The sequence below is a fragment of the Lysobacter sp. P5_B9 genome, from assembly GCF_054049835.1.
Genome location: NZ_JBFULP010000004.1, coordinates 1 through 228,501, shown reverse-complemented (window position 1 = coordinate 228,501; position 228,501 = coordinate 1). Strand labels below are relative to the sequence as shown.

At 68.4% G+C, this 228,501-nt stretch carries 194 protein-coding genes, 1 tRNA gene and 2 pseudogenes (1 of these 197 only partly in view); 103 read left to right on the top strand and 94 right to left on the bottom strand.

Annotated elements, in window-relative coordinates; all coding sequences use genetic code 11:
• Positions 1–52, top strand: the final stretch of a protein-coding gene (locus tag ACXJJ9_RS10430; RefSeq protein WP_457097113.1) for a Fe2+-dependent dioxygenase. Its footprint begins 620 nt before the window's first position; the window shows 52 of its 672 coding nt (coding positions 621–672); its start codon lies beyond the left edge, outside the window; the stop codon is at positions 50–52.
• A gap of 30 nt (positions 53–82) precedes the next feature.
• Here ACXJJ9_RS10430 and ACXJJ9_RS10425 read toward each other — a convergent pair whose 3' ends face one another.
• Together ACXJJ9_RS10425 and hrpB are read right to left on the bottom strand one after the other, a co-directional pair.
• Positions 83–1,105 carry a hypothetical protein gene (locus ACXJJ9_RS10425; RefSeq protein WP_457097112.1) on the bottom strand — a complete coding sequence of 341 codons (1,023 nt, stop codon included), beginning with the start codon at positions 1,103–1,105 and terminating at the stop codon, positions 83–85.
• Between the two features lie 134 nt (positions 1,106–1,239).
• Positions 1,240–3,777, bottom strand: coding sequence for an ATP-dependent helicase HrpB (gene hrpB / locus ACXJJ9_RS10420; RefSeq protein ID WP_457097111.1), 2,538 nt, complete (start codon positions 3,775–3,777; stop codon positions 1,240–1,242).
• A gap of 137 nt (positions 3,778–3,914) precedes the next feature.
• On the opposite strand from hrpB, the gene ACXJJ9_RS10415 reads away from it, so the two are divergent.
• Positions 3,915–4,718, top strand: coding sequence for a TatD family hydrolase (locus tag ACXJJ9_RS10415; RefSeq protein ID WP_457097110.1), 804 nt, complete (start codon positions 3,915–3,917; stop codon positions 4,716–4,718).
• Between the two features lie 45 nt (positions 4,719–4,763).
• Here ACXJJ9_RS10415 and ACXJJ9_RS10410 read toward each other — a convergent pair whose 3' ends face one another.
• From ACXJJ9_RS10410 to ACXJJ9_RS10390, 5 genes are all read right to left on the bottom strand, one after another.
• The gene (locus ACXJJ9_RS10410; protein ID WP_457097109.1) at positions 4,764–5,108 is read right to left on the bottom strand and encodes a hypothetical protein; all 345 of its coding nucleotides are present in this window, start codon (positions 5,106–5,108) and stop codon (positions 4,764–4,766) included.
• Positions 5,109–5,214: 106 nt separating this feature from the next.
• On the bottom strand, positions 5,215–5,508 hold the full coding sequence (locus ACXJJ9_RS10405) for a hypothetical protein (protein WP_457097108.1): 294 nt from the start codon (positions 5,506–5,508) through the stop codon (positions 5,215–5,217).
• 164 nt (positions 5,509–5,672) lie between these two features.
• Entirely contained in the window at positions 5,673–6,536 is an 864-nt protein-coding gene (locus ACXJJ9_RS10400) for a DUF2167 domain-containing protein (protein WP_457097213.1), read from the bottom strand.
• Positions 6,537–6,699: 163 nt separating this feature from the next.
• Positions 6,700–7,506 carry an ABC transporter permease gene (locus ACXJJ9_RS10395; RefSeq protein WP_457097107.1) on the bottom strand — a complete coding sequence of 269 codons (807 nt, stop codon included), beginning with the start codon at positions 7,504–7,506 and terminating at the stop codon, positions 6,700–6,702.
• Complete coding sequence (locus ACXJJ9_RS10390) at positions 7,503–8,510, bottom strand: ABC transporter ATP-binding protein (RefSeq protein WP_457097106.1); 1,008 nt, start codon at positions 8,508–8,510, stop codon at positions 7,503–7,505. The genes ACXJJ9_RS10395 and ACXJJ9_RS10390 overlap by 4 nt, the downstream gene beginning before the upstream one ends.
• A gap of 151 nt (positions 8,511–8,661) precedes the next feature.
• On the opposite strand from ACXJJ9_RS10390, the gene ACXJJ9_RS10385 reads away from it, so the two are divergent.
• From ACXJJ9_RS10385 to ACXJJ9_RS10370, 4 genes are all read left to right on the top strand, one after another.
• Positions 8,662–9,429, top strand: coding sequence for a ferredoxin--NADP reductase (locus ACXJJ9_RS10385; protein WP_457097105.1), 768 nt, complete (start codon positions 8,662–8,664; stop codon positions 9,427–9,429).
• A gap of 163 nt (positions 9,430–9,592) precedes the next feature.
• Positions 9,593–11,128: an alpha/beta fold hydrolase gene (locus ACXJJ9_RS10380; protein WP_457097104.1), complete on the top strand. Its 1,536-nt coding sequence runs from the start codon at positions 9,593–9,595 to the stop codon at positions 11,126–11,128.
• A gap of 43 nt (positions 11,129–11,171) precedes the next feature.
• Positions 11,172–11,918, top strand: a complete 747-nt coding sequence (locus tag ACXJJ9_RS10375; RefSeq protein WP_457097103.1) for an ABC transporter ATP-binding protein — start codon at positions 11,172–11,174, stop codon at positions 11,916–11,918.
• On the top strand, positions 11,915–13,114 hold the full coding sequence (locus ACXJJ9_RS10370; RefSeq protein WP_457097102.1) for an ABC transporter permease: 1,200 nt from the start codon (positions 11,915–11,917) through the stop codon (positions 13,112–13,114). The genes ACXJJ9_RS10375 and ACXJJ9_RS10370 overlap by 4 nt, the downstream gene beginning before the upstream one ends.
• Before the next feature lie 240 nt (positions 13,115–13,354).
• Here ACXJJ9_RS10370 and ACXJJ9_RS10365 read toward each other — a convergent pair whose 3' ends face one another.
• The 5 genes from ACXJJ9_RS10365 to rpmH form a co-directional block, all read right to left on the bottom strand.
• A complete protein-coding gene (locus ACXJJ9_RS10365) occupies positions 13,355–14,362 on the bottom strand; it encodes an energy transducer TonB (protein ID WP_457097212.1) in 1,008 nt (335 codons plus the stop codon).
• A gap of 166 nt (positions 14,363–14,528) precedes the next feature.
• Positions 14,529–15,872, bottom strand: coding sequence for a tRNA uridine-5-carboxymethylaminomethyl(34) synthesis GTPase MnmE (mnmE, locus tag ACXJJ9_RS10360; protein ID WP_457097101.1), 1,344 nt, complete (start codon positions 15,870–15,872; stop codon positions 14,529–14,531).
• Between the two features lie 122 nt (positions 15,873–15,994).
• Complete coding sequence (gene yidC / locus ACXJJ9_RS10355) at positions 15,995–17,683, bottom strand: membrane protein insertase YidC (protein ID WP_457097100.1); 1,689 nt, start codon at positions 17,681–17,683, stop codon at positions 15,995–15,997.
• Positions 17,684–17,722: 39 nt separating this feature from the next.
• Positions 17,723–18,142 carry a ribonuclease P protein component gene (gene rnpA / locus ACXJJ9_RS10350; protein ID WP_457097099.1) on the bottom strand — a complete coding sequence of 140 codons (420 nt, stop codon included), beginning with the start codon at positions 18,140–18,142 and terminating at the stop codon, positions 17,723–17,725.
• Positions 18,143–18,241: 99 nt separating this feature from the next.
• Positions 18,242–18,382, bottom strand: coding sequence for a 50S ribosomal protein L34 (gene rpmH / locus ACXJJ9_RS10345; protein WP_031374044.1), 141 nt, complete (start codon positions 18,380–18,382; stop codon positions 18,242–18,244).
• Positions 18,383–18,674: 292 nt separating this feature from the next.
• Between rpmH and dnaA the strand changes: the two genes are divergently transcribed.
• The 11 genes from dnaA (at position 18,675) to ACXJJ9_RS10290 (ending at position 30,943) form a co-directional block, all read left to right on the top strand.
• A complete protein-coding gene (gene dnaA, locus ACXJJ9_RS10340) occupies positions 18,675–20,015 on the top strand; it encodes a chromosomal replication initiator protein DnaA (RefSeq protein WP_457097098.1) in 1,341 nt (446 codons plus the stop codon).
• A gap of 474 nt (positions 20,016–20,489) precedes the next feature.
• Complete coding sequence (gene dnaN, locus ACXJJ9_RS10335; protein WP_457097097.1) at positions 20,490–21,590, top strand: DNA polymerase III subunit beta; 1,101 nt, start codon at positions 20,490–20,492, stop codon at positions 21,588–21,590.
• A 102-nt stretch (positions 21,591–21,692) separates the two neighbouring features.
• The gene (gene recF / locus ACXJJ9_RS10330; RefSeq protein WP_457097096.1) at positions 21,693–22,796 is read left to right on the top strand and encodes a DNA replication/repair protein RecF; all 1,104 of its coding nucleotides are present in this window, start codon (positions 21,693–21,695) and stop codon (positions 22,794–22,796) included.
• 165 nt (positions 22,797–22,961) lie between these two features.
• The gene (gene gyrB / locus ACXJJ9_RS10325) at positions 22,962–25,424 is read left to right on the top strand and encodes a DNA topoisomerase (ATP-hydrolyzing) subunit B (protein ID WP_457097095.1); all 2,463 of its coding nucleotides are present in this window, start codon (positions 22,962–22,964) and stop codon (positions 25,422–25,424) included.
• A gap of 120 nt (positions 25,425–25,544) precedes the next feature.
• Positions 25,545–26,351, top strand: coding sequence for a M48 family metalloprotease (locus ACXJJ9_RS10320; protein ID WP_457097094.1), 807 nt, complete (start codon positions 25,545–25,547; stop codon positions 26,349–26,351).
• Positions 26,352–26,475: 124 nt separating this feature from the next.
• Positions 26,476–27,693, top strand: a complete 1,218-nt coding sequence (locus tag ACXJJ9_RS10315) for a tetratricopeptide repeat protein (protein ID WP_457097093.1) — start codon at positions 26,476–26,478, stop codon at positions 27,691–27,693.
• A 165-nt stretch (positions 27,694–27,858) separates the two neighbouring features.
• Positions 27,859–28,515 (top strand): energy transducer TonB, encoded by a 657-nt coding sequence (locus ACXJJ9_RS10310; RefSeq protein ID WP_457097092.1) that lies wholly within the window; start codon positions 27,859–27,861, stop codon positions 28,513–28,515.
• A gap of 81 nt (positions 28,516–28,596) precedes the next feature.
• Positions 28,597–29,370 carry a MotA/TolQ/ExbB proton channel family protein gene (locus ACXJJ9_RS10305; protein ID WP_457097091.1) on the top strand — a complete coding sequence of 258 codons (774 nt, stop codon included), beginning with the start codon at positions 28,597–28,599 and terminating at the stop codon, positions 29,368–29,370.
• 35 nt (positions 29,371–29,405) lie between these two features.
• On the top strand, positions 29,406–29,837 hold the full coding sequence (locus ACXJJ9_RS10300) for an ExbD/TolR family protein (RefSeq protein WP_310054889.1): 432 nt from the start codon (positions 29,406–29,408) through the stop codon (positions 29,835–29,837).
• A gap of 21 nt (positions 29,838–29,858) precedes the next feature.
• Entirely contained in the window at positions 29,859–30,275 is a 417-nt protein-coding gene (locus tag ACXJJ9_RS10295; protein WP_457097090.1) for an ExbD/TolR family protein, read from the top strand.
• Between the two features lie 251 nt (positions 30,276–30,526).
• Positions 30,527–30,943: an ExbD/TolR family protein gene (locus tag ACXJJ9_RS10290; RefSeq protein ID WP_457097089.1), complete on the top strand. Its 417-nt coding sequence runs from the start codon at positions 30,527–30,529 to the stop codon at positions 30,941–30,943.
• Positions 30,944–31,129: 186 nt separating this feature from the next.
• Here the strand turns inward: ACXJJ9_RS10290 and ACXJJ9_RS10285 are convergent, their stop codons facing one another.
• The 3 genes from ACXJJ9_RS10285 to cls form a co-directional block, all read right to left on the bottom strand.
• A complete protein-coding gene (locus ACXJJ9_RS10285) occupies positions 31,130–31,888 on the bottom strand; it encodes a pyridoxine 5'-phosphate synthase (RefSeq protein WP_457097088.1) in 759 nt (252 codons plus the stop codon).
• 67 nt (positions 31,889–31,955) lie between these two features.
• Positions 31,956–32,219, bottom strand: coding sequence for a hypothetical protein (locus tag ACXJJ9_RS10280; RefSeq protein WP_457097087.1), 264 nt, complete (start codon positions 32,217–32,219; stop codon positions 31,956–31,958).
• Positions 32,220–32,345: 126 nt separating this feature from the next.
• Positions 32,346–33,782, bottom strand: coding sequence for a cardiolipin synthase (cls, locus tag ACXJJ9_RS10275; RefSeq protein ID WP_457097211.1), 1,437 nt, complete (start codon positions 33,780–33,782; stop codon positions 32,346–32,348).
• Between the two features lie 187 nt (positions 33,783–33,969).
• Between cls and ACXJJ9_RS10270 the strand changes: the two genes are divergently transcribed.
• The 3 genes from ACXJJ9_RS10270 to ACXJJ9_RS10260 all read left to right on the top strand — a co-directional run bounded on the left by ACXJJ9_RS10270 (position 33,970) and on the right by ACXJJ9_RS10260 (position 36,369).
• On the top strand, positions 33,970–35,058 hold the full coding sequence (locus ACXJJ9_RS10270) for a PA0069 family radical SAM protein (protein WP_457097086.1): 1,089 nt from the start codon (positions 33,970–33,972) through the stop codon (positions 35,056–35,058).
• Between the two features lie 146 nt (positions 35,059–35,204).
• Positions 35,205–35,921 (top strand): sensor histidine kinase, encoded by a 717-nt coding sequence (locus ACXJJ9_RS10265; protein ID WP_457097085.1) that lies wholly within the window; start codon positions 35,205–35,207, stop codon positions 35,919–35,921.
• A 10-nt stretch (positions 35,922–35,931) separates the two neighbouring features.
• Complete coding sequence (locus ACXJJ9_RS10260; protein WP_310054876.1) at positions 35,932–36,369, top strand: response regulator; 438 nt, start codon at positions 35,932–35,934, stop codon at positions 36,367–36,369.
• 9 nt (positions 36,370–36,378) lie between these two features.
• Here the strand turns inward: ACXJJ9_RS10260 and ACXJJ9_RS10255 are convergent, their stop codons facing one another.
• The 3 genes from ACXJJ9_RS10255 to ACXJJ9_RS10245 all read right to left on the bottom strand — a co-directional run bounded on the left by ACXJJ9_RS10255 (position 36,379) and on the right by ACXJJ9_RS10245 (position 38,647).
• Positions 36,379–37,083 (bottom strand): 2OG-Fe(II) oxygenase, encoded by a 705-nt coding sequence (locus ACXJJ9_RS10255; protein WP_457097084.1) that lies wholly within the window; start codon positions 37,081–37,083, stop codon positions 36,379–36,381.
• 52 nt (positions 37,084–37,135) lie between these two features.
• The gene (locus ACXJJ9_RS10250; protein WP_457097083.1) at positions 37,136–38,194 is read right to left on the bottom strand and encodes a class 1 fructose-bisphosphatase; all 1,059 of its coding nucleotides are present in this window, start codon (positions 38,192–38,194) and stop codon (positions 37,136–37,138) included.
• Between the two features lie 126 nt (positions 38,195–38,320).
• On the bottom strand, positions 38,321–38,647 hold the full coding sequence (locus ACXJJ9_RS10245; protein ID WP_457097082.1) for a hypothetical protein: 327 nt from the start codon (positions 38,645–38,647) through the stop codon (positions 38,321–38,323).
• Between the two features lie 290 nt (positions 38,648–38,937).
• Here ACXJJ9_RS10245 and ACXJJ9_RS10240 point away from each other — a divergent pair, with 290 nt between their 5' ends.
• The 3 genes from ACXJJ9_RS10240 (at position 38,938) to ACXJJ9_RS10230 (ending at position 42,926) form a co-directional block, all read left to right on the top strand.
• A complete protein-coding gene (locus ACXJJ9_RS10240) occupies positions 38,938–40,170 on the top strand; it encodes an NIPSNAP family protein (RefSeq protein WP_457097081.1) in 1,233 nt (410 codons plus the stop codon).
• A 64-nt stretch (positions 40,171–40,234) separates the two neighbouring features.
• Entirely contained in the window at positions 40,235–40,918 is a 684-nt protein-coding gene (locus ACXJJ9_RS10235) for a helix-turn-helix transcriptional regulator (protein WP_457097080.1), read from the top strand.
• 100 nt (positions 40,919–41,018) lie between these two features.
• Positions 41,019–42,926, top strand: a complete 1,908-nt coding sequence (locus ACXJJ9_RS10230; RefSeq protein WP_457097079.1) for a hybrid sensor histidine kinase/response regulator — start codon at positions 41,019–41,021, stop codon at positions 42,924–42,926.
• A gap of 21 nt (positions 42,927–42,947) precedes the next feature.
• On the opposite strand, the gene pdxR is transcribed toward ACXJJ9_RS10230, so the two are convergent.
• The 4 genes from pdxR to ligD form a co-directional block, all read right to left on the bottom strand.
• Positions 42,948–44,441, bottom strand: a complete 1,494-nt coding sequence (gene pdxR / locus ACXJJ9_RS10225; RefSeq protein ID WP_457097078.1) for a MocR-like pyridoxine biosynthesis transcription factor PdxR — start codon at positions 44,439–44,441, stop codon at positions 42,948–42,950.
• Between the two features lie 94 nt (positions 44,442–44,535).
• On the bottom strand, positions 44,536–45,375 hold the full coding sequence (locus ACXJJ9_RS10220; protein ID WP_457097077.1) for a tetratricopeptide repeat protein: 840 nt from the start codon (positions 45,373–45,375) through the stop codon (positions 44,536–44,538).
• A gap of 12 nt (positions 45,376–45,387) precedes the next feature.
• The gene (ku, locus tag ACXJJ9_RS10215) at positions 45,388–46,290 is read right to left on the bottom strand and encodes a non-homologous end joining protein Ku (protein ID WP_457097076.1); all 903 of its coding nucleotides are present in this window, start codon (positions 46,288–46,290) and stop codon (positions 45,388–45,390) included.
• A gap of 18 nt (positions 46,291–46,308) precedes the next feature.
• Positions 46,309–49,089, bottom strand: a complete 2,781-nt coding sequence (gene ligD / locus ACXJJ9_RS10210) for a DNA ligase D (protein ID WP_457097075.1) — start codon at positions 49,087–49,089, stop codon at positions 46,309–46,311.
• A 27-nt stretch (positions 49,090–49,116) separates the two neighbouring features.
• Between ligD and ACXJJ9_RS10205 the strand changes: the two genes are divergently transcribed.
• The 3 genes from ACXJJ9_RS10205 (at position 49,117) to ACXJJ9_RS10195 (ending at position 51,225) form a co-directional block, all read left to right on the top strand.
• Positions 49,117–49,842: a DUF72 domain-containing protein gene (locus tag ACXJJ9_RS10205; protein ID WP_457097074.1), complete on the top strand. Its 726-nt coding sequence runs from the start codon at positions 49,117–49,119 to the stop codon at positions 49,840–49,842.
• The gene (locus ACXJJ9_RS10200) at positions 49,839–50,513 is read left to right on the top strand and encodes an alpha/beta hydrolase family protein (protein WP_457097073.1); all 675 of its coding nucleotides are present in this window, start codon (positions 49,839–49,841) and stop codon (positions 50,511–50,513) included. The genes ACXJJ9_RS10205 and ACXJJ9_RS10200 overlap by 4 nt, the downstream gene beginning before the upstream one ends.
• Positions 50,514–50,574: 61 nt before the next feature.
• Complete coding sequence (locus ACXJJ9_RS10195) at positions 50,575–51,225, top strand: 2OG-Fe(II) oxygenase (RefSeq protein ID WP_457097072.1); 651 nt, start codon at positions 50,575–50,577, stop codon at positions 51,223–51,225.
• Positions 51,226–51,243: 18 nt separating this feature from the next.
• On the opposite strand, the gene ACXJJ9_RS10190 is transcribed toward ACXJJ9_RS10195, so the two are convergent.
• The 3 genes from ACXJJ9_RS10190 to phhA all read right to left on the bottom strand — a co-directional run bounded on the left by ACXJJ9_RS10190 (position 51,244) and on the right by phhA (position 54,115).
• The gene (locus ACXJJ9_RS10190) at positions 51,244–51,879 is read right to left on the bottom strand and encodes a response regulator (RefSeq protein ID WP_457097071.1); all 636 of its coding nucleotides are present in this window, start codon (positions 51,877–51,879) and stop codon (positions 51,244–51,246) included.
• A gap of 31 nt (positions 51,880–51,910) precedes the next feature.
• Positions 51,911–53,158, bottom strand: a complete 1,248-nt coding sequence (locus tag ACXJJ9_RS10185; RefSeq protein WP_457097070.1) for a sensor histidine kinase — start codon at positions 53,156–53,158, stop codon at positions 51,911–51,913.
• Positions 53,159–53,224: 66 nt separating this feature from the next.
• Positions 53,225–54,115, bottom strand: a complete 891-nt coding sequence (phhA, locus tag ACXJJ9_RS10180; RefSeq protein WP_457097069.1) for a phenylalanine 4-monooxygenase — start codon at positions 54,113–54,115, stop codon at positions 53,225–53,227.
• Between the two features lie 166 nt (positions 54,116–54,281).
• Here phhA and ACXJJ9_RS10175 point away from each other — a divergent pair, with 166 nt between their 5' ends.
• Positions 54,282–54,767, top strand: coding sequence for an Lrp/AsnC family transcriptional regulator (locus ACXJJ9_RS10175; RefSeq protein ID WP_457097068.1), 486 nt, complete (start codon positions 54,282–54,284; stop codon positions 54,765–54,767).
• Between the two features lie 92 nt (positions 54,768–54,859).
• On the opposite strand, the gene ACXJJ9_RS10170 is transcribed toward ACXJJ9_RS10175, so the two are convergent.
• Complete coding sequence (locus ACXJJ9_RS10170) at positions 54,860–55,408, bottom strand: porin family protein (RefSeq protein ID WP_457097067.1); 549 nt, start codon at positions 55,406–55,408, stop codon at positions 54,860–54,862.
• 158 nt (positions 55,409–55,566) lie between these two features.
• On the opposite strand from ACXJJ9_RS10170, the gene ACXJJ9_RS10165 reads away from it, so the two are divergent.
• Positions 55,567–56,223: a DUF2238 domain-containing protein gene (locus ACXJJ9_RS10165; protein WP_457097066.1), complete on the top strand. Its 657-nt coding sequence runs from the start codon at positions 55,567–55,569 to the stop codon at positions 56,221–56,223.
• A gap of 7 nt (positions 56,224–56,230) precedes the next feature.
• On the opposite strand, the gene ACXJJ9_RS10160 is transcribed toward ACXJJ9_RS10165, so the two are convergent.
• Entirely contained in the window at positions 56,231–57,016 is a 786-nt protein-coding gene (locus tag ACXJJ9_RS10160; protein ID WP_457097065.1) for a rhomboid family intramembrane serine protease, read from the bottom strand.
• 155 nt (positions 57,017–57,171) lie between these two features.
• Between ACXJJ9_RS10160 and ACXJJ9_RS10155 the strand changes: the two genes are divergently transcribed.
• The 4 genes from ACXJJ9_RS10155 to fdhD are packed head-to-tail and all read left to right on the top strand — an operon-like array spanning position 57,172 to position 61,676.
• Positions 57,172–58,347: a class I SAM-dependent rRNA methyltransferase gene (locus ACXJJ9_RS10155; protein ID WP_457097064.1), complete on the top strand. Its 1,176-nt coding sequence runs from the start codon at positions 57,172–57,174 to the stop codon at positions 58,345–58,347.
• 46 nt (positions 58,348–58,393) lie between these two features.
• Complete coding sequence (locus ACXJJ9_RS10150; RefSeq protein ID WP_457097063.1) at positions 58,394–60,655, top strand: FdhF/YdeP family oxidoreductase; 2,262 nt, start codon at positions 58,394–58,396, stop codon at positions 60,653–60,655.
• On the top strand, positions 60,652–60,888 hold the full coding sequence (locus tag ACXJJ9_RS10145; protein WP_457097062.1) for a helix-turn-helix domain-containing protein: 237 nt from the start codon (positions 60,652–60,654) through the stop codon (positions 60,886–60,888). Before ACXJJ9_RS10150 ends, ACXJJ9_RS10145 begins: the two co-directional genes overlap by 4 nt.
• A complete protein-coding gene (gene fdhD, locus ACXJJ9_RS10140) occupies positions 60,873–61,676 on the top strand; it encodes a formate dehydrogenase accessory sulfurtransferase FdhD (RefSeq protein WP_457097061.1) in 804 nt (267 codons plus the stop codon). The genes ACXJJ9_RS10145 and fdhD overlap by 16 nt, the downstream gene beginning before the upstream one ends.
• 33 nt (positions 61,677–61,709) lie before the next feature.
• Here fdhD and ACXJJ9_RS10135 read toward each other — a convergent pair whose 3' ends face one another.
• Complete coding sequence (locus tag ACXJJ9_RS10135) at positions 61,710–62,060, bottom strand: GFA family protein (RefSeq protein ID WP_457097060.1); 351 nt, start codon at positions 62,058–62,060, stop codon at positions 61,710–61,712.
• A 72-nt stretch (positions 62,061–62,132) separates the two neighbouring features.
• On the bottom strand, positions 62,133–63,833 hold the full coding sequence (locus ACXJJ9_RS10130) for a M20/M25/M40 family metallo-hydrolase (protein ID WP_457097059.1): 1,701 nt from the start codon (positions 63,831–63,833) through the stop codon (positions 62,133–62,135).
• A gap of 123 nt (positions 63,834–63,956) precedes the next feature.
• Between ACXJJ9_RS10130 and rmuC the strand changes: the two genes are divergently transcribed.
• Complete coding sequence (gene rmuC, locus ACXJJ9_RS10125) at positions 63,957–65,333, top strand: DNA recombination protein RmuC (RefSeq protein WP_310054826.1); 1,377 nt, start codon at positions 63,957–63,959, stop codon at positions 65,331–65,333.
• A gap of 59 nt (positions 65,334–65,392) precedes the next feature.
• Here rmuC and ACXJJ9_RS10120 read toward each other — a convergent pair whose 3' ends face one another.
• The 6 genes from ACXJJ9_RS10120 to ACXJJ9_RS10095 all read right to left on the bottom strand — a co-directional run bounded on the left by ACXJJ9_RS10120 (position 65,393) and on the right by ACXJJ9_RS10095 (position 69,720).
• Positions 65,393–66,544: an MlaA family lipoprotein gene (locus ACXJJ9_RS10120; protein WP_457097058.1), complete on the bottom strand. Its 1,152-nt coding sequence runs from the start codon at positions 66,542–66,544 to the stop codon at positions 65,393–65,395.
• Positions 66,545–66,607: 63 nt separating this feature from the next.
• The gene (locus tag ACXJJ9_RS10115) at positions 66,608–66,889 is read right to left on the bottom strand and encodes an STAS domain-containing protein (RefSeq protein ID WP_310054822.1); all 282 of its coding nucleotides are present in this window, start codon (positions 66,887–66,889) and stop codon (positions 66,608–66,610) included.
• 70 nt (positions 66,890–66,959) lie between these two features.
• A complete protein-coding gene (locus tag ACXJJ9_RS10110; RefSeq protein WP_457097057.1) occupies positions 66,960–67,616 on the bottom strand; it encodes an MlaC/ttg2D family ABC transporter substrate-binding protein in 657 nt (218 codons plus the stop codon).
• Positions 67,616–68,140, bottom strand: coding sequence for an outer membrane lipid asymmetry maintenance protein MlaD (gene mlaD / locus ACXJJ9_RS10105; protein ID WP_457097056.1), 525 nt, complete (start codon positions 68,138–68,140; stop codon positions 67,616–67,618). The genes ACXJJ9_RS10110 and mlaD overlap by 1 nt, the downstream gene beginning before the upstream one ends.
• A 36-nt stretch (positions 68,141–68,176) precedes the next feature.
• Positions 68,177–68,926 carry an MlaE family lipid ABC transporter permease subunit gene (locus ACXJJ9_RS10100; RefSeq protein WP_457097055.1) on the bottom strand — a complete coding sequence of 250 codons (750 nt, stop codon included), beginning with the start codon at positions 68,924–68,926 and terminating at the stop codon, positions 68,177–68,179.
• Complete coding sequence (locus tag ACXJJ9_RS10095; protein ID WP_457097054.1) at positions 68,926–69,720, bottom strand: ABC transporter ATP-binding protein; 795 nt, start codon at positions 69,718–69,720, stop codon at positions 68,926–68,928. The genes ACXJJ9_RS10100 and ACXJJ9_RS10095 overlap by 1 nt, the downstream gene beginning before the upstream one ends.
• A gap of 153 nt (positions 69,721–69,873) precedes the next feature.
• On the opposite strand from ACXJJ9_RS10095, the gene recC reads away from it, so the two are divergent.
• The 8 genes from recC to ACXJJ9_RS10055 all read left to right on the top strand — a co-directional run bounded on the left by recC (position 69,874) and on the right by ACXJJ9_RS10055 (position 83,241).
• Positions 69,874–73,218: an exodeoxyribonuclease V subunit gamma gene (recC, locus tag ACXJJ9_RS10090; protein ID WP_457097053.1), complete on the top strand. Its 3,345-nt coding sequence runs from the start codon at positions 69,874–69,876 to the stop codon at positions 73,216–73,218.
• Positions 73,215–76,799 carry an exodeoxyribonuclease V subunit beta gene (gene recB, locus ACXJJ9_RS10085; protein WP_457097052.1) on the top strand — a complete coding sequence of 1,195 codons (3,585 nt, stop codon included), beginning with the start codon at positions 73,215–73,217 and terminating at the stop codon, positions 76,797–76,799. The genes recC and recB overlap by 4 nt, the downstream gene beginning before the upstream one ends.
• Positions 76,796–78,709 (top strand): exodeoxyribonuclease V subunit alpha, encoded by a 1,914-nt coding sequence (gene recD / locus ACXJJ9_RS10080; RefSeq protein ID WP_457097051.1) that lies wholly within the window; start codon positions 76,796–76,798, stop codon positions 78,707–78,709. Before recB ends, recD begins: the two co-directional genes overlap by 4 nt.
• Positions 78,710–78,826: 117 nt before the next feature.
• A complete protein-coding gene (locus tag ACXJJ9_RS10075) occupies positions 78,827–79,288 on the top strand; it encodes a glycine zipper domain-containing protein (protein ID WP_457097050.1) in 462 nt (153 codons plus the stop codon).
• A 291-nt stretch (positions 79,289–79,579) separates the two neighbouring features.
• Positions 79,580–80,167 carry a GTP cyclohydrolase I FolE gene (folE, locus tag ACXJJ9_RS10070; protein ID WP_310056207.1) on the top strand — a complete coding sequence of 196 codons (588 nt, stop codon included), beginning with the start codon at positions 79,580–79,582 and terminating at the stop codon, positions 80,165–80,167.
• A 58-nt stretch (positions 80,168–80,225) separates the two neighbouring features.
• The gene (locus tag ACXJJ9_RS10065) at positions 80,226–81,659 is read left to right on the top strand and encodes a M64 family metallopeptidase (RefSeq protein WP_457097049.1); all 1,434 of its coding nucleotides are present in this window, start codon (positions 80,226–80,228) and stop codon (positions 81,657–81,659) included.
• A gap of 31 nt (positions 81,660–81,690) precedes the next feature.
• On the top strand, positions 81,691–82,941 hold the full coding sequence (locus ACXJJ9_RS10060) for a TCR/Tet family MFS transporter (protein ID WP_457097210.1): 1,251 nt from the start codon (positions 81,691–81,693) through the stop codon (positions 82,939–82,941).
• Between the two features lie 66 nt (positions 82,942–83,007).
• Positions 83,008–83,241, top strand: a complete 234-nt coding sequence (locus ACXJJ9_RS10055) for a hypothetical protein (RefSeq protein ID WP_310054808.1) — start codon at positions 83,008–83,010, stop codon at positions 83,239–83,241.
• Between the two features lie 18 nt (positions 83,242–83,259).
• Here the strand turns inward: ACXJJ9_RS10055 and ACXJJ9_RS10050 are convergent, their stop codons facing one another.
• The 5 genes from ACXJJ9_RS10050 to ACXJJ9_RS10030 all read right to left on the bottom strand — a co-directional run bounded on the left by ACXJJ9_RS10050 (position 83,260) and on the right by ACXJJ9_RS10030 (position 87,362).
• Positions 83,260–83,697: a barstar family protein gene (locus tag ACXJJ9_RS10050; RefSeq protein WP_457097048.1), complete on the bottom strand. Its 438-nt coding sequence runs from the start codon at positions 83,695–83,697 to the stop codon at positions 83,260–83,262.
• Positions 83,694–84,161: a ribonuclease domain-containing protein gene (locus ACXJJ9_RS10045; protein ID WP_457097047.1), complete on the bottom strand. Its 468-nt coding sequence runs from the start codon at positions 84,159–84,161 to the stop codon at positions 83,694–83,696. Before ACXJJ9_RS10045 ends, ACXJJ9_RS10050 begins: the two co-directional genes overlap by 4 nt.
• A 155-nt stretch (positions 84,162–84,316) precedes the next feature.
• Complete coding sequence (locus ACXJJ9_RS10040; protein ID WP_457097046.1) at positions 84,317–84,676, bottom strand: I78 family peptidase inhibitor; 360 nt, start codon at positions 84,674–84,676, stop codon at positions 84,317–84,319.
• A gap of 84 nt (positions 84,677–84,760) precedes the next feature.
• Positions 84,761–85,942: a hypothetical protein gene (locus ACXJJ9_RS10035; RefSeq protein ID WP_457097045.1), complete on the bottom strand. Its 1,182-nt coding sequence runs from the start codon at positions 85,940–85,942 to the stop codon at positions 84,761–84,763.
• 1 nt (position 85,943) lies between these two features.
• Positions 85,944–87,362 carry an MBOAT family O-acyltransferase gene (locus tag ACXJJ9_RS10030; RefSeq protein WP_457097044.1) on the bottom strand — a complete coding sequence of 473 codons (1,419 nt, stop codon included), beginning with the start codon at positions 87,360–87,362 and terminating at the stop codon, positions 85,944–85,946.
• A 190-nt stretch (positions 87,363–87,552) separates the two neighbouring features.
• Between ACXJJ9_RS10030 and ACXJJ9_RS10025 the strand changes: the two genes are divergently transcribed.
• Both ACXJJ9_RS10025 and ACXJJ9_RS10020 read left to right on the top strand, forming a co-directional pair.
• Positions 87,553–87,762 carry a hypothetical protein gene (locus ACXJJ9_RS10025; RefSeq protein WP_310054800.1) on the top strand — a complete coding sequence of 70 codons (210 nt, stop codon included), beginning with the start codon at positions 87,553–87,555 and terminating at the stop codon, positions 87,760–87,762.
• Positions 87,763–87,803: 41 nt separating this feature from the next.
• Entirely contained in the window at positions 87,804–88,403 is a 600-nt protein-coding gene (locus ACXJJ9_RS10020; protein ID WP_457097043.1) for a DUF938 domain-containing protein, read from the top strand.
• Between the two features lie 70 nt (positions 88,404–88,473).
• Here ACXJJ9_RS10020 and ACXJJ9_RS10015 read toward each other — a convergent pair whose 3' ends face one another.
• The 4 genes from ACXJJ9_RS10015 to ACXJJ9_RS10000 form a co-directional block, all read right to left on the bottom strand.
• Positions 88,474–92,184: an indolepyruvate ferredoxin oxidoreductase family protein gene (locus ACXJJ9_RS10015; RefSeq protein WP_457097042.1), complete on the bottom strand. Its 3,711-nt coding sequence runs from the start codon at positions 92,182–92,184 to the stop codon at positions 88,474–88,476.
• A gap of 262 nt (positions 92,185–92,446) precedes the next feature.
• A complete protein-coding gene (nagA, locus tag ACXJJ9_RS10010; RefSeq protein ID WP_457097041.1) occupies positions 92,447–93,592 on the bottom strand; it encodes an N-acetylglucosamine-6-phosphate deacetylase in 1,146 nt (381 codons plus the stop codon).
• Between the two features lie 4 nt (positions 93,593–93,596).
• Entirely contained in the window at positions 93,597–94,631 is a 1,035-nt protein-coding gene (locus ACXJJ9_RS10005) for an SIS domain-containing protein (RefSeq protein ID WP_457097209.1), read from the bottom strand.
• A gap of 59 nt (positions 94,632–94,690) precedes the next feature.
• Positions 94,691–95,434: a GntR family transcriptional regulator gene (locus ACXJJ9_RS10000; RefSeq protein WP_457097040.1), complete on the bottom strand. Its 744-nt coding sequence runs from the start codon at positions 95,432–95,434 to the stop codon at positions 94,691–94,693.
• 106 nt (positions 95,435–95,540) lie between these two features.
• On the opposite strand from ACXJJ9_RS10000, the gene zwf reads away from it, so the two are divergent.
• From zwf to eda, 4 genes and pseudogenes are all read left to right on the top strand, one after another.
• A complete protein-coding gene (zwf, locus tag ACXJJ9_RS09995; RefSeq protein WP_457097039.1) occupies positions 95,541–97,052 on the top strand; it encodes a glucose-6-phosphate dehydrogenase in 1,512 nt (503 codons plus the stop codon).
• Positions 97,021–97,731, top strand: a pseudogene (pgl, locus tag ACXJJ9_RS09990) (6-phosphogluconolactonase); the annotation flags it as partial. The gene zwf and the pseudogene pgl, both read left to right, overlap by 32 nt.
• A 126-nt stretch (positions 97,732–97,857) precedes the next feature.
• Entirely contained in the window at positions 97,858–99,678 is a 1,821-nt protein-coding gene (edd, locus tag ACXJJ9_RS09985) for a phosphogluconate dehydratase (RefSeq protein ID WP_457097208.1), read from the top strand.
• Positions 99,679–99,719: 41 nt separating this feature from the next.
• Complete coding sequence (gene eda / locus ACXJJ9_RS09980; RefSeq protein ID WP_457097038.1) at positions 99,720–100,346, top strand: bifunctional 4-hydroxy-2-oxoglutarate aldolase/2-dehydro-3-deoxy-phosphogluconate aldolase; 627 nt, start codon at positions 99,720–99,722, stop codon at positions 100,344–100,346.
• Between the two features lie 28 nt (positions 100,347–100,374).
• On the opposite strand, the gene ACXJJ9_RS09975 is transcribed toward eda, so the two are convergent.
• Both ACXJJ9_RS09975 and ACXJJ9_RS09970 read right to left on the bottom strand, forming a co-directional pair.
• Positions 100,375–101,409, bottom strand: a complete 1,035-nt coding sequence (locus ACXJJ9_RS09975) for a LacI family DNA-binding transcriptional regulator (protein WP_457097037.1) — start codon at positions 101,407–101,409, stop codon at positions 100,375–100,377.
• A gap of 133 nt (positions 101,410–101,542) precedes the next feature.
• Complete coding sequence (locus ACXJJ9_RS09970; RefSeq protein ID WP_457097036.1) at positions 101,543–102,865, bottom strand: sugar MFS transporter; 1,323 nt, start codon at positions 102,863–102,865, stop codon at positions 101,543–101,545.
• Between the two features lie 374 nt (positions 102,866–103,239).
• Here ACXJJ9_RS09970 and ACXJJ9_RS09965 point away from each other — a divergent pair, with 374 nt between their 5' ends.
• From ACXJJ9_RS09965 to ACXJJ9_RS09900, 14 genes are all read left to right on the top strand, one after another.
• A complete protein-coding gene (locus tag ACXJJ9_RS09965) occupies positions 103,240–104,277 on the top strand; it encodes a glucokinase (protein ID WP_457097035.1) in 1,038 nt (345 codons plus the stop codon).
• Between the two features lie 78 nt (positions 104,278–104,355).
• Positions 104,356–107,073 carry a TonB-dependent receptor gene (locus ACXJJ9_RS09960; RefSeq protein ID WP_457097034.1) on the top strand — a complete coding sequence of 906 codons (2,718 nt, stop codon included), beginning with the start codon at positions 104,356–104,358 and terminating at the stop codon, positions 107,071–107,073.
• Positions 107,074–107,163: 90 nt separating this feature from the next.
• Positions 107,164–109,461: a family 20 glycosylhydrolase gene (locus ACXJJ9_RS09955; RefSeq protein WP_457097033.1), complete on the top strand. Its 2,298-nt coding sequence runs from the start codon at positions 107,164–107,166 to the stop codon at positions 109,459–109,461.
• Between the two features lie 81 nt (positions 109,462–109,542).
• On the top strand, positions 109,543–110,175 hold the full coding sequence (locus ACXJJ9_RS09950; protein ID WP_457097032.1) for a tetratricopeptide repeat protein: 633 nt from the start codon (positions 109,543–109,545) through the stop codon (positions 110,173–110,175).
• Between the two features lie 163 nt (positions 110,176–110,338).
• A complete protein-coding gene (locus ACXJJ9_RS09945) occupies positions 110,339–111,535 on the top strand; it encodes an EAL domain-containing response regulator (RefSeq protein WP_457097031.1) in 1,197 nt (398 codons plus the stop codon).
• An 86-nt stretch (positions 111,536–111,621) separates the two neighbouring features.
• On the top strand, positions 111,622–114,564 hold the full coding sequence (locus tag ACXJJ9_RS09940) for an ATP-binding protein (protein WP_457097030.1): 2,943 nt from the start codon (positions 111,622–111,624) through the stop codon (positions 114,562–114,564).
• Positions 114,565–114,663: 99 nt separating this feature from the next.
• The gene (gene ggt, locus ACXJJ9_RS09935) at positions 114,664–116,364 is read left to right on the top strand and encodes a gamma-glutamyltransferase (protein ID WP_457097029.1); all 1,701 of its coding nucleotides are present in this window, start codon (positions 114,664–114,666) and stop codon (positions 116,362–116,364) included.
• Positions 116,365–116,394: 30 nt separating this feature from the next.
• Positions 116,395–118,032 (top strand): putative 2OG-Fe(II) oxygenase, encoded by a 1,638-nt coding sequence (locus ACXJJ9_RS09930; RefSeq protein ID WP_457097028.1) that lies wholly within the window; start codon positions 116,395–116,397, stop codon positions 118,030–118,032.
• 37 nt (positions 118,033–118,069) lie between these two features.
• A complete protein-coding gene (locus ACXJJ9_RS09925) occupies positions 118,070–118,975 on the top strand; it encodes an AEC family transporter (RefSeq protein WP_457097027.1) in 906 nt (301 codons plus the stop codon).
• 129 nt (positions 118,976–119,104) lie between these two features.
• The gene (locus ACXJJ9_RS09920; protein ID WP_457097026.1) at positions 119,105–119,749 is read left to right on the top strand and encodes a histidine kinase dimerization/phospho-acceptor domain-containing protein; all 645 of its coding nucleotides are present in this window, start codon (positions 119,105–119,107) and stop codon (positions 119,747–119,749) included.
• Between the two features lie 76 nt (positions 119,750–119,825).
• Positions 119,826–120,470, top strand: a complete 645-nt coding sequence (locus ACXJJ9_RS09915) for a ParA family protein (protein WP_310054763.1) — start codon at positions 119,826–119,828, stop codon at positions 120,468–120,470.
• Positions 120,471–120,537: 67 nt separating this feature from the next.
• Positions 120,538–121,014: a SixA phosphatase family protein gene (locus tag ACXJJ9_RS09910; protein WP_310054762.1), complete on the top strand. Its 477-nt coding sequence runs from the start codon at positions 120,538–120,540 to the stop codon at positions 121,012–121,014.
• A 33-nt stretch (positions 121,015–121,047) separates the two neighbouring features.
• Entirely contained in the window at positions 121,048–121,656 is a 609-nt protein-coding gene (locus tag ACXJJ9_RS09905) for a YceI family protein (protein WP_457097025.1), read from the top strand.
• Positions 121,657–121,681: 25 nt separating this feature from the next.
• Positions 121,682–123,685 carry a phospholipase D family protein gene (locus ACXJJ9_RS09900; protein WP_457097024.1) on the top strand — a complete coding sequence of 668 codons (2,004 nt, stop codon included), beginning with the start codon at positions 121,682–121,684 and terminating at the stop codon, positions 123,683–123,685.
• Between the two features lie 36 nt (positions 123,686–123,721).
• Here ACXJJ9_RS09900 and ACXJJ9_RS09895 read toward each other — a convergent pair whose 3' ends face one another.
• Complete coding sequence (locus ACXJJ9_RS09895; RefSeq protein ID WP_457097023.1) at positions 123,722–125,029, bottom strand: amidohydrolase; 1,308 nt, start codon at positions 125,027–125,029, stop codon at positions 123,722–123,724.
• 197 nt (positions 125,030–125,226) lie between these two features.
• Here ACXJJ9_RS09895 and ACXJJ9_RS09890 point away from each other — a divergent pair, with 197 nt between their 5' ends.
• From ACXJJ9_RS09890 to ACXJJ9_RS09880, 3 genes are all read left to right on the top strand, one after another.
• A complete protein-coding gene (locus ACXJJ9_RS09890) occupies positions 125,227–125,565 on the top strand; it encodes a hypothetical protein (RefSeq protein ID WP_457097022.1) in 339 nt (112 codons plus the stop codon).
• A complete protein-coding gene (locus ACXJJ9_RS09885) occupies positions 125,502–127,019 on the top strand; it encodes an alpha/beta hydrolase family protein (RefSeq protein ID WP_457097021.1) in 1,518 nt (505 codons plus the stop codon). The genes ACXJJ9_RS09890 and ACXJJ9_RS09885 overlap by 64 nt, the downstream gene beginning before the upstream one ends.
• Positions 127,020–127,119: 100 nt before the next feature.
• Positions 127,120–128,454, top strand: a complete 1,335-nt coding sequence (locus ACXJJ9_RS09880; protein ID WP_457097020.1) for an APC family permease — start codon at positions 127,120–127,122, stop codon at positions 128,452–128,454.
• Between the two features lie 9 nt (positions 128,455–128,463).
• Here ACXJJ9_RS09880 and ACXJJ9_RS09875 read toward each other — a convergent pair whose 3' ends face one another.
• The 8 genes from ACXJJ9_RS09875 to ACXJJ9_RS09840 form a co-directional block, all read right to left on the bottom strand.
• On the bottom strand, positions 128,464–128,607 hold the full coding sequence (locus ACXJJ9_RS09875) for a DUF3574 domain-containing protein (RefSeq protein WP_457097019.1): 144 nt from the start codon (positions 128,605–128,607) through the stop codon (positions 128,464–128,466).
• On the bottom strand, positions 128,585–128,992 hold the full coding sequence (locus ACXJJ9_RS09870; protein ID WP_457097018.1) for a YybH family protein: 408 nt from the start codon (positions 128,990–128,992) through the stop codon (positions 128,585–128,587). Before ACXJJ9_RS09870 ends, ACXJJ9_RS09875 begins: the two co-directional genes overlap by 23 nt.
• An 81-nt stretch (positions 128,993–129,073) precedes the next feature.
• A complete protein-coding gene (locus ACXJJ9_RS09865) occupies positions 129,074–129,268 on the bottom strand; it encodes a hypothetical protein (RefSeq protein ID WP_457097017.1) in 195 nt (64 codons plus the stop codon).
• Between the two features lie 60 nt (positions 129,269–129,328).
• A complete protein-coding gene (zapE, locus tag ACXJJ9_RS09860; protein ID WP_457097016.1) occupies positions 129,329–130,528 on the bottom strand; it encodes a cell division protein ZapE in 1,200 nt (399 codons plus the stop codon).
• Between the two features lie 39 nt (positions 130,529–130,567).
• Complete coding sequence (locus tag ACXJJ9_RS09855; protein WP_457097015.1) at positions 130,568–131,248, bottom strand: alpha/beta hydrolase; 681 nt, start codon at positions 131,246–131,248, stop codon at positions 130,568–130,570.
• Positions 131,249–131,346: 98 nt separating this feature from the next.
• Complete coding sequence (locus ACXJJ9_RS09850; RefSeq protein WP_310054746.1) at positions 131,347–131,862, bottom strand: c-type cytochrome; 516 nt, start codon at positions 131,860–131,862, stop codon at positions 131,347–131,349.
• 133 nt (positions 131,863–131,995) lie between these two features.
• A complete protein-coding gene (locus tag ACXJJ9_RS09845) occupies positions 131,996–132,892 on the bottom strand; it encodes a hypothetical protein (protein WP_457097014.1) in 897 nt (298 codons plus the stop codon).
• A gap of 67 nt (positions 132,893–132,959) precedes the next feature.
• Complete coding sequence (locus tag ACXJJ9_RS09840; RefSeq protein WP_310054743.1) at positions 132,960–133,691, bottom strand: glutamine amidotransferase; 732 nt, start codon at positions 133,689–133,691, stop codon at positions 132,960–132,962.
• Positions 133,692–133,923: 232 nt separating this feature from the next.
• Here ACXJJ9_RS09840 and glyQ point away from each other — a divergent pair, with 232 nt between their 5' ends.
• From glyQ to ACXJJ9_RS09815, 5 genes are all read left to right on the top strand, one after another.
• Positions 133,924–134,865 (top strand): glycine--tRNA ligase subunit alpha, encoded by a 942-nt coding sequence (gene glyQ / locus ACXJJ9_RS09835; protein ID WP_457097013.1) that lies wholly within the window; start codon positions 133,924–133,926, stop codon positions 134,863–134,865.
• Complete coding sequence (glyS, locus tag ACXJJ9_RS09830) at positions 134,865–136,955, top strand: glycine--tRNA ligase subunit beta (protein WP_457097012.1); 2,091 nt, start codon at positions 134,865–134,867, stop codon at positions 136,953–136,955. The genes glyQ and glyS overlap by 1 nt, the downstream gene beginning before the upstream one ends.
• Positions 136,956–137,080: 125 nt before the next feature.
• The gene (locus tag ACXJJ9_RS09825) at positions 137,081–139,006 is read left to right on the top strand and encodes an autotransporter assembly complex protein TamA (protein WP_457097011.1); all 1,926 of its coding nucleotides are present in this window, start codon (positions 137,081–137,083) and stop codon (positions 139,004–139,006) included.
• Positions 139,007–139,035: 29 nt separating this feature from the next.
• Positions 139,036–142,929 carry a translocation/assembly module TamB domain-containing protein gene (locus ACXJJ9_RS09820; protein WP_457097010.1) on the top strand — a complete coding sequence of 1,298 codons (3,894 nt, stop codon included), beginning with the start codon at positions 139,036–139,038 and terminating at the stop codon, positions 142,927–142,929.
• Positions 142,930–143,029: 100 nt separating this feature from the next.
• Positions 143,030–144,346, top strand: a complete 1,317-nt coding sequence (locus ACXJJ9_RS09815; protein WP_457097009.1) for a flavohemoglobin expression-modulating QEGLA motif protein — start codon at positions 143,030–143,032, stop codon at positions 144,344–144,346.
• Between the two features lie 30 nt (positions 144,347–144,376).
• Here ACXJJ9_RS09815 and ACXJJ9_RS09810 read toward each other — a convergent pair whose 3' ends face one another.
• The 3 genes from ACXJJ9_RS09810 to ACXJJ9_RS09800 form a co-directional block, all read right to left on the bottom strand.
• A complete protein-coding gene (locus ACXJJ9_RS09810) occupies positions 144,377–145,636 on the bottom strand; it encodes a sialidase family protein (protein WP_457097008.1) in 1,260 nt (419 codons plus the stop codon).
• Positions 145,637–145,699: 63 nt separating this feature from the next.
• Entirely contained in the window at positions 145,700–147,589 is a 1,890-nt protein-coding gene (gene mnmG, locus ACXJJ9_RS09805) for a tRNA uridine-5-carboxymethylaminomethyl(34) synthesis enzyme MnmG (protein ID WP_457097007.1), read from the bottom strand.
• A gap of 566 nt (positions 147,590–148,155) precedes the next feature.
• Positions 148,156–148,764, bottom strand: a complete 609-nt coding sequence (locus ACXJJ9_RS09800; RefSeq protein WP_457097006.1) for a hypothetical protein — start codon at positions 148,762–148,764, stop codon at positions 148,156–148,158.
• Between the two features lie 120 nt (positions 148,765–148,884).
• Here ACXJJ9_RS09800 and ACXJJ9_RS09795 point away from each other — a divergent pair, with 120 nt between their 5' ends.
• Together ACXJJ9_RS09795 and ACXJJ9_RS09790 are read left to right on the top strand one after the other, a co-directional pair.
• Positions 148,885–149,877, top strand: a complete 993-nt coding sequence (locus ACXJJ9_RS09795; RefSeq protein ID WP_457097005.1) for a pyridoxal-phosphate dependent enzyme — start codon at positions 148,885–148,887, stop codon at positions 149,875–149,877.
• 86 nt (positions 149,878–149,963) lie between these two features.
• On the top strand, positions 149,964–151,451 hold the full coding sequence (locus ACXJJ9_RS09790; RefSeq protein ID WP_457097004.1) for a glycosyltransferase family 39 protein: 1,488 nt from the start codon (positions 149,964–149,966) through the stop codon (positions 151,449–151,451).
• Between the two features lie 9 nt (positions 151,452–151,460).
• On the opposite strand, the gene ACXJJ9_RS09785 is transcribed toward ACXJJ9_RS09790, so the two are convergent.
• Genes ACXJJ9_RS09785 through bioB form a run of 5 tightly spaced genes read right to left on the bottom strand, consistent with a single transcriptional unit; the run spans position 151,461 to position 156,534 of the window.
• The gene (locus tag ACXJJ9_RS09785) at positions 151,461–152,459 is read right to left on the bottom strand and encodes a multidrug resistance efflux transporter family protein (protein WP_457097003.1); all 999 of its coding nucleotides are present in this window, start codon (positions 152,457–152,459) and stop codon (positions 151,461–151,463) included.
• Positions 152,456–153,379, bottom strand: a complete 924-nt coding sequence (gene bioC, locus ACXJJ9_RS09780) for a malonyl-ACP O-methyltransferase BioC (protein WP_457097002.1) — start codon at positions 153,377–153,379, stop codon at positions 152,456–152,458. The genes ACXJJ9_RS09785 and bioC overlap by 4 nt, the downstream gene beginning before the upstream one ends.
• A gap of 56 nt (positions 153,380–153,435) precedes the next feature.
• Positions 153,436–154,200, bottom strand: a complete 765-nt coding sequence (bioH, locus tag ACXJJ9_RS09775; RefSeq protein WP_457097001.1) for a pimeloyl-ACP methyl ester esterase BioH — start codon at positions 154,198–154,200, stop codon at positions 153,436–153,438.
• Between the two features lie 50 nt (positions 154,201–154,250).
• Positions 154,251–155,474: an 8-amino-7-oxononanoate synthase gene (bioF, locus tag ACXJJ9_RS09770; protein WP_457097000.1), complete on the bottom strand. Its 1,224-nt coding sequence runs from the start codon at positions 155,472–155,474 to the stop codon at positions 154,251–154,253.
• Position 155,475: 1 nt separating this feature from the next.
• A complete protein-coding gene (gene bioB / locus ACXJJ9_RS09765) occupies positions 155,476–156,534 on the bottom strand; it encodes a biotin synthase BioB (RefSeq protein ID WP_457096999.1) in 1,059 nt (352 codons plus the stop codon).
• A gap of 49 nt (positions 156,535–156,583) precedes the next feature.
• Between bioB and ACXJJ9_RS09760 the strand changes: the two genes are divergently transcribed.
• The gene (locus ACXJJ9_RS09760; protein WP_457096998.1) at positions 156,584–157,402 is read left to right on the top strand and encodes a ComF family protein; all 819 of its coding nucleotides are present in this window, start codon (positions 156,584–156,586) and stop codon (positions 157,400–157,402) included.
• Positions 157,403–157,564: 162 nt separating this feature from the next.
• On the opposite strand, the gene ACXJJ9_RS09755 is transcribed toward ACXJJ9_RS09760, so the two are convergent.
• The 4 genes from ACXJJ9_RS09755 to ACXJJ9_RS09740 all read right to left on the bottom strand — a co-directional run bounded on the left by ACXJJ9_RS09755 (position 157,565) and on the right by ACXJJ9_RS09740 (position 164,360).
• On the bottom strand, positions 157,565–160,144 hold the full coding sequence (locus ACXJJ9_RS09755; RefSeq protein ID WP_457096997.1) for a TonB-dependent receptor: 2,580 nt from the start codon (positions 160,142–160,144) through the stop codon (positions 157,565–157,567).
• 47 nt (positions 160,145–160,191) lie between these two features.
• On the bottom strand, positions 160,192–162,237 hold the full coding sequence (locus ACXJJ9_RS09750) for a sulfotransferase (protein WP_457096996.1): 2,046 nt from the start codon (positions 162,235–162,237) through the stop codon (positions 160,192–160,194).
• 123 nt (positions 162,238–162,360) lie between these two features.
• A complete protein-coding gene (gene pcaF, locus ACXJJ9_RS09745) occupies positions 162,361–163,548 on the bottom strand; it encodes a 3-oxoadipyl-CoA thiolase (RefSeq protein WP_457096995.1) in 1,188 nt (395 codons plus the stop codon).
• Positions 163,545–164,360 (bottom strand): IclR family transcriptional regulator domain-containing protein, encoded by an 816-nt coding sequence (locus ACXJJ9_RS09740; protein ID WP_457096994.1) that lies wholly within the window; start codon positions 164,358–164,360, stop codon positions 163,545–163,547. The genes pcaF and ACXJJ9_RS09740 overlap by 4 nt, the downstream gene beginning before the upstream one ends.
• 186 nt (positions 164,361–164,546) lie before the next feature.
• Here ACXJJ9_RS09740 and ACXJJ9_RS09735 point away from each other — a divergent pair, with 186 nt between their 5' ends.
• From ACXJJ9_RS09735 to ACXJJ9_RS09670, 14 genes are all read left to right on the top strand, one after another.
• Positions 164,547–165,863: an aminotransferase family protein gene (locus tag ACXJJ9_RS09735; RefSeq protein ID WP_457096993.1), complete on the top strand. Its 1,317-nt coding sequence runs from the start codon at positions 164,547–164,549 to the stop codon at positions 165,861–165,863.
• A gap of 51 nt (positions 165,864–165,914) precedes the next feature.
• Positions 165,915–167,483 carry an aldehyde dehydrogenase family protein gene (locus tag ACXJJ9_RS09730; protein WP_457096992.1) on the top strand — a complete coding sequence of 523 codons (1,569 nt, stop codon included), beginning with the start codon at positions 165,915–165,917 and terminating at the stop codon, positions 167,481–167,483.
• Positions 167,484–167,492: 9 nt separating this feature from the next.
• Complete coding sequence (locus tag ACXJJ9_RS09725; RefSeq protein ID WP_457096991.1) at positions 167,493–168,341, top strand: CoA transferase subunit A; 849 nt, start codon at positions 167,493–167,495, stop codon at positions 168,339–168,341.
• The gene (locus ACXJJ9_RS09720) at positions 168,338–169,132 is read left to right on the top strand and encodes a CoA-transferase subunit beta (protein WP_457096990.1); all 795 of its coding nucleotides are present in this window, start codon (positions 168,338–168,340) and stop codon (positions 169,130–169,132) included. Before ACXJJ9_RS09725 ends, ACXJJ9_RS09720 begins: the two co-directional genes overlap by 4 nt.
• A gap of 14 nt (positions 169,133–169,146) precedes the next feature.
• Positions 169,147–170,475 (top strand): acetyl ornithine aminotransferase family protein, encoded by a 1,329-nt coding sequence (locus tag ACXJJ9_RS09715; protein ID WP_457096989.1) that lies wholly within the window; start codon positions 169,147–169,149, stop codon positions 170,473–170,475.
• The gene (locus ACXJJ9_RS09710; RefSeq protein WP_457096988.1) at positions 170,475–173,054 is read left to right on the top strand and encodes a CehA/McbA family metallohydrolase; all 2,580 of its coding nucleotides are present in this window, start codon (positions 170,475–170,477) and stop codon (positions 173,052–173,054) included. Before ACXJJ9_RS09715 ends, ACXJJ9_RS09710 begins: the two co-directional genes overlap by 1 nt.
• 17 nt (positions 173,055–173,071) lie before the next feature.
• The gene (locus ACXJJ9_RS09705; protein WP_457096987.1) at positions 173,072–175,120 is read left to right on the top strand and encodes a S9 family peptidase; all 2,049 of its coding nucleotides are present in this window, start codon (positions 173,072–173,074) and stop codon (positions 175,118–175,120) included.
• The gene (locus ACXJJ9_RS09700; protein ID WP_457096986.1) at positions 175,120–176,316 is read left to right on the top strand and encodes a DmpA family aminopeptidase; all 1,197 of its coding nucleotides are present in this window, start codon (positions 175,120–175,122) and stop codon (positions 176,314–176,316) included. The genes ACXJJ9_RS09705 and ACXJJ9_RS09700 overlap by 1 nt, the downstream gene beginning before the upstream one ends.
• Positions 176,313–177,698, top strand: a complete 1,386-nt coding sequence (locus ACXJJ9_RS09695) for a Xaa-Pro dipeptidase (protein ID WP_457096985.1) — start codon at positions 176,313–176,315, stop codon at positions 177,696–177,698. The genes ACXJJ9_RS09700 and ACXJJ9_RS09695 overlap by 4 nt, the downstream gene beginning before the upstream one ends.
• 47 nt (positions 177,699–177,745) lie before the next feature.
• Positions 177,746–179,080 carry an amino acid permease gene (locus ACXJJ9_RS09690; RefSeq protein WP_457096984.1) on the top strand — a complete coding sequence of 445 codons (1,335 nt, stop codon included), beginning with the start codon at positions 177,746–177,748 and terminating at the stop codon, positions 179,078–179,080.
• Between the two features lie 48 nt (positions 179,081–179,128).
• A complete protein-coding gene (locus ACXJJ9_RS09685; protein ID WP_457096983.1) occupies positions 179,129–180,325 on the top strand; it encodes an aminomethyltransferase family protein in 1,197 nt (398 codons plus the stop codon).
• A 137-nt stretch (positions 180,326–180,462) separates the two neighbouring features.
• The gene (locus tag ACXJJ9_RS09680; protein WP_457096982.1) at positions 180,463–182,046 is read left to right on the top strand and encodes a phytoene desaturase family protein; all 1,584 of its coding nucleotides are present in this window, start codon (positions 180,463–180,465) and stop codon (positions 182,044–182,046) included.
• Between the two features lie 169 nt (positions 182,047–182,215).
• Entirely contained in the window at positions 182,216–183,736 is a 1,521-nt protein-coding gene (locus ACXJJ9_RS09675; RefSeq protein WP_457096981.1) for a phytoene desaturase family protein, read from the top strand.
• Between the two features lie 246 nt (positions 183,737–183,982).
• Positions 183,983–184,648 (top strand): DUF998 domain-containing protein, encoded by a 666-nt coding sequence (locus tag ACXJJ9_RS09670; protein WP_457096980.1) that lies wholly within the window; start codon positions 183,983–183,985, stop codon positions 184,646–184,648.
• Positions 184,649–184,680: 32 nt separating this feature from the next.
• Here the strand turns inward: ACXJJ9_RS09670 and ACXJJ9_RS09665 are convergent, their stop codons facing one another.
• From ACXJJ9_RS09665 to ACXJJ9_RS09650, 4 genes are all read right to left on the bottom strand, one after another.
• Positions 184,681–185,787 carry an aromatic ring-hydroxylating oxygenase subunit alpha gene (locus ACXJJ9_RS09665; protein ID WP_457096979.1) on the bottom strand — a complete coding sequence of 369 codons (1,107 nt, stop codon included), beginning with the start codon at positions 185,785–185,787 and terminating at the stop codon, positions 184,681–184,683.
• A 266-nt stretch (positions 185,788–186,053) separates the two neighbouring features.
• A tRNA-Arg gene (locus ACXJJ9_RS09660) sits at positions 186,054–186,130 on the bottom strand.
• Positions 186,131–186,212: 82 nt separating this feature from the next.
• Positions 186,213–187,526 carry a putative bifunctional diguanylate cyclase/phosphodiesterase gene (locus ACXJJ9_RS09655; RefSeq protein WP_457096978.1) on the bottom strand — a complete coding sequence of 438 codons (1,314 nt, stop codon included), beginning with the start codon at positions 187,524–187,526 and terminating at the stop codon, positions 186,213–186,215.
• Positions 187,527–187,535: 9 nt separating this feature from the next.
• Positions 187,536–188,783, bottom strand: coding sequence for an HD-GYP domain-containing protein (locus ACXJJ9_RS09650; RefSeq protein WP_457096977.1), 1,248 nt, complete (start codon positions 188,781–188,783; stop codon positions 187,536–187,538).
• Between the two features lie 156 nt (positions 188,784–188,939).
• Between ACXJJ9_RS09650 and ubiA the strand changes: the two genes are divergently transcribed.
• The 3 genes from ubiA to ACXJJ9_RS09635 all read left to right on the top strand — a co-directional run bounded on the left by ubiA (position 188,940) and on the right by ACXJJ9_RS09635 (position 191,630).
• Positions 188,940–189,854, top strand: a complete 915-nt coding sequence (gene ubiA / locus ACXJJ9_RS09645) for a 4-hydroxybenzoate octaprenyltransferase (protein ID WP_457096976.1) — start codon at positions 188,940–188,942, stop codon at positions 189,852–189,854.
• 65 nt (positions 189,855–189,919) lie between these two features.
• Entirely contained in the window at positions 189,920–190,123 is a 204-nt protein-coding gene (locus ACXJJ9_RS09640) for a hypothetical protein (protein WP_457096975.1), read from the top strand.
• A gap of 115 nt (positions 190,124–190,238) precedes the next feature.
• Positions 190,239–191,630 carry a short-chain fatty acid transporter gene (locus tag ACXJJ9_RS09635; RefSeq protein ID WP_457097207.1) on the top strand — a complete coding sequence of 464 codons (1,392 nt, stop codon included), beginning with the start codon at positions 190,239–190,241 and terminating at the stop codon, positions 191,628–191,630.
• Positions 191,631–191,691: 61 nt separating this feature from the next.
• Here the strand turns inward: ACXJJ9_RS09635 and tatC are convergent, their stop codons facing one another.
• The 4 genes and pseudogenes from tatC to ACXJJ9_RS09615 all read right to left on the bottom strand — a co-directional run bounded on the left by tatC (position 191,692) and on the right by ACXJJ9_RS09615 (position 194,110).
• Complete coding sequence (gene tatC / locus ACXJJ9_RS09630; protein ID WP_457096974.1) at positions 191,692–192,438, bottom strand: twin-arginine translocase subunit TatC; 747 nt, start codon at positions 192,436–192,438, stop codon at positions 191,692–191,694.
• A gap of 213 nt (positions 192,439–192,651) precedes the next feature.
• A pseudogene (gene tatB, locus ACXJJ9_RS09625) lies at positions 192,652–192,877 on the bottom strand (Sec-independent protein translocase protein TatB); the annotation flags it as partial.
• 34 nt (positions 192,878–192,911) lie between these two features.
• Positions 192,912–193,142, bottom strand: a complete 231-nt coding sequence (gene tatA / locus ACXJJ9_RS09620) for a Sec-independent protein translocase subunit TatA (protein WP_310054677.1) — start codon at positions 193,140–193,142, stop codon at positions 192,912–192,914.
• 80 nt (positions 193,143–193,222) lie between these two features.
• Complete coding sequence (locus tag ACXJJ9_RS09615; RefSeq protein ID WP_310056197.1) at positions 193,223–194,110, bottom strand: lipid-binding SYLF domain-containing protein; 888 nt, start codon at positions 194,108–194,110, stop codon at positions 193,223–193,225.
• A 155-nt stretch (positions 194,111–194,265) separates the two neighbouring features.
• Between ACXJJ9_RS09615 and hemH the strand changes: the two genes are divergently transcribed.
• Positions 194,266–195,339, top strand: coding sequence for a ferrochelatase (hemH, locus tag ACXJJ9_RS09610; RefSeq protein WP_457096973.1), 1,074 nt, complete (start codon positions 194,266–194,268; stop codon positions 195,337–195,339).
• Between the two features lie 5 nt (positions 195,340–195,344).
• Complete coding sequence (locus tag ACXJJ9_RS09605) at positions 195,345–196,196, top strand: alpha/beta fold hydrolase (protein WP_457097206.1); 852 nt, start codon at positions 195,345–195,347, stop codon at positions 196,194–196,196.
• 24 nt (positions 196,197–196,220) lie between these two features.
• Here the strand turns inward: ACXJJ9_RS09605 and ACXJJ9_RS09600 are convergent, their stop codons facing one another.
• From ACXJJ9_RS09600 to ttcA, 4 genes are all read right to left on the bottom strand, one after another.
• Entirely contained in the window at positions 196,221–196,718 is a 498-nt protein-coding gene (locus ACXJJ9_RS09600; RefSeq protein ID WP_457096972.1) for a hypothetical protein, read from the bottom strand.
• Between the two features lie 59 nt (positions 196,719–196,777).
• Positions 196,778–197,563 carry a YgjP family zinc-dependent metalloprotease gene (locus ACXJJ9_RS09595; protein WP_457096971.1) on the bottom strand — a complete coding sequence of 262 codons (786 nt, stop codon included), beginning with the start codon at positions 197,561–197,563 and terminating at the stop codon, positions 196,778–196,780.
• 180 nt (positions 197,564–197,743) lie between these two features.
• A complete protein-coding gene (locus ACXJJ9_RS09590; protein WP_310054671.1) occupies positions 197,744–198,649 on the bottom strand; it encodes a recombination-associated protein RdgC in 906 nt (301 codons plus the stop codon).
• A gap of 109 nt (positions 198,650–198,758) precedes the next feature.
• Positions 198,759–199,679, bottom strand: coding sequence for a tRNA 2-thiocytidine(32) synthetase TtcA (ttcA, locus tag ACXJJ9_RS09585; RefSeq protein ID WP_457096970.1), 921 nt, complete (start codon positions 199,677–199,679; stop codon positions 198,759–198,761).
• 83 nt (positions 199,680–199,762) lie between these two features.
• Between ttcA and ACXJJ9_RS09580 the strand changes: the two genes are divergently transcribed.
• A complete protein-coding gene (locus ACXJJ9_RS09580) occupies positions 199,763–199,972 on the top strand; it encodes a YdcH family protein (protein ID WP_310054667.1) in 210 nt (69 codons plus the stop codon).
• 136 nt (positions 199,973–200,108) lie between these two features.
• Here ACXJJ9_RS09580 and plsB read toward each other — a convergent pair whose 3' ends face one another.
• The 4 genes from plsB to ACXJJ9_RS09560 all read right to left on the bottom strand — a co-directional run bounded on the left by plsB (position 200,109) and on the right by ACXJJ9_RS09560 (position 207,153).
• On the bottom strand, positions 200,109–202,949 hold the full coding sequence (gene plsB / locus ACXJJ9_RS09575) for a glycerol-3-phosphate 1-O-acyltransferase PlsB (protein WP_457096969.1): 2,841 nt from the start codon (positions 202,947–202,949) through the stop codon (positions 200,109–200,111).
• Between the two features lie 60 nt (positions 202,950–203,009).
• Positions 203,010–203,867, bottom strand: a complete 858-nt coding sequence (locus ACXJJ9_RS09570) for a hypothetical protein (protein ID WP_457096968.1) — start codon at positions 203,865–203,867, stop codon at positions 203,010–203,012.
• A 321-nt stretch (positions 203,868–204,188) separates the two neighbouring features.
• Entirely contained in the window at positions 204,189–205,094 is a 906-nt protein-coding gene (locus tag ACXJJ9_RS09565) for a 5'-nucleotidase, lipoprotein e(P4) family (RefSeq protein ID WP_457096967.1), read from the bottom strand.
• A 79-nt stretch (positions 205,095–205,173) separates the two neighbouring features.
• Positions 205,174–207,153, bottom strand: coding sequence for a UvrD-helicase domain-containing protein (locus ACXJJ9_RS09560; protein WP_457096966.1), 1,980 nt, complete (start codon positions 207,151–207,153; stop codon positions 205,174–205,176).
• A 250-nt stretch (positions 207,154–207,403) separates the two neighbouring features.
• Between ACXJJ9_RS09560 and ACXJJ9_RS09555 the strand changes: the two genes are divergently transcribed.
• Together ACXJJ9_RS09555 and ACXJJ9_RS09550 are read left to right on the top strand one after the other, a co-directional pair.
• A complete protein-coding gene (locus tag ACXJJ9_RS09555) occupies positions 207,404–208,177 on the top strand; it encodes a hypothetical protein (protein WP_457096965.1) in 774 nt (257 codons plus the stop codon).
• Between the two features lie 210 nt (positions 208,178–208,387).
• The gene (locus ACXJJ9_RS09550; protein WP_457096964.1) at positions 208,388–209,017 is read left to right on the top strand and encodes a thymidine kinase; all 630 of its coding nucleotides are present in this window, start codon (positions 208,388–208,390) and stop codon (positions 209,015–209,017) included.
• Between the two features lie 34 nt (positions 209,018–209,051).
• Here the strand turns inward: ACXJJ9_RS09550 and ACXJJ9_RS09545 are convergent, their stop codons facing one another.
• From ACXJJ9_RS09545 to mutM, 3 genes are all read right to left on the bottom strand, one after another.
• On the bottom strand, positions 209,052–211,865 hold the full coding sequence (locus ACXJJ9_RS09545) for a protein kinase domain-containing protein (RefSeq protein WP_457096963.1): 2,814 nt from the start codon (positions 211,863–211,865) through the stop codon (positions 209,052–209,054).
• Between the two features lie 43 nt (positions 211,866–211,908).
• Positions 211,909–212,472: an ECF-type sigma factor gene (locus ACXJJ9_RS09540; protein WP_310054653.1), complete on the bottom strand. Its 564-nt coding sequence runs from the start codon at positions 212,470–212,472 to the stop codon at positions 211,909–211,911.
• Positions 212,473–212,547: 75 nt separating this feature from the next.
• Entirely contained in the window at positions 212,548–213,360 is an 813-nt protein-coding gene (gene mutM / locus ACXJJ9_RS09535) for a bifunctional DNA-formamidopyrimidine glycosylase/DNA-(apurinic or apyrimidinic site) lyase (RefSeq protein WP_457096962.1), read from the bottom strand.
• A 282-nt stretch (positions 213,361–213,642) separates the two neighbouring features.
• Here mutM and ACXJJ9_RS09530 point away from each other — a divergent pair, with 282 nt between their 5' ends.
• From ACXJJ9_RS09530 to ACXJJ9_RS09495, 8 genes are all read left to right on the top strand, one after another.
• The gene (locus tag ACXJJ9_RS09530) at positions 213,643–214,830 is read left to right on the top strand and encodes a DesA family fatty acid desaturase (protein ID WP_457096961.1); all 1,188 of its coding nucleotides are present in this window, start codon (positions 213,643–213,645) and stop codon (positions 214,828–214,830) included.
• 92 nt (positions 214,831–214,922) lie between these two features.
• Positions 214,923–215,258, top strand: coding sequence for an EF-hand domain-containing protein (locus tag ACXJJ9_RS09525; RefSeq protein WP_457096960.1), 336 nt, complete (start codon positions 214,923–214,925; stop codon positions 215,256–215,258).
• Positions 215,259–215,305: 47 nt separating this feature from the next.
• Positions 215,306–216,271, top strand: coding sequence for an NAD-dependent epimerase/dehydratase family protein (locus tag ACXJJ9_RS09520; protein ID WP_457096959.1), 966 nt, complete (start codon positions 215,306–215,308; stop codon positions 216,269–216,271).
• 108 nt (positions 216,272–216,379) lie between these two features.
• The gene (locus tag ACXJJ9_RS09515) at positions 216,380–217,108 is read left to right on the top strand and encodes a glycosyltransferase family 2 protein (protein WP_457096958.1); all 729 of its coding nucleotides are present in this window, start codon (positions 216,380–216,382) and stop codon (positions 217,106–217,108) included.
• A gap of 70 nt (positions 217,109–217,178) precedes the next feature.
• On the top strand, positions 217,179–217,505 hold the full coding sequence (locus ACXJJ9_RS09510; RefSeq protein WP_457097205.1) for a lipid-A-disaccharide synthase N-terminal domain-containing protein: 327 nt from the start codon (positions 217,179–217,181) through the stop codon (positions 217,503–217,505).
• A gap of 315 nt (positions 217,506–217,820) precedes the next feature.
• On the top strand, positions 217,821–218,057 hold the full coding sequence (gene rpmB / locus ACXJJ9_RS09505; protein ID WP_310054639.1) for a 50S ribosomal protein L28: 237 nt from the start codon (positions 217,821–217,823) through the stop codon (positions 218,055–218,057).
• Positions 218,058–218,068: 11 nt separating this feature from the next.
• A complete protein-coding gene (rpmG, locus tag ACXJJ9_RS09500; RefSeq protein ID WP_175489134.1) occupies positions 218,069–218,236 on the top strand; it encodes a 50S ribosomal protein L33 in 168 nt (55 codons plus the stop codon).
• Positions 218,237–218,339: 103 nt separating this feature from the next.
• Positions 218,340–218,822 carry a hypothetical protein gene (locus ACXJJ9_RS09495; protein ID WP_457096957.1) on the top strand — a complete coding sequence of 161 codons (483 nt, stop codon included), beginning with the start codon at positions 218,340–218,342 and terminating at the stop codon, positions 218,820–218,822.
• Between the two features lie 78 nt (positions 218,823–218,900).
• On the opposite strand, the gene ACXJJ9_RS09490 is transcribed toward ACXJJ9_RS09495, so the two are convergent.
• Entirely contained in the window at positions 218,901–221,144 is a 2,244-nt protein-coding gene (locus ACXJJ9_RS09490; protein WP_457096956.1) for a M4 family metallopeptidase, read from the bottom strand.
• Positions 221,145–221,842: 698 nt separating this feature from the next.
• On the bottom strand, positions 221,843–222,394 hold the full coding sequence (locus ACXJJ9_RS09485) for an NADPH-dependent FMN reductase (RefSeq protein ID WP_457096955.1): 552 nt from the start codon (positions 222,392–222,394) through the stop codon (positions 221,843–221,845).
• A 130-nt stretch (positions 222,395–222,524) separates the two neighbouring features.
• Here ACXJJ9_RS09485 and ACXJJ9_RS09480 point away from each other — a divergent pair, with 130 nt between their 5' ends.
• Positions 222,525–222,986, top strand: a complete 462-nt coding sequence (locus ACXJJ9_RS09480; protein WP_457096954.1) for a hypothetical protein — start codon at positions 222,525–222,527, stop codon at positions 222,984–222,986.
• Positions 222,987–223,104: 118 nt separating this feature from the next.
• On the opposite strand, the gene ACXJJ9_RS09475 is transcribed toward ACXJJ9_RS09480, so the two are convergent.
• The 6 genes from ACXJJ9_RS09475 to ACXJJ9_RS09450 form a co-directional block, all read right to left on the bottom strand.
• Complete coding sequence (locus ACXJJ9_RS09475) at positions 223,105–224,874, bottom strand: diguanylate cyclase (protein ID WP_457096953.1); 1,770 nt, start codon at positions 224,872–224,874, stop codon at positions 223,105–223,107.
• 72 nt (positions 224,875–224,946) lie between these two features.
• Positions 224,947–225,225 (bottom strand): hypothetical protein, encoded by a 279-nt coding sequence (locus tag ACXJJ9_RS09470; RefSeq protein WP_457096952.1) that lies wholly within the window; start codon positions 225,223–225,225, stop codon positions 224,947–224,949.
• Between the two features lie 78 nt (positions 225,226–225,303).
• Positions 225,304–225,501, bottom strand: a complete 198-nt coding sequence (locus tag ACXJJ9_RS09465; protein WP_457096951.1) for a hypothetical protein — start codon at positions 225,499–225,501, stop codon at positions 225,304–225,306.
• A gap of 35 nt (positions 225,502–225,536) precedes the next feature.
• A complete protein-coding gene (locus tag ACXJJ9_RS09460) occupies positions 225,537–226,358 on the bottom strand; it encodes an SAM-dependent methyltransferase (protein WP_457096950.1) in 822 nt (273 codons plus the stop codon).
• A gap of 110 nt (positions 226,359–226,468) precedes the next feature.
• Positions 226,469–227,068 carry a GNAT family N-acetyltransferase gene (locus ACXJJ9_RS09455; protein ID WP_457096949.1) on the bottom strand — a complete coding sequence of 200 codons (600 nt, stop codon included), beginning with the start codon at positions 227,066–227,068 and terminating at the stop codon, positions 226,469–226,471.
• A gap of 7 nt (positions 227,069–227,075) precedes the next feature.
• Positions 227,076–228,359 carry a pepsin-like aspartic protease gene (locus ACXJJ9_RS09450; RefSeq protein ID WP_457096948.1) on the bottom strand — a complete coding sequence of 428 codons (1,284 nt, stop codon included), beginning with the start codon at positions 228,357–228,359 and terminating at the stop codon, positions 227,076–227,078.
• Positions 228,360–228,501 lie beyond the last annotated feature (142 nt).

The following is a 228,501-nucleotide window of genomic DNA, read 5'->3' as shown; positions in this document are numbered from 1 at the left end:
GTTGCTGGAATCGCTGAAGACCAACCTGTTCCGGATGTGGGCCGACACCTGAGGGCCGTCGCGCGGCCTTGGACGCGATGACCTAGACGGCGATGTCCTGGAGCAGCGCCTGCAGCTGCGGGTGCCGTCGCGCGAGGTCCGCGACCCAGTCCGCGCCTTCCTGCACTTCGTCCGCATGGCGCTGCAGCGACAGCGCCAGGTCGTGGGCGCGATCATCGCGGCCGTAGCCGTGGTCCTGCGCCTTGGCGTAGCGATGCCAGGCAGGTGAAGCCAGCGCGTCGGCGACGGCGGCCGGATCCAGGGCGAGGTGCGCGGCAATGGCATGCAGCTCCGCTTCCGCCTGCGCGAGCAGGCGTTCGAAGTCGACGCGCAACGCCCGCTGCGGGTACGCGCGGGCGATGGCATCGAAGCGGATGCGTTCGGCCAGCCAGCCCATCGCGCACTGCTGCGGCAGCGACAGCGTATGCAACAGCACGCCGTCGCCGAAGCCGCGCCGGTGCAGTTCGTGCAAGCGTTCGGCCGCCGCACTTGCGGCATCGCGCACCGAATCGGGCGACTTCAGCAGCGTGGCGAGATAGGGGCGCAACGGCATGTCCAGCAGCACCGCGCGCGCTGGCGGCCGCGCCTCCAGCAACGGCGCGATCAGGCCGTTGCAGCCGCTGGTGGCCTTGACCACGCTGCGGCCGTGGCCAGCGAACGGACGCGACCAGGCATCCCACAACGCGTGCAACACGCGCGGCGCTTCGGCCGGCGACAGCCGCGATTCGGGCGTGTGCAACTGTGGCCAGGCTTCGGCCAGGGTCCGCAACGGCAGGGGTTCGCGCAGGCCCTGCACCTGCGGCCAGCTTTCGAGCAGGCGGCTGAGCAGGGTCGAGCCGCAGTGGCCGATGTGGAAGATGGCATCGGCGCAGGCCGCGGGCGCGGGGGCCTGCGTCAGCAGCGCGTCGAGCGGCACCCAGCCGCCATCGGCGCGCGCCGGCAGCGCGCGTTCGTCGAGGAAAGCGGCGTCATGCCGTTGCGCCGGCGTCAGTCGTACCAGCAGCACGCGGCGCGCGACGAGGTCGAGCTTGAACGGCAGGAATTCGGGGTCGGTGAGCGGCGTCATTCGCGCAGTGTAAGGCGCCGCGTCACCCTCACCGCTGCGACCATGTCAGCGCCGCCGCCGCGGCTGTCTGCGCGCGGCAACCGATGCGTCGTTTTCCAAACGCGCGGCTTCACCCGGATCCAGGGTCGATGCAATCACGTCCCACGTGGCTTCGCGCGATGCGTCGCCGTCGCACTCCAGGGATCGTCGGGCCATGGATGCCTTGGATAGCGGCCCTTCATTTCCTTCTTCACCTCCGGATAAGTGCGGTCCCAGAAGCTGCGCAGGTCGCGGGTGATCTGCAGCGGCTTGCCGCCGGGCGAGAGCAGATGCAGCGTCAGCGGCACGCGGCCCTCGGCGATGCGTGGCGTATCCGCCAAGCCGAACAATTCCTGCAGCTTCACCGCGAGCACCGGCGCTTCCGGCGTGCCTTCGCCGTCGGCGCCGCTGGCGTCGAAGCCATAGCTGATGTGCCGCTCCAGGCCGGAGGGCACGACGATCCGCGTCGGCGCGAGCGCATCGATCTTCTGCCGCAGCGCCCACTCGACACCCGACTTCAGCGCCTCGCCCAGCGCCTGTTCGTCGAGGGCGTCGAGGCGGGTCTTGCCGCTCAGTGCCGGTTTGAGCCATGCATCGAGCGTCGCCAGCAACGCGGCATCGGAGAGGTCGGGCAGGGTGTCGGCGAGTTCCGGCATCCATGCCCGCAGGCAGCGCACTCGCGCGCGCCACTGCTGCAATGCTTCGGTCCACGGCAACGCCGCCAGGCCGAGCTGGCGCACCGCATCGACCAGTGCGTCGGCATAGCGCGACGGGTCCGGCTTCGCCAGCGGTTTGCTTTCGAGGACGATGCGGTCGAAACGGGTTTCGCGCACGGCCGCTATCCCGCGCAGGTTCGCATCCCAGACCACGCGATCCTCGCGGGTGAAACGCTGCGGGAAATCGCGGTGCAGCCTGGCCTCGTCCACTGGCGCCGCGCGGAGCACGCGCGCGTCGCGGGCCTCGTCGCGCAGTTCGCTGATGACGATCCACGGCTCGCCGTACAGCATGCTGTCGTCGTACAGCCTGGCGCTGCGGCCGTTGGCGAGCTGGTAGCGGTAGGGATCGGACGGGTGCTGCCTGGCGATGCGATCGGGGTACGCGTGCAGCAGCACATCGCCGATCGCGTGCGCGGGCAGGTCCGCCCGCGGCGGGACGTCGACGCGGAGGCGGCGGCGCCACTGCTTCGCCGCCTGGTCGAGCGCGGCCAGCGCCGAACGCGACGCATCGGCCGTCACGCGCCCGTGGCGAAACGCGGCGAGCGCCTGCCAACGTTCGGCCAGCGCATCGCTGCGGCCGCCTCCGTTGCGTGCCAGCAGGGGATCGCGCGCTTCGATCAACGCGGCCAGATCGCAGGCGAGGGCGCGTTCGTCCGCGTCCGCCGGCGCCAGCAGCACCGCGGCCAGGCGCGGATGCGTGCCGAGCGTGAGCATGCGCCGGCCCAAGGGCGTGATCGCATCGCGATCGAGCGCACCCAGGCGATGCAGGAGTTCGCGCGCGGCCGCCAATGCGCCCGCGGGTGGCGCGTCGACGAAGCGCAGCCCGGCATCGCCCCACGCGGCGAGCTCCAGCGCCAGGCCGGCCAGTTCGACGTGGGCGATTTCCGCGCGACGTTGCGCTTCCAGGCGCTGCGATTCGGGCCACAACCGGTACGCGAAGCCCTCGGCGACGCGACCGGCGCGGCCGGCGCGCTGGTCGGCGGAGGCCTGCGCGATGTTGACGACATCCAGGCGGGCGAAGCCGCTGTTGGGGTCGTAACGCGGCTCGCGCGCGAGGCCGCTGTCGATCACCACGCGCACGCCCGGCAGGGTGACGCTGGATTCGGCGACGTTGGTCGCGAGCACGACGCGGCGATGGCCGTCGGGATCCGGCTGCAGCACACGCGACTGCTGCTCGACCGGCAACTCGCCGTGCAGCTGCAGCACGTCGGCGCGGCGCGCGGTGTCGCCGGCGGCGAGCGCGGCGTCGGTGCGCGCGATCTCGCGCTGCCCCGGCAGGAACGCGAGCACGTCGCCGGGGTGCGCGGCCAGCGCGTGTTCGATCGCGCGCCTGACGTGGTGTTCGAGCTTTTCCTCGCGCCGGGCGGCGAAGTGCGCAACCGTCACCGGATGGCTGCGCCCGGCGCTGCTCAGCCGCGGCGCATCGAGGAAAGTGGCCAGGCGCTCGCCGTCCAGCGTCGCCGACATCACCACGATGCGCAGGTCCTCGCGCAGCGCGGCCTGCACGTCGAGCGCCAGGGCGAGGCCCAGGTCGGCGGACAGGTGGCGTTCGTGGAATTCGTCGAACAGCAGCGCGCCGATGCCCTCCAGGGTCGGATCGTCCTGGATCAGGCGGGTAAGGATGCCTTCGGTGACGACCTCGATCCGCGTCGCCGCCGACACCCGGTTCTCGAAGCGGATGCGGTAGCCGACGGTGCCGCCGACGTCCTCGCCGCGCTGTTTCGCCATGAACTGCGCGGCCGCGCGCGCCGCCACCCGGCGCGGCTCGAGCATCACGATCTTCCTGCCTGCGAGCCACGGCGCGTCCAGCAGCGCAGGCGGCACCTGCGTGGTCTTGCCGGCGCCGGGTGGCGCCTCGAGCACCAGGCGCGGATGCGCCGCCAGCGATTCGCGGATACGCGGCAGCAGTTCGTCGATGGGAAAGGCGGCACGGTTCACCCGCACAGTCTAATCGGCACGCTCCGGTAAACTTCGCTGATGGCGCCGCGATCACCGTGGCGCACAAGCACATTCCAACGCGCCGCAGCGCGCCACACGGGCGAACTGCGTGGAACCGCACCACCACGATGACTCCAATGAAACTGATCGACATCGGCGCCAACCTCACCCACGACGCCTTCGATCCCGACCGCGACGCGGTGCTGCAGCGTGCGCGCGACGCCGGCATCGTGCAGATGGTGGTCACCGGCGCCAGCCGCGAGCATTCCCCGCAGGCACTCAAGCTGGCCCAGCGCCATCCCGGCGAGCTGTTCGCCACCGCCGGCGTGCACCCGCACCACGCCAGCGAATACACCGCCGAATGCGACGCGGAGATGCGCGCGCTGCACGCGCATGCCGAGGTGGTGGCGGTGGGCGAATGCGGGCTCGACTATTTCCGCGACTTCTCGCCGCGCCCGTCGCAGCGGCGCGCATTCGAACTGCAGCTGCAGATTGCCGTGGAAACAAAGAAGCCGCTGTTCCTGCACCAGCGCGACGCGCACGCCGATTTCATGGCGATGATGCGCAACTTCGATGGCCGCCTCGGCCCGGCGGTGGTGCACTGCTTCACCGGCACGCGCGCGGAGCTGTTCGACTACCTCGACCAGGACTGGCACATCGGCATCACCGGCTGGCTGTGCGACGAGCGCCGTGGCCAGCACCTGCGCGAGCTGGTGCCGCATATCCCCGCCGACCGCCTGATGATCGAGACCGATGCTCCGTACCTGCTGCCGCGCACGGTGAAGCCGGCGCCGTCGCATCGCCGCAACGAACCCTTCTATCTCGCCCACATCGTCGAAGAGCTGGCGCGCGACCGCGGCGAAAGCATCGAAGTCACCGCGGCCAACGCTACCGCCGCTGCGCGCGCGTTCTTCCGCCTGCCGGCCCCGCCGGCGGTGTAGCCCGGCCCGGGCTCGCTGTCCGGAAGCGCTGCCGGGACCGTTGTGTCAGCGGCCACCCTGTGCGTGCATGGACGGCACGACCGCCACTCCGGAATCCGGGCGGGTGAACACTACCTGCACCTGGTCGGCACCGCGGCGACAGGCGCGGCTGCCCGCGATGACCATGCGATGGTGCACATGTGCAACCGGGTCGAACACGCTGATGCCGTTGTAATGCGCGACTTCGCGCAGGGTCGGCCACGTCGCATTCGCACACTCGACCGTCACCACCGCGTGTGGCTGGGTGGTTTCGACCGGCCCGAGCGTGCGCGGCTGCGATGGCGCACGATCCTGCGGTGGTGCCGCAGCGGCCGCCAGCGGAAGGGCCAGGACCAGGGAAAGCATTGCCATTGCGCTGTTCATTGTCTTCTCCCGGACGAACGCCGTGGTCGCCGAGCGGCACGGCGGTGAGCACGAATTGGTTGTCGCCTGACGCCGCTCGCTCAGCCCACGTGCCTCAGCGGATCGCCACCCGGCGGTCGAGCGTGGGTGCGGTCGGTTCGATCACCAGCAACAGCGTCCCGCCATTGGCCTGGCAGCTGCGCTGCACCCGAACCATGGTGCGGGACCGCATGCTGTAAGCGAGGGTGAAGTTGTCGATCGCGGCGAGGCGGGCGAAATCCTGCTGGTTTGGCAGGTTGATGTGCGCGCAATCGATCTCGATGACTGCGGGTTTTGCCTCTTCGGCGAACGCGGTCTGGGCGGCGGCCGCGACCACCAGCAGCGGTACGAGTATGGATGTCGTCTTCATGACGCGCTCCCGAATCGGCCTGTGCAATTGGGAATACGGGATTTTCATGCCCCGATTACCGGCGGTGGGCCACGCCGGTGCGAGTCCGTTGTGCGCAACGCATTCATGCAAATGAAAACGGCCCGCATAGGGCGGGCCGTTGGTCGATCACCGGGCGACCGGACTCAGCTGACGACGCCACCACTGCGCTTGTCGCGGCTGAAGAAACCCAGGACCTTCTTGAAGAACGCACCGACCACCAGCACCAGCGGAATCAGCAGCTTCTTCAGCCCCAGCAGCAGTGCACCCAGCTTGGCGAACAGCCCCGCCTTCGCCGCGATGCCGCCGCCGATCAGCGCGGCGATGCCATAGGCGGCGACCTTGTCGGACGACTTGTCGTAATCGGCATAGCGGGAGCCGGCATCGAACTCCACCATCGGCAGCAGCTGCTGCATGCCCGTTTTCACTTCCGCCAGTTCATCCATGCGCGCGACGGCGTTGAGGCTGAGGTAGCCGCGGCGGCCGAGCACGCGGATGTCGTAGTTGACCGTGCGGTGTTCGGACCCCTCGCCCTGCAGCTCCTTCGCCCAGTACAGCTTCTTGCTGGCGGCGTCGTAGTGCGGCGGCTCGGCCCAACCGACCAGCGAGATCGCGGAATAGCCGGCTTCCTTGCGCGCTTCGTTGTCTTCCTTGTCCGCGTCCTTGAGGTCCTGCAGCATTTCGGCGTAGTCGATCTTCGCCGCTTCCTCGTCGGATACGTAACCGTCGTCGGAGTACGTCACCACCACCGCCCAGCCGGTGTCGTCGAGCACGCCACGGCCCTTGGGCACGATCATGCCGAGCACGCTGTCATCGGGCGGGTTTCCCCACAGCTGCTCGAGCACCTTGCGCGCGTCGGCGGCACCGAGGTAGCGGAAATTCTCGTCGAGATCGAAACGCGCCTTGGCCTCGTCGACCGCAACCTGGCCGTCGCGCCATTGGAAGCTGGAAACAATGGCGCGCGCTTCCTGCTCCTGTTTCGTTTGCGATTCCTGCGCCTGCGCGCCCATGGCCACGGCCAGCAGGCCGAGCAGCATCCACTTCAGCTTCATTGGTGTCCCTGGAATGGGCGTCCCCACGCCCCTGCCTCCAGTCTGGCAATCGCGTGCCAAAGCCGCAAGGCGTGTTTGTCGTGCGCGGCATGCGTGGCGGCCATGCCGCCACGCGCACGGGTCAGCTGCGCAGCCCGACGCCGCGCTTGAGCAGCCACAGCGCCAGTGCACTCAATCCCACGATGAAAGCCAGCATCAACACGAACGCCGTCCACATCGATACGTCGCTGATGCCGAGCAGGCCAAAGCGGAAGGCATTGACCATGTAGAACACGGGATTGAGGTGCGTCGCGGCCTCGGCCCAGGCCGGCAGCAGCTTCACCGAATAGAACACGCCGCCCAGGTACGTCAGCGGCGTGAGGATGAAGGTCGGCACGATCGCGATGTCGTCGAACTTCTTCGCGTACACCGCGTTGACGAAACCGGCGAGCGAGAAGATGGTCGCGCCCATCAGCACCGTGGCGAGGGTGATGAAGGGATGCGGCATGCTCACGCGGGTGAACAGCATCGAGATCGCCAGCACGATCGCGCCGACCATCAACCCGCGCAGCACCGCGCCGGTAACGTAGCCGCCGAGGATGACCCAGGTCGGCATCGGGCTGACCAGCAATTCCTCGACGTGGCGGCCGAACTTGGCGCCGAAGAAGCTCGAGGAGATGTTGCCGTAGCTGTTCTGGATCACGCTCATCATCACCAGGCCGGGGACGATGAAGTCCATGTAGCGGATGCCGTCCATTGCCTGGACCTGGCGCCCGATCAGGCCGCCGAAGATCATGAAATACAGGGTCATGGTGATCGCCGGCGGCACCAGGGTCTGGCCCCAGATGCGCAGGATGCGGGTGACCTCGCGGCGAACGATGGTGCCGTAGGCGGTGAAGTTGCGCTGGGTCGTGGTGGCTTCGGCGAGCTGGTCTGCGGTCGAGTTCATGCGGACTGCTCCGGTTGCACCTGCACGCCGTTGACCGGCGGGCTCTTGTCCAGGTTCTCGCTGGTCAGGCGCACGAACAGTTCCTCCAGGCGGTTGCTCTTGGTGCGCATCGAGCGCACGCGGATGCCGGCATCGTTCAACGCGGCGAATACGCGGTTGAGGTCCATCGCGCGCGGCATCTCCACGTCCAGGGTGTGGTCATCGGTGGCATGCATGGTGGTGCCAGGGAACGCCGATAGTGCTGCCGGCAGCGACGATGGCAACGTGCCGTCGATGTCGAACAGGAAGCCCTCGACGTCGAGCTTGGCGAGCAGCGCCTTCATCGGCCCTTGTTCGACGATGCGGCCCTTGTCGATGATCGCCAGGTTGCGGCACAGGCTCTCGGCTTCCTCGAGGTAGTGCGTGGTGAGGATGATGGTGGTGCCGGCGGCGTTGATTTCCTTCAGTGTCTTCCACATGCCGCGGCGGATCTCGATGTCGACGCCCGCGGTGGGTTCGTCGAGGATCAGCAGGCGCGGCCGGGTCATCATCGCGCGCGCGATCATCAGGCGCCGCTTCATGCCGCCCGAGAGCGTGCGGCTCATCATTGCCGCCTTCTCCCACAGGTGGGCGCGGCGCAGTTCCTCTTCGGCGCGTTGCAGCGCGACCTCGCGCGGCACGCCGAAGAAGCCGGCGTAGTTCACTAGGATGTCGAGCGGCTTCTCGAACATGTTGAAGTTGAGTTCCTGCGGCACCAGGCCGATCAGGCGCATCGCCTCGTCGCGCTGCTTCAGCAGGTCGGTGCCGAAGATCGACACCGAGCCGCTGCTGAGGTTGACCAGCGAGCTGACGATGCCGATCAGCGTCGACTTGCCGGCGCCGTTGGGGCCGAGCAGGGCGAAGAAGTCGCCGGGCTGCACGTCGAGGGAGACGCCCTTGAGGGCCTCGACCTTGGTGTCGTAGGTCTTGCGCAGGTCACGGACCGACAGCGCGGGGGCGGCCGTGGCCGCAGGGGATTCAGTCATGGGGGGCATTCGTGGAAGCGGTCCTGTCTCGTGCCCGGCGCCGCGAGCGGCGTGGCGATCCCCGGTAGTATAGGCGGCCCGGTGGCGAGGCCTTTCGCCACGCAGTGTTCCATCGACCGGCAGAACCCTGCCCTTACTCAAGTAGCTGCCCGTGGCCATCCAGCACTTCCCGCTCAAGCTCGTCTCGCGCCGCATGCTGGCGCCCACCGTCGGCCACTACACGTTCGTGCGCGGCGATGACCAGCCGCTGGACTTCATCCCCGGCCAGTTCATCCAGGTGCACTTCACCTACGCCGACGGCACGGCGACCAAGCGCAGCTATTCGCTGGCCACCATCCACGACCACGCGCTGGGTCCGGGCGAAGGCGTGGAGATCGCGGTGAGCTACGTGACCGGCGGCGCGGCGACGGCGCTGTTCGAGGGGCTGGACGAAGGCGCGACCGTCGACGCCAGCGGCCCGTTCGGTCGCTTCTGCCTGATGCCCTCCGACAGCAACAAGCGCTACCTGCTGATCGGCACCGGCACCGGCGTCACGCCATACCGCGCGATGCTGCCGCAACTGGAAACGCAGATCCGCCAGCGCGGCGTGCAGGTGGTGCTGCTGTTCGGTGCGCGTACGCCGATCGAGTTGCTGTACGGCGACGAGTTCCGCGCCTTCGCCGACAAACATCCGAACAACTTCCGCTTCGTGCCCTGCCTGTCGCGCGAGCTGCCCGCGGCCGATTCGGCGCACGCGCACAGCGACGTGCGCCATGGCTACGTGCAGCAGTTCCTCGCCGAATTCGCCCCGGATGCGGCGCACGACATCGCTTACCTGTGCGGCAACCCGAACATGGTCGACGCCTGCTTCGAGTCGCTGAAGGGCTATGGCCTGCCGGTGCCGCAGATCCGCCGCGAGAAGTACGTCAGCAGCAAGTAAGCGAGAAGTACGCCAGCAGCAAGCGGCGGATCCCTGCAAGAAGTACGTCGGTGGCAGGCGGGCGGCGGATCGCGCGCCGCGCCAAATCTGCCATGCGTCACGTTTTCAGTTTCACCGGTCTCTGTCATCCTCGCGCGGTACCAGCCGCACACCACAGGGACCCATGCGACTTCGAACAAGGATTCTGCCCGCCGCGCTCGCGGCGGCCACGCTGCTGGCTGGCTGCCAGCCCACCCCACCGGCCAGCGCCGCCGGCGACGCGTCCACCCGTCCGTACGGCCGCATCGCCTTCAGGCCATGCGTGCTCACCAGCGAGCAGGGCCTGCCGCCAGTGGAAGCTCAGTGCGCGAGCTTCCCGGTCGCGGAAGATCCCGCGCAGCCCGACGGCCGCAGGATCGCGCTCAACATCGCCTGGCTGCCCGCAGACAACAAGGGCGGCGGCACGCCCGATCCGGTGTTCTTCCTCGCCGGCGGCCCCGGCCAGGCGGCGACGGACTATGCCAGCCCGATCGACATGGCGCTGAACGAGGTGCGCAGGCAGCGCGACATCGTGCTGATCGACCAGCGCGGCACCGGCAAGTCCAATCCGCTCGACTGCCGCGATGCCAAGGGTGCGCCGCTACCGCTGGATGACAGCGCGGTGCCCGACGAAGCCGCGCTTTCGGCCTATGTCGGCCAATGCCTGAAGTCGCTGCAGGGCCGCGCGGATCCGCGCTTCTACACCACCGGGGAAGCCATCGCCGATCTCGACGCCGTGCGCGCCGCGCTGGGCGTGGAAAAAATCAACGTGATGGGCGGCTCCTACGGCACGCGCGTCGCCCAGCAGTACGCCATGCATTATCCGCAGCACACGCGCAGCGTCGTGCTCGACGGCGTCGCACCCAACCGGCTTGTGGTCGGTGGCGAGTTCGCGCAGCGCCTCGACGAAGCGCTGCGGAAGCAGGATGCGCAGTGCGCGAAACTGCCGGCGTGCAAGGCACGCTTTGCCGGCGCCAGCGGCGGCGATCTGATCGCCCGCCTGCATGCGCTGAAGGCGCGGCTCGCCGCGACGCCGGTACTGGTGAGCTATCACGATCCCGACAGCAACGCGCTCAAGCAGGACACGCTGACCGCCGATACGCTGATTGGACTGGTGCACGGCGTGTCGTATGTGCCGCAGTTGAGTTCACTGCTGCCGCTGGTGGTGAGCGAGGCCGAACAGGGCCGCTACGAATCACTGATGGCGATCGCCAAGGTGTGGAGCGGACAGGTCGGCGACCAGCTCAATCGCGGCATGCAGTGGTCGGTGGTCTGCGCCGAAGACGCGCCGCGCTACCGGCCCGATCCCGCCGATGCCGACACCGTGCTCGGTCCCGACATGGCGCGCATGTTCTTCGCCGCGTGCCCGCAGTGGCCGCGCGGGAAAGCGGCGGCCGACTTCACCGCGCCCTTCAAGTCCGATCTGCCGGTGCTGGTGATATCGGGCGAACTCGACCCGGTGACCCCACCGGTGTACGGCGACGAGGTGGTGAAGAACCTCCGCCACGGACGCCATCTGGTGTTGCGTGGCCAGGGCCACGGCGGCATGGGCGTGGGCTGCATGCCCAAGCTGCTGGGCCGTTTCTTCGAGACCACCGATGCGAAGGCGCTCGATGCCACCTGCCTCGACAGCCTGAGCTACGTGCCGCCGTTCACTTCCTTCAACGGCTGGGAGCCGTGAGCGGCCTGCGCCTGCCAGGCCTGCTCATCCAGGGATTGCCTACATGATCAACGCAAACGATTTGCACAAGAGTTTCAAGACGCGCACCGGCGTGGTGAACGCTGTGGATGGTGTCAGCTTCGCCGCGCGCGATGGCGAGATCACCGGCCTGCTCGGCCCCAATGGCGCCGGCAAGACCACCACGCTGCGCATGCTCTACACGCTGATGACGCCCGACCGCGGCAGCGTCAGCGTCGACGGCATGGACGCGGCGCGCGAACCCGAAGCCGTGCGCCGCGCCCTGGGCGTATTGCCCGACGCGCGCGGTGTCTACAAGCGCCTGACCGCGCGCGAGAACATCGCCTACTTCGGCGAGCTGCATGGCATGTCGAAGGCGGACATCGCCAGCCGCACGCAGGTGTTGTCGAAGGCGCTCGACATGGGCGACATCCTCGATCGCCAGACCGAGGGTTTCTCGCAGGGCCAGCGCACCAAGACCGCGATCGCGCGCGCCCTGGTGCACGACCCGAAGAACGTGATCCTCGACGAGCCGACCAACGGCCTCGATGTCATGACCACGCGCGCCATGCGTGCGTTCCTGCAACAGCTCAAGGCGGAGGGCCGCTGCGTGATCTTCTCCAGCCACATCATGCAGGAGGTCGCGGCCCTGTGCGACCGCATCGTGATCATCGCCAAGGGCCATGTCGTCGCCGCGGGCAGCGCCGACGAACTGCGTGCGAAGTTCGGTGAGAGCAACCTGGAAGACGCCTTCGTCAAGGCCATCGGTTCGGAAGAGGGCCTGCACGCATGAAGACCCAGAAGAAGACCGGCTTCATGACCACCATGGTTGCGGTCATGCGCAAGGAACTGCGCGACATCTCGCGCGACCGTCGCACCCTGATGCTCGCGCTGCTGCTCGGTCCACTGCTGTATCCGGTGCTGATGCTCGGCGTCGGCAAGATGGCCGAGAGCCGCACCAAGACCGAACTCGACAAGGTGCTGGAAGTGCCGGTGATCGGCGCCGAGCGTGCGCCAAACCTCGTGGCATTTCTTGCTTCGCGCGGTATCAAGGCAGTCACGCCGCCGCGCGATCTCGATGCGGCGATCTCGAACCAGACGGTCGACGTCGCATTGAGCATCGATGGCGACTACGCCACTCACTGGCGCGATGGCGGCACGGCCAAGATCGAGATCGTCGCCGACAGCACGCGCAAGGCCGCCGACATCCCGATGGCGCGCCTGCGTTCCGCGCTCGAGGCCTATAGCGGCCAGGTGGGCAGCCTGCGCCTGCTCGCGCGCGGCATCGACCCGGGCATCACCAAGCCGCTGAGCATCGGCAACCGCGACCTTGCCTCGGCCGAGGCCAAGCGCGGCGCGTTTGCCGCCGCGCTGCTGCCGTACCTGCTGATCCTGACGTCGTTCCTGGGTGGCGCAAACCTGATCATGGACGCGACCGCAGGCGAACGCGAACGGCAGTCGCTGGAACCGCTGCTGGCCACGCCGTCGGCGCGCAGCTCGATCGTCAGCGGCAAGATCGCCGCGGCCTGCGCGATGGGCGTCACCTCGCTACTGCTGACGTTGCTGGCATTCAAGCTCAGCGCGCAGTTCGCCGGCAATGCCGGGCAGACGATCGATGTCGGCTTCATGGCGATGGGGAAGATGCTGCTGGTGCTGCTGCCGATGCTGTTCATCGGTACCTCGCTGCTCACCTACCTGTCGGCAGCGGCGAAGAGCATGAAGGAAGCGCAGAGCCACATGATCTGGCTGATGCTGATGCCGATGGTCCCGACGATCATGCTGATCGTGAATCCGTTGAAGGAGCAGTCGTGGCAGTACACGGTGCCCTTCCTCGCGCAGAACCAGATGCTGCTGAAGGTGATCCGCGCCGAATTCATCCCGATGCAGGTCTGGGGCATCTACCTCGCCGCGGGCTTCGGGCTGGCGGCGGTGCTGTGGTTTGCGGCGGTGCGGCGTTATCACCAGGAGCGTTTGGCGATATCGGGGTGAGCCAGGCCGTTTGCGCGGCACTGCCGCGCGGCCTGGCGAACGCCCGACCACGGATGGCCGGGCAGGACGTTCCGAAGCCGGATCTGCGATGCCATGGATGGCAGCCGGAACCAGATAAAAAAAGCCCGGCGGAAGCCGGGCTTTTTCGTATTGCTCACTGGTGAGGGCGCTTCCCCGGCCCGGCGCAGCGCGCCGGGCGTTCGCGCAGATGCGCGGCAGTGCCGCGCAAGCAATCTGCGCTCACCCCTGCGGGTTAAAACTGATCTCGCGACGCGTAGTAACCGGCGAGGCCACCGGCTGGAAGCGCCAGCGGCGGACGGCGTTGACCGCTTCGCGATCGAACACGCGGGCCGGGTTCGAACGCACCACGCGCGCGGCGGTGACGGTGCCGTCGGTACCGACCGTGTACTCGACCAGCACCGAACCGGACTGGCCGGCGCGCAAGGCTTCCGGCGGGAACTTCGGCGCCGGCATCGAGATCGGACGCAGGTCCGATGCACTCGGGGCTGCGGCCGCGGACGACGCGGCACGCTGCTCGGCGGCGCGGCGGTCGGCTGCAACCTTGTCGGCAGCGGCCTTGTCGGCGGCAGCCTTGTCGGCGGCGGCCTTGTCCGCGGCGGCCTTGTCGGCGGCCTTGTCCGAAGCGGCCTGCTGCGTCGCCAGTTTCTTCGCGGCCTCTTCCTGCTGCTTCTTCTGGTCGGCCAGGCGCTGGTCTTCGAGCGCCTTCTGGCGCTTGGCTTCTTCTTCCGCGGTCAGGGCCTGCGCGCGCTGGGCGGCGGTGGCCTGCTGGGCGGCGATGCTGGCCTTGAGGCGGGCGAGCGCCGGGTGCTGCGGATCGGCCTTCTCGAGCAGGGCCGACAGGCGGTTGGCTTCGCTGAAGTCGTCGCGGTTGACGCTCTGCTCGATCGCGATGACGGTCATCGGCAGCAGGTCGGTCAACGCGCTGGCGACAGCGGCGTCAGCCTGGGTCTTGTCGCGCAGGGCGAGGTAGTACTCGACGGCGTTGTCGCCGGCCGGCGCGTACAGGCGGTTCTCGGCATAGGCCTTGCTGGCGGCTTCGCGCAGCTGGTCGGCGGTCATGGCGGCGACCTGCGACGACACCGCGGTGGCCGGTGTCGGCGCCGGGGCGGTGGCTGGCGTGGCGGCGGTGGTGGCGGCCTGCTCGGCGGGCTGGTCCTTGCCGCACGCGGCGAGCACGAGACCGGCGGCGAGCACGGCAATGAACTGGAGCGTGGCGGGCCGGCGCATCGGCCGGGCCTCGGAATGGTTCGAAATCATGTTTTTAAGTCCCCTGGAGTGCGGCGAATCAAGGTGCGCACAGCGCAAGTGACACCCGCCCCGTGACCTTTGTCAAGCGCGCAATGGGTTCAGGTTTGCGAGGGTCGCGGGACCCGGCGAGATTTGCGACGCCGTTTCACTTTCCGATGCAAAAGCTGGAAAAAATGTGACCAAGAAGGTCATCCGCGCGGACATGGCCGGTGATTTCACCGAGCGCGTCATGGGCCTGGCGCAGCGACTCCGCGGCGAGGTCGAGGGCCTCCTGGTCGAGCTGCGCGCGCGCGAGCGCGAATTCGTCCCGCGCCTGGCGCAGGGCATCGACATGGCGCGCACGGGCGGTGAACGCGCCCTCGCCTGCCGCGCCTTCCCCCTGGGCCAGCGCGCGCAGGCGCGCGTGCAGGGCCTCCAGTCCCTGGCCGGTGCGCGCGGACACCTGCAGGTGCTCGACATCGTCGCCGGGGCTGGCCACCGGCAACAGGTCGGCCTTGTTGTGCAGCCACAGGCGCCGCGGAACGCCGGCGATGGCATCGGCAACCGCGCCGCGTCCGGCGTCCACGTCGCGAGCGTCCAGCACCACGATGGCGAGATCGGCGCGTTCGAGTTCGCCGCGCGCGCGTCGCATGCCTTCGCGTTCGATGGCGTCGCCGCCTTCGCGCAGGCCTGCGGTGTCGACCAGGGTGAGTTCGACACCGTCGATGCGCACGACCTCATGGAGCAGGTCGCGCGTGGTGCCGGCGATGTCGGTGACGATGGCGCGATCGCTGCCGGCGAGCGCATTGAGCAGCGAACTCTTGCCGGCATTGGGTGGACCGACGATCACCGCATGCAGGCCATCGCGCAGACGCCGGCCGCGTTCGGCGGCCCCCAGCAGGTCGTCGAGCGCCTGCATTGCGGCGGCGCAGCGTGCGCGCAATTGCGCGCCGCCAAGGGTGTCGATGGGCTCGTCGGCGAAATCGATCGCGGCTTCGACGTGCACGCGGATGGCGAGCACGTCCGCGGCGAGGGCATCGACCCGGCGCGAGAATTCGCCTTCGAGCGCGCGCCTTGCCGCGCGCGCGGCGTTGGCATCGGCGGCGGCGATGAGGTCGGCGACGGCTTCGGCCTGGGCCAGGTCGAGCTTGCCGTTGAGGAAGGCTCGCTCGCTGAACTCGCCGGGGCGGGCCCGACGCGCGCCGAGTTCGACGCAGCGTTGCAGCAGCAGCTCGAGCACGACCGGGCTGCCGTGCGCCTGCAGTTCCACCACGTCTTCGCCGGTGTAGCTGGCGGGCGCCTTGAAGAACAGGGCGATGCCATCGTCGATGGTGTCGCCGTCTTCGTTGTCGAAGCGGGCGTAATGCGCATGGCGTGGTTTCAGGTGCAGGCGGCACAGTGTTGCGGCGACTGCATGCGCGCGCGCACCGGACAGGCGCACGATGCCGACGCCTCCCGCGCCTGGCGCGGTGGCGATCGCAGCTATGGTGTCGCGGCTGGCCAGGCTCATGGGCTTATCGTCGCAGATGCGGCGATGACTGCGTGACGCGCCGCGTGATCGCACCGCGCCGCGCCCAAACAGCAAGCCCGCCGGGTGGCGGGCTTGGCTGTGTCATCGGATAACCGCACGACTCAGGCGGTCGCCTTCGCCGGTTCCTCGGCGTAGCGCCTGGTCATCCACCACTGCTGCAGCAGGCTGAGGCCGCCGTTGGTGATCCAGTACAGCACCAGGCCAGCCGGCATGAAGGCGAACAGCACGCCGAACACCAGCGGCATGAATTGCATCATCTTCTGCTGCATCGGATCCATGCCCGGCGCCTGCGGCGCGAGCTTCTGCGTGAACCACATCACCGCGAGGTTGATGACCGGCAGGATGAAGTAGGGGTCGCGCGCGGTCAGGTCGGTGATCCAGCCCATCCACGGGGCGTGGCGCAGCTCGACCGACTCCGACAGCATCCAGTACAGGCACAGGAACACCGGCATCTGCACCAGGATCGGCAGGCAGCCGCCGACCGGATTGATCTTCTCCTTCTTGTACAGCTCCATCATCGCCATCTGCAGCTTCTGCTTGTCGTCGCCGTAGCGCTCCTGCAGCTGCTTGATGCGCGGCTGGAACTTGCGCATCTTCGCCATCGACTTGTACTGCGCGGACGACAGCGGATACATCACGGCCTTGATCAGCACGACCAGGCCGACAATCGACCAGCCCCAGTTGCCCAGCAGGCCGTGGAGCTTGTCGAGCACCCAGAACAGCCAGCCGGCAAGCGTTGCGGCCCAGGCATAGGAGGAGAAGTCGACGGCGCGGTCGAGGCCCTTCACCTGCTGGGCGTCGATCTGCTTGACCAGCTTCGGCCCGACCCACAGGCGCGCGGTCGTCACGTCCTTGCCGCCGGCGGCGACGGAGAATGACGGGCCTTTGGCCTCGATCGTGTAGCGGTTGCCCTGCTGGCCCAGCGCGTACAGCGCCGGCTGGTCCTTCTGCGGGATCCACGCGGCGAAGAAGTGGTGCTGCAGCATGCCGACCCAGCCGCCGGTCACCTGCTCGTCCAGCGCCTCGCCGGCGAACTTGTCGAACTTGCGTTTCTCGTACTCGCTGCCGTTGAACCAGGCGGCGCCCTGGAAGCTGTATTTCTCGGCATTCATCGGACCGCTGCTGGCGATCGCGCGCGGCACGCGGCTGAGCTGGCGATAGATGTAGCCCTGCCACGGTGCGGTGCCGGCGTTGACGACTTCATCGCGCACCTGCACGACGTAACTGCCGCGCTGGAACGTGAAGGTACGGCGGATCGTCACGCCGTTGGACCCGGACCACACGAACGGCACGCTGAGTTCCTGCTGCCCGTCGAGCTGGTAATCACGCGCGCCTTCGACGCGGAACACTCCCTCTTGCCCGGGTGCGATCCCACCGGTGCTGGTCCAGCCGCTGCGCGCGACGAAGTAGTGCGCATCGTCATCGGCGAACAGGCGCACCGGCTCGCTGTTGGCGGCGGCGAGGGTCGGATACTTCAACAGGTCGGCCTGGCGCAACTCGCCGCCGTCGAGAACGACGTGCAGCACGTCGGTGGTGATTTCGACCGGTTCACTTCCCGGCGCGACGGCGTTGGCCTCGCCGGGCGTGGCTGCGGGGACGCTGCCCGGTGCGGCGGGCACGGCAGTGGCAGCAGCCGGGACCGGTGCGGTGGAGGCCGGGACGCGGGCGTCATTCGCCACCACGGCCGCTGTGTCGACCGTCGGTGCGGCTTTTTCCTTGCCCCACTCCATCCACAGCAGGGTCGCCACCATCAGCCAGGCGAAGATAAGGAAAAGGCGGGTCTGATTCATGGGGCAGGCAGGCTCGGCCGACACGCAGGGTCGGCACAGTCAGGGGGAGTTGGGGTCGGGCTCGTTCGATGCAAGCGCGTCCGGCGCGGGCGGCATTGTGCAGGGCACGGGTGCCACGGGCAACGCGCCATGGCGGCGCAGCAGATCGAGAAAATGACGCTCGAGCTGTTCCCGCGTGGCTGCACGCGCGGCCGGGCGCGCAACGACCACATAGTCGCCCGCGGCGAGGTCCGCGCGGTGCTGGCGGAATACCTCGCGCAAGGCGCGTTTGATGCGGTTGCGGCCGACGGCGTGGGGGTCGACCTTGCGCGACACGGCCAGCCCGAGCCGGGCGGGCGTGTCGTTGGCATGCCAATGCACGGCCAGCCGCGGCGTGGCCTGGCGGCGACCCTGTTCGAAGATGCGATCGAAATCCGCACGCGCGCGCACCCGCGCAGTGCGCGGGAAGCGGGAGGTCATCGGAGTCATGCGGCCGCCGCTGTGGCGTCCGTCGACAAGTCAGCTAGAGCGAAACCGGCCAGGCCGAAACTGGCCAGAACCGGACGCAGCGGCTTGCGCTCAGGCGCAAAGACGCTTGCGGCCCTTGGCGCGACGACGCGCGAGGATCTTGCGGCCATCGGCCGTCGCCATGCGGGCACGGAAGCCGTGGTCGCGCTTGCGCTTGAGGTTGCTGGGCTGGTAGGTGCGCTTGGTGGCCATGGGCGGCTCGGCGTGAACGGCGGAAAAGACCGCGGATTCTAGCGGGGTCACGGGGGCAAGGTCAACCCGGGCCTGGGCTCCGGTTTGGGGCAGCGCGTTGGGACAGCGCGCGCGCCGGTCAGGTTTCGCCCAACCCATCCCCCCAACCAAAACGGATGCGACGCGCGCCGACGGATGATAGTCTGGCCCGCCCCCGTCCTGTCTGCATCGCGATGTCTTGTCATCGCGTGCGGCAGCGCTTTCCCTGCCTTCTGGGCGAAATTTTATCGACTGCGTGGTCCCCGATCTCAAGATGGAAGCCTGGCCCCGCTGCCTCGAACGCCTGGAAGCCGAATTCCCGGCCGAAGACGTCCACACCTGGCTCAAGCCGTTGCAGGCTACGCGCCGCGACCATGTGACCGTGCTGTACGCGCCCAACGCCTTCGTGGTCGAACACGTGCGTGCGCGCTACCTCGGCCGCATCCGCGAGCTGCTCAGCCACTTCGCCGGCAGCGACGAGGTCCAGCTGGAAATCGGCACCCTGCCGCGCGCGTCCGCACCGGCGCCCCTGACCGAGTCCATCCCGGTCCGCGGCGGCGCCGAACCCACGCGCAGCGAGCCCTTCGAGGGCAACCTCGACGCCCACTACACCTTCGACAATTTCGTCGAGGGGCGGAGCAACCAGCTCGGTCGCGCCGCGGCGCTGCAGGCTGCGGCACGTCCCGGCGACCGCGCCCACAATCCGCTGCTGCTGTATGGCGGCACCGGCCTGGGCAAGACCCACCTGATGTTCGCCGCCGGCAACGCGATGCGCGCGGCCAATCCGAACATGCGCGTGTTGTACCTGCGCAGCGAGCAGTTTCTGGCGTCGTTGATGAAGGCGTTGCAGGACCGCACCAATGGCATGGCTGCGTTCAAGCGGCAGTTCCAGCAGGTCGATGCGCTGCTGATCGACGACATCCAGTTCTTCGCCGGCAAGGACCGCACCCAGGAAGAGTTCTTCCACACCTTCAACGCGCTGATCGATGGCAAGCAGCAGATCATCCTGACCTGCGACCGCTTCCCGCGCGAAGTGGAGGGCCTGGAGCCGCGGCTGAAATCGCGCCTGGGTTGGGGCCTGTCGGTGGCGATCGATCCGCCCGACTTCGAGACGCGCGCGCAGATCGTGCTGTCCAAGGCACGCGAGCGCGGTGCGCACATCCCCGAGGACGTCGCCTTCCTGCTGGCCAAGAAGATGCGCAGCAACGTGCGCGACCTGGAAGGCGCGCTCAATACGCTTGCGGCGCGCGCCAACTTCACCGGCCGCACCATCACCACCGAGTTCGCGCAGGAAACATTGCGCGACCTGCTGCGCGCGCAGCAACAGGCGATCGGCATCCCCAACATCCAGAAGGTGGTGGCGGATTACTACGGCCTGCAGATCAAGGATCTGCTCGGCAAGCGGCGCACGCGTTCACTGGCGCGCCCGCGGCAGATGGCGATGGCGCTGGCGAAGGAATTGACCGAGCACTCTCTGCCCGAGATCGGCGACGCCTTCGCCGGCCGCGACCACACCACCGTGCTGCATGCCTGCCGCCAGATCCGTGGCCTGCTCGAGACCGACGGCAAGCTGCGCGAGGATTGGGACAAGCTGATCCGCAAGCTCAGCGAGTAGCGTAGCTCCCGGCGCCTCCGGGACGCCGCCGAACCCGGCCTGCATCGCCAGCCCTTGTGCCCGGACCAGCTCCGGGCCGCAATATTTTCCGTTCCCCGCTGCGCGTCATGGCCGCGGCGCGGTATCGTTCACACCATGCGGTCGCGCCCTGTGGGCAAACGCCTGCCACGCGCCCGCACACAGCGCTCCAGAGGTTTTCAGTCCGGTGGATAAGCGGTGGATGACTCCGCTTGCGCACAGGGTGCTGCGGACGAGTTGCGTACAAGTTGTGGACAACTGGACCGCGGTACGCCCCGGAGAAAGTTGTCCACAGCTTGTGCCCCGGCTGGCCTGGGGTTTCCACAAGGTTTTAACTTTGTTTTTTCCTAATTAAATCAAAGGCTTGATGCTGTTTTCAGCGTTTTAGCGCTGCTCCATCATCACCATGCTTTTGATTTATTCACTACTTTTGTTTTGGTAAGGGGAGCGTCATCGATGCGTTTCAGCCTGCAACGCGAAGTGTTCCTGAAACCATTGGCGCAAGTCGTCAATGTCGTTGAGCGTCGGCAAACCCTGCCGGTCCTCGCCAATCTGCTGGTCCAGGTCAAAGCCGGACAGCTCTCACTGACGGGTACCGATCTCGAAGTCGAGATGGTGTCGCGCATCGGTGTGGACGACGCGCAGGACGGCGAGACCACGATCCCGGCCCGCAAGCTGTTCGAGATCGTCCGCGCCCTGCCTGATGGCAGCAAGGTCACCGTCTCGCAGACGGCGGAGAAGATCACGGTGCAGGCGGGACGCTCCCGCTTCACGCTGTCCACCCTGCCCGCCAACGACTTCCCCTCGATCGACGAGGTCGAGGCGACCGAGCGTGTGCGGGTACCCGAAGCGAGCCTGAAGGAGCTGATCGAACGCACGGCGTTCGCCATGGCCCAACAGGACGTGCGCTACTACCTCAACGGCCTGCTCTTCGATTTGCGCGAGACCTCGCTGCGCTGTGTGGCCACCGATGGCCACCGCCTGGCCTTGTGTGAGGCCCCCCTCGATGCCGGTGCCAGTACCAAGCGCCAGATCATCGTGCCGCGCAAGGGTGTGACCGAGCTGCAACGCCTGCTTGAAGGCGGCGAGCGCGAACTGGAACTGGAAATGGGCCGCAGCCATCTGCGGGTGAAGCGCGACGATGTCACCTTCACCAGCAAGCTGATCGACGGGCGTTTTCCCGACTACGAGGCCGTGATCCCGATCGGTGCGGACAAGGAAGTGCGGATCGACCGCGAGGTGCTGCGCGCATCGCTGCAGCGCGCCGCGATCCTGTCCAACGAGAAGTACCGCGGCGTGCGCATCGAAGTGTCGCCCGGCCAGCTCAAGATCAGCGCGCACAACCCCGAGCAGGAAGAGGCGCAGGAAGAGGTCGAAGCCGAAACACGGGTCAGCGACCTGGCCGTGGGCTTCAACGTCAACTACCTGCTCGATGCCCTGACTGCCTTGCGCGATGAGAACGTGGTGTTGGCCCTGCGCGACGCCAATTCATCGGCGATGGTGCGGGAGGCGTCGAATGAGCGCTGCCGCCATGTCGTGATGCCCTTGCGCCTCTGATCCAGGCCTCAATGTTTCACGTGGAACGCCCGGCCCCGGCTGGGCGTTTTCTTTTGGGGCTCTCCTCCTTGTCCGGTTCCACCTGCACACTAGAGTCCATCCATGCACGTCACCCGCCTCGACCTCCGCAACCTGCGTCGTTTTTCCGACGCCAGCCTGCGACCTGCCGCAGGGGTCAACCTGATCATCGGGGACAACGGCGCCGGTAAGACCAGCATCCTCGAAGGCCTGCACCTGATGGCCTACGGACGCAGCTTCCGCGGGCGAGTCCGGGACGGCCTTGTGCAGGCTGGCGCGCCGGCGCTGGAGATCTTCGTGGAATGGGAAGAACGGGCGAGCCGCGCCGGCGGGGAGTCTCTCCGTTCCCGCAAGGCCGGGTTGCGCCACAGCGGGCAGGACTGGACCGGCCGGCTGGATGGCAGTCCGGTCGCGCATCTGGGCGAACTCTGCGCAGCGTTGGCCGTTGTCAGCTTCGATCCGGGCAGTCACGTCCTGATAAGCGGCGGGGGCGAACCACGGCGACGCTTCCTGGATTGGGGTTTGTTCCACGTGGAACCCGAGTTCCTGCCGTTATGGCGCCGCTATTCCCGGGCGCTGCGCCAACGGAATGCCCTGCTGAAGTCGCGCGCGACCAGCGCTCAACTGGATGCCTGGGACGCTGAACTGGCGGACGCCGGGGAGCCGCTATCCGTCCACAGACAGAATTATCTGGAGGCGTTGCAGCCCCACTACGCGACTCTGCTGGCCGACTTGGTCCCACAGGTAGGACAGGGCTCACTGCAGTACCTGCCCGGCTGGCGCCGGGACGACTTGTCCCTGCTGGATGCGCTGCTGGTGAATCGCGACCGCGATCAGGCCAGTGGCCATACGTCGGTGGGTCCCCATCGCGCCGACTGGACCCTGACGTTCTCCGCCGTACCGGGTCGCGAGGCCCTGTCGCGCGGACAGGCCAAGCTCACGGCGCTCGCCGCCCTGCTGGCCCAGGCCGGGCACTATGCGGAGCACCGTGGCGAGTGGCCGGTGGTCGCGCTCGATGATCTGGCCTCGGAACTCGACCGGCATCACCAGCGACGCGTGCTCGATCGGCTACTGGCCTGCTCGGCCCAGGTGTTTGTCACTGGAACGGAGCGGCCCCCCGGACTGACGGACGTTTCTGCTCCCATTAGTGTGTTCCACGTGGAACAGGGACTGGTTGGCCCAGTGTAGGCCGGCCAGCAAGCTGGCTCCTCGCCAACCCAGAGAGTGCGCGCGCGGCCCCGGGACCCCGGAAGCCGCTTGCCCCGGCTATACTCCACACACGTATTTTCATGTGTCTCGGTGTGATGCCTGGCCCCCGGCCAGACCACGCGCCGCCGGAGCCTGCTGCACCTCATGACCCAGATCGAACACGATCCCGCGAACGTCCCGACTCCCGTCGCCCCCTCCCAGACCTACGACTCCAGCAAGATCACCGTCCTGCGTGGTCTGGAAGCCGTGCGCAAGCGTCCGGGCATGTATATCGGCGATGTGCACGACGGCACCGGCCTGCACCACATGGTCTTCGAGGTCGTGGACAACTCGATCGACGAGGCCCTGGCCGGGCACGCGAACGAAGTCATCGTGACCCTGCACGAGGACGGCTCCTGCTCGGTGTCCGACAACGGTCGCGGCATCCCGGTCGACATCCACAAGGAAGAAGGCGTATCCGCGGCCGAGGTGATCCTCACCGTGCTGCATGCCGGCGGCAAGTTCGACGACAACAGCTACAAGGTTTCCGGCGGCCTGCATGGCGTGGGTGTGTCGGTGGTCAACGCGCTGTCCGAGCACCTGTGGCTGGATATCTGGCGCGACGGCGGCCATCACCGTCAGGAATACGCGCTGGGTGAGCCGCTGTACCCGCTCAAGCGCCTCGAGGATTCGAGCAAGCGTGGCACCCTGCTCCGCTTCAAGCCGTCGGTCGAGATCTTCACCGACGTCGAATTCCATTACGACATCCTCGCCAAGCGCCTGCGCGAGCTGAGCTTCCTCAACTCGGGCGTCAAGATCACGCTTATCGACGAGCGTGGTGAAGGCAAGCGCGACGTCTTCCAGTACGAGGGCGGCATCCGCTCCTTCGTCGAGCATCTGGCCCAGCTGAAGACCCCTCTGCACCCGAACGTCATCTCAGTATCCGGTGAGATGAATGGCATCACCGTGGACGTCGCCCTGCAGTGGACCGATGCCTACCAGGAAACGATGTTCTGCTTCACCAACAACATTCCGCAGAAGGATGGCGGTACCCACCTGATCGGCTTCCGTGCCGCGCTGACGCGCACGCTGAGCAATTACATCGAACAGAACGGCATCGCCAAGCAGGCCAAGATCACCCTGTCCGGCGACGACATGCGCGAAGGCATGATTGCGGTGCTCTCGGTCAAGGTGCCGGATCCGAGTTTTTCCTCGCAAACCAAGGAGAAACTGGTCAGTTCCGAGGTAAGGCCGGTCGTTGAAAGCACGTTCGGTGCACGTTTGGAGGAATTCCTCCAGGAACACCCCAACGAAGCCCGCGCCATCGCCGGCAAGATCGTCGACGCCGCCCGTGCCCGCGAGGCTGCACGCAAGGCCCGCGACCTCACCCGTCGCAAGGGCGCGCTGGATATCGCCGGCCTGCCCGGCAAGCTCGCCGACTGCCAGGAGAAGGACCCGGCGCTGTCCGAACTGTTCATCGTCGAGGGTGACTCGGCGGGCGGCTCGGCCAAGCAGGGCCGCAACCGCAAGACCCAAGCGATCCTCCCGCTCAAGGGAAAGATTCTCAACGTCGAGCGCGCGCGCTTCGATCGCATGCTGGGTTCGGCCGAAGTGGGGACGCTGATCACCGCGCTCGGCACCGGCATCGGCAAGGACGAATACAACCCGGACAAGCTGCGCTACCACCGCATCATCCTGATGACCGACGCCGACGTCGACGGTTCGCACATCCGCACATTGCTGCTGACGTTCTTCTACCGGCAGATGCCGGAGCTGCTGGAGCGCGGGCACATCTACATCGGCCTGCCGCCGCTGTACAAGATCAAGCAGGGCAAGACCGAGCTGTACCTCAAGGACGATGCCGCGCTCGATGCCTATCTCGCCGGCAATGCAGTCGAAGGCGCCTCGCTGGTGCCCGCCGATGGCGAGCCGCCGATCACCGGCGAAGCGCTGGAAAAACTGCTGCTGGCCTATGCCGGCGCACGCGAAGCGATCGCGCGCAATGCGCACCGCTACGATCCGATCGTGCTTGAGTCGCTGATCGATTTCACGCCGCTCGATGCCGCCACGCTCGCCAGCAATACCGACGAGCGCCACGAACTCGACACGCTGCAGGCGCGCCTCAACCGCACCGGACTGGGCAAGCCGCGCTATCGCCTCGAACTGCATCCGGCCACGGATGCGCGCCAGGCCGCACTGCTCGTGCATCGCACCCACATGGGTGTGGAGCACACCCAGGTGCTGCCGATGGCGGCATTCGAAGGTGGTGAACTGCGCGCGGTGCGCGAAGCCGCCGCGATGCTGCATGGCCTCGTCCGCGCCGGCGCGAAGATAGTGCGCGGCAATCGCGAACAGCCGGTTCTGAGCTTCGCCGAAGCGCAGGCGTGGCTGCTCGAGGAAGCCAAGAAGGGCCGCCAGATCCAGCGCTTCAAGGGCCTGGGTGAAATGAACCCCGAGCAGCTGTGGGATACCACGGTCAATCCGGAAACGCGCCGCCTGCTGCAGGTACGCATCGAGGACGCCGTGGCGGCCGACCAGATCTTCTCCACGCTGATGGGGGACGTGGTCGAACCGCGCCGCGAGTTCATCGAAGAAAACGCGCTGAAGGTCGCCAACCTGGACGTGTGAAGATCGCGTCGCGGTCGCCCGCATCTGGCGGGCGCTGCGTCGCTGCGCGGCCCTACAACATTGACGACGCGTTAATCCCTCGCGGTCTACAACGCGGAATACCCATTCAGGAAGTTGCCGATGAAGCGTCTGTTGCTTGCGGTCGCCGTTTCCACGCTCCTTGCAGGTTGCGCCACCACCACGTCGCCCACTGGCCGAACGCAGGTTGTCGGTGGCGTGTCCGAAGAACAGCTTGCGCAACTCGGCGCGGAAGCCTTCGCCGAAACCAAGGCCAAGACCCCGCAAAGCACCGACAGCCGCCAGAGCGCATACGTGCGCTGCGTGGTGCAACGCGTGGTTGAGCAGCTACCGCCTGACTGGCAGAACATCGGCTGGGAAACCGCAGTATTCGTCGACGACTCCCCCAACGCATTCGCGTTGCCAGGTGGCAAGGTAGGCGTCAACACCGGGATCTTCACGGTCGCCAAGAACCAGGATCAACTGGCTGCCGTGGTCGCTCATGAAGTGGGCCACGTCTATTCCCATCACCACAACGAACGCATCACCAAGCAGATGGGAACGCAGGGCGCGCTGCAGATGCTGGGCGCGCTTGCGGGCGCACGCTACGGCGAAGGTGCGGCGAATGCGGTCGTGCAGGGCGGCAGTATCGCGGCGCAGGCCGGTTTCCTGCTGCCCAATTCGCGCACGCAGGAAACCGAAGCCGACGTCGTCGGCCAGCAACTCATGGCACGCGCCGGTTTCGATCCGCGCCAGGCGGTCAACCTTTGGCAGAACATGATCGCGGCGAGCCGCAGCCATCCGCCGGAATGGTTGTCGACGCACCCCAATCCCGAAACCCGGATCCAGGAACTAGGTAGCCGCGCCGCCAGCCTGGTGCCGGTCTACGAACAGGCCCGCGCCACTGGCCACACCCCCAAGTGCGGCTAAACACGGACACAAAGGGCAAAACTGACCCCATATCGCCGGCACGGGCGTTTCTGTTAGCGTGACGGCCCCCTGACCCGGCGCTTCTCGATCCGGGCCGCACAAGCCGCAACATAGGTGACTGCCAATGAAAGCCATCTCTTCTCATCGCACTGTCCTGGCCGCCACCGTCGCAGCCGTGCTCGCCCTGGGTGCGGTTTCCCAGGTCAGTGCGCAGAGCGCCGCCCAGCAGCGTCGTGCCGACCGCGAAGCAGCCAAGGCCAGCAAGCAGGGCAAGGAAGAAAAGGCAGCCGTCACCTATCCGAACGCCACGCGTCAGGAGCCTGGCGCGAAGGCCTCGGCCAAGGCCTCGCCGAAGCTGCAGAAGATGATGAAGCTGTACGACGAGGAGAAGCCGGCCGAAGCGCGCGCAATCGCCGACGAGATCATCGGCACCGAGGCCTTCAATGCCTATGACCACGCCTTCGCCGCACAGATCGCTGCGCAGATCGCGTACGAAGCCGACGACGCCAATGGCGCGATCGCCTACCTGGACAAGGCGATGGCCTTCAATGGCCTGGACAACAACAGCCACTACAACGCCATGCTGATGAAGGCGCAGCTGCAGTTGCAGGAAGACAAGTACGCCGACGGCCTCACCACCATCGATCAGTTCCTCAGCGAAACCAAGAGCCAGCAGCCGGAACATCTGGTGATCAAGGGCAATGCCCTGTACCGGCTCGAGAAGTATCCCGAGGCCGCGGCCGTCCTCAAGCAGGCCATCGACGCCTCGCCCGAACCCCGCGCCGACTGGCAGCAGCTGCTGATGGCGGCCTACGCCGAAAGCGGCCAGGGCGACCAGGCGATCGCCATGGCCGAAAAGGTCGCGGCCAAGAGCCCGACCGACAAGCGTGCGCAGATGAACCTCGTGGCGGTCTACCTGCAGGCCGACAAGTACGACAAGGCGGCCGTGGTCCTGGAAAAGCTCCGCGCCGCCGGTCAGTTCACCGAGGACCGCGACTACCGCCAGCTCTACTCCACCTACCTCAACAGCGAGGGCAAGGAGAAGCAGGCCGCGGGCGTCATCCAGGAGGGTCTCGACAAGGGCATCCTCAAGCCCGACCACCAGTCCTATCTGGCGCTGGCGCAGTCCTACTACTTCTCCGAGCAGCCCGGTCCGGCCATCGATGCCTACAAGAAGGCCGCGCCGCTGGATGACGATGGCGAGACCTATCTCAACCTTGCCCGCCTCCTCTGGCAGGAGGCCCGCATCCCCGAAGCGAAGGAAGCGGCCAAGCAGGCCATCGCCAAGGGCCTGAAGAAGCCCGATGACGCCAAGAAGATCCTGGCGCTGCCGGCGAAATAAGAGCCAATTAAGAGTCGCAGAGCACAAAATACCGCTTCGCGCTTGGAAGCCCGGGCGCGACTTGGTATATGCTAGGTGGTTCCTGCGTTCTCGCCGATGCGAGCGCCGGAATCGAACATCGCCCGAGGCGCCCTGGCGTCCGGAACACTTCCCGAGCTACGGCGCATGACGCAAGCCTTCGAAATCCATACCCACGACGACGAGCCCGAAGGCCTTAACTGGGCGCGAATCACCGGCATCAGCATGGCGCTGGCCGTCCACGTCGGCGCCCTGCTGCTGCTGCTCGCTCCGCTGGCCGCCCCGCCGAGCGAGAAGGCCAAGGAAGAGACCACGATCGTGAATATCGTGCGTCCGCCGCCGCCGCCCCCGCCGCCGCCGCCGCCGCCGCCGGAAGAGCCCAAGCCACAGCCGGTCCGCCAGCTGTCGCCGCCGCAGCCCACGCCGTTGCCGCCGCCGCCTGAGCAGCCGCCGATCGAGGTCGAAGACCCGAGCCCGGTCGACCTGCCGCCGGTGCCGCCGTCGCCGCCGGCCCCGCCGCGTCCGAGCGAAACCATCGCCGGTTCGATCGATCCGTCCTCGCAGCGCATGAACCCGCCGGCTGCGGCTCGCGCCGGCGCGACCGGTACGGTCGTGCTGCTGGTCGACATCGACGCCCAGGGCAATGTCGTCAACGTGCGTGTGGAGAAGTCCAGCCGCAACCGCGACCTCGACCGCGCCGCCCAGGATGCTCCGCGCAAGAAGAAGTGGCGCTTCAACCCGGCCAAGGAAAATGGCCAGCCGGTGCCCAGCACCGTGCGCGTCCCGGTTGTCTTCAACTTCTAAAGCTTTCAAACCCCGGCCTCGCGGCCGGGGAGCACTGTAGTAATTAGCAATTCCACCTTCCACGACTAAAAGGTAAGCGTCATGTTGCAGGAAACCACCGCCGCCGCCGCGGCCCAGACCGGGGGCTCCAACGCCGCCGCCCTGTCGCAGATGGGCTTTGGCAATCTGCTCCAGGAAATGGTTAGCAACCCGGGCCACTACGCCGTCTCCTGGGCTGTGCTTCTCACCCTCACCCTGATGTCGGTGCTGTCGATCTACTGGATCGTCACCAACTTCATCAAGAACGTGCGCCTGAAGGGCACTTCCGACCGCGTCATCACCACGTTCTGGGAAACCCCGAACGCCCAGGACGCGATCCGCTTCATGGAAGAGCAGCCGCGCTTCGAGCCGTTCTCCAAGATCGCCCTCGATGCCGCCCAGGCCGCCGCGCACCACCAGCGCCACGAAGGCTCGCGCCTGGTCGAATCGCTGAACCGCTCCGAGTTCGTCGACCGTGCCCTGCGCCAGGGCGTGACCCGCGAATCCTCGCGCCTCGAGTCCGGCCTGACCGTGCTTGCCACCGTCGGTTCGACCGCGCCGTTCGTCGGCCTGCTCGGTACCGTGTGGGGCATCTACGGCGCGCTGATCCGCATCGGCGCCTCGGGCAACGCCTCGATCGACGCCGTCGCCGGTCCGGTGGGCGAAGCGCTGATCATGACCGCCCTCGGTCTGTTCGTCGCGATCCCGGCCGTGCTCGCGTACAACTTCTTCACCCGCCTGAACCGCGTTACGAACAACAAGTTCGATACGTTTGCCCACGACCTGCACGACTTCTTCGCCACCGGCTCGCGCGTCGGCGAAGTCGCCAAGCGCTGATCCCAGGTCACCAGTAGTCGTTTCGGAGTTCGGACATGGCTTTCAATTCTGGTAGTGGTGGCGGCCGCCCGATGGCGGAAATCAACGTCACGCCGCTCGTCGACGTGATGTTGGTGCTGTTGATCATCTTCATGATCACCGCGCCGCTGATGACGCATAAGGTCAAGGTCGATCTGCCTGAGGCGAACCTGACCAAGCGAACGGAAGAGACGATCAAGGTCACTCCGATCACGATTGCGGTCGAGGACACCGGTGCGCTGTACTGGAACGACGAACCGGTGACCAAGGGCGTGATCGAGAGCCGCTTCTCGGTCGAGGCGCAGAAGACCCCGCAGCCGCAGGTCAACGTACGTGGCGACAAGACCGCCAAGTACAAGCTGGTTCAGGAGGTCGTCCAGATCGCCCAGAACCAGGGCATGCGCAAGGTCGGCTTCGTGGCGATCAAGGATCGCTCGGGCCAGCCGTAACCGCTAACCGGAGAAATAGACATGGCATTTGCAAGTGGTTCCGGCGGCGGTCCTATGGCCGACATCAACGTCACGCCGCTCGTCGACGTGATGTTGGTGCTGCTGATCATCTTCATGGTCACCGCGCCGATCCTGTCCTACCCGATCGACGTCAACCTGCCGCAGCGTTCGTTGAACCAGCCGCCGCAGACGAAGGTCCCGCCGCCGCCGATCCGTCTGCGCATCGACGCCGCCGGCACGATCTTCTGGAACGATTCGCCGATCGATATGCGCGTGCTGCAGCAGCAGATGAACAATGAGGTCGCCAAGGACCCCACCAATCAGCCGCTGCTCGAAATTGATGTGAACCCGGATGCCGATTACGGCGTCCTCGCCAAGGTGCTGGCACGGGCGAAGAACGCCGACATGCAGAAGATCGGCTTCGTCCAGCCGCAGTAAGCCTGGCAAACGTTTCAAGCGCTACCAACAGTCGTGAAACGCCGCCTCCGGGCGGCGTTTTTTTATGCGCGCTTCGCGTGCCGCCAGGCCCGCCGCAGGTCGCGACGCCCGCGCAACCCCACGCGCCCCTTGTCAACGTTGTGAAGTCGGGCGTAGCGTGAAATCCAGGACCCGTCGCCCGGCGCATGCGAGGCCACCGGACGGACGAGGTCCGCGCGGCGCTCCATTCGACACGACAGAGGGAGGGCACCATGGCAACTTCCATGTTTGCGGGCGATTCCGGCCGGGGCACGCAGGGCCGAACGATGGCGGAGATGAACATCACGCCGCTGGTCGACGTGATGCTGGTGCTGCTGATCATCTTCATGGTGGCGGCGCCGATGGTGACGCGCTCGATCGACCTGCGGTTGCCGCAGACGCCGCCGCCGGGACCGCAGTCGATCAAACCGCCGCATCTCAGCCTCGGTGTGCGAGGCAGCGGCCAGTTCGTGCTGGATGGCGTCGTACTGAGCGAACGCGCGCTCGCATCGGCGCTGGGCGAAGCCGCGCGCGCGGCGCCGAATACGGTCGTGGATCTGTCCGTGAGTGGCGACGCCGATTACCAGGCGTTCACCACCGCGCTGACCGTGGCCCGCAACAACGGCATCAGCAATATCGCGATGCAGTAGGCCTCGCTGACAGAGCATCCAGCCATGGCGCGTTGAAAGGCGCGCCATGCGCCTGGCGACTTTGCGAGGGGATGATCGTTTGCGAGCCAGGCGGGACGCACGTGCCCAGCGAATGCAGCGTAATGCCTGCAAGCTGGTTCGCATCAAGCCGGTGAGCTGGCACGTCGTGCCGAAACGCGGTGCGCGTCACCCCGCGAGGATCGCCAGGTATCGCTTCACCGTCGCCGCAAGGCCGGCGTACAACGCCTCGCCGATCAGCGCATGCCCGATCGACACTTCCTGCACGTTCGGCACCGTGCGCAGGAACGCGCCCAGATTGTCCTGGCTGAGGTCGTGCCCGGCATTCACCGCCAGGCCTTCCGCCTGGGCTCGGCGCGCGGTCGCGGCAAAGCGCAGCAGCATGTCCCGGGCGTCGCCCGCGGCATGCGCTTCGGCATACGGCCCGGTGTACAACTCGACGCGATCCGCGCCGAGCGTCGCGGCCTGCTGCATGTCATCGCCCTGCTCGCCATGCGCGTCGGCGAACAGGCTGACGCGGCACTGCAGTGCCTTCAGCTGGGCCACCAGCGGACGCAACGCCTCGGCGTCGCGCGCGAAATCGAAGCCGTGGTCGGAGGTGAGCTGCGCATCGCCATCGGGCACCAGCGTCGCCTGCGCCGGGCGCACCTGCTCGCACAAGGCGACGAAGCCGGGATAGCCGGCGCGCGACGGCGCGAACGGATTGCCTTCGAGGTTGAACTCGACACCGTATTCGCGCGTGAGCTCGGCGAGCGCGAACACATCGTCGGCGCGGATGTGGCGCGCATCGGGACGAGGGTGCACGGTGATGCCGTGCGCACCGGCATCCAGGCAGGCGCGGGCGGCGCGGACCACGTCCGGTTCGCTGCCGCCGCGCGAATTGCGCAGCACCGCGATCTTGTTGACGTTGACGCTGAGGACGGTCATCGCCCGAAGTGTACCCGGCGATCGCGCACCACCACCGGGCACGACGGCGCCGCGACGTTCCGGCGGATCAACCGCGCGGCGGTTCGTTCTGGGTGGCCGCGGCGAGCCGGCGCGCTTCGGCCTGCTCGCGCAGACGCCGCAGCTCTTCCGGATCCAGTATCAGCTGCTCGTCACGCGCGCGGCTGCCGATGCGGTCGGACGCGAGCTTGAGGACGAAGGCGGCGAACATCGCCAGCGCCACCAGCAACGCGAACGCAAGGCCACCGGTCGTCGTAGCGGTGAACGCCATCCACAGGGCAGCAAGGGCAAGCACGAGGAACAACCAGGCCATGGGCGAACTCCCGAATACGCTGGGGGGCAGTTTACCGCGCCGGTTTGCTCGCGTTTTGTGCCGGAGCGCGCGGCCTCGGCCCGTCCGTCGCCACGCCCCTGCCTTGTGGCCAGACGGCGGCGGGCGCTACAGCACCGGCGATACCAGCCGCGCCAGCGCTTCCGGCAGGCGCGTGGCGAACAGGGACTGCGTGCGGTCGGCCGCCACGCAGCCCGAGGCCGCGCATTCGGTGTCCATCAAGGCCGCCAGGTCGGCGCACAGCGCGGCGTCGCGGAACATCAGCGACACCTCGAAATTGAGGCGGAAGCTGCGGTGGTCGAAATTCGCGCTGCCGATGATGGCGAGGTCGTCATCGCACAGCAGCGCCTTGGTGTGCAGCATGCGCGGCCCGTATTCGAACACCCGCACGCCGGCCGCGAGCAGCTCGTCGAAGTAGGATCGCGCCGCCAGCGTGACCAGCCGGCTGTCGCTCCTGCGCGGTACCAGCAGGCGCACGTCGAGTCCGCCCAGCGCCGCGGACGTCAGCGCCATGCGCGCGGCCTCGCCCGGTACGAAATAGGGCGTCGCCAGCCACACCCGCCGTTCCGCGGAATGGATCGCACCAACGTGCAGGCGGTGGATCGCTTCCCACGACGAGTCCGGTCCCGATACCAGCACCTGCACCGGCACGTGTCCGCGCTGCGGGACCGGCAGGGGCAGGGTGAGCGGCGGATTTCCGGTGGCGTAGGCCCAGTCCTCGACGAAGACCAGCTGCAGCGAACTCACCACGTCGCCTTCCACGCGCACGTGCAGGTCGCGGTAGGCGTCGGCGCGCAGGCGTTCGTCTTCCTCGTCGGTGATGTTGATGCCGCCGGTGTAGGCGATGCGGCCGTCGATCACCACGATCTTGCGATGGCTGCGCAGGTTGACCCACGGCCGTTTCCACACCTGCAGGAAACGCGAGGGGTGGAACCACGCGAGTTCGCCACCCGCGGTGACGAGGTCATGGAAGAAACGCGCCGGCGTCTTGCCCGAACCCACCGCGTCCAGCAACAGCCGCACCTTCACCCCTGCGCGCGCTCGCTCGACCAGGGCATCGCGCAACGCCGCGCCGGTCTGGTCCGGATAGAAGATGTAGTACTCCAGGTGCACATGCTCCTGCGCGGCGGCGACATCAAGCAGCAGGGCGGAATACTTCGCGCCGCCATCGACCAGCAGGCGCGCGTCGGTGGCGGACGTCGGTGGCAGGCCGGTCGTCGCTTGCCCCAGCCGTGCGAGCTCGATCGCGTCCGCGCTGGGCTTGAAGCCCTCGGGCGGGGGCGGCAGTTTGGCCTTCGCGCGGAAGCGGCGCAGGCGCTGTCGATGGATGCGCTGCGGACCCAGCCAGTAATAGATGATGAAGCCGACGTACGGCAGGGCGGCGAGGCAGACCAGCCAGCTCAGCGTGGCCACGGGTTCGCGCTTCTGCAGCACGATCCAGCCGCCCAGCCCCAGCAGGTACACCGCCCACGCAAGGGACAGGTAGAGCTTCAGGTGCGGCACCGCGAGCAGGGCCGTCCAGAAGTCGCGCAGGGCGTCGAGCATGCGGGTTCGATCGAAGGGATCGTCGCGGTGCGCGACGCGGAGAGCGTATCCCAAGCCGCGCGAATTACCCGTTCAGCGCGGCACCCACGCATTCAGGAAGCCGGGTTTGCCAGTTAGTAATATTGCTAATAACCTTGAGCCCCCTGACAGCATTGCCGTGAGCGACCCGCGCGGCGGCCCAATCGCTATGGAAGACGCCAACAAACCCAGAGCGCCCATCAAAGGCCGCGGCGCGGCGTCGTACGTGCACGGCCGCTATGCCGTCACGACGACCGAGGGTGCCGACGACGGCTGGGGTTCGGTCTACGAAGGTTTGGACGAGGCTCCGCGCCCCGCGACCATCGTCACCGAAGAGCGTGCGCGCAGCATCGTCAGCCACAACGATTCGCCCGACATCGGCTTCGCAGCCTCGGTGAACCCGTATCGCGGTTGCGAGCACGGCTGCGTGTACTGCTTCGCGCGGCCGTCGCATGCGTACCTCGACCTCTCGCCGGGACTCGACTTCGAGACCAAACTATTCGCCAAGACCAACGCCGCCGAACGCCTGCGCGCGGAACTGGCGCGGCCGTCGTACCGCTGCACGCCGATCGCGCTGGGCATCAACACCGATGCCTACCAGCCGATCGAACGGCGCTATCGCATCACCCGCCAATGCCTGGAGGTGCTGGCGGAAACAAAGCATCCACTCAGCTTCATCACCAAGAGCGCGTTGATAGAACGCGACCTCGACCTGCTCGCCGCGATGGCGCGCGAACGCCTGGTCAGCGTGTACTTTTCGATCACCACGCTCGACAACCACCTCGCCGCGAAGATGGAGCCGCGTGCCTCCGCGCCACACGCCAAGCTGCGCGCGATGAAGGCACTGGCCGAGGCCGGCGTACCGGTGGGCGTGATGGCCGCGCCGATGATCCCGATGATCAACGACCGCGAGCTCGAACACATCCTCGAAGCGGGCTACGAACACGGCGCGCGAGCCGCCGGCTACGTGTTGCTGCGCCTGCCGCACGAGCTCAAGCAGATCTGGCGCGAATGGTTGGAACTGCACTACCCCGACCGCGCCGCGCACGTGATGAGCCTGGTGCAGCAGATGCGCGGCGGCAAGGATTACGACAGCGCCTTCGGCAAGCGCATGCGCGGCGAGGGCCCATTCGCGCAATTGCTGCAGCAGCGCTTCGCCAAGGCATACGCCCGTCTCGGGTTCGGCCGGCTGCCGCCGCTGGACAGCAGCCGCTTCACGCCGCCGCGTCCGTTGTCGCCGCAGGGCGAGTTGTTCTGAGGGCTACGGCGCGGGCCATTGCCGCAGGGATGGACCCGCGCCTTGGGGCCGCTGCCGGCATCTCGTCCCCGGCCGTCAGCACCTGCGTTATTCACAACCGCGCCAGTCCTGCGATGATGGACCTTCATCGCACCGTTGCCGGAGCCATGAGCGACGAATTGGAGAACGACCGCAACCAGTTGCAGGCAACGCGCCGCCAACTGCAGTTGCTGACCGACGCGATCACCCACGACCTGCGCGCCCCGCTGCGCACGATCGAAGGGTTTGCCGCGCGCGTGGCCGCCAGCGCCCACGACCGCCTCGAGCCGCGTGAACGCGAACAGCTGCAGCGCGTGCATGACGCCGCCACGCGCATGACCTCGCTGCTGGAGCAACTGGGCGAACTCTCGCGCGCCACCCATGCACCGCTGCAACCGGCCGACGTCGACATCAGCCTGGTGGCCGAATGGATCCTGGCCGACCTGCAGGCCGCCGAACCCGACCGCCCCGCCCAGCTCCACGTGCAACCCGGCCTGCGCGTGCGCGGCGACGAACGCCTGCTGCGGCTGCTGCTCACGCAGCTGCTGCACAACGCCTGGAAGTTCTCGGCGACGGCCGCCGCCACCCGGATAGAAATTACCGGCGACGGCGAGGCTGGCCACCGCCGTTTCGTGATCCGCGATGCAGGCATCGGTTTCGACCCGCGTTACGCGGGCAAGCTGTTCGAACCGTTGCAGCGCCTGCACGGCGCGGAGCAGGGCGCGGGGCATGGCCTCGGCCTCGCTATCGCGCGGCGCATCGCCGAGCGCCACGGTGGCTGCATCACGGCGCTTTCACAACCCGGTGACGGCGCGGCCTTCACTGTGGACCTGCCGGACGCGTGAGGGAAAGCGAGTGCTGCATCGAGACATCCTGCTGGTCGAGGACAATCCCGACGACGTCGAGCTGACCCGACTCGCCTTCGAGGAAGCCAGCGTCAGCAACCGGCTGGTAGTGGTCGGGGATGGCGCCGAGGCGCTCGACTATCTGTTTGCCCGCGGCCGCCACGCCGAGCGCAATCCCGCCGAGCTGCCGTCGATCGTGATGCTCGACCTCAACCTGCCCAAGCTCGACGGACGCGAGGTCCTGCAGGCGATCCGCGCCGAGCCCGCCACACGCGAACTGCCGGTGATCGTGCTGACCACCAGCGCCGAGCCCTTCGATGTCGAGACCAGCTACGCCCTGGGCGTCAACAGCTACATCCAGAAGCCGGTGGATTTCGAGCAGTTCGTCGCGGCGGTGCGACAGGTCGGGCTGTACTGGTTGGTGCTCAACCATCCGCGCGTGGCGTAGCGCCGCGCATCAACCCTGCTTGCCGAAAAGCGCTTCCGCGCGCTGGAACAGGATCCAGCTCGTCGCGATGAACTTGTCGCCGCCGAGCGGGCGGTTGCCACGGTGGGTATGGGTGAAGGCCGCCGGCGCGATCAGCAACGAGCCCGTACGCGGTGCGATCCGGCGCTGCTGGTAGAGGAATTCGGTCTCGCCCTCTTCGAAGTCGTCGTTGAGGTAGAGGGTCCACAGCAGGTGGCGGTGCAGCGTCTCGTTCTGCGGATCGCGCGGGTACAGCTCGCAATGCCAGTACGGATAACCGCCGCGGCCACCGGTGTAGCGCTGCAGGTTGATCGCGCCGGGCCGCAGCACGGTCTGCGCCACCGGCGACAGCGTCGCATCGTCCATCGCCTGCAGGCGTTCGGCGGTGAGGCGATGACGCGCACCGCCCTCGCCCGGTACTTCCAGCATCAGCGGCGCGATCAGCGTGTGCGGGTAGCGCCGCAGGTAGGCCAGCAGGCCGCGGAACACGGCCTGGTTGAGCTCCATTTCGGCATCGCGCCATTCCGGCCGGCCGGTGATGGAAATGTCGAGGCTGTCCTTCAGCTCCGGCAGCACGCCGCCACCGACGCGGCCGGGCTGCGCGGCATCGCTGGCCACAAAACGCGCGACCAGCGCCGCGCAGGCTTCGCGCGACAGCGCATCCTCGAATACTTCGATGAAGTCGGCGTGGCTCATGGCGTCACGGTCGGAGCGGGGATCCGCAGTAAAGCAGATTCCCCCGCCGTGCTCAGGCGATTGCCGTTTGCGCCGCCTGCGCCGCGTCGTGCTCGCGGTGGTAACGCGTGGCGGTCTCGACTTCCTGCTTCGAGCCCATGAACACCGGCACGCGCATGTGCAGCCCGGTCGGCTCCACTTCGAGCATGCGCATGCGGCCGGTAGTCGCGGCGCCGCCGGCCTGCTCGACCAGGAAACTCATCGGGTTGGCTTCGTACATCAGGCGCAACTTGCCGCCTTTGTCGCGGCACTTGCTGTCCAGCGGGTAGCTGAAGATGCCGCCGCGGGTGAGGATGCGGTGCACGTCGGCCACCATCGAGGCCACCCAACGCATGTTGAAGTCCTTGCCGCGCGGGCCTTCCTTGCCCGTCAGCATGTCGCCGACGTAGCGCTGCATCGGCGCTTCCCAGAAGCGCTGGTTGGAGACGTTGACCGCGAACTCCCTGGTCTCCTCCGGAATGCGCATGCCACGCGTGGTCAGAACGAACGAACCGACTTCGCGATCCAGGGTGAACGCATGCGTGCCGTGGCCGACGGTCAGCACCAGCATCGTGCTCGGCCCGTAGGTGCAGTAGCCGGCCGCGACCTGCGCGGTGCCGGGTTGCAGGAAGTGCTCGTCGGCCGGCGTGACCACGCCGTCGGGGCAGCGCAGCACCGAGAAGATCGTGCCGACCGAGATGTTGACGTCGATGTTGGAGGAGCCGTCGAGCGGATCGAACATCAGCAGGTAGTTGCCGCGCGGATACACATCCGGGATCGCCTGGCTGTGGTCCATTTCCTCCGAGGCGAGGCCAGCGAGGTGGCCGCCCCAGGCGTTGGCTTCGAGCAGGATCTCGTTGCTCAGCACATCGAGCTTCTTCTGCGCCTCGCCCTGGATGTTCATGCTCGCCACGCCTGGCGTGCCGGCGTCGCCCAGCACGCCGCCGAGCGCGCCCTTGCCGACCGCGATCGAGATGGTCTTGCAGGCGCGGGCGACGACTTCGATCAGCAGGCGCAGGTCGGCATGGATGTGGCCGGCGCGCTCTTCTTCGATCAGGAAGCGGGTCAGGGAGATGGACGCGGAACTGGACATGGCGGGCGGGCAGGGCGGCAGCGGAGAGGGCCGCCATTGTCGCCGAAGCGGGTGGCCGCCGCCCCCGGGGGCCAGTTCAAATCAGTTATACGGGCGCAACAGGGCTGGAACTCACTGGTCTGGAGCTCAGGCGACCTGGCGCGTCGCGCGGGCGGCGTGCCGATGCACCACCGCGGCCAGGGTCTGCCGCGCCATCGTCAGCATCAGCAGCGGTGCGGCCGGCTCGGCCGCGGTCAGCACGCGACGGGCGGCGTCCAGCACGTCATTGACGACATCGGCGGCGGCGGCGCCCAGCAGCATCCGCAGGCCCCGCGAGGCACCCTCCAAAAGGCGTTCGCATTCCGGTCCACAGCCTTGGCCCGCGCGCCGCATCACCTGCACCAGCGCAGCGTCGAGACGTGACAGGGCCAGCAGCAGTTCGTCGGCGGTGGGCGGAGCGTAGGGAGTGTTCATGCGTTCAGTCTCGGCAGGGGGCGTCGCAGCAGCTGAGATACCCGCCAACTGTTACGGATTCGGCAGCGGATAGCGGACTGCGTCAGAGTGCGGAGCGGGCGGTCAGCGGCCAGTGAAAATCCGGCGACAGAGCGGTGAAGCGTTCATCTGCTGACAGCAGGTTGGCAGCAGGCCGCGCGCACGCTGCGATTCCACCCGAGGAGCGGCGCCGTGCATCCATCCCGTTCGCCGTTCACGTGTTTGTTCTTCACCCGCGCGTCACCATCCATGCACACCCAGCGGAGTGAGCCATGACCGATACGACAAAGCCCACGCCGCCAACCGATGGCCGCCACGACTTCGACTTCATCCATGGCCGCTGGCGGGTGCAGAACGAGCGCTTGCGCGAACGCCTGGTGGGCAGCACCGACTGGGACGTATTCGACGCCACCGACGAATGTCGGCCGGTGCTCGATGGCGCCGGCAATCTCGAGGAATTCCACACCGCCTGGAATGGCGGCTTTGAGGGCATCGCGCTGCGCCTGTACGACGTGGCCAGCGCGGAATGGCGCATCCACTGGGCCAGCAATCGCAGCGGCGCACTCGATCCGCCGGTAAGCGGACGCTTCGAGGGCGGCGTGGGCACGTTTTACGGCAGCGACCAGCATGCGGGCCGCCCGGTGCGTGTGCGCTTCCTGTGGAGCCGCAGCAGCGCCAACTGTGCGCACTGGCAGCAGGCCTTCTCCGTCGACGACGGCGCGAGTTGGGAAACCAACTGGCACATGTGGTTCCGCCGCGTCGACGAGCACGGCCGCCTGCGGCACGACGATGCGGTGCTGGAGCTGCGCCAGTACACGTTGCAGCCCGGCCAGCGCGACGCATTGATCGACCTGTTCGAGCGCGAATTCATCGAGACGCAGGAAGCCGTTGGCATGCACGTCATTGGCCACTTCCGCGACCTCGACGCCCCCGACCGTTACGTGTGGCTGCGCGGCTTCCCGTCGATGGAGGCGCGCCGCGAGGCGTTGCAGGCCTTCTACTTCGGACCGGTGTGGCAGCGCCATCGCGATGCCGCCAACGCGACGATGGTCGACAGCGGCAACGTCCTGCTGCTCAGGCCGGCGCATCCGGCATCGGGCCTGGCGCCTGCGTCGATGCCGCGGCCGGCCATCGGGACCGCCCTGCCGGCGGGCGCGGTGTGCATCGGCACGTGCGCATTGCGCGCGCCGGCGGCGCAGGGCTTCACCGCGCGCTTCGAGCAGCAGCTGGCGCCGCTGCTGCGCCTGCACGGCGCGGACGTCATCGCCCGGTACGAAACCGATGCCAGCGCGAACACCTTCCCGCGCCTGCCGGTGCGCGAGGGCGAATGCGTGTTCGTGTGGGTCGCGCGCTTCGCCGACGTGGCGGCGCTGGATGCGCACCTGGCCACGCTGCAGGGCAGCGCGACGTGGCAGGAGGCGTTGGCGGCGGCGATGCGGGAAGAACTCCTGCAGGCGCCGGAACTGCTGCGCCTGGCACCGACTGCGCGCTCGGAACTGCGCTGACGGCCTGGCGCTGTTTTGACCAGTCCTGTTTTGAATCGACGCGGAGCACACGCCATCATGTTGCATGCGCCGCGCCGACCGCCTGTTCCTGCTGATCCACGCCCTGCGCGGGCGCCGTTCGGCGCTTACCGCGCAGCAGCTCGCGCAGACGCTGCAGGTCTCGGCGCGCACCGTCTACCGTGATGTCGCCGACCTGCAGCTGTCGGGCGTGCCCATCGAAGGCGAAGCCGGTGTCGGCTACCTGCTGCGCAAGGGCGCGGACATCCCGCCGCTGATGTTCAACGAAGAGGAACTCGAGGCCCTGGTCGTCGGCACGCGCTTCGTCCGTGCCTTCGGCGGCGAGCGCCTCGGCCGCGGAGCGACCACGGCCTTGCTGAAGATCGAAGCGGTGCTGCCCGAAGCGCTGCGCGAACGCAGCCGCCGCACCCGCATCTTCGCCCCGCAACTCGACAACCGCATCGAAAGCAGCGGCCTGATCGACGCGCTGCACGCCGCGATCGGGCAGGCGCAGGTGCTGCGCCTGGATTACCGCGACGGCAACGGCGAGGTGACCGTGCGCGAGGTGGAGCCGCTGGCGCTGATGTTCTGGGGCGGCACCTGGACGCTGGGCGCGTGGTGCCGCCTGCGCCGTGATTTCCGCAGTTTCCGTCCCGACCGCATCGTCGCGCACGCACTCACCGGTGAGGTGTTCGCGGACGATCCGGCGCGCAACCTGGATGCCTACCTGCGCGGGGTGGCCAGCCGATGATGCCGACCGGCGATACGGGATGCGGTGCCGGTGCGCGCCTGCGCCCGGGCGGGCGTCTTCCTTCACCCGGTAATCACCGGTGTCGCGGTCCTGTGAGCGGATGACATCGGTCGACACCACCTGGGGCGCGGGCATCAGCGATGCCACCTATCGGCTGCTGGTGGAGTCGATGCCCGAGTACGCCATCCTCCTGCTGGATGCCGACGGCCACATCCGCAGCTGGAACAAGGGCGCGCAACGCATCAAGGGATATCGTGCCGAGGAAGTGATCGGCCGCCATTTCTCGATGTTCTATCCGCGCGAGACGGTCGAGCAGGGATGGCCCGATTACGAGCTGGGGGTCGCGCGCGCTACCGGCCGCTTCGAGGACGAGGGCTGGCGCGTACGCAAGGATGGCTCGCGTTTCTGGGCCAACGTCATCCTGACCCGCATCGACAACCCGGACGGCAGCCTGCGCGGGTTCGCCAAGGTCACGCGCGACCTCAGCGAGCGCCGCGAACAGGAAGAGCGCCTGCGCCGCAGCGAGGAGCGCTTCCGCCTGCTCGTGGATGGCGTGCGCGACTATGCGATTTTCATGCTCGACACGACGGGCCACATCTCCAGCTGGAATCCCGGCGCGCAGGAGATCAAGGGCTACACGGCGGACGAGATCATCGGCCGTCATTTCTCGACCTTCTATACCGAGGAAGCGCTCGCCCGCGGCTGGCCGGCGCGCGAGCTCGAGATCGCGCTCGCCGAGGGGCGGGTCGAAGACGAGGGCTGGCGCGTGCGCAAGGACGGCACGCGCTTCTGGGCCAGCGTGGTGATCACCGCGCTGCACGACAGCGAGGGGCGCCACGTCGGCTTTGCCAAGATCACTCGTGACCTCACCGCGCACCGGCGGGTGCGCGCACTCGAGGACGAAGGCCATCGCCTCACCACCTTCCTGGCGATGCTCGGCCATGAGCTGCGCAACCCGCTGGCGCCGATCACGAATGCGGTCGCCCTGATGCGCGCGGAACCCATCGCCTCCGAGTCCCTGCGCTACTGCCGTGATGTCATCGGTCGCCAGGTCGCGCAGATGACCCGGCTGGTGGACGACCTGCTGGACGTGAGCCGTATTACCAGCGGCAAGGTCCGCATCAACCCGCAGGTGCTGGATCTGCGCCCGGTAATGGCCGAGGCGGTGGAAACGGTCGAAACCGAGGCCCGGCAGCGTGCGCATGCGCTGCAGGTCGAGATGACGGAGGCGCCGGCGTGGGTGGTGGGGGATCGTGCGCGTCTCGTGCAGGTGCTGAGCAACCTGCTCAACAACGCCGTCAAGTTCACGCCACCGGGAGGCAACATCCACGCCCGGCTGCGCATCGCGGGTGATCACGTGGAAGTGGTGGTCCGCGACAACGGACCGGGCATCGCGCCCGAGAAGCTGGTCGATATCTTCAACCCCTTCGTCCAGATCGAGCAGGATGCCGGCCATAGCCAGGGCGGCCTGGGCCTGGGCCTGAGCCTGGTCCAGCAACTGGTCGCGCTGCACGGCGGCGCGGTGAGTGCCTCCAGCAGCGGCCAGCCCGGCGAAGGCGCCGAATTCCTGATCCGGCTGCCGGCGACCATCGCACCCGCCACTGCGGCCGCGTCTGAACCGCCCGCCACCCCCAAGGCGCCGCGCCGGGTGCTGATCGTCGACGACAACCGCGATGCCGGCGATACCCTGCAGGCGATGCTGCAGTTCGCCGGCTACGACAGCCACACCGTCTATGACGGTGCGAGCGCGCTGCAGGCCGTCCGCGACAGTAGCTTCGATGCGGTGATCCTGGACATCGGCTTGCCCGACGTGAGCGGACTGGAAGTCGCCCGGCGCCTGCGCGCCGAACCGGGCCCGTCGCCGCCGTTGATCGCGCTGACCGGTTACGGGCAGGACACCGATCAGGCGGCCACGCGCGAAGCCGGCTTCCATGCGCACCTGACCAAGCCGCTGATGGCCGACAAGATCATGCTCGTGCTGTCGCAGTTGTTCGACGACGCGGCGTAAGGACGCCGACGCGCAACGGCGTCAGCCCGAACTGCGCGCCAGGTACAGCGCCGGGCGCCCCCGCTCGCCCGCGGCCCGTCGCGGAAACAGCGCCAGGCACTTGGCGAACAGCGGCACGGCTTCGCGCAGCTCGGCCGGCGACATCGCACTGAAGCCCATGATCAGGCCGGTGCCTTCCGGTGGCTGCAGGTAGCAGGGCGCGATCGAATACAGCGCGAGCTTGCGTTCGTGCGCGGCGCGGATCAGCGCATCGCCTTCCGCGGCCGGCATGTCGTGTATCCACGCCACCAGGTGCATGCCCGAATGCGATTCCATGATCTCCAGGCGGTCGCCGCAGTGTTCCTGCAGCAATGACCGCAGCAGATTGCGGCGCTCGGCGAGTTTGCGCGTCACCTGGCGCAGGTGGCGGTCGTAGGCGCCGGAAGCGATGAAGCCCGCCAATGCCGCCTGGTCCATCGACGCGCAGCCGAAATCGTCGGTCCACTTCGCCGCGAGCAGGTCGTCCTTGAGCCCGGGCGGCATGATGATGTAGCCCAGCCGCAGTGCCGGGAACAGCGTCTTGGAGAAGCTGCCCACGTAGAGCACGCGGCCGTCGCGGTCGAGCTGCTGCAGCGCCTGCACTGGTTGCTGGTCGTGGCGGAATTCGCCGTCGTAGTCGTCCTCGACGATCCAGCCTGAGCCCAGACGCGCGTATTCGAGCAGGGCCAGGCGGCGCTCGTGCGACAACACGGCACCGGTGGGGAACTGGTGCGACGGGGTGACGTAGGTCAACTTCACCGCGGGATCGGGCATGCGCTCCACCTGCATGCCATCGCGGTCGACGGGAATGCCGACCAGGCGCGCGCCGTGCACCTGCAGGATGGTGCGTGCGGTGAAGTAATGCGGTTCTTCCAGCGCGACTTCGTCGCCGTCCTCCAGCAGTACGCGCGCGATCAGCGACAGCGCCTGCTGGGTGCCGCCAACGATCAGCACGTCATCGGGCGTGCAGGCCACGCCGCGGGTGCGGCTGATGTGGCGCGACACCGCCTCGCGCAGCGCGGGCAGGCCCTGGATGCGGGGATAGTTGGGTTGCACGTAGGGCGCGGCGCGCGTCAGCTCGCGCACCCACTGCGCGGTCAGGGCGGTGTTGACCACGGGCGTGCCGAACTGGAACGCGTAGCGCATGCCCGGCGGACGATGGCCGGGAATGTTGCCCAGCGTGCAGAACTCACGCGTGCGCCGGCTGAAGGCGGTCTGGGCGACGACGGCGCGGCGCGGCGGTGGCGGCCGCACCGGCCCCGCCCAGGGCGAGGTCACGTAGCTGCCCGAGCCCACGCGCCCGGTGATGAAGCCCTCGGCGCGCAGGTGCTCGTAGGCGGCGACCACCGTGGTGCGCGAGAGGTTGAGGTCGTACGCCATCTCGCGGCTCGACGGCAGCCGCGTACCGTTGGCGAGCCGCCCCGCGGCCATCGCCTCCTTGAGGGCACGGGCCAATTGCAGGTACAGCGGTCCGTTGTCGTCGAGAACCAGGTCCATTTCCTACCTCCCGCGGCCATTGGATCGTGAGGAAGCGTCCATTGGCAGTCCACTTGTGGCCGGAACGCCGGGACCACTGGGGGCCGTACCAAGGCTACTGCTTGGTCAGGCGCCGGTACTGCGACATGTGGCGCAGCGCCTGCTTTGCCCGGCCCTGTTGTTCGTACAGCAGTGCGAGGTTGTAGTGGCCGTCGGCGAGATCGGGATCGGCGCGCAACGCGGCTTCGTATTCGCCCATCGCCTCGTCCGTGCGCTCCAGGTCGTCGAGCAGCACGCCGAGGTTGTAGTGCAGCAGGGCGGCGTCGCCACGGTCGGAATGGCTGCGCTCGGAGCGCACGATCGCGAAGGCATCGCGATAGACGTTCTCGGCTTCGTCGTAGCGTTCGAGTTCGTGCAGCAGGCGGCCCAGGTTGATGCGTGCGTCGAGGCGCATGGGGTCGGCGGCGATGGCGCGTTCATAGGCCTGCGCCGCGTGTTCGGCGTTGTCGCGCTCGAGGTCGGCGCCTCGCACGTTCCAGTCCTCGCCAGCGGCAGGAGCGGGAGCGGGTGCGGGCTCGATCACGCGCAGCGTGCCCTGGGCCGGGTCGCCTTCGAACGCCAGCAGGTACTGTCCCGACTCGGCCATCCAGCGGCTGAGCCCCTCACGTACCACCACATGGTCGGCGAACGCGCCGATGCTCAGGCCCGACAGCGGCATCTCCTCCGGCAACCGGCTGCGCAGTTCGCGCAGCGCCCGCAGGATGCGCCGATGCGGGATGTTGGCGACGGACAAGGCCCGCGCCGTGCGCAGCACGATCAGGTCGCGGAAGGAAAACAGCAGTGCGTTGCGCGGCCCGCGCGCAGGCGTGACGAAACCGGCGGCCACCAGCGAGCGGATGGCGCTGCGCGGCAGGCGCAGCAGCTTTTCGACGTCGCCCACGCCGTACTGGTGCATGCGGGATCCTGCTTACTTCGCCCGCTTGGCGGTCTTGCGCTTGGGCGCCGCGTGCGTCTCGGCCTCCAGCGCCTGCACGCGCTTGGCCGGCTTGCGTGCGGTCTTGGCCGCCGCCGCGCCCTTGCGCGCCGGCGCGGCGCCGCCTTTCTTTTCCAGGCTCGCACGCAGCGCTTCCATCAGGTCGATGATCTGCGCGCCGCCCTCGGGTTCTTCGGCCAGGGTGATCTGCTCGCCCTCGACCTTCTGCTGCACCGCGGCCTCGATGCGCTCGGCGACGTCGTCCTTGTACTGGCTGGGATCGAACGTGTTCGAACTCTGCGAATCGATCAGCTGCTGTGCGAGCTTGAGCTCGGCGGGCTTGACCTCGGTGCGCGGGATGTCGAGGTCGTCGATCGAACGCACCTCGTTGGCGTACAGCAGCTGCTGCATCACCAGGCCGTCCTCGACCGGACGGATCATCACGATGTAGCTCTTGCCGCGCGTGGCCCAGTGGCCGATCGCGCAACGCTCGGACTCGCGCAGCGCCTTGGCGAACAACGCGTACGGCTTGGCCCCGCCCTTGTCCGGCGCGAGGTAGTAGGCCTTGTCGAAGTACACCGGATCGATCGCGGCGATCGGCACGAACTCGACGATGTCCGCGCTGTGCGTGCCCACTTCCTCCATCGCCTTCAGCTCGTCGGGCGCGAACATCACGTACTGGTCCTTGGCGAACTCGTAGCCCTTCACGATCTCGTCGCGTTCGATCGGGATGTTCTCGCGTGCGCACATGGTCTGGTAACGCACGCGCGAGCCGCACTTCTTGTGCAGAAGGTTGAAGGAGATGCCGCCCTTGGACTCGGTCGCCGTGTACAGCTTCACGGGAATGGCGACGAGGCCGAAGGAAACGGTGAGTGACGCAATCGAACGTGCAGCCATGACTGCTTCTCCGATGGATCAGGCCTTGCCGCTCTTCTTCGGTTTCAGAGCCTGCGCCAGGTCCTGCTTGCGTGTGAGGGCATCGCTCCAGCGATCGCCCGTGCGGGAGAGCCGTTTTATAACATCGGTCAGGCGGAAGTCGAGTGGATGCGCGGACGCCAATTCTTCCCAGGTCAACGGCATTGATACCGGTGCGCCGGCCACCCCGCGCGGCGAGTACGCGACGTTCAGGGTCTTGCCGCGCACGTTCATGTTGTGGTCCATGAAAATCTTTCCACTACGTTTAGTGACGCTCCACTCCATGGTGATGTCCTTGGGGTGCAGGCGCATGAGGTGGCGGCTGACCAGTTCGGACACGTGGCGGGCGGCGTCGAAGTCGATGGTGCGCTTGATCGGCACGAACACGTGCAGGCCGGTCTTGCCCGAGGTCTTCACGATCGGCTCCAGCTGCATGCCCTGCAGCAGCCCGCGCAGGGCGAAGGCGATCTCCTTGCCCTTCTCGAAGGCGATGGTGTTGAGCTCGGGCTCGGCGCCCTTGGCTTCCTTGCCCGAGTAGATGTAAGGATCGATGTCGAAGACGACGTAGTCGGGATAGTTGAGTACCGAGGCTTCCAGCGACTCGAGCGAGCTGGCGTAGTCGGTCGACTTCGACTTCGTATCCGCCGCGACCTTCGCGCGCGAATGCCAGACGTGGAACTCGAGCGTGCCCGACTGCGCCAGCCACAACAGTGTCGGCAGGTTGTTGCACAGCAGGTATTCGTGCTCCTCGTCCTTGCTGCCGGAGAACACGGTGACCGATTCGACGAAGTCGGGGCGCGCCTGTTCCCAGTGCTTCTGGAAGAAGCGCTGGCCGGTGATGCCATCGGGCATGCGGATCATGGTGAGCGGGCGGTCGGCGAGGTGCGGCAGCATCAGCGGCGACACCTGCGCGAGATAGCGCAGGAGATCGCGCTTGGTCAGCGCCGGTTGCTGCAACTCCTCGTCCGCGGGCCAGTAGACACGGTCGAGATTGCTGAGGCGGATGTGGTGCGCGCCGACGCTGAGTTCGAGGTTGTTCTTCTTCGCGGAGAGCTGGTCGAGGATCGCGGTGATCTCGGTGGACGGTGTGGCTCTGGCCTTGCTGGCTTTCGTCGCGCGCACCGTCGTCGCCGCGCCGGCGCGTTGGCGCGGAGAAGGCGAACCGGAGCGGGTGGTTTCGGTGCGATGCACGGTGCTGGGATCGATGTCGTCGCGCAGGCGGACGAAGATCGGCGCCCGCAGGTGCGCGTCGTTCGTCCATTCCTGGAAATTCACTTCCGCGACCAAGTCTGGCCGCACCCAGGTGACGGGGCCGTTGACCTCGGGGGTTTCGCTGAACGGGTTCGTTTCGCTGTGCAGCGGCTGCAGCCGCGCCAGCACCTGTTTGAGCGCGCGTTCGTCGAAGCCGGAACCCACGCCGGAGGCGAAGCGCAGGGCCTTGCCGTCCCAGTAGCCCACCAGCAGGGCGCCCAGCGCGCCACGCGAACCCTTGCCGCGCGTATAGCCGCCGATCACGAATTCCGCACTGTGCGTCGGCTTCACCTTCAGCCACGCCGACGTGCGCTTGCCGGCTTCGTAGCGACTGTCGGTGCGCTTGCCGATCACGCCTTCGAAGCCGCTGGCCAGCGCCGCTTCGTGCATGGCCTCGCCATCGGCCGCGGCGTGCACCAGTTGCACCAGTGGCGAGGGCAGCAGGCACTGGGCGAGATATCGGCGGCGATCGCCGTACGGCCGCTGGCGCAGGTCGATGCCGGCGAAGTGCAACAGATCGAAGGCGAAGAACACGGTCGGCACGTTGCGGTCGGCGGCGGCGATGTCGACCGCGCTCTTCAGCTGGAAGCGGTTCTGCAGCGCGTTGAATGACGGCTTGCCCTGCGGGTCGAAGGAGACGATCTCGCCATCGAGGAGCATGCGTCCGCCGCCCGCCTGCTGGCGCAGTTCCGCCACGAGCCGGGGAAAGGTCGGGGCCAGTTCGAGCCCGCGTCGCGACTTCAGCTGCACCTGGTCGCCGTCGATGAAGGCGAGCACGCGGTAGCCGTCGAGCTTGGGCTCCCACAACCAGCCGTCGCGGGTGAACGGCGCGTCGCCGACGTCGGCGAGCATCGGCGCCAGCTTCGCCGGCATCGCGTCCGGTTCGCCGGCGGGTACCAGTTGCGACGCAGGCACGCGTGGCGGCGGTGGCAGGAACTTCAGGTCCTTCACCCGCAGGCCCGACAGCACCGAGCGATCCTGCGCGGTGATGTCATCGGTGCCGGCGAAGCGATCCTTGTGTTTGATCAGCAGCCAGCTCTTGGCCTCCCTGGTACGCACCAGCGCGTAGGAGCCTTTCAGCTTCTCGCCGCGCAGTTGCAGGCTGAGCTTGCCGGCGGCCAGGCCTTCGCGCACGCGGCGCTCGGCTTCCGCGCGGTCATGGAACCAGGTGGCGCCTTCACCGCGCTCGTTTTCATCCGGACTGTAGACGCCGCAGTCCCACACGATCACCTCGCCGGCGCCGTATTGCTTCGGCGGGATCACGCCCTCGAACGAGGCGTAGTCGTAGGGATGGTTCTCGACGAACACCGCCATGCGCTTGTCGGCGGGATTGGGCGAGGGTCCCTTCGGCACCGCCCACGAGAACAGCACGCCATCACATTCGATGCGGAAGTCGTAATGCAGGCGGGTGGCAGCGTGTTGCTGCACGACGAACAGCAGCGGCCCGCCGGCGTGCGTGGGCTCGGCCGGCGCCGGCTCGGGGGTGGCCTCGAAACGGCGCTTGGCGGAATATTCGCTGAGCTTCGCCATCCGGGTGGTTACCTCAGGAGCGCGACCATGGCAGCACGACGCGTATGGGCAGGTGCGAGCGGCTATTCCTTCAAGGAATGGAAGGGCAGCTTCTATCCCGGGAAGATCAAGCCCGAGGACATGCTCGCCTGGTATTCCGCACGCCTGCCCACGGTCGAGATCAACAATACCTTCTACCAGATGCCCAAGGCGTCGGTGCTGGAGCACTGGGCCGCGGTGGTACCGCCGGATTTCCGCTTCGCGATCAAGGCGCCGCGCAGGATCACCCACGATGCGCGGCTGAAGGCGGATGCGGCGGCCGATTCGGTGGCCTACCTGTACCGCGTGCTGGAAACGCTGGGCGACAAGCGCGGGCCGGTGCTGTTCCAGCTGCCGCCGTTCCTGAAGCAGGACCTGCCGCGGCTCGGCGAATTCCTGCAGCTGCTGCCAGCCGGACACCAGGCCGCGTTCGAGTTCCGCCACGACAGCTGGTTCGACGACGCGGTGTACGCCGCACTGCAGGCCGCGGGCGCGGCGTTGTGCCTGTCCGAGCGTGAAGACGACCGACCGCCGCCGCTGGTCGAAACCGCACCCTGGGGCTACCTGCGCCTGCGGCTGGAGGACTACGGCGAGGCCGACTTCGCGCAGTGGGCGGAACGGATCCAGGCCACGGCCTGGACCGACGTGCACGCCTACTTCATGCACGAGCCCACCGCACCGGCCTATGCGCAGGCATTGCTGGATGCGACCGCGATGCAGGCAGCCACGCCATGAGCCAGGCACAGTCGCTGGGCATCGCAATCGACGGCGACCAGCAAGTGTCGGGCTTGCTCTTGGCGCCCCCGGAAGCACGCGCCTGTTATGTGTTCGCGCACGGCGCCGGCGCCGGCATGACGCACGCGTTCATGGCCGCGATGGCCTCGGGCCTCGCCACCCGAGGCATCGCCACGCTGCGCTACCAGTTCCCGTACATGGAGCGCGGTTCGCGCCGGCCCGACGTGCCGCGCGTCGCGCAGGCGGCGGTGCGGGCCGCGGTCGCCGAGGCCGCGCGGCGCCTCCCCGCCATGCCGCTGTTCGCCGGCGGCAAGTCGTTTGGCGGCCGCATGACCTCGCAGGCGCAGGCCGCGGGATTGCTGCCCGGGGTCAAGGGTCTGGTGTTCGTGGGCTTTCCGCTGCATCCGACCGGCAAGCCCGGGGATGAGCGCGGCGCGCACCTGCTCGAGGTCAGCGTGCCGATGTTGTTCCTGCAGGGCACCCGCGACGACCTCGCCGACCTCGACCTGCTGCAGCCGCTGGTGGAACGCCTGGGGGCGCGTGCCGAGCTGCGGCTGTTCGAGCATGCCGACCATTCCTTCCACGTTCCCGCGCGCCTGGGACGCGACGCCGAGGTCATGGCGGCAATGCTCGATGCGTTTGCGGCGTGGATCGCCGCGCAGGGCGCCTGAGTCACGGCCCGCGTATGCGTCGTGGACTAAACTGCGATCCACGCCCCGTGGTACCCGCGACATGCTCCTCGCCGATCACCTGCCCGCTGCCGCGCTGCCGGCGCCGTTCCCGCTGCTGACGGCCGCAGACATGCTGGATCCGGCTTGTGCCGACCGCCTGCGCGCGGACTTTCCCCGCTATCGCGGCGCCGGCTTCTTCCCCTATGAGGCCCGCGACTGCGGCCCCGCGATCAGTGCGCTGGTGGCCGAGCTGACCGCGCCTGCCTTCGCGGACGCCATCGGCGAGCGCCTGGGCGTGGAGCGCCTGTCGCAGTACCCGCCACTGGTTACGCTCTGCCGGTCGCTCAACCTGCGCCACGGCAACATCCACACCGACAGCCAGTCGAAGATCGTGACGGCGCTGGTGTACCTCAACGCGGAGTGGCCGCACGGCGCGGCGGGATCGCTGCGCTTCCTCGCGAACCAGGCGGATATCGAAGACCAGGTCGCGCCGCAGGTGCTGCCGGTGTACGGCAACGTCGTCGCGTTCCGGCGCGCCGACAACTCCTTCCATGGCCACCTGCCGTTCGAGGGAGACCGCTTCACCATCCAGATCGCATGGCTGGCCGATGTCGCGGCGCACGCGCGCAAGACCCGGCGCGGGCGCACGTCGCGCGTGATCAAGAAGCTGCTGGGTGGACTGGATCGCTGGTGGAAGCCGCGCGCTGCCTGACGCAGCGCACGCGAGCGCTCAGATCACCCGCAGCGTGATCGCCTTCAGCACCGCGCGGGTGCGATCGCGGGTGTCGAGCTTCTCCAGGATCACGGACACGTAGTTCTTCACCGTGCCTTCGGCGAGGAACAGCGAGCGTGCGATCTCCTTGTTGGAGTAACCGCCCGCGAGCAGGCGCAGGATCGCGACCTCGCGTTCGCTGAAGCGTTCCTTGGGCGCGTCCTGCGCGTGGAACTGGTAGCGCGTGCGCACCGCTTCGGTGCTGACCGGCTGCAACAGGGTGTCGCCGCGGGCCACGCGTTCGATGGCGTCGCGCAGGTCCTCCGGTGCGGCGTCCTTGAGCAGGAAACCCTGCGCGCCCGCTTCGGTCGCGCGCAACAGCAGTTCGCTGTCGTCGAAGGTGGTGAGCAGCAGCACCGGCGTGGTGTCGCCGCGCTCGCGCAGGCGCTGCAGCGCCTCGATGCCGTCCACGCCCGGCATGCGGATGTCGCTGAGCACGACATCGACCGGTTGCGTGGCGAGCAGCTCGAGCAGGTGCGCGCCGTCGTCGGCTTCGAACACGATTTCGATGCCCTGGCGCTCGAGCAGGGCATGCAGGCCCGCGCGCACGAGGGCCTGGTCGTCGGCGAGGGCGATGCGCAGCGGTGCGGTCATGCGATGCCTTGTGCGGAAAGGGACAGGCCGGTCACAGCGGCAGGCTCGCTTCGATGCGCAGCGCGCCGCGTGCCGTGGTCGACAGCGCCAGCGTGCCGCCGGCGGCGGCGAGGCGCTCGCGCATGCCGGACAGACCATTGCCCTCGCGGATCGTGCCGCGCACGTAGCCGTCGTCTTCGACCTTCACGCTGAGCCGGTTGCCTGCACGCGCCAGTGCCACCCACACGATCCCGGCTTCGGCGTGGCGCGCGCTGTTGGTCATCGCTTCCTGCACCAGGCGCAGCACCGCTTCGGCGACGGCGGGGTCGTTGATGTGAACGTCGTCGTCGATCCGCAGCTGCAATGCCGGTCTTGGCATCGGTGCGGCCAACGCGCGCAGCGCGGTGCCCAGGTCGAGGCCGCTGGAGTCGCGCAGGGCCTGCACGACGTTGCGGATGTCGCCGAGCAGTTCGGCTGCCATCTGTTGCGCCACGGTCAGTTCGCGCCGGTCGGTGAACGCGGGATCGGTGGCAAGGGCGCGCAGGTTGAGGGTGAGCGCGGTGAGCTTGTGTCCGGCAACGTCGTGCAGTTCGCGCGCTACGCGCAGGCGTTCGGCATCGCGTGCGGAATCGGCGAGCAGGGCGCGCGTCGCCAGCAGGTCGGCATTGACCAGGGCGAGGCGGTCGCGCGCGGATTCGGCGCTGACCGCGTAGTAGGCGCACAACGCCGCAAAAGCCTGGAAGCCGGCATACAGGGCCACGACGGTCAGCGGCGAGGAGGAGTGTCCGGCGGAACGCAACATCCAGTACACGACCACATCGGCGGCCACCACGGCAGCGATCGCGCCGCGCGGCGTCCAGTTCGCGGCAATCTGCGCGGTCCATATCACCAGCAGCACCTGGGCCGTGCCCACGCCCGGATCCAGCCACACCAGCGCCAGCGCGCAGATTGCCTCCAGCCACAACAAGGCATCGGCGGATCGCCGATGGCGGTCGCGGACCAGGCCATGTGCGAGCAGTGCCAGCAGATAGAGCAGCAATGCGCACCAGGCGATGACCTGCTGTTCCGGCTTGAACCAGCGCAGTGACAGCGCAACCGCGCCCCAGGTGAACAGCCCGGCAACCGTGAATGGATGCAGGATCCCGCTCAGGCGCCTGCGCATTCGCGCGCCACGCGGCAAGTAGAAGGGGGCGGACGGAGGCATGCGCGCATGCTGCGGCGCGGGGGCCGGCGAGGCAATGCCGCCGGAGCAAGTGGTGACTTCCGGCAGGTCGCGTTGATGACCGCGACGCCCGACCACGACTTCGTACCAGGCAAAGTGCCTGGCAGCACTCGCCAGGCGAGTGGTGTCGGGTGAGCGCCCGCGTCAGACGTCGCCGTCGTTCAACCAGCCCTCGCCGGTGCCGCGGTTGTACACCATGTCGGTATCGAGCACGGTACCGGCGGGAATCGAGTCCTGCTGCGCCAGCTTCGCGTAGATCGGGGTGAAGTCAGGCGTCGTCGCTTCCATCAGCTGCTCGTAGCTGTCGATGACGAAATAGGTCTTCTGGTAGGTATCGATGCGGTAACGCGTGCGCATGATCCGCTCGAGATCGAAGCCGATGCGGTTGGGCGCGGCCGATTCCAGGCAATGGATCGATTCGCCCTTCGACGACACGATGCCGCTGCCGTAGATGCGCAGGCCATCGGCCTGCTTGATCAGGCCGAATTCCACCGTGTACCAGTACAGGCGCGTCAGGTTGACCAGCGCGTCCGCGCCGATCGCATGCGCCTTCACGCCGCCGCGGCCATAGGCCTGCATGTAGTCGGCGAACACCGGGTTCATCAGCAACGGCACGTGGCCGAACAGGTCATGGAACAGATCCGGCTCGCTCAGGTAATCGAGCTGCTCCGGTTTGCGGATCCACCACGTCACCGGGAAGCGGCGATGGGCGAGATGGTCGAAGAAAGTGAGTTCGGGCAGCAGGCCTTCGACGCCGACCAGCTCCCAGCCGGTGGTGGCGCGCAGTACCCGGTTGAGGTCGTCGAACTTCGGGATGCGGTCGGGGCTCATACCCATCGCCCGCTGCTGGCGCAGGAACTCGTCGCTGGCGCGACCGACCAGGATCTGCTGCTGGCGCTCGAACAGGGTCGCCCACACGTCGTGGTCGCTGCTGCTGTAGCTCGCCCAGGGCTGCTCGACCACGGCGGTGGTGTAGACCGGCACGTAACCCTTGTCGGTGAGCTGGTGTTCGACGCGATTGGGGGTGGTGTTCACGGCGCGAGTCCTGGGGGAAAAGGGGCGGCCGGATGGGTTCCGCCGCATCAGGCACTTTAACGGCCGGCGGACGCAACAGGCTTGCGTTGTTGCGCGGGATAACGCCCACGGCGCATGATTCGTGCGCGTTTAACGAAATACTTGCACCAAACCAGCGGGAAACCCCATGACCGCCGTCAATCTCGATCGCACCGACCTGCAGCTGCTGGCCGAACTACAGGGCAACGGCCGCCAGACCAACGCCGAACTGGCCGAGCGCGTGCACCTGTCGGCCTCGGCCTGCCTGCGCCGGGTGCAGCGGCTGGAACGCGAGGGGGTGATCCGTGGCTACCGCGCCGAAACGGATCCGGAGCGGCTGGGGCTCGGCCTGCAGGCCTTCGTCCGCGTGCAGCTGCGCCAGCACGATGCGGCCTCGATCGCCGCCTTCGCCGACTTCGTCAATCAGTGGGACGAGGTCGTCGCCTGCCACGCGCTTACCGGCGACATGGACTACCTGCTGCAGGTAGCGGTGCGCGACCTCGAGCACTTCTCCCGCTTCCTGCTCGACCGCCTGCTCAACCAGGCCGGCGTCGCCGACGTCAATTCCAGTTTCGTGCTGCGTACGGTCAAGGCATTCCGCGGCCTGCCGCTGCCCGCGCGGCGCGGCGAGTGAGATGTCCCGCCGGCGACGTGCGCCGGCGCGCATCGCGCAAAAAGAAACGGCCACCGAAGTGGCCGTTTCCGCGTCACACAGGCACGCAACAATCAGAAGCGGTATTCGCCACCGACGGCGAGCGTGTCGGCATCGACATCGACGCCATCGAAGCCGGCCTTGTGGTAGGTGTAGTTCAGGCTCAGGCCGAACGACTCGTTGAAGTCGTAACCGCCACCCACGCCGAAGTAGAACTCGGTGGAGTTCTCGCTGCTCGAACCGAAGGCGTCGTCGGCGTCGCCCTGGACGATTTCGAGGCCGGCGCGACCGTCAATGAAGAAGCCGCTGTCGTTGACACCGAAGTTCTTCTTGCCGAGGACGCCGACGCCAAAGCTGTTGAGCTTGAGCTGGGCGCCGTTGTCCTTCTTGTCGTAGAGGTTGTTGTACGAAGCCTCGACGGCGAAGTTGTTGGTGAAGTAATAGCCGCCACGCACCGAGAACGAGGTATCAGAGTCGCTGGCCGAGCCCAGGCCGTTGATATCGAAATCGGCTTCGGTGCGACCGACTTCCGCACCCACGAAGGCTTGGCCTTCAGCCGCCATCGCGACGGTCGACAGCGAGGCCAGCACCAGTGCGCACGAAAGAACCAGAATCTTCTTCATCATCTTTATCCGTAAGAGTTAGCCCCTACTGGGCGGGCCAGAAGGTGCGGGGTTCCCCGGGATTTGTCAATTTCTCGTTAAACGGCGCGTTCAGGCCCGGACTGGATCCTGGCGGCCCGCAACCAGCAAGCTGGCGGCACCGCCAACCGGGGAATCGCATGGACCAGGGCACATCGATCGCGCAGCCGCCGTCGCGGTGGGAACGCCGGCTGCTGATCGCCGCGGTGGTGGCTGCACTGGTGATCTCGGGCGTCGCGCCCAGGGATCGGCTCACCTGGCTGCTCGAAGTGGTGTGGGTGCTGGCTGGCCTGCCGCTGGTGATCTGGTGCTGGCCACGCTTTCCGTTGACGCGCCTACTGAGCTGGCTGCTCGCGGTGCATGCGCTGGTGTTGATCCATGGCGGCGCCTACACCTACGCGGAAACACCGCTGGGATTCTGGTTGCGCGACAGCGCCCAGGCCCTGGGCCTGGACGTGCAGCGCAACCCGTGGGACCGCGTCGGTCATTTCGTGCAGGGTTTCGTCCCGGCGATCCTCGCGCGCGAACTGCTGCTGCGCTACACGCCGTTGCGTCGCGGTGGCTGGCTGGTCTACCTGGTGCTGGCCGCGGCGCTGAGCTTCAGCGCCTTCTTCGAACTGATCGAATGGTGGTCGGCGCTGGCCTTTGGCGCCGATGCCGATGCATTCCTCGCCACGCAGGGCGACGTGTGGGACACGCAATGGGACATGTTCACGTGCCTGTGCGGGGCCGCGCTGTCGTTGTCGCTGTGGTCGCGAGTGCACGACCGCCAGTTGGGATCGGCCGCCGGCTACTAGAGGCGCGCTAGGGCTCGCGCCGCCGCGGGAACCGCAGCACCACGCCGCGTTGCTCGTCATCGGGTGCCGGCCGCTGCCACAGCACCGGTACATCCTGCGGCGAGCCGGGTTCGAGTTCATCGTGCCCGCGTTGCGCCGCCTGCGCCGCGAGTTCCTCCTCGATTTCCCAGCTGTAGCGCCGGCGCGGCGGCACGGGGTCGCTGCGGCGGAACAGCCACGCTGCCAACAGTCCGGCGGCCGCGCCACCCAGGTGCGCCTGCCAGGACACGCCCGCCTCGCGCGGCAGCACCGTCAGCAGCATTCCGCCGTAGAGGAAGAAGGCGATCATCGCCGCCGCCACAGCTGGTCGGTCGCGGCGCAGCAGGCCGAGCCCGAACACCAGGAACATCAGGCCGTGGCTGAGGCCGCTGGCGCCCAGGTGGTGCGAGCCGGCTTCACCCAGCGCCCAGGCCCCCAGTCCGGACCCCAGCCACAGCAACGGCAGGGCCCGCACCGTCGCGCGCGGATAGACCGCGCCCGCGAGGGTGCCCAGCAGCAGCAGCGAAATCGCGTTGGCCGCGAAATGCTCGAGCGAGCCATGCAGCAGCGGCGCGGTCAGCACTCCGAGCAGGCCGGCCAGGTCGTGCGGCTGCACCGTCCACCGCGCGACGTCGAACGTGCCCTGGGCGAAGAACACCGCCGCCAGCACGAGGACGAAGGCGAAGCTCAGGTTGAAGGCGCGCAACAGCCGGCGGCGGTCGTGCGCGCGCTGGGCCGGCGTGTCGGCGGGCAACTCGGGAGTGGGCAGGTGCATGCCTAAGCAGTGGCGACCGCGGGACCGCGATGCAAGGGCGGCGCAGCGGGACATTGAATCCCGCGGCCCAAAGCCCCTCATCCGGCGCTGCGCGCCACCTTCTTCCCGCAAGCGGGGAGAGGGGCGGCCGAGTGCGTAATGCGTAAAATGCGGCGATGAATACCCCCGAACCGTACCCGATCGTCCGCCTCAAGAACGCCTGGAACTCCACCCATCCCTGGATCTTCCAGCGCCTGGTCGACAAGCCCGCGACGCGGCCCAAGTCCGGCCAGATCGTCGACGTGGTCGGCGTGGACGGGGTCTGGATCGGGCGCGGCTTCTACAACGGCCACTCGCGCATCGCCCTGCGAATGCTCGAGCGCGACCCCGATGTCGACGTCGACGCCGCCTGGTTCGCACGGAAGATCGCCGAGGCGGTGCAGCTGCGCCGCGACATCCTCAAGCTAGACCAGATCAGCAATGCCTGGCGCGTCGTGCACAGCGAAGGCGACGGCATCAGCGGCCTGGTCGTGGACCGCTACGACGACCTGGTCGTGGTGGAGTTCTTCAGCGCCGGCGCGTTCCGCTACCGCGAGTGGATCTACGACGCGCTGCGCGCGCAGTTCCCCGGCTGCCGTTTCCACGCCTCCGCCGACGAGCACGTGCAGAAGCAGGAGTCGTTCGACTTCCGCGGCACCGAACCGGCGCAGCCGGCGGTGATCAGCGAATACGGGGTGAAGTTCCGCGCCGATCCGGCCGGCGCGCACAAGACCGGCTTCTTCGCCGACCAGCGCGAGAACCGGCAGTGGCTGTCGCAACAGGTCGAAGGCAAGCGCGTGCTCGACCTGTGCTGCAACACAGGTGGCTTTGCGGTGTACTCGGCGGTGCGCGGCGCCAGCGAAGTGGTCGGCATCGACATCGACGAGGCGGTGATCGACATCGCCAAGGGCAATGCCAAGCTCAACAACGTGCGGCCGCGCTTCGTCCAGGCCGACATCTTCCCGTGGCTGCGCGACGCCGCCAACGCCGGCGAGCAGTTCGACGTGGTGATCCTCGACCCGGCCAAGATGACCCGCGATCGCGAGCAGGTGATCAACGCGCTGAAGAAGTACCTCGACATGAACAAGCTCGCGCTCGGCGTGGTGAAGCCGGGCGGCCTGTTCGCGACGTTCTCCTGCACCGGCCTGGTCAGCGAGGAGCAGTTCCTCGACATGCTGCGCCGCGCCGCGTTCTACGCCGGGCGCAGGGTGCAGGTGCTGAAGGTGTCCGGCGCCGGCCCGGACCACCCGTTCCTCGCGCAGGTGCAGGAGTCGCGCTACCTCAAGGCGGTGTTCTGCCGCGTGCTGGACTGAGGCAAACCGTTCCGCTGGGCAGGTCGCCCAGCGCTAAAATCCGCGCATGCCCCAGCGCAAGCCCATCGATGTCTACCTCAAGCCCGCCGGGGGTTGGGACGCGTTGAAGAGTTCGTGGCACGCGCTGCACGAGCAGCAGGTGGTGATGAAGGGCGCCAGCACGCTGCTGCGCACCAACCAGCCCGCCGGCTTCGATTGCCCGGGTTGCGCCTGGCCCGATCGCAACAAGCACTCGACCTTCGAGTTCTGCGAGAACGGGGTGAAGGCGGTCGCCAACGAGGCCACCAGCAAGCGCGTCACCCGCGAGTTCTTTGCCGCGCACACGGTGGCGGAGCTGGCGCAGCACGACGACCATTTCCTCGAGGCGCAGGGCCGCCTCACCGAGCCGATGCAGTACGACGCGGACAGCGACCGCTACGTGCCGATCGGTTGGGATACGGCCTTCGCCACGATCGCGACGGCACTGAATGCGCTGGCCTCGCCCGACGAGGCGATCTTCTATACCTCCGGGCGCGCCTCCAACGAGGCCGCCTTCCTGTACCAGTTGTTCGTGCGCGAGTACGGCACCAACAACCTGCCCGACTGCTCGAACATGTGCCACGAGCCCTCGGGCGTGGCCCTGACCGAGCAGTTCGGCAGYGGCAAGGGTTCGGTGCTGCTGGAGGATTTCGAACTCGCCGAAGCGATCTTCATCTTCGGCCAGAACCCCGGCACCAACCATCCGCGCATGCTCGGCGAACTGCGCGAGGCGGCCAAGCGCGGTTGTCGCATCGTCGCCTTCAATCCGCTGCGCGAGCGCGGGCTGGAGCGCTTCGCCAATCCGCAGGTGCCCGCGGACATGCTGCCGGGCGGCCAGGGCGTGCGCATCGCCTCCGACTACTTCCAACCGCGCATCGGCGGCGATCTCGCCGTGGCGATGGCGCTGGCGAAGGTGGTGGTCGAGCGCGATGCGGTCGATCGTGAGTTCATCGCCGCGCACACCCGCGGTTTCGATGCCTTCGCCGCCAGCGTCCGCGCGGCGCGCTGGGAGGAGCTCGAGCGCGAGTCCGGCCTGACCCGCGCCCAGCTCGAACACGCAGCGCAGATTTACATCGACAGCAACGCCAGCATCCTGTGCTGGGGCATGGGCATCACCCAGCACCACCGCAGCGTCGCCACCATCCAGATGCTCGGCAACCTACTGCTGCTGCGCGGCAACGTCGGCAAGCCCGGCGCCGGACCGTGCCCGGTGCGCGGGCATTCCAACGTGCAGGGCGACCGCACGATGGGCATCTACGAGAAGCCAACGGGCGCGTTCCTCGACAGCCTCGGCGCCGAATTCGGTTTCGCGCCGCCGCGCGCGCACGGCTTCGACACCCTGGATGCGATCGCGGCGATGCGCGACGGCCGCGGCAAGGTGTTCTTCGCCCTCGGCGGAAACTTCGCCACCGCCACGCCCGACACCGCGCAGACCCAGGCCGCGCTGAGCAACTGCGAGCTCACCGTGCACGTCAGCACCAAGCTCAACCGTTCGCACCTGGTGCACGGCCGCGCCGCGTTGATCCTGCCGTGCCTGGGCCGCACCGAGATCGACCTGCAGGCCGCCGGCCCGCAGGCGGTTACGGTCGAGGACTCGATGAGCATGGTGCACCTGTCGGCGGGCATGAACGCGCCAGCGTCGGAGCTGCTGTTGTCGGAACCGGCGATCGTCGCGCGCCTCGCCGCGGCGACACTGCCGCGCAGCCGCACGCCATGGCTGGCGCTGGTCGAGGACTACGACCGCATCCGCGACCGCATCGCGCGCGTGGTCGACGGCTTCGAGGAATTCAACCAGCGCGTGCGCACCGCGGGCGGTTTCCACCTCCACCATCCCAACCGCGAGCGCGCGTTTCCCACCAGCGACGGCGCGGCGCAATTCTTCGTGCATCCACTGGCGGCCGCAACCGGCATGGACGCGGCGTTGCTGACGCTGATGACGGTGCGTTCGCACGACCAGTACAACACCACCGTGTACGGGTTCGACGACCGCTATCGTGGCGTGCACGGTTTGCGCAAGGTGTGCTTCATCTCGCGGGAGGACCTGCAGCGGCATGGCCTCGCCGATGGCGAGCTGGTCGACATCGTGTCGGTGTGGAACGAAGGCGGCCGCGTGCAGGAACGCGAAGTGCACGGCTTCCGCCTGGTCGAATACGACATCCCGGCCGGGTGCCTGGCCGCGTACTTCCCCGAAACCAATCCGCTGGTGCCGCTGGAGAGCTACGCCGAACGCGCGCGCACGCCGGCGTCGAAGTCGATCCCGGTGCGGTTGCGCAAGGCCGCCGCGCCGTGAGCGAGGAACGCGCGCTCGCCCTGCTGCAACTGTTGGCCGCGGAGGACGGGCAATCGATCCACCGAGTCGCCAAGCGCCTGGAGCTGAGCCTGAGCGAACTGCAGCGCCTGCTCACCGCGCTCGGCCCGGATCCGCGCTTCGATGGCCTCGACCTGGTCGAGCAACGCGTGGAGGGCGAGCGCACCCTGCTGTGGCTGACCAGCAAGGGGCGGCGCCTGTGCGCGACGGCCTGAACGATGCGCTGGCGACGGTGCGCGCGCTGCGCGTGCAGGCCGACGTGCGCGAGGCACGCGAGGACGCGGCCGTGGTCGAGGCGCCGGTCGCGCTGCTCTACAACGGCCTGTCCTTCGCGGTGATGATGGCCACGCCCTGCGACCTCGAGGATTTCGCCCTCGGCTTCGCGTTGAGCGAAGGCATCGTGGCCTCGGACAGAGAGTTCAACCTGGTCGACAGCGTGCGCGGCGACACAGGCGTGGCCCTGCACGCGGCGATCCCGCAGGCGCGGTACGACGCCCTGCAAGAGCGCAGGCGCAACCTCGCGGGCCGCAGCGGCTGCGGCCTATGCGGCGTGGAAGCGCTGCAGGACGCGCAGCGTCCGGTGCCGCGCGTGCCGGAGCCGCAGGCGGTGTCGTTGGCGCAGATCCGCGCCGCGCTGGCCACGCTGGCCACGCAGCAGCCATTGAATGCGCGCAGCGGTGGTGTCCACGCCGCCGGCTTCGCCCACGCGCAGGGCTTGCTGGTTCGTGAGGACGTTGGCCGCCACAACGCATTGGACAAGCTGATCGGCGCGATCGTGCGCGCGGGACTCGATCCCGCGAGCGGCTTCCTCGTCATCACCTCACGTGCGTCCTACGAGATCGTGCACAAGGCGGCGATGGCCGGCATCGGGATAGTGATAGCGATCTCCGCGCCCACCGACCTGGCGATCCGCACCGCCACGGCGGCCGGCATCACCTTGGCCGCGTTTGCGCGCGGCGATGCGCTCAACCTCTACAACGCGCCCGAGCGCGTGCTGCCGTAGCCGCGATCAGGCGGCTTCAGCCGCGACGGGCACTCACTTCGAGCGACCGTCGTAGTGGCGCACCGGCACCGCGCCGAGGTCGATGTCGGTGAGGCAGCGGATGTTGATCGCCGCCATCGCGTTGCCCTGGGGATCGCGACCCTCGCCGAACGGATGTATGCCGCAGGTGGCGCAGAAGTGGTGCTGGATTACGTGACGATTGAAGGTGTAGGTCGACAGCGCGTCCGCGCCCGTCGTCACCCGTAACTGCGCGCGCGGCACGAACCACAGCAGGGAGCCCTTGCGCTGGCACATCGAGCAGTTGCAGGCCATCGCGCCTTCGATCTCGCCATCCACTTCGAATGCCACCTTGCCGCAGTGACAGCTGCCTTCATGCGTCGTCATCGTGTCGGTCCTTGGGGGTCGGGTCGCGCAAGCATACGGCGCCGGCGCGACACCTGTGGGTCAGCGCGCAGGTCAGCGCGTGGGTCCGGCCGCCATCACCGCGTCGCGCCTGGCCTTGTATTCGCTGCCGCGCAGCCAGTCCGGAAATGCCTCGCTTTCGGCCAGGCGATAACCCACGGCGAAGGCGAAGCGGGTCACGTCCACCGCACCCTCGTAGTTCCAGTCGCGCTTGATGGTGTCGTCGACCTGGTGGTAGTCGTCGTACGGCACGCCCGGGCTCATGCGTTCGCGGGGGCTGCCGGTGTCGCGGATGATGCCGGTCAGGTTCTGGCTGCCGCGGGCGAAGTAGAGGCTGGGCACGCCGCCCAATGCGAACGCGTAGGCGTCCTGGCGTTGGTTTGCGCCCTCCCAGGGCGCCGGGTCGGGTGACACGGTCCGGTGCAGGGCCGCGGCGACCGTGCGCAGCAGCGGGTCCATGCTGGTTTCGCCCAGGCCGACGACCCGGATGTCGCGCGTGGTCGCCCAGAAGCCGATCACGTCGAGATTCAGGTCCACCACGGTGCGCGACAGCGGGTACAGCGCATTGGCCACGTAATGGCGCGCGCCGAGCAGGCCCTGCTCCTCCGCGGTGGTCGCCATGAACAGCACCGACCGCGCCGGTGGCTGCGGCAGCCGGCGCCACGCCTTGGCGATCTCGAGCATCGCGGCGACGCCGGAGGCGTTGTCGACGGCCCCGTTGTAGATCTGGTCGCCGGCGAGGCGCGGATCCCTGCCGAGGTGGTCCCAGTGCGCGGTATAGATGATGACTTCGTCGCTGCGTGCGCCTTCGCGACCGTCGATACGGGCCACCAGGTTGTGCGACACCACGTCGCGGAACGTGTTGCTGACGTCGAAGCTGGCCGTCGCATCGAGCGCGACCGGGCGGAAGTCGCGTTGCTGCGCGCGCTTGCGCAATGCTTCGAGGTCGTGCCCTGCCATCCGCACCAGCTGGCGGACGTGGGCGATCGGCATCATCGCCTCGAACTGCAGGCGCGGCGCGGGATCGTCGCGCAGCTGCAGGTGCTCGCGACCGGCATCGGTGCGGGCCAGTGCGAACTCCCAACCCGCGTGCGCGGCCTCGTGCACGATGATCATCGCCGCCGCGCCCTTTTCCGCGGCGAGGGTCCGCTTGTAACGGTTGGAGGCGTAAGTGGTCTTGATGGCGCCGCGAAACAGCGCGGGATCGAGCCTGGGGCCGCCGAGCTGGGGATCGTTCATCAGCACGATCACCGTCTTGCCGTGCACGTCGACGTCCTTGTAGTCGTCCCAGCCGAACTCCGGGGCGACCACGCCATAGCCCACGAACACCAGCGGCGAGTCCTGCACCACCACGCGGGACTGCGGCAGCGCCGAGCTGCCGACGAAGTCCTGCGTGGGCACCAGATCCAGGCGCTGTCCCTTCACTTCCAGGTGCAGTTGCGGCTGCGAGGTGATTCCGATCAGGGGCACGTCCTGCACGTAGCTGCCGTCCGGATTGCCCGGCGCGAGCCCGAGCTGGCGGAAGGTCTCGGTCAGGTAGCGCACGCTGAGCTCCTCGCCGTGCGTGCCGGGCGCGCGGCCCTCGAACGCATCGGACGACAGCACCTCGATGTGATGGCGCAGCTCGGTATCCTTGATGCTGCGCAGCGCCTCGGGATCGGGCAGGACGCCGGCGTTGTCGGCCGCCAGCACGGACACTGCCACCAGCGCCACGGCGAGGCCGGCCAGGCGCAGGCGAATTCGCGTGGGACGCATGGCGCGCTCCTGGAAAACACCGTGGCCAATGTAAACCGCCGGCAGTGGCGGACTTGTGCATTTCGTGCGCGTGCCGAGCGTGCAGTCGCAGGAATTGCGAAGCCCGCGGGCTAGACTGTCGCCATGCCCGTAACCACTTTGCTCCTGCTTCTCCTGCTGCTGGCGGTCGCCGTCGCCGTGGTCCTGCTCGTGATCCTGATCCTGCGCCGGCCGGACGGGGCCCTGGAGTCGTATCGCGAGAAGCTGGAGCAGGCCCTGCGCGAGGAGCAGCGCGACGGTCGCGGCGAGTTGCGCCAGCAGCTCGACAGTTTCTCCAGCCAGCAGGAACTGCGCATCGACGGCTTCGCCAGCCGCCTCAACGAGGCCGCGGGACGCACCGACCAGCGCCTGGAGGACCTGCGCGAAGCCCTGACCGAGGACGCGCGCAAGGCGCGCCAGGAAACCGCGCTGGCGCTGAAGGATTTCGCCAAGGCGCTCGATGGCCGCGTCGGCGAACTCACCCGCAACAACGAGCAGCGCCTCGGCGAGATGCGCACGACCCTGGAGCAGAAACTGCGCGAGCTGCAGGTCGACAACGCCGCCAAGCTCGAGCTGATGCGCGCGACCGTCGACGAGAAGTTGCACGCGACGCTGGAGACGCGCCTGAGCGAGAGCTTCGGCAACGTCACCACGATGCTGGCGCAGGTGCACCAGGGCCTGGGCGACATGAACAAGCTCGCCGCCGACGTCGGCGGATTGCAGCGTGTGCTCGGCAACGTGAAGTCGCGTGGCGTGTTCGGCGAGGTGCAGCTGGCCGGCCTGCTCGAGCAGGTGTTCGCGCCAGACCAGTACGCGGCCAACGTGGCGACGCTGCCGGGCAGCAGCGAGCGCGTCGAATTCGCGGTGAAGTTCCCGGGCTCCACCGGCGAGGCGCCGCTATGGCTGCCGATCGACGCCAAGTTCCCGCGCGAGGACTACGAGCGCCTGCTCGATGCGCAGGAGCGCGGCGACGTCGCCGCCGCGCATGCCGCCGGCGACGCGCTTGAACGGCGCGTGCGCCTGGAAGCCACGCGCATCCGCGACAAGTATGTCGGCCCGCCGCACACCACCGAATTCGCGATCCTGTTCCTGCCGACCGAGGGCCTGTACGCGGAAACGCTGCGCCGCCCGGGGCTGGTGGAGGCGCTGCAGCGCGACCAGCGCATCGCCGTGGCCGGTCCGACCACGTTGCTGGCGCTGATGACCAGCTTCCAGATGGGATTCCGCACGCTCGCGATCCAGGAACGTTCGAGCGAGGTATGGCGCACCCTGGGTGCGGTGAAGACCGAATTCGCCAAGTTCGGCGCGGTGCTCGACGGGGTGAAGAAGAAGCTCGACGAGGCCAGCAGCAAGATCGACGAGACCGGCCGGCGTACCCGCGTGCTCACGCGCAAGTTGCGCGACGTGGAAGCGCTGCCGCTGGAAGACAGCCAGCGCCTGCTGGGAACGGAGCTGGAAACCGCGGACGAGGAAGCCTCGTAGCCGCCAGGCATCCCGGGTACTTCGCGGCGCCCCGGGAATCGTGATTCGCGGCGACGGCCTCAGCCGTTGCCCGGCACCACCACCGGCATCGCATCCACCGGCACGGTGGAATCGTCTTCGTCTTCGCGCAGGTAGTCCGGCAGCTTGCGGCTGTCGTCGTCCTGCTGGCGGTCGCCGAAGATCTGGTAGTCGCGGCGCTGCGACCAGGCGTCGCGCACCAGGGTGTAGTCGTCCTCCGCGCCTTCGCGCAGTGAGTCGGTCGACAGCAGCTGCGCGCGCATGTCGACCAGCTGCAGGCCCTGCAGCGGAATGCGGACCTCGTTGGGTCCCACCCGGCGCAGCGGGCTCAGCGGTGCGTCGCCCGCCATGCCGAACACGTCGCGCACGGTGCGCGGCCCGAACAGGGGCAGCTCGAAGTAGCGCGAACGCTTCCAGCCCCACACCCCGAGGGTCTGCCCGAAGTCCTCGCTCTTCTGCGGCAGTTGCGCGCGCGAGGCCGGATCCAGGATGCCGGCGAGGCCGAAGGTGGAATTGAGCAGGAAGCGGCCCAGCGCCTGGGCTGCCTGCTTCGGCTGGCCCTGCAGCAGGGCGTTGACCATGTTCAGCGGCTGGCTGAGGTTGTTGAAGAAGTTGCTCACGCCCAGGCGCACCGGTCGCGGCGTCACTTTCACGTAGCCGCGCGCGAGCGGCCTGGCGATGTGGCGGTCCACCGCGTTGTTGAAGCGGTGCACCTTGCGGTTGTACTTCTCCCAGGGATCGAAGGTCCCGGGCATCTCCGCCGCGGCAGGCAGGAACGGATCGGCGTAATCCTGGTCGCCCTGGCCGTAGATGTCGTTGAAGGCCTGCTCGGCGTCGGTCGGCACCGACGGCGCGGGTTGCGCCGCGGCCGGTGTCGCCTCGCTGGCCGTTCCGGCTGCCGGCGTGTCGCCTGCGGCGGCCTCGGGGGGCGCCTGGTTGGTGGGCGGCGCCGTGCTGGCGTCGGTCGCCGGCGGGGGCGCTTGGTCCCGCGGCGTGGCCGGGGTCTCAGCGCTGGCCGGCGCGGCCGGTTCGCTCACGGCCTGCTCGCTGACGGTCGCGGGACGCGCGCCCGCGTCGGCGGCCACGGCGTCGACCTGCCCCGCGTTGAGCGCAGCCGGTTCCGCCGTCTGCGCGAACGCAGCCGCGGGGACCAGCAGCGTGGCCAGGGCAAGGTGGAGACCGTTCGAACGCATCAGGGGGTGCAGTAGGGGCAGGGGGAGCGGCAAGCACGCTACCGCAAAGGGGCGGCGAGATGCTCAGGCCGCAAAGGAAAGATCGTCCTGCAGGCGATACGCACGGCGCAGCTCGGCCAGTCCTTCCGGGCTGCCGTCGATCCGTACGCCTTCGCCGGCCATTGCCGCGAGTTCAGCCAGCAGGGCCAGGCCCGCGCTGTCGACCAGCGGCACCGCCGACAGGTCGAACCGGCGTACGCCGGCGAGCTGCCTGGGTATCTGCGGCCACAACACCGCCACGGCGGCGCGATCGAGGATGCCGGTGAAGGCGAGGGTGTCGTCGTGCAGGGTGCAGGTGGCCGTCATGGGGGAGGTGTCGGTGCGGGGGACGTGTGCGCCGGGCGGCTTCGGGGGAAGCCGCCGGACATTGGCTGGGTTACTTGCTGGCTTCCGCCTGCAGCTTGCCCGCCTTGAGGTCGGCGGCGACCTGCGGGATCGACTTGCGGTTGAGCGGGCCATCGAACTGCGCGCGGAAGGTCTGCACGAAGCTCACGCCTTCGACCATCACGTCGAACACCTTCCAGCCGGTACCGGTGTTGCGCATGAAGTAGTCGACCGGCACGGGCTCGCCGCCCTGGCGCAGGAACTCGCTGGAGACGCGCACGCCGCGGCCGTTGGGTAGCGCGGTTTCCGACTTCACCCGCACCTTGAGCTTGGTGTTGAAGTCGAGCAGCGAGGAGCCATAGCGGCTCATCAGGCTGTCGGCGAGCGCGTCGGCGAACAGCTTCACGTCTTCATCGGAGGCGCCGCGGCCGTGCGTGCCCAGGACCAGGCGCGCGGCGTAGTCGCGGTCGAACATGGCGTTGAACTCACTGGACACGAACTGGCGCAGCGCGCCGCGGTCCTTGGTGAATTCGGCGCGGCGCGATTCCAGCGTGGTGAGGATGCGCGTGCTGTTGTCGAGCACCATCTTGCTGGGCGTGCCGGCCTTGGCCGGGGTCGCGGCCGCCTGGGCGTTGCCCTGCGCGAACGCAGCGGGCGTGGCGGCCACGAGGGCAGTGGCCAGGGCGAGTGAAAGCAGGGTCGTCTTCATCATTTGGTGGGCGCGTCCGTGGGGGCGGAGGATTCGTTGCTGTTGTCGCTGGCTTCGGCGTCGCCGGCCGGCTTGCCGCCGGAGAACATGTATTTGCCGACCAGCTGGATCAGGTCGACCGCGGGCTGGGTCAGGAAGATCTCGTCGCCGGGCTTGAGGGGCTCGGGATCGCCGCCGGGCGACAGGCCGATGTAGCTCTCGCCCAGCAGGCCATTGGTGAAGATGCCCGCGGAGGTGTCGCCGGGCAGGTCCTTGTACTTGCTGTCGATGGACAGGGTCACGACGGAGTCGTATTTAACCGGATCTACCTGAATATCGGCCACCTTGCCGACCGCGACCCCGGCGATCTTGACCGGCGCGTTCGGGCGCAGCGCGCCGATCGAGGTGAAGCGCGCCTTCAGCGGATAGCTGGCGTGGCCGAAGCCCCAGTTGCGGTTGGTCGATGCCAGCGCCAGCACCAGCACCGAGGCCAGGGCCAGCAGCAGGAAGGCGCCGACGGCGAATTCGATTCTTGGACCACGCATAAATCACCTGTCCCGGCGCACGCCGGGGTTTCGAAATCATTGGAACAGCAGGGCGGACATCACGAAGTTGAACATCAGCACCAGCAACGAGGCGTTGACCACCGCCTTGGTCGTCGCCACCGAGGTGCCCTCGATGGTCGGTTCGGCGTGGAAGCCGACGTACGCGGCGACCAGCGCCGCGGTGGCGCCGAACACGCCCGACTTCACGAAGGCCATCAGGAAGTCTTCATGGAAGTCGACGCTGTCCTTGAGCACCTGCCAGAAGAAACCCTGGTCGATGCCGATCACGTGCACGGCTTCGAAGTAGCCGGCGCTGATCGCCAGGCTGCAGAAGAAGCCGGTGAGCAGCGGCATCGAGATCAGCGCGGCCCAGAAGCGCGGCGCCACCGCCTTGCCGATCGGATCGATCGCCATCAGGCTGAGCGCGGTGATCTGGTCGGTCGCGCGCATCAGGCCCAGTTCCGCCGCGATCGACGAGCCGGCGCGGCCGATGAACAGCAAGGCGGTGAGCACGGGCCCGAGTTCGCGGTACATGCCCAGGCCGAGCATCGCGCTGACCTGGTTGGCGGCGCCGTAGGTATCGAGCGCGCGGTAGCCCAGCAGGGTCACCGACAGCCCGACGAAGGCGCCGCCGACGGTAACGATCGGCAGCGTGCGCGCGCCGATCTTGTAGATCTCGCGCACCAGTTCGCGGAAGAAGTCGGCGGTCGGCGCGCTCGCGCGCAGCACCGACATAGTGAACAGTCCCGCGCGGCCGATCGCGCTGGTGGCGGCAACGAACGGCATCAGGCCGGCTCCGGCTGCGAATTGAAGGCGCGGCTTTCGAACGGAATGGGACCGTCGGGCTCGCCGTTGAGGAACTGGCGGATCAGCGGATCGGTGCTGGCCTGCAGTGCGTCGGGTGCCCCCGAGAACACGATGCCGCCATTGGCGATCACCACGGCGTGGTCGGCGATCGGCAGCGTCTCGTGCACGTGGTGGGTGACCACGATGCTGGTGAGGCCGAGCGTGTCGTTGAGGCGGCGCACCAGGCTCATCACCACGCCACTGGCGATGGGATCGAGGCCGGTCAGCGGCTCGTCGTAGATCATCAGCGGCGGATCCAGCGCCAGCGCGCGGGCCAGCGCGACGCGCCGCGCCATGCCGCCGGAGAGTTCGCGCGGATAGGCATCGGCGGCGGCGCGCAGGCCGACCGCGTGCAGCTTCATCAGCACCAGGCGGCGGATCAGTGCCGACGGCAACTTCGTATGCGTGCGCAAGGGCAGCGCCACGTTCTCCGCGACGGTGAGATCGGTGAGCAGGCCGTTGCCCTGCAGCAGGACACCCAGGCCCTTGCGCATTTCCAGCAGCGCGCGCTGCGAGCGCGGCACCGGCTGGCCCAGCACTTCCACCGTGCCGGCCGCCGCCGGCAATTCGCCGGTCAGCGCTGCCAGCAGGGTCGACTTGCCGCAGCCCGACGGCCCCAGCACCGCGACGATGCTGCCGCGCGGCACGCTGAGGTTGATGTCGCGCAGCACGGTCCGGCCGCCGCGGTCGAGGCGGAGGTGTTCAATGCGGACGATGGGCGACGGCTCGGGCATGCGAAGGCAACAGGCAAGGTGCGCGCGGGCAAAAACGCGCGCAAGGATGGCGGTGTGCGGCTGAACGGGAGATGGCGGCGGCCATTGTCGCAGAGACCGCCTTGTTTGCCGCGTCTCGCCCGTTGCGACCCCCATCCGGCAAGATGCACGCCGATGCCCGCCACGTCCGACTTCCGCCTCTATCACTCCAATGCCCTGGAGATCCTGGCGGGACTGCTGGCGGACGAGTTGCGCCGACCCGCACCCGGCCAGCCGTTGTTGGCGCCTGACACCGTGCTGGTGCCACAGGTGGCGATGCGGCGCTGGCTGCAGGCGACGCTGGCGAAGCAGCACGGCATAGCCGCCAACCTGGAGTTCCTGACTCCGGGCGAATTCGTCCGTCGCGCCCTCGATGCCAATGAGGACGGCAGCGACCAGGACCTCGACGCCACCGCGCTGCACTGGCGTCTGTACGCGGCACTGACGGACCTCTCCGTGCTGCGCGAACCGGCCCTGCTCCCGCTTCGCGGCTATCTCGCGGGTGACGATCCGCTCACACCGTGGACACTTGCGGGCGAGCTCGCCGGCATCTTCGAGAAATACCAGGCCTGGCGACGCGACTGGCTGCTGGCTTGGGAAGCGGGCGCCGCGCCGGCCGAACCGCAGGCGGTGCTGTGGCGGCGCGTCGCGCGCGGCCGACGCCATCGCGCGCGCCGCATCGACGATTTCCTCGCCCGCTTTGGCGGCGACGCCGGCACCGGTCCGTTGCCGGTCGGGCTGCCACCACGCCTGTTTGCCTTCGCCACCTTGAACGTCTCTCCCGACGTATTGCGGGTGATCGCGACGCAGGCGCGGGTCGGCACACTGCACTTCTACCTGCCCACGCCCTCGCGCAAGTACTGGGGCGACCTGCGCACGTTGGCCGAGCGCCTGCGCACCGGCGAAGACGCATTCGATGCGGACGAGAACCCGTTGCTGCAAGCCTGGGGCGCCGCCGGCCGCGATTTCATGGCGGTGCTCGGTGGCTACGAAGTCGTGCACCCGTCCGGCGAGATCGCCGCATACGACGATCCGGAAGCCCGCGAGCGCGCGACCGGCGACGAAACCCTGCTGCAGCGGCTGCGTCGCGACCTCCTGCACCGGCGCGGCCCCCCGGCGACGCCCTGGCGGGCAACTCCGGATCCCGGCGATAGCAGCCTGCAGGTCCACGCCTGCCACACCCGCCTGCGCGAAGTGCAGGTGCTGCACGACCAGCTGCGCGGCCTGCTGGAGGATCCGCGTTTCGATCCGCCGCTGCAGCCGCGAGACATCGCCGTGCTCGCGCCCGACATCGATCCATATGTGCCGCACATCGCTGCGGTATTCGGTGGCGGCGCGCGCCACGAAGCGATTCCCTACGCGCTCGCCGACACCAGCCCGATGGCCGCCGAGCCACTGGCGGCCGTGTTCCTGCAATTGCTGGCATTGCCGGTGTCGCGCTTCGGTCTGAGCGAAATACTCGACCTGCTCGCCACGCCAGCCCTTTGCGATGCCGCGCAACTGGACGCGGCCGCGCTCGACCGCCTGCACGGCTGGCTGCGCGAAGCCGGCGCGCGCTGGGGCCTGGATGCCGCGCACCGCGGCCGCCACGACGCGCCGCGCGACGACGCCTGCACCTGGGCATTCGCGCTCGATCGCCTGCTGCTCGGCCACGCCAGCGACGACACGATGCCGATCCTGGGTGTCGCGCCGTATACCGACATGGAAGGCAGCGCGCTGGATGCGCTGGATGCCCTGATCCGCGTGCTGCGCGTGCTGGCCCGGCACGAACGCGTGTTCGCGACCGCGATGCCGCCTGCGCAGTGGCGCGAACGCCTGCTCGACCTGCTCGCCGCGCTGCTGCCAGAACACCTGCGAGCGTCCGGCGACCAGCGCGCGCGCGAACGTCTGCACGGCCTGCTCGACGACTTCGCCCGCGCCGCGGAGACGGCCGGTTTCGATGCAGCCGTGCCCCCCGAAGTGGTGCGCGCGCATTTCCACGGTGCGCTCACCCAGGCCGACACGCGCGCGCCGCTGCTCACCGGCGGCGTCAGCTTCGGACGCATGGTGCCACTGCGGTTGCTGCCGTTCCGGGTGATCGCACTGCTGGGCATGAACGATGGCGACTACCCGCGCCGCGATCCCGCCGGTGGCCTCAACAAGCTGGCGGCCGAACTGGGCGGGCCGACGCGCCGTCACGGCGACCGCTCGTTGCGCGAGGACGACCGCTTCCTGTTCCTGCAGCTGTTCGCCGCCGCCAACGACGTGCTCTACCTGAGCTATCTCGGCGCCGATCCGCGCGACGGCAGTGAGCGCGAGCCTTCGGTGCTGGTGTCCGAACTGCTCGACACCGCCGCGCGTTACCACGCGCAGCCGACGCAGGCGCGCAGCGCCCTGGTGGTGCAGCATCCGCTGCAGCCGTTCGCCCCGGCCGCGTTCGGCGCCAGCCTGCAAGGCCAGGAGCCGCGGCGCTTCAGTTACCGCGCGGAGTGGCATCCGGCCGCGCAGAGCCAGGGCGGCATGCGCGAGCCGCTCGGCGCGTGGTTGCCCGCATCCCTGCCCGTGCCGGCACCCCGCGACGACGCGATGCCGGAACTGAGCGTGATCGAACTGCGTCGCTTCCTCGCCGATCCGCCCGCCGCCCTGCTGCGCCAGCGCCTGAACCTGCGCCTGCCCGAGGAAGCCGAAGCCGAGGATGACGTCGAACCGCTAGCCCTGCCCGCGAGCGGCCTGCAGCGTTGGCAGTTGCAGCACGCGGTGTTCGACGCCTGCGTGGCCGGCGCCACCGATGACCTCGCCCAGCGCCTTCGCGCGCGGGCGATGCTGCCGTCCGGGCCAATGGGGGGGCGCCAGCTGGACCGCGTGCGTGCGCAGGTGCAGCCCTACGCCGATGCATTTCGCGCCTGGCGCCAGGGCGAGCCGCGCACGCTGAACATCGATTTCGAACTGGACGGCATGCGTCTGTACGGCCGCATCGACAATCTCCATGCGGCTGGCTTGGCGCGGTTGCGTTTCGATGAACTGCATGGCCCGGCGCAGATCTCGCACGGGCTGGACTGGCTGGTGCTTTGCGCCGCGGGCCACACGCAACCGTTGTGGCAGTTCGCGCCGATCGACAAAGACCTGGGCCCGCACCGGCGCGAGCCGGTGCCGCAGGCGCAGGCGCAGGCCGCGCTGCGTGAGCTGCTGCGGTTGCGCGAGCGCGGCCTGCGCGAAGCGCTGCCCTTCCTGCCGCGCGCCGGCTGGGTCTGGTACCAGGCCGAACAATCGCAACGCGCCGGTGCGGTGATCCGCAGCAACGCGAAGGGAGCGTGGGAGCGCGCGCGCGAGGCGTGGACCGGCGGCGGCAACGGCTGGAGCGAGAGCGCCACGGCGAGCGCGCGGCTGGTGTTGCGCGGCCACGATCCGTTTGCGGTCGCCGCCGTGGGCGCGCAGTTCCGTGCGATTGCGACGCAGGTGTTCGACGCCGTCGTGCATGCGCGTAGCGGAGGCGCGGCATGAACGCAACCGCACCGACGGCCGTGCTCCAGCGCGACCCCTACTTCGATCTCGACCTGCACGGGTTGCAGCTGATCGAGGCCAGCGCCGGCACCGGCAAGACCTTCACCCTGGCCACGCTGGTCACGCGACTGGTGATCGAGCGCGAGCTGCGCGTCGGCCAGATCCTGGCGGTGACCTTCACCGAAGCGGCGACCCAGGAGCTGCGCGAACGCCTGCGCCAACGCCTCACCTTGGCCGCGCAACTTGCCAGTGGCGTGGACGTCGGCAACGACGATGCGCAGGTCGCGCTCACCCGCGAACTGATCGCGCGCCGGCTCGCGCACGAAAGCGCGACCGCGCTGCAGGCGCGCCTGCAACGCGCCGCGCACGAGATCGACCTCGCCGCGGTGTTCACCATCCATGGCTTCTGCAGTCGCGTGCTCGGCGAGCATGCGCTGGAAGCCGGGCAGCCCTTCCTCGCGGCCGAACTAGTGGGCAGCGACCGCGAACTGCGTGACGAGGTCGCAGCCGACCTGTGGCGCGCCTTCGGTGCGGAGGCCGGCGATGCCGAGTTGCTCGCACGCGAATGGCCGAGCCCCACCGAACTGGCCAACGACCTGGGCGCCCTGCTTGCGGCGAATGCGGTGCTCCCGCCGTCGTCGCCGTCGTCGCCGGATCCGCTGCCGGCGCTGCAGCAGGCGTTCGTGTCGTTGCAGGCCGCCTTCGCCGACGACGGTGAAGCGGCACGAGCGCGCCTTGCCGACGCCCTGGCCAAGGGCGTGATGGACGGACGCAAGGCGCGCGCGCCCAGTTACGAGAAGGCGTGGTTGGCGCTGGACCAGGGCCTGGCGACGCGCGCGCTGAAATCCTCGGACGATCATCTCGACAAACTCACGCCCACGCGGCTGCGCGAATGCGCCAAGGCCGGCCGCGAGTCGCAGTTGCCGGAGTCGCTGGTGTTCGACGCACTGGCGGCGTGGTTCGACGCCGATCGTGCGCGCGAGGAATGGCTTGCCGACCAGACCATCGGTCTCGTCCACCGGCTGCGCGAGCAGGCCCTGGCACGCCTCGCGCGGCTCAAGCGCCTGCGCCGCGTGCAGACGTTCGACGACCTCATCGAAGGCGTCGCCGGCGCGCTCGAAGGCGCGCAAGGCGATGCGCTGGTGCAGCGGTTGCGCCAGCAGTACGCGGTGGCGCTGGTTGACGAGTTCCAGGACACCGATCCGCGCCAGTGGGCGATCTTCCGACGCGTGTTCGCCGGCGGCGAGGCGGGCCCCGAGGCCGCAAACCTGTTCCTGATCGGCGACCCCAAGCAAGCGATCTACCGTTTCCGCGGCGGCGACGTGCACACCTACCTCGCCGCCGCGCGCGATGCGCACCGCGCGCCGGAGCTGCGCCAGAACTTCCGCTCGCGCCCGGCGGTGCTGCGCGCGATCCAGGCACTATACGACCGCGCTGGCGACACGGCCTTCGTCGACCGCAGCATCCGCTTCTTCGCCGTCGAGCCCGGCGGCACCGCGCACGATTCCGACTTCCTGCGCAGCGATGCGATCGCGCCAGCGCTGACCCTGCGCGAGCTGCCCGCGCCGGACGGCGGCGGCGCGTGGAAGGCCGACGAGTCGCGTCGCCGCGCCGCCGAAGCCTGCGTCGCGGCGATCCACGGACTGCTCTCCGATTCCCGCCGCGACGCCGCGACGATCAAGGGTCTCGCCGTGGGCCCGGGCGATATCGCCGTGCTCGTGCGCGAGCACCGCGAAGCGACGCTGATGCAGGAGCTCCTCGCGCGCGCCGGCATTCCCGCGGTGGCGGCGGGCCGGTTGAGCCTGTTCCACAGCGAGCAGGCGCTGGAAGTCCTCGCCCTGCTCGAAGCGCTGCTGCATCCAGGCGACGACGCGCGCCTGCGCGGCGCCTTGGCCGGCGTGTGGCTGGGCGTGGACGCGGCGACGCTGGCGCGGATGGATGAGGACGACCGCCTGCGCGCCAGCTGGCAACTGCGCGCGCTGGACTGGCGCGAACGCTGGGAGCGCCACGGCCCTCTCGCGCTGATCGCCGATCGTTGCGCCGAACAGGCGCCGCGCCTGCTTCGGCTGCTCGACGGCGAGCGCCGGCTCACCAATCTGATGCAGTTGGCCGAAGTGCTGCAGGAAGCGACTGCAACCGCGCTGGGCGTGCACGGCCTGGCGGACTGGCTGCGCCGGCGCATCGCCGAGGCTGACGATCGCGATGAAACCCAGCAGTTGCGCTTGGAGTCTGACGCGCAGCGCGTGCAGGTGATGACGCTGCACAAGAGCAAGGGCCTGGAATTCCCGCTGGTGTTCCTGCCGTTCGCCGGCGTAGGTCGCGACCGCAAGTCGCCGCAGCGCTGGTGCGAAGTGCTGTCCGCGCAGGGACGCACCCTGCAGCTCGATACCGGGCGCACCGTCGATGCGGAGGCGTGGACGGCCGCCGTCGCCGCGCGACAGCGCGAGGAAGACGCCGAGGACGCGCGCCTCCTGTATGTCGGCCTGACCCGCGCGCAACACGCGTTGTGGCTCGCCTGCGGCCCGCTGTACGCCTACGACAGGACACCGCTGGCGCGCCTGCTCGGCGACACCGCGACACTGCCCGTTGCCGCGGGCGACGCCATCGTGCTCGACCGCGACGCCACGATGGCCACCGCCTTGCCATTGCTGGCGGCAGAGGCCGCCGGCGACGTACCCGCGGCCCGCGTTGCCCATCGCGCGTTGCCGCGCGACTGGTGGGTGTACAGCTTCACCCAGCTCGCGCGCGAGGACAGCAGCCACGCCGCCGCCGCAACCGGCGCCGAAGTCGGCGCGGCCGACGAACCCGAGCCCCTCGCCTCTGCCGATTACGACCGCCGCTTCAGCGGCAGCCGTTTCGGCAACGTCCTGCACGCGGCACTCGAACGCGTGGACTTTGCCGCCTGGCGCGATGCCGGCGGCGTGATCCCCATCGGCCAGCAAGCGCCCCTGCGCGAAGCGCTTTCCGGCGGCGGCTACACCGAAGCCGACAGCGAGGACGGCCTGCCGGTGCTGGCAAGGCTGGTCGCGGTTACGCTCAACGTCGTGCTGCCCGAAGGCGTTCGCCTGTGCGACGTGCCCGCCGCGCAGCGCCGCGCGGAAATGGAATTCCACTTCTCGCTGCAGTCCGTCGACGTGCACGCCCTGATCGGCACGTTGCACCGGCATGACGTGTTGCGCGACCGCCATGCCTTCGGCCTGCGCCAACGCCTCGATGGCCTGATGACCGGCAAGATCGACCTCGTCTACACCGTGGACGACGGTCCGCACGCGGGCCGCACCTGCCTGCTCGACTACAAGTCCAACCGCCTGCCCGCCTATGACGCGGCGACGTTGGACACGGCGATGGACGACAGCGAGTACACCCTGCAGGCGCTGATCTACACGCTGGCCCTGCATCGCTGGCTGCGTTTCCGCCTTGGCGCGGACTACGACTACGACCGCCACTTCGGCGGCGTGCGCTATCTCTACTGCCGCGGCCTCGATCCACTCGATCCCGCCGCGCCGGGCGTGCACGCGCACGTGCCGCCGCGCGCGCTGGTCGAGTCACTCGACGCGCTGTTCGCGGGAACAACGACATGAGTCTGCTCGACACGCTTTATCGCCACGGCGTGCTGCGCACCGTCGACCATGCGCTGGCGAAGAGCCTGCGCCGGCTCGATCCCGCCACGCCCGATCTCGTGCTCGCCGCCGCCGCGCTCGCGTCGCAGGCGATCGCGCTCGGCCACGCGGGCATCGATCTCGCGCGGCCACCGGAAATGCCGGGTGTTGAACTCGCCTGGCCAGAGCCGGCCGCGTGGCGCGCGGCGCTGAAGGACTCGCGCTGGGTGGCCGCGCCCGCCGCCGACGTCGCCGCCGCCGCGGATGCGCCGCTGGTGCTGGAAGGCGACCTGCTGTACCTGCGCCGCTACCGCGAATACGAACGCCGCCTCGCCCTGCACTTGCAGCGCCTCGCCGCGCACGCCGCGCCGAGCGGCGATGAAGCCGCGCTCGAGCCACTGTTCGCGGCCCTGTTCCCGCAACGCGACGACGCCCAGGCGCGGGCCGCGTGGCTGGCGTTGCGGCGCTCGTTGCTGGTCATCACCGGCGGTCCCGGTACCGGCAAGACCACCACCATCGCGCGCTTGCTGGTGCTGCTGTTGGCGCAGGCACGCGCGGCGGGTCGACGCATGCCACGCATCGCCTTGGCCGCACCCACCGGACGCGCGGCCGAGCGCATGGCGCAGAGCCTGCGCAAGGCGCTTACTCAGATGCAGGCAATACCCGGTGTCGATCCCGCGCTGTGCGCCGCGTTGCCGCAACAGGCGCGCACGCTGCACCGCCTGCTCGGCACGCTGCCGGGCAAGCCACGGTTCCGCCACGATGCCGATCACCCGCTGTCGTTCGACGTGGTGGTGGTCGACGAGGCATCGATGGTCGACCTGCCGCTGATGTGCAAGCTGGTCGAAGCGGTGCCTGACGGAGCCCGCCTGCTGCTGCTGGGAGATCCGGATCAGCTGCCGTCCGTGGAAGCCGGCGACGTGCTGGCGGCGATCGTCGCCGCGGCAGTGGAGGAAACCGGTGCCGTCGCGGTGCGAGCGGCAGGATCCTCCGAGTCGACGCCCCCGTCGCGCCGCACGCATGCCGTCGTTCCTTCGCAGGCCGACCTGTTCGCGCCGGTTTCAATGACAACCCCGAGTGCGCCGATGGCCGTGCCGTCGACGGCGGAACGACGGTCGATGGAGGCCGTGCCGTCAGCCGACTTGGCGCGCGTGCACCTCGACCGCGGCTATCGCCAGTCAGACGCGCTCGACCTCGCTCCACTCGCCGACGCCGCGCGCACCGGCGACGGCGACGCGCTGCTTGAACGCCTGCGCAGCGGGGCGTTGGCCGGCGTGCATTTCCACGACGGCCTTGCCGATCCGTTGGCCGCCGACGTGCGCGCGGCGCAGCTGGCGCCGTGGCGCAAGTTGGCCGAGGTCGATGATCCGCAGGCCGCACTGGCGCTGGCCGACACCGCACGCGTGCTTACCGCGCTGCGCGACGGGCCGCAAGGCGCGGTGCAACTCAACGCGCGGATCGAGGAAGCCCTGGCCGGCGCGCAACGCGAGCGCTATTTCCATGGCCGCCTGCTGCTGGTGAGCGAGAACAGCTACCGCCACGGCCTGTTCAACGGCGACATCGGCGTGTGCCTGCGCGATGCCGCCGGCACCATGGTGGCTTGGTTTGCCGGCGGCAGCGAGGGCGTGCGCGCCTTCCATCCCGCGGCACTGCCGCAACACGGCGGTGCCTTCGCGATGACCGTGCACAAGGCGCAGGGTTCGGAGTACGACACAGTGTGGCTGCAATTGCCCAGGCAAGACGCGCGCACGCTTTCGCGCGAACTGGTCTACACCGCGCTGACCCGCGCGCGGCGTGCGGTGCACCTGTGCGCCAGCGAAGCGGTTCTGCGTGCCGCGCTCACGCGGCATGCACAACGTGTGTCAGGACTTGCTTGGCGACTGAAGCATTAAGGTAAGTTTGAGTGCCGTGCACCGCGTTCAGCGATTCTTGACCCTACCTGCACGAGCGCCTGACTAGCTTCGTGCGTCCCGGCACCGCTTGGCGCCGGCACTCACAGGAGCAACTCAATGAGCGACGTTAAAAAAGACCACAACATCGGATCCGGTACCGGCGCCATGGCGGGCGCGGTGGCAGGTGCAGCGATTGGTTCGGCTGCGGGACCGGCCGGTAGCGCCGTCGGCGCGGTGGTGGGAGGCATCGTAGGCGCCAAGGCGGGCGACTCGATCGCCGAGGCGGTCAATCCAACGGCCTATACCGAACACTTCCGCAAGGACTACGTGAGCGCGCCGTATTACATCAGCGGCAGCGAATGGCGTGACTACGAACCGGCGTACAAGTACGGCTATGACACGTATGGCCAGTACCAGGGGCGCAAGTTCGACGACGTCGAGAGCGAACTCCAGCGCAATTGGGACACCACGCGCGGCAACTCGCGCCTGGCCTGGAACGATGCGCGTCAGGCCGTACGCGACGGCTGGCATTACATCGAACGCGCGATGCCAGGCGACGCAGACCGCGATGGGCGATGAGCGGCGCTTACGCGCCACTGGCGCGTGCCGCGAAGAGCGCCCGCCGCGCTGCGGCGGGCCGGACCGATGAGCGGCGTTCACGGATGAGCGGCGTTCCCGGTCGCGCTGCGAAGGGGCTGGACCGATGAGGCAATAGAGCACCCATGCACACGGTGAGCTTTTGACCTTTTGACGAGCAACAGCACGCAGCCATGCGGAACCGGCAACGGTTCCGCATTTCTGTCCGCGTGCCGCTGGAGTACGATGCCCGCCTCACCGAACGACGAGGCCGGCCGCGTGGCTGGCGATTCCATGGCCAACGACAAGCCCTCCCGCGAACAGGCCGAAGCCGCCGTCCGCACCCTGCTGAGCTGGGCCGGCGACGATCCCGGCCGCGAAGGCCTGCTCGACACGCCAAAGCGCGTGGTCACCGCCTTCGGCGACTGGTTCAGCGGTTACGACGTGGATGCTCGGGCCTATCTCGCCCGCACCTTCGAGGAAGTCGCCGGTTACGACGAGATGATCGTCCTGCGCGACATCCAGTTCGAAAGCCATTGCGAGCACCACATGGCGCCGATCATCGGTCGCGCCCACGTCGGCTACCTGCCCGATGGCAAGGTCGTCGGCATCAGCAAGCTCGCCCGCGTGGTGGAAACCTACGCGCGCCGCTTGCAGGTGCAGGAAAAGATGACCGCGCAGATCGCCGACTGCATCCATGACGTGCTGCAGCCGCGTGGCGTCGGCGTGGTGATCGAGGCCGCGCACGAATGCATGACCACGCGCGGCGTGCACAAGCGCGGCGTCAGCATGATCACCTCGAAGATGCTCGGCAGCTTCCGCGAGGACGCGCGCACCCGCGCCGAGTTCCTGCAGTTCATCGACGTCGGCCCCGGACGTTGAACTTCCGGACGCCGCGCGCCGCGCGGCGGACTTCCGAAAACTCTCGTGGAGCGTGGTGATGGATTGCGTGCCGTCGTGGTTGCGTGCCCTGGCCCCGTTGTTGCTGGCGGCGGTTTCCTGCGCGGCGAACGCCGCCGACGCCCCCGCCACCCTGCGCGTCGACATCCTGCACAGCGGCAATGCGCTGGCCGACTTCTATGCGCTCGATCGCGTGGTGCTGGAGCCGTTGCCGTGGCCGGGCAATCCGGCGCGGCCACTGGACGACACCAACCGCGGCCTCAACCGCTTCGAGGTGGTCGATCCGCAGACCAACAAGGTGCTTTACTCGCGCGGCTACAGCACGATCTTCGGCGAGTGGCGCACGACCGAGGAAGCGCAGAAGCACAGCCGCGGCTTCCAGGAATCGCTGCGTTTCCCGCGCCCGGACAAGACGGTCAAAGTGCGCGTGCTGCAGCGCGACGACCGCAACGAGTTCTCGGTGGTGTGGAGCGTCGATGTCGATCCGGCGGCGTTGGACATCGAGCAGGAAAAGCGCCCGGCGCCGGCGACGCCAATCGCCATCCGCAACAACGGCCCCTCGGCGGACAAGGTTGACCTGCTGATCCTGGGCGACGGCTACACGCGCGAAGAACTCGGCAAGTTCGAGGCCGATGCGCGCCGTCTCGCCGACCATCTCTTCAGCGTCTCGCCGTTCCGCGAACGCGCCAGCAACTTCAACGTCTGGGCACTGGCCGTGCCCACGCGCGAATCCGGCGTGTCGCGCCCGTCCACCGGCACCTTCCACGACTCCGCGCTCAACACGCGCTACGACATCTTCGGCAGCGAGCGCTACGTGCTCACCCTCGACAATCGCGCCCTGCGCGAGCTGGCGCAGTACGCGCCGAACGAGTTCATCGAGATCCTGGTCAACAACGAGACCTACGGTGGCGGCGGCATCTTCGGCCAGTTCAGCACCGCGGCAGCCAGCAACGACTGGGCGAACTACCTGTTCGTGCACGAGTTCGGCCACCACTTCGCCGCGCTGGCGGACGAGTACTACACCTCGCCGGTGGCCTACACCGCGGGTGCGGAGCGGCCGGAGCCGTGGGAGCCCAACGTCACCGCGCTGCTCGATCCCGCGCAGTTGAAGTGGAGGCGCCACGTCGCCCCGACCACGCCCTTGCCGACGCCGTGGCCCAAGGCCGAATACGAGAAGTACCAGCGCGAGTACCAGGCCAAGCGGGTCGCCTTGCGCAAGGCGAACCGTCCGGAATCGGAGATGAGCGCGCTGTTCGCCGCCGAACGCCGGTACACCGACCAGCTGTTCTCGCGCCATCCCAACCACGGCCTGGTCGGCGCCTTCGAGGGCGCGAACTACCAGGCCAGCGGTTATTACCGCTCGGAAATGCAGTGCACGATGTTCAGCCGCACGGAGCGCTTCTGCCAGGTCTGCCAGGACGCGATCGCGGACATCATAGACCTGTACGCAGGGGCGCCGGCGGCGACGCGCTAAACTCCGCGCTCGCATTTTTCCTCGAAGCGCCATCGTGACCGAACCCACTGCCGGCGCGCGCCAAGCCGCGCTGATCTTCATCTTCATCACCGTCCTGATCGACATCCTCGCGTTCGGGCTGATCATTCCGGTGCTGCCGCTGCTGGTGAAGCAGTTTGCCGGCGGCGACTACGGCGACGCCGCGCACTGGATCGGCTGGTTCGGCATGCTGTTCTCGGCGATCCAGTTCGTGTGTGCGCCGATCCAGGGCGCGCTCTCGGACCGCTTCGGCCGGCGACCGGTGATCCTGCTGTCGTGCTTCGGCCTCGGCGTCGATTTCATCTTCATGGCGCTTGCGCCATCGATGTCATGGCTGCTGGTCGGCCGGGTGATCTCCGCGATCTTCTCCGCCAGCTTCACCACCGCCAATGCCTACATCGCCGACATCACCGCGCCGGAAAAGCGCGCGCAGGCCTTCGGCATGCTCGGCGCGGCGTTCGGCCTGGGCTTCATCGTCGGTCCGGTACTGGGCGGACTGCTGAGCGGGATCGACCTGCGCTTCCCGTTCTGGGGCGCGGCCTTCCTCGCCTTGTGCAACTTCGCCTATGGCTGGTTCGTGCTGCCCGAATCGCATCCGCGCGAGCATCGCTCGCCGATCTTCGACTGGCGCCACGCCAACCCGCTGGGTTCGCTCAAGCTGCTGCGCAGCTATCCGCGGATCTGGGGCCTGGCGGCGGTCGTGTTCCTGATCAACCTCGCCCACTTCGTCTATCCGAACATCTTCGTGCTGTTCGCCGACTACCGGTACCAGTGGCATCCGAAGCAGGTCGGCCTGGTGCTGGGCGTGGTCGGCGTGTGCGGCGTGATCGTGCAGGCCGGCCTGGTGAAGCACGCGGTAGCCGCGTGGGGCGAGCGCCGCGCGCTGCTGTTCGGGCTGTGCGCGGGCATCGTGGGCTTCACCATCTACGGCTGGGCGCCGACCGGCATGCTGTTCCTGATGGGCATTCCGATCATGGCGTTCTGGGGCTTCGCGATGCCGGCGACGCAGGCGATGGTGACCAGGCAGGTCGATCGCAGCGTGCAGGGGCGCGTGCAGGGGGCCTTGAGCAGCCTGATGAGCCTGGCCGGGATCCTGGCGCCGCATTTCTACACCGGCATCTTCGCGTGGTTCATCAGCGACAAGGCGCCTTCCCATCAGCCGGGCGCGCCGTTCTGGGCCGCGGGCCTGCTGCTGGTGGTCGCACTCGGGATGGCGTGGCGCTTCGCGCGCGCGCCGCAGGTGGTGGCGCAGCCGGCCACCTAGGCGCCAACGCGCGGCTAACAAGGAGCGCGCGAGACTGCCGGTTCCTTCGCGACCGGGAACCGTGCCATGGCCCGCTGTGACGTCTGCGGCAACGACTACGACAAGGCGTTCACCATCGACGGGCCTCGCGGCCGTGGCACCTTCGATTCGTTCGAGTGCGCGATCCACGCGCTGGCACCGGCCTGCGCGCATTGCGGCTGCCGCATCATCGGCCATGGCGCCGAGCACGGCGGCCGCTATTACTGCTGCGCGCATTGCGCCCGCGAGTCCGGCGTGCACGGCCTTGACGACCGGGTGTGAAGCCGGCGCCGCCGCAGGTCAGATCGCCAGCTTGTCCAGCTGCTCCTGCGGCAGCGGCATCAGCGCCCAGAACGGCACGCCCTGCTCACCCCAGACGACGGCGGCCTCGTTGAGGATGTCGAGCAGGGTGGCGAAATTCTCGTCATCCGCCTGGCGCCACATGTCGGTGTGTTCGAGCAGCAGGACGTAACCGCGCGCGCGCAGCCAACTCAGGTCGCCGAGGCTGTCGGCCAGGGCGTCGAAGTTGCCGCCGAACCAGGCGGGGAAGCGCAGCGCATGCGCGAAGCGTTCCAAGGCCCGGTGCTTGCTGCCGCAGCCGGCGAGCTCGATCCGCACCACCGCGAAATCCAGCGCCTGCGCGGCTTCGGCGAGGGCGTCGCTCTCGCGCGCATCGACGAAATACGCGCCGCCCTGGCTCGGGTCGGCCAGTACCTCGCGCACATCGATGGCCATCATCGGGACACCTCGGCCGCTTCGACGTCGAAGCGGCGGAAACTGCGGTAGTGGTCGTCGGAATACCAATACTCGCGCGGGGGCTCACCGCCAGTGATGATGCGGCGCGCGCCTCGATCGGAGGCGCCGGGCGTGGCGACCGTGTACTCGTGGTAGTAGCCACGCGGCTGCGCTGGCAGGCGATGTTCGCGGTTCTGGAACACGCTGCCGTCCTGGCGGAATGGATGCGGGCCGCCTTCGGCGATGCGTTGCAGGACCGCGTGCGCCTCCACCGGCAGGAAGGCGGGATAGCGCGAAACCGTTGTGGCGTCCGCTGCGCGCGGGTGCGCGCGCGCCGGCACGGCTTGCGGCAGCGCTGCCACTGTCGTGGGGGTGCTGGCCGTGGGCGCAGACACGCGTTGCTGCGACCACAACCACAGGCCGAGCAGTACGAACAGGGCAAGGAAGATCCAGGCGGGACGCCGCATGCAACACAACCATGCAAGTGTGGTGCCAGCCTTGGAAAAGATTGAAACGCCGGGAAAAGCCGCAGCCTGTCAGGCGCGGCGCCGTCCTCGGCAAAGGCGCGGGGAGCGCCGCGGCAGCTTCGGCCCTGGCCCGCCGCCGATTTGGACGCTAAGCGTCACCCGCAGCGGACATTGCTGATCGTGTTGCCGGCATCGACGTCGATGTTCAAGCGGCTGGCGTTGTATTCCATGGTCACCACCTGGCCGGGCTTGAGCGTGCGTGCGATCTCGGCCCCCGCGGCGCTGCGGGCCTGCTCCACCGTCTCGGCGGTGGCCATCTGGCCGACCACGCTGCGTGCGGCTTCGGCGTTGCATCCGGGCTGCATCGGGGGCGTGGCGGCGGTGTTGCCCGTGGTCGTCGCAGTGGCGGCGGCGGCAGTCGTGTCCGCGTCGACGTCGGCGGCGGATCGGGTGGTGGTGCAGGCACCCAACGCGAGCAGCATGGGCGCAGTCAGGACCAGCAGGCGGCGTGGCATGGCGGACATCCCGGGGAAGGAGGCCGCAGTGTGGCAGCCCGCGCGTGTGCTGCCGGTCAACCCGCGTCGCGGCGTGGTGCCGAGCTACGGCCCCGCCGGTGCCGGTGCGGTGCCATGCGCCTGCGCCTGCAGTTCGTGTTCCACCAGCGGCACCAGCGCCGCGGTGAAGCGGGCCGCGTCGGCCGCGGTGAGATGCGACCACTCCGGCAGCTCGTAACCCTGCAGTTGCCGGTAATCCTCGAAGTGGATCCCCGGGGCACCCGTGCGCTGCAGCAGCGGCGCCCAGGTATTCGCGCGCGGCAGTGCCTTCTGTTCGAAGGCGTAATACGCGCCGTTGCTGGGCGGCCGCACGAACACCACCGGCACGCCGCGCCGGCGCAGCGTCGCGACGGCCTTCGCGGCGCGCCCGATCTGTTCCGTCGCCACGGCGCGTGCCTTGGCCGGGGTATCCATGTTCGGTGGCGGCGGGCCGGCGAAGTGTTCGGCCCAGATGCTGCGCGCGAGCGCGCGGTACTGCGGATCGACTTCGACCTTGCGCCAGATGTGTGTGTTGCGGTCGGCGTCCTGCGTCATCAGCTTGCGCACGCGCGTGTCCTTGCGCATCCCCGGACGCAGCGGCCAGTCCTGGCGCATCACCACCGTCGGCAGGGCGAAGTCCGGATCGTAGAAAGCGAAATACGGTTCGAGCAGGTGCTTGGACAGCCAGTGGCCGCTGCGCTGCGACGGCCCCTGGCGGTGGTAGTGCGCGATCGCCTCGCCGCGGTAGGCGAAGCCGCTGAAGAACAGGTCGGGCGCCACGCCGACCACCAGCCGGCCGGTGAAGTGCGGATCGCTGGCGAGGTCTTCCAGCACCGGCACCGGCGAAGTGCCCTCGAGCGCGAGCTGGATCGGGCGTTCGCCGGTCATGCGTTCCCACACCGGCAACTGCACGTCGAACAGCACGCGCGAGGAACCGATCAGCACGGTCTTGCCGCCTTCGCCGGCATCGATGCGGCGGCGCTGCTCCGCCCACGCACCGTTGCTGTTGCGGTAGCCCGGGGTGGCGCCGAAGTCGCGCCAGTACAGTTCCCACGCGGTCATCAGCAGCAGGAACAGCGCCAGCGCACCGAGCAGGATCCGGCCCCACGGCTGCGGCGGAATGTCGCGTACCGGCACCGGCTGCGCGACACCCGGACGGTCGGACGCGGTGAGTCGCACGAAGCCGGGGCGCTCGAACTGCGTCGGACGCGCGACGCCTTCGGCGGACATCGGTGCCGTCAGCGCCATGTCAGAACTGGAAATAGATGAAGGCATTGCCTGCCCCTTGCGCGGCCACGACCGCGAATGCCATCAGGCCCAATGCCGCCGCCAGCGGCAGCGGATGCCGCCGCGCCAGCATCGCCTCGAGCGTCTGGCTGCGCATCAGCCAGTGCGCGAGCACGATGCCGCTGACGATCAGCGCCACCACGGTCAGTTGTGCGGTGGCGAGGATCGGCTGCGCGCCGCCGTTGCCGCCGAACATGCCACGCAGCACCTGCCACGCCTGCGCGAAGGTCTTGGCGCGGAAGAACACCCAGGTGATGTTGACCAGGGCCCAGGTGAGCAGGCCGAGACCGAAGAACGCGAGCGGCGAGGGGGTGTAGCCGGTGAAGCGCGCACGCAACGCGCGCTCGCCTGCGAGGTACAGGCCGTGCAGTCCGCCCCACACGACGAAGGTCCAGCTGGCGCCATGCCACAGCCCGCCCAGCAGCATCGTCGCCATCAGCGCGCAATACGTGCGCGCCTCGCCATGGCGGTTGCCGCCCAGCGGGATGTACAGGTAATCGCGCAGCCACGCCGACAGGGTGATGTGCCAGCGCCGCCAGAAGTCGGAGAAGCCGACCGCCGCATAAGGAAAGCGGAAGTTGTCCGGCATCGCGAAACCCAGGCACATCGCGATGCCTATAGCGGTAGTGGAATAGCCGGCGAAGTCGCAGAAGATCTGTCCGCTGAAGGCAAGCGTGCCCATCCACGCATCGAGCGCGCCGGGTGCGGCGGCCCGGGTCGAATACACCGCTTCCGCGGCCGGCGCGAGGAAACCGTCGGCCAGCACGACCTTCTGGAACAGGCCCAGGGTCATCAGTGCCAGGCCGAAGCCGAGCTGCTGCGCGCTGGCGCGATGCGGTTGTTCGAACTGCGGCACCAGTTCGGTCGGGCGCATGATCGGCCCGGCGACCAGGTGCGGGAAGAAGGTCACGAACAGCGCGTAGTCGAGGCCGCTGCGCGCCGGATGCGCGCGGCGCAGGTAGACGTCCAGCGTGTAGGACAGCGTCGCGAACGTGTAGAAGGAGATGCCGACCGGCAGCACGATGTCGAGGCTGGGCGGCTGGTAGGCGATGCCTGCCGATTGCAGCAGCGCGGCGAAATTCGCCAACAGGAACCCACCGTACTTGAAGTAGCCGAGCATCCCCAGGTTCACCACCAGCGACAGCAGCATCCACGCGCGTCGCGCATGCGGGTTCTCCGCGTTCGCCAGCTTCTTCGCCGCCCACCAGTCGACCACCGTGGAGATCCACAACAGCACCACGAACGGCGGGTTCCACGCGGCGTAGAACAGATAGCTGGCGAGCAGCAGGTTGACCTTCTTCGTCGTCCAGCCCAGCGGCAGGTTGTGCAGCAGCAGGACGCAGGCGAAGAACACCGCGAAGGTGAGGGAGTTGAAAACCATGGCTCGCACCGCCGCCGCCGGCCGTCGCGGCCGCTACGGGACTCATCAACGCAAGTGGAACCCGGGAACGGTCACGGTCCGGCCGGTCCGTGCCTGACTGGCCGCCGATGGCGCCGCCACGCGGCGTGAACGGGAGGTCGCGTTAGATTGCCCGGATCGCGGCGCGTGGCGTCGCAGCCTGGGGTACGCCATGGCGCACACGGTCACCTTCAACGTCCCGCAGCGCGCACTCGGCCGCGAGGACATCGAGTTCGTGGTCGAGCGCGACGGGGTGCGCTTCGGCACCCTGCTGGTGTCCAAAGGCGCGGTGGAATGGCGCCCGGCCAACAAGGTCTATAAACGCCGCCTGCGCTGGGAGCAGTTCGACCAGTTGATGCAGGAAAGCGGCAGGCGGGTGTAATGGACCCCCGCGCCCACCACCCGAACGGGTGATGCCTGACCATGTCCGGCAAACCGCACGCCCCCGCCTGCGAACGCAATCGCGATCCGATCCTGGACGTGTTGCGTACGCATTTCGCCGATTGCCAGCGCGTGCTGGAAGTGGGCAGCGGCACCGGCCAGCACGCGGTGTACTTCGCCGCGGCGATGCCGTGGCTCACCTGGCAATGCTCGGATGTCGCCGAGCAGCTGCCCGGCATAAGCCTGTGGCTGGACGGGGCACAGCTGGCCAACACGCCGCCGCCGCTCGAGCTCGACGTGCGCGGGGCCTGGCCGCAGCAATCCTTCGACGCGGTATTCAGCGCGAACACCCTGCACATCATGGCGTGGCCGGAAGTCGAGACCTTCTTCGCCGGCGTCGGCCAGATCCTGCAGCACGCGCCGCAGGGCGGCGTGCTCGCGGTGTATGGCCCGTTCAACTACCGCGGTGCCTACACCAGCGCCAGCAACCGCGAGTTCGATGAGTGGCTGCGGACCCGCGATCCGCGCTCGGGCATCCGCGACTTCGAATCGGTGGATGCGCTCGCCCGCGGCATCGGCCTGGAGCGGGTGGCCGACATCGCCATGCCCGCGAACAACCGCACCCTGGTCTGGCGCCGCTAGCGACGCCGCAAACGCAGAACCCCGCCGGAGCGGGGTTCTGCACAAGCCGTGGAAAGTGCGTGGGGCCGGATCAGGCGACCTTTACGATCCGCAGCGGATTGCGCCATTCCTTCAGCAGTTCGGCTTCGCGTTCCTTGGCCTTGTGCAGGTGCTCTTCCTTGACGTGGCCGTAGCCGCGGATGTGTTCCGGAATCGAGGCGATCTCGGCGGCGAGGTCGACGTTGCCGCGGTCGAGCGTACCGAGCAGGCCGTCGATCGTGGCGAAGTAGTCGACGATCAGCTGGCGCTCCATCTTGCGTTCCTCGGTGCGGCCGAAGATGTCGAACGCACCGCCGCGCAGGAAGCGCAGCTTCGCCAGCCACTTGAACGCGGTGAACACCCACGGGCCGAATTCCTGCTTGATCAGGTGGCCCTGCGCGTCCTTCTTCGCCAGCAGCGGCGGGGCGAGGTGGAACTTGAGCTTGTAGTCGCCGTCGAACTGCTGCTCCAGCTTCTTCTGGAAGTCGCCGCTGGTGTACAGGCGCGCGACTTCGTACTCGTCCTTGTACGCCATCAGCTTGAAGGCGTAACGCGCGACGGCTTCGGTGAGGTCGGTGGAACCGGCGACCTTCGAGGTCTCGGCTTCGCGTACCTTGGTGACGAAGTCGCTGTAGCGCTTGGCGTAGGCCGCATCCTGGTAATCGGTGAGGAAGCCGACGCGGCGCGTGATCAGTTCGTCGAGCGAACGCGACAGGCGCGCGTCGTCGAGTGGCAGGAAAGCGATGTTGTCGCCGTCGGTGCCGTGCTCCGGCACGTGGCGCAGCTCGTCTTCCGTGCGCGTGGCGCGCGGCGCGGAGGTCGCGCCCCATTCGTTGCCTTCCCACGCACCGGCCTTGAGCATCGGCAGTTCGTGCGGCGTGGCTTCGGCGGCGGTCGGTGCATTGCGGATCAGGCCGGCGGCTTCGGCCACGGCCTTGGGGTCGATCGCGGCGAGACGGCCCCAGCCGAATGCGGTCTTGTTCATCTCGATCGCGGCGCCGTTGAGTTCGACCGCGCGCATCAGCGAATCCAATGCGATCGGCACCAGGCCCTGCTGCCAGGCGTAGCCGAGGATGAACAGGTTGGTTGCGATCGCATCGCCGAGCAGCGCGGTCGCCAGCTGGGTGGCATCGACGATGTGCAGCCGGTCCGCCGCCTGCTCGCCGTTGCCCAGCGCCTTGCTGATCGCGGACACGATGTCGGTCGCCGGGAACTGCATGTCCGGACGCGTGGTGAAGGTGCCCGGCATCGCCTCGTAACTGTTGAGCACGACGTTGCTGCGGCCGGTGCGGATCTTCGACAGCACCCAGTAGTCGTTCACCACCACCATGTCGCAGCCGAGCACGAGGTCGGCTTCGCCCGCGGCGATGCGCACGGCGTGGATGTCGGCCGGCGTCTTGGCGATGCGGATGTGGGTGGTGACCGCGCCACCCTTCTGCGCCAGGCCGGTCTGGTCGAGCACGGTCGAGCCCTTGCCCTCCAGGTGCCCGGCCATGCCCAGCAGCGCGCCGATGGTGACCACGCCGGTACCGCCCACGCCGGTGAGCAGGATGTTCCAGGGCTGGTCGAGCGACGGCAGCGTCGGCAGCGGCAGCGCGTTGAGGCGATCCTTGGCCGAAGACGCCTTCTTCTTCTTCAAACCGCCGCCTTCGACGGTGACGAAGCTCGGGCAGAAGCCGTTGACGCAGCTGTAGTCCTTGTTGCAGTTGGACTGGTCGATCTCGCGCTTGCGGCCGAACTCGGTTTCCTTCGGCAGCACCGACACGCAGAACGACTTCTTGCCACAGTCGCCGCAGCCTTCGCACACCAGGCTGTTGACCATCACGCGCTTCTGCGGATCGACCATCTTGCCGCGCTTGCGGCGGCGGCGCTTTTCGGTCGCGCAGGTCTGGTCGAAGATCAGCACCGAGGTGCCCTTCACTTCGCGCAGGCGCTTCTGCACCGCATCGAGTTCCTTGCGGTCATGGAACTCCACGCCGGAGGGGAAGATCTCGCGCTTGTTCCACTTGGCGATGTCGTCGGACAACAGCACGATCGTGTCGACGCCTTCGCTGCGCACCTGGTGCGCGATCTGCGGCACCGACAGCGTGCCGTCGACAGGCTGGCCACCGGTCATCGCGACCGCGTCGTTGTAGAGGATCTTGTAGGTGATGTTGACGCCGGCGGCGATCGACTGGCGGATCGCCAGCGAACCGGAATGGAAGTAGGTACCGTCGCCGAGGTTCTGGAACACGTGCGGGGTTTCGGTGAACGCCGCCTGGCCCGCCCACGTCACGCCTTCGCCGCCCATGTGCGTGAAGGTGTCGGTGTTGCGGTCCATCCAGGTGACCATGTAATGGCAGCCGATGCCGCCGAGCGCGCGCGAACCTTCCGGCACCACGGTCGAGGTGTTGTGCGGGCAGCCCGAGCAGTAGTGCGGCACGCGCGGGAATTGCGCGCGCGGCAGGGCGAGTTCGGATTCCTTCTCGGCCATCCAGCGCAGCACGTTCTCCATGTGCTCGCTGTTGTGGAAACGCTGGATGCGCTTGGCGATGACGCCGGCGATGCGCGCGGGCGTGAGTTCGCCGGTCGAGGGCAGGATCCATTCGCCGCTCTCGTCGTACTTGCCGACGATCGACGGGCGCTGGCCACCGTCCCAGTTGTACATCGACTCCTTCATCTGGCTCTCGATGAAGGCGTGCTTCTCCTCGACGACGACGATGTCCTGCAGGCCGCGCGCGAAGTTGCGCAGGCCCACCGGCTCCAGCGGCCAGGTCATGCCGACCTTGTAGACGCGGATGCCGAGGTCGGCGCAGGCGCGCGCATCGAGGCCGAGGTATTCCAGCGCCTGCAGCACGTCGAGGTAGGACTTGCCGGTGGTGATGATGCCCAGGCGTGCGTTCGGCGAATCGATGACGAGGCGGTCGATGCGGTTGGCGCGGGCGAAGGCCTGCGCGGCCTTCACCGCGTACTGGTGCAGGCGCATTTCCTGGTTCAGCGGCGGATCCGGCCAGCGGATGTTGAGGCCGCCTTCGGGCAGCTCGAAATCGGTCGGGATGACGATGTCGAGCGCGAGCGGATTGACGTCGACCGAGGCCGAGGATTCGACGGTTTCGGCGATGGTCTTGAAACCGACCCAGCGGCCGGTGAAGCGCGACATCGCCCAGCCGACCAGGCCCATGTCGAGGATGTCCTGCACGCCGGCCGGGTTGAGCACCGGCATCATCGCGCTGACGAATTCGTGTTCGGAGCCGTGCGGCAACGTGGAGCTGCGGCAGTTGTGGTCGTCGGCCGCGAGCGCGAGCACGCCGCCAAACCTGCCGGTGCCGGCGGCGTTGGCGTGCTTGAACACGTCGCCGCAGCGGTCCACGCCGGGACCCTTGCCGTACCACATGCCGTAGACGCCATCGACCTTGGCGCCGGGGAACAGGTTGGTCTGCTGCGTGCCCCAGACCATGGTCGCGCCCAGGTCTTCGTTGAGGCCCGGGGTGAACTTCACGCCCGACGCCTCCAGGTGCTTGCGCGCGCGCCACAGCTCCATGTCGAAGCCGCCCAGCGGCGAGCCACGGTAGCCGGAGATGAAGCCGCCGGTGTTGAGGCCCGCGGCCTGGTCGCGCAGGCGCTGCATCAGCGGCAGGCGCACCAGCGCCTGGACGCCGGAGAGGTAGATGCGGCCTTCGACGCGGCTGTACTTGTGCTCGAGGGTGTAGTCCGGGTCGACCACGCTGTTGGTGAGCGAGGTGTTCGCCGAGGACGGCGAGCTGAGTTCGGCGGTGCTGGTCATGGGCGTGGCTCGTGCACGCGGCCGGGGCCGCGGGTGTGGCTGGGGGGCGCCCGGCACTGCGCCTCACGACCGGATGGCCGCGAGCAAAGTCCCGAGCAAAGACTCGGAATTATAGCCCGCGCCGCGCGCCCTGGCCCTTGAGCTCCCTCCCCGCGTGCGGGGGAGGGCTGGGGAGGGGGAGGGGCGCTGGGAAGCTTCACTGCCATCCCGACCTTCCCCCGCACGCGGGGGAAGGGGTGAAAGCGGGGGAAGGGGTGAGCCCTCAGCCTTGACCGGCGATCCAACTGCCCCGGACACGCAATTCCGGGTCCAGCAGCACCAGGTCGGCGCGGTAACCCGGGGCGATCCGGCCCAGTTCTCCGCCCAGGCCCAGGAAATCGGCCGGGTAGGTCGAGGCCATGCGGCAGGCCTCGGCCAAAGGCAGGCCCACGCGCTCCACGGTGTTGCGCACCGCGCTGGCCATGTCGAGCGCCGAGCCGGCGAGGGTGCCGTCGGCGGTGGTGCATTTGCCGCCGCGGCAGGTCATCGCCACGCCGTACAGGATGAAGTCCTCGCGTTCGCCGCCGACCGGCGGCATCGCGTCGGTCACCAGCATCAGCTTGCCGACCGGCTTGGCCGCGATGGCGACGCGCAGGGCGGCATCGTGCACGTGGTAGCCGTCGACGATCAGGCCGCACCAGCTGTCCGCATCTTCCAGCGCGGCGCCGACGGCACCGGGATCGCGGCTCTGCAACGGCGTCATCGCATTGAACAAATGGGTCACGCCGCGCACGCCAGCAGCGAACGCATCGCGCAGCTGTTCATAGCTCGCCGCGGTGTGGCCGGCGCAGACGACCACGCCGCGCGCCGTGAGCGCACGCAGGGTCTCGGCGCTGAAGCGCTCCGGCGCCAGCGTCACCATCGTGCGGCCGACGCCAAGCGATGCCACCAGGTCCAGCTCGGCCGCGTCGGGGGTGTGGAACTTGTGCGGGTCGTGCACGCCCTTGCGCGCTTCGGCCAGGTACGGCCCTTCGAGATGGATGCCGAGAATGCCGGGCACGCCCTGCGCGATCGCCTCGCGCGCGGCGTCGATCGCGCGGCGCATCACCGCGACGTCGTCGCTGATCAGCGTCGGCATCAGGCCGGTGGTGCCGAAGCGGCGATGCGCGGCGGCAATGCGGCGCAGGCCATCGACGTCCGGCGCATCGTTGAACAGCACATCGCCGCCGCCATTGACCTGCGTGTCGATGAAGCCGGGGACGAGATAGCCGCCGTCCAGGTCGATCGCCTGCGTGCCGCGTGCCGCTTCGCCGTGCAGGACCGCGACGATGTGGCCGTCCTCCACCACCACGCTGACGTCGCGCTCGAAGCCGCGTTCGGTGAGCACGTGGCCGTTGCGAAAAACCAGCGGGGGATGCGGCGCGGTCATGGCGTCAGACGGTCTCGGTGACCTTGTTGAGGTGCGGCGGCACATCGGGATTGTGCCCGCGCGCCACGGCGAGGGCGTTGACCGCGCCATAGAACGCCTGCACGGTCAGCAGCGGGGTGCAGGCCGGATGCCGCGGTGCCGGCAATGGCAGCACGCCGGCACCCTGTGCGCCCGGCAGCGCCAGCCACACCGGCGCACCGCGCGCGCGGAATTCGCTGGCGATGGCCGCCGTGCTGGCGCCGGTATCGTCGTCCTGGGCGAAGGCCAGTACCGGGAAATCCGGCCCGACGAGGGCCATCGGTCCGTGCTTCACCTCGGCCGAAGAAAATGCCTCGGCATGCAGGCCGCAGGTTTCCTTGAACTTCAGCGCGGCTTCCTGCGCGGCGGCCAGGCCAAGTCCGCGCCCGAGCACGAACAGGTTCTGGGCCAGGCGCAGACCCGACACCAGCGATGACCAGTCCTGCCGCCACGCCGCGCGCATCGCTTCGGGCAATTCCTCGATGGCGGCGAGCAGCGCGGCATCGCCGCTCCAGCGCGCCGCCAATTGCAGCAGGGCGGCGAGCGAACACAGGTAGCTCTTGGTCGCGGCCACGCTGTTCTCGGGGCCGGCACGCAACGGAATGACGGTGTCGGCGAGGCGTGCCAGCGGCGAATCGGCGACGTTGACCAGGGCCACTACTATCGCGCCGGCGGCCTTGGCGATCTCGGCGTTGCGCAGCAGGTCCGGGCTCTTGCCCGATTGCGAGATCACCACGAACAGCGCGCCGTCCAGTTGCGGCTGCACGGCGTAGACCGAGCCCACCGAGGGCGAGGCCGACGCCGTCACCAGGCCGAGCGTGGTTTCGAACAGGTATTTGCCGTAGGTCGCGGCGTGGTCGGAACTGCCGCGCGCGCAGGTGACGATGAAGCGCGGCGGCGCCTGCTTCAGGCGCGCCACCAGCGCGTCGATCACGCCGGCGTTGGCAGCGAACTGGCGCTCAACGGCGTCGGCGGCCTCGGCCGCTTCGGCGTACATCTTGGTGGTCGTGGGGTCGATCATGGCGTGCCGTCCGGTGATTGCAGGGGTCGTCATCGCGGCGACGATGACGCACGCAGGGCTTATTCCGTGTGCAGTTCGGCGACGAAGTCGTAGGCGTCGCCGCGATAGAAGGAACGGGTGAACTCGACCACGCGCCCGTCGTCGAGGAAGGTGCGGCGTTCGATGAAAAGACCAGGGCTGCCTTCGGGCAATTGCATTAGCCGTGCCTGTTCGGCATCGAAGGCGATGGCGCGTAGGCGTTGCAGCGCGCGCGCTGGGCGGATGCCGCACGCGGCGAAGGCCTCGTACAGGGAATTGCCGACCATCGCGGGATCGGCGAGTACGGACTGCGGCACCGCCGTGCGCTCCAGGGCCAACGGCTGGTCGCCGGCGGTGCGCAAACGGTAGTAGCGCACGACCTGGGCGCCGGGCGAGAGGTTGAGCGCCATGGCTTCCTCGGGCGTCACTTCGCCGACACCGCGTTCGAGGAACACCGACTTGGGGTCCAGTCCGCGCGCGCGCAGGTCGTCGGTGAAGCTGGTCAGCTTGGAAAACGATTTGACGATGCGCTCGGCGACGAACGTGCCCGCGCCGTGGCGCTGCACCAGCAGGCCGTCCGCGACCAGGCCGGCGAGGGCCTTGCGCACGGTGACGCGGGACAAGGCCAGCAGCTTGCCCAGTTCGCGCTCGCCCGGCAGGGCCTGGCCCGGGGTGAATTCACCGTTCTCGATCGCGTGCTGCAGGGTCCGGCGCAGGTGCTGGTAGGCCGGCGCCCGACGGGTCTCGGCTTGACGCTGGAACTCGCTGACCAGATAGCTCTCCATGCTCAAACAATACCAGTTGCAGACCATAAGGGCAATTATTCCGGCTAGTGGTATGCAACTGGTATCAACAGTGGTAGTGTGCCCCCACTGCCACTGGACCTGCCCCATGACCCCCGTCGTACCCGTCGGCTCCGTTGCCCACCCGGCTCACTCGTCTCCCCTCCCATCGTTTGACCTGGTGATCTTCGGCGGCTCCGGCGACCTTGCCCTGCGCAAGCTGTTGCCGGCCTTGTTCCATCGCTACCGCGATGGGCAGATCGTGGACGGCACGCGCATCGTCGGCGTCGCCCGCGACGTCCGCAGCGACGCGGACTACCGGGAACAGGTCCGCGCGGCGCTCGCCGCTTCGATGCAACACGACGACGCGGACAATCCCGGCGGCGCCGCGCTGGCAGGTTTCCTCGAGCTGTTGTCCTACCAGCGCCTGGACCTGGCCGGCGATGCCGGCTGGGAAGAGTTCGCGCAGGCCATGCGCCGCGAGCGGCGCGTGCGCGTGTTCTATCTCGCGGTGGCGCCGGATCTGTTCGCGCAGGCCGCGAACCGGCTGGCGGCGTGGGACCTGATCGATGCGGACGCCCGCGTGGTGGTGGAAAAGCCGATCGGCACCGACAGCGCCAGCGCCGACGCGACCAACGACGCGCTCGGCCGTGTGTTTGCCGAACGGCAGATCTTCCGCATCGACCACTACCTGGGCAAGGAAACGGTGCAGAACCTCACCGCGCTGCGCTTTGGCAACGCGCTGTTCGAGCCGCTGTGGCGCGCGCAACACATCGACCACGTGCAGATCACCGTCGGCGAGACCATCGGCGTGGAAGGCCGCGCGCCGTACTACGACCGCGCCGGTGCGCTGCGCGACATGGTGCAGAACCACCTGCTGCAGCTGCTGTGCCTGGTGGCGATGGAGCCGCCAACCTCGCTCGATGCCGACGCGATCCGCGACGAGAAGCTGAAGGTGCTGCGGGCGCTGCGCCCGATCGACGCGGGCAACGCGGCGCAGCTGGTCGTGCGCGGCCAGTACCGCGACGGCGCCGCCGAAGGCCGCGCGGTCCGCGGCTACGCCGAAGAGCTCGGCCGCAGTTCGCGCACCGAAACCTTCGTCGCCCTGAAGGCGGAAGTGCGCAGCTGGCGCTGGGCCGGCGTGCCGTTCTACCTGCGCACGGGCAAGCGCCTGCCTGCGCGCGTGTCGGAAATCGTAGTGACCTTCCGACCCGTGCCGCATTCGATCTTCGAAGGCGTGAGCGAACTCGCGCCCAATCGCCTCGTGTTGCGCCTGCAGCCCGACGAGAGCGTGACGATGTGGCTGATGAACAAGGTGCCGGGTCCCGGCGGCCTGCGCCTGCGCCACGTGCCGATGGACCTGAGCTTCGCCGAGACTTTCGGTGGCCGCCAGGCCGACGCCTACGAACGCCTGCTGATGGACGTGGTGCGCGGCAACCCGATGTTGTTCATGCGCCGGGACGAGGTCGAAGCCGCGTGGAAATGGATCGATCCGATCCGTGCCGCATGGGAAACCGGCAATGACGCGCCCAAGCCCTACACCGCCGGCACCTGGGGCCCAAGCGCCGCGGTGGCCCTGATCGAACGCGATGGCAGGACCTGGCATGAAGATGCAGCGTGAGCACCTGGCGGTGATCGCGCCGGTGCGCCCCGCATTCGACGAACGCCGCCATGGCGACGGCGATGCACTGGCGTCCGCGCTCGCACGCTGCGTCGCCGACGACCTGCGTTCCGCGCTCGAACAACGCGGTGAAGCGAAGCTGGCTCTGTCCGGCGGCACCACGCCGCTGCGCTTCCTGCAGGCGCTCTCGCGCGAGGCGCTGGAGTGGTCGCGCGTGCAGGTGCTGCCGGTCGACGAGCGCTGGCTGCCACCACTGCACCGGCGTTCCAACGAACGCCTGCTACGCGAGCACTTGCTGCAGAACGCGGCGGCCGCGGCGAACCTGCTGTCGCTGTTCCGCCCGGTGGCCACGCCCGAGTGCGCGTTGCAGGCCGTGCTGACGCAGGTCGCACTGCGTGGATTGCCGCTCGATGTCGCCGTGCTGGGCATGGGTGTGGATGGCCACTTCGCTTCGCTGTTCCCCGACCTGCCGCGCCGCGACATCGGCCTGCAAGCGGGCGGGCGCGCACCGGTGCTCGCCGTGCGCAGCAGCGCCGCGCCCGAGCCGCGCATGTCGCTGACCCTGAGCGCGATCTTCACCGCGCCGTCGCTGTACCTGCACATCGAAGGCGACAGCAAGCGCCGCGTCCTGGAAACGGCGATCGAGGATCCGCGCAGCCGCCTGCCGATCCGCGCCTTCATGGCGCAGGCGCCGGTGCCGCCACGGGTCTTCTGGTGTCCGGATGTGGCGGCCGCACGCGGCAACGACGGTGCCACGGGCGAGAGATCCGCATCCGACGCGCTGCGCAGCAGGGAGCGGCCTGACATGGTGCATCCGGTGGTTGCCGAGGTCACCGCGCGCATCGTCGAACGCAGCCGCGAACGGCGCAGCGCCTACCTGGCGCGCATCGAGGCCGCCGCCGGAAACGGGCCGCATCGACGCGAGCTGTCCTGCGGCAACCTGGCGCACGGCTTCGCCGCCTGCGCGCCCGATGACAAGGCCGCGCTGCGCACGGGCGCCGCGCCGAACCTTGGCATCGTCAGTGCCTACAACGACATGCTGTCCGCGCACCAGCCGTTCGAGCGCTTTCCCTTCCTGATCCGCAACGCCGCGCGCAGCGTCGGCGCGACCGCGCAGGTGGCCGGCGGCGTGCCGGCGATGTGCGATGGCGTGACGCAGCGGCGCGAAGGCATGGAGCTGTCGCTGTTCTCGCGCGAGGTGATCGCGTTGTCGACCGCGATAGCGCTGTCGCACGACATGTTCGACGCCGCGCTGTACCTAGGCGTGTGCGACAAGATCGTGCCGGGCCTGCTGATCGGCGCCTTGAGTTTCGGCCACCTGCCAGCGGTGTTCGTGCCGGCCGGACCGATGTCCTCGGGCCTGCCCAACGACGAGAAGTCACGTGTGCGCCAGCGATACGCGGAAGGCAGGGCGACGCGCGAAGAGTTGCTGGAAGCCGAAGCGCAGAGTTACCACGGTCCCGGCACCTGCACCTTCTACGGCACCGCCAATTCCAACCAGATGCTGATGGAGCTGATGGGCCTGCACCTGCCAGGCGCCAGTTTCATCGCGCCGGAGTCGCGATTGCGCGATGCGCTCACCGCAGAGGCCACGCGTCGTGCGGCGGCGATCACCGCCCTCGGCGATGACTATCGCCCGGTTGGCCGCGTGATCGACGAATGCGCGATCGTCAATGGCGTCGTCGGCCTGCATGCGACCGGCGGATCGACCAATCACCTGCTGCACCTGATCGCCATTGCCGCGGCGGCCGGGATCGAGCTGCGCCTGGACGACATCGAGGCGCTGTCGCACGTGGTGCCCCTGCTGGCGCGCGTGTATCCCAACGGCAGCGCCGACGTGAACCACTTCCACGCCGCCGGTGGCATCGCGTTCGTGATCGGCGAACTGCTCGATGCCGGCCTGCTGCATGAAGACGTCGAAACCATCGCGGGTCGCGGCCTGTCGCGCTATCGCGTCGAGGCCCGCAACGATGCAAGCCAGGGCGTGCAATACGTGCCGGCGACCGGGCGCAGCGAAGACCTCTCCGTCCTGCGCCCGGTCGCCGCGCCGTTCCGCGTCGACGGCGGCGTGCGCGTGCTGCGCGGACCGCTGGGGACCGCCGCGATCAAGGTCTCTGCGGTCCCCGAAGACCGCTTCGTCATCGAGGCGCCCTGTCGCGTGTTCGCGCGGCAGGACGAAGTGCAGCGTGCGTTCGACAACGGCGAACTCGACCGCGATGTCGTCGTCGTGGTGCGTTTCCAGGGGCCCCGCGCCAACGGCATGCCCGAACTGCACGCGCTCACGCCGCTGCTGTCGGTGCTGCAAAAGAAGGGCCATCGCGTGGCGCTGGTGACCGATGGCCGCATGTCGGGCGCATCGGGCCAGGTGCCGGCGGCGATCCATGTCAGTCCCGAAGCGGCCAGCGGCGGCGCGATCGCGAAGCTGCGCGACGGTGATGTGGTGCGCCTGGATGCGGACGCCGGCACGCTCGACGTGCGCGTCGATGACCGTGAGTGGCTAACGCGCGAGGCCGCACCCGCCGATCTGTCCGCGAGCCAGCAGGGCATGGGGCGCGAACTGTTCGCCCTGTTCCGCGACCGCGCAAACGCGGCCGATGCCGGCGGCGGCATCTTCCATTGCGCATGAACCCGCCGACGAACCCGTGTCGGCAAACCTGGGAACCACACATGGAATTCCTTGAATCCGTGCTCCACGCCGCACCGGTCATTCCCGTGGTCGTGATCGACGATGCCGGGACCGCCGTCGCACTGGCGCGTGCCCTGGTCGCCGGCGGAGTACCCACGATTGAGATCACCCTGCGCACGCGCGACGCGCTCGATGCGGTGCGTGCAATTGCCAGCGAAGTCGAGGGCGCCATCGTCGGTGTCGGCACCGTGCGTACACCGCAGGATCTGGACGCTGCCGAAAAGGCCGGCGCGCGCTTCGCCGTATCGCCGGGATCGACGCCCACCCTGCTTGCAGCGGCACGCGAACGCGCGCTGCCGTGGTTGCCGGGCGCGGGCACGGCCAGCGAAGCCATGCTCCTGGCCGAGCACGGCTTCCGCTACCAGAAGTTCTTCCCCGCCGCGTCCGCGGGCGGTGTTGCCGCGCTGCGCTCCCTGCACGGTCCGTTGTCCGAGGTGCGTTTCTGCGCCACCGGAGGCATTGATGCCGGCAATGCGCGCGAGTATCTGTCGTCTCCGAACGTCGCCTGCGTCGGCGGCTCCTGGCTGACGCCGCCCGGCCTCATCGCCGTCCGGGACTGGGCAGCGATCGAGCGGCTGGCGCACGCGGCCGCGCAATTGCGCGTCTGAAACCGGGGAATGCCGATCGGAACTGGGGTCAGCGTGCCTTCGGCCGCGGCGGCGCGGTCGATCCGCGCACGATCAGCTGCGGGCTGAAGCCTTCGTTGGACAGGGCCTTGCGCGGCCGGTCCTGGATCTCCTGCAGCAGGCGCCGTGCGGCGTGCTGGGCGATTTCCTCGGTGGCCTGCTTCGCGGTGGTCAGGGCCGGCCAGCTCTGCTTGGAGAACGGGCTGTCTTCGAAGCCGGCGATAGACAGGTCATAGGGCACGTTCATGCCACTGGATTTGGCTGCGGCGAGTACGCCCGCGGCGATCTCGTCGTTGCTGCCGAAGATCGCAGTCGGCCGGTCGGGCAGCGCCAACAGCCGGCGCGCCCCGCGGAAACCGTCGTCGAAGGAGTAATCGCCCTCGACCACCAGCGACTCGTCCAGCGCGATGCCGTAGTCATGCAGCGCTTCTTTGTAGCCTTTGTGCCGCTCCCATGAGGAGCCGTGCGACTTGCCGCCCCACAGGAACCCGATGCGGCTGTGGCCAAGCTGGATCAGGTGTTCGGTGATTTCATAGGCGGCGTCGCGGTCATCGACATAGATGCACGCGCTGCCGTCCTGCGGGTCGGCGGCGGCCGAGACGACTCGCACCAGGCGGATGCCGTTCGCGATCAGTTCGTCGACCAGTTCCTGCCGTTCCGACATCGGCGGTGCCAGCACCAGGCCCGCCAGGCGCGCGTGCTGCACCAGGCGGATGATTTCGCTGGCGAGCTTGGGCGACGACGAGTCGCAGGGGTGGATCTGCAGGCCGTAGCCGGTTTCGCGGCAGACCGCCAGCACGCCGTTCTGCATCGCGATCACGTAGTACGGATTCGGGTTGTCGTAGATCAGGCCGATCGCATACGACTGCGCGCTGCGCAGGCTGCGCGCAGAAGGGTCAGGCTGGTAGCCGAGTCCGGCGATGGCCTCCTGCACGCGTTCGCGCGTGCGCGCCTGCACGCTGGGCTCGTCGTTGATGACGCGCGAAACGGTCTTGAGCGATACCTGGGCGCGCTCGGCTACGTCCTTGATGGTGGGTCTGCGCAACGAAGCCTCGCGGTTACATCCGATTACATCCGACGGACCGCGGCATCGCTCGACGCTGCGGGGGGGGGGCGGCTAGCCTATCCAACCCCCGCCGTGGTGGATACACGTGCGGGGGCGTGTGGAGTGCGTCAGTTCAGTTCTGTGACACAGCGTCCCGTGCGCTCGCCACCGGCGTGTGCTGCGCGTGTCCCACGTTGTGGCCGCGCATCGCGAAATACAGGATGTACAGGTAGCACGGCACCATCAGCGACAGGAACACCAGCTGGAAGTCGTGCACCTGCTTGAGGTGCACGAACAACTGCGGGATCACCGCGCCGCCGGCGATGCCCATGATCAGCAGCGCGGAGCCCTTCTCGGTCAGGCGGCCCAGGCCCTGGATAGCCAGCGGAAAGATCGCCGGCCACATCATCGCGTTGGCGAAGCCGAGCGCGGCAACGAAGTACACCGACGCATAGCCCTTGGTCAGGAAGGCGCCGATGGCGAGCAGCACGCCAAGGATGGCGGACAGGCTCAGGTAACGCTCCTGCGAGATGTAGCGCGGAATCACGACCAGGCCGACCACGTAGCCGACCAGCATGGCGCTCAGCGTGAAGCCGGTGAAGAACTTCGTCTCGTCCAGCGGCAACCCGAACGCCTGGCCATAGGTACCGATCGCGTCACCGGCCATCACCTCCACGCCGACGTAGACGAAGATGCACAGCGCGCCCAGCCACACGTGCGGGAACTGGAACAGGCTGGTCTTGCTGCCTGCATCGCCCTCGGTATTGACTTCCTCCGCGCGGATTTCAGGCAACGGCGAGAACATGATGCCGACCGAGAGCAGCGCCAGCAGGCCGGCCATCAGCATGTACGGATCGTGGATGCGCGCGGCGAACTCGTTGAGTACGGCTTCCTTGGTGGCGGCATCGGCCGCACCCGCCACGCGGCTGGCTACGTCGCCCATGCCATGCATCACCAGGGTGCCGATCACGAATGGCGCCGCCCATCCGGCCAGCTTGTTGCAGATGCCCATCACCGCGATGCGCTGCGCCGCGCCCTCGATCGGACCGAGGATGCTGATGTACGGGTTGGAGGCCGTCTGCAGGATCGCCAGGCCCGCGCCGATCACGAAGATGCCGGCGACGGCGCCCGGATACACGCGCGCCGTCGTGTACTGGCCGAACACCAGGGCGCCGACCGCCATCAGGAACAGGCCCAGCGCCATGCCTTTCTTCATCCCTGTCCTGCGCAGGATCAACGACGAAGGCAGGGCCAGGAAGAAATACGAGATGTAGAACGCGCTCGGGATCAGGAACGCGAGGGTGTCGCTGACGTCGAAGGCGAGCTTGGCGAAGGAGATCAGCGGGCCGTTGAGCCAGGTGACGAAGCCGAAGATGAAGAACAGCGCGCCGACGATCGCGATCGAGCCGTAGCGGCTGCGCGATGCACCGGCGGTGCCGGGTGATGAGGTGGACATTGCAGGACTTCCCTCCCGAGGAATGCGGGCTGCCCCGCGGCGACCGGATCGATTTGACCTGTGCGACAACCTGCAGCGTAACGTTGTCACCAGTGGACAAGCCGACCCGGCAATTGCGGCCTAGTCTCGCCGCGTTGGCCGCATAAATCTTGCTGCTGTGCAGCACAAAAACGCCGGAGTTTCCGGGCTCAAAGCAGAGGCGATCACTTTTTTCTAACAATTGTTGACATCGTTGTCATCGCGGGCGCAATCTCGGCCGCGATCGAGGCTCGGGGGTCAGAGAAGGGAATGCCGTGGAAATCAGCAGGACCACAATCCGGGAACGGCTGCCGGCAGCGGATGAGCCGGGCAGCGGGACGGAGGCCGTGAGCCCGATGGCGTCCTCGCCTGCCCCTGTCCAGCAATTCATCGCCGCCGATGTGGGCGGGACCAATGCGCGCATCGGCGTGGTCCGGGCGAACGCGGACAGCGCCATCGAGGTGCTCGCGTATCGCAAGTACAGCTGCGGCGATTACCCCAGCCTCACCGTCATCCTCGCCGAATTCGTGGCCGAGCACGCCGCCGCCGCCGGCATCGATCGCATGGTGATCGCGAGCGCGGGCGTGGTGCTGGACGACGAGGTCATCAACTCGAACCTGCCCTGGCGGATATCGCTGTCGGAGATGCGCGGAGAGCTGCGCCTGCGCGAGCTGCATGTCATCAACGACTTCGCCGCCGCGGCGCACGGCGCGCAGTGCCTGGATCCGGCCGAATCGCGCCTGCTGACGCCGGGCGTGACCGTCGCCGATCCCGGCCCGGTCCTGGTGATCGGCCCGGGTACGGGCCTGGGCGCCGCGATCTGCATCCCGGATCCACGCGGCACGGTGGTGCTCCCGACGGAAGCGGGCATGACCGCCTTCGCGCCCGGCAACGAGCGAGAGATCGCGATCCTGCGCTGGCTGCAGCAGCGGACGCGGCATGTGTCGACCGAACAACTGGTGTCGGGGCCGGGCCTGGTCAATCTCTACGACGCGTTGTGCGCGATCCATGGCCACGATCCCGCCTTGCGGGCGCCCGCGGCGATCACCGAGGCCGCGCGCCGCGGCGATGCCATCGCGCGCGAAGCCGTACTCGCTTTCTGTGCCCTGTTGGGCAGCGTCATCGGCGATCTTGCCGTCATCGGCAGCGCCCGCGCGGTATTCGTTGCGGGCGGGATCGTGCCCCAGCTCCTCGATTTCATCGCCAGCAGCGACTTCCATGCCCGGCTGGTCGACAAGGGCGCGATGCGCGCCGTGCTCGAGCGGGTGCCGGTGCGGCTGATCGAGAACGAACGCCTCGGCGTGATCGGCGCGGCGAACTGGTTTGTGCAGCACCTGAACCATCGGCAGGACGCCGATCCCAGCAGCAAAGACGCAGGCCACAGCTCAGCGTGACAAGAAGCGGTCGAAGGCTCTGCCGGGGGAGGCGGAATCCACAGGCCAATACCAATAAAACCGTGGGAGGGGAAATCCATGCAGCTCCGAAAGAAAGTCCTGTCGATCAGCATCGTTGCCGCACTCGGCGTCGTCGCCGGCTCGGCCAGTGCACAGGAGGCGCCGGCGGCGTCGAACCAGACCGCAACCAACCTCGACACCGTCGTGGTGAAGGGCATCCGCGGCGCCATCGAGGCCTCGCTGGACACCAAGCGCAATGAAGGCACGCGCGTCGAGGTCATCAACTCCGAAGACATCGGCAAGATGCCCGACAAGAACGTGGCCGATTCGCTGTCGCGCGTGCCCGGCATCAACATCAGCGCCGCCAGCGCCAACGAAGGCGCGTTCGACGAGAACGACCGCGTGTCGATGCGCGGCACCAGCCCCAGCTTCACCCAGACCCTGATCGACGGCCACAACATCGGCAGCGGCGACTGGTTCGTGCTCAACCAGACCGGTACCGTGGGCCGCAGCGTCAGCTACTCGCTGCTGCCGTCGGAACTGGTCGACTCGGTGGTGGTGCACAAGTCGTCCGAAGCCAAGCTGGTCGAAGGCGGCGCGGTCGGCAGCATCGACATCATCACCCGCAACCCGCTCAACTTCGACAGCGGCTTCAGCATCTTCGGCTCGGTCGGCGTGGTCTATGCCGACCTGCCCAGCAAGTCCGATCCGCAGATCTCGGTGCTCGGCAACTGGAAGAACGATGACGGCAGCTTCGGCGTGACCTTGCAGGCTTTCAGCGAAGAGCGCCACCTGCGCCGTGACGGCCAGGAGATCCTGGGTTACGAAACGATCGCCCCGGGCTCGGCCATCGCCACCAGCAATCCCGACCTGGCTGGCGTTTTCTACCCGGCCCTGATGGGTTCCGCATTGTTCGAGCAGGAACGCAAGCGCACCGGCGGCATGTTCAGCGCGCAGTGGAAGCCCGCCGATGGCCTCGAGTTCGAAGCGAACTACTTCCGCTCGGACATGAAGGCCGACAACTACAACCGCAACTACATGTTGTGGGGCGCACGCATCCTCGGCCAGGGCGCCGGCCAGGCACCGGATCCCGGCTATGTGATCCGCGACAACACGCTGGTTGACGCCAACTTCACTGCCGATCCGACCCGCCAGTACGGCATCTACGACCAGATCTCACGCCCGGGCGCCAAGTCGAGCACTGAATTCTTCAGCCTCGAAGGCAAGTGGGACATCAATGAGAGCCTGCGCCTGAGTGGCCAGGCCGGCACCTCGGAAGGCCACGGCAAGACGCCGACGCAGGACGTCGCCGAATGGGACATTGGCAAGGGCACCGGCGCGGGCTATTCGCTGCACGGCGTCGGCGCGGCCGACTGGAATCTCGGCACGGCCAACACCGGCCAACCCGGCGTACCCAATGTTGACTACGGCCTCGACTGGATCTTCGGCTTCCAGGACATCGATGTTGAAGACAAGGAGGACTGGGCCCAGGTCGACGCCGAGTGGACGGTCGACGGTGGCGTCCTGCAGTCGCTCGATTTCGGTCTGCGCGGCGCCAAGCACGAACGCAACCTCGACCAGGTCACCGCGCAGGGACCAGGCCCCGGCGCGTTCGATCCGGCCAACTGGCCGCAGGGCTTCCAGAACTACCCGAGCGACTTCGGCGATGGCCTGGGCGGCCACTTCCCGCGCAACATCTGGTTCTTCACCGCCGACCAGCTCGCTACGTTCAACGACGCGTTCACCAACCGCGATCCGGTCACGCGTTTCTTCTTCCCGGGCGCCTATGGCCTGGAAGAGCGCAGCAACGCCGCGTATCTGCAGCTGAACTTCGGTGGTGAGCAGTGGACCGCCAACGTCGGCATGCGCTACGTCGAGACCAAGGAAGAGGTCACCAACTTCGTCAATGCCGACGCGACAGATCCCGACGCCATCACCACCTCGGCATTCGGCGCGTACAAGACTGTGGTCACCAAGAACACCTACAAGGACTGGCTGCCGAGCGCCAACTTCAAGTGGGACATGACCGATGACCTCGTCCTGCGCCTGTCCGCGAACCAGAGCATGACGCGTCCGGACTTCTCGGCGCTGGCGGGTGCGGTGAGCCTGCTGCCTCCGGCCACGGTGAATGGCGTGGGCAGCGGTACCGGCGGCAACCCGAACCTCAGGCCGATCCTGTCGACCAACCTCGACGCGACCGTGGAGTGGTACTACGCCCCGCGTGCGCTGTTGTCGGTCGGTGTGTTCAGCATGAGCATCGACGACTACGTGACGCTGGGCCACGAGCGCCGCCAGTTCGTGACCATCGATGCGCTGCATCCGGCCCCGGGTGCGTTGGTCGACTACGACCTCACCGTACCGGTCGGCACCCATGCCGATGTCAACGGCTTCGAAATCGCGTGGCAGCAGCCGATCGCCGAGTACTTTGGCGTCTTCGCGAACTACACCTACGCCAACGGTGACACCGACGACGGCCAGCCGATGCTGGGCACCTCGGAGAGCACCTACAACTTGGGTGGCTACTTCGAGAACGACATGTTCAACGCCCGCCTGAACTACACGTACCGTTCGAAGTTCTTCAGCGGCCTGGATCGCGCCTCGGCGTTCTGGCAGGACGAGATCGACAACGTGTCGGCTTCGTTCGGCTGGAAGATCAACGACAACTACCAGCTCAGCCTGGACCTGATGAACCTCAACAACCCGAAGACCAAGTACTTCGCCGAGTCGAAGGAGCGCCCGCGCTCGATCTACGAGAACGGCCGCCAGTACTACCTGAACTTCCGCTTCAAGTATTGAGTCGGTGGGCTGTAGCAAGGCAAGTGCGTGACAACGGGCCCGGCTTGCCGGGCCCGTTCTTTTGACAGCCAAAGCAGGCGAGGAAAGGACATGAAGGTACGCATGGGCATGGCACTGGTGCTGGCGGCGATGGCGTTCGCCGGCATCGCCAATGCGGCGGAGCAAACCGAATCCCGGCTCACGCCGGTGATCCCGTTGCCCGCGCGCGTGGTGCCGGGCGAAGGCACGTTCCGGTTCGATGCGCGCACGCGGATCGTGGCGCGTGGCGGTGAGGAAGCCGAGCGCGTCGGCCATGATCTGTCTGACCGCATTGGCCGCAGCCGCGGTTTCGTGCCCGCGCTGGCGCGGCGCGGTGGCGACAACGCGGTGACGCTGGTGCTCGACCCGCGGGCGCCGCTGTCGGGCGACGAGGCATACACGCTGGAGATCACGCCGCGTGGCGCGGAAGTCCGCGCCCGCGCATCGGCCGGCCTGTTCTACGGCGCGGTGACGCTGTGGCAGCTGGCCACCGCCGACGGCGCACAGGGCACCGCGACCATTGCGGCGCAACGCATCGAGGACGCTCCGCGTTTCGTCTGGCGTGGATTGATGCTCGATGTCGCCCGCCATTTCCGCAGCGTCGACGAGGTCAAGGCGCTGATCGACCAGATGGCGCTGCACAAGCTCAACACGCTGCACTGGCACCTGGCCGACGACCAGGGCTGGCGCATCGAGATTCCGCGCTATCCGCGCCTGACCCAGGTCGGCGGCTGCCGCATTCCTGCAGGAGCGGCCGGGCGCAATGACGATGGCACGCCGCGGCCGTACTGCGGCTTCTACACGCAGGCGCAGATCCGCGACGTCGTTGCCTACGCCGCGCAGCGCCACGTCGCCGTGGTGCCCGAGATCGACCTGCCCGCGCATGCGCAGGCGGCGATTGCCGCGTATCCGCAGCTGGGCGTGACCGGCCAGGCGCCGCCGGTGTCGCCGGACTGGGGTGTCCACACGTGGTTGTTCAATGTCGACGACGGCACGATCACCTTTTTGCAGAACGTGCTCGATGACGTGATGACGCTGTTTCCGTCGCGCTATATCCACCTGGGTGGCGACGAATCGGTGAAGGACCAGTGGGAGCAGTCGCCGGCGGTGCAGGCGCGGTTGCGGGCACTGGGCCTGAAGGACGAAAAGCAGCTGCAGAGCTGGTTCATGGGTCGCCTCGGGCAGTACCTGCAGGCGCACGGCCGGCACATGGTCGGCTGGGACGAAATCCTCGAAGGCGGGCCACCCGCGGACGCCACCGTGATGTCCTGGCGCGGCACGCAAGGCGCGATCGAGGCGGCGCGCGACGGGCACGACGTGGTGTTGGCGCCGGCGCCGGGCATGTATTTCGACCATGTGCAGGGCGACCTCGGCGACGAGACGCCGGGCCGCCTCGGGGTGATCGACCTCAAGAGCGTGTACGCATTCGAACCCGTGCCCAAAGAACTGACGGCGGCGCAACAGGTCCACGTGCTGGGTGCACAGGCGAACCTGTGGACCGAACACCTGCGCACGAACGAACGCGTGCAGCGCGCCGCCTTCCCGCGCGCGGCCGCGCTGGCGGAAGTGACCTGGACCCCGGCCCCGCGCCGCGACTGGAACAGCTTCCTGCAGCGGCTCGCGTCGATGCGGGCGCGCTGGCTCGCGGCGGACTTCCACGCGGCGGACAGCGCGTTCGCCGTGCGCATCGCCCCAGCCCCCGCGCCATCCGGGGAGGCGTCGGTGATCCTGTCGAACCAGACCGGCTTCGGCACGATCCACTACACCACCGACGGCACGCCGCCGACGCCGCAGTCACCGGTCTATGCGGGCCCACTGAAATTGCCGGTCGCCGCGCAGTCGCTGACCGCCAATGCGTTCGCCGACGATCACGCCCTGGCCGCGCCGCGCACGTTGCGACTCGACACCCGCAGCCTGCGCGCGCGCGACAGCCAATCGCTGCGGTCGTGCAAGGGCGGCTTGACCCTGCGCATGGAAGACGATGCCCCCCGCGACGGACCGCGCGCGCTCATGACGGCCGACGTCTTCGATCCATGCTGGATCTACGAACAGGCCGACCTGGACGGGGTGCGCCGCCTGTCGGTCCGGGTGGGGCAGCTGCCCTTCAATTTCCAGCTCTGGCGCGACATCAAGCAGGTCGTCACCCGCCCCGCCTCCCAGCCCGGGGGCGCGCTCGAGGTGCGCGTCGATGGTTGCGCGGGCCGCGTGGTCGCCACGCTGCCGCTGGCGCCGGCACGGGCCACGGACGCCCTGAGCGTGCTGGACGCGCCGCTCGCGGCCATGACCGGGCGGCACGACCTGTGCTTCGTGTTCGCCTCCGGTGCGGCCGACCCGCTGTGGGCCATCGACGAGGTTGCGCTGCTGCCCTGACCGTTCGTCGACACCAACGTTTGGCAGGGTGCCGGACGTTGGTGGCGGCGGTACGATCGACACAGCAACAGGGGGCCATCCATGCGTATCCGTTTCTTTATCCCGCTCATCGCGGGCCTCGCCATCGCGGGCGCTGCATCCGCGCAGTCGCTGCCCAAGCCGGCCGAGTTCTATTTCGATGCCGATGCCGCCACGACCCGACCGGTCGTCGCCATCAAGGACACCGGCGATGCCGCGGTGCAGAAGCTGCTCAAGGCGATCGAGCGTGATCCGCACGCCAAGGCGGAACACGCCCAGCTCGCCCACCTGGCCATGGACGCAGGCCGGGTCGACCTGGGCAAGGAGCTGTACGGCCGCGCCCTGGCCCGCATCACGTCCACCGATTCGCTGTGGCGCCCGCTGCTGTGGAACTACGGCTGGGACCTGTACCGCAACGGCGACGCCGCCGGCGCGCTCGCGCAGTGGCAGCAGCTGCTCAGCGTGCGCCGCAGCAACGCCAACTGGGTGCCACCGACCCTCGCCCTCGCGCTGTGGAGCGCGGGCCACAAGGACGAGGCGGTGCAGTGGTACGGCGCGGCCATCCGCACCGAACCCCAGCTGTGGCGCGACCCGGCCAACTTCACGCGCCTGCTTCCCGACTGGCGCGACAGCGAGCACGCCACGCTGGCCGAGGTGCAGGCGGCATGGGCCGCGAATCCGCCGCAGTGGCCTTGAGGCGCTGAAGCGGGCCAGCCGCACGCGAGCTGGCGTTTCTCCCGGTCAGGGACAGGCATTCGCACGGAACACCGTGCCGGGCTAGAGTGCGGTCAGGTCGAAGGGCCGGGAGCGGCGCAGATGCGCGACGCACGGCAATGGCCAGCGCACCGAGGCGGACCGGATGCCCTTGTCGAAACTGAGCGTCATGGTGGTCGAGGATCACGGCTTCCAGCGCCGCATGGCGCTGCGGCTGTTGACCGACCTGGGCATCGGCGAGGTCAGTGAGGCCGCGGACGGCAACGGCGCCTTGCGCCTGCTCGAGAACGGCGGCGCTCCGCCCGACGTCCTGCTGGTCGACCTCGACATGCCCGGCATGGACGGGATCGAATTCATCGGCCAGGTCGCGCAGCGCCAGCTCGCGCGCGCCGTGATCGTCGCCAGCGCGCTCGATCCGGCGCTGCTCAACACCGTGCAGACCATGGCCCGCGCCTACGGCCTGCGCGTGCTCGGCAGCGTCGAGAAACCGCTGACCCGCGACAAGCTCGCGTCTGTGCTCGGCGGCTACGACGAAGAGCTGCACCCCCACGACGATGACGAAGTGATCGACGTGACCGTCGCCGCCGTGCGCGAGGCGATCGCCCGCAACGAGATCGAGCCATGGTTCCAGCCGCAGGTCGAACTCGGCAACGGCAAGCCGGTCGCGGTGGAAGCGCTCGCACGCTGGCGTCGCCGCGACGGACGGATCGTGCGCCCTGCCCATTTCATCCCGCTGGTTGAAGAGGAAGGCCTGGTGGTCCAACTCACCGACCACATGCTCGTGCAGTCGTGCCGCTGGAAGCACTACTGGGACCAGCGCGGCCTGCGCCTCAACGTCGCCGTCAACGTCTCGCCGCAGATCCTGGCCGACGAAACCGCCGCCGACCGCTACCAGGACCTCGTACGCCAACAGGGCGTCGAGCCCAACGAAGTGGTGTTGGAGATCACCGAGAGTTCGGTGATGGCCGACGCCGCGCGCGGCCTGGGCGTACTCGCGCGGATGCGACTGAAGGGCTTCGGCCTGTCGATCGACGATTTCGGCACCGGCTACTCCTCGCTCGCGCAGCTCTCGCAGATTCCCTTCACCGAGCTCAAGATCGACCAGGGCTTCGTCTCCGGCGCCCAATCGCAGCCACGCAAGCGCGCGATGATCGAAGCCAGCCTCGACCTGGCGCGCAAGCTGCAGCTCGACGTGGTCGCCGAGGGCGTGGAAACCGTGGAGCAATGGCAGATGCTCGCCGACCTCGGCTGTGGGATGGCGCAGGGGCACCTGATCGCCGCACCGGCGCCCGGCGATGAACTGCCTGCGATGCTGTCGCGCTGGCGGCGACCGGAGTTCTAGGACAGGCGCTCGGGCATGGGCTACCGGGAATTGCCGACGGCTCTCCTCTCCGCTCCGGTCGCGCGCGGTCCGGTCTGCCCGCGTCGATGAAAGCCGGCATCCGCCAACAGCTGTGGATCCTGTTCGGGCTGTTCCTGCTGACCGGTGCGACCGTGCTGGTGGTGGACGAGCTCGCGCAGTACCAGGCGCGACAATCGCTGCTCGCGCTGCGCGGCCAATCGTTGCTGGGCCTGCGCGAGATCAAGTCGGTGTCCGACGCCTACGGCCTCGAAGTCGTCGACACGACCTTCCGCACGCGCAACTACCTGATCCCCTGGGAAGAGGGCGAGGCCAGGCTCGATGCCGCGCGCGCGCGCATCGATCGCAGCTGGGCGTCGCTGGCGCAGCTGCCGCGCACGCCGGAAGAGGCCACGCACTTCCGCGCCGCCGCGAAAGAGCGCGTCGCGGCGGACGCGGCCATGGTCGAGCTGCGCGGCATCCTGGCGCGCAAGGACATCGATGCGCTCGGCCGCTTCGCCGACACGCGCCTGTACCCCGCCATCGACCCGGTGACGCTGCGGCTCAAGCTGCTGTCCGACCTTGCCACCGTCAAGGCCGATGCGGTCGTCCGTGACAACCTCGCTGCCAATCGCCGGGTCAGCGCCGTGCGCATCGGCCTGTCGCTGGCCGCGCTGGTGGTGATCGCGCTGATCGGCCGCACCGTGCTGCGCAACGCCTACCGCGGCGTGGAGAGCCTCGCCTTCATCGCCGGGCGCATGCGCCAGCACGACTACACCGCGATGCCGCCCTACCTGCCCAAGGGCAGCGAGCTGGGCATGGTGGCCGATGCGTTCCTGGAGATGCGTCGTGATGTGCTCGGCTTCGAAACCGAACTGACCCAACAGCTCGCCCGCAACGAGGAAGTGCGCGCCGAACTGGAGCGGCGCGAATTGTTCCAGCGTTCGCTGCTCGATGCCGCGCAGGTGGCGATCATCGCGATGGACGGCGAAGGCCGCTGGACCACGTTCAACGCCTTCGCCGAGCGCATGATCGGCTGGCGAGCGGAGGAAGTGGTTGGCCGCGTCCCGCGCCACGCCACCGAAGCCCGGTTGCCGGACGACGCGCCGCTGATGATGTCGAGGGCGACTGCCGAGCGCATGGCCGCCGAGGTGAGCCAGCGCCTGGGCCGCGAAGTGCGCCAAGACTGGCAGGGCATGTTCGACCTGGCCGAGCTGCAGCAGGCGCCGGCCGAAGCCCGCCTGCTGCACAAGGATGGCCACGAGGTGCCGGTGCTGCTGGCGCTGGCCGCGCTGCACGACGAAAACGGCAAGCGCATGGGCCTGATCGCGGTGGCCACGGACCTCACCGAACGCCACCGCCTCGAAGCCGACCTGCGCGCCAGCGAGGCGCGCGCGCAGGAAGCCAATCGCGCCAAGTCGTCGTTCCTCGCGGCGATGAGCCACGAGATCCGCACGCCGATGATCGGCGTGACCGGCATGATCGAGATCCTCGCCCACTCCCGGCTCGACCCCGACCAGCGCCACGCGCTGAACGTGATCCAGCAGAGTTCGCAGTCGCTGCTGCAGATCATCGGCGACATTCTCGACTTCTCGAAAATCGAAGCCGGCCGGATGGAGGTCTCGCCGAGCGTGGTCAATCTCGCCGCGGTGCTGCGCAGCACCGTGGCGAACTACACCGGCGCGGCATCGAGCAAGGGACTCACCCTCACCTGCGAGATCGACGAGCGCATCGCCCCCGCGCATCTCGCCGATGCGCTGCGCCTGCGCCAGGTCATCGGCAATTTCCTCTCCAATGCGATCAAGTTCACCGCCCAGGGCGGGGTCGAAGTCGCGCTGGAATGGCGCGGGGGCGTGCCCGCCGACGATGCGCACCCGCTGGGCGCGGACCTGCTCAGTTTCCGTGTCACCGACACCGGTATCGGCATCAGCGCGGAGGCGCAGCAACGCCTGTTCCAGCCGTTCGCGCAGGCCGAAGGCGACATCACGCGCCGCTATGGCGGCACGGGCCTGGGGCTCGCCATCTGCACGCGCCTGGCCGAACTGATGGGCGGCGTGGTGACGATGGATTCGGTGCCGCAGATCGGCACGACACTGCGGATGGCGATCACGTTGCCGCGCGCGCCGGCTTCGGAACTGCCCGTCGACAACGTGTCCGCGGGCAAGAGTGCCGCATTCACGCCGCGGCGCCTGCCGACCCTGGAGCAGGCCGAGAGCGAACGCAGCCTCGTCCTGCTGGTCGACGATCACCCGACCAATCGCCTGGTGATCACGCGCCAGCTCGCGCTAGTCGGCTATGCCAGCGAAGCGGTGGAGGGAGGCGCGCAGGCGCTCGCGCGCTGGCGCACGGGGCGCTATGCGTTGCTGCTGTCGGACGTGCATATGCCGCACATGGACGGCTATGCCCTGGCCGGCAATATCCGCAGGGAAGAAAAGCAGCGCGGGCTGCCGCGCACTCCGATCATCGCGCTCACCGCGTCGGCGCTGAAGGGCGAAGCCGAGCGCTGCCTCGCCGCCGGCATGGACGATTACCTTTCCAAGCCCGTCGCCATCGCCACGCTCGCCGAGATGCTGCAGCGGTGGCTGCCGCACACGGCCAGCGCACAGGCGGATGCGGATGTGGCCGGCAATGGCGATCTCAACGCCAGCGCCGCGCCGGCATCGGACAGATTCCCGCAGTTGGATGAAGCACCGCCGCTGCTCGACTACAACGCATTGAACGACCTGAGCGGCGGAGACGAAGCGGAAACCAGCGCGGTGCTGCGCGACTTCCTCGACGCCACCGCGCAGGACCTGGCGCAACTCGCGCAGGCACGCGAAGACGGCGACATCCGCGCGATCGCCCGCCAGGCGCACAAGATCAAAGGGGCCGCGCGCCTGGTCGGAGCGATCGAGCTGGCGCACGCCGCCGCCGAACTCGAAGCCGCCGGCCACGCCGGCGCGTGGGCGGGCATCCTGCCGCTGGTTGCGCACGTGGACACCGCGGCCGAGCGGCTGAAACTGCTGGTCGCCGAGCGCCATTCCGCCCACTGAGTGCGCTGTCACGGCCGCGCGCGGCTGCGGGCAGATCCGGCACGGACGTGGGGATTGCGCCGGCGCTACGATGCGCGCTCTGTCCCTGGGCGAACTCCCATGCGCAAACTGTTGCTTGGCCTCTTCCTGACGCTCCCGCTTACCGCCATGTGCGCCGACCGCGTTACCGGACACCCCTTCGCCACCCGTAGCGAGGTCTACGCGCCGCACGCGATGGCGGCGACCTCGCATCCGCTGGCGACGCAGATCGCCCTCGATGTGATGAAGGCGGGCGGCAGCGCCGTCGATGCGGCGATCGCGGCGAACGCGGCGCTCGGGCTGATGGAGCCGACCGGAAGCGGCGTCGGTGGCGACCTGTTCGCGATCGTGTGGGATCCCAAGGCGAAGAAGCTGTACGGCTACAACGGTTCCGGCCGTTCGCCCAAGTCGTTGACCCTGGCCGAATTCCAGAAGCGCGGACTCACCGACATTCCCTCCTACGGCCCCTTGCCGGTGACGGTGCCGGGCGCGGTCGATGCGTGGTTCGCCCTGCACGACCGCTTCGGCCGCAAGCCCATCGCCACCGACCTCGCGCCGGCGATCCGTTACGCGCGCGAAGGCCATCCGGTGCACGAGGTGATCGCCTACTACTGGGGCCGCTCGGTACCGAACCTGTCGAAGTGGCCGGGGTTCGCCGAGCAGTTCACGATTGACGGCAAGCGCGGTCCGCGCACCGGCGAGATGTGGCGCAACCCCAACCTCGCCAACACTCTGGAGAAGATCGCCAAGGGCGGCCGCGATGCGTTCTACAAGGGCGACATCGCGCGCACCATCGACGCCTACTTCAAGGCCAACGGCGGTTTCCTCTCCTATGACGACCTCGCCGCGCACCACGGCGAATGGGTCGAGCCGGTCAACACCAACTACCGCGGCTACGACGTGTGGGAACTGCCGCCCAACGGCCAGGGCATCGCCGCGCTGCAGATCCTCAACCTGCTCGAGCCCTACGACCTAAAGAAGTACGGCTTCGGCAGCCCCGAGCACGTGCACCTGTTCACCGAAGCCAAGAAACTCGCGTTCGCCGACCGTGCTGCTTCCTATGCGGATCCGGACTTCTACAAGACGCCGGTGGCAAAGCTGCTGTCGAAGGAATACGCACGTGAACGCGGCAAGCTGATCTCGATGGACCGCGCCGCCAAGGCGGTCGAGCCGGGCGTGATCCCGCAGCTCAACGAGGGCGACACGATCTACATGACCGTCGCAGACGCAGACGGCATGATGGTGTCGCTGATCCAGTCCAACTACCGCGGCATGGGCAGCGGCATGGCGCCGCCGGGCCTGGGCTTCATCTTCCAGGACCGCGGCGAGCAGTTCGTGTTGAAGGAAGGTCATCCGAATTCCTTCGCACCGGGCAAGCGTCCGTTCCATACCATCATTCCCGCGTTCGTCACCCACGACGGCAAGCCGTGGTTGAGCTTCGGCGTGATGGGCGGTGCGATGCAGCCGCAGGGCCACGCGCAGATCCTGATGAACCTGATCGACTTCGGCATGAACCTGCAGGAAGCCGGCGATGCGCCACGCATCCAGCACGACGGTTCCACCGAACCCACGGGCCAGGCCACCGCGATGAGCGACGGTGGCGAGGTCGACCTCGAATCCGGCTTCTCCTACGAGACGGTGCGCGCGTTGATGCGCAAGGGGCATTCGGTGAGGTTCGCCGACGGCCCCTACGGCGGCTACCAGGCGATCATGGTGAATCCCAACGGCGGCTACATCGGCGCCAGCGAGTCGCGCAAGGACGGACAGGCCGCGGGATACTGAGCGGATGAGCCACGAACTCCCCGAACCCGCGTGACCGACGCCGCCGCGATCGCGGACCTGTTGCGCAGCGCATGGGCGCAGTTGCGCGGCGGCCAGGTGCAACAGGCGCGACTGCAATGCGAGCAGGTCGTGCAGCGCGATCCTGCGAACTTCGATGGCTGGCGCATGCTCGCGATGGCACGCCAGGCGCTGGGCGACGACGCCGGTGCCGGCCTCGCGCTCGAACGCGCACAGGCGTTGCGTCCCGACGATCCGGGCACGGCGTTCGATCGCGGCAGTTGGCTGTTGCAGCGGGGCGACGCCGGCGCGGCGCGGCCGTTGCTGGAAATGGCCGCGCAGGCATTGCCGGCCATCGGCCGCGTCGCCTTCCGCCACGGCACCGCATGTTTCCTCGACAACGATTTCGCCGCCGCGGCCGCAAGTTTCCGGCGCGCGGTCGAACTCGAACCGCAGTGGAGCGAGGCCTGGAACAACCTCGCCGCGGCGCTGGGCCGGTTGCAGGATTACCCCGCGGCGATCGAGGCCGCGCGCAGCGCATTGCGACTGCAGCCGCAGGTCGCGGCCTCGCACCAGGCCCTGGCCGCCCTGCTTTCCAATCTCTTCGATTCCGAATCCTTGCGCGAAGGCCTCGCCGCGGCCGAGCGCGCGCTGGAGCTGGCGCCCGACCTGGCGGAGGCGCACCGCAATGCCGCCATCCTGCTGCGCAAACTGGGCGAACCGGTGCGCGCCGAAGTGCATGCGCGCCGCGCCTACGAACTGGCCCCGGGCGATGCGGACACCATCGAGACCCTGGGCGATCAACTGATGCTCAACGGTCGCGCCGGGATGGCCGCCGCGCTGTACGCGGCGGCGCGCCAGGCCGGGGTGGACACGCCCAGCGTGATCCGCCAGCACGGCATCGCGTTGCTGCGGCAGGGCCAGGCCGATGCCGCGCACGCGGCACTGGCCGAAGCGGTGGCGCGGCGCCCGGACGACCAGCGTGCAATCGCGCACCTGGGCCTGGCCTTGGCGAGCGCGGGCCAAGTGGACGCGGCCATCGATTTCGTCGGCCTGCAGCGACACGTCCATGCGATCGAACCGCCGGTGCCGGCGGGTTTCGCCAGCGCGGCCGCATTCCACCAGGCATTGGCCGCCGACATCCGCCGGCACAGCCAGCAACGCTGGGAGCCCGCGGGCCTGGCCGCGCGCAACGCCTATCTCAGCGGCGACCTGCTGGCCGACGGCACGGCTGCCATCGTCGGGTTCGAGCAGCGCCTGCGCGAAGCCATCGACGCCTTCCTGCGCCGCTGCCGCGCGCAACGCGCGGCGGGCGCCAGCGACAGCTTCCTTGCCGGCATCCCGCAGGAATACCGGATCCATGTGTGGGCAACGCAGGCGGCGCAGAGCGGTTTCATCGACACCCACATCCACGAGGATTCCTGGTTGTCGGGTGCGTATTACGTGGAGCTGCCACCGGCGATCGCCGCCGACGATGCCACCCATGCCGGCTGGATCGAATTCGGCCGTCCCTACGCGAGCCTGCCGCCGTGGCCCGAGCACGCGCTGCGGCGCGTGCTGCCGCAGGTCGGCACGCTGCTGCTGTTCCCGTCGTACCTGTTCCATCGCACCCTGCCGTATGCAGGCGAGGGCGAACGCATCAGCATCTCGTTCGACCTCGGCGCGGCCTGAGCCCGGCATGCCTGTGCACCAGGGCTGAGCACTGACCATGGCGTTCGATGCTTTCGCGCTCGTGCTCGCCATGCTGGCGCTGGGCTACGCCTTCCAGCGCCTGCGCGTGCTGCCGGCCGATGCGGCGCGCACGCTGAACCTGGTCGTGCTGTACGTGTGCTTGCCGGCGGCGGTGCTGCGCTATGCGCCGCGCCTGCACCCGGAGCCGGCCCTGCTCGGCGTGATCGCCGTGCCGTGGTTGCTGTTGCTCGCTACCGTGCCGGCGGTCGCCGCGCTGTCGCGCTGGCTGGCCTTGCGCGACGAAGAGCGCGCGGTGCTGCTGCTGACCGTGGCGTTGGGCAACACCAGCTTCCTCGGCTATCCGCTCACGCGCGCGCTGATCGGCGAGCACGCACTGCCGTATGCGGTGGTGTACGACCAGTTCGGCGCGTTCCTGATCCTGTCGACGTTCGGCCTGTGGGTGCTGGCACGCTACGGCGGCGACGCGCGGCCGACTGCGCGGGACATGCTGCTGCGGCTGGTGAAATTTCCACCACTGTGGGCCTTGCTGCTCGGCTTCACCTTGATGCCGGCGGCGCCGGCGCCCTGGATTGCCGGTGGCCTGCAACGCCTGTCCGACGCGCTGCTGCCGTTGGCGATGCTGACCATCGGCCTGTCGGTCCGGCTCACCCTGCCGCGCGAGGAGCTCAAGCCGCTCGCCGCGGGCCTGGGCTTGAAGCTGGCGTTGATGCCCGCGCTCGCCACCATGCTGGTCCCGCTGCTCGGACTGCATGGCGACATGGCACGCACGACCGTGGTGGAGTCGGCGATGCCGTCGATGGTGACAGCCGGCGCGCTGGCCATCGCTCACAACCTCGCGCCACGCCTGGCCGCGGCGATGGTCGGCTACGGCGTGCTGCTGTCGCTGATCACGCTGCCGTTGTGGGCACAGTGGAACGGATGATCCCCGGGGTTTGACGCGACGGGTCGTCGGACGTTAGATGCGCCATCTGGTCAAGCCACCGGAGCCCAAGACCGTGAAGCAGCTGTGTGCCAGCCAGAAAGGGCGCAATGAGCGCCAACCGGAGGGGGAATGACGCATCCCGAATGGTTCCAACGGGTCGCCCATGACCTGCGCGATCCGCTCTCGCCCATGCAGACCGCGGTGTACCTGCTGCGCAGCGGCGACATCAGCGAGGAGGAACGCATCCACATGCTGGAGCTGATCGAACGCCAGGGCATGCGCCTGTCCGGCATGATCGACGAACTCGGCGACTGCCTGCGCGCCGCGCGCGGCAACCTGCTGGGACGCCGCACCGAGGTCGACCTGGGCGTGCTGGCCGCGCTCGGCATCGCCAGCGCCGACGCCGCGCCCCTGCGCTGCGAGGACGGCCCGGGGCGGCTGTGCATGCTGGGCGACGACAGCCGCTTGCAGCAGTTGCTGCGCATCCTGCGCGAACTGAGCCTGTCGGCCGAGGAGGTCCTGCCGGCGCCGCTGTTCCTCGAACGCGATGGCAGGCGGGCCCGCCTGCGTCGGCGGCTGGTGTGCCCGGCGGATTTTCTCGACGAGCCCGCGCGCCTGCTCGACGGGCCCCTGCCTGCGGCGCTGGGGCAGGGACTGGGCCTGCAATTGCCGCTGGCGGCGGCCATCATCCGCGAGCACGACGGGCAGATCCGTGCCGAAGCCGAACCCGGGGGCCGCGTGGCGCTGGTCGCGGAACTGCCGCTGCTGGCCTGAACGCGCCGGCTCCTGCCGCGTGCCGACGGCCAGCCGCCGTTGTACGCTGGGGCCATCGCGCCGATGAGGGGGTTTGATGAAGACCGTTCTGGTGGCCAGTTCCAAGGGGGGCGCGGGCAAGACCACGATCGCCACCCACCTAGCCGCGCAATCGGCGCTCGACGGCCTGCGCACCGCGCTGGTCGACGCCGATCCGCAGGCTTCCTCGACGCGGTGGGCGCAGAAACGAGCCCTGGACGGCCGCGCCGGCCTCGACAGTGCGGTGCTGGCCGTCGACGGTACCCATCGCAAGGGCTGGCGCAAGCAGGTCCCCGACGACACCCAGCGCGTGGTCGTCGACGGCGCCGCCGGGGCGATGGCCCATGACCTCGAGCCGTTCCTCGACACCGTCGATGCGGTGGTCGTACCCGTGGTGCCGTCGACTTTCGACATCGAGGCCACCGTGCCCTTCCTCGATTCGCTGGCCCGTCATCCGCGCGTGCGCAAGGGCACGCTGCGCGTCGCCCTGGTCGGCAACAAGCTCAAGCCGTGGACCAACGTCTCGCAGCAGGCGCTGGACCTGCTCGCGCAGTGGCCCTATCCGCTGGTGGCGCAACTGCGCGACAGCCAGGGCTACGTCGTCACCACCGCGCTGGGCAAGACTCTGTTCGACTACCACTCCGCGCAGGTGCGCGAGCACCAGGCCGACTGGCAGCCCCTGCTGCGGTGGCTGAAGAAGTAACGGGCGGATTCCCGAGCCCATCCTCGTTTTCGAATTCCCGATCGCCACCACGGAACCCGGCCTGCCCATGCGCGAACTGATCCTGCTCCGCCACGCCCACGCTGACCCCGCTTCGCCCGGTCAGGCCGATCTCGATCGTCCGCTGTCGGCGGAGGGCCTCGCCGAAGCCGAGGCCGCGGGCCGCTGGCTGGCGGAAAACCGGCTGGTGCCCGACTGCGTGCTGTGCTCGCCGTCGCGACGCACGCGCGAGACGCTGGAGGCCGTGCTCGGCGCGGTCGGCTATGTCGACCAGCGCATCGAGCCCTCCATCTACGAGGGCACGCCGGGCGCGCTGATCACGCTCGCCGACAGCCACGCCCACTCCGAACGCTTGATGATGGTCGGCCACAATCCCGGCTTCGAGCAGCTGGCCGCGCTGCTGCACAGTGGCCAGTCCGGCGACTACCGCGGCATGCCGCCGGGCGGCATCGCCGTGCTGACGGTGCCGGCCGGTGCCTCGCTGGAGCCCGGGATCGCGCAGCTCAGCGCCTTCTGGTGGCCGTGAGCCACGGGCACGCGGCATGGGGTAGATGAGGTGGTGCATAACGGCTTTCGGCAATCACTGTTCGGCTTCCGGCAATCACTGTTCGCCATCTGCACGCTGCTCGCGCTCGCGCCGTTCGCTCCCGCCGCCGCGCAGGCACTGGATGCCAGCCGCAGCCGGTTCGACTTCGAGCTGAGCATGCGCTGGGGCCAGACCCTCAGCGGCCACTTTCCGCGCTACGAAGGCGAAGTGGTGCAGCTGCCCGATGGCCGCCACGAAGTGCGCATCCGCCTCGCCACCGCCAGTGTCGAGGTCGAGGGCTCGCCGCGTTACACCCGCTTCGCGCGCGGCGAGCGCTTCCTCGACGCCGCGCACCATCCGTGGGTGGAATTCCGCTCCGATCCCTACGCCGGCGAACTGGTGCGCAGCGGTGGCCCGCTCGACGGCACGCTGACAATGCACGGCGTCAGCCGGCGCGAGGCGTTCGTGCTCGCGCCCAGCGCCTGCGCGCGCCCGGCCTACGATTGCGACGTGCTCGTGCAGGGGCGCGTGCTGCGTACCAACTACGGCATCCAGACCTGGCGCTGGGCGCTGACCGACGACGTGAACTTCCGCCTACGCGTGCGCCTGCAGGACGTGGCCCCCAAAGACGCGGCCCCTTAGGGCTTTGCCTCTAGAATCGCGCGCCATGAATCTGATGCATCGACTCGTCATCGCCGCGGGAACGCTCGCGCTTGCCGCCTGCGCCAGCCTCTCGCCGGCCCAGCGCGAGCACAGCGCGCGGATCGTCGCCGCGGCGCGGCCGACGGCGGTCGACTGCGCTGAGCTCAACAAGTGCGCGCAGCCCTCGCCCCTGCGCGACCTCGCCACCCGCGCGCTGACCGAATCCACCAGCGAACAGCCGCGCCATTACGCCCTGATCATCGAGCGCGGCCCAGACGCCATGCTTGCGCGCATCAACCTGATCCGCGCCGCGACCACGCGCATCGACCTGCAGACCTACATCTTCGATGAGGACGACGCCGGCCAGCTCGTGCTCGATGAACTGCTGGCCGCCGCGCGCCGCGGCGTGCAGGTGCGCGTGCTGCTCGACCAGTTGTCCGCACTCAAGCGCGTGGAGACCCTGGCGGCGCTGGCCGGCGCGCACGCCAACCTGGAAGTTCGCATCTACAACCCGGTGCTGCATCGCGCGCGCATCAACTATCCCCAGTATGCCCTCGCCGCCGCGTGCTGCTGGCGCAAGCTCAACCAGCGCATGCATTCGAAGATGCTGCTGATCGACAGCGCGGTGGGCATCTCCGGCGGGCGCAACTACCAGGACGACTATTACGACTGGAACGACCAGTTCAACTTCCGCGACCGCGACCTGCTCGTCGCCGGGCCGGCGGCAGCAACTATGGACGCCGCCTTCGTCACTTTCTGGAACGATCGCCGCAGCGTGCCCGTCGAGTACCTCGCCGACGTGGGCAAACGGCTGATCAAGGGCGGCGTGCCGACGCTGGCGCCGCCGGTGTTCGAGCGACCGGAGCGCGCCGCGGCGATGCGCCGCGACGCCGCCGACGCCGCCGTGGTCAGCGAACGGCTGGTGTCCGCCGCGATGCCGGTCGGCCAGGTGCATTACCTCTCCGATACGCCCACCAAGCAACGCAGCGCCGGGCGCGAGCACGAATGGAGCTCGGACACGCTGCGCCAGCTGATCGAAACCGCGCACAGCGAGGTGATCCTGCAGACGCCGTACCTGGTGATGTCCAAGCCGGCGCAGGCGATGTTCCGGCGCATGCACGAGCGCGAGCGCAGCCAGCGTCCGCGCGTGACGGTGTCGACCAATTCGCTCGCCGCGACCGATGCCTTCATCGCCTACGCGCTGTCGTACAAGTACAAGCGCCGCTACCTGCGCGAATTCGGCTTCGACATCTACGAATACAAGCCGTTCCCGCTGGACTCACCGATCGACGTCGCCGCCACCGGCGCGGAATTGCCGGAACTGTCCGACGAGGAGCAGGGCCCCAGCGAGGCCCTGGCGCTACCCGGTCCGGGCTCGGGCTCGGGGCCGGCGTCGGGAACGCCACCGGCATACACCCGCCGTGGCCGCGACAGCGACGCCAGCGACAGCCGCAGCGTCGTCTACCGCCCCTACCGCACGCCGCTGTCGCGCGAAGACACCGCCAAGCGCTATGCCCACCGCCGCGCCAACGAGCCGGTGCCGCTGCGGCGTGCCGGCGTGCGCGTCGGCCTGCATGCCAAATCGATCGTCATCGACGAACGCATCGGTGTGATCGGCACGCACAACTTCGATCCGCGCGGCGACAACTACAACACCGAAAGCGCGCTGGTGATCGAGGACCCCGCGTTCGCGCACGCGCTGGCCGAAAGCATCCGCCGCGATACCCGCCCGGAAAACGCCTGGGCGATCGCCGCGCGCGACAAGCCGTCGATGTTCTCCGGACTGGAATACTCGATCGGCAAGATGTCCGAAACCATGCCGATCTTCGACCTGTGGCCGATGCGCTATGCCACGAGTTACGAATTCGTCCCCGGACCCGACTGTCCCGAGCCGCTGCGGCGCAACCATCCACGCTTCCGTGCCTGTTACCGTCCGGTCGGCGACTTCCCCGAGGTCGATGTCGGGCTGAAGTCGCTGACCACGCGCATGTTCACCGCGTTCGGCGCTGGCCTGGCGCCGATCCTGTAACCGTCGCCCGCCACGCGGGCGACGACGTCCCCGGCGTTATTGCGGCTGCCCGCCGTGCAGGTAATCGAGAGTCACCTGCAACATCGCGCGCAGCCCGAGGTCGAGCGCGGATTCGTCCATGTTGAACTGCGGTGAGTGGTTGCCCGGCGCGGTGGCCGGATCGATGCCCTTGGCGGTGGCGCCGACGAAGAAATACATCGACGGCACTTCCCTGGCGAAGTAGGCGTAATCCTCGGCACCCATCTGCAGCGGCGGCTCGACCACGTTGTCCTTGCCGGCGACCGCTTCCAGGCTCGGGCGCATGCGCGCGGTGAGCTCGGGGTCGTTCAAGGTGACCGGGTTGCCCTTGGCGTCGGGCACCTTCGCTTCCACGGTCGCGCCATGGGCGGCGCCCACATGTTCGGCGACGTTCTTCAGGTCGGCGAAGATCTTCTCGCGCATGCCCAGGTCGAAGGTACGGATCGTGCCGGTCATCTCGACGTCGTCGGGAATGATGTTGAAGCGGATGCCGCCATGGATCGTGCCGAAGGTGACCACCGCCGGCAGCTTCGCCAGGTCGGTGCGACGGCTGACGATGGTCTGCGCGGTGCCGATCATGTCGGCGGCGGCGACGATCGGATCGATGCCGCCCCATGGCCGCGAGCCGTGCGTCTGCCGGCCGTGCACCTTGATCGTGAAGCGGTCGGACGCCGCCAGCATCGGTCCCTGGCGCACGCCGATCTGCCCGGCCTGCAGGGTGGAGAACACGTGCAGGCCGAAGATCGCGTCTGGCTTGAAGGTCTTGAACACGCCTTCCTCCAGCATCATCGGGGCACCGCCGTTCTCGCCCGGCGGCACGCCTTCCTCCGCCGGTTGGAAGATCAGCATCACCTGCCCGGGCAGGTCCTTGCGCATCGCCACCAGTGCGTCGGCGACGCCGAGCAGGATGCTGGTGTGGCCGTCGTGGCCGCAGGCGTGCATCACGCCGGTGCTCTGGCCGTTGAATGTCGCTGTCGCCTTCGATGCGAAGGGCAGGCCGGTCTGTTCGGTGACGGGCAGTGCATCCATGTCGGCGCGCAGCGCGACCTTCGGTCCCGGCTTGCCGCCTTCGATGATCGCGACCACGCCGTGGTGTGCGATGCCGGTCTGCGGCTTCAGGCCGAGCGCGCGAAGGTGTTCGGCGACCTTGGCGGCGGTGCGCTGTTCCTGGTTGGACAGTTCCGGGTTCTGGTGGAAGTCTCGCCGCCAGGCGACGACCCTGGCCTGCTCGGCCCGCGCCGCCGCGGCGACTTCCGGCCGCTGCGTGGCCTGGGCGTGGACGGTGAGCGCGCACAGCGCGAAAGGCAGGATCGCAAGGCGACGCATGGAGCACTCCGGGACGGAAAGCGCCGATGCTACCGCCAAAGTGCGCGCCGGCCCGTGCGCGATCTGGCCGCATGGCGCGCGGCGCAATAGCCGCCGTCCGCATGCGTTGTGCCGAGATGGGTGGGACGCCGGCGCCCATGGGCAGGTGCGAACGCTGCGGGTATCTTTCCCGGCGGGGATTGGGGCAAGGAGGAATCATGAAGCACCTGCACGTTGCGGCGCTGACCGTTGCCTGTTCGATGGCGCAGGCGGCGCCGCCCACTTTGGACGACCTGCTGCGCCGGCCGCAGTACGAATCGATGAGCCTGTCGCCCTCCGGCGAATACGTGGCGACGCGGGTGCCGCTGGACGACCGCACGGTCCTGGCCATCGTGCGACGCGCCGACATGAAAGTCACCGCGAGCGTGGATCCCGGCCACGAGGGCTTCGTCGATTCCTCGTTCTGGGTCAGCGACACGCGCCTGTATGCCGAATGGTCGATCCGCTGCGCAACGACCAGGAGCACGTGCTCATCGTCAGTTGCGTCAAGGTGCTGAAGAACGAATGCATTACCCGCCTGCGCAAGATGCGCACCGATGGACGCGGCACGCCCGAGGACATCGTCGATGGCGCCGCGCCGGGCGCGACGTTCCTGGTCGACCGCTTGGGCGCCCCGCACTTCAGCTGGGCGACGGACAACGACGACATCCAGAAGGTGTACCTGCGTCGCGGCGACGCGTGGGTGGCGATCAACGACGAGGCGGAGTCCGGCGTCGAAGTGATCCCCGTCGGGGTCAGCTACGACCGCCGCTTCGGCTACCTGTGGTCCGAGCGCAAGTCCGGCCCGGACGTGATCGAGCGCATCGACCTGGCGACGGGTGAGCGCAGCATCGTGGCGAGTGATCCGCAGTTCAGCCCGGCCGGGCTGGTGTGGTCGTTCGACGGCAGCGAACCGATTGGCGCGGCCTATGGCGTCGGGGTTCCGGTGATCCGCTTCTTCGACGACAAGCATCCGCACGCGGTGTTGATGCGCGACCTCGAGCGCACGTTCGCGGGCGAGATCGCGCGCGTCACCAGCACCAGCCGCGACGGACGTACCGCTCTGGTGACCGTCACCGGCGACCGCGAGCCGGGCCGCTTCTATCAGCTCGACACCACGACCGGCGACCTCAAAATGCTGGCGCGGAGCCGGCCCTGGCTGGATCGCGAGAGCCTGAGCGAGATGCGGCCGATCAGCCTGCGGGCGCGCGATGGCATCGCCCTGCACGGTTACCTGACGCTGCCCAAGTCGGGCAACGCGGCCGCGCCGCTCGTGGTGTTTCCGCACGGTGGTCCGTTCGGCGTGGAGGACGACTGGGGCTTCCACGACGACGTTCAGATGCTGGCCGCGCGCGGGTATGCCGTGCTGCAGGTCAATTTCCGTGGCTCCGGCGGCCGCGGGCGCGATTTCATGGAGTCCGGCTACCGCCAGTGGGGCGGCCTCATGCAGGACGACCTCACCGACGCGACCCGCTGGGCGACGGCGCAGACCGGGATCGATCCGCAGCGCGTGTGCGTGTGGGGCGAGAGTTATGGCGGCTACGCCGCCCTGATGGCGGTGGTGCGCGAGCCGCAGCTGTACCGTTGCGCGATCGGCATGGCCGGGCCCTACGACCTGCCCACCATGTACCGCTGGGGCGACGTGCACCGTTCGATCTGGGGCAAGGGTCAATTGAAGACGACGCTCGGTGAGGACAAGTTGGCGCTGGTGGCCAACTCGCCCACCCGCCACGCGGACCGCATCGAGGCGGCAGTGATGCTGGTGCAGGGCGGCCGCGATCAGCGCGTGTCGCCCGAGCATGCGCGCGCCATGAAGGCCGCGCTGGAGGCGGCCGGCAAACCGTACGAAGGTTATTTCCCTACGGACGAATCGCACGGCTTCTTCGCCGACAAATCGCGGCGCGAGTATTACTCGCGCGTGCTCGGCTTCCTCGACCGCTACCTGCAGCCGGACCGGGCCGCCACGCGTTGACCACCTCATGACGGATGGTGTCCGCACCGACACCACCCGTACTTAGACAGCGCCCGCCACGGCGTGCGAACCTGCACCCGAACCCATGCAGGCCTCGCCGATGAACGACGCAACCCGTCCCACTCCTCCCGCGCCGCTGCAGGGCGATGCCGCATTGCTGCGCGCGGTCGGTTCGTTCGCGTTGACCGCGGCGGTGATCAACGTGATCGTCGGCGGCGGCATCTTCCGCATGCCGTCGGCGCTGGCGACGCAGATGGGTGCGGCCGCGCCACTGGCGCTGGTGGCGGGCGCGCTGGCCATCATCCCGATCGCGTTGTGCTTTGCCGCGGTCGGCAGCCGCGTGCAGGTCACGGGCGGGCCGTACAGCTATCTCAGCGCGACGTTCGGGCCGTTCGCCGGTTTCGTCGGCGGCGCGCTGATGTGGATCAGCAACTTCACCTCGAGCGCGGGCGTCGCCGCCGCGTTGTCGGTGCAGGTCGCCAGCCTGGTGCCCGCGTTCGCGCCGCCGCTGCCGCGGGCCCTGCTGCTCACGTTCGTGTACGGGTCGCTGTTCGCGCTGAATGCGTTCGGGGTGAAGCTGGGTGCGCGCGCGATCACCACACTGGCGGCGTTGAAGCTGGCGCCACTGTTCGCGCTCGCGCTGCTCGGCGTGTTCTTCGTCGACTGGAGCCAGGTGAGCTTCGCGATCGGCGACGTGCCGTCGTGGGGCGCGCTGGGTGCATCGATGGTGCTGGTGATGTTCGCGTATTCGGGCATGGAAACCGCACTGGTGCCGTCGGGCGAGCTCAACAACCCCGCCCGCGACGTGCCGCGCGCGACGATGGTGGCGATCCTGCTGGTGGTGCTCCTCTACCTCGCGCTGCAGATCGTCGGCCAGGGCCTGCTCGGCGCGGGACTGGCGAAGAGCGGCGTGCCGGTAGCCGATACCGCCGGTGCGCTGTGGGGGCCCGGCCGCGTGCTGCTGCTGATCACCGCCTGCATCTCGATGACCGGCTTCCTGATGGGCAACCTGTTCGGCACCGCGCGCCTGGTGTTTGCACTCGGCCGGGACGGCTACCTGCCGCGCGTGTTCGGTACGGTCAGCCCCGCGCACCGCGTGCCGCTGTGGGCATTGGTCGTGCACGCCCTGCTGGCCTGGGCCCTGGCGATCGCCGGCAACTTCGACGCGTTGGCGCTGATCTCCGGCGGTGCGATCTGCCTCGTCTACGGGCTGGTCTGCCTGTCCGCCTGGCGGGCGCAGTCGCTCGACCTGCGCGAGCGCGGCGACCAGCCATTCGTGTTGCCCGGCGGCGCGTTGATCCCGGCGCTGGCGATCGCAGCGATGGTCGCGATCGTCACCACGTTGACCCGCAAGGAATGGCTGGCGATCGGCATCGCGCTGGCGGTGTTGATCGTGACCTACGCTTTGCTCCACCAGCGGCGCCGGGGGCGCTGACCCGCGCGTCTAGTCGAACGACGCGCAAGCACGGGTCATCACCTGCAACACCGCGTCCTGATGAAAGCGGGTCTGGTAGCCATCGACGATCGCGCGGATGCTGCGGCCGCGATCCGCACGAATGTCTTTGTCATGCGGCGGCGGCGCCCGCACCTGCGGTCGTCAGCAGGTTGGCATCGCGCGCGAGCAGCCAGCGGCCATCGCGCTTCTCCAGGATCGACAAGGTGTTGCCGGAGCGAACCACCGGCGGCTTGCCAGGCTGCGTCGCGGCTACCGTCAGTCGCGTGCGCATGAAGGCCCAGTCGCCCATCACGCGGATCTCATCGATCTCGCTGGCGCCATCGAACCGCATCGGCGTGCCGGCCTGCGCCGTTACCGCCGTTTCGAACTCGCGCTTGCCGAACGGCGGCCGACCGGCGACGAGAAAGACGACGTCGTCGGACATGAGTTCAAGCACCTTCGCGGTATCGCCGGTGCGCGTCGCCTCCATCCACGTCGACACCAACGCGCGGATGGCAGTTTCATCGTCCTGCTGCATGGCCGCTCCTCCCAGGCGTGGAACGCACGCAGCCTACCCAGCCGACCGCATCGGCCGGGTGATGCCGGGCGCTGACGGACGTCAGCGCTCGGTATCGGACGAATTGCGCTCGCGCGACCCGAGGAACAGGTTCGCGAACGCCGTCAGCCAGCCCCCCAGCCCCCCGGAACCCCGGTTGCGTTCTTCGGCGGTCTGGCGGAAGACCAGCGCCTGGTCCGCGAAAGGATGTTCGCCATTCACGCCCGCAGGCGTCCCGTAAGAATCGTGCTTGGTCACTTCTCTTTACCCCCCGGCTCGAGATGCGATTCCAGCATAGCCGGGTCCTGCGCGCGTGCGCTAGCCGCGATGCTCCAGCGCCAGGTATTCGGCCGACTGCATTTCGATCAGGCGCGAGGTCGTGCGTTCGAAGGCATGGGCGAGTTTGCTGCCGATGTACAGCTCGTCCGGCGCGGCCGCGGCGGTGCAGACGAAATTGACGTGGCGGTCGTACAGCTCGTCGATCAGGTGGACGAAACGGCGTGCCGGATCATTGCGGGTGTCGTCGAACTGGGGGATGCCGCCGAGCAGTACGGTGTGGTGTTCGGTGGCGATCTCGATGTAGTCGCTGGTCGCACGCGGCCCTTCGCACAGCGCGGCGAAGTCGAACCAGGCGTGACCCTCGCAGGTGGCACGCACGGGGATCTCGCGTCCATCGATCTCCATCATGCCGGACGGATTGACGCACGGATCCTGCGGCAGCCCGGCGGTGAGTTCGCCCCAACGCAGCGCCAGCCACGCGTCCGACTGCGCATCGAGCGGCGAGTGGTACACCGGTGACTTCGTCAACGCGCGCAGACGATAGTCGTTGGGGCTGTCGAGCAGCAGTTCGACCGTGTGCGCCTGCAACTGCGCAATCGCCGGCAGGAAGCGCTCGCGCTGCAGGCCGTGCGCATAAAGGTTCGCCGGCGCGGTGTTCGAACTGGTCACCAGCGCCACGCCTTCGGCGAACAGGCGTTCGAGCAGGCGCCCGAGCAGCATCGCGTCGCCGATGTCGTTGACGAAGAACTCGTCCAGCACCAGCACGCGCAGGTTGCGCCGCCATTCGCTGGCGATCTTCGCCAGCGGATCGCTTTCGCCGGCATGCTCGCGCAATGCGGCATGCACTTCGCGCATGAAACGGTGGAAGTGGGTGCGGCGCTTGCCGCCCTCACCCCACCGTTCGCGGGGCGAACGGTCCCCCCCTCTCCCGCTTTGCGGGCGAGGGGCGTCGGTGCGGCCTGCGGCCGCCACGTCTTCTAAGGGCAGGCCGTCGAAGAACAGGTCGATCAGGAAGGTCTTGCCGCGGCCGACGCCGCCCCACAGGTAAAGGCCGCGCGGGGTTTCCGGCTTCTTGCCGAACAGCGAATCCAGCAGCCCGCGCTTCACCGGCTGCGCGAGCAGTGCATGCAGGCGATCGAGTTCGCGCAACGCGGCGTGCTGCGCCGGATCGTCGCTCCAGGCGCCGCGCGCGACACCCTCGGCGTAGCGCCGCGAAGGCAACAGGACGGAGTCAGTCACCGGCGCGGATCCTGCCGGACACAAAGCCTTGGCATCGGTTCAATCCGCGATTGGGTTGGGCAGGTACGGCCGCACACCCACCTTGATCGCGCCGCGCAGGTCCATCAGGCGGCGGTGGAAGAAGTGGCTGGTGTCGGGCATGCGCACCAGTTCCGGCGGGTTGGGCAGGCCCTTGAGCGAATCCAGCCAGTCGTAGACGGCCTGCGGATCGACGACTTCGTCGGCATCGCCCTGGATCACCAGCCACGGGCAGTCCGGCGGCGTGATCGCGGCGAAGTCCCAGCTGCGGCCGGCGGCCGGCGGGGCGATCGAGACCAGCATGCCCGGCTGCAGTTCGGCGGCGCACCTGATCGTGACGAAGGCGCCGAAGCTGAAACCGGCCAGCCACAGCTGCGCGTCGGGGCGCCGCTCGCGCACCCAGCGCGCGACGAAGCGCAGGTCGTCGGATTCGCCCTCGCCATGGTCGAAGTGGCCGTGCGAGGCACCGGTGCCGCGGAAGTTGAAGCGCACCGTGGCGATGCCGCACTCGCGCAGCGCCCGCGCGGCCATGGTCACCACCTTGTTGTGCATGGTCCCGCCCTCGGTGGGCAGCGGGTGGCAGACGATGGCGACGATCGGCTGGGCCGGGCCTTCGGGCAGGTCGACTGCGGCTTCGAGGTCGCCGACGGGGCCGGGCAGGGTCAATGCCGCCGACTCGGCGGGGAACGTGGGTGCGCTCATGCGGGCATTCTACGGCGCGGCTGCAACCGACAGGCTTGATGAGCAGAACGACAACGCCGCCCGGAGGCGGCGTTGCGGAAGCGAGCGCGCGATGCGGCTTACTTGAGGTTGCCGACCATCCAGTCGACGGTGGCCTTGACCTGCTCGTCGCTGAGGGACGGGTTGCCGCCCTTGGCGGGCATCACACCGGCGCTGCCGGTGAAGCCTTCGATGGCGTGCTTGTACAGCGTGTCCTTGCCCTGGGCGACGCGCGGACCCCAGTGGGCCTGGTCGAGGGTCGGTGCACCGCCGGCGCCGGAGGTGTGGCAGCCGGTGCACAGCTGGCCGAAGATCACCGAGCCGTCGGTGGTGCCGCCGTAGGCGACCTGCGAGGCAGCCTGCGCGGCCGCGGCGGCCACGGCCGCCGCCTGGGCGGCGGCGCCGGTGGTGCCGGCGTAGACCGCGCCCGCCGGGGCGATGCGGTCCTGGGTCTTCTTCAGCGCGACCGGATTGACCTCCGGTGGCAGGTGCTGGTGCACGTAGAAGGCACCCGCGATCAGGCCGAGGGTGACCAGCATCAGGAAGCCGATCACCATGGAGAATTTCTTGAGGAATTCGAGGTCGTAATTACGCACGAGGGGCTGTTCCTGGGGCTTGTTCCCGGCCACGGAGCGGGCTGCGCCCGACCGGTCAAAGAGCGCGAATTATTCCAGAAGCGGGGGGCGGGCGCGAGTTTCCGCCGCCGAGGCGGCAGGAACGGGGTCGCGCTCAGGCCTCGAAGCCGCCCGGGGCGACCGCTGCGTCGCCGGCCACGTCGCGCCACAGGTGGTACATGACTCCGAACATGACCACGTACAGGGCCAGCACGAACAGCATGTAGAGCGGCAGGAACACGACCAGCGCCAGCAGCGGGTTCAGCAGGCCGAGTACGCCGGCGACCAGCAGCAACACCACCCCGGCCGCCATCAGCAGGGCCAAGGCCACCAGCGCCATCACCAGCAGCGGCAGCAGATTGCGCGCCGCGCCAGCCAGGCCTTCCACCACCGCGGTGCCGATGCCGCGGCCGCGCAGCGCGACCTGGCCCAGGCCGACCGCGAACACGGCCGCCACGAACAGCGCGAACAGTCCGGCCAGGCTGAAGAGTCCGCCCAGGCCCTCCGGCGGCGGTGGCATTTCCGGGGGCTTGCCGGGCGTGGCGTGCTGGAGGATCTCGGCCACGCCCAGGTACCAGTCCTGCAGGTTCTGCATCGCGTGCCCGAACACCGCGACCAGCAGCGACAGCGCGCCCAGCTGGATCAACAGCATGACGAAACTGAAACCGATCATCCGCTGCGCGTCGTGCGAGTTGCGGAACGGTGCGAGCACATCGGCGGCGTGCGCGGACTGGCCGCGTTCGCTGGCATCGATCACGCGCAGGTAGCCGCCCATCAGCGGCCCCAGCAGGACCACCGCGAGTACGGTGGTCAGCGCCGCGATGACCGTGGCGCCGCCCGGTCCCGGCCGCAGCACGAGGTGGGCGAACGCCTGCAGGAAGCCCGGCACCAGCGCCGCCACCATCAGCAACGCCGCGCCGCCAAAGATCGCGCGGGGATTGTTGCGCCCGGAGTTGAGGCCGCGTTTGAGCCAGGTGAGGCCGGCGAGCGGGCCGTTGGCGCGAGTAGTCATTACCGATGCATCTCCAGGGGGAAGGGCGCAGCCGCGAGATGGGGCCGCGCGCGGATAAGTCCAGTGCTCAGCGTGGCAGGGTGCGCGCGTGGCGCACGAAACGACGCAGCACCAGCCGCGCATGCGGCGTCGCGCTGACGCCGCGCGCCACCTGCTTGTGGCAGCGGCCCTCGTGGGCGAGCGCCTCCTCGCGGGCGCGCACGTAGCCGCGCATGTGGGTGGCGGAAAACTCGGGGTGGAATTGCACGCCCCAGGCGCGATCGCCCCAGCGGAACGCGTGGCAGGCGTCGTGCGCCGACTTCGCCAGCACCGTCGCGCCCTCGGGCGCGCGCAGCACGCTCTGCAGATGCGTCGCCTGTGCGGGGAACTGCGTCGGCAGGCCCGCGAACAGCGGATCGTGTTCGGCCTGCGGATGCAGTTCGAGTGCGACCGTGCCCATCTCGCGACCGGCCGGGTGGTAGTCGACCTCGCCGCCGAGCGCATGCGCGATCAGCTGGTGGCCGTAGCAGATGCCGAACAGCGGCAGCCCGTCGTGCGCGGCGTCGCGCAGCCACTGCGCGGAGCGTTCGCTCCAGTCGGCGCGGTCGGTGACCATCGCGCCCGAGCCCGTCACGATCGCGCCGGCGAAACCCTCGCGCGACGGCAACGCCTCGCCGGCTTCAACGTTCACCACCACCGCTTCGTCGCGTTCGAGTCCGGCGGCGACGCGGATCCAGTGCGGGAAGCCGCGATGGCGGCGCATGGAAGCGACCGGCTGGCCGGTCTCGAGGATCAGGAATGGGTGAGGATGCCGCGTCAAGCCGATGCCCTGTCGGCATCGGCTGCGGATCCGGACGCCGGGCGATGGATGGCCGGGCCGGATGATCCGAAGCCGATGCGGTTACGCCATGGACGGCACTGCAATGTCATTGGAACACCGTCAGGCGGGATCAAAAACCAGATTGTTCATTGGCCCGGGAGCGCGGAAAAACAAGCTGCCGCAAGGGCTGTAGCTATACTACCGCGCTTTGCCCCGCGGCCTTTCCGTACCCATGTCACAAGCCAGCGCGACGCCGTCGTCACCGATCACGTTCCAGCAGCTCATCCAGCGCCTCAACGCCTACTGGGGCGAGCGCGGCTGCGTGCTGATCCAGCCGCTGGACCTGGAGGTCGGCGCCGGCACCTTCCACCCCGCGACCTTCTTGCGCGCGCTGGGCCCGGAGCCGTGGAACGCCGCCTACGTGCAGCCCTGCCGCCGTCCCACCGACGGCCGCTACGGCGAGAACCCCAACCGCCTGCAGCGCTACTACCAGTACCAGGTGGTGATGAAGCCCAGCCCCGACAACATCGTCGAGCTGTACTTCGATTCGCTCAAGGCGCTGGGCGTGGATCCGCTGGTGCACGACCTGCGCCTGGTCGAGGACAACTGGGAGTCGCCGACGCTCGGTGCCTGGGGTCTGGGTTGGGAAGTGTGGTTGAACGGCATGGAGGTCACTCAGTTCACCTACTTCCAGCAGGCCGGCGGACTCGAGTGCCGGCCGGTGCTCGGCGAGATCACCTACGGCCTCGAACGCCTGTGCATGTACCTGCAGAACGTCGACAACGTCTTCGACCTGATCTGGACGTACGGCCCGGATGGCACGCCGGTCACTTACGGCGACGTCTACCACCAGAATGAAGTCGAGCAGTCGACCTACAACTTCGAGCACGCGAACGTGGAGGAACTGTTCCATCGCTTCGACGCCTGCGAAGCGGAGGCGCAAAAGCTGATCGAGCTCGGCCTGCCGCTGCCGGCCTACGATCAGGTCTGCAAGGCGTCGCATTCGTTCAACCTGCTCGATGCGCGCCGCGCGATCTCGGTGACCGAGCGCCAGCGCTACATCCTGCGCGTGCGCAGGATCGCCCAGGGCGTGGCGGAGGCGTATTACGCGCAGCGCGAGAAGCTCGGATTCCCGGTATTGAACAAGTCCAGGAAGCCGCAGGAGGTTGCGTGATGAGCATGCAGCCCCTGCTTATCGAACTGGGTACCGAAGAACTCCCGGTCAAGGCGTTGTCCGGACTGGCACAGGCCTTCTTCGACGGTGTGCTCGATGGATTTGCCAAGCGCGGCATCGCCTTCGATCGCGGCGAAGCCAAGCCGCTGTACACGCCGCGCCGCCTCGCGGTGCGCCTGCCGGGCGTGGCGACGGAGCAGCCGGAGCAGACCTCGGAAGTGCTCGGCCCGTATCTCAACATCGCGCTCGACGCCAACGGCGAACCGACCAAGGCCTTGCAGGGTTTTGCCGCCAAGGCCGGAGTCGAATGGACCGCGCTGGAGAAGACCAGCGACAACAAGGGCGAACGTTTCGTCCACCGTTCGGTGAAGCCGGGCGCGCGCACCGCGGCGCTGCTGCCGGAGATCATCAACGAGGCGCTCGCCGCCATGCCGATCCCCAAGCCGATGCGCTGGGGCGACCACGACTACGGCTTCGCCCGCCCCATGCACTGGCTGGTGCTGCTGCTGGGCAAGGACATCGTCGAAGGCAAGGTGCTCGGCATCCGCGCCGACCGCATGAGCCGCGGCCATCGTTTCATGTACGACAAGCCGGTGTGGATCAACGGCGCCGACGAGTACGTGGACGCACTGCGCGGCGCCAAGGTGCTGGTCGATCCGGACGAGCGCCGCGCGCGCATCGTCAGTGAGGTAGAGCACAGCGCGCAGGCCGGTGGCGGCAGCGCGCGCATCGATGCGGGCATCCTCGAGGAAGTGAATGGCCTCACCGAATGGCCCAAGGCCATCGCGTGCAGCTTCGAAGCCGACTTCCTCGCCGTGCCGCAGGAAGCACTGATCGCGACGATGGAAGCCAACCAGAAGTTCTTCCCGGTGCTGGATGGCGACGGCAAGCTGAGCGAGCGCTTCATCGGCATCGCCAACATCGAATCGAAGGACGAAGCCGAAGTGCGCAAGGGCTACGAGCGCGTGATCCGCCCACGCTTCGCCGATGCGCAGTTCTTCTTCACCGAGGACATGAAGCAGGGCCTGGCCTCGATGGCCGAAGGCCTGAAGACGGTCACCTACCAGGCCAAACTCGGCACCGTCGCCGACAAGGTCGCACGCGTGGCCGCGCTGGCCGAGGCGGTAGCAAAGCAGGTCGGCGTCGATGCGCAGCTGGCGCGGCGTGCGGCGGAACTGTCCAAAGCCGACCTGCAATCGCGCCTGGTCAACGAGTTCCCGGAACTGCAGGGCATCGCCGGCCGCTATTACGCCGCGGTGGAAAGCCAGCCGATCGAAGTCGCGAACGCGATCGACGAGGCTTACATGCCGCGTTTCGCCGGCGATGCGATCGCACCATCCAAGTTGGGACAGGTGCTGGCGATCGCCGAACGCCTGGACACGCTCACCGGCGGCTTCGCCGCGGGCCTCAAGCCGACCGGCAACAAGGACGCCTTCGCCCTGCGCCGCAATGCGCTCGGCCTCGCGCGCACACTGATCGAGGGCGGCATCGACCTCGACCTCGACGCGACGCTGGCCAAGGCGCGCGACACCGTCGGCGCGATCGCGCTGGACAAGGCGCCGGCCGCGCCCGCGAACATCGATGAGCTGCGCGACTTCATCATCGACCGCCTGCGCGGCTATTACGCCGACCAGGACGTGCCGCCGCAGCAGTTCGAAGCCGTCGCCGCGCTGCGTCCCGCTTCGCTGCTCGACTTCGATCGCCGCCTCAAGGCCATCGCCGAATTCGCCAAGCTGCCCGAAGCCGAAGCGCTGGCCGCGGCCAACAAGCGCATCCGCAACATCCTGCGCAAAGTCGAGGGTGAAGTCCCCACCGCGATCGAGCCGGCGCGCTACACCGAAGCGGCCGAACGCGAACTCGGCGCCGCCGTCGACGCCGCCTGCAACGACACCGATGCGCTGCTGCAGTCGCGCGACTACGTCGCCGTGCTCGGCCGTCTGGCGCGCCTGCGCCCGCAGGTCGATGCCTTCTTCGACCAGGTGATGGTCAACGTCGACGACATGGCGGTGCGCAACAACCGCCTCGCGCTGCTCAAGCGCCTGGGCGACCGCCTCGGCAGCGTGGCGGCGATCGAATACCTATCGATCTAGTGCTCGCGCGTGGCACCGGCGCTGCAACGGGCGGCGCCGGACTGGGTGTCGTTCCGTGTGATGGCGCCCGCGGAATGATCGGCGCCGTTAAGCACGCTTTGACGCTCCACGGTTATCCTGCCGCGATGCCCTGTCTCCCCCGACTCAGCACGCGGTTCGTGTTCGCCCTGGGCCTGCTGGCGGCCGGCAGCGCGCACGCCGCGACCGTCACCAGCGTGGACATCCGCGGGCTCGACGAAACGATGGCGCTCAACGTGCGCGTGTCGTTGTCGCTGGTCGACGCGATCGGCAAGGACGTGTCCGGCCGCCGCCTGGCGTACCTGCTGCGCGAGGCCGAGCAGGAGACGCGCGAGGCGCTGGAGCCGTTCGGCTACTACTCGCCGAGCATCACCGTCGAGCGCACCCGCGATGGCGTGACCACCGTGGTGGGCGAACCTAGTGCTGACACCACACCCGCCGACACCACGCCAGTCACGGACGCGGCCGCGCCAACGGCGGCCAGCGAAGCGGCGCCGCCCGGCGAGCGCCGCGCGAACACCTCTCCCGTCACCGTCACCATTACCGTGGCACTGGGTGAGCCCGTCACCGTGCGCCGCGCCAACATCGCCATCGAAGGCGCGGGCGGCACCGACAAATACCTGCGCGAGGACCTCGGCAAGTTCCTTCCACAGTCCGGCGGCGTCTTCGACCACACGCAGTACGAGGCCAGCAAGGCGCGCATCACCCGCCGCCTGGCCGAGCGCGGTTACTTCGATGCGGACTTCCTCAACCGCCAGGTCGCGGTGACGCGCGCCGAACATGCCGCCGACATCGACCTGGTCTGGACCAGCGGCGAACGCTACGACATGGGGCCGATGACGATCACGCAGTCGCCGAAACACATCATCCGCGACAGCCTCATCGATCGCCTGGTCTATTGGAAAGAGGGCAGCTACTACCACCAGGGCAAGCTCGACCGCTTCCGCGAGTCGCTGGCGCGGCTCGACTACTTCGCCAGCATCGACATCCAGCCGCAGCCGGAAAACGCCGTCGATGGCCGCGTGCCGGTCATCGTCACCCTGACGCCGGCCAAGCGCAGCATCTACACCGCCGGCTTGAGCTACGGCACCGACAGCGGCGCCGGCGTGCGCCTCGGCCTGGAGCGCCGCTACCTCAACAACCGCGGCCACAAGCTGCTGACCCAGCTCGACTGGGCGGAGAAGCGCAAGACCGCGACGGTGCAGTACCGCATTCCCGCGTTCGCGTGGATCGACGGCTGGTACACGATCAGCGCGCAGTACTACGACGAGCAGACCGATTACATCGACACGCGCAAGATCGAGCTGGTCGGCAGCCGCAGCGGCCAGGTCAATGAGCGCCTCAACGTGGCGGCATCGTTGCATGCCCTGCGCGAACGCTGGGCCTATGCATTGCCGGACGACGGCACGGGCGCGCTGGCGCCGGTCCAGTACAACTACGCGACCTTCCTCTACCCGGCCCTGCGCGGCGAGTACATCGACGCCGACAACCGCCTGTTTCCGCGCGATGCCTTCGGGCTGACCGTCGAGCTGCGCGGTGGCGTCAAAGGGGTGGGTTCGGATGCCAGCTTCCTGCAGGCATGGGGCGTGGGGCGCTGGTACCGCGGCCTGGGCGAACGCAATCGCCTGATCCTGCGCGGCGAAGCCGGCTACACCTTCACCAACGCACTCGTCGACATGCCGCCCAGCCTGCGCTTCTACGCCGGCGGCGACCGCAGCATCCGCGGCTACGCCTATCGCGAAGTGGGGCCGTTCTTCGTCGCCGACGACGGCAAGAAGTACGCGCTCGGCGCCAAGAACGTGCTGACCGGCACGGCCGAATTCGAGCACTACTTCAACGACACCTGGGGCGCCGCGGCGTTCGTCGACGGTGGCGACGCCTTCGATGACGATCGCCCCGACTTCCACACCGGCGTCGGCTTCGGCGTGCGCTGGCGTTCGCCGGTCGGGCCGGTGCGCCTGGACATCGCGCACGGGTTGTACGACCCGGATTCGCAGTACGAGATCTACCTCAACATCGGCGCGGATCTGTAGGCAGGCACATGGCGAAGAAGCGGCCAGTCATGACCCCGGTAGAGCGCGACGCGCACGAGGCGCGCATCGCCGAGCTGCGCGCGAAGCGACGTGCCCGCCTGCGTTGGCTCGCGATCCGCAGCAGCATCGTCGCCGCCGTATTGATGTTGGGTGCCGTCGCGCTGCTGTACTGGCTGCTCACCACCGTCGGTGGCCGCGACGTGCTGCTGGCACAGATCCAGCAGCGCCTGCCGGCCGAGGCGAGGCTGAGCTGGGAGCGCGCCGAAGGCCCGGCTTCGGGGCCGCTGGTGCTGCACGGCGTGCGCTTCACCTATGTCATGGCCGACAAGGACGGCAAGCGCGATCCTCAGCATCCGCGCCTGCTCGAGTTCACGGCGAAGCGCGCCATGGTCGATCCCGCGTTGCGTCCGCTGCTCGGCCGCCRCCTGCGACTGGATGCGTTGCAGCTGGACGGCGCGACGCTGGAGATTCCCGAAAGCGACGAGCCTTTCGAACTGCCGCGCTGGCCCGAATCCCTGCCGGCGATCCGGCCGCCGTTGGACCTGCAGGCCGACGACGTGCGCATCGACGGTTTGCGGGTGACGCAGGACCGCCAGCCGCTGATCGACATCCGCCGCCTGCGCACCGGCATGGACGCGCGCGCGGGCGCATTGCATGTGGAATCGCTGGACGCCGACACCGACCGCGGGCATTTCCATGTGCACGGCGACTACGCGCCGCGCGACGATTACCGCGTGGACCTCGTCGCCACCGCGGTACTGCCCGCATCGATGGGGAGCACCGCGCCGCGCCTGGGGCTGGTTGCGCGTGGCGATCTTGCGCGCATGGACGTCGGCCTCGCCGGCCGCGCGCCGGCACCCGTGCGGGCGACGCTCACCCTGCACGGAAAGGACCAGCCGCGCTGGCGCCTGCACGCGCAATCCGAGGCGCTGGACCCGGCGCTGCTGACCGAAGGCAAGCCGTCCGGCACGCCGCTGCGCCTGCGCTTCGATGCCGACGGCGTCGGCGGCGAGATGGCCCTGACGGGCGAATTCGCGCAGGGCGATTTCAATGCCACCGTGCTGCCGTCTCGGCTGCGGATCGAGAACGAAGTCCTCGAAGCCAAGCCACTGACCCTGCGCGTGTTCGACGGCACTGCGACCTTGCGCGGCCGCGCCGACTTCAACGATCCGGAAAACGCCACGCTGCGCTTCGCCGTCAACGCGCGCGGCCTGAAGTGGGGTGGGGCGAAGACGACGCCGAAGACACCGGCGCAGGCGGCCAGCGACACGCCACTGGTCGAGGCCGACGCCGACCTCGGCATCGCCGGCACGTTGCAGCATTGGGCCGCGATCGGCCATGCCACGCTCACGCGCGAGGGCGAGCGTGCGCAGGTGCAGTTCGACGGCCGTGGCAACGAGTCGCGCATGACCCTGAAGCAATTGCACGCGCAGATGCCCAGCGGTGCGCTCGACGCGAGCGGCGACGTGGCGTGGACGCCGGCGCTGGGCTGGAACCTCCAAGCCACGCTGGCCGGTTTCGATCCCGGTTACTTCGCGCCGGAGTGGAAGGGGGCGTTGCGCGGCCGCTTCAGCACGCGCGGCGTCACCCGCGGCGATGGCGGCCTCGACATCGCCGTCGATGCGCCGCAGATCGATGGCCGCCTGCGCGGACGGCCGCTGCAGGGCCGCGGCCGCTTCGTGATGCGTGGCGCGGCCACGAAGCGCGCGCAGGATGCCTACGAAGGCGAGGTCGCGCTCACCCTCGGCGGCAGCCACATCGACGCGAAGGGCCGGGTGACGGACACGCTCGACGTCGATGCGAAGTTCCAGCCGCTGCAGTTGAACGACTTGTTGCCCGACGGCGCCGGTACCCTGCGTGGCACATTGCGGCTGACCGGCGCGCGCACTGCGCCGAACGTCGACGCCGACCTCACCGGCAGCGGCCTGAGTTATGCCGGCTACCGCGCCGCAACGGTGAGTGCGCACGGCCGCCTGCCGTGGCGCGGCGGCAGCGGGGCGCTGGCGATCCGCGCAAGCGGGCTCGACGTCGGTACGCCGGTCGAAACATTGACCCTCGATGCGCGCGGCGCGGTGGAGGACCTGCAACTGCAGGGCGAGGCGCGTGGCGAGATCGGCACGCTCGCGTTGAGTGGCAGCGCGGCCAAGCGCGGCAATGCCTGGCAGGGCGCGCTCGCCTCGTTGCAGTTGGCTCCGGTCAAGGGCGCGCAGTGGCGCCTGCAGCAGGCTGCGCAATTCCGTTGGGACGGACGCAGCGGCGCGCTGTCGAATGCATGCCTGGCATCGAGCGGCGGCGGTTCGCTGTGCGCGAACGCCGACTGGCCGCGTCGCGGCCTCGACGTGCGCGGCGAATCGCTGCCACTTACGCTGCTGCTGCCCTACTTGCCCGAACGCAGCGACAAGCGTCCGTGGATCCTGCGCGGCGACATCGCGCTCACCGCCGAAGTGCGTCCGGTCGGCAACGCGTGGCGCGGTAGTGCGCACCTGACCTCGGCCAGCGGCGGCATGAAGTTCAGCGAACGCTCGCGCACCGAGATCGTGCGCTACGGCGGCCTCGATCTCAGCGCGACCTTCGATCCGCAACGCCTCGCTGCTGAACTGCACACCACCTTGAATGACGATGGCCGTTTCGATGCGCGCATCGCCACCGGCTGGGACGCCTATGCGCCGCTCACCGGCGAGGTCGCCCTCAATACCGACGAACTCGTATGGATGGAGCTGTTCTCGCCCGACATCGTCGAGCCGAAAGGGCAGCTCGAGGGCCGCATCACGCTCGCCGGCACGCGCGCGCAACCGTTGCTGGGCGGCAATGCGCGCCTCACCCGTTTCAGCACCGAACTGCCTTCGCTGGCGATCGAGCTGCAGGATGGCGACGTGCGCCTCGACGCCCGGCCGGATGGCAGCGCGCGCATTGCCGGCAGCGTACGTTCCGGCGAGGGCACCCTGCGTATCGATGGCACGCTCGGCTGGCAGGGTGACGACACGCCGCTCGTGCTCGCCCTGCAGGGCGAGAACGTGCTGCTCTCCGATACGCGCGACCTGCACGCGGTTGCCAACCCCGATGTGCAGGTGCGCTACGTGGCGAAGCAGCCGCTGCAGGTCACCGGCACCGTTACCGTGCCGTCGGCGCGACTCGACCTGGAGCGCCTCGACCAGGGCGTCTCCGCATCGCCCGACGTCGTCGTGCTCGATCCGGCCAACCCGGAAGAGAGCGGCGAGGCGCCGCTCGACATGGATCTCACCATTGCGCTCGGTGACGACGTGAAGCTCGCCGGCTTCGGCCTCAACGGCACACTCGGCGGTCGCCTGCGCGTGCGTGCGCGGCCGGGCCGGGAGATGACCGCGAGCGGGCGCCTCGATGTCGAGGGCCGCTACACCGCCTACGGCCAGGAACTGCAGATCACCCGCGGCGCACTGGTGTGGTCGAACGGCCCCGTCGCCGATCCCATCCTCGACATCCGCGCCGAGCGCGAAGTCGGTGAGGTCACCGCCGGCATGGATGTCACCGGTCGTGCGGCCTCGCCGCAGGCGCGGGTATGGACGGATCCGGCCACTTCGCAATCCGAGGCGCTGTCGTACCTCGCGCTGGGCCGCCCGTTGGCGAGCGCGAGTGGCGACGAAAGCCGCCAGCTCAATGCCGCCGGCGCCGCGCTGGCGGCCGGCGGCGGCATGCTCGCCTCGCAGCTGGGCGCGGCGATCGGCCTCGACGACGCCGGGGTGTCGGAAAGCCGCGCGCTGGGCGGCAGCGTGCTCGGCATCGGCAAGTACCTGTCGCCGAAGGTATACGTCGGCTACGGCGTCTCGCTGCTCGGCACCGGCCAGGTGCTCACGTTGAAGTACCTGCTGCGCAAGGGCTTCGACATCGAGATCGAATCGAGCACGGTGGAGAACCGTGCCTCGGTGAACTGGCGCAAGGAGAAATAGCGGGTCCGCGGCGGCGCGCGCGTCCCTAACGCGGGCTTTCCCTCGCGGCATGTATAACCCGTCGCATCGTCGGCCCATCGGCCGCACGGCGGAGGTTGCCATGGCCGAACTCGCTTCCGATGTTCCCGCACGGGCCGAACTGCCCGCGGACCTGGCCGAATGCGATCGCGCGCTGATGTCGATCGGCCCCAAGATCAAGGTACTGAAGGCGATCGACTGGCCGGCCGAGCTGGAGCAGCGCTTCCTCGACAGCTGGCAACGCGGCGCCCCGGAACTTCCGGTGCCACCAGCACCGGCGCAGGCGCTGGGCGACGAGGTGGCGGCGCTCGAGGCGCTGATGCGGCGCATCGACCGCGGCCATCCGATCGGCCACTGGCTGTTCAAGACCGCCTGGAGCTATGCCGTGGCCGCGCGCATGCTCATGCATGCCGGTACGCCGGAGTTCACCCGCTGTTCGACGATGTTGTACGGGCGGCCCGACTTCAAGTACCGCAGCCAAGACGTCACCAACGCCGACAGCGCGCGCGAGATGATCGCGATCACCGACGATCTGGTCGGCGACACCAGGCTGCCGCCGGTGCCATGCGATATTCCCGCGGACGAATTCGCGCAGCGCCTGCGCGAGCGGCTCGGTCCGTTCTTCTCGCACGACCAGGTCGACGTGGTGCTGGACCCGGCGTTGTCCTCCAAGGCCACCGCCGGAAGCAAGCGGATCAGCCTGCGCGCGACCGCGCTGTTCTCCGAACGCGACCTCGAGCAGCTGACCCAGCACGAGGCCTTTATCCACACCCTGACCCTGCTCAATGGCAAGCACCAGCCGAACCTGCGCTCGCTCGGCCTGGGCTCGCCACGCACCACCCGTACGCAGGAGGGCCTCGCCACCTTCGCCGAGATCATCACCGGTGCGATCGACATCGCGCGGTTGCGACGCGTTGCGCTGCGCGTGGTGATGGTGAAGCAGGCGCTCGACGGCGCCGACTTCATCGAGGTGTTCCGTGGTTTTCTCGATGCGGGCCAGAGCGACGTCGAGAGCTATCGCAGCGCCTCGCGCGTGTTCCGCGGCGGCGACGTGCGTGGCGGGATCTGCTTCACCAAGGACGGCGCCTACCTGGAAGGCGTGATGAGCGTCCATTTGTTCATTCGCAAGGTATTGCAGGACGGGCGCGGCGAACTGCTCCGCCTGCTGTTCGCCGGCCGCGTGACCATCGCCGACGTGATCACCCTGGCGCCCTACCGCGACGCCGGGCTGATCGTGCCATCGGTGTACCTGCCGCCGTGGGCGAGGGATCCGCAGCGCGTGCTCTCCATCATGGCGTTCTCCGCCGCCACCCAGCGCCTGCGGCTGGATCGGTTCGAGCTGCAGAACATCGTCGACTTCGAGGACCAGGTGATCGCGGAGTCGGGCGTGGGGGCATGAGCGTGCGCGCACGCCGCGGCTGGCGCAGGTTCAGTGGACCAGCAGTGCCGCCCGCAGACGTGGCTTGCCATCGATGACGTCGGTCCATGCCACCACGGCGCTGCCCGCATGCAGCGCGAGTTGCGGGAAGCCGGTGCCGCGACCGCGGCCCTGCAGCTTCGCGATCTCGATGCGTTGCAGCTGGCGCGACAGGTCGAGGCTGTAGCGCGCGAGTTGCAGCGACTGGCCGTCCGCGTCCTCGCGCAGCCACGTCACCCAGGCGGCGTCGGCATCGAACGCCACATCCACACGTCCCTGCACGGCCTCGCCATGGTCGACGATTACCGGCGCCGCGAAGTGATCGCCATCGTCATGCGAACGCGCCAGCTTCAGCGTCGCCATGTCGCCCGCCGCGGTGTACCAGCCAACGACCACGTCGTTGCCGCGCGCGGCGACGGCCGGGCCATTGACCGGGCACGCGGGCATGGTCCAGTTGTCGGCATGCACCAGGCGCGGCGTGGTCCACGTGCGGCCCTGCAGGCGCGTCACCGCGATGTCGCGGATTTCCTCCGGCGTGCGGTCACGGAACGCCAGCAGCGGCCCGCGCGAGGTCAGGGCGATGTCGGTCTGGCAGCAGTCGCAGGTCATCGCGTCCACGCGCGTTTCGTCGTGGCGTTGCAGTTGCGCGTCGAACAAGGCCGCACGCAGGGTCATTGCACCGTCGTGCTCGTCGTGGGCGGCGTGTTCGTCTTCACCGGCCGATTCGCGGCCATCCAGCCAGGCGATGCCGAGCGTGTCGCGCGCCGCCGGCCACAGCGAGACGAAACCGTGCTCGGCCGGCTTGCCGTCGTCGTTCACCAGCACCGGCGGCGACCACGTGCGCCCACCATCGCCGGAGCGCACCAGGGCCACGTCGTAGGCATACGACGACGTGGCCGACTTCTGCAGCCAGTGCGCCCACAGCGCGCCATCGGCGGTGACGGCGACATGCGGAGTGTCGGCCCAGTTGACGAACCAGTCCGTGCCGGTGGCGATGGTTTGCGGCGCACTCCATTGCGCCTTGTCGAGCGCAGCGAACTTCAGCGCGTGTCCATGTGCCTGCGGCTCCACCCATGACAGCAGCAATCGGCCATCGGGCGTGGCGACGAGGTCGGGTTGCGCGGCAGCGACATCGACCGGCAGCGTCCACGGTTCAACCCGGAAGGGCGGGGGCGTCGTTGGCCGTGCCGTCGCGGGCACCGCCGCACGCTCGCGACTGCATGCGGCGAGCAGGAGCACGGCGATCGATGTCAGCACGGGATGGCATTTCATGCGCGCAGGGTAACGCGCACGGGTAGGCGAAGCGTCACCGCGGGTCGCGTGCTACTTGCCGGTCTAGGCGACGCGTTCGCGGCGCTGCCGGGTCAGATGCACCAGCAACAGGGAAATGGCGGCCGGTGTCATCCCGGGGATGCGCTGTGCCTGCCCCACCGTCTGCGGTTGCACGCGCTGCAGCTTCTGCGTGACCTCGGCCGACAGGCCGCGCACGCCGGCATAGTCGAAATCCGCGGGGATCGTGGTGCTTTCGTGGCGCTGCTGGCGCTCGATTTCCTCGCGCTGGCGGTCGAGGTAGCCCGAATACTTCACCCCGATCTCGACCTGTTCGGCCACGGCGGCATCGGCGACGGCCGGACCGAGCGAGGCGACGGCCATCAGCTTGGCGTAGTCGAGTTCCGGCCGCTTGAGCAGGTCGCGCGCACTGGTTTCTCGGGTGATCTCGATGTCGAGCGTGGCATGGATCTCGCGGCCGAGCGCGTTGTTCGGTGCCGCCCAGATGGCACCCAGGCGCGAATTCTCCATCGCGATCGCCTCGCGCTTGGCATCGAACGTTGCCCAGCGCACGTCATCGACGAGGCCGAGTTCGCGGCCCACCGGCGTCAGGCGCAGATCGGCGTTGTCCTCACGCAGCTGCAGGCGATATTCGGCGCGCGAAGTGAACATGCGGTACGGCTCGGTCGTGCCGTGCGTGATCAGGTCGTCGACCAGCACGCCAAGGTAGGCCTCGTCGCGGCGCGGCGACCAGCCTTCGAATCCGCGCACGAAGCGCGCGGCATTGACGCCCGCGAGCAGGCCCTGAGCCGCCGCTTCCTCGTAACCGGTGGTGCCGTTGATCTGGCCGGCGAAGAACAACCCTCCGATCGCCTTGGTCTCGAGCGTCGTCTTCAAGCCGCGCGGATCGAAGAAGTCGTATTCGATCGCATAGCCGGCACGGGTGATGTGCGCGCGCTCGAAGCCGCGGATCGAACGCACCAGGTCGAGCTGCACGTCGAACGGCAGCGAGGTGGAAATGCCGTTGGGATAGATCTCGGCGACGGTGAGGCCTTCGGGCTCGACGAAGATCTGGTGGCTGGCCTTCTCGGCGAAGCGCACCACCTTGTCCTCGATCGACGGGCAGTAGCGCGGGCCGATGCCTTCGATCTGGCCGGTGTACAGCGGCGAACGGTCGAGCGCGCCGCGGATGATCTCGTGCGTGCGCTCGCTGGTATGGGTGATCCAGCACGAGACCTGCGGCGGATGGTCGGCGTGCGAGCCGAGGAAGGACATGACCGGGCGCGGATCGTCGCCGGGCTGCTCCTCCATCACCGAATAGTCGAGTGTGCGGCCGTCGATGCGCGGCGGCGTGCCGGTCTTGAGCCGGTCGACCACGAACGGACCCTCGCGCAGCTTGTGCGCGAGCGCGACCGCAGGCGGATCGCCGGCGCGGCCGGCGGCGTAGGTGGTCTGGCCGACGTGGACCTTGCCGGCGAGGAAGGTGCCGGCGGTGAGCACGACCGCGGGCGCTTCGAACGTGAGTCCGGTCTGGGTGACGACGCCGGTGACCTTGCCCCCGGCGAAGACGATGTCGTCGACCGCGGACTGGAACAGGGTCAGGTTCGGCTGGTTCTCGACCGCGTGGCGGATGAAGGCGCGGTACAGCGAGCGGTCCGCCTGGCAGCGCGTCGCGCGCACCGCCGGGCCCTTGCTGGCGTTGAGCCGGCGCCACTGGATGCCGGCCGCATCGGCGGCGCGCGCCATGATGCCGCCGAGCGCGTCGATCTCCTTGACCAGGTGGCCCTTGCCGATCCCGCCGATGGCCGGGTTGCAGCTCATCGCGCCCACGGTTTCCACCGAATGCGTGAGCAGCAGCGTGCGCGCACCCGCGCGCGCCGAGGCGAGGGCAGCTTCGGTGCCGGCATGGCCGCCGCCGACCACGATCACGTCGTATTGGTAGAAGGACTGGGACAAGGCAGGTCGACCCGGGTGGGAGCGGAATTTTACTAGAGTAATCAGGTGCTTGCTGGGTGCTTGCTGGTGCCGATCGCGTCCTGGCGCGGATCGCCCGAAGTTGGCACGCATCCTGCGTTATATCCCTGCACCTCAGCGGGGCAGGCGCTAAGCGCCGGCTGGATTTGGAACAGGGGCTGGCCAAGCGCTCGCGGGGGAAGCAGGGGTCGAATGTCGGGGGACGTTCGACCCCTTTTTTATGCCCGCGCCCCGGTTTTGTGACAGCGGTCACAGTGGCCCGGAGACCACGGTCAGGTTTCGCGTGCCAGACAGGCGGGAGCGGGGGCGGCGCTCGGGCCGCGGCGGCATCCGCAAGAAAGGGAGCCGGCGTCCAACGAAGGCGGAACAGGGGGGATCCGGGATTCTTCGTCGGACGCCGACATCGGCGCTTGCCACCTTTCACTGTGCCTGCAGCGTCTAAATGCGACGCAACCGGTCAGTGGTTGCAGCTTGCCGTCACTGCTGGGGCAACGCAAGCCTCCTGCGGCGCGGTTTTGTGACGCGATGCCTGCCTGCGCGAAGTCGGCTCAGGGCTCCTGCGTCGTGCCCGACTCGTGCCGCCGGCTCTCCTGCGCGCGCTTGATCACCTGCTGCATCCGTGACCCATTGCCGCTGCTTTCATGGCGCGGGGTCACTGTCTGGGTCGGCTGCTGCGGCTGCGGTCGTTGCTGGATCGTGCCCTGGGTCTGCAGTGCGGAGCCTGCGACTTCACCGAAGCGCCGGTGGCGGTTGAAGTCGCGCCACGGCGGCGGGTTGTTGTCGTCGTGGCCGTGGCCGTCCCCTGGCTGCGGTCCGGTCACCGGCGGCGGGTTCTGGTGGTGGTTGTGGCCGTGGCCGTGGTTGTGGTGCTGGTAGTAATCGGGGCGGTACGGATAGTTGTAGTAGCGGTACGGTGAATACCCGTAGCCATATGGATAGCTGTAGCCATAGGGATGGCCGTAGCCATACGGGTAGCCGTAGCCATAGGGATAGCTGTAGCCGTAGGGGTAGCCGTAACCCTGCGGATAGCCGTAGCCATAGCGGTACTGGACGCTGGGCTGGCCGTAGTAATAACCGTCGCCGTAGCCATAGCCAGCGCTCACGCAGCCGCCGAGCAGGCCCACGAGCGCGGCCGGAAGAAGAAGTTTGCGGATCATGTCGGAACCCCCCGGGGTGTGCCGTCAGCTTCCGGCCGGCGCTTTGAACTCGCGCTTAACTCAAACGGCCTGCGCGCCACGTCGACCCATCCGGGGGGCGGCCACGCTAGCATCTGCACGATGAGCATTGCCCCCCACCCCAGCACTTCCGTGCCGAGCTTGCCTGGCTTCGACGACGTCCTGGCCGCGGCCGCACGCATCGCGCCGCACGTGCACCACACGCCGGTGCTGCGGTCGCGTTCGCTGGACGAGCTGGCGGGCTGCGAGCTGCACTTCAAGGCCGAGCACCTGCAGCGCGCGGGCGCGTTCAAGTTCCGGGGGGCATGCAATGCGGTGTGGTCGTTGCGGGAGGACATCGCCGCGCGGGGTGTGGTGACGCATTCCTCCGGCAACCACGGCGCCGCGCTCGCGCTCGCCGCGCGCACCCGTGGCATCCCCTGCCACGTTGTGGTGCCGGAAAACGCGGTGGCCGCCAAGGTCGCCGCGATCCGGGCCTACGGCGCGACGCTGCACTACTGCGCCCCGACCATCGCCGCGCGTGAGGCGGCCTGCGCTGCCGTGCAGGCCGACACCGGGGCGGAACTCGTGCATCCCTATGCCGACCCGCGCGTGATCGCGGGCCAGGGCACGGCGGCGCTGGAGTTGCTCGGCCACAACGGCGGTTTCGATGCCCTGGTCACGCCGCTGGGCGGAGGCGGCCTGCTGAGTGGCACCGCAATCACCACGGCGGCGGTGTCGCGGACGACGCGCGTGTTCGGCGCCGAGCCCACGGGTGCGGCCGACGCCTTCCAGTCCCTGCAGCGCGGCGAACGCGTCACCGAGCTGGTGCCCGATACGATCTGCGACGGCCTGCGCGGCCTGCTGGGTGCTCCGAATTTCGCTCTGCTGCGCCAGCATCGCGTCGAGGTGCTGCTTGCCGACGACGCCGCGACGCTGGGCGCGCTGCGGTTGTTCTGGCAGCGCACCAAGCAGCTGATCGAACCCTCGTCCGCGGTCGCGCTCGCGGCCGTGCTGGCGCACCGCGAACACTTCGCCGGGCGCCGCGTCGGCGTGATCCTGTCGGGCGGCAACATCGATCTGGAAGCCCTGGCGGGGATGCTCGCGCGCGACTGACGTTGCGGCATTCCCGCTGTTGTGTGCAGCATGTAACGAAGTGTTCGTACCGTCCTGCGTTTCTCCGCCCTTCGTCGCGAGTCCGCATGCCCCGATCCCTGCGTTCGCTGCTGCCCCGGCCTGGTGTGCTCTGGATCGCCGTGCTGGCGATCGTGCTTGCGCTCGGATTCCTCGGCTCGCGCGGAATATGGGATCCCGATGAAGGCCGCTACACCAACGTCGCGCTGAACATGCTCGACAGCGGCGACTGGTTGAATCCGCGCCGCAACGACGAGGTCGGCCACTGGACCAAGCCGCCGCTCACCTACTGGGCGATCGCTGCAAGCGTCGCCACGCTTGGACAGACCCCGTTTGCCGCGCGCTTGCCGTCGGCGCTCTCCTATCTGCTGTGCGTGTGGCTGGCCTGGCGCATTGCCCGCAGGCTCGCGCCGGGCACTGAGGCCACTGCAGCCGTGGCCTACGCGACGATGCCCTTCACCGTCGGCGCCGCGCAGATGATCACTACCGACTACGTCCTGTCGGCGTGTACCGGCGTAGCGATGTGGGCCTTCGTCGAGGCGCGGCTGGGAGACGGCGCGTATCCGCGGCGCTGGATGGCCCTGATGTGGGTTGCGTTCGCGCTGGCCTTCCTCACCAAGGGGCCGCCGGCGCTGGTCCATCTGCTCGCCGCCCTCGCCTTCGATCGGCTGATGCCCGATCACGGCCGCAGCCGGGTGTTCCAGCTGTCCGGATTGCTGCTGTTCGCCCTGCTGGCGCTGCCCTGGTACGCCGCGGTGATGGTCAATCATCCCGGGCTGTTCCGCTATTTCATCGGCGACGAAGTGGTCAATCGCGTCACCACCAATGAATTCGGCCGGCACGGCGAATGGTATGGCTGGCTGGCCATCTACGGCCCGACGCTGCTGGTGGGCACGCTGCCATGGACGCCGACGTTGTGGCGGTGGCTGCGCGCGTTGCCGGCGCAGGTGCGGGGATGGCGCGACGGGCCAGGGCGCGAGCGTGATGCAGCCGGATTGATGCTGCTGGCTTGGCTGCTGTTGCCGTTGCTGGTGTTCTGCCTCGCGCGCTCGCGCCTGCCGCTGTACATCCTGCCGCTGTTCCTGCCACTGGCGGTCATCGTGGCCAGGCAGCGCGGCGTAGAGCGGCGTGCGTTGTCATGGCGGCCCCTGCTCGCATGGGCGGTAGTCCTGCTGGCCCTGAAGTTCGCGGCGTCGTTGTGGCCGACGCACAAGGACGCCTCTGCGTGGGCCCGCGCGATCAATGAGCGCACGGGCGGGCGCGTGACCGAGCTGATGTTCGTCGAGGACATGGCCCGATACGGCCTGCACCTGCACCTGGATGCCGAGGTCGAAAAGATCTCGCTGGAACCGACGCAGCAGTCGGCCTTCAATCCCGAGTACGACGAGACGCTCGCGCAGGAGCTGGCCGAGCACGAGCCAGGCGGCGCGGTGTGGATCTGCAAGCAGGAGCTGTGGCCGCAACTGCAGCAACGCATCGCCGCGCAGGGCTATCGCACCACGGTGCTGGGTGCGCCGTACCAGGGCCGGGTGATCTTCCGCGTGATACGGGAATAGGCGGGACGGTCAGGCGCCGCGATCGCTGCGCAGTTCCTGCATCGCATGCTTGTCGCCCGCTGCCGCCCGCGCCGCGACCACGCTGAAGGCGACGATGCCGGCACCGACGAGGATCGCGCCCCACAGCGTGATTCCGCGCGGCCACGCTTCGCCCAGCCAGGACACGCCGATCAGGGTGGCGAACAGGATTTCCGCCGCCTGCATCGCTTCGGCCGCCGCCAGCGCGCTGGGGTCGTTGCGCACCATGCCGGTCGCCTGGAAGAACAGCACGGTGGCGATCACGCCCGCACCCAGCGCGACGCCGGCGGCGAGCAGCACCTGGCCGGGCGGTGGCGTGCCTTCGGTCGCGAATGCATACGCCGTCACCGCCCACCACATCGGTTGGCTCGCCAGGGTCATGCCGAATACGCGCTGGGTCGCATTGAGTTCGGTGCCCGTGCGCTCCAGGTGCAACAGCAGGCCGCGGTTGCCGAGCGGATAGGCGAATGCACTCACCGCCACCGCGAGCAGGGCGAGCCAGGCCTTGCGATCGAGGTGTCCGCTACCGTAACCCTCCTGCATCAGCAGCACACCGGCGATGACCACCAGACCCGCCGCGAAGGCGGGCACGGGAATGCGCGCACGCGCGTCGTCGTAGAGGAACGGCGCGCACAGCATCCCGGCGATCACGGTGAGCTGGAAGGTGCCGGCCACCAGCCAGGACGGCCCGCTGTTCGCGGCGAAACTGAGCAGCAGGTAGAACAGCACGAAGCCGACCCCGCTCCACAGCAGCCACGGCCCCGGATGCGCGCGGATCGCCCGCCAGACCGGCTTCACGCCGCCCTGCCACGGCATCACCGCCAGCATGATGGGCAGGGTGATCAGGTAGCGCAGCGCCGCGGTCCAGATCCAGTGCCCGCCCGCGTTGGCCGCGGCCCGGTTGAGCAGGTAGGTGCAGGTGAAGAACAGCGCCGACAACAGCGCGATGCCGACCGCCGCAAGCGCGACGCCGCGGGCGGAGCGGTTCACCCGCGCCTCCGGATCGGGATCTTCGCCACCGGCACCGCGACTTCATCGATGCCGCCGAGGCGGATCGGGGTGCCCGGCTGCGGACCCCAGGCATGCGCGGTGATCACTTCCCACGTCGCCGGCAATTTGCCGTCGCGGCGCAGCGGCTCGTAGCCCTGCGCCGCGCGGGCGAAGCGTTCGCGCCCGGTGAGGCTGCGGCGGCGCGTGCTCAGCGCATTGGTTGCGCCGAGCGTGCGCAGTTCGCGCATCAGGTCGCCGAGGGTGGAGTGCTGCAGGCGGAACTCGTCGCGGTCCAGCACTGGATCCTTGAAACCGGCCGCGATCAGCGCATCGCCGAACTGCGCGATCGACGCGAACGGACTCACGTGCGGTGCGCTGTCGGCGTGGCCGAAGGCTTCGCGAAGTTCCCACAGCGTGTCGGGTCCGAACGTCGACAGCACCATCAGGCCATCCGGCTTCAACACGCGGCGGAAGCCGGCGAACACGGCGGGCAGGTCTTCGACCCATTGCAGGCACAGGTTGGAGAACAGCACGTCGACGCAGCCGTCGGCCAGCGGCAGCGCGCGCGCATCGGCGCACAGCGCTTGCGGACGCTGCTTGAACGGGCGCCAGCCGCCGGCGTTGTGCCGGGTCTCGCGCAGCATCGGCAGGGCCAGGTCGAGCGCGAGCACCTGCGCCTTGGGCCAGCGTTGTTGCATCTGCGCCGTCGCATGGCCCGGGCCGCAGCCGACGTCGAGCACCACCTGCGGCGTGCGCGCCTTGCCGCCGGGAGTCTCGCGCTGGGCACGCTCGTCGAAGTAGTCGAGCGATTCCAGCAGGCGCGCGCCCACTTCACGCTGCAGGCTGGCGGCGTCGTCGTAGTGGTGCGCGGCACGCGAGAAGGCGCGGCGGACCTGGCGGTGGTCGAACAGTTCGCTCATGCGGTGCGGCTATTGTGGGGGGCGTTGGGGGAAGACGCTTTGCCGGTCGCGCCGGGCTAGGGCAGTTGCTGCATGAAGCGGTCGATCTCGTGCGCGACTTCGTCGGCCGCGCCGAGGAACGGCGCATGGCCGGCATTGGCGATCACCGCGCTGCGTGCGTTCGGCGCCAGCAGTGCGGCCGCCGGCATCGCGCCCGCGGGCACCAGGCGGTCCCGGCGGCCGGACAGCCACAGGCTGGGCACGCGCAGCATCGCCAGCTCGTCGCGCAGGTCGAGGCGATCCAGCAGCTGCAGGCCTTCCAGCAGTGTGCGCGCCGCGGGTTCGCCGCGTTCGAAGGCCTGCGCGCGCAGGCTGCGCAACTCCTCCTGCGCATGCGCGGAGCCGAGCGCTTCCAGGGCGAGGAAACCTTCCAGCGTCCCGCGGAAATCCTTTGCCAACGCTTCGCCGAAGTCGCGGAACAACTGCGAGCCGACGCCGTGCTTCCAGTCCTCTCCGACGACGAAGCGCGGCGACGAGGCAACCATGATCAGGCCGCGCACCGCATGCGGATGGTCGAGCGCGGCGCGCAGCGCGAACTGGCCGCCCAGCGACCAGCCCAGCCACGCGGCATCGGGCACGCGCGCCACCAGTTCGGCGGCCAGGCTTTCGGGCACCAGTGGCGTGGCGTCATCGCGGGCGTAGCCGTGGCCGGGCAGGTCGATGAGATGCAGCGTGTAGCGGTCGCCCAGCCGCTCGGCCAGCGGCGCGAACAGGCCGCCGTGCATCGCCCAGCCATGAATGAGTGCAAGCGCGGGACCATTGCCGCGCGTTTCGACGTACATCGTCAGTCCTCAGAGCTGCGCCGGGCGCAGCTTCCTGGTGGCGCAGGCGCTCAACGCAGCATTTCGGCGACGCGCGCCTCGGCCTCGGCCTTGTCGCGCGCGCGTCCCAGCGCATCCACCAGCCCGTCGACATCGGCGTGCGTATGCAGCGCCGACAGGGTGACGCGCAGGCGGGCACGGCCCTCGGGCACGGTCGGCGGCCGGATGGCCGCGACCCAGTAGCCGCGTTGCTCGAGCGTCGCCGACATCGACAACGCGCGCGTATCGCTGCCGCACATCACAGGCTGGATCGGCGTTTCCGACGGCAGCAGCACCAGGCCAGCCCGGTCCCCACGTTCGCGGAAATGCGCGATCAGGTCGTAGAGCTTGCCGCGGCGCCAGTCCTCGCTGCGTGCCAGCTTCACCGCGGCCAGCGTCGCGGCGGCCTGCGCCGGCGGCAATGCCGTGGTGTAGATGTAGGGACGCGCGGTCTGCGCGAGGTGCTCGATCAGGTCGGCGTCACCGACCACCGCCGCGCCGTAGCCGCCGAGTGCCTTGCCCAGCGTGACCAGCTGCAGCGGCACCTGTTCGGTGGTGAGCTGCGCTTCGGCGACGCTGCCGCGGCCGTCGGGACCGACCACGCCGACGCCGTGCGCATCGTCGACGTACATCAGCGCCTTCTGCACGCGCGCCGCCAGCGCGAGTTCACGCAGCGGCGCGATGTCGCCATCCATGCTGAAGACGCCATCGGTGGCGAGCATCGCAACGCCGTCGGTGGATTCGCGCATCAGGCGCAGTGCGCCGCTGGCGTCGCCGTGCGGATAGCGGCGCAACTTGCAGCCGGACAGGCGGGCCGCGTCGATGAGGCTGGCGTGGTTGAGGCGGTCCTGCACGCAGATGTCGCCGTCGCCAAGCAGCGCCTGCATCACCGCGAGGTTGGCCATGAAGCCGCTGCCGAACAGCAGCGCGCGCGGCGCGCCGAGCCAGTCTGCGAGTTCCTTCTCCAGCGCCACGTGCATCGCATGGTGGCCGCAGACGAGGTGCGAGGCGACGCCGCCGGCGCCCTCGCGCGAAGCCGCATCCTGCAGTGCATTGATCACGGCGAAATGCTGCGACAGGCCGAGGTAGTCGTTGCTGCAGAAATTCAGCAGCTTGCGGGGCGTGCCGTTCGAGTCCAGGACTTCCACGCGCGCACCGTCGCGGTGCGTGGCCGTGCGTAGCACGCGCACGCGCGACGCGGCGACGCGCTCGGCACGTGCCGTCGCAATGCGATCACGCCATGACGCACGCGCCATCTCAGACCACCGCGCAGGAAATTTTGTCGCGGGCAGCGACGCCCGTGGTTTCGAGAATATCGGCGTGCACGGTCTCCCCCTGTTCAATGACCGGCATGGGCATGAGGCCCAGACGGTTGAACAATGCCATATCGCGCTCGGTGTCGGGGTTGCCGGTCGTCAGCAATTTCTCGCCGTAGAAGATGGAGTTCGCGCCGGCGAGGAAGCACAACGCCTGCAATTCATCGGACATCGTTTCGCGGCCCGCGGACAGACGCACCATCGACTTCGGCATGAGGATGCGCGCAATTGCGATGGTGCGCACAAATTCGAAGGGGTCGAGCTGCGCGGTGCCGGCCAACGGCGTGCCTTCGACCTGCACCAGGCGATTGATCGGCACCGAGTCCGGATGCGCCGGCAGGTTGGCCAGCGTCTGCAGCAGGCCGGCGCGCTGTTCACGCTGCTCGCCCATGCCGACGATGCCGCCGCAGCAGGTCTTCATGCCGACGTCGCGCACGTGGCCCAGCGTGTCGAGGCGGTCCTGGTATTCGCGGGTGTGGATGACCTCGCCGTAGAACTCGGGCGCGGTGTCGAGGTTGTGGTTGTAGTAGTCGAGGCCGGCGTCCTTGAGCGCGCGCGCCTGTTCACCCGACAGCATGCCCAGCGTCGCGCAGGTCTCCAGGCCGAGCGCTTTCACCTCGGCGATCATGGCGGCGACCTTGGGGATGTCGCGGTCCTTCGGCGAACGCCATGCCGCGCCCATGCAGAAGCGGCTGGCGCCGGCGGCCTTGGCCTGCTTCGCCTTCTCCACCACCGCTTCGGTCGCCATCAGCTTCGTCGCGTCCACCCCGGTGTGGTAGCGCGCGGCCTGCGGGCAATAGCCGCAGTCCTCCGGGCAACCGCCGGTCTTGATCGAGAGCAGGGTGCTGACCTGCACCTGGGCCGGATCGAAATGGGTGCGGTGGACCGTGCCGGCACGGTGCAGCAGCTCCGGGAAGGGCAGGTCGAAGAGGGCGCGGACTTCTTCGCGGCTCCAGTCGTGGCGGAGCGGGGAAGCGGGGGAGTCACTGACGGCAGGCATGGGAGTTTTCCGACAGACGTGGGCAGACCGGGCGGGCAGTCTGGAAACCATGGCCAGCGCTGTCAACCAAATAGGGGTGCATCGGGTTGACGGCGACCCACATCCCACCAGTGAGCCCGGCTGCGAGCCCGCCTCGCTGCGCCGGCGCCTGGGACATTGGCTCCGGGTCGATGCCGCCCACCTGCTCTGGCCCAGTCGCTGCCTGTCCTGCGACGCCCCCGGTCTCGACGGCCTGGACCTGTGCGCTGCCTGCGTCGCGGCCCTGCCCTGGAACCGCCGGGCCTGTCCGCGCTGTGCCCTGCCCCTGCCGGCTCCGGACGTCTGTGGCGGGTGCCTGCACGACGCGGCCGTCCTGGCCCGGCGCGGCCGGGTTCCGGTGCTGGATGGCGTCCATGCCAGCTTCGTGTATGCCGCCCCGCTCGACCGGCTGCTGCCACGCTTCAAGTTCCATGGCGACCTGCCTGCCGGGGCGCTGCTGTCGCAACTGCTAGCGGAAACGGCCGCCACCCGGCCGCGACCGGACGCGCTGGTGCCGCTGCCCCTTCACCGGGCCCGACTGCGCCGGCGCGGTTACGACCAGGCGCTCGAACTTGCACGTCCGCTCGCCCGCGCGCTGGACCTGCCCTTGTGCGGCGACCTGCTCCTGCGCGTGCGGGCCACCGCACCGCAGTCGGAGCTCAGCGCCGGCGCGCGGCGACGCAATGTGCAGGGGGCGTTTGCGGTCCGCACCGGCAGGCCGTTGCCCGCGCACGTGGTGCTGGTCGACGACGTGATGACCACGGGTGCGACGCTGCGCGCTGCGGCCACGGCGCTCAAGCGTGCAGGTGTGCAGTGCGTGGAGGCCTGGGTCTGCGCGCGCGTGCCGTGATGGCCGGGGCGCCTGATGTTCGCGCTCCACTTCCTGCGCGTGCGCTGCACCGGCGTAGCCAACGACAGCATCAAGTGCGGAAGAAGTCGGCGCATGCCGCAAAAAAAACCGGCGGCAGCCTCCCCCAAGGCTGCCGCCGGTCCCCCTTTCGGGGCTCTTGCTTCAGAACTCCTGCGAGAAGCGCACGCCGAAGGTGCGCGGCTGGTTGGTGACGGTATAGACCTGGCCGTTGGGATATTCCGGTACGACGCCGGCTGCACCGCAGACGGTCTCGGCGCAGTTCGTGAACCGGTTGATCTGGGCGCGTTCGTCGAACACGTTGTTGACGTACACGCTCAGCGACCAGCTGTTCTTGCTGATGCCGGCGGAAAGGTCCGCCGTGGTGTAGGCAGGAAGGTCACCGAGGATGCCGCGCTCGAGCAGGCGCAGGTCCGACTTGCGATCACCGACATGGACCACGGCTCCCTGCACGAAGGAGTCGAAGCTGCCGATGTTGAAGTTGTAGCGCGCGATCAGGTTGCCCTTGAACTTCGGCGTGACCGGCAGTTGTGTGCCGTCCGGCGCTTCAGGATCCGGGCAGTCGGTAACCGGATTGCCATTGTCATCGGTGAAGCCGCAATAGTTCTCCGTCAGCTTGGCGTCGTAGAACGCTGCGCCCGCACCCAGTTGCAGGTTGTAGGTGGCCGCCCAGTTCACGTCCATTTCCAGGCCGTCGATGCTGGCCTGGTTGGCGTTCTTGATCTCCGTGAGGCCGTTGGCACCGAGGATGCTGAACTGGAAGTCCTTCCACTCCTGATGGAACAACGAGCCATTGAAGGTCAGGCGGTTTTCGCCCCAGCTGGTTTTCCAGCCCACCTCATAGTTGGTGAGGTAATCGGACAGATACGGCGGCAGGGTGCCGCGGCGGTTGATGCCACCGGGCCGGTAGCCCTCGGACCAGGTGCCATAGATCATCTTGGTGGGCGTGATCTGCCAGGTCAGGTTCGCCTTGCCAAGATTGCCGCTTTCCTTGACCTCCTTGTCGAACACCTCGCAGGGCGCGCCATTGAATGACGGCCAGTTCGCGGGGTCGGGCCCGAACTGGGCGACGCACACGGCTTCGCCATAGCTCGAGTTCGGAGACCAGCCCGCACTGAAGCCGAAGAAGCCCTTCAGGCTGTTGTCCGAACGGAAATAGCGCCCGCCGATCGTGCCGATGAGCGTGTCGGGAATGAAGTCGTACGACACCTCGCCGAAGATGGCTTCGTCGTGGTCTTCGCGCTCCTGCTTGGTGAGCCAGATGGTGTTGGGCCAGCCATGGATGGAAAACGCATCAGCGAAACCGTCGATCTTGTAGCGCTGCTGGATGTCGTGCTTCTGCGTTTCCCAGAACAGCCCGGCGGTGAGGCGCAAGCGGTCCTCGCTGGGAGAGCTCAGGCGCAGTTCGTGGCTGTCCTTCTTGTACCGGTCCTTGCCCTGGATGTACTGCGACGGGTTGATGAAGTCGCCGTTGTCGTTGTAGGCGCTGTAGGAATACAGCGTGTCGTACCAGAAGCCGTAGTCGTTGTAGTCGGAGTCGACATCGTCGTTGCGCTTGAGGTGGGCGTAGGCGTAGGTGAGATCGAAATTGCCGATCTTGCCCTGCACGGTGAGCGCGGCCTGCCACCAGTTGTCTTCCGAGCGCTCCTTGTAGAAGTGGGTCAGGGCGAGATCGCCGACTTCCTCGTCGAAGGCGAAGTTGCCGTTGGCAACCGCGTTCTGCCCCATGAGCGTCGGCGTGATGGACCAGTTCTCGTTGAGGTCCACCTTCAATGCCAGGCGCGCACCGGTGGTGTCGACGTCGTTGTAATCGTCTTCGGCCCGGCCGGTGCAGACGAGTTGGGCCGTGGAGGTGCACTTGCGATTGGTCAGCACGCCGCCCCAACTGGCCGGGACGTCGTCGCTGGGATCGGCCGGGGTGCCGCCGTCATCGATGCGGATCGGGAACTGGCGGTCGCCCGGCTTGTTGTCGATGTAGCCGGCGTCGTGCTGGTTCCAACCGACGAGGCGAATCGCTGCCGTGTCCGTCAAGGGGATGTTGACGAAGCCCTCTTCCACGTGGCCGATGCCACCATGGCTGACGCTGTTGAGTTCAAGCGCGTAACCGGCGGCGAATCCGCTCGGATCGGGCTTGTTGGTGATGACGCGCAGCGCACCGGCCTGGGCGCTGGCGCCGTACAGCGTGCCCTGCGGACCGGAAAGGGCTTCCACGCGGGCCACGTCATAGATGTGGAGGTCCAGCGGGCCCTGGATGGTGGTGACCGGCTGCTCGTCCAGGTAGACGCCCACGCTCGGCAGGGAGCCGGAATGGTTGCCGTCGCCGCCGCTGGCCACGCCGCGCATGTAGATCTGGGCGAAGCCGGGGCCGAATGTCTGGTAGGACACGCTGGGAAGGAATTTGACGTAGTCGTCGAAGTCCGTGACGTTGAGTTCGTCCAACTTCTCCTCGCCCAGGACCTCCAGGCTGATCGGCACCTTCTGCAGGTTCTCGGTGCGCTTCTGCGCGGTAACGGTGACGGCCTCCAGCGTCGCGGTCCTCTGCGGGGCTGGCGCAGCCGGTGCCGGAGTCGCCTGCGCCTGCGGCGCCTGCGCGTCCTGCGGAGCAGCCGCCTCCTGCGCGTAGGCCGCCGTGCTGACGGCGAAGCAGATCGCCGCGGCCAGCGGCAGCCTGCTCAATGCGCGGCGACTGCCGGATGTCTTGCCTGATCTTCTGGAACGATGCATCGGTCTCCCTCTCCCCTCGGTTGTGAATTTCACACTCGGTTGCGGATTCAATCGGAATGGACTGCAGCAAACTCCGGTACTGCCGGATACGAATCGAGCACCGGTCCGAGCGCGTCTTTCAGCGGACCGAGCCAATGTTCGAAATGGCGCCAGTGGTCGACGCCCTCCTTGTAGATCGGTTTGCGGACCTGTTCGGAACTGGCGGTCCGCACCGGGCGATCGTTCTCGAAGAAGCGCAGGCACTGCTCCTCGAATGCAAGCCCGCAATAGTCGAGCAGGCGCCGTACCTCGCCCTCGGTGTCGGTGACCATCTGCTCGTAGATGACGCGATGGATGCGGCCGGGAAGCACGGCGTCGAAGTGCGCCATCAGTTCCACGTAGTCGCGGTAGTAGCGGCCGATTTCCCCGAGGTCGTAGCTGAAGGCCTGCCCGCGCGCGAAATGCTGCTTGAAGCCGGAGAAGCAGCAGGCCAGCGGATGTCGGCGCGCATCGATGATCTTCGCGTTGGGCAGGATCAGCTGGATCAGTCCGACGTGCATGAAGTTGTTCGGCATCTTGTCGATGAACAACGGCGCGCCGGTCTTGCGCTGGATGCGCGTATTGGCGAGGTATTGCTCGCCGAGTGCGCGCAACTGGCCGGCATCGAGCGCCGCCAGTGCCTCGTGGTAGGGCATCGTGCCCGCGCCCTCCTCCTGCGTCGCGCGTGCGCGCAGGCTGCGGGTGATCGAGATGATCTCCGGCAGTTCCATCGTGCCTTCGACCTCGCTGTGGCTCGACAGGATCTGCTCCAGCAGGGTCGAGCCCGAGCGTGGCAGCCCGACGATGAAGATCGGGTCGCGCGCGCTGTCGCCGCCGCCCTCGCGCTGCGCGAAGAAGTCGCGGCTGTAGAGGTGCCTGATGTGGCGCACGCGCGCCGAGGTGGTCTCCGCGTCGTAGCGCAGCTGCGTCCGGCGGATCGCGTTGCCCGCGGCATAGTGGCGGAAGGACGCTTCGTACTCGGCCGCGTCTTCCCTGGCCTTGCCCAAGGCGAATTCCAGGTGCAGCCGATGCTCGTCCGCCAGTTCCGGTCGCGCCAGTTGCCGCTCCATCGCGGTCACGTCGTCGGCGGTGAAACGGAATGTCTTGAGGTTCGCGAGGCTCCACCACACTTCGCCCAGCGCGGGATCCATCGCCAGGCTTTGCCGGTACGCGGCGATGGCGCGATCGGTGTGCCCGGCCGTCTTGAGGGCATGGCCGAAGCTCATCCAGACTTTCGGGTTGCGCGGGTAGCGCTTCAGCAGGTCGTCGTAGAGGTCGATGGCCTGGGCGTAATCACCGATGCGGCACAGCACCACCGCCTTCAGGTTGTGGCAACCGGGATTGCCTGCATCGTCGCGCAGCAGGCGCTCGATCTCGACCAGCGCCTGCTCGGGCTTGTTGGCCCGATACAGGATCAGCGCGTAGTTCTGCCGCGCCGCGTGGAAGCCGGGCGCGAGCTCGAGGCAGCGCACCAGCAGTTTCTCGGCCTCGTCGTTGCGCCCCAGTCGCGCGGCGAGCTCGGCGAACATGCGGATCGCGGCGACGTCGGTCGGCGCCTTCTTCAGGTGCTCGCGCAGCAGCAGCTCGGCTTCGGGAATGCGGTTGTCGGCCAGCGCCGCGGCCGCCTCCAGCAGGGCCGGGTCGCGGGTCGAATAGCGGACGTGGTGGGTGTAGGCGGCGTCCGCGCCGGCGTTGTCGCCGGTGGCGGTGAGGTGGTCGCCGAGCGCGAGCCACGCGGCGGGCAGGTCGGGTTTCAGGGCGACGGCGCGGCGCAGCGCAGCGAGCGCTTCATCGCCGCGGCCCAGGCGCCCGAATGCAATGCCCAGTTCGAGCTGGGTGCGGGCCGAATTCGGCTGCGCCGCGGCCAGCGGTTGCAGGACCGAGAGCGCGCCCGCGGCATCGCCGCGCGCATTGTGCGCGGCACCCAGCAGCAGGGTCGCCATCGGGTGGTTGCCGACGACGCGCAGGATCTCGGTGGCCTGCGCGGCGGCGAGGGCGGGATCGGTTTCGAGCAGGCGGCTGGCGTGAGCGAGGGCGGTTTCAAGCGAGGCGGTCGCCTCGGTCACGGAAGTCATGCGTCTGTATTCCCGGTAGTCAGTGCTGCGGCGCGTGGTGCAAGCCGGAGGTTCCCGGCCCGACTATGCCGAATGTGGCGGCAGGTTCACAGGCCATGGTCGGCTCGACGGTCGCGGCGGTGCTCATGACGCCTCCAGTGCGAGGGCCACGCCCTGGCCGACACCGACGCACATCGCCACCAGTGCGTGTCGATGACCGTGCTGCAATTCCCGCATCGCGGTCAGGGCCAGGCGGGCACCACTGGCGCCGAGCGGATGCCCCAGCGCGATCGCGCCGCCGTTCGGATTCACCCGCGGCTCGTCGTCGGCGAGGCCGAGGCTGCGCGTCACCGCCAGCACCTGCGCGGCGAACGCCTCGTTGATTTCGATCGTGCCGAAGTCCGCCAGGCGCAGGCCGGTGCGCGCGAGCAGGCGCTGGATCGCCGGCACCGGTCCGATCCCCATCGTCCGCGGCGGCACGCCCGCCGCCGCCATGCCGAGCACGCGGGCCACCGGCACCAGGCCCCAGCGCGCGACCGCGTCGGCCGAGGCAAGCAACAGCGCGCAGGCGCCATCGTTGAGGCCCGAAGCATTGCCCGCGGTGATGGTGGTGCCGGCACCGAGCAGCGGTTCCAGCCCGGCCAGCTTGTCGGCCGAAGTGTCGGCGCGCGGTTGTTCGTCGGCGACGCAGGGGCCCACCGCCATCAACTCGCAGTCGAAGCGGCCCGCCGCGCGGGCCCGGGCCACGCGCTGCTGGGAAAGTAATGCGAACGCGTCCTGGTCGGCGCGCGCGATGGCATGGTCATGGGCCAGGTTTTCGGCGGTCCGGGCCATCGAGTCGACGCCGTGCGCGGCCGCCATCGCCGGATTGACGAAGCGCCAGCCCAGCGTAGTGTCCTCGAGGGTCTGCGCGCGATCGAACGGCGCCTCGGCCTTGCCGAGCACGTACGGTGCGCGCGACATGTTCTCGACGCCGCCGGCGACAACCAGGTCGGCGTCGCCCAGCGCGATCGCGCGCGCCGCCTGGCCAACCGCCTCCAGGCCCGAGGCGCACAGCCGGTTGACGGTGACGCCGGGGACCTGCACCGGCAGCCCGGCCAGCAACGCGGCCATGCGGGCGACGTTGCGGTTGTCCTCACCGGCCTGGTTGGCGCAGCCGAGGATGACTTCGTCCACCGCGGTCGGGTCGAGGCGCGGATGGTTGCCGAGCAGGTGCCGGATCGGCAGCGCCGCCAGGTCGTCGGTGCGGACGCCGGCCAGGCCGCCGCGATAACGGCCGAAGGGCGTGCGCACGCCATCGCAGAGATAGACCGGGCGTGCGCCCGTGCTCACGCCGACACCGCCGGCAGGCGGTTGGCGGGGATGCAGCCCTCGATGGCCGCCGCCGTCAGCAGCAGCTGCGGCAGGATGGATTCAATGGCCTGGCGCGCGGCATCGGGGTGGTAGGCCATGCTCACGTTGATCGCCGTGGCGATGCGGCCCTCGGCGTTGCGCAGGGGCACCGCGATCGAACACAGCCCGATCTCGAGCTCCTGTTCGACGTAGGCGTAACCCTGCCGGCGCACGTCGGCGACGATGCGGCGCAGCCGGTGAATGTCGGTTTCGGTATGCGGGGTCAGCCGGGATGGCCGGCACTGCGCCAGCCAGGTGTCCAGGTCGGCCTCGTCCAGACCGGACAACAGCACCCGGCCCATCGACGCACAGAACGCCGGCAGGCGCGCACCGATGCCCAGGTTCACGCTCATCACCCGCTGCCCGGGGACGCGCTGGACATAGACGATCGACTGCCCGTCCAGCACCGCCATGGAACAACTCTGCCGCACACGGTGCGCCAGGTCCTCCATCAGCGGCTGGGCGAGGTCGGTGAGGTTGAGCGAGCCGAGGTAGCCGAAGCCGAGTTCCAGCACGCGCGGGCCCAGCACGAACTCCTTGCCGGCCGGGCGCACGTAGCCCAGGTGGACCAGGGTCAGCACCAGCCGGCGCGCGGCGGCGCGGGACAGGCCGGTGCGGCTGGCGATGTCGGCCAGGCTGAGGCGGGCGTGGTCGCGGTCGAACGTCCCGAGCACGGATAGCCCACGAGCCAGCGACTGCACGTAGTCGCCGCTGTGCTCGAACTGGTCCGAGTCGTCTGTTTTCCGTGCCATACCGGGTAGCTCCCCTGCTCCCTGCGATGAACTCTCGAACGAGCCTGTCGAACGAGCCTGTCGACTGGACCTGCCGGCAGTGGCGGCCGATTGACGGCGAGATTAGAGCTTCCGTACAGTGGTGCGCAATACGCACATACGTGCGCACAGCGCACAAATCTGTGGCCCGGGGAGGGTGGACAGCGGATGGAGATCGCCGAGCGCGACTGCGTGCTGCACAGCTGGTCGGTCCAGTCCGACTGGGACGCGCCGACTGTCGTCGGTGGACGCGGTGCGCGCCTGCATCTGGCCGACGGCCGCGAGATCCTCGACCTCAGCAGCCTCGCCGAGTGCAGCAACCTGGGGCACCAGCATCCGCGCCTGGTCGAGGCGATCCGCGCGCAAGCCGAACGTCTGTGCTTCGTCACCAATGCGTGGGGAGCGGAGCCGCGCGCGCAACTGGCGCAGGCGTTGCTGGAGCGGTCGGGGTTCGCGGGCGGGCGGGTGTACTTCACCCTCGGCGGCGCCGATGCCAACGAGAACGCGGTGAAGATCGCGCGCCAGGCGTCGCGCCGGCCGCGCGGCGCGGTGATCGCGCGCGACCGCTCGTACCACGGTGCCAGCCATATGGCGATGGCGCTGTCCGGCGACAGCCGCACCCGCGACCAGGTGGATCCGGCGACGTTCAACATCCACCACGTGCCACCGCCGTACGCCTACCGTTGCCCCTTCGGGAGCACGGATGCGGACACGTGCGGCGAGCGCGCCGCGCAGGCGGTCGCCGACGGCATCGATGGCCTCGGGCCCGAGCACGTCGCCGCCGTGATCATGGAGCCCAACGCCGGCACCAACGGCATCGTCGCCCCGGACAACTATTGGCCCGCGCTGCGCCGGCATACCGCGCAGCGCGAAGTGTTGCTGATCGCCGACGAGGTGATGAGCGCGTTCGGCCGCTGCGGCGAATGGTTCGCCTGGCAGCGCCACGGCGAAGCCGGGCGCCCCGACCTGATGACCCTGGCCAAGGGACTCACCGGCGCCGCATTGCCGCTCGGCGCCGTGGTGCTGAGCGCGCAGGTGGCCGCGCGGATCGAACACGAAATGCTCTACACCGGCCTGACCTACTGCGGTCATCCGCTGGCGTGCGCGGCCGGACTCGCGGCACTGGCGGCCTATGCCGAGGACGACCTGATCGCGCGCTCGCGCCGGCTGGGCGTCGAGCTGCTGGCGCAGCTGCAACGCCTGCAGGCACGGCACGCGGTGATCGGCGACGTACGCGGCGGCCACGGCCTGTTTGCGGTGATCGAGCTGGTCGCCGACCGCGCGACCCGCGCGATGCCCGCGCCCTGGCCGCAGAGCCCGCCGGCGTTGCGCGCACTGGTCGACGCCGCGATGGCCGAGGGCGTGAGCCTGGCCATCCGCGGCAACCTGATCCTGCTGGCGCCGCCGCTGGTGATCGCCGAGGACGAGCTGGCCGATGCGCTCGCCGTGATCGATCGCCTGCTGTCGCGCTTCTTTCCGGCCTGATTTTTTCCCGCCTGCTTCTTCCCACCCATTCGACTGCCCGAGCCCACCGCCATGAGCTTTCGCCTGACCTACGCCACCATGTTCAATCCGCCCGAAGCGATGCACCAGCGCTTCGACGAGGCCATGGCCCGCGTCAGCGAAGGACTGGGCCAGTGCCACGAGCTCTTCATCGATGGCGAGGATTGCGAAGCCGCGGACTACGCGCGCCGCAGCAGCCCGATCGACAGCGAGCTGGTGCTCGGCGACTTCGCCCTGGCCACCGCCGAGGATGTCGACACTGCAATGGCCGCCGCCCATGCCGCGTTTCCGGCATGGCGGGCGTTGCCGGTGGCCGAACGCGCGCGCCTTGTGCGCAAGGTCGGCGACCTGATGGAGGAGCGCGTCTACGACATCGCCGCGGCGCTGACCCTGGAGGTCGGCAAGAACCGCATGGAGGCGCTGGGCGAAGCACAGGAAACGGTGGACTTCTTCCACCACTACGCCGACGACTACGAGCAGCACGCGGGTTACGAGCATGCGTTGCCGAACGATCCGCTCGAGGGGATGGTCTCGCGCAATCGCAGCGTGATGCGTCCGCATGGCGTCTGGGTGGTGATCGCGCCGTTCAATTTCCCGCTGGCACTGGCCGGCGGTCCGGTTGCGGCGGCGCTGGTGACCGGCAACACGGTGGTCTGCAAGGCCGCCAGCGACACGCCGTGGTCGGGCCGCCTGCTCGCCGACTGCATCCGCGACGCCGGTCTGCCCGCCGGTGTCTTCAACTACGTCTCCGGTTCCGGTCGCGATGTCGGCGATGCGCTGGTGCGCCATCCACTCACCGCCGGCATCACCTTCACCGGTTCGGTCGGCGTGGGCATGCAACTGCTGCAGCAGATGGCCACCGGGCCGTGGCCGCGCCCGTGCATCGCCGAGATGGGCGGCAAGAATCCGTGCATCGTCACCGAGCACGCCGATCTGGAGCGCGCCGCCGCCGGCATCGTGCGTTCGGCCTTCGGCATGGGCGGGCAGAAGTGCTCGGCCCTGTCCAGGCTATATGTGCACGAAAGCGTCGCCAACCAATTGATCGAGCGCGTGCAGGAAAAGATCGCGGCCATCCGCATCGGCGACGCCCGCGAACGCGAGAACTGGCTGGGACCGGTGGTCAATACCGGCGCCTACGACCACTACGCCCAGTACATCGCGCTGCTCAAGGCAGGCGGCGCGAAGCTTGTGAGCGGCGGCAGCCAGCTGCGCGAAGGCGACCTGGCCCGCGGCTACTACGTCGAGCCGGTGCTGGCCGAAGCGCCGCTCTCGCATCCGTTGTGGAAGCAGGAAATGTTCCTGCCGATCGTGATGCTGCACCGTTACCGCGACCGCACCGAGGCGATGCGCCTGGCCAACGACACCGACATGGGCCTGACCGCCGGCTTCTACGGCAGCGCCGACGAAGTGACGTGGTTCCAGGAGCACATCGAAGCCGGCGTCACTTACGCCAACCGCCCGCAGGGCGCGACCACCGGCGCGTGGCCCGGTTACCAGCCGTTCGGTGGCTGGAAGGGTTCGGGCTCGACCGGCAAGGCGATCGCCTCGTTCTACTACCTGCAGCAGTACCTGCGCGAACAGTCGCGCACCGTGGTGGAGTAGGAGCCAACGATGCAGGCGATGACCGTGCGCGAGCTGATCGGTGAGTTTGTGGCCGACGGCGCCAGCGTGGCGCTGGAGGGCTTCACTCATCTGATTCCCTTCGCGGCCGGCAACGAAATCATCCGCCAGCACCGGCGCGACCTGCATCTGATCCGGATGACACCCGACCTGGTGTACGACCAGATGATCGGCATGGGCTGCGCGCGCCGGCTAACGTTCTCGTGGGGCGGCAATCCCGGCGTGGGCTCGCTGCACCGGCTGCGCGATGCGGTGGAGCAGCGCTGGCCGCGACCGCTGGAGCTGGACGAGCACAGCCATGCCGGCATGGCGGCGGCCTACTGCGCCGGCGCGGCGCATCTGCCGTTCGGCCTGCTGCGCGGCTACCTCGACAACGATCTGGACAAGGTGAATCCGCGCATCCGCCGCGTCGATTGTCCGTTCACCGGCGAAACCCTCGCGGCCGTGCCGGCGATCAATCCCGACGTGACCATCCTGCACGCGCAACGCGCCGATCGCGCCGGCAATGTGGCACTGCACGGCATCGTCGGCGCGCAGCGCGAGGCGGCGATGGCGGCGAAGACGCTGGTCGTGACGGTCGAGGAGATCGTCGATGCGCTGCCGCCGGCGATGAACGGCGTGGTCCTGCCGCACTGGGTGGTCGCGGCGATCGCGCATTGCCCGGGCGGGGCGTACCCGTCCTACGCGCATGGCCACTACACGCGCGACAACGCCTTCTACCAGCGCTGGGACGCGATCGCGCGCCAGCGCGAGGGGTTCCTCGCCTGGATGCAGGAACACGTCCTGGACACCGCCGACCATGCCGGCTTCCTCGCCAGCCTCGACAGGAAAGCCGCATGACGCCGGCGACGCGCGATGAATGGATGACGGTTGCCGCGGCGCGCATGTTGCGCGATCGCTGCGTGTGCTTCGTCGGCATCGGCCTGCCGAGCGCGGCCTGCAATCTCGCGCGGCTCACCCATGCACCGGACATCGTGCTGATCTACGAATCCGGCACGATCGGCACGCGGCCCGACGTGCTGCCACTGTCGATCGGCGACGGCGAACTCGCGGAGACCGCGGCGTTCGTGGTGCCCTTGCCGGAGGTGTTCGCGCATTACCTGCAGGGCGGGCGCGTCGATGTCGGCTTCCTCGGCGCCGCGCAGATCGACCGCTTCGGCAACTTGAACAGCACCGTGATCGGGCCCTACGGCGCGCCTGCCACGCGCCTGCCCGGAGCGGGCGGCGCGCCGGAGATCGCCGCGCATGCACGCGAAACCTTCGTGATGGCGAAGGCGAGCAAGCGCAGTTTCGTCGAGCGCCTCGATTTCCGCACCACGGCCGGCTTCGGCGAAGGCGCGGGCGCGCGCACCCGCGGCACCGCGCGTGGCGGCGGTCCGCGCGCGGTGATCACCGACTTCGGCATCCTCACGCCGCATCCGCGCACCGACGAACTCCAACTGAGCGCGTTGTTCGCCGATGTCACGGTCGACGACGCGCGCGCCGCGATCGGCTGGCCGCTGGTGGTGGCCGACGTGGTGACGCATGTCGAACCGCCGACCGCGCATGAACTCGACACCCTGCGCGCTCTCCACGCGCGCACCCGGCAGGCGCACGCGCAACCCGTGGTCCTGCCCTCCTTTGAACGATGACCAGGACGCCACCCATGTCCGAACCGCATATCCGCACCGAGCTTCCCGGCCCGAACGCGCGCGCGCTGATCGCACGCGATGCCGAAGTCATCTCGCCGTCGTACCCGCGCGACTATCCGTTCGTGATGTCGCACGGCCGCGGCACGGAAGTGTGGGACGTCGACGGCAACCGTTTCCTCGACTTCGCCGCCGGCATCGCGGTGTGCAGCACCGGTCACGCGCACCCGCAGGTGGTCGCGGCGGTGCAGGGCGCCGCGGAGAAGTTCCTGCACATTTCCAGCGACTACTGGCACGAGCAGATGACCGGCCTGGGCGAACGCCTGGCGCGCATCGCGCCTATGGGCGAGCCGGCGATGAGCTTCCTGTGCCAGTCGGGCACCGAGGCGGTGGAAGCGGCGATCAAACTCGCGCGCTACGTCACCGGGCGCTCGCGCTTCATCGGCTTCCTCGGCGGCTTCCACGGGCGCACGATGGGCTCGCTGGCTTTCACGTCCAGCAAGTACACGCAGCAGAAGGGCTTCTTCGCGACGATGCCCGGCGTGGTGCACGTGCCATATCCGGATCCGTATCGCCCGCTGTTCGCCGGCGACAACCAGGGCGTGGCGGTGCTCGACTACATCCGCATGCTGTTCGAGCGCAGCGTGCCCGCGTCGGAAGTCGCGGCCATCCTGGTCGAACCGATCCAGGGCGAGGGCGGGTATGTGGTCCCGCCCGACGGTTTCCTTGCCGGCCTGCGCGCGCTGTGCGACGAGCACGGCATCCTGCTGATCTTCGACGAAGTGCAGTCGGGGATCGGCCGCACGGGGCGCATGTTCGCGAGCCAGCACTGGGGCGTGGCGCCGGACATCATGACGCTCGCCAAGGGCATGGGCTCGGGCCTGCCGATCGGTGCGATGGTCGCGAAGAAGCGATTGATGTCGCAGTGGAAGCGCGGTGCGCACGGCAACACTTACGGCGGCAATCCGATCACCTGCGCGGCGGCCAACGCGACCATCGACCTGGTCGAAGCCGGGATGCTCGGCAACGCCGCGACCGTCGGCGCGCACTTCGTGAACCGGCTGGTCGATCTCGCCAACAACTACCCGTGCATCGGCGAGGTTCGTGGCAAGGGCCTGATGATCGGCATGGAGCTGGTCGAAGCCGATGGCGAACGCACTCCGGCGCGCGCCCTGTGCGACGCGGTGGTCACCCGCGCCTTCCACAACGGCCTGCTGTTGCTGTCCTGCGGCGCGAGCACGGTGCGCTTCATGCCCCCGCTCAACGTGTCGCGCGATGAAGTCGACGAGGCGATCGCCCTGTTGCGCATCAGCCTCGACGAAGCGCTCGCCGGACGCGGGTCCTGATGCGCAGTCGCCGGAGGCGCGATCGCCACGCGGTCCTCGCCGCCACCCTGCTGCTGGCGCTGACCGGCGCGACAGGCGTGATCGGCGTGGCCGCCGCCGGCCGCGAGCCGGTGCTGAAGCAGGTCGACCTGCCGCACAGCTACTACTGGCGCGAGTTATACCTGCCGCAGCTGACCACCGGGCCGTCGTCGCTCAGCTTCATGCCCGACGGCGAGACGCTGGTCTACAGCATGGGCGGTTCGCTGTGGCGGCAACGCATCGGCAGCGACGAGGCGATCGAACTGACCCACTCGAAGGGTGCGTACGACTACCAGCCCGATGTCGCCCGCGATGGCCGCAGCGTGGTGTTCACGCGTTACGACGGCACCGGCATGGAACTGTGGCAGCTCGACCTCGGCAACGGCCGCACGCGCGCGCTGACGCATGGTGGCGCCGTCAACGTCGAGCCGCGGCTGTCGCCGGATGGCAAGCGCATCGCCTGGGTGTCGACGCAGGGCACCGGCCATTTCAACCTGTTCGTCGCGGAGCTCGGCGCCGACGGCCTGCGCAATGCGCGGCCGTTGCTGGGCGAACGCAAAAGCACGATCGACCGTTACTACTACTCGCCTCTCGATCACGCCATCAATCCGTCGTGGTCGCCCGATAGCCAGGCGCTGCTGTACGTCGGCAACCCCGAAGTCGCGTGGGGCAGTGGTGACCTGTGGACGGTGCGCGTGGACGATCCCGCGCAGCGCCGCAAGGTCCTCGCCGAGGAAACCAGCTGGAGCGCACGGCCGGAACTCGCGCCGGACGGCAAGCGCGTGCTGTTCTCCAGCTACCACGGACGCCAGACCCAGCAGCTGTGGCTGACCACGCTGCAAGGCGCCGCGCCGTTGCCGCTGACCTTCGGCGACAGCGAGCGCCGCAACGCCCGCTGGTCGCCCGACGGCAAGCGCATCGCGTACATCGGCAATGCCGGCGCCGACGGCAACACGTCCCTGGTGGTGATGGAGACCGTCGGCGGCGCGAGCCAGCCGGTGCAGGCAAAGACCCGCCGCACCCTGCAGCCGACGACGCAACTCACGCTCGATGTCTTCAACGAGTCCGGCCAACGCGTTCCGGCCCGCGTTTCGGTGCTGGCCAGCGACGCCCGCGCATACGCGTCCGCCGATGCGTGGATGCACGCCGACGACGGCTTCGACCGGGCCGGGCAGGCGACGGAGACGCATTACTTCCACTGCGACTCGCCCTGCACGCTGGACGTGCCCGCAGGCGCTACCGATGTCACCGTCCAGCACGGCTTCGCCCGCGCGCTTTGGCGCAAGCGCCTGAAACTGGCCGAGCACAACAGCACGCCGGTGCGGGTAATGCTCGAAGCGCAGCCGCTGCCGCGCGAATTCGGCGACTGGATCAGCGCCGACCTGCATGTGCACATGAACTACGGCGGGCACTACCGCAATGCCCCCGCGCAGCTCGCGCGCCAGGCGCAGGCAGAGGACCTCGACGTCGTCGAGAACCTGATCGTCAACAAGGAAGAGCGCATTCCCGACATCGCCTACTTCGGCACGCGCACCAGCGACGATCCCGACCGGCCGCGCATCGCCCACGCGCAGGAGTACCACACCAGCTTCTGGGGCCACCTCGGCCTGCTCCACCTGCGCGACCACTACCTGACCCCGGACTTCTCGGCGTATCGCCACACCGCGATGGCCAGCCCGTATCCGCACAACGGCGTGATCGCCGACCTCGCGCATGCGCAGCAGGGCGTGGTCGGCTACGTGCATCCGTTCGACACCGTGCCCGACCCCGCCAGGGATCCGGTGCTCAGCCACCAACTGCCCGCCGATGTCGCGCAGGGCAAGGTCGACTACATCGAAGTCGTCGGTTTCGCCGACCACCAGGCCACGGCCACGGTCTGGTATCGCCTGCTCAACCTCGGCTTCCATCTGCCCGCCGGCGCTGGCACCGATGCGATGGCGAACTACGCCTCGCTGCGCGGTCCGGTCGGCATGAACCGGGTGTTCCTCGACACCGGCGGGCGTCTCGATGAGGCGGTCATGCTCGACGCGCTCAAGGCCGGCCGTGGCTTCGTCAGCAACGGGCCGCTGCTCGGCCTGCTGCTCGACGGTCAGAAGCCCGGTGCCACACTCCGGGTGGATGCCACGGGCAAGCTGCACTACCGCGTCGCGCTGCGATCGCCGGTGGCGGTCGATCACCTGGAGCTGGTGCACAACGGCCAGGTGGTGAAGCGCTTCGATCTGACGGGCGAACCGACGAACAATCGCCACCGCCTCGATGCCGAAGGCGACCTCGTGGTGACGCAGGGCGGCTGGATGCTGCTGCGCGCCTGGAACGACGGCGCGGATCCGCAGACCCTCGACCTGTATCCGTACGCAACCACCAACCCGGTCTGGCTCGACAGCTCCGACGGCGCGCCCGACGCACGCGGTGACGCCGCCTACTTCGTCGCCTGGCTGGATCGCGTGATCGAAGCCGCGGACGCGCGCGACGACTACAACGACGCCGCCGAGAAGCGCGCGACGCTCGACTACCTGCAAGGTGCCCGCGCGATCTACCAGCGGCGGGCCGAGGGGAAATGACCTTGCGATTGCGACTCATGGCTGCAGCCGGCAGCGTCTGCGCATTGTTGGCGACCGCGTCCGCAGCGGCCGCGCCGCCAGTGCCCCCCGCGCCTTTTGGCATCGATGACCTGGCGCGGCTGGCCGATGTCGCTGCGCCGGACCTGTCCGCCGATGGCACGGCGCTGGTGTACAGCGTCAGCACCGTCAATGCGAAGGAAGACCTCGCCCAGACCGATCTGTGGCGCGTGGGTTACGACGGCACGGGGCGCGTGCAACTGACGCGCACGCCCAAGCACAGTGAGTCGCGGCCGCTATGGTCGCCGGATGGCAGGACGATCGCCTTCCTGTCGGACGCACCGCCACCCGCCAAGGCCAAGCCCGGCAAGAGCGGCGGCGGCGAAGAAGAAGACGAAATCAGCCAGGTCTGGCTGATGCCCGCCGCGGGCGGCACCGCGCGGCCGATCACCCGCTTCCCCAGTGGCGTCGACGACTACGTGTGGTCACCCGACGGCAAGCGCATCGCGGTGATCGTGCGCGATCCGGAACGTCCGGCCGGCGTGGCGAAACCCAAGAACCCGCCTCCCATCGTCACCGAGCGCTACCAGTTCAAGGAGGACGGCACCGGTTACCTCGGGGATCGGCGTACCCATCTCTACGTGGTCGACATCGCCAGCGGCAAGGCCGAGCAGATCACCACCGGCCCGCACGACGAAATCCTGCCGGCGTGGTCGCCGGACGGGAAGCTGATCGCCTACGTCACCAAGCGCGGCGTCGATCCGGACCGCCACCTCAATTACGACATCTACGTGGTGGAGCCGAAGGCCGGCGCGAGCGAGCGGCAGCTCACCAAGTTCCCCGGATCCGATCTCGATCCGTACTGGGAAACCCGGCTCGCGTGGAGCCCCGACAGTACCCGCATCGCCTACCTGCGCAGTGGCGAAGACAAGTGGATCTACTACGCGCCGTGGCAACTGGCCGTAGTCGATGTCGCCAGCGGCCATGAATCCGTGCCGGCGCCGATCGACCGCTGCTTCACCAAGCCGCACTGGTCGGCCGATGGCCGCAGCGTCTTCGTGCTGGTCGAACAAAGCGGCGTGACACACCTGTCACGCGTCGAACTCGACAACGGCCAGGTCACCGAACTCACCCATGGCGACCGCTTCGATTACGACCTCGCGGTGTCGCGCAACGACCGCGTGGTCGTGCTCGGCGATGGCGACCTGCATCCCTACCGGATCTCCGCGGTCGAAGCCGATGGGCTGCGCGTGCTCGCCGACCACAACGAATTCCTCGCCGCGCGCGCGCTGGCCGCGGTCGAGACGATCCGCTTCCGCAATCGCGACGGCGACGAGATCGAAGGCCTGCTGGTCAAGCCGCACGGTTACACGCCGGGCCGGCGCTATCCGACCATCGTGCGCCTGCACGGCGGGCCGGTGTACCAGTTCAGCCACGAATTCATGCCCGACTGGCAGGTGTATGCGGCGCAAGGATTCGCCGTGCTCGCGATCAATCCGCGCGGCAGTTCCGGGCGCGGCTTCGATTTCGCCAAGGCGATCTACGCCGACTGGGGCAGTGCCGACGTGCGCGACGTGCTGGATGGCGTCGAGCATGCCGTCGCGCTGGGCATCGCCGATCCGCAGCGGCTCGGCGTGGGCGGCTGGAGTTACGGCGCGATCCTGACCAACGCGGTGATCGCGAGCGACACGCGCTTCAAGGCGGCGATCAGCGGTGCCGGCGCATCCAACATGTACGGCATGTACGGCCACGACCAGTACATCCGCGAATACGAGCTCGAACTCGGCACGCCCTGGGCGAACCGCGAGGTGTACGACCGCGCCAGCTTCCCGTTCCTGCATGCCGATCGCATCACCACGCCGACGATGTTCCAGTGCGCCGGGGAGGACGTGAACGTCCCCTGCCTGGGCGCCGAGCAGATGTACCAGGCGCTGCGCTCGCGCAACGTGCCCACGCGCCTGGTGGTCTATCCCGGCGAGAGCCATGGCCTGACCGTGCCGAGCTACCTGCGCGATCGCATGGCGCGCAACCTCGCCTGGTACCAGCGTTTCCTGCAGGAGGCACCGTGATGAAGATGCCCGTTGCCATTGCCGCGCGCGGGCTGCTGCTCGCGGCCGCATGCGCCGCCGGTGCCGTGCAGGCCGGCGAGCCGCGTGCGCGCGACCTCGGCGTGCCGTTCGAGGGCACGCCCGGCGCACTCAACGCGATCACCGATGTCGCCGGCATCACGGTCGGCCAGGTCACGCTGATCGAAGACCGCAGCGACGGCCACAAGGTGCGCACCGGCGTCACCGCGATCCTGCCTCGCGGCCAGGCCAGCTTCGACACCCCGGTGTTCGGCGGCTGGTTCGCGCTCAACGGCAACGGCGAGATGACCGGCACCGCGTGGCTGGAGGAGTCCGGCCAGCTCGAAGGCCCGGTGATGCTCACCAACACGCACAGCGTCGGCGTGGTCCGCGACGCGGTGATCGCCACGCGCATCAAGGCCGGTGGCGCCGATGCCAGCGGCTACTGGTGGTCGCTGCCGGTCGTCGCGGAGACCTGGGACGGGCATCTCAACGACATCAACGGTTTCCACGTGAAGCCCGAACACGCCGCGCAGGCGCTCCGCGACGCCAGCGGCGGGCCGGTGGCCGAGGGCAACGTCGGCGGCGGCACCGGCATGATCTGCCACGAATTCAAATGCGGCATCGGCACGGCGTCGCGTCGTGTTACCGGCGATGGTCACGACTACACCGTCGGCGCGCTGGTGCAGGCCAACTACGGCGTGCGCGATCCATTGCGCATCGCCGGCGTGCCGGTGGGGCAACACCTGCGCAACGACCGCGTCTATACCGACCCGGCGCTCGCCAGCGCGGGTGGCGCCGTGCCCAATGCGGACACCGGTTCGATCATCGTGGTGATCGCCACCGATGCGCCGCTGTTGCCGCACCAGCTCAAGCGCATCGCCAAGCGCGCCGGCATGGGCCTGGCGAGGATGGGCAGCTACGCCGGCAACGGTTCGGGTGACCTGTTCGTGGCGTTCTCCACCGCGAATACCGAAGCCGCCGCCGGCGCGCCGCTCAACCAGGCGCAGTTCGTCGGCAACGACCACCTCGACGCGCTGTTCGAGGCGACCGTGCAGGCCACCGAGGAAGCCATCGTCAACGCCATGGTCGCCGCGCGCGACATGACCGGAGAAGGCGGGCACTACGCCAAGGCCTTGCCGCACGACGAGCTGATACGCCTGCTCAAGCGTTACGGTCGCTACCAGCCGCGGCGATGAGCCGCATACGCAACATCATCCATACGGAACCACGACACGACATGATCCGGATTCCCGCGCTGCTCGCTTCCGCACTGGCCATGGCACTGGCCGCCGGATCCTCGATGGCTTCGGCCGCCACGAAGCCGGACGTCGTCGTCATCCGTGCCGGCAAGCTGGTCGACGTCGACCACGGCAAGGTGCTCGCCGACCAGGCGATCCGCATCGAAGGCGAGCGCATCACCCGCGTCGAGCCGTACGCCAACGCCAGCGTCGGCGATGCGAAGGTGCTCGACTGGTCGCGCTACACCGTGCTGCCCGGGCTGATGGACCTGCACACGCACATCGCCGACGAGGGCCAGGAAGCCGATCCGGGTGCGCCACTGAAAAGCACGCCGGTGCGCGACGCGTTCATCGGCGCGAAGAACGCGCGCGATACCTTGCGTGCCGGCTTCACCACGGTGCGCGACGTCGGCGTCTACCGGGGGCTTGCCGACGTAGCCCTGCGCGATGCGATCAATGCCGGGTCCATCCCGGGGCCGCGCATGTTCGTGGCGGGTGCGTACATCACCATCACCGGCGGCGGGGGCGAGATCACCGGCCTGCCCAAGGGCACGGTGGTGCCGAACGAGTTCCGCCTGGGTGTCGCCGATTCGGAGCAGGAAGTGCGGCAGAAGGTCAACTATCTGTTCGACCACGGCGCCGACTTCATCAAGGTGATCGCCACAGGCGCCGTGCTGACCGACGGCACGGAGCCGGGCGAATCCGAATACACCGAAGCGCAGATCCGCGCCGCGGTGGAGGAAGCGGCCAAGCGCGGCAGTTTCGTCGCCGCCCACGCGCACGGCGCCGAAGGCATCAAGCGCGCGGTGCGCGCGGGCGTGCGCTCGATCGAGCACGGGTCCTATCTCGACGACGAAGGCATCAAGCTGATGAAGCAGCACGGCACCTGGCTGGTGGCCGACATCTACAACGGCGACTACATCGACACCGTCGGCCGGCAGGAAGGCTGGTCGGCGGAAAAGCTGCGCAAGAACCTGGAGACCACCGACGTCCAGCGCCAGGGTTTCCGCAAGGCGGTCAAGGCGGGGGTCAACATCGGATTTGGCACCGACAGCGGCGTGTACCCGCACGGCGACAATGCGCGCCAGTTCGCCTACATGGTGCGCTACGGCCTGACGCCGATGCAGGCGATCCAGGCGGCGACGATCAACGCCGCGCGCTCGCTGGGCCACGAAGCTGAACTCGGGAGCGTCGCCGCCGGCAAGGCCGCCGACCTGATCGCGGTGGAGGGCGATCCGCTGGCCGACATCGAGGTGCTGCGCCGAGTACAGGCGGTCATCAAGAGCGGAACGCTGGTATGCGCCGCCGGCCCGGTGAACTGCCATGATGGCGGCCTCTGACCGTGGCGCGCGCCATTCACGGGGTTGGAGCCACGGGAGAGCAGTTGATGCAATCGGTTAGCGACAAGCAGGAGCGCAAGCTCGGGTTCTGGATGTGCACCGCGCTGGTGGTGGGCAACACCATCGGCATCGGCATCTTCCTGTTGCCGGCCTCGCTGGCGCCGTTCGGATTCAACGCCCTGATCGGCTGGGTCATCACCGTGGTGGGCTGCATGGCGATGGCGCGTGTGTTCGCGCGGCTGGCGCGCGACATGCCCAATGCCGATGGCCCCTACGGCTACATTCGCAGCACCCTCGGCGACATCCCGGCTTTCATCGCGATCTGGTGCTACTGGGTCTCGTTGTGGATCACCAATGCGGCGATCGCCACCGGCGTGGTCGGCTATGTCGATGCGGTGTTTCCCGCGCTCGCCGGCATCCGGCCCGCGTTGCTCGCGCTCGCACTGGTGTGGCTGTTCGTGATCATCAACCTGTTCGGCGTGCGCACGGGCGGGCGGGTCCAGATTGTCACCACGGCGCTCAAGCTGCTGCCGATGCTGATGGTCGCCGGCCTGGGCGCGTGGCTGCTGATCAGCGAGCCGGCGGCCTATACCCGGCACCTGCCGACGACGCCGGTGAGCCTGAACCAGTTGATGGCCGCATCGACGATCGCCTTGTTCGCCATGCTCGGGCTGGAGTCGGCCACCGTGCCGGCGGGCCGCGTGGAGAACCCCGGCCGCACCATTCCGCGCGCCACCATCGTCGGTGCGCTGCTGACGGCGGTCATCTACATCATCGTGTCCACCGTGCCGCTGCTGCTGATCCCGCAGGCCGAGCTGGGCCGCTCGAATGCGCCCTTCGCGGCGCTGCTCGACCAGTACCTGGGCCAGGGCAATGGCCGCTGGCTCGCCCTGTTCGTGGTGATCAGCGGCTTGGGTGCGTTGAACGGCTGGACCCTGCTGGTCGGCGAGCTGACCCGCACCATGGCCGTCAATGGCGTGCTGCCCGCGATCCTCACCCGCAACAACCGCCACGGGGCGCCGGCGGTGCCGCTGCTGGTTACCGGGATGCTGGCCAGCGTGATGGTGCTGATGAGCTACAGCCGGACGCTGGTGGAAGGTTTCACCCTGCTGACCACCGTGGTGACGGCCGCCAACCTGCCGCTGTACCTGTTCTGCGCGCTCGCCCTGATGGTGATGTGGCGTCGCCGCCAGAAACCCGCCAACAGCGACCTGCTGGTCCTCGCCATCCCCGGCGCCGCGTATGCGATCTTCGCCTTCATCGGCATGGGCCGCGAGCCCTTCGTGTACGCGCTCGCGCTGGCCGCGGCCGGCCTGCCGGTGTACGTGCTGATGCGCCGCGCCGTGCGCGSCACGCCACTGGCGTCACCGTCCGGGCCCTGATCCGCCGCCTGCAATCCGCCTGACCCTCTTCGAGTTATTCCGATCGCCATGCTGCAACTCAAACGCACGCCTTTCCACGAGCGCACATCGCGCCTGTGCCTGCCGCAGAACTGGCGGCGCTGGGCCGGCCACATCGTCGCCGGTTCCTACGACCTGCACCTGGACCGCGAGTACTGGGCGATCCGCGATGCCGTGGCGATGATCGATGTGTCGCCGCTGATGAAGTACATGATCGAGGGCCCCGACGCGGCACGCCTGCTGCACAAGCTGACGCCGCGCGACGTGCACAAGATGGCCGTCGGCCAGGTCGGCTACACCGGCTGGTGCGACGAGGACGGCAAGATGCTCGACGACGGCACGGTGTCGCGCCTGGGCGAGAACCTGTTCCGGCTGACTTCCGCCGAACCGTCGCTGCGCTGGCTGTCGATGAACGCGGTCGGCATGGACGTGACGATCACCGAGGTCACCGAGCAGGTCGCCGCGCTGAGCCTGCAGGGGCCGAAGTCGCGCACCGTCCTCAACAAGGTCTGCGGCAAGTCGCTCGACAAGCTCAAGTACTTCCGCGTCATGCCCAACACGCTCGCGGGCAAGCCGGTGACGATCTCGCGCACCGGCTACACCGGCGACCTCGGCTACGAGATCTGGATCGACGTCGCCGATGCGCTGCACGTGTGGGACGCGCTGATGGCGGCGGGCCACGATTACGGCATCGTCCCGTGCGGCATCCTGGCGATGGACATGGCGCGCGTCGAAGCCGGTCTTTTCATGATCGACGTCGATTACACCGCGGCCAACCACGCCTGGATCGAGGGGCAGAAATCCACGCCGCTGGAGATGGGCCTGGACTGGGCGGTGCAGCTGGACAAGCCCGGCTACTTCGTCGGCCGCCGCGCGCTGGAGCGCGAGAAGCAGGAAGGCTCGGCGTGGAAGCTGATGGGCTTCGAGGTCGACTGGGAAGCGATGGAGAAACTGTTCGCCGCCGTCGGCCTGCCGCCGCAGATTCCCGGCATGGCGGTGCGTGGCAGCCTGCCGATGTGGCAGGGCGGCAAGCAGGTCGGCTATGCCTCCACCAGCACGTGGTCGCCGGTGCTGAAGAAATACATCGCGCTGGTGCACCTGCAGCGTCCGTACTACGAGCCGGGCACCGCGCTGAGCATGGAAGTGACGGTCGAGCACAAGCGCCTGCATGCGCAGGGCAAGGTCGTGAAGCTGCCGTTCTACGAGCCGGAATGGAAGAAGAAGTAGTCCGCTGCGCGAGTTGAAGGCAACGGCTTCGTCATCCCGGCGAACGCCGGGATCCAGCCTTTGACTTCACCCTTGTTGAAAAAAAGCAAGTTCCCGGCATTCGCCGGGATGACGACAAAAGCGAAATCAAGACAACCATGACCAACAACCAATACGACGCCATCGTCATCGGCGCCGGCCACAACGGCCTGATCGCCGGCGCCTACCTGGCGCGCGCGGGCAAGAGGGTGGCCGTGCTCGAACGCCGCGAGGTGGTCGGCGGCGCGGCCGTGACCGCCGAGCCGTTCCCCGGCTACCGCTTCAGCCAGTTCTCCTACGTGGTCAGCCTGCTGCGGCCGGAGATCATCCGCGACCTCGAACTGCCGCGGCATGGCCTGAAGATCCTGCCCTTGCCGAGCACGGTCACGCCGATGGACAACGGCGACTACCTCGCCGCGTGGGACGACCACGACCTGACGCGCCAGGAGCTGTACCGGCATTCGCCGCGCGACGCCGAGGCCTCCGACGAGTACGGCCGCGTGATGGCGCGCGCCGCCAAGGCGATCAAGCCGATCATCGGCCTGGTACCGCCGGATCCTTCGTCGCTGAGCCTGCGCGACATGAAGGGCCTGCTCAAGCTCGGCCAGTACGGCAAGAGCCTGAGCGAGAAGGAGCTCTACCAGATCGCCAAGCTGCTGACGCAGTCGGCAGCCGACCTGCTCAACGACTGGTTCGAGTTCGATCCGCTCAAAGGCACCAAGTCGGCCAGCGGCATCATCGGCACTTTCCTCGGCCCGAATTCGCCCGGCACCGCCTACGTGCTGCTGCACCACTACATGGGCGAGATCGACGGCGCCTTCCGTGCATGGGGCTTCTGCAAGAACGGCAACGGCGGCGTGACCCAGGCGATCGCCAGCTCGGCGCGCGCGCTGGGCGTGGACATCCGCACCAATGCGTCAGTGCAGCAGGTGATCGTCAAGGGCGGCCGCGCGGCCGGCGTCGCGCTCGCCAACGGCGACGAGTTGCAGGCCAAGGTGGTGATCTCCGCCGCCGACCCCAAGCGCAGCTTCCTGCAGTTCGTCGAGAAGCAGCACCTTCCCGACGAGTTCGTCCAGCAGATCAAGAACTTCCGCGTGCGCGGTTCGTCGGGCAAGGTCAACCTCGCGCTGAGCGAACTGCCCGACTTCACCTGCCTGCCGGGCGAAGGCCCGCTGCACCGTGGTGCGATCTCGGTCAGCCCGAGCATGGAATACATCGAACGCGCCTACGACGAGGCCAAGTACGGCCAGTTCGCGAAGAATCCCTATATCGACATGATCATCCCCTCGATGATCGACCGCGACATGGCGCCGCCGGGCCACCACGTGATGTCGTGCTTCGTGCAGTACGCGCCCTACGACATCGAGGGCGGCTGGGACGACGCCAAGCGCGACGCGTTTGGTGAAACCGTGATCTCCACGATCGAGCGTTACGCGCCGAACATCCGCCGCGCCATCGTCGGCAAGCAGGTCATCACGCCGAAGGACATCGAGAACATCGCCGGCATCACCGGCGGCAACATCTTCCACGGCGAACTGTTGCTGCACCAATTGTTCTTCCTGCGCCCCGCGCCGCAGTGGGCCGATTTCCGCACGCCGTTGCCGGGTTACTACTTCGGCGCGTCCGGCGCGCATCCGGGCGGTGGCGTGATGGGGGCGGCCGGCAAGATGGCCGCGCAGGAAGTGTTGAAGGACTGGAAGTGAGTGCCAGGATGCGGCCAGCTCCCCACTTCGTCATCCCGGCGAATGCCGGGATCCAGCCTTTGACTTCCGTCCCTTCTCCCGACTCGCGCCAAAGGCAAGAGCTGGATCCCGGCAGCTTTGCTGCTGAAAGCCGCCGGGATGAGGATCAAATGCAGAAGCCCACAAATCCATGAGCAAATCCAATTACGACGTCATCGTCGTCGGCGCCGGCCACAACGGCCTGGTGGCCGCGACATACCTGGCCAAGGCCGGCAAGAAGGTGCTGGTGCTGGAACGGCGCGAGCACGCGGGGGGGCAGCTGGCTTCGCGTGCCTTCGATGACGGTTCCCGCTTCGATCCGCTGCACGCCGGCGGCCAGCTGCGTCCGGATATCGTCCGCGAGCTGGGCCTGGCCCGGCACGGCCTTGCCGCCGCCGGTCCCGCGCCGGCCTATGTCTCGCTGCTGGCGGATGGCCGTCGCCTGCAGCTGTCGACGGTGCCCGGCGATGCCCGGACACTGGAGTCGATCCGGCAGTTTTCCGCGGCCGACGCTGCGCGCTGGCCCGAGTTCGTGGCATTCATGGACAAGGCAGCTGCATTCCTCGATGCCGCCTACCGCACGCCGATGCCGCGCCTGCCGCATGTCGGCCTCGCCGAAGGCTGGCCCCTGGCGAAGCTGGCGTGGACGCTGCGCCGGCTCGGCGGTCGCGACATGTTCCGGGTGATCCGGTCGATGTCGATGTCGGCGCTGGAGTTCACCGAAGAATGGTTCGAGTCCGAGGAGCTCAAGGCCGGCATCGCCGCGGTGGCCATCCACGGGCACACGCTCGGCTCGATGTCGGCGGGCACCGGCTACACGCTGATGCACAACTGGCTCAATCGCGGCGGCCTCGCCCATCGGCCGGTCGCCGGCGGCAGCGTGCACGTCGCCGAAGCGCTGGTCGCCGCCTTCATCGCCCACGGCGGCGAACTGCGCACGTCGGCCGGCGTGCAGCGCATCCTCGTCGACCGGCAACACGTGGGCGGGGTGCGACTGGACAGCGGCGAGGAGATCGCGGCATCCACGGTCATGTCCGCGGTTGACCCGCGCCATACCCTGCTCGGCCTGATCGGGGCGCCGGAACTGCCCCCGGAGTTCGTGTGGGAGACGCAGTCGATCAAGATGCGTGGCGCCGTCGCCAAGGTGCACCTGCAGACCGACGGCTCGCACGGCGTGCCCGCCGGCACGCTCGCGATCGCGCCGACGCTGAAGTACCTGGAGCGCGCGTTCGATGCCGCCAAATACGGCGAGATCGCCGCGCAGCCGTATCTCGAAGTCACCACGGCCGGCGATGTCGTGTCGATCCATTTCCAGTCCGCGCCGTACAAGCTGCGCCACGCGGACTGGGCGCATGCCCGCGGCACGCTCGAGCAGCTCGCGTTCGACACGCTGGCCCCGCACTTCCCGGCGCTGAAGGCATCCGTGCGGCACTCGCGCGTGATCACGCCGGCGGACCTGGAGCGCGACCTCGGCCTGACCGAAGGCGACCTCAACCACGGCCAGCTGATCCTCGACCAGATGTTTTTCATGCGCCCGCTGCCGGGATGGTCGAATCACGCCACGCCTGTCGACGGCCTGTACCTGTGCGGTTCCGGCGTGCACGGCGGCGGAGGCATCAGCGGCGCGGCAGGACGCAATGCGGTGCAGATGGTGCTGAAGGCGAAGTCCTGACGGGCTGACTTCGGGGCACGCGAAAGGTTGCGTGGCTTTGCGCAAAGCCGTTGGGCTTCGCGGAAGCCATGGCGGCAACGCGTGGTCCTTCAATAGGACAACGATGCGATCGCCGCTACGCGGCCACGATATGCATCAGGCCGTGGCGACGTCGCAATGCACGCGGATCGCTGGCCGTGCCCGCGCACGCGCTGCGTTGACGCATGTATGAGGACTCACGCCTCCGTCGATGCAACGTTGCGCAGGATGCGAGCGGGCAGCGCCCCGCTCGAAGGCATGGTGCGGCATCGTTCGGGCCTGATCTGCTTCGTGGCCGTGCTCTTGTTTGTTGCGATCTGCGTGCTGGCGCAGGTGTTGCGCCCGGACCTCGACTGGCGCAAGGACCCGCTCAGCCATTACCTGACCGGCCACTACGGCGGCTGGGTGCGGGGCGCCTATTACCAGCTGAGCATGGCGCTGATGCTGCTCGGGGTCGGCCTGTACGCGGCACTCAGGCCGCACGCGCGCCGCGTCGCGCCGCTGCTGTTGCTGGTGGTGGCCGGTATCGCGCTGTGGATCACCGCGATTTCCGAAACCGACCTGCCATTCCTGGACCGCGACCAGGAAAGCGACCTGCACCAGGTGGCGGCGCTCATCACGTTCGTGAGCGTGACTACCGCCATGATGTTGCAGTCATGGCGCTTCTATTACGACGCCACGTGGCGGCCGCATTTCGGGCGGGCGTTTCCCCTGGCCGTGGTCGCTTTCATCGCGCTGGTGATCTACGCGAACTGGCACGGCGCGCCCGTGGGGCTGCGGCAGAAGACCGTGATCGCGTTGATCCTGCTGTGGCTCGGCCACGCGGCCTGGTGGCTGCGCTGCAAGCAATTGGCGCGCCTGCAGGCGGGGACGGCCATGCCTCCGGCGGAGTGAGGGGCCGGACCAGGCCACTTCGGCCACTTCGGTCAGCCGGCCAGCAGGTCCGCGTGCAGCAGCCGGTGGAACAGGTGTTCGCCGGCTTCGCGCCGGACCGACAGGCGGCCGGTGCTGTAGGCGCGTGAATGCAGCCCGCGCTGCACCGACTTGCAGATCGCCATGTCCTCGTCCTGGATCTGCTGGCCGACGTCGACGCTGGCGCGGTTGCGCGCGTACGCGGCTTCGGAGACGTCGGCGAACCAGAAGTCGAAGATCACCTCGGTCTTGTCGATTCCCAGTGGCAGCACCAGGTTGGTGTCCATCATTCCCTGGTACCAGTTGATCATGAAGTTCGGATGCAGCCAGTAATACAGGGCACGCTCGCCCTGGCGCACCGCCGCGTAGTCCTCCTGCGCCTTGGCGGTGGTCAGCGGACTGGACTGCAGGCAGAAGCGGCCACCGTTCTCGATCGTGTAGTTCTTGTAGTCGAGCACGCTGTCCAGACCCTTGTGCAGGTGCGGCACGTGATAACCGCCGTCGAGGTAGTTGTCGACGAACACTTTCCAGTTGCAGTCGAACAGGTAGTGCCGGCGCTCGAACCAGTGCAGGCCCGACAACTGCAGCGGCCGGATCCGGTCGATCAGGTCGGTGCCCAGGAACTCCGCCAGGCTCGGGCCTTCGCGGTCCAGGCGCACGAACACCCAGTTTTCCCACACGTCGGTCGCCACCGGCACGAGGCTGTGTTCGCTGCGGTCGAAATGGCATTCGCTGTTGAAGCTCGGCGTGCCCTTGAGCGCGCCTTCCAGCGTGTAGGTCCAGCCGTGGTAGGGGCAGCGCAGGTTCTGCGCGCAGCCGGAGGCTTCGGTCATCACCGCGGCCGCATGGTGGCGGCACACGTTGAAGAAGCCACGCAGCACGCCGTCGCTGCCGCGCACCACCACGATCGGTTCGCCCGCGATCTCGCAGGTGACGTACTGGCCGGGCTCGCGCAACTGGTCGACCCTGGCGGCGAGCTGCCACGAGCGCGAGAACGTGGTCCGGCGCTCCAGCGCCGCGATGCGGTCATCGACGTACCAGGAGGCGGGAATGGTCGACGCCTCCTCCAGCGGCAGATCCGGGTCGTACTGGCCCAGCAGTTCGACTGCAATCGATCGCATCCGCTCGCTTCCCCGTCTATGGGTGCCCGCTTGGCACCGCGTCGCCATCGTTTGCCGCCACGGCGCGTGGTGTCAACGGTGCAGCCGCGATGGCGCTACGGCCGTAGCTCCAACGCCGTCGCGCCGACATCGAGGCGCTGGCGGAAGCCGTCCCAATGGCGGTTGGGAACAGCCGGCGCGTGTCCAGGTGAATAGCCAGCCGGCAGCCCGCGGATCACCTCGCGGCGGCACTACGGCGGCGCGGACGCGCTGCGGCAAGGGGGGGATGGCGCGCCCGGAGGGATTCGAACCCCCGACCAATGGCTTCGGAAGCCACTACTCTATCCGGCTGAGCTACGGGCGCGTTTTTTCAGGCAACCGCGCGATGGCGACCATCGCGGGACGGGCATTCTAGCAGCGCCGGCGCGTGCGCGGCCGCGATTTCGTCAAACGGCCCAGCGCACGGCGTCGGGCGGCGCGGCGCGGCGCAGCCACGCGGAGAACTCATCCAACGCCATGGCCTTGGCAAACAGGTGCCCCTGCACCACGTCGCAGTGCCGCTGGCGCAGGGCCTCAAGGGTGGCCTCGTCTTCCACGCCCTCGGCGACCACCGACAGATTGAAGCGGTGGGCGAGGTCGATGATCAGCGAGGCGATGTCGGCACAGGCCGGATCGGTGAGCAGGCCGGCGACGAAGGACTTGTCGATCTTGAGTTCGTCGGCCGGGATGTCCTTGAAGTAGGCCAGGCAGGAATAGCCGGTGCCGAAGTCGTCGATCGAGATCTTCACGCCGAGGTCGCGGATGCGCGACAGGATCTTGAAGCTGTGGCGCGGATCCATCACCAGCGAGCGCTCGGTGATCTCCAGCACCAGTTGCGTGTCGGGCGCGCTCCACAGCTTCAGCGCGTTTTCGACGAGGTCGGGAAGGTCTTCCTGGCCCACCAGCTCGGCTGGCACGTTGACGGCGACATTGAGGCGGCCATGCGTGTGTTCCCATTCGCTGGCGTGGCGCAACGCGGTGTTGAGCGCCCAGATGGTCATGCCCTTGATCTGGCCGGTCTGTTCCGCGATGGGAATGAACTGCTCGGGCGACACCAGCCCGCGGGCGCGATGCTGCCAGCGCATCAGGGCCTCGGCGCCGACCGGTTGCAAGTCCGACAGTCGCAGCTTGGGCTGGTAGGTGAGGTAGGTCTCGCCGCGCTGCACCGCGCCGTCGAGTTCGATTTCGAGGTCCCAGAATTCGGAGAAGCCGCGGTCGTCCTCGCACTCCGGCGGAAACAGCCAGCGCTGCCCGGTGTTGCGCGCGACCTCCAGGCTCTTTTCGGCCTGGCGCAGCAGGAACTCGGCTTGGCTGGCGTGCATCGGGCACACCGCCGCGCCGACCGTCGCGGTCATGCGCACCTTGCTCTTGCCGCCATCGAAGGGCACTTCGAACAGGCGGAACAGCTTCTGCACGGCCAGTTCGGCGTGCCCCGCGTTCATCACGCCCGGCAGGATCAGGGCAAAGCGGTTGTCGCCGATGCGGGCCGCGTAGTCCTGCGGGCGGATGACCTCACGCAACTGCTGGGCAACGTGCCGGAGCGCCCGGTCGCCGAACTCGTAGCCGTGCGCCGCATTGAGGCGGGCGAAGCCATCGATGTCGGCGACGATCAGCGCAAGGTTGGTCCTGCGTTCGTTGGCGTAGCCGATATGCCGGCGCAGCAGCGCGAGGAAGCTGCGGCGGTTGTGCAGTCCGGTGAGCTCGTCCTCGATCGTGGCCATGGCGGCGTGTCAGTGCAGGAACAGTTCCACCGGATCGATGCCGTAAGCACCGGTCGGCAGGCCGCCCTTCACACTCAACGGCTGGCCGGCATCGTCCTGTTCCACTTCGCCCAGGTCGAGTACGCGGAACTGTTTCAGCGGCGCCTTGTTGGCATCGAGCAGCAGCATCACGCGCGGACGCAGGCGCTTGAGGCTGTGCACGTCGGTGACCACGGCGACCTGCCCGTTCGACAGCTCCACCAGCGATCCGGTGGGATAGATGCCGCAGTTCTGGATGAACTGTTCGACCAGCTCGGCCTGGAACAGCGTGCCGCGCTGCTGGTAGAGCTCGGTCACCGCCTGGTGCGGCGAGCGGCTGGAGGCGTAGGGACGCACGCAGGTCATCGCGTCGTAGCTGTCGACGATGCCCATGATGCGGCCGAAGATCGGGATGTCGCTGCCCTGCAGCCGCCATGGATAGCCGCTGCCGTCGTGGCGTTCGTGGTGGGTGGCGACGATCTCGCGGATCTTCGGCGACAGCCCGGGCGTGGAATCGACGATCTCCAGGCCATGCTGCACGTGCTGGTGCACGAGTTCGATCTCGTCCGGACCCAGCGGCGTGCGCTTGTTCAACAGCGCTTCGGGCAGGCGCGTCTTGCCGACGTCGCACAGCAGGCCGCCAAGCGCGAGCAGTTGCAGTTCCGCGCGCTCCAGCCCGAGGTGGCGGCCGAAGCTCGCTGCCCAGATCGCGCAACCCATGGCGTGCTGGTAGGCGTAGTTGTCGCGCCGCTTCATCTCCTTGAGCCAGACGAACGCGGTGGGATTGCGCAGGATGGAATCGATCATCGCGTCGACGCCGTCCTTCAGGCGTTCGAGGTCGAGGCGCTTGCCGCTATGCAGGTCGGTCATCACCTCGTCGATGGAGGCTTCCAGCGAGGCGTGCACCGCTTCGGCTTGGCGCAGCTCCTGCTGGACCTCGACCTGCGGCGCCCATTGCGACTTGCGCAACGCTTCGACTTCCGCGGCGGCGCGGCGCTGGCGTACCTCCGCGGGTTCTTCGAAGGCGAGATAGCGCGGGTCCGGCGATGCACCGAGCATCACGTCGACCCAGACATGGTTGCAGATGCGCTGCAGCATCGCGACCTCGTCCTCGGACGTGATCTTGAGCCCCTGCATGAGGAACGCGGTCTCGATCCACGGCCGATCGAGCCGGCTGACGTACATCCCCAGTGTCAGTCCGTGGACAGTGATGCGCACTTCCCTGGATTTGATATCCATCAGATCCCCCCGACCCTCCGGCTAGCCTACCCTTGGTTGCGGTGCGGAACAAAGGACAGGGGGGGGCGCCGGTCTGGAATCCGATGGCGATCGGCGACAATGCCGGCGTGGCCGGGTCATCCCGGCGCTGTCTGGCGTCCTGACGAGTGGGGAACCATGGGTTACGAGCGTGACTACGCCCCGATACCGCCGCCGGTGCCGCGCTGGCGCGAGCGGTTGCATCAATACTGGTTGCTGGTGCGCGGCGATCGTCCGATCGGTTGGCTGCTGCTGCTGTGGCCGACCTGGTGGGGCCTGTGGCTGGCGGCGAAGGGCGTGCCGCCATGGTGGACACTGGTGGTCTTCAGTCTCGGGGTATGGCTGACGCGCGCGGCCGGCTGCGTCATCAACGACTACGCCGACCGTTGGCTCGATCCGCACGTCGAACGCACCATGCAGCGGCCGCTCGCAACCGGCGCGGTGGGTGGACGCGAGGCGCTGGCGGTGTTTGCGGTACTGATGCTGGTGGCGTTCGCCCTGGTGCTGACGATGAACCGCCTCACGGTCTACCTGAGCCTCGTCGGCGTGGTCCTCGCGGCGAGCTACCCGTATCTCAAGCGCTATACCTACCTGCCGCAGGTGTACCTGGGCATGGCCTTCGGATGGGGCATCCCGATGGCGTTCGCCGCGATCCAGGGCGAAGTGCCCGCAGTCGCGTGGCTGCTCTACATCGCCAACATCCTGTGGGCCACCGCATACGACACCTGGTACGCGATGGTGGATCGCGACGACGACCTGCGCATGGGCGCCAAGTCGACGGCGATCCTGTTCGGCGAGATGGACCTGGTCGCGCAGGGCATCCTGTATGCGCTGTTCGCCTACGCTCTGTTCCTGGTCGGCCGCCGTGCGGAACTGGGGATGTATTACTGGAGCGCGTTGGGCGTTGCCGCCGTGCTGGTCGCCTGCGAGTTCTGGATGGCGCGGGCACGGGATCGCGACGGTTGCTTCCGCGCGTTCCTGCACAACCAATGGGTGGGCCTCGTGGTGTTCGCCGGCATCGCGCTCGACCTGGGCTTGCGCGCCGCGCGTTGATGTCGCTTAGACTCGCCGGGTCCGATGGGGATCGGGCCATTCATTGATGACCAGGGGAGTGGTGCATGAAGTCATGGGGCAAGTGGTTTTTCATTTTCGGTGCCGGTTCGTTCGTGTTGAACCTGTTCGATCTCGAGTTCGTGCTCTTGAGCTGGATCGACAACTGGGGCCCGGGCGTGGGTATCGGCATCCGCGTGGGCCTGATGGTGGTCGGCGCCGCGATGTGGCTGGTGGGCCGCAAGCAGGACGCGGCGCAACCCGCGACCTGAGTTCTTCCCGCAATACCGGACAACGGCCCGCACGCGGGCCGTTGTCTTTTGTGGCGACAATGCAACGACAACCGCAAGGGGAGCGACGATGAAAGAAGCAGCGGGCGAACGCTGGATGGCGCGGACGGCGCTGCGTTGCGCGGCCTTCGCCGAGCGCTGGTTCCCCGATGCCTGGGTATTCGCCGTGCTCGGCGTGCTGATAGTCGCGGCCGCGGCCATCGCCTGCGGCGCGACGCCGCAAGCCACCGCGCAAGGCTTCGGCAAGGGCTACTGGAGCCTGATTCCCTTCACCATGCAGATGGTGTTCGTGGTGATCGGTGGCTATGTCGTAGCCACCGCTCCCGTGGCCGCGCGCCTGATCGAACGACTGGCGCGCTGGCCGCGCAGCGGGCGCGGCGCGGTCGCCTTCGTCGCCGCGGTGAGCATGCTGAGCTCGCTGCTGAGCTGGGGCTTCTCGATGGTGTTCGCCGGGTTGCTGGCGCGCGCGCTGGCGCGGCGCGAGGACCTGCGCATGGACTACCGCGCGGCCGGCGCCGCGGCCTATCTCGGCCTGGGCGCCGTCTGGGCGCTGGGACTGAGTTCCTCCGCCGCGCAGCTGCAGGCGAACCCGGCGAGCATGCCGCCGGGCCTGCTCGAGATCACCGGCGTATTGCCGTTCGCACAGACGATCTTCCTGTGGCAGTCGCTCGCACTCACCGCGGTACTGATCGCCGTGTCGGTGCTGGTCGCCTACTGGACCGCGCCTGGCGAGGCGTCGGCGCGCGGCGCGCCGGAAACGATGGCGTGGGATGGCGCGACGGCCGCGGCCTCCGCGGTGGCGAAGCGCCCCGGCGAATGGCTGGAGCACAGTCCGCTGCTGACCATCGCGCTGTCGCTGCTCGCCTTCGGCTGGCTTGCCTCGGAATTCACCGGTAAACCACTTGCGCGCGCGATCGCCGACCTCAACACCTACAACCTGTTGTTCCTGTCGCTCGGCCTGCTGCTGCACTGGCGGCCGCGCAGCTTCCTCGACGCAGTGGCGAAGGCCGTGCCCAGCACCACCGGCGTACTGCTGCAGTTCCCGCTCTACGGCGGCATCGCGCTGCTGTTGACCGACGTCGCCGGCGCCAACGGCGCCACCCTGGCGCAGCGCCTGTCGGCGTTGTTCGTGCAGGTCGCCTCGCGCGACAGCTTCGCGCTGGTGATGGGCGCGTATTCGGCGGTGCTGGGCTTCTTCGTGCCGTCGGGCGGTGGCAAGTGGATCATCGAGGCGCCGTACGTGATGCAGGCCGCCAACGAACTGCAGATGCACCTGGGCTGGGCGGTGCAGGTCTACAACGCCGCGGAGGCATTGCCGAACCTGGTCAATCCGTTCTGGATGCTGCCGTTGCTCGGCGTGCTCGGACTGAAGGCGCGCGACATCGTCGGTTTCACCTTCGTGCAGCTGCTGGTGCATGTGCCCCTGGTGCTGGGGTTGCTGTGGCTGCTGGGGATGACGCTGGAGTATGTGCCGCCGGTGATGCCGTAAAGCGGCGGGCTATTCGTTGCCCAAGCTGCCCGCGCGGCCTCACCGCTGAGGACGCGGAACCCTACTTGCGGGCGGGCGGCGCGACCCAGCCGGCAGCGATGATGCCGACCTCGTACAGGATGCACATCGGGATCGCGAGCATCAGCTGGGAGACCACGTCTGGCGGCGTGATGATCGCGGCGACGACGAAGACGCCGACGACGGCGTAGCCGCGCGATTCCTTGAGCTGCCGCGGCGTGACCCAGCCGAGCAGCGCCAGGATCACCAGCGCCACCGGCACCTCGAAGCTCGCGCCGAAGGCGAGGAAGATCACCAGTACGAAATCCAGGTAGGCCTGGATGTCGGTCATCATCGCCACGCCCTCGGGCGTGACGCGGGTGAGGAAGGCGAACACGGCCGGCAACACCAGGAAATACGCAAACGCGCAGCCCGCGTAGAACAGCGATACCGCCGACACCAGCAGCGGCACCGCCAGCTTTTTCTCGCGTTGGTACAGGCCCGGCGCGACGAAGGCCCAGGCCTGGTACAGCAGCCACGGCACCGACACGAACAGCGCGGCGAAAAACGCCAGCTTCACCGGCGCGAAGAAAGGCGACACGACGCCGGTGGCGATCAGCTGTCCGCCGGCCGGAAGTTTTGCCAATAGCGGTTTCGCCAGCCAGGCATAGAGCCTGTTGGCGAACGGCAGCAATGCGACGAACACGATGACCAGGCCCAGCACCGCGCGCAGCAGGCGCGCGCGCAGTTCGATCAGGTGATCGATCAGGCGGCTTTCGCCCTGCGGGGGAGCGGCGTCAGCGTCGTTCATCGTGTCCGGGCCCGGCCGCGTCGGCGTCGGTGCCGGCGGCGGTGTCGCGTCCGGGGAGCGTCGGCGTGGTGGGTTCCGGTGCGCCAACGGCATGCGGCGATGCCTCGGCACTGTCGCCGGCATCGGCGGTCGTGCCGGAGCGCAGGGCGTTGTGGACCTCGGCCTGCGCATCTTCGATCTGGCGCTGCAGCGCCATGCCGCCCTGCGCCAGTGAAGCCCGCGCTTCCATCAGGTCGGCCTGGGCTTGCTTCAGGCTGCGCTTGAGTTCCTCGTCGGCGAGTTCGTTCTCGAGCTCGGCCTTGACCGAATACCACTGCGCGCGCGCGCGCCGCACCCACAGGCCGGCAAAACGCGCGGCCTTGGGCAGGCGTTCGGGGCCCAGCACGAGCAGGGCCACGACCGCGATCAGGAGGATCTCGCCGAATCCGACATCGAACATGCGTCAACCCGCCCTTGCGGCGGGCCCGTGCGCGTCAGCGCGGGGTGTGCTCGTCGTCGCGCTGCGACGTGGTGGAACCGTTGTCGCGACGCTCGTCGGGCAGCTGCCCCGACGGCTTCTTGTCGTCGTCGTCCTGCAGGCCCTTCTTGAAGCCCTTCACGGCTTCACCGAGGTCCTTGCCGACGTTGCCCAGGCGCTTGGTGCCGAACACCAGCACCACGATCACCAGCACGATCAGCCAGTGCCAAATGCTCAAACCGCCCATGATATTGCCCTGCGAAGTGGAAGCTAAGGATACCGCAGCGACGGGGGCGGCCGCGGCATCCCGTGATCGCCGGTCCTGGCTCAGCGACGGCCGGACGGGGTGGTGCGCGCGGGTTCAGGCGGCAGCGGTTCGCTGCGGACGCCAGCGTCGGCGGGAACGTCCTCGAACGGAGCGGGCCGGGTCTCGGCGGCGGCCGGGGCCATGGCCTGGGTCTGCGCCACCGGCGCAGGCGAAGCCGCTCCGCGCGAGGCCGCGCTCGCATGTCCACCGCGGCGATCGCGGGCCAGCGCGCTGGCTTCCTCCAGCGCGTCGCGGAAGTCGATCACCTTGTCGTCCGGCTGCTGGGGCGTACGGCCCTCGAAGACCATCCGCGGCGTGGTGCCCTGGCCGTAGGCGAGCTGGTTGGAGGCGTCGTCGATCGACAGCACCGCGCCATCGAGCGCGATGCCCGCGAACAGCCCGCGCGCGCGCGACCACGACCAGATTTCCGCCTTCAGCTGGCCGTCGGTGAGGGTGGCGGCGTTGCGGCCGACCGGCCCCGCGGCCGCCCCGGCATCCACGCCGAGGGTGACCTTGCCGTTGACGATGGAGTCCAGGCCGCGCTCACCGCGGAACACCAGCACGATGTCGGAGGACTGCACGCCGGCCTGCAGGCCGATGCTGCCGCCGGTGAGCTTGACGAAGCTGGGATTGGACCAGCTGCCGTCGGGATTCTTGATCGAGACCACGCCGTGGCCGCGGCGGCCGCCGAACAAGAGGCCGACCTTGAGTGCGTCCGGCACCACGACAATCGCCCTGGCTTCGTCGAACAGCTTGTCCGGGATCGCGGATTCCGGGATGCGCTGCACTTCGCTGAGGACACGCACCGCGTCGAGGGAGCGCTGGTCCTGCTCGGGGGCGGCGGCGGCCGTGCCGGCGACGGCGAGCGAGAGGGCGAGCGACAGCGACAGCAGGGATGACTTCGACAAAGCGTGGCTCGACATGACAGCTCCGGAGGCAGGGGTTCCGGCAGCGTAAGTGCGCGGAAATGAATGGTCACGAACCGCGCCGCACTGAAACAGGGAAACGCGATGGCGCGCGCGCTTCGGATGACGCCCCTCCACGCGACTGTCATCCTATGCAGATGACCGCGCCCACCCCCACGGCAGGCGAGACCGCAGCCGCCATCGACCGTGCCACCGCGATGGTGCTGGTGAACCTCGGCACGCCCGATGCGCCCACGCCCGGCGCCGTGCGCCGCTACCTGCGCGAATTCCTGTCCGACCGCCGCGTGGTCGACCTGCCGCGCTGGCTCTGGTGGCCGCTGCTGAACCTCGTCATCCTGCCGCTGCGCGCGACGCGCGTGGCACACAAATACGCCAGCGTGTGGCTGCGCGACGGCTCGCCGCTGGCGGTGTACACGCGCCAACTGGCCCAGGCGGTGCAGCGCGAATGCCCGCAATGGCGCGTGCTGCATGCGATGCGCTATGGCACGCCGTCGTTCGCGCATGTACTGGAGCAGCTGCGCGCGGACGGCGTGCGCCGCGTGCTGGTGCTGCCGCTGTATCCGCAGTATTCGACGACGACCACCGCGTCCGTGCGCGACGTGGTCGAAACCGCACGTTTCGCGATCCGCGACAGCGGCTTCGTCGAGGCCGGCAAGGAGGCCGCCGACGCCGATGCCGGCGTCGCCTCGATGGCCCACTTCATCGGCGACTACCACCTCGATCCGGGCTGGATCGCCGCGCTCAGTGAATCGATCCGTGCCCACCGCGCCCGCCATGGCAACGCCGCGCACCTGGTGTTTTCCTTCCACGGGTTGCCGCAGCGCCTGGCCGACAACGGCGATCCGTATCCGCGCCAGTGCGAGGCCGGCGCGCGCGCGATCGCGGCCGCGCTGGGCTTGCGCGAGGAGTCGTGGACGTTGAGCTACCAGTCGCGTTTCGGGCGCGAAAAATGGCTGGAGCCGGCCACCGCCGCTACGCTCGACGCGTTGGCCGGACGCGGCATCCGCAGCGTCGACGTGGTCGCGCCGGGCTTCGCGGTCGACTGCCTGGAGACACTGGAGGAAGTCGCGCAGATGCTGAAGCAGGACTTCCAGGCGCGCGGAGGCGAGCTGCGCTACATCCCCTGCCTCAACGACAGCGACGCGCACGCACGCGTGCTCGCCGTGATCGCGCGCGATGCGCTGGCCGCAACGGCGGCGCAGCCCGCATGAGCGCGATGCGTGCATTCGCGCTCGAAACCGCCTTCGGTACGCTGGCCGGGCTGCGCGCGGGCCGCGCAGGTGCGCCGCGCGTGCTTGCCCTGCATGGCTGGCTCGACAACGCGGCCAGTTTCGTGCCGCTGTCCGCGCACCTGCCCGATATCGACCTGGTGGCGATCGACATGCCGGGCCACGGCGCGAGCGCGCACCTGCCGGCTGCGGCGGATTACCTGCTGATCGCATTCCTGCGCGCGGCGTTTGCCGCCGCCGATGCGCTGGGCTGGGAGCGTTTTTCGCTGCTCGGCCATTCGCTCGGCGGCGTGATCGCCAGCCTGATGGCGTCCGCGCAACCACGCCGGATCGAGCGCCTGCTGACCATCGAAGCCCTGGGCGCGCTGACCGAAGCCGAGGAACGCACCACGCAGCGCCTGCGTGATGCGCTCACCGCCTACACCGCACTGCCGGGCAAGCAGCTGCGCGTGTTCCCCGATGTCGCCACCGCGATCAAGGCGCGCCTGCGCGCCGGTACCGGCGATCTCGGCGAGGCGGCAGCGACGCTGCTGGTCGAACGCGGCCTGCGGGCGGTCGACGGCGGTTTCGTCTGGCGCAGCGACCCGCGCCTGACCATGCCGACCGCCGTGCGCATGAGCGAGGCGCAGAGCCGCGACCTGCTCGCCCATATCGAGTGTCCGACGCGGGTGATCTACGCCGAACCCGCGCAGACCTACTTTCCTGAGGCGCTGCGACGCGAACGCGCCGGATTGCTGTGCCATGGCGAGCTGATCGTCATGCCGGGAAGCCACCACCTGCACATGGACGATGCGCCCGGCGTGGCCGCGGCGATCGGTGATTTCTTCCACGCGTCCTGAGTGCCGGCGCGCCTCGGCACGCGCTTACTGGCGTTCGGTGGCGAGCTGGTAGCCCAGCTGCACGCCCTTGTCCTTGTCGTCGGCGATGGTCAGCGTCGCGTGGCGTTTGCCCTTCTCGTACATGACCACCTTGCCCTGCGTGCCCTGCATCATGGTCATGGCCGATTTCCAGCCCTGCGCCTGCATCTGCTTGTCGGCCTCCGCGGCGATCGCCGTGGCTTCGCCGGGGGTGAGCACGTGCAGGATCACCGCGTCCGGCATTTCCATCGCGGCGACCACCGAGTAGTCGCGCGGCAGGTAGACATCCTTCGGGAAGGTGGCCGGCAACTCCGCGCCGGCGCCGGAGTTGATCTTCATCTCGCCCTGCGCGGTCTGGATGCGGACCTCGCCCTTGTCGGCATCGGTATCCGTCTTCTGGCCGGTGCGCGCCTCGATGGCGGCTTCGGCCGCGCGTTCACCGGCGGACTTGCCGCAGGCCACCAGGCATAGGGAGGCGAGGATCAGTGGAAGAAGCGGTCGCATGGTCGGGCCCGGGTTTGCCGCAGGTTGCGGCCACGGCAAGGACAACGCCGACAGTGCCCTCAGGCGGCCAGCAGCGCGCGCATCGCGGCCTTGGCGCGGCGGCCTTCGTTCTTGAAGTAGTCGCGCTCGTCCCGCCATGTCGGGAAGCGTTGTTCGACCTCGCGCCAGAACGCGCGCGAATGGTCGGCGCGGATCAGATGGCACAGCTCGTGGACCAGGACGTATTCGAATGCACTCGGGCGGGCGAGCACCAGGGCGAGATCGAGCGCGACCGCGCCGTTGGGGGCCAGCGAACCCCATTGCGAGCTCATCACCTTCAGGGTGATGCGCGCGGGCGGGCGTGGCAGCGTCGGCAGCAGGGGCGGCAACCAGCGACCGATGTCCGCGCGCGCTTCGGCTTCATAGAAATCACGTAACGTCCGGCGCAGCGAGGCGATGCGCAGGTTGGCGGGCACCGTGGCCTGCAACCCGTCGTCGGTCATGGTCAGGCGCAAGGCGCGGCCTTCGTGCCAGGTCACCGGCAGGTCGCCGCCGCGCAACGGGATCGACGCCGTGGCATGCGGCTGCAGCGCCGGCGCGGCGTTGCCGTTGTGCGCCAGCTGCGCCATCAGCCAGTCGCCGTGTTCGAGCACGAAACGCTCGCCGGCAACCTCGCTCGCGCGCAGTGGCAGGGTCAGGCGCGCTCCGCGTTCGCTCACGCTGAGCTTGATCCGGCGCGCGCGCGGATCGCGCACGCGCAGCACGGCGACGGTCTCGCCGTTGTCCAGGATGATGTTGAGGGTTTCGCGCGCCGTCCCGCGCGCCTGCGCGCCGGGTTTGCCTGCGAGCAGGCGGAGGGGATTCATGCGGTGACGCTCGTCATGGGCCAAAGCATATCGCGATGCAGGCGCGGCGCAGCCGCGCATTCATGTGCGCGGCCTTGCGAAAAAGTGACGCGATGCACGGCGCGGTCGCGATGCATGGCGGTCGCGTGAGGCGTGCACCGGGCGGGCTCGCGCCCGCACCGGTTGCGCCCGTGGTGGTTGTTACGCCTCGGCCTTCGACAGCTTCAGCGCCTTCTCGAGCACGGCGAACAGGCGCTTCGCCTCGCCGCTCATCAACGCGAAACGTGCGTCAAGTTCGGCGCGCAGGTCGTCGCGATCCGTGGATTCGAGCTGGTCGACGGCGCCGTCGAGCAGCTTGAACTTGCGCACGACCAGGTCTTCGCCGAGCACGAACGACACGTGGTCGTCGAGCGTGAGCGCCAGGCGCGTGACCTGCTTGCCGGCTTCCAGGTGCTTGCCGATCTCGTCGCCCTGCAGCTCCTGGCGCTGGCACTTCACCACCGCGCCCTGGTCGACCGGATCGCGCAGTTCGCACTCGTCGCCGAGCGACAGGCCATCAGGCAGCGGTTCGCCCGCGATCCAGCCGGTCAGCACGCTGCGCGGTGCGACTTCCGCGTTCAGCGGCAAGGCGGGGAAGCTGCCGAGCGCGCGGCGGATCTCGCTGACCACGTTCTCACCGCTCTTGCGGCTGGAGGTGTCGACCACGACCACGCCGTGCTCGAGGTCGAGCAGCGCATCGGTGCGGCTGGGCTTCACGAACGCACGCGGCAGCAGGTCGGTGATCAGTTCGTCCTTGATCCGCTTGCGCGTGCGTCCGCCGGGTTTGCGACCTTCCTTCTGTTCGATCTCCTCGAGCTTCTTCGCGAGCATGTCGTTGACCACGGCGCCCGGCAGCAGGCGGTCCTCACCGCCGACGGTCAGCCAGATCGCATCGCGCTGGCGCGCGGCGAGCACGTCGCTGTCGCGTCCGAACGGGGAGATGAAGCCGCGACTGGACAGTTCCAGCGGGCCGACCGGCTTGAGCTGGCATTCATCGAGGCCGCGGTCGAGGTCATCGAGTTTGGCGGTGGTGGGGAAGCGGAACAGCGTCAGGTTGCGGAAGAACATTCGGTCTCTCTGGTTGTCGTCCGCTGCAGCCGGGCGGCAACGGGCGGCAACGGGCGGCAGTACAAGGTTCCGTGGGCGGTTGCCCCCGGAATGGCGATGGATCGGGGAATCAGGCGTCGGCGGCCAGCCACGCATGCGCATCCGGCACCTCGCCGCCGCGCGCACCGAGCGCGAGGAAGTCGAACAGCCGGGGATCGCTCAGCTGCGCGGGCCGGACGTCACCGAGCGCGCGCGCGATCGTCTCGATGCGGCCAGGCGTGTCTTTTTCCCAAGCGTCCATCATCCGCTTCACCTGCTTGCGCTGCAGGTTTTCCTGCGAGCCGCACAGGTTGCACGGAATGATCGGGAACTGCTTCGCCATGGCGTAGGCGGCGATGTCGTCCTCGCGCACGTAGGCGAGTGGTCGGATCACCACGTGCTTGCCGTCGTCCGACAACAGTTTCGGCGGCATGCCGCCGAGCTTGGCGTGGAAGAACAGGTTGAGGAAGAAGGTGGCGACGAGGTCGTCGCGGTGGTGGCCCAGCGCGATCTTGGTGAAGCCCTGCTCCTCGGCATGCGCATACAGCGCGCCGCGGCGCAGGCGCGAGCACAGCGAGCACAGGGTCTTGCCTTCCGGCACCACGCGCTTCACCACCGAGTAGGTGTCCTGCTCGAGGATCTTGTAGGCGACGCCGAGCGATTCGAGGTACGCCGGCAGGACGTGCGCGGGGAAGTCCGGTTGTTTCTGGTCGAGGTTGACCGCGACCAGCTCGAACTTCACCGGCGCCTTCTGCTGCAGTTGCAGCAGGATGTCGAGCATCGCGTAGCTGTCCTTGCCGCCCGACAGGCACACCATCACCTTGTCGCCGTCCTCGATCATGCCGAAGTCGGCGATCGCGCGGCCGACCTGGTGGCGCAGGCGCTTGGCGAGCTTGTTGGCCTCGTGCGTGCCGCGTTTATCGGCACGGGCATGGGCGCGTGGCAGCGGTTCGGCGAGGGGCAGGGGGATGTTCACGGCGGACAGCGGGGCACAGCGACGGCGGACGGCCATTCTACCGTCCGCCCGGCGGCCCCGCCGGAATGTGCCGCATGATCCGTCATGACGCCGCAGCGGGGCGGGGTTAAGCTCGCAACATGGTCGAAGCCGAAGATCCCGTTGCCATCGCGCGCCAGCTCGCCGAATTGCGGACCGAGCATCGCGACCTCGATCTCGCGATCGAACGCCTGTCCGGCGATGCGGCCGCCGACGAATTGACGGTCAAGCGCCTGAAGAAACGCAAGCTGTGGCTGAAGGACTGCATCGCGCGGCTCGAAAGCGCGCTGATCCCCGACGAACCGGCCTGAGCCCTGTAGGGCGCGGCGGTGCGCGTGGCACCGCTCCATGCCTTCACCATGGCGGGCGGCGCCTGCCGCAACGCTCGGGATGAACGACGGCGCTGGATGACGGCGGCGCGCTGGTACGCCCCCGCCGCGTCGCGGCTCAGGCCGCGTCGCTTGCCGGCTTGGCGGTCTCCGGGCTGATCTTCTCGATCGTGTGGCGCAGTTCGCGGCCCAGGATCACCTTGGCATCCTTCGCCCACGCCGCCAGGCGCTGGTCGAAGGTGAGCTTGCCGTTCTCGTTCGGCCACACCAGCTTCAATTCGCGCAGCTTCAGGATGAAGCCGCGGAACAGCGACTTGTCGAAGAACTCCGGCGCCGCTGGCGCGTACAGCAACGACAGGCGCTGCGCGGCGAGGTGGCACATGCTTTCAAGTTCGCCCGAGGACAACGTGCCCGCACCGTTCTTGGCCAGCACCGAAATCGCGATGTAGTAGCGCTCGAACGCCTGCTGCAGCGAGTGGCCGATCGCGCGCAGGCGGAACACCTCGTCGGTCTGGCCGGCGTTGCGCGCGAGGATGCCACCGTCCTCCTCGCTGACGCGTTCGAGCAGGCCTTCGCGCACGAACAGGTCGACGGTACGCGCCAGGCGCTCGCCGAATTCGTCCTCGCTCCACGGCAGGAACAGCTCAGCCTGCAGGAACGGATACACGTTGCGGCCCAGCTCCAGCACCCGCGCCAGGCTCATGCGCCGGTTGTGCTGGAAGCAGCACGCGATCCATGCCGCCGCGGTGTACAGGTGCAGCACGTTGTTGCGGAAATAGCTGAGCAGCACCGCCTTTTCGTCGTCGACGCCGAGCACGTCGCCGAGCGGATGCCTGGTCCGCTCGAGCACGTTGATCTCCTCGCCGTGGGCGATGATCTGTTCGGGCGTGTGCGGCGTGACGGTGACGCGGTCGGAATACGGCAGGTCCGCGAGCAGCTTCTGCGATAGCGCGATCTGCGCGCGCAGGTCGCCCTCGCCCATCGCGTGCTTGGGCGTGGACAGCAGCGCCAACGCCAGCAGGTTGATCGGGTTCACGTCAGCGGCGCGGTTGATGTTGATGTTGATGCGCTCGGCCAGCGTGTCGACGGTCTCCGCCAGCCACTTGGGTTTCTCGTCCTCGGGCACCGGCTTGCCGTCCCATTCGGGCGCGTGTTCGGCGAGCACGTCGCCCAGCCTGATGGGCTCGCCGAAGTTCACCACCACCTGGCCGTAGTTGCTGCGCAGCACCTTGGGGATGCCCCACAGCAGCGCCCAGATCGATTCCTTTTCCTTCGGCTTGCCGGTGAGTTCGTCGAGGTAGCTGTTGCCTTCCATCAGCTTCTCGTAGCCGATGTACACGGGCTGGAACAGCACCGGGCGCGTCGGCTGGCGCAGGAAGCCGCGCACCGTCATCGAAATCATCCCGCCCTTGGGCTGAAGCAGTCGGCCCGTGCGCGAACGGCCACCTTCGGTGAAGTATTCGATCGAATAACCACCGGCGACGAGTTGCGCCACGTATTCGCTCAGCACCGCCGAGTACAGCGCGCTGCCGCGGATGCTGCGGCGGATGAAGAAGGCGCCGCCCTTGCGCAGAAGGGTGCCTATCACCGGCAGGTTGAGGTTGATGCCGGCGACGATGTGCGGCGGCACGATGCCCTTGGTGTAGAGCAGGTAGCTCAGCAGCAGGTAATCCATGTGGCTGCGGTGGCTGGGCACGTACACCACTTCGTGGCCCGGCGCGGCCTGCTTGAGCTTTTCCAGGTGGTGCACCAGCACGCCGCGGTAGATGCGGTTCCACACCGTGGTCAGCAGGAAGCTGACCGAACGCACCACCGGGTGCGAATAGTCGGCGGCGATCTCGTAGGCGTAGCCGTGCGCCTTCTTCCAGGCGTCGGTCAGCGAGCTCTTGTCGCGCGCGGCCTGGTCGGCGATGGCTTCCTTCACCGAGTCGGCGGCCAGCACCTGGTCGATCAGCAGGCGCCGCGTGGACAGGTCGGGGCCGATGACTGCGGCGCGCAGGCGGTGGAAGTGGGTGCGCAGCACCCGCGACAGCTTGCGCACCGTGCGCTCGGCCGGGAGGCCTTCGTCGATCACGCCCCGTAACGACACCGGCGGCGCGAACTGCACCAGCGTGTCGCGGCCGTTGAGGGCGAGCGCGAGCAGGCGGCGGAAGCGGCCGACCAGGGTCCAGTTCTCCGAGAACAACACCGAGAACCAGCCGCTGCTCTTGTCCGGCGCGCGGCCGACGAAGATCGACACGGGCACGAGCTGCACGTCGAGTTCCGGATGCGCGCGATGGGCTTCGAGCAGGCGCGCCAGCGAACCGGAATGGGTCTTGGCCGACGGCGGCGATGCCGCCGGGGCGCCGGTGATCGTGCCGGTGATGCTGTCCGCGAGAGGCGCCAGCGTGCTGACGTTGCGGCGCGACAGCGCGAGGTAGGCGCGCTTGCGACCGAGCGGGTCGCCGGGCAGCGGCTGCAGCGGGGTCGGCAGGCCGGCTTCGCGGCAGGCGCGCTCGAGGATCAGCGCGTTGGACAGGCCGTAGTCCTCCAGCACGTAGCAGACCGGGCGGCCGTCCAGCGCGGCCACGTGCTCGAGCGGATTGGCGGGTTCGACCTTGAGTTCGACCCACGGCTCCAGGAGCGAGCCGAGCAGCTTCGCCCACAGAGGGCGACGCGGCGCCGAATGCGAGCGCGGGTCGGCGGCAAAGGCGGTCGCGCCGGTGGTCGGGGCGGCCGGGATTGGAAGCTCGGGCTGGGCGGGGGCCGCGTCCGGCGCAACCGGAGTCGCGGCCTCGGTCGCCGGGGGCGTCACATCGGCCCCGGCAGGATCCGTGGTGGGATCCACCGCAACACCGGCGCCGGTCTCGGCACCTGGCGCGGGCGATTGCGCCTGCGCGCCGGCTTCAGGCTGGCCGTCGTTCGGCCGCTCCGGCGGCGGAGTCGGGGCGTCCGGGAAGAGGGAGGTCTGGTTTGGCATCGTCGGGATTATGCCCGCAGCGTCGTAAAACGGGACGCGAACGGGGACGTATCAGTGGTGCTACGGCGCGGCGGAGGTCGCGTTGGCAACGGTGGCTTCGGCCTCGGCGCGGCGCAGCAGGTCGCTGAGATACCAGCGGCCGTCGCGGCGCTCCATCAACGCCATGGCGTCGATGGGTTGGCCGGCCAGGGTGTATTGCAAGCGCACCCGTGCGGTGTCGCCGGTCTGTTCGGCGAGGCTGATGCGCATGCCCGCCAGCGTGGCGTCGAAGTCCAGCCCGTACGTGGCCAGCACGCGCTCCAGGCGCACGAAGAATGGTCCCAGCAGGCGCAGGCTGCGCTCCATCCCCGCCTTGCGCAGGCCATCGGGAGTGCCCAGGCCAGTGGCGCGCGCGGCGAGCGTGATCTGCGGGATGTTGCGTCGTGCCCGCGCGGCATCGCCCAGCGGTGCGCGCTGGCCCCAGCGTGCGAACGCGGCGACGAGCTGGCGGTAATGGTCGCGTTCGGTCTCGCTGTAGCTCGCTTCCTTGGTCACGTATTGGGTGGTGAACAGTCCCAGCGTGGTGGCCGCGGTGCGGATCTCGGCATTGGCGCCGGCGAACTGGCGGCGGTACGCGGCCAGCAGCTTTTCCTCCGAGCGCGGTTCGGCCAGGGCGATGAGAAAGCCCTGGGCCTTGTGATCCAGCGGCAGCTCGGTCAATGGCCACAAGGTGCGGCCCTCGCCCCAAGCGGCGGCGAGTCGACGATGCAGCGCCGGTGGCACCGCGTGTTCGGCATACGCCGCCAGATCGTCCCGGCGCAGATCGTCGACCAGTTGTTGCATGGCCTGGGCGGGCGCGGCCGAGGTCGACTGTGTCCGGCTGCCGCGGTCGCAGCCGCCGGCGAGGACGAGCAGCCCCAGCAGAAGGGCAGCGCGCACGCAGGCGGGTCGGATCGATGGCTTGGACATGGCTGCGGCGGCTTCCCCGTGACCCGGCAGTGTCGCGGGCGGGGTCGGGATGGACAAGCCGAACCGGTCGCGGTTCGAAAGCCCGGGGCGGGCGGCGGACAAAAAGAAAGGGAGGCCGTTGGGGCCTCCCGCAATCCGGCCGGGGCCGGAGGACTTGGTTGTGGCACGTTTCCGGCCGCAACCGGACGGGAGCAGGTTAGTGCAACCGCTATTCTTAGGCAATACTTTTTATTTATCTCGTAACTTGTTGATTTCATTTAAGCGAAGCTCGCTTGTCGCGAAAGACGCGTCTCAGGGGCGCGCGTCGTCCAGTGCGGCTTCCTTGGCGGCGCGGCGCGCGGCTTCGGGTTGTGCCCACTCGTTGTCGAACAGCGCAGGCTCCCAGCTGCCATACAGCGGGTTCGGCAGCGGCCACCAGCGTTCGCCGATCCAGGCCAGATAGGGCGCGATGGCCTCGCGGCGGCCGTCGCGGGTATTGGCCAGGATCTGCACGAAGTCGCCGACCTGGTCGCCGAACTGCATCAGCACGCGGTAGCGGCGGGCGACCAGCTGGCGCCGGCAGGCCTTTTCCGAACCGTTCTGCTCGCAATCGTCGACCACCGTGCCCAGTCCGAGGAACTGGCTGTCGTCCTTCACCGGAAAGCCGGCCTGGCGCAGGTTCGCGAGCGTGGCCTCGGCGAGGCTGGCGTCGCGGTTGCTGATGTAGAAGACGGTGACGCCCTTGCTGGCGGCGGTGTTGAGGAACTCCTTCGCGCCCGGCAGTGCCTTGGCGGCGCGCTGGTTCACCCACTCGCCCCACGCCGCTTCGTTGAAGCCGTGGCGCTCGCGGATCTGCCGCACGGTGTTGGGCGAGTTGTCGAGCACGGTCTCGTCGATGTCGACGATGATCGCGGCCGGCAGGCGCGAGACATCGTTGCTGCGCTCTTCCTTCGGCAGCGCATCCCAGTGCTTGTCGCGCAGGGCGGCATCGAGGCGCGCGCCGGCGGCGCGATAGATCGCGGTGTAGACGAGGTCGCGCTCGACCGACGTCTGGAACCACACCGTGGCGTTGAGATTGTCGTCGGCGGGCGGACCCGGCGCGGGGACCGGCGCAGGCGCGGCCGGTGCCGCCGCGTCGGCGCTGGCGACGCGCGTGCTGGCGCAGCCGCCGAGCAGGACGAAGGAGAGGAGTGTCGCGGCAGGAACGAGGAGACGCATGCAGGCGGCCGGTCAGAAGATCCGGCCGAGTTTAGCGGAGCCACGTGGCGGCACCGTGGCAGTGCAACGGCGCGCGGCGTCAACCTTCCAGCAGCGCCTTGATCGCGGCAAAGCCGGCGCTCGCGCGTTCCTGCTTGCGCACCGCATCGGCGACCGGGTCGGCGCCGTCGCGTTGCAGTTCGGCCGCCGGCAGTTCGTCGAGGAAGCGGCTTGGTTTCAGCCGCAGCTTGTCGCCCCAGCGAGAGGCCTCGCGCGAGTGCGACAGCCACAGTTGTTCCTTCGCGCGGGTGATGCCGACATAGAGCAGGCGTCGCTCCTCGTCGAGGCTGCCTTCTTCCAGCGCCATCTCGTGCGGCAGCGTGCCGTCCTCGCAACCGACGATGAAGACGTAGCGGAACTCCAGGCCCTTGGCGCCGTGCATCGACATCAGCCGCACCTGGTTGCCGGCATCTCCCTTGTCGGCGTGCGAGAGCAGCGCGAGTTGCGCGGCGAGTTCGCCCGGACCCGAGCCCTTGCCGCCGTCGAACCAGCCCGCCAGTTCCTCGAGGTTTTCCTTGCGCCGCTGGAAGCTGGCTTCGTCCTTGCACTGCGCGCGGATCGCCGCGAGCATCCCCGACTTCTCGCCGAGCACGCGCACCAGTTCCGCCGGGCTCAGGCGCTGCGCGTCGGCGCGCAGCGAACGCACGATGCCGATGAAACCGTCGAGCGCATTGGCCGCGCGCGGCGCGAGCTGCTTGAGCGCGCCGACCGATTCGGCCGCACGCGACATCGGCATGTGCGCGCCATGCGCGAGTTCGGCCAGCTTCGCCAGCGTGGTCGCGCCGACCTCGCGCTTGGGCGCCTGCACCGCGCGCAGGAACGCCGCGTCGTCATCGGGATTGGCGATCAGGCGCAGCCAGGCGAGGGTGTCCTTCACTTCCTGGCGTTCCAGGAACGCGGTGCCGCCGCTGAGGTGGTAGGGCACGCGCAGCAGCTGCATCGCCTTTTCCAGCGGCCGCGACTGGTGGTTGCCACGGAACAGGATGCAGAAATCGCTCCACGGCGCGGCGTTTTTCTGCGCGATGAAATGGATCTCGCTGGCCACCTTTTCCGCTTCGTGCCCGTTGTCGCGGCATTCCCACACGCGGATGCGCTCACCGTCGGGCTGGTCGCTCCACAACGTCTTGGGATGTTCGTGGAAGTTGTGCGCGATCAGGGCATTGGCCGCGCGCAGCACGCGGTTGCTGCAGCGGTAGTTCTGCTCGAGCTTGACGATCTCCAGCGCCGGGTAGTCCTTGCCCAGCTGCAGCAGGTTGTCCGGATTGGCGCCGCGCCAGGCGTAGATCGACTGGTCGTCGTCGCCCACGCAGGTGAACAGGCCCCTCGGCCCGGCCAGCGCCTTGAGCAGGCGGTACTGCGCGTCGTTGGTGTCCTGGCATTCGTCGACCAGCAGGTAGCCGATGCGTTCGCGCCAAGCCAGGCGCAGGTCCTCGTCGGCTTCGAGCAGTTGCACCGGCAAGCGGATCAGGTCGTCGAAGTCGACCGCGTTGAAGGTGGTCAGGCGCGCCTGGTACTTCTGGTAGAGGAGGGCCGCGTCCATCTCGCGCGGGCTCTGCGCGACCGCGAGCGCTTCCTCCGGCGACAGCCCGGCGTTCTTGGCGCGCGAGATCAGGTTGCGCGCGTTGTCGAGCACGTCGGGCTTGCTGCCCGGCGGCAGCAGGTCCTTGAGCTGCGCCCCGGTGTCGTCGCTGTCGAACACCGAGAAGCCGCGGCGGAGCCCGGCCTTGGCGTGCTCGATCTGCAAGAACTTCAGCCCCAGCGCGTGGAAGGTGCAGATGGTCAGGCCTTCGCCCGCGTCGCCCCTGATGCGCTTGGCGATGCGCTCCTTCATCTCGCGCGCCGACTTGTTGGTGAAGGTGATGGCCGCGATGCGGCGCGCGGGCATGCGCCCCGAGGCGATCAGGTGCGCGATCTTCTCGACGATGACGCGGGTCTTGCCGCTGCCGGCGCCGGCGAGCACAAGGAGGGGGCCGTCGCAGTGCGTGACTGCGGCGCGTTGGGGAGGGTTGAGACCGTGCATGGAGACTTCCGGGTAGGGCGTCAGTCTACCCGGCGTGGAACCGGCGCCGGCCGCGCGCTGCGGGTTATGCGAAGCGGGTCGAACAACGAAGCGGTCGACAACGAAGCGGGTCGGACAAACGGGGGGTGCCGATGTTCCACGAACGTCGCCGATGGGGCGTTCAAACGGCAATAAATGCAATTGCCGGCGCCAGGCCAGGGGAGTAGCGTGCTGGCAGCGGCTTCTGTTTATCCCAACGGAGGATGCGGACATGAACGCACGGAACGTTCGTCTTGCCGGACTCTGCATGGTCTGTCTCTTCGGCAGCGCGGCGGTGCCTGCTGAAGAGCCCCTCCAGCTGGTCACGGCCAATTTCATGAAAGTCGATGCCCAGATGCCCTGGGCCAAGGGCCACCCCAACGAGGAGTGGCGCCTGTACGGACTGATGTCCTACCAGGACGGCCGCTACGAGGAGGCAATCGGGCGCTTCGAGCGGGCGGCGTGGTACGCCGACAAGTACTCGCAGCACTACCTGAGCCTGATCTACTGGTACGGCCAGGGTGTGCCCGCGGACCACGTCCGCGCCTATATCTGGAGTGACCTCGCCGCCGAGCGCGGCAGCCACAAGCTGCTGGCGATCCGCGAAAAGATGTGGGAGCAGCTGACGCCGCAACAGCAGCAGGACGCGCAGGCGCAGGGCGCCGACTACTACGGCCGTTATGGTGACTCGGTGGCGCGGCCGCGTGCGGAAGCGGAAATCCGCCGCTTCGCCCGCAGCATGACCGGCAGTCACATCGGCTACCGCAACCAGATGCTCGAACAACAGAACGGACCCCCGATCCACGGCTCGTTCGGCAACGCCACCGCCGGCATGCTGGCCTCCAGCGCCGTTGCCGCCGGCGGCCCCACCAGCCTCGAAGCCTATGCCGACGACCGGGTGGAGTTGGGCCCGTACTGGCAGCAGCAGGACCTCGAGCTTGAAACCGGCGGCCGCGTCGAGGTTGGTCCGGCCAAGGCGACGCCGAGGCCGAAGCACACCGACTAGCCAACGACGCCCCATGCGGCGCGCGGCGCAGATGCCGGCAGGCGGAAAACCTGCCGGCGGGTCTGCAATCGGGACTGCAATCCCGTGCGGGTCATGGCGACGTCGCGTTGCCACACAGCGCGTGCGTCGCTCAGCGGATTCCGGCGCATCCGGGCCAACGATGTGCACGGCGCCATGCCAGTCCGCACAGCGAATCACTAAACTTCGCGGATGGCCAAACTCTACTTCTACTACTCGGCGATGAACGCCGGGAAGACCACCACGCTTCTGCAATCAGCGCACAACTACCGCGAACGCGGCATGCGCGTGCTGATCCTCACCCCGCGACTGGATGATCGCGCCGGCCGCGGCACGGTGGCGTCTCGCATCGGCCTGAAGGCCAGCGGTCATGCCTTCGAGCGCAGCGACGACCTCGACACGCTGATCCGTGCCGACATCGATTCGCACGGCCGGCTCGATTGCGTGCTGGTCGACGAGGCGCAGTTCCTCGCCAAGTCGCAGGTGTGGCAGTTGAGCGAGGTCGTGGATGCCTTGCGGGTGCCGGTGCTGTGTTATGGGCTGCGCACCGACTTCCGGGGCGAGCTGTTCGAGGGCAGCCAGTACCTGCTGGCGTGGGCGGACGAGCTCAACGAGATCAAGACCATCTGCCACAGCGGCAAGAAGGCGACGATGACGGTGCGCGTGGACGACGCCGGGCGCGCGGTGCAGCAGGGGCCGCAGGTCGAGATCGGCGGCAATGAACGCTACGTCTCGGTGTCCCGCGCGGAATTCAAGAAGGTCATGCGCGGCGAAGCCACGATCGATGGCGTGCCGGAGCCGCAGCAGCCGCCGTTGCTGTGAAGTCGTTGCGGTGAAGTCGTTGTGGTGAACCGGATTACAGGCAGCCTCGCCGGATCCCTTGCACCTCGCCCAGGGCCGCACTGCCCTCGGGCATGGCCGCCTGCATCTCCTGCGTGATCGCGTCGAGCTGGGCGCGGGCGAGCGTCGGTTCGCGCTGGCAGCGTGTCTCGGTGAGGTAGGCGCGCGCCAACCAGCGGTCCCGGCGCTGGTCGCTGTCGTCGGCCGGCCCGGTCGTCCCGATTTCGGCCAGGCGCTGCATGGCCGCGGTATCGCCTTCGGCGGCGAGCAGGCGCGCCTGCGCGAGCTCGGCGCGCAGGGTGTGCGGATCCCCCGGGCCGTAATGACCACGCGTCAGCGCGACCGCCTGCTGGAGGGCGCCGCGGGCCTGCGCCGGATCCCCGAGCGCCGCGGCGACCACGCCGATCAGGCGATCGGTATCGCCGACGAGACCATGCTCGGCGCCGAACTGCCCGACTCGCAGCCGGCGCGCCTCCTGCAACAACGGCATCGCGTTGGCATCGAGTCCGGCGTCGTGCAGCGCCGCCGCCTGGTTGAACAGCCCCGTGGCGAGCAGGCCGGGATCCGGGCCCGTGCGCCAGATCTCCACGGCGTGCGCCAGGGCGGGCAGGGCGGCCGCCAGGTCGCCGCGTTCCCAGGCGGCCAGCCCGAGGTTGCTGGAGTTGCGGGCGATCTCGGCGTCGCCGGCCCCCAGCCTGGCGACCAGCCATGCCTGGGTCTCGGTGAATTCGCGCTGGGCCAATGCGTAACGGCCCAGGTCCATGTGCAGCGCGGCCAGCTGGCGGCGCGCTTCGATGCCGGCACGGCTGTCGCCGCCGTGCAGCTGCACGGCGAGTGTCAGTGCCTCCTGGCAATCGTGCTCGGCGAGCGCGAGGTCGCCCTGCGCGCGACGCAATGCACAGCGGTCGCGCAGGATGGTGACTGCCAGGGGATGGCGCGCGCCGACGTGGCTGCCCAGGTAGGACAACGCTTCGTTGAAGCCGCGCATGGCGGATGCGTTGTCGCCGGCATCGCCCTTGAGCGACGCGAGGTCGACGAGGTTCTCGACGATGCCGACCTCATCGGCGGGCGATTCGCGCCGTATGGTGAGCGAGCGCTCGAACATCTGCCGCGCGCCCTGCCGTTCGCCCGCGGCGCGGCGGCAACGCCCGAGCTGCGAGTAGAACTGGCTGCTTTGCGGTGGAAGTTGCGCTTCCTCGCCGCGCGCCACGTCGAGTGCGGGCTGCATCAGGGCGAGGCATGCCGGAGCGTTGCCCTGCACGGCGAGCAGCTGTCCACGCAGGGTCAGTGATTCCAGTTGCAGGCTGTCGGGGATGTCGCGGGTGTTGTCGACGATGGCGGACTGCCGCTGCAGCAGTTGTCCCGCTTCCGCATAGTCGCCCAGGCCCAGGCGCAGGCGCGCGAGCAGGCCCAGCAATTCGGCGCGCGCGCGCGGCTGGTGGCCCGGCTCGGTGCGGTCGCGCGTTTCGGCGGCGGTGAGCAGGCTGCGCAGGTCCATGGCCTTGCCGGGCGCGCCACCCGCCTGTTCGAACAGGCCCACCATGAAATCCTGCATGGCCTGCGCGCGCGCGGCTTCGGCCAGCGCCTGCCGCGCCTGCCAGGCGACCAGGCCGACGGAGAGCCCCAGCACCACGGTCACCATGGACGCGGTCGCCAGTGTCCAGCGATGCCGGGCGAAGTACTTGCGAATGCGGTAGCCGACACCCTGCGAACGCGCCAGCACCGGGCGGCCTTCTTCATAGCGGCGCAGGTCGAGGGCGAGGGCCTCCACCGAGGGGTAACGCTGCTCGGGCTGCTTCGACAGCGTCTTCAGCACGATGTTGTCGAGATCCCCGGACAGCACGCGCGCGCGGCGACGCAGTGCGGCGACATGCCCGTACTCCTCCACCGTGTCGCTCTCGACCCGGCGCAGCATGGTCTGCGAAGGCCGGAGCGGGTCGTTGAGCAGGATCGCCTCTTCCCACGCCGCGTCGCTGTCGCGCTTGAGCCGGTATGGCTTGCGGTCTGTCAGCAGTTCGTACAGCACCACGCCGAGCGAATACACATCGGTCATTGTTGTGACCGGCTCGCCGCGGATCTGCTCGGGCGCCGCGTAGTGCAGGGTGAATGCACGCATGCCGGTGCGGGTCTGTTCCACCACCGCCGCTTCGCTGTCGAGCAGCTTGGCGATACCGAAGTCGAGCAGCCGCACTTCGCCCGCCGGCGTGACGAGGATGTTCGAGGGCTTGAGGTCGCGGTGCACGATCAGGTTGGCGTGCGCGTGGCTCACCGCATCGCACACCTGCTGGAACATGTGCAGCCGCTGCGCGACCGGTGTGTCCTGGGTGCGGCAGTAGTCGGTGATGGGTTCGCCGTCGACGTATTCCAGGGCGAGGTAGGGCAGGCCCTCGACGGTGACCCCGGCATCGAGCAGGCGTGCGATGTGCGGGTGCCCCAGGCGCGCAAGGATCTGGCGTTCGCGGGTGAAGCGCACGCGCAGGTTGGTGTCGGTCAGGCCCGGGCGCAGCAGCTTCAGGGCGACGCGGCGCTGGTACAGGCCGTCGGCGCGCGAAGCCAGCCACACCTGGCCCATCCCGCCTTCGCCGAGCAGGCGATCGAGGCGGTATGGCCCGACCACGGTGCCCGGCTGTACGCCCGGGCGCGGCGGGACCAGCGGTTCGGCAAGGAAGTCGCCGCGTTCCTCTTCCAGCGCGATCAGCGCTTCCAGTTCATCGGTGAGTGCGGGGTCTTCCTCGCGCAGTTCGCGCAACCGTTCATCGCGTGCTTCCGGCGGCAGCTCGAAGAGCGAGTCGATCAGCGGAGAGAGGAGTTGCCAGCGCGCGGGATCCATCGTTGTGCCTGTGCTCCCTACCCGGTCGGGGCGGCGGCGTAACTCAGGAGTCCTTCAGCGAAGCCAGCAGGAACAGCCGCGCCTTCTGCCAGTCGCGCCGGATGCTGCGCTCGGAGCGCTCGAGCAGGGCGGCGATCTCCAGCTCCGAGAGGCCGGCGAAGTAGCGCAGTTCCACCACCTGCGCGAGCTTCTGGTCGACGGCGGCGAGCTTGGTCAGCGCCACGTCGAGGCCGAGGGTTTCCTCGTCCAGGCGCAGGCCGCCCTCGACGTCCTCGGGCAGGTCGGTAACGCGGTGCAGGTCGCCGCCGCGCTTCTGCGCCAGGCGCTGGCGTGCGTAGTCGACCACCACGCTGCGCATGGCCGAGGCCGCATAGGCGAAGAAATGGGCGCGGTCGTCGAAGCGGGCTTCGCGGCGACCGATGAGCTTGAGGTAGGCCTCGTGCACCAGCGCGGTGGCATCGAGGGTCTGGCCATGCTGGCCGGCGAGCTGGCGCCGGGCCATGGAATGCAGTTCGGAGTAGAGCCGCGCGAGCACGTTGTCGAGCGCGCCACGATCCCCTTCTCGGGCTGCATCCAGCAGCAATGTGATGTCGGCACTATCCGCCATGACCATCCGATCCCCCGGAGTTGCGTCGAATATAAACCCAATATCCGCATAGGTGGTGTGCAGATGAGGCGAGGGCTATTTCTGGCAGTGCCCGCACCATACGGTCGTGCGTTGCCCGATCGCGGCCTGCTTCAGCGCCCGTCCGCAGCGCGGGCAGGGCTCGCCGCCCCGGCCGTAGGCCGACAGTTCCAGCTCGAAATAGCCGGGTTCGCCATCGGGGCTGATGAAATCGCGCAAGGTGGTGCCGCCGCGCTCGATGGCGTAGGCGAGGATGCGCTTCACCGCCGCTGCGAGCAGGGCGTAACGCTCGCGAGAGACCTTGCCCGCGACACGCAGCGGTGAGATGCCGGCTTCGAACAGGGCCTCGGCCACGTAGATGTTGCCGACGCCGACCACGATCTTCTGGTCCATCAGGAAGGTCTTCACCGGTGCCTTGCGGCCGCGGCTGAGCGCGAACAGGTAGTCGCCGTCGAAGGCGTCCGACAAGGGCTCCGGGCCCAGGTCGCGCAGCAGTTCGTGGGTGGTGCCGGGCGGCTGCCACAGCAGGCAGCCGAAGCGGCGCGGATCGGTGAAGCGCAGCACGCGCCGGGAATCCAGGGCGAGGTCGACGTGGTCGTGCGCCTTGACCGGCGTCGCCGCCGGCAGCACGCGCAGGCTTCCCGACATGCCCAGGTGCAGCAGCGCGCTGCCGGCGGACGTGTCGAGCAGCAGGTACTTGGCCCGCCGGCGCACGGCGGCGATGCGCTGGCCGGGCAGGAGGTCGCGCACCTCGTCCGGGATCGGCCAGCGCAGGTCCGGCCGGCGCAGGACAACGCCGGTGACCGTGCGGCCCTCGAGATGCGGCGCCAGGCCGCGACGGGTGGTTTCGACTTCGGGCAGTTCAGGCACTCAAGACCTCGGCGGGCATATATCCAGGGCCGCTGCGGCGGCGCGGAGATCGCGGTTTGGGAACGTCGTCCGCGGCGCGGCATACGCCTAGCTTACGAAGATGCCCGCAGTCCCGCCTGTTCAGCTTTCGCCCTTGCCGAAGCGCGTACCGGTCCCCATCAAGTAGGTGTTCCATACCAGCGCGAACGTCCTGCGGGAGTGGCAGAATCCCGCGCGGGACTGCGTCTTCCACCCACCCTCTTCGCCCCCGGCGAAGGGCGGCGCGCCCGCTCCGGAGTTGTCATGTCCGCATTGCTCGATTTCCTCGCCGGTGGCCTGTTGCAGGCCGGCTGGGTCTCCCTCGCGATCTATTTCCTGGTTGCCACGCAGCTCACCATCTTCTCCGTGACCTTGTACCTGCATCGTTCGCAGGCGCATCGCGCGGTGGACTTCCACCCGGTGCTGGCGCACGCCTTCCGTTTCTGGTCGTGGTTTTCGACCTCGATGATCACCAAGGAATGGGCGGCGATCCACCGCAAGCACCACGCCAAGGTCGAGACCGAGGAAGATCCGCACAGTCCGCAGATCAAGGGCATCAAGACCGTGTTCTGGCAGGGCGTCGAGCTGTACAAGGAAGCGCGCGCCGATCGCGAATCGATCGAGAAGTACGGCAAGGGCTGCCCGGACGACTGGATCGAGCGCCACCTCTACACGCCGTACGCCACGCTGGGTCCGACGCTGTATCTGTTCATCAGCTTCGCGTTGTTCGGCTTCGTCGGCGTCGCGCTGTGGGCGATCCAGATGGCGTGGATTCCGTTCTGGGCCGCGGGCGTGGTCAACGGCCTCGGCCACTGGTGGGGCTACCGCAATTTCGAAAGCGCAGACACCTCGACCAACCTGAGTCCGTGGGGCGTGTGGATCGGCGGCGAGGAACTGCACAACAACCACCACGCCTTCCCGTCGTCGGCGAAATTCGCGCTGCGCAAGTTCGAAGTGGACATCGGCTGGGTCGCGATCAGCCTGTTGGAAAAGGTCGGCCTGGCGAAGGTGCTGCGCGTGGCGCCCACGCTTGATGTGCGCCCGAACATCGCCATGCCCGACGGCGAGACGATGAAGGCGCTGCTGGCCATCCGCTTCCAGGCGATGACCGATTACTACCGCAATGTCACCCTGCCCGCGCTGCGCGAGGCCAAGGTCAAGCTGCCGCGCAAGCTGCGCAAGGGCCTGGCCGACGGTGGTCGCTGGCTCGACGACGACAAGCGCGCGCGCCTGCAGGCGTGGGTGGCTGAGCATCCGCGCATGGCGCAGCTGGCCGAGTTCCGCGCCAAGCTCTCGCAGGTGCTGGACGAACGCTCGCAGGACGCCCAGGCCACGCTGGCCAAGCTGCAGGCGTGGTGTGCCGAAGCCGAAGCCTCCGGCAACGCGGCCCTGCAGGCGTTCTCGAAGCGCCTGAAGGGGTATGCATTGGCGCCGTCGCGCATCGGCGCGTGATGCGTCGCCGCGCGACAGGTTCGAATCCGGGAGGGGCGGCGACGCCCCTTCCGTCTTTTGCGGTTCAGCCGCGCTGCGGCAGATTGCGCGGCATGCGCAACTTCCTCACCGTGATCGGCGCCGGCCTGCTGTGGCCCGTACTCGCCGCCGCCCAGGTCACCGCCAGCGACGACTACCTGGCGCGCATGGACGGCGACCGCGACAGCCGCGTCTCGCTGGCCGAATACCAGGCGTGGATGGGTTACGCCTTCGAGCACATGGACGCCAATGGCGACGGCATGCTCAGCGCGGAGGAGCTGCCCGGCGGACGTGGCAGGACGGTGAGCCTGGCCGAGCACCGCGAAGCATTGGCCGCGATGTTCCAGCGCCAGGATGCGGACCACGATGGCTTCCTCAGCACCCAGGAACTGGCGTCGCCACCGCGCTGACGCGGCCTGCAGGCGACGCATCCGGCTTCGCTCCCTAGAATGCGCGCATGACCATCCTCGTGACCGGTGCGGCCGGCTTCATCGGCGCCTACGTGTGCCGTTCCCTGCGTGATCGCGGCGATGCCGTGGTCGGGCTCGACAACTACAACGACTACTACGACCCGCAGCTCAAGCGAGACCGTGTCGCGGCGCTGTGCCCCGACGTCGACCTGCGCGCGCTCGACCTCGGCGACCGCGACGGCCTCGCCGCGCTGTTCGACGAAGTGAAGCCGACGCGCGTTATCCACCTGGCCGCGCAGGCCGGAGTGCGCTATTCGCTGACCCATCCGCACGCCTATGTCGACAGCAACCTGGTGGGCTTCGTCAACGTGCTGGAGCTGTGCCGCCATCGCGGCGTGCAGCATCTGGTCTACGCGAGTTCCTCGTCGGTGTATGGCGATTCGGCGACGCCGCCGTTCTCGGAAGACCAGCGCGTCGACCAGCCGCGTTCGCTGTACGCGGCGACCAAGGCGGCCAATGAGCTGATGGCGCACACCTACGCGCATCTCTACGGCCTGCGCGCGACCGGCCTGCGCTTCTTCACCGTGTACGGCCCGTGGGGACGGCCCGACATGGCGCCGCTGCTGTTCTCGCGCGCGGTACTGGCCGGGCGTCCGATCGACGTGTTCAACCACGGCCGCATGCGCCGCGATTTCACCTTCGTCGCCGACATCGTCGCCGGCGTGCTGGGCTCGCTCGACGCGCCATCGGGCGAAGATCCGCCGCACCGCGTCTTCAACCTCGGCAACCACACGCCGGTGGAGCTCGAGCGCTTCATCGCCGTGATCGAACAGGCGGCCGGCAAGCCCGCGCTGAAGGTCTATCGGGAGATGCAGCCGGGCGACATGGTCGAAACCATGGCCGATACCGCCCGCGCCAAGGCCGCTTTCGGCTTCGAACCCACGACCGCGATCGAGGCCGGCCTGCCGCAGGTCGTGGCCTGGTGCCGCGATTACTTCGGCGACCGCGCCTGACCCGTTCGCGGCCTCGCGCTGACGCCGTAACCCGCGGGCGGGTAGGATGCACGCCCAACGCCCCCCGTTCGGCCGCACCGCATGCTGGTGCGGCATGACAATGCCGACATGACTCCATCCGTGCCCCAGATCTCCGTCGTCGTGCCCGTGTTCAACGAGCAGGACAACGTCGCCTCGCTCATCCAGGAAACCGTGGCCGCACTGCGCGGCGTGGTTGCCTTCGAGATCGTCTACGTGGACGACCACTCGCGCGACAACACCCTGGCGACGCTGCGCGGACTCAAGGCGCAGGTGCCGGAACTGCGCGTGCTCCACCACGTAAGCCAGAGCGGCCAGAGCACGGCGATCCGCACCGGGGTGAAGGCCGCGCGCGGCGAATGGATCGCCACGCTCGATGGCGATGGCCAGAACGATCCGGCCGACATCCCCAAGCTGATCGCCGAGCGTGCCAAGGGCGGCCGCGACGTGAAAATGATCGCCGGCTGGCGCGTCCACCGGCAGGACACCGGCAGCAAGCGCTGGGCGTCGAAGTGGGCCAATGCGATCCGGGTGCGCATGCTGCACGACGACACGCCCGACACCGGCTGCGGTATCAAGCTGTTCGAACGCGCCGCCTACCTCGACCTGCCCTACTTCGACCACATGCACCGCTACCTGCCGGCGTTGATGCAGCGCGCGGGCTGGAAGACGGTGAGCGTGCCGGTGAACCACCGCGCCCGCACCGCCGGCGTGTCCAAATACAACAACTTCAATCGCGCCCTGGTCGGCATCCGCGACCTGCGCGGAGTGGCATGGCTGATCACGCGCAGCAAGCGCACCGCGGTCGAGGAGGTCTGAGATGCTGTTGACCGCTGCCACCACCGCTGCCACCACCGCTGCCGCCACCGTTGCCGGTGGCGCCGACTTCATGAATGCCCCGATCGCCTGGCTGGCCTGGACCGGGCTGCACATGTCGCCCTGGAAGCTGATCGGGCTGACCGGCGCGCTGATGTTCGGCGGGCGCTGGCTGGTGCAGTTCCTGGCCTCGCGCAAGCATGGCAAGCCGGTGATCCCGCGCCTGTTCTGGTACATGAGCCTGGTGGGGAGCGTGATGACCCTGGGCTACTTCGTGTTCTCGGCCAAGCAGGACTCGGTGGGCGTCATCCAGAACCTGTTCCCGGCCTTCACCGCCGCCTACAGCCTGTACCTGGACATCCAGCACCGCGGCTGGCACCGGGACAAGGCGTCTCACTGACCCTCCCTGGGGGAGGGGTAGTCCACCCCCGACCCGTCAAAAGCCAGGGCGTTCAGGTACGCAGCGCTGCGGCGCGCCCGGTATCCGGGCTGGCGCGATCCCCCTTGGCGCTGCATAATGCGCGGCTCGCTGCGTCCGGTCGGCCTGCTCCCATGGAGCTGGACCTCGCCCGGGCGGGACCCGGAAGCACGATTCCGACCCGCCGCCGGCAGCGGAGAAATCCCACCCTCATCGTGTGCCGCCGCAATCCACCGCGGGCGGAGGGGCCGCCGCCTCCCTGGCCAAGGGAAGCAACAATTACCTCTCGAGGTGCGTATGTCCCGCGTATGCCAAGTAACCGGCAAGCGCGTGCAGGCGGGTAACAACGTCTCGCACGCCAACAACAAGACCCGCCGCCGTTTCCTCCCGAACCTGCATGAACGCCGGTTCTGGGTTGCCAGCGAAAACCGCTGGGTGAAGCTGCGCCTTTCCACCGCTGCCCTGCGCACCATCGACAAGAACGGCATCGACTCCGTCCTTGCCCAGCTGCGTGCACGCGGCGAGAAGATCTGAGGAGGATCTGAATCATGGCTTCCAAGCGCGACAAGATCCGCCTGATCTCCTCGGCCAACACCGGCCACTTCTACACCACGGACAAGAACAAGAAGAACACGCCGAACAAGATGGAGGTCAAGAAGTACGACCCCGTCGTTCGCAAGCATGTGATCTACAAGGAAGGCAAGATCAAGTAAGTCTTCCGGCCGGTTTCCGACCGGCTTGTTCGAAGCAGTACCGAAGCCCGCCGCAAGGCGGGCTTTCTTTTTGCGTGCCCGGAACGCCACCACAAGAGACGACATGAACATCCAACCGCCCATTCGCGCTGCGCACTCCTACGTGCAGCGTCTCGGCGCCCCACCGGCGCGCGTGTTCCCCCTGCTGTGCCCCGTGCGCGAAGCCGACTGGATCGAAGGCTGGAGTCCCTTGCGTGTCATCAGCGCCTCCGGTATTGCCGAGGGCGACTGCGTGTTCGTCACCGCCGCCGAACCCGCCGATGCGATCTGGTATGTCACCCGCCACGAACCCGAAACGGGCTTCGTCGAGATGCTCAAGATCACCCCGGGTGTAACCGCCTGCCGCCTGAGCATCCAGTTGCGCGCGGCACAGGCCGGCTGCGACGCCACCGTGACCTACCTGCACACCAGCCTCGGCACGCCGGCGGGCGATGCCTTCGTCGCCGGCTTCACCGCGGCGCACTACGACAAGTTCATGCGCGACTGGGAAGCCCGCCTCAACCATTACCTCGCCCATGGCACGGCGCTGCCCGGCGAGCGCGGCTGAGCAGGCACATTCGTCGCAATAAAAAAGCCCCGGCCAAGGCCGGGGCTCTGCATCACACGGAAGATGGAACCCGTCCCGTCAGAACGTGATGCTCCAGCTGTCGATCTTGCCGATGTCGCCGGCGGCGTTGTCGTTGACGCGCAACTTCCAGGTGCCGTTGAGCGCCTCGGTCGACAGGTCCAGCGTCACCGTCTTGTTGATGTTGTCGGTGCTCGAGCCGGTGTGGTTGTGGATGTTGTAGAGCGTGCCATCCGGGGCCACGAGGTCGACCTTCAGGTCACCGATGTAGGTGTGCACGATCGCCACCGTCACCGACGCATTGCCCGGGGCGTTGCCGGTACGGCCGGAGACCGTGATCGGCGAATCCACCGTGGCGTTGTCGTTGATCGCGTAGTCGGCCGTGTTGCTGTAGGTCTGCGTGCTGCCGCCACCGCCGGTGCCGTAGCTGCCGGTCAGGCTCATGCCCGAGTAGGTGCTGTAGCCGTGGACCGTCACGTAGTACGTGCCGGCCTGCGCGGTGGTGATGTTGCAGGTCTCGGCGGTGGTGCTGCCTTCGGACTTGCAGTCGTACGACGTGGTGGTCGGCTGCGCACCGAACTTGACGTACAGGTCGGCGTCGCCGCTGCCGCCGGCGGTGACGAACTTCAGGCTGGTCGCGCCGGCCGGCACGTCCAGCTTGTAGAACTTGTCCGCACCTGCCGAGGCACCGATGCCGGTCACCGCGATGCCATTGCTCAGTGCCGTCACCGTACCGCCACCACCGCCGCCGGCGCAGCTCACGCCGACGCCAGCGAATGCCGCGGTCACATCCGCCTTGTTGAAGCCCAGGTCGGTCGCCGCGGTTTCAACGCCGCACGCACCCTGGTTGAAGGTGGAGCTCGCGGTCCAGTACAGCGCGTTGGCGCGCGCCATCACCTTGAACGCCTTCGGCGTATCCCAGCCGGCGGTCTTGGCGAGGGTGCAGAACGCCTTGTTGTACACGCCCGAGGAGTAATGCACGTCCAGGCTGGAGGTGTAGTTGGCGGCGTTGTCGATCGAGCCGCCGTCGGCGGTCGGGTTGCACATGTAACGCAGCGCGCCCGAGCCCGACTTGAAGACGTCGCGGCCCACGTCGAAGTCGTTGCTGCCCTTCCAGTAGAATTCGGTGGCTTCGCCGCCCATGTCGGAGAAGGCCTCGTTCATGCCGCCCGACATGCCCGAGTAGGTCAGGTTGGAGTGCTGCTCGGTGAAGCCGTGCGAGACCTCGTGGCCGGCCACGTCGACGCTGACCAGCGGATAGAACGTGGTGGCGCCGTCGCCGAAGCTCATGTTCGAGCCGTTCCAGAACGCGTTCTCGTAGTTCGTGCCGTAATGCACGCGCATGATCAGCTGGAAGGTCAGCGCGTTGTAGCCGGTGTAGGCCGGGTACATCTTGGTGATCACGCCGCCGAAGAAGTGCGCGTCGTTGATCGGCGCGTAGGCGCCATTGATGGCCTTGGTGGTGTTGCGCGGACAGGTGTAGGCCCACGCCGTGGTGCTGGTGCCGGTGCTGCCGTTGAGGTTCACCGACTTCACATTGGTGTTGCTCATCGTGCAGGTGGTGCCGCTCTGGACCACGTCGAGGAAGCCATAGATGCCGCCCGAACCCCACTCGTACTGGCCGGTCTTGGCATTGCCGCCGGGGCCGGTGCCGATGTCGGCGTGGGTGAGGCCTTCCCACTGCTTGAGCACCTTGCCGCTGTTGGCATCGACGATCACGAACGGACGCGTCGGCGCGCCGCCCTGCGAGGAGTCGGCGAAGTAGGAGACGACATAGACCAGGTGCGCGCGGTCGTTGCCGTCGACCCAGACCATCTGTTCCGACTTCTCGTTCTCGGTGCGCATCGTGGCGAGGCGGCTGCCCAGGCCGGCCTGCTTGCCGATCGCCAGCGCCTGGCCCTTGTCGAGCTTGGCGGCGGCCGCCGGGATTTCACGCGCGAGGCCATCGACGCGCTGGCCGAACAGCGTGCGCACGTTGCCGTTGCGGTCTTCGGCGACGATCACCTGTTCGCCGAACACCGGCAGGCCGCGGAAGGTCTGCTGATAGCGGCGGACGGTGCCGTTGCTGGTGTCGGTGCCGAGCAGCTTGAGGCTGGAATCGGCGTCCAGGCCCAGCATTTCGGCGTGGCGGTCGGCGGCATTGGCGGCGACGCCCGCGCGCGCGGTGGCGGCCTTGTACTGGGCCTCCATCTGCTTGGCGTCCTGCTTGTGCAGGTCGACGTGCGATGCCGCCAGCGCGGGACTGCACACGAGCGCGAGCGCCAACGGCGACAGCGCGAGTAGGTTCAGCTTGTTGCGTTCCACAACTCTCTCCTTGGGTAACGATGGGTTGTCGAGACCGCCGCCGGCGCGTCGCGTCTTTGCGCGACGTCGGCTGCCTGGACCCAACAGGCTTGGCGGAACATGCTTGGCGGACTTGGATGGGCAGGACACCGGACGGAATCGGATTGCCATGGACGGCCTGAAGGAGGCCATCGCTTCAAGAAACTGCAGCTACTGCAATTGCCGTGAGCGCTGCCGGCGCGCGTTCAACGGACGATCCACCCGCGGGCCTGGGCCTGCGGGTAAATGGATTTCGTCAGGACGGTTCTGGCGCGAACGGCGCGAACGGCACGGACGCGCCGTGGCAATGGCGCGGGGCGGGCGGGGACTGGGCGGGCTGCATGCGTGATTCCGGGGCTGAGGGACGACAGGTGTCATCACCCCGGGGCGAGAGCGCGGGCCTTCCTTCGCGACGGCAGGCGTAGCGAGGGTCGGACATCCTTGTGCTTTCGCGTCCGATCCGTGCCGGTCCCGGCGATGCCTGCCAGGCGGCAGCACACCAGCGCATCGGCCTGCACAGCGCCGAAGAGTCGGTAAGGAAGGTGACGGCGAGTGGACGACCGGCCCCGGTCTCCACTCCTGCCGCGGCCCATGCGGCGCGCGCATCCTGCCGACCCGCTCCCGCGGGTGCACGCCGCATCGCAGCAATTTCCCGATCCGCGCGCGCGGAGCTGGATGCCTCAGCCCGCGTGCGCGCGGATGAAGGCGACGTACTTGTCCATCCAGCCCTGCACGAACTCGCGGCTGGCCGCGCCGATGTTGCCGTCGTCGTCGAAGAAGCCCTCCTTCGCGTGGAGGAAGGCTTCCGGCTGGCCGAGCGTGGCGACGTCCAGATAGGCGAGCGTGGTGCGCAGGTGCTGCTGCGCCAGCGCGGTACCGATCGAGCCGACCGAAATGCCGATGACGCCCGCGGCCTTGCCCGCGAATGCGCTCTGTCCGTACGGGCGCGAGGCGTGGTCGATCGCATTCTTCAGCACGCCGGGCATCGAGCGGTTGTACTCGGGGGTGACGAAGATCAGGCCGTTGGCGGCCTTGACCTCCGCCTTGAGCCGCAGCACCTGCTGCGCCTGGTGCGCGTCGTCGTCCTGGTTGTACAGCGGCAGGTCGCCGATCTCGAGCTGGTGCAAGCGGAATTCCGCGGGCGCGAGCCGCGCCAGCGCGGTGGCGAGCTTCCGGTTGAAGGAATCGCGGCGCAGGCTGCCGACGAACACGGCAATGGCGTACTGGCTCATGCAGGTCTCCTGGGGGCAAGTCGCGCCATGCTGCACCGCGGGTCGTTAAGGCCGTGCGCGGCCCGCACGGCCGGTTCGCGACGGCTCTGGCGTTGCTCCATGCAACACCTTCCCGCTCCCGGAGCCCGCCATGCCTGCCGCCCTCCCGCGCCTCGCCGTGCTGACGTTCGCACTTGCCCTCGCGATGCCCGCACTCGGCGCCGAGCACAAGTCCCCGGGCACCGAATCGAAGCCCCGCAGTACCCTGCCCGACGGGGCGCAGGCCCGCTTCACCTTCCTCGACGTCAACCAGGACGGCGTCCTGAGCAAGTACGAATACGACAGCGATGTCGCATTCGAGACGATGGACCGTGACCACAACCATCGCCTGTCGGCCGCCGAGCTGCAGGTGGGCCTGGGGGCAGTGGAGCCCGGTTCGGCTTCCGCCGCCGACCGCATCGTGATCGCCGACCTGGATGCCGATGGCGAACTCGACGATGCCGAACTCCGCCGCTCCACCGAACTGCGCTTCGGCTGGCTCGACCGCAACAGCGACGGCAACCTCGACCTGGCCGAAATGACGGCCGGCTACGGCGTGCGCGTGCGTCCATGAGCCCACCGCGCCGCTGACCGCGCCGCTGACCGCGGCGCGATTACCTTCGCGCAAAAAACAACAGCGAAGCCTTCGCTTCGCTGTTGTTTGCAACGTCCCGCCCGGTCGGGTCGCGCGGTTACGCCGGCACGTGCAGGCGCAGCGGCACCGGGCGGTTGTCCTCATGCATGCAGATGCGGTCGCGGCCTTCCGCCTTGGCGCGGTACATGGCGCGGTCGGCGTGCATGAACAGCTGTTCGAAGCTGTGGCCGCACAGCTTGGTGCTGGCGCAGCCGAAGCTGGCGGTGATCGCGGGAATGCCGCCGTCGATCGCCGACGCATCGATCGCGGCGAGGTACTCGCGGCACTTCTGCGCGATGCGTTCGGCCGTATGCAGGTCGCCGCCGCAGGAGAGGATGGCGAATTCCTCGCCACCCAGGCGGCCGAACAGGTCGCCCTCGCGGCACGAGGCATGGCACGCCGCGGCTACCTGGCGCAGCACCCAGTCGCCGGTGGCGTGGCCGTGGCGGTCGTTGATGCGCTTGAAGTTGTCCAGGTCGAGCAGCACCAGCGCGGCCTCGCGCTCGACGGCCGCGCAACGCGCCAGTTGCGCCTCGGCCTGCGCGCGGAAGTGGCCGCGGTTGAAGATCCCGGTAAGGCTGTCCACCTGCGCCTGCTTGCGGAACATCACCTGCACGCGCTTGATCTTGTAGGCCCAGTAGGTGCCCACGCCGAGCACCAGCAACAGCATCAGCACCAGCAGGCGGTTGTTGATCGCGGACTTCTTCGCGACTTCCTGCTGCAGCCGCAGCACGTCATTCTGGCGGCTCAGCAGCTCGATCGACTGGTTCTTCTGCTGCAGCTCGTGGCGGCTGAGCTGGAAGGCGAATTCGCGCGCCTTTACTTCGTCGAGGCGGGCCTTGTCGGCTTCGGCGTACTGGCGGTACTCGTCCAGCGCCGCTTTCAGGTCACCGCGACGCAATGCGGTCTCGTAAAGGACCTTATGTGCGGTCACCAGTGGCAGCGAGTATGCGTCCGTGCCGCCTTTGGCCAATGCGCGATGCGCGTGATTCTCCGCACCACTGAGGTCCCCAGTGTCCAGGCGGTATTCGGCAAGCAGACCGTTGATCTCGCCGATCAGGCGCGGGTATCCCGTTGCTTCAACTTCAGGCAGATGCGCTTCCAGTAGTTCAATAGCCTGTGCGGTCTTTTTCTGGGCAGCCCAGTGGCGAGCCAGATATCCACGCAGCAGGTTCGCGGGAATGGTCTCGTGCTGCGCATTGCAAGCAGCGATGGCATCGTTGATGTCGGCTTCGTCGTCGGGCGTATTCAACCCATAGAGAGCCTCGACCCGCAGCTGGTGTGCGATGCATTGGTTTCTGGGCGACGAGCCCTGGGCCAGGAGGCGCTCGGCGTAATGCTGGCCGAGTGCGAACTGCCCGTATTGGTTGTAGATAACAGCGGCAACGAGGTAGCCCTGATGACGAAGCTCGGTCTCGGGGACCTGGTCGGCCAGGCTGAGGGCCTTCTCGAGCTCACGCAGCCCCAGGGAGAAGTCGCGGGTAATTGCGGCAAGGTTCGCGACCAGGAGCGCGGCGCGAAACTGCAGTGAAACCTCGGGCGCTTCGTCGAGTACCGCGAGTGCATCCTCGGTCGCACCGTCATAGTTGCCGGTGATCCCTTTCTGGTAGGCCTTGAGCAAGCGCAATTGGCGCAACTGCCTGGGAGTCGCGGACACTTTGATTTCATCGAGCCCGGTCAGCGCCGCCGCGAAAGCCTTCGGGTCGGTGCTGCGAACTGATTCTGCTTTCTGAAGCAGGGTCTCGACGTCAGAGGCCATGGCCGACAGAGGCAGCAATGCGAACAATGCGATTGTCAGCAATCCTTTCTTAACCTTCCGCTGCTTCATGATCATCTCCATGTCCAGGTAGACCTGCCGACGTCACTGCACCGAGGCGCAGGACGTCGGCGTCACTCGGGCTTAGGCAGCTCGAGAGGAGACTTCGCCCTCCGGCGTTTCGTCGCCGCCTTCCTGCTCATCGCCTTCCTTCGGCTCTTCGTTTTCGGCCGGCACAATCATGCACATCATCGCCAGGCGTCCGCCCAGGGCCTGATTCAGGGCTTCTGCATTGCGCTCCATCAATGCCTTGTACGCGGCAGAATCCACTCCCGCTTTTGCAACGGCCGCGGCAAAATCTTCAGCCGACAGCTGCTTCGGGTTGCGGGCCAGGTTTTCCAGGAACTGCACGACGTTGGACATCTTCGACTCCTACTGCTTGGTGGTGGACGGCGGGTGGTAACGCCGAAGCGGCGCTTGGCCGCTTCGGCTCTATTCAAATCAATCGGGAGTGGCAATGAAGCAGCGCAATTCGGCGCGCCCGCCCAGCACGCGATTGACCGCGTTCGCATCACGCGCCAGCAGGGCATCGCGCGCGGCGTCATCCAGCCCCAGGGCTTCGACGGCATGGGTGTAGTTGGCGGCGGACATCTGGTTCGGCGCGGCGCCGAGGGTTTCGAGGAACTGCACGATGGACATCACTACTCTCCTTGTGGTGTTGCGGTGGTTGAAAGTCAGGCCTGTTCGGTGGCGGCGGCTTCCGCTCGCTCCAGCGCTTCGATCCTGGCCAGCATCGCTTCGTCGCGCTGCAGCGGTTCGCACGGCGGCACGACCAGGGTGGAATGCATGTACAGCGGCGTATCCGGCAGGTCGCGCAGGGCGACGGTGTCCATGCGCGGCTGGGTGATCGGCAGCGTCGCGGCTTCGTACACGGTGACCAGGTGGTCGGCCGGGTAGTCCTCGCGCAGGCGCTCGACCAGCAGGCGACGGTATTCGGGGCCGGTGGCGAAGCGGCGGTAGGTGCGGTCGCCGGCGATGCCGACCTGCCACAGGATCAGGTAGGCGGACGGGTCGATCCGGCGCCGATAGAACATCAGCTGGCTGGCTTCGTAGTGCTGGCAGCCCAGGCGGCCGGGATCGATGCCGAGGTCGGCGTACAGGCAGTCCTCGGCGGAGACGCCTGGTTCCATATGGGCGGCGAAGCCTTCGCGGCGGGCCTGGGCGATGGCGTCGTGCGGGGCCTTGGCGAACACGCCGGGGTGGCCGTAGAACGCGCCGACGACGGTACGGCCGGCGCGGACCTCGACCAGCATGGACTCGACCATGTCGCGGTAGGTCTGATGGCGCGGCTTGCCCTCGGCGTAATGCGGCTGGAGGCTGCGCACGTCCGGGTGCATCTGCTGCAGCCACAGCTCCACGACCGGATCGGACACGGCGACGAAGACCACGTCGGCCTGTTCGATCTGGCTGCGCGCACGCGGGCCGATATGGGCCCCAAGCATCATCCCCAGGCCGACGCAGACCAGGCTGCCCGGCTTTTCAGCAGTCGTTGACACGTTTCGTCCATCCCCCCGGAAGAGTAGGGACGATAACCGACCGGCCTGATTCTGCAAAACCGGTCGCAAAAAGCGCCCTGCGCGGATCCCCGGCAAGCGGGGGGTGGTGGTCAGGCTGGAACGTTGCAGGCCGTTGAGACCGGGCGGCCCGCCAGTTGCCGGGCCTGCCATTCGGCGCGTGGCAGTTCCCAGCGGCACAGGGTCTTGTCGGTCACCTTGTCCGGCGTGCGTACGAAGCCGAACCTGGCGAGCAGCCTGTCGATGAGCAGGGCATGGTCATCGTCCGGGCGTTGCGCGTACACGAGTGCCAGGCCCATGCCGTTGCAAGCATGCTCGTTGAAGGCGTGCTCGAGCAGCGGCGCGAAGGCCTCGCTCGACACGCCGCGGTTCCACCAGCCATTGCGCAGCATCACGCCGAGTTCGGCGCTGTCGCCCGTGCGCAGCAGGGCGGCCATGCCGATGGCGATGTCCGACGTCCTGCTGTCAGCAAGCGTGCAGTCGATAAGCGTGTAGTCGATCGCCCAGAAGCGGTGGCCGGGCGTGTCCTTGGCGTTGTGCCCGCACGCGCGCTGGAAGCTTGCCAGCGCCGCTTCGGCCGACAGCGGCGCGACGATGCGGCGCATGACGTCGGGATCGGTGTAGAGGTGGCAGAACATCGCTTCGTCGCGCGCTTCCATCGGGCGCAACCGCAGGCGCGGCGTATCGAGCACGGCCACCTCAGCTTGACCACGCCGCATCGGCACCGCGCGCCTTCGCCACGCGCACGCAGCCACCGTTGGGCGCGCTGCGGTCGAACACGCAATAGCGTTCCGCCAGCAGCGGCAGGCCGAGGATGGTCAGGTTCGGCCAGTTCTGCAGCTGGCTCGATAGCAGGCAGTACGCCTGCCCGGCGCGCATCGCATTGCGCGGCCAGTAGTGTTCCTGGGTGCAGGCGAGCTTCGTCTCGCCGCCATCGGTGGCGCGCAGGAAAAAATGCAGCTCGGGCCAGTCGAGCGCGTCGACGTCGGCGTTCGGCAGGCCTTGCTGCTGCTGCGCGAACACCTGCTGGAAGCGTTCGACCAGCGCCGGCAGGCGCGCATCGTGTTGCGCGAACGCGGCGAGCACGGCGCAATAGAGCGTGGCTTCGAGGATCACGAAGCTGCAGCCGGTATCGAAGAAGGCGTTGCTGGCGGCGCGGTGTTCGTACTTCGGATCCAGCGCCGGCGCGTCGATGCGCGGACCGTCGCCGACCTGCACCGCGACCAGGTGCGCGTTGTAGTAGAGGTCGTGGACGATCTGGATGTCGGCGAATTCGCCTTCGTGCAGCCGGTGCGGCTGGTCCGCATCGTGATCGGCGGAACCGCCGAGCACCATCACGCCCTGGTTGAGCGGATCGGCGGCGAGCAAAGCCACGTCGGCGCTGTCGCCCTCGACGTGCACCAGCGGCCGGCGCAGCAGCAGGGCGAAGCGGTTGTCGATGCAATGGGCATCCGCCAGCGCGGTGAACAGCGGCGTCAATGTCACCCGCGGCTGCTGCTTCAACAGGGTGGCGAAGTCGCTGAGGTTCTCGTCTTCGCGGTCGAACGGCCACGGCCAGGTCAGTGGTGGCTCGACGCCGCGCTCGCTGAGGTAGTCGCGCACGTCGTGTGCGATGTCCAGGCCGCTGTAGGCGAGGCCGAACAGGCCGTCGGCGTCGTGCATGTCCTGCGCCTGGGCCTGGGCGCGCGAGAACTGCGCGGCATCGAGGCGCACGCTCCCGTGCAGACCGTCGAAGTGCACGTCCGCGCGCAGCACCGGCCCGGCCCACACGCCCCCGCCGTAGCGCACTTCCTGCGCCCAGGTGGTCGGCGTGTGGCTGGCGTCCTGGTCGGGATCGTAGGCGTGCGGCAGTACCACCAGCGTGCTGCTGCCGGTGTCGAGGACGAAGTTGCCGGGGCGCTGGCCGCTGCCGATCGACAGGCGGACGGTGTAGGCGCCCTTGGCATGGGCGAGGGTGATGGGCAGGTGCAGGGCGCGGGTCATGGGTCGATTGGAGCAGATTGGTGCGCGGGTGCGGCAGCCCCCATCCCGGCCTTCCCCCGCAAGCGGGGGAAGGAGAACACCGCAAGCGCACGATGGAAAAGATTGCTCCATCCCCCGCGTGCGGGGGAGGGTTGGGGCTGTC

What these genes read in the sequence shown, in the direction of transcription:
- rpmB (WP_310054639.1), top strand. Translation starts at nt 217,821, where the DNA reads ATGTCCCGCGTATGCCAAGTAACCGGCAAGCGCGTGCAGGCGGGTAAC.
- ACXJJ9_RS10120 (WP_457097058.1), bottom strand. Translation starts at nt 66,544, where the DNA reads ATGCGTTCGAACGGTCTCCACCTTGCCCTGGCCACGCTGCTGGTCCCC.
- ACXJJ9_RS09755 (WP_457096997.1), bottom strand. Translation starts at nt 160,144, where the DNA reads ATGCATCGTTCCAGAAGATCAGGCAAGACATCCGGCAGTCGCCGCGCA.
- ACXJJ9_RS09555 (WP_457096965.1), top strand. Translation starts at nt 207,404, where the DNA reads ATGAACGCACGGAACGTTCGTCTTGCCGGACTCTGCATGGTCTGTCTC.
- gyrB (WP_457097095.1), top strand. Translation starts at nt 22,962, where the DNA reads ATGACCCAGATCGAACACGATCCCGCGAACGTCCCGACTCCCGTCGCC.
- ACXJJ9_RS10370 (WP_457097102.1), top strand. Translation starts at nt 11,915, where the DNA reads ATGAAGACCCAGAAGAAGACCGGCTTCATGACCACCATGGTTGCGGTC.
- ACXJJ9_RS10425 (WP_457097112.1), bottom strand. Translation starts at nt 1,105, where the DNA reads ATGACGCCGCTCACCGACCCCGAATTCCTGCCGTTCAAGCTCGACCTC.
- ACXJJ9_RS09520 (WP_457096959.1), top strand. Translation starts at nt 215,306, where the DNA reads ATGACCATCCTCGTGACCGGTGCGGCCGGCTTCATCGGCGCCTACGTG.
- ACXJJ9_RS10375 (WP_457097103.1), top strand. Translation starts at nt 11,172, where the DNA reads ATGATCAACGCAAACGATTTGCACAAGAGTTTCAAGACGCGCACCGGC.
- ACXJJ9_RS10200 (WP_457097073.1), top strand. Translation starts at nt 49,839, where the DNA reads ATGAGCCAGGCACAGTCGCTGGGCATCGCAATCGACGGCGACCAGCAA.
- ACXJJ9_RS09715 (WP_457096989.1), top strand. Translation starts at nt 169,147, where the DNA reads ATGTCCGAACCGCATATCCGCACCGAGCTTCCCGGCCCGAACGCGCGC.
- ACXJJ9_RS09655 (WP_457096978.1), bottom strand. Translation starts at nt 187,526, where the DNA reads ATGGCCACGATCGAGGACGAGCTCACCGGACTGCACAACCGCCGCAGC.
- mlaD (WP_457097056.1), bottom strand. Translation starts at nt 68,140, where the DNA reads ATGCGTGGTCCAAGAATCGAATTCGCCGTCGGCGCCTTCCTGCTGCTG.
- ACXJJ9_RS09685 (WP_457096983.1), top strand. Translation starts at nt 179,129, where the DNA reads ATGCTGCAACTCAAACGCACGCCTTTCCACGAGCGCACATCGCGCCTG.
- ACXJJ9_RS10250 (WP_457097083.1), bottom strand. Translation starts at nt 38,194, where the DNA reads ATGTCCAGTTCCGCGTCCATCTCCCTGACCCGCTTCCTGATCGAAGAA.
- ACXJJ9_RS09485 (WP_457096955.1), bottom strand. Translation starts at nt 222,394, where the DNA reads ATGAGCCAGTACGCCATTGCCGTGTTCGTCGGCAGCCTGCGCCGCGAT.
- ACXJJ9_RS09650 (WP_457096977.1), bottom strand. Translation starts at nt 188,783, where the DNA reads ATGGATATCAAATCCAGGGAAGTGCGCATCACTGTCCACGGACTGACA.
- ACXJJ9_RS10245 (WP_457097082.1), bottom strand. Translation starts at nt 38,647, where the DNA reads ATGAACACTCCCTACGCTCCGCCCACCGCCGACGAACTGCTGCTGGCC.
- ACXJJ9_RS10390 (WP_457097106.1), bottom strand. Translation starts at nt 8,510, where the DNA reads ATGACTGAATCCCCTGCGGCCACGGCCGCCCCCGCGCTGTCGGTCCGT.
- ACXJJ9_RS09725 (WP_457096991.1), top strand. Translation starts at nt 167,493, where the DNA reads ATGCAGGCGATGACCGTGCGCGAGCTGATCGGTGAGTTTGTGGCCGAC.
- ACXJJ9_RS09945 (WP_457097031.1), top strand. Translation starts at nt 110,339, where the DNA reads ATGCCCTTGTCGAAACTGAGCGTCATGGTGGTCGAGGATCACGGCTTC.
- ACXJJ9_RS10020 (WP_457097043.1), top strand. Translation starts at nt 87,804, where the DNA reads ATGTCCGGCAAACCGCACGCCCCCGCCTGCGAACGCAATCGCGATCCG.
- ACXJJ9_RS10025 (WP_310054800.1), top strand. Translation starts at nt 87,553, where the DNA reads ATGGCGCACACGGTCACCTTCAACGTCCCGCAGCGCGCACTCGGCCGC.
- ACXJJ9_RS09735 (WP_457096993.1), top strand. Translation starts at nt 164,547, where the DNA reads ATGGAGATCGCCGAGCGCGACTGCGTGCTGCACAGCTGGTCGGTCCAG.
- ACXJJ9_RS09705 (WP_457096987.1), top strand. Translation starts at nt 173,072, where the DNA reads ATGGCTGCAGCCGGCAGCGTCTGCGCATTGTTGGCGACCGCGTCCGCA.
- rmuC (WP_310054826.1), top strand. Translation starts at nt 63,957, where the DNA reads ATGCCCGTAACCACTTTGCTCCTGCTTCTCCTGCTGCTGGCGGTCGCC.
- ACXJJ9_RS09790 (WP_457097004.1), top strand. Translation starts at nt 149,964, where the DNA reads ATGCCCCGATCCCTGCGTTCGCTGCTGCCCCGGCCTGGTGTGCTCTGG.
- ACXJJ9_RS09640 (WP_457096975.1), top strand. Translation starts at nt 189,920, where the DNA reads ATGAAGTCATGGGGCAAGTGGTTTTTCATTTTCGGTGCCGGTTCGTTC.
- ACXJJ9_RS10130 (WP_457097059.1), bottom strand. Translation starts at nt 63,833, where the DNA reads ATGCGTCCCACGCGAATTCGCCTGCGCCTGGCCGGCCTCGCCGTGGCG.
- ACXJJ9_RS10255 (WP_457097084.1), bottom strand. Translation starts at nt 37,083, where the DNA reads ATGAGCCACGCCGACTTCATCGAAGTATTCGAGGATGCGCTGTCGCGC.
- ACXJJ9_RS09475 (WP_457096953.1), bottom strand. Translation starts at nt 224,874, where the DNA reads ATGAAGCAGCGGAAGGTTAAGAAAGGATTGCTGACAATCGCATTGTTC.
- recD (WP_457097051.1), top strand. Translation starts at nt 76,796, where the DNA reads ATGAGTCTGCTCGACACGCTTTATCGCCACGGCGTGCTGCGCACCGTC.
- ACXJJ9_RS09675 (WP_457096981.1), top strand. Translation starts at nt 182,216, where the DNA reads ATGAGCAAATCCAATTACGACGTCATCGTCGTCGGCGCCGGCCACAAC.
- ACXJJ9_RS10265 (WP_457097085.1), top strand. Translation starts at nt 35,205, where the DNA reads ATGAGCGACGAATTGGAGAACGACCGCAACCAGTTGCAGGCAACGCGC.
- ACXJJ9_RS09510 (WP_457097205.1), top strand. Translation starts at nt 217,179, where the DNA reads ATGAATGCCCCGATCGCCTGGCTGGCCTGGACCGGGCTGCACATGTCG.
- yidC (WP_457097100.1), bottom strand. Translation starts at nt 17,683, where the DNA reads ATGAATCAGACCCGCCTTTTCCTTATCTTCGCCTGGCTGATGGTGGCG.
- ACXJJ9_RS09470 (WP_457096952.1), bottom strand. Translation starts at nt 225,225, where the DNA reads ATGTCCAACGTCGTGCAGTTCCTGGAAAACCTGGCCCGCAACCCGAAG.
- ACXJJ9_RS09710 (WP_457096988.1), top strand. Translation starts at nt 170,475, where the DNA reads ATGCGCAGTCGCCGGAGGCGCGATCGCCACGCGGTCCTCGCCGCCACC.
- recB (WP_457097052.1), top strand. Translation starts at nt 73,215, where the DNA reads ATGAACGCAACCGCACCGACGGCCGTGCTCCAGCGCGACCCCTACTTC.
- ACXJJ9_RS10280 (WP_457097087.1), bottom strand. Translation starts at nt 32,219, where the DNA reads ATGGCCTGGTTGTTCCTCGTGCTTGCCCTTGCTGCCCTGTGGATGGCG.
- ACXJJ9_RS09960 (WP_457097034.1), top strand. Translation starts at nt 104,356, where the DNA reads ATGCAGCTCCGAAAGAAAGTCCTGTCGATCAGCATCGTTGCCGCACTC.
- ACXJJ9_RS10300 (WP_310054889.1), top strand. Translation starts at nt 29,406, where the DNA reads ATGGCTTTCAATTCTGGTAGTGGTGGCGGCCGCCCGATGGCGGAAATC.
- glyS (WP_457097012.1), top strand. Translation starts at nt 134,865, where the DNA reads ATGAGCATGCAGCCCCTGCTTATCGAACTGGGTACCGAAGAACTCCCG.
- ACXJJ9_RS09525 (WP_457096960.1), top strand. Translation starts at nt 214,923, where the DNA reads ATGCGCAACTTCCTCACCGTGATCGGCGCCGGCCTGCTGTGGCCCGTA.
- ACXJJ9_RS10115 (WP_310054822.1), bottom strand. Translation starts at nt 66,889, where the DNA reads ATGACGGCCACCTGCACCCTGCACGACGACACCCTCGCCTTCACCGGC.
- ACXJJ9_RS10035 (WP_457097045.1), bottom strand. Translation starts at nt 85,942, where the DNA reads ATGGCGCTGACGGCACCGATGTCCGCCGAAGGCGTCGCGCGTCCGACG.
- ACXJJ9_RS10095 (WP_457097054.1), bottom strand. Translation starts at nt 69,720, where the DNA reads ATGCCCGAGCCGTCGCCCATCGTCCGCATTGAACACCTCCGCCTCGAC.
- plsB (WP_457096969.1), bottom strand. Translation starts at nt 202,949, where the DNA reads ATGCCAAACCAGACCTCCCTCTTCCCGGACGCCCCGACTCCGCCGCCG.
- ACXJJ9_RS10205 (WP_457097074.1), top strand. Translation starts at nt 49,117, where the DNA reads ATGGCAGCACGACGCGTATGGGCAGGTGCGAGCGGCTATTCCTTCAAG.
- ACXJJ9_RS09880 (WP_457097020.1), top strand. Translation starts at nt 127,120, where the DNA reads ATGAACGACGCAACCCGTCCCACTCCTCCCGCGCCGCTGCAGGGCGAT.
- ubiA (WP_457096976.1), top strand. Translation starts at nt 188,940, where the DNA reads ATGGGTTACGAGCGTGACTACGCCCCGATACCGCCGCCGGTGCCGCGC.
- ACXJJ9_RS10270 (WP_457097086.1), top strand. Translation starts at nt 33,970, where the DNA reads ATGGAAGACGCCAACAAACCCAGAGCGCCCATCAAAGGCCGCGGCGCG.
- ACXJJ9_RS09910 (WP_310054762.1), top strand. Translation starts at nt 120,538, where the DNA reads ATGCGCGAACTGATCCTGCTCCGCCACGCCCACGCTGACCCCGCTTCG.
- ACXJJ9_RS09915 (WP_310054763.1), top strand. Translation starts at nt 119,826, where the DNA reads ATGAAGACCGTTCTGGTGGCCAGTTCCAAGGGGGGCGCGGGCAAGACC.
- mnmE (WP_457097101.1), bottom strand. Translation starts at nt 15,872, where the DNA reads ATGAGCCTGGCCAGCCGCGACACCATAGCTGCGATCGCCACCGCGCCA.
- ACXJJ9_RS10065 (WP_457097049.1), top strand. Translation starts at nt 80,226, where the DNA reads ATGGATTGCGTGCCGTCGTGGTTGCGTGCCCTGGCCCCGTTGTTGCTG.
- glyQ (WP_457097013.1), top strand. Translation starts at nt 133,924, where the DNA reads ATGTCACAAGCCAGCGCGACGCCGTCGTCACCGATCACGTTCCAGCAG.
- ACXJJ9_RS09740 (WP_457096994.1), bottom strand. Translation starts at nt 164,360, where the DNA reads ATGGCACGGAAAACAGACGACTCGGACCAGTTCGAGCACAGCGGCGAC.
- nagA (WP_457097041.1), bottom strand. Translation starts at nt 93,592, where the DNA reads ATGACCGCGCCGCATCCCCCGCTGGTTTTTCGCAACGGCCACGTGCTC.
- ACXJJ9_RS09965 (WP_457097035.1), top strand. Translation starts at nt 103,240, where the DNA reads ATGGCGTCCTCGCCTGCCCCTGTCCAGCAATTCATCGCCGCCGATGTG.
- ACXJJ9_RS09515 (WP_457096958.1), top strand. Translation starts at nt 216,380, where the DNA reads ATGACTCCATCCGTGCCCCAGATCTCCGTCGTCGTGCCCGTGTTCAAC.
- ACXJJ9_RS10310 (WP_457097092.1), top strand. Translation starts at nt 27,859, where the DNA reads ATGACGCAAGCCTTCGAAATCCATACCCACGACGACGAGCCCGAAGGC.
- ACXJJ9_RS10395 (WP_457097107.1), bottom strand. Translation starts at nt 7,506, where the DNA reads ATGAACTCGACCGCAGACCAGCTCGCCGAAGCCACCACGACCCAGCGC.
- folE (WP_310056207.1), top strand. Translation starts at nt 79,580, where the DNA reads ATGGCCAACGACAAGCCCTCCCGCGAACAGGCCGAAGCCGCCGTCCGC.
- ACXJJ9_RS09900 (WP_457097024.1), top strand. Translation starts at nt 121,682, where the DNA reads ATGAATCTGATGCATCGACTCGTCATCGCCGCGGGAACGCTCGCGCTT.
- ACXJJ9_RS09855 (WP_457097015.1), bottom strand. Translation starts at nt 131,248, where the DNA reads ATGAGCGCACCCACGTTCCCCGCCGAGTCGGCGGCATTGACCCTGCCC.
- ACXJJ9_RS09955 (WP_457097033.1), top strand. Translation starts at nt 107,164, where the DNA reads ATGAAGGTACGCATGGGCATGGCACTGGTGCTGGCGGCGATGGCGTTC.
- ACXJJ9_RS09600 (WP_457096972.1), bottom strand. Translation starts at nt 196,718, where the DNA reads ATGCGACCGCTTCTTCCACTGATCCTCGCCTCCCTATGCCTGGTGGCC.
- ACXJJ9_RS09480 (WP_457096954.1), top strand. Translation starts at nt 222,525, where the DNA reads ATGCCTGCCGCCCTCCCGCGCCTCGCCGTGCTGACGTTCGCACTTGCC.
- ACXJJ9_RS09795 (WP_457097005.1), top strand. Translation starts at nt 148,885, where the DNA reads ATGAGCATTGCCCCCCACCCCAGCACTTCCGTGCCGAGCTTGCCTGGC.
- ttcA (WP_457096970.1), bottom strand. Translation starts at nt 199,679, where the DNA reads ATGGCCGTCCGCCGTCGCTGTGCCCCGCTGTCCGCCGTGAACATCCCC.
- ACXJJ9_RS09545 (WP_457096963.1), bottom strand. Translation starts at nt 211,865, where the DNA reads ATGGATCCCGCGCGCTGGCAACTCCTCTCTCCGCTGATCGACTCGCTC.
- ACXJJ9_RS09890 (WP_457097022.1), top strand. Translation starts at nt 125,227, where the DNA reads ATGAAGCACCTGCACGTTGCGGCGCTGACCGTTGCCTGTTCGATGGCG.
- bioF (WP_457097000.1), bottom strand. Translation starts at nt 155,474, where the DNA reads ATGGCGCGTGCGTCATGGCGTGATCGCATTGCGACGGCACGTGCCGAG.
- ACXJJ9_RS09450 (WP_457096948.1), bottom strand. Translation starts at nt 228,359, where the DNA reads ATGACCCGCGCCCTGCACCTGCCCATCACCCTCGCCCATGCCAAGGGC.
- ACXJJ9_RS10155 (WP_457097064.1), top strand. Translation starts at nt 57,172, where the DNA reads ATGAATACCCCCGAACCGTACCCGATCGTCCGCCTCAAGAACGCCTGG.
- ACXJJ9_RS10135 (WP_457097060.1), bottom strand. Translation starts at nt 62,060, where the DNA reads ATGACGACGCATGAAGGCAGCTGTCACTGCGGCAAGGTGGCATTCGAA.
- ACXJJ9_RS10295 (WP_457097090.1), top strand. Translation starts at nt 29,859, where the DNA reads ATGGCATTTGCAAGTGGTTCCGGCGGCGGTCCTATGGCCGACATCAAC.
- ACXJJ9_RS09720 (WP_457096990.1), top strand. Translation starts at nt 168,338, where the DNA reads ATGACGCCGGCGACGCGCGATGAATGGATGACGGTTGCCGCGGCGCGC.
- rnpA (WP_457097099.1), bottom strand. Translation starts at nt 18,142, where the DNA reads ATGACCTCCCGCTTCCCGCGCACTGCGCGGGTGCGCGCGCGTGCGGAT.
- ACXJJ9_RS10320 (WP_457097094.1), top strand. Translation starts at nt 25,545, where the DNA reads ATGAAGCGTCTGTTGCTTGCGGTCGCCGTTTCCACGCTCCTTGCAGGT.
- ACXJJ9_RS10175 (WP_457097068.1), top strand. Translation starts at nt 54,282, where the DNA reads ATGACCGCCGTCAATCTCGATCGCACCGACCTGCAGCTGCTGGCCGAA.
- ACXJJ9_RS09885 (WP_457097021.1), top strand. Translation starts at nt 125,502, where the DNA reads ATGGTCGATCCGCTGCGCAACGACCAGGAGCACGTGCTCATCGTCAGT.
- ACXJJ9_RS09970 (WP_457097036.1), bottom strand. Translation starts at nt 102,865, where the DNA reads ATGTCCACCTCATCACCCGGCACCGCCGGTGCATCGCGCAGCCGCTAC.
- dnaA (WP_457097098.1), top strand. Translation starts at nt 18,675, where the DNA reads ATGGAAGCCTGGCCCCGCTGCCTCGAACGCCTGGAAGCCGAATTCCCG.
- ACXJJ9_RS09465 (WP_457096951.1), bottom strand. Translation starts at nt 225,501, where the DNA reads ATGTCCATCGTGCAGTTCCTCGAAACCCTCGGCGCCGCGCCGAACCAG.
- tatC (WP_457096974.1), bottom strand. Translation starts at nt 192,438, where the DNA reads ATGAACGACGCTGACGCCGCTCCCCCGCAGGGCGAAAGCCGCCTGATC.
- ACXJJ9_RS09540 (WP_310054653.1), bottom strand. Translation starts at nt 212,472, where the DNA reads ATGGCGGATAGTGCCGACATCACATTGCTGCTGGATGCAGCCCGAGAA.
- ACXJJ9_RS10400 (WP_457097213.1), bottom strand. Translation starts at nt 6,536, where the DNA reads ATGGGCGCGCAGGCGCAGGAATCGCAAACGAAACAGGAGCAGGAAGCG.
- ACXJJ9_RS10100 (WP_457097055.1), bottom strand. Translation starts at nt 68,926, where the DNA reads ATGCCGTTCGTTGCCGCCACCAGCGCGATCGGCCGCGCGGGACTGTTC.
- bioC (WP_457097002.1), bottom strand. Translation starts at nt 153,379, where the DNA reads ATGAGCGAACTGTTCGACCACCGCCAGGTCCGCCGCGCCTTCTCGCGT.
- ACXJJ9_RS09680 (WP_457096982.1), top strand. Translation starts at nt 180,463, where the DNA reads ATGACCAACAACCAATACGACGCCATCGTCATCGGCGCCGGCCACAAC.
- ACXJJ9_RS10285 (WP_457097088.1), bottom strand. Translation starts at nt 31,888, where the DNA reads ATGACCGTCCTCAGCGTCAACGTCAACAAGATCGCGGTGCTGCGCAAT.
- ACXJJ9_RS10055 (WP_310054808.1), top strand. Translation starts at nt 83,008, where the DNA reads ATGGCCCGCTGTGACGTCTGCGGCAACGACTACGACAAGGCGTTCACC.
- ACXJJ9_RS09895 (WP_457097023.1), bottom strand. Translation starts at nt 125,029, where the DNA reads ATGCGTCGCCTTGCGATCCTGCCTTTCGCGCTGTGCGCGCTCACCGTC.
- ACXJJ9_RS09670 (WP_457096980.1), top strand. Translation starts at nt 183,983, where the DNA reads ATGCGAGCGGGCAGCGCCCCGCTCGAAGGCATGGTGCGGCATCGTTCG.
- ACXJJ9_RS10050 (WP_457097048.1), bottom strand. Translation starts at nt 83,697, where the DNA reads ATGATGGCCATCGATGTGCGCGAGGTACTGGCCGACCCGAGCCAGGGC.
- ACXJJ9_RS10190 (WP_457097071.1), bottom strand. Translation starts at nt 51,879, where the DNA reads ATGACCGCACCGCTGCGCATCGCCCTCGCCGACGACCAGGCCCTCGTG.
- eda (WP_457097038.1), top strand. Translation starts at nt 99,720, where the DNA reads ATGGAATTCCTTGAATCCGTGCTCCACGCCGCACCGGTCATTCCCGTG.
- ACXJJ9_RS09595 (WP_457096971.1), bottom strand. Translation starts at nt 197,563, where the DNA reads ATGAATCCCCTCCGCCTGCTCGCAGGCAAACCCGGCGCGCAGGCGCGC.
- pdxR (WP_457097078.1), bottom strand. Translation starts at nt 44,441, where the DNA reads ATGGACCTGGTTCTCGACGACAACGGACCGCTGTACCTGCAATTGGCC.
- ACXJJ9_RS09590 (WP_310054671.1), bottom strand. Translation starts at nt 198,649, where the DNA reads ATGTTCTTCCGCAACCTGACGCTGTTCCGCTTCCCCACCACCGCCAAA.
- ggt (WP_457097029.1), top strand. Translation starts at nt 114,664, where the DNA reads ATGCGCAAACTGTTGCTTGGCCTCTTCCTGACGCTCCCGCTTACCGCC.
- ACXJJ9_RS10410 (WP_457097109.1), bottom strand. Translation starts at nt 5,108, where the DNA reads ATGGCAATGCTTTCCCTGGTCCTGGCCCTTCCGCTGGCGGCCGCTGCG.
- recC (WP_457097053.1), top strand. Translation starts at nt 69,874, where the DNA reads ATGCCCGCCACGTCCGACTTCCGCCTCTATCACTCCAATGCCCTGGAG.
- ACXJJ9_RS10415 (WP_457097110.1), top strand. Translation starts at nt 3,915, where the DNA reads ATGAAACTGATCGACATCGGCGCCAACCTCACCCACGACGCCTTCGAT.
- ACXJJ9_RS10045 (WP_457097047.1), bottom strand. Translation starts at nt 84,161, where the DNA reads ATGCGGCGTCCCGCCTGGATCTTCCTTGCCCTGTTCGTACTGCTCGGC.
- ACXJJ9_RS10195 (WP_457097072.1), top strand. Translation starts at nt 50,575, where the DNA reads ATGCTCCTCGCCGATCACCTGCCCGCTGCCGCGCTGCCGGCGCCGTTC.
- cls (WP_457097211.1), bottom strand. Translation starts at nt 33,782, where the DNA reads ATGCTCGACGCCCTGCGCGACTTCTGGACGGCCCTGCTCGCGGTGCCG.
- ACXJJ9_RS09950 (WP_457097032.1), top strand. Translation starts at nt 109,543, where the DNA reads ATGCGTATCCGTTTCTTTATCCCGCTCATCGCGGGCCTCGCCATCGCG.
- hemH (WP_457096973.1), top strand. Translation starts at nt 194,266, where the DNA reads ATGACCGCGCCCACCCCCACGGCAGGCGAGACCGCAGCCGCCATCGAC.
- ACXJJ9_RS09940 (WP_457097030.1), top strand. Translation starts at nt 111,622, where the DNA reads ATGAAAGCCGGCATCCGCCAACAGCTGTGGATCCTGTTCGGGCTGTTC.
- ACXJJ9_RS10030 (WP_457097044.1), bottom strand. Translation starts at nt 87,362, where the DNA reads ATGGTTTTCAACTCCCTCACCTTCGCGGTGTTCTTCGCCTGCGTCCTG.
- ku (WP_457097076.1), bottom strand. Translation starts at nt 46,290, where the DNA reads ATGGCTGCACGTTCGATTGCGTCACTCACCGTTTCCTTCGGCCTCGTC.
- ACXJJ9_RS10170 (WP_457097067.1), bottom strand. Translation starts at nt 55,408, where the DNA reads ATGAAGAAGATTCTGGTTCTTTCGTGCGCACTGGTGCTGGCCTCGCTG.
- ACXJJ9_RS10000 (WP_457097040.1), bottom strand. Translation starts at nt 95,434, where the DNA reads ATGGAGAGCTATCTGGTCAGCGAGTTCCAGCGTCAAGCCGAGACCCGT.
- ACXJJ9_RS09870 (WP_457097018.1), bottom strand. Translation starts at nt 128,992, where the DNA reads ATGCAGCAGGACGATGAAACTGCCATCCGCGCGTTGGTGTCGACGTGG.
- ACXJJ9_RS10235 (WP_457097080.1), top strand. Translation starts at nt 40,235, where the DNA reads ATGCGCCGCGCCGACCGCCTGTTCCTGCTGATCCACGCCCTGCGCGGG.
- ACXJJ9_RS09635 (WP_457097207.1), top strand. Translation starts at nt 190,239, where the DNA reads ATGGCGCGGACGGCGCTGCGTTGCGCGGCCTTCGCCGAGCGCTGGTTC.
- ACXJJ9_RS10305 (WP_457097091.1), top strand. Translation starts at nt 28,597, where the DNA reads ATGTTGCAGGAAACCACCGCCGCCGCCGCGGCCCAGACCGGGGGCTCC.
- ACXJJ9_RS10315 (WP_457097093.1), top strand. Translation starts at nt 26,476, where the DNA reads ATGAAAGCCATCTCTTCTCATCGCACTGTCCTGGCCGCCACCGTCGCA.
- ACXJJ9_RS10240 (WP_457097081.1), top strand. Translation starts at nt 38,938, where the DNA reads ATGACCGATACGACAAAGCCCACGCCGCCAACCGATGGCCGCCACGAC.
- ACXJJ9_RS09565 (WP_457096967.1), bottom strand. Translation starts at nt 205,094, where the DNA reads ATGCGTCTCCTCGTTCCTGCCGCGACACTCCTCTCCTTCGTCCTGCTC.
- ACXJJ9_RS09760 (WP_457096998.1), top strand. Translation starts at nt 156,584, where the DNA reads ATGGCCAGCGCTGTCAACCAAATAGGGGTGCATCGGGTTGACGGCGAC.
- ACXJJ9_RS09530 (WP_457096961.1), top strand. Translation starts at nt 213,643, where the DNA reads ATGTCCGCATTGCTCGATTTCCTCGCCGGTGGCCTGTTGCAGGCCGGC.
- ACXJJ9_RS10290 (WP_457097089.1), top strand. Translation starts at nt 30,527, where the DNA reads ATGGCAACTTCCATGTTTGCGGGCGATTCCGGCCGGGGCACGCAGGGC.
- ACXJJ9_RS10110 (WP_457097057.1), bottom strand. Translation starts at nt 67,616, where the DNA reads ATGAAGACGACCCTGCTTTCACTCGCCCTGGCCACTGCCCTCGTGGCC.
- tatA (WP_310054677.1), bottom strand. Translation starts at nt 193,142, where the DNA reads ATGGGCGGTTTGAGCATTTGGCACTGGCTGATCGTGCTGGTGATCGTG.
- ACXJJ9_RS10230 (WP_457097079.1), top strand. Translation starts at nt 41,019, where the DNA reads ATGACATCGGTCGACACCACCTGGGGCGCGGGCATCAGCGATGCCACC.
- ACXJJ9_RS10040 (WP_457097046.1), bottom strand. Translation starts at nt 84,676, where the DNA reads ATGCCACGCCGCCTGCTGGTCCTGACTGCGCCCATGCTGCTCGCGTTG.
- ACXJJ9_RS09665 (WP_457096979.1), bottom strand. Translation starts at nt 185,787, where the DNA reads ATGCGATCGATTGCAGTCGAACTGCTGGGCCAGTACGACCCGGATCTG.
- ACXJJ9_RS09580 (WP_310054667.1), top strand. Translation starts at nt 199,763, where the DNA reads ATGGTCGAAGCCGAAGATCCCGTTGCCATCGCGCGCCAGCTCGCCGAA.
- ACXJJ9_RS10380 (WP_457097104.1), top strand. Translation starts at nt 9,593, where the DNA reads ATGCGACTTCGAACAAGGATTCTGCCCGCCGCGCTCGCGGCGGCCACG.
- ACXJJ9_RS09925 (WP_457097027.1), top strand. Translation starts at nt 118,070, where the DNA reads ATGGCGTTCGATGCTTTCGCGCTCGTGCTCGCCATGCTGGCGCTGGGC.
- ligD (WP_457097075.1), bottom strand. Translation starts at nt 49,089, where the DNA reads ATGGCGAAGCTCAGCGAATATTCCGCCAAGCGCCGTTTCGAGGCCACC.
- dnaN (WP_457097097.1), top strand. Translation starts at nt 20,490, where the DNA reads ATGCGTTTCAGCCTGCAACGCGAAGTGTTCCTGAAACCATTGGCGCAA.
- ACXJJ9_RS10160 (WP_457097065.1), bottom strand. Translation starts at nt 57,016, where the DNA reads ATGCACCTGCCCACTCCCGAGTTGCCCGCCGACACGCCGGCCCAGCGC.
- ACXJJ9_RS10015 (WP_457097042.1), bottom strand. Translation starts at nt 92,184, where the DNA reads ATGACCAGCACCGCCGAACTCAGCTCGCCGTCCTCGGCGAACACCTCG.
- bioB (WP_457096999.1), bottom strand. Translation starts at nt 156,534, where the DNA reads ATGCCTGCCGTCAGTGACTCCCCCGCTTCCCCGCTCCGCCACGACTGG.
- ACXJJ9_RS09750 (WP_457096996.1), bottom strand. Translation starts at nt 162,237, where the DNA reads ATGACTTCCGTGACCGAGGCGACCGCCTCGCTTGAAACCGCCCTCGCT.
- ACXJJ9_RS09810 (WP_457097008.1), bottom strand. Translation starts at nt 145,636, where the DNA reads ATGAAATGCCATCCCGTGCTGACATCGATCGCCGTGCTCCTGCTCGCC.
- ACXJJ9_RS09815 (WP_457097009.1), top strand. Translation starts at nt 143,030, where the DNA reads ATGGCCGAACTCGCTTCCGATGTTCCCGCACGGGCCGAACTGCCCGCG.
- ACXJJ9_RS10405 (WP_457097108.1), bottom strand. Translation starts at nt 5,508, where the DNA reads ATGAAGACGACATCCATACTCGTACCGCTGCTGGTGGTCGCGGCCGCC.
- ACXJJ9_RS09695 (WP_457096985.1), top strand. Translation starts at nt 176,313, where the DNA reads ATGAGCCGCATACGCAACATCATCCATACGGAACCACGACACGACATG.
- ACXJJ9_RS10365 (WP_457097212.1), bottom strand. Translation starts at nt 14,362, where the DNA reads ATGCGCCGGCCCGCCACGCTCCAGTTCATTGCCGTGCTCGCCGCCGGT.
- bioH (WP_457097001.1), bottom strand. Translation starts at nt 154,200, where the DNA reads ATGTACGTCGAAACGCGCGGCAATGGTCCCGCGCTTGCACTCATTCAT.
- edd (WP_457097208.1), top strand. Translation starts at nt 97,858, where the DNA reads ATGGTGCATCCGGTGGTTGCCGAGGTCACCGCGCGCATCGTCGAACGC.
- ACXJJ9_RS10075 (WP_457097050.1), top strand. Translation starts at nt 78,827, where the DNA reads ATGAGCGACGTTAAAAAAGACCACAACATCGGATCCGGTACCGGCGCC.
- recF (WP_457097096.1), top strand. Translation starts at nt 21,693, where the DNA reads ATGCACGTCACCCGCCTCGACCTCCGCAACCTGCGTCGTTTTTCCGAC.
- ACXJJ9_RS10005 (WP_457097209.1), bottom strand. Translation starts at nt 94,631, where the DNA reads ATGATCGACCCCACGACCACCAAGATGTACGCCGAAGCGGCCGAGGCC.
- ACXJJ9_RS09495 (WP_457096957.1), top strand. Translation starts at nt 218,340, where the DNA reads ATGAACATCCAACCGCCCATTCGCGCTGCGCACTCCTACGTGCAGCGT.
- ACXJJ9_RS09825 (WP_457097011.1), top strand. Translation starts at nt 137,081, where the DNA reads ATGCCCTGTCTCCCCCGACTCAGCACGCGGTTCGTGTTCGCCCTGGGC.
- ACXJJ9_RS10165 (WP_457097066.1), top strand. Translation starts at nt 55,567, where the DNA reads ATGGACCAGGGCACATCGATCGCGCAGCCGCCGTCGCGGTGGGAACGC.
- ACXJJ9_RS09605 (WP_457097206.1), top strand. Translation starts at nt 195,345, where the DNA reads ATGCGTGCATTCGCGCTCGAAACCGCCTTCGGTACGCTGGCCGGGCTG.
- ACXJJ9_RS09560 (WP_457096966.1), bottom strand. Translation starts at nt 207,153, where the DNA reads ATGCACGGTCTCAACCCTCCCCAACGCGCCGCAGTCACGCACTGCGAC.
- ACXJJ9_RS09730 (WP_457096992.1), top strand. Translation starts at nt 165,915, where the DNA reads ATGAGCTTTCGCCTGACCTACGCCACCATGTTCAATCCGCCCGAAGCG.
- ACXJJ9_RS09920 (WP_457097026.1), top strand. Translation starts at nt 119,105, where the DNA reads ATGACGCATCCCGAATGGTTCCAACGGGTCGCCCATGACCTGCGCGAT.
- ACXJJ9_RS10220 (WP_457097077.1), bottom strand. Translation starts at nt 45,375, where the DNA reads ATGCACCAGTACGGCGTGGGCGACGTCGAAAAGCTGCTGCGCCTGCCG.
- rpmH (WP_031374044.1), bottom strand. Translation starts at nt 18,382, where the DNA reads ATGGCCACCAAGCGCACCTACCAGCCCAGCAACCTCAAGCGCAAGCGC.
- ACXJJ9_RS09550 (WP_457096964.1), top strand. Translation starts at nt 208,388, where the DNA reads ATGGCCAAACTCTACTTCTACTACTCGGCGATGAACGCCGGGAAGACC.
- ACXJJ9_RS09700 (WP_457096986.1), top strand. Translation starts at nt 175,120, where the DNA reads ATGAAGATGCCCGTTGCCATTGCCGCGCGCGGGCTGCTGCTCGCGGCC.
- ACXJJ9_RS09800 (WP_457097006.1), bottom strand. Translation starts at nt 148,764, where the DNA reads ATGATCCGCAAACTTCTTCTTCCGGCCGCGCTCGTGGGCCTGCTCGGC.
- zwf (WP_457097039.1), top strand. Translation starts at nt 95,541, where the DNA reads ATGACCCCCGTCGTACCCGTCGGCTCCGTTGCCCACCCGGCTCACTCG.
- ACXJJ9_RS09845 (WP_457097014.1), bottom strand. Translation starts at nt 132,892, where the DNA reads ATGACTACTCGCGCCAACGGCCCGCTCGCCGGCCTCACCTGGCTCAAA.